This is a genomic window from Paralcaligenes ureilyticus, from assembly GCF_004346225.1.
GTDB classification, from domain to species: Bacteria; Pseudomonadota; Gammaproteobacteria; order Burkholderiales; family Burkholderiaceae_B; genus Paralcaligenes; species Paralcaligenes ureilyticus.
The window spans coordinates 1-204,160 of the sequence record NZ_SMAJ01000007.1 but is presented as its reverse complement, the minus strand read 5'-3'; the positions used below and the strand labels follow the sequence as shown (position 1 = coordinate 204,160).

General features: G+C 57.7%; 203 protein-coding genes, 2 other RNA genes and 5 pseudogenes. 106 read left to right on the top strand and 104 right to left on the bottom strand.

What is annotated here, in order from left to right; translation table 11 throughout:
* Positions 1–256: 256 nt before the first annotated feature.
* From paaK to EDC26_RS11540, 13 genes are all read right to left on the bottom strand, one after another.
* On the bottom strand, positions 257–1,576 hold the full coding sequence (paaK, locus tag EDC26_RS11600; protein WP_132582714.1) for a phenylacetate--CoA ligase PaaK: 1,320 nt from the start codon (positions 1,574–1,576) through the stop codon (positions 257–259).
* Positions 1,569–2,087: a hydroxyphenylacetyl-CoA thioesterase PaaI gene (gene paaI / locus EDC26_RS11595; protein WP_132582712.1), complete on the bottom strand. Its 519-nt coding sequence runs from the start codon at positions 2,085–2,087 to the stop codon at positions 1,569–1,571. The genes paaK and paaI overlap by 8 nt, the downstream gene beginning before the upstream one ends.
* The gene (gene paaG, locus EDC26_RS11590) at positions 2,087–2,869 is read right to left on the bottom strand and encodes a 2-(1,2-epoxy-1,2-dihydrophenyl)acetyl-CoA isomerase PaaG (RefSeq protein WP_132582710.1); all 783 of its coding nucleotides are present in this window, start codon (positions 2,867–2,869) and stop codon (positions 2,087–2,089) included. The genes paaI and paaG overlap by 1 nt, the downstream gene beginning before the upstream one ends.
* A 12-nt stretch (positions 2,870–2,881) precedes the next feature.
* A complete protein-coding gene (gene paaN / locus EDC26_RS11585; RefSeq protein ID WP_132582708.1) occupies positions 2,882–4,546 on the bottom strand; it encodes a phenylacetic acid degradation protein PaaN in 1,665 nt (554 codons plus the stop codon).
* 26 nt (positions 4,547–4,572) lie between these two features.
* A complete protein-coding gene (gene paaE, locus EDC26_RS11580; RefSeq protein ID WP_132582706.1) occupies positions 4,573–5,655 on the bottom strand; it encodes a 1,2-phenylacetyl-CoA epoxidase subunit PaaE in 1,083 nt (360 codons plus the stop codon).
* A gap of 3 nt (positions 5,656–5,658) precedes the next feature.
* Positions 5,659–6,129 carry a 1,2-phenylacetyl-CoA epoxidase subunit PaaD gene (paaD, locus tag EDC26_RS11575; RefSeq protein WP_132582738.1) on the bottom strand — a complete coding sequence of 157 codons (471 nt, stop codon included), beginning with the start codon at positions 6,127–6,129 and terminating at the stop codon, positions 5,659–5,661.
* Positions 6,130–6,170: 41 nt separating this feature from the next.
* Complete coding sequence (gene paaC / locus EDC26_RS11570; protein WP_132582704.1) at positions 6,171–6,935, bottom strand: 1,2-phenylacetyl-CoA epoxidase subunit PaaC; 765 nt, start codon at positions 6,933–6,935, stop codon at positions 6,171–6,173.
* 40 nt (positions 6,936–6,975) lie between these two features.
* A complete protein-coding gene (gene paaB, locus EDC26_RS11565) occupies positions 6,976–7,263 on the bottom strand; it encodes a 1,2-phenylacetyl-CoA epoxidase subunit PaaB (RefSeq protein WP_132582701.1) in 288 nt (95 codons plus the stop codon).
* 9 nt (positions 7,264–7,272) lie between these two features.
* The gene (paaA, locus tag EDC26_RS11560) at positions 7,273–8,256 is read right to left on the bottom strand and encodes a 1,2-phenylacetyl-CoA epoxidase subunit PaaA (protein ID WP_132582698.1); all 984 of its coding nucleotides are present in this window, start codon (positions 8,254–8,256) and stop codon (positions 7,273–7,275) included.
* A 261-nt stretch (positions 8,257–8,517) separates the two neighbouring features.
* Entirely contained in the window at positions 8,518–9,732 is a 1,215-nt protein-coding gene (locus tag EDC26_RS11555; protein WP_132582696.1) for a CaiB/BaiF CoA transferase family protein, read from the bottom strand.
* A gap of 59 nt (positions 9,733–9,791) precedes the next feature.
* Positions 9,792–10,568: an enoyl-CoA hydratase/isomerase family protein gene (locus tag EDC26_RS11550; RefSeq protein ID WP_132582694.1), complete on the bottom strand. Its 777-nt coding sequence runs from the start codon at positions 10,566–10,568 to the stop codon at positions 9,792–9,794.
* A 24-nt stretch (positions 10,569–10,592) separates the two neighbouring features.
* On the bottom strand, positions 10,593–11,369 hold the full coding sequence (locus tag EDC26_RS11545) for an enoyl-CoA hydratase/isomerase family protein (RefSeq protein WP_165931008.1): 777 nt from the start codon (positions 11,367–11,369) through the stop codon (positions 10,593–10,595).
* 76 nt (positions 11,370–11,445) lie between these two features.
* Positions 11,446–12,459 (bottom strand): Bug family tripartite tricarboxylate transporter substrate binding protein, encoded by a 1,014-nt coding sequence (locus EDC26_RS11540; protein WP_132582690.1) that lies wholly within the window; start codon positions 12,457–12,459, stop codon positions 11,446–11,448.
* A 238-nt stretch (positions 12,460–12,697) separates the two neighbouring features.
* Here EDC26_RS11540 and EDC26_RS11535 point away from each other — a divergent pair, with 238 nt between their 5' ends.
* Positions 12,698–13,435 (top strand): FadR/GntR family transcriptional regulator, encoded by a 738-nt coding sequence (locus EDC26_RS11535; RefSeq protein ID WP_132582688.1) that lies wholly within the window; start codon positions 12,698–12,700, stop codon positions 13,433–13,435.
* 20 nt (positions 13,436–13,455) lie between these two features.
* Here EDC26_RS11535 and EDC26_RS11530 read toward each other — a convergent pair whose 3' ends face one another.
* The gene (locus EDC26_RS11530; protein ID WP_207915104.1) at positions 13,456–14,601 is read right to left on the bottom strand and encodes an acyl-CoA dehydrogenase family protein; all 1,146 of its coding nucleotides are present in this window, start codon (positions 14,599–14,601) and stop codon (positions 13,456–13,458) included.
* 209 nt (positions 14,602–14,810) lie between these two features.
* On the opposite strand from EDC26_RS11530, the gene EDC26_RS11525 reads away from it, so the two are divergent.
* From EDC26_RS11525 to EDC26_RS11515, 3 genes are all read left to right on the top strand, one after another.
* Positions 14,811–16,454, top strand: a complete 1,644-nt coding sequence (locus EDC26_RS11525; RefSeq protein ID WP_132582684.1) for an FAD-binding protein — start codon at positions 14,811–14,813, stop codon at positions 16,452–16,454.
* 30 nt (positions 16,455–16,484) lie between these two features.
* Positions 16,485–17,660 (top strand): CaiB/BaiF CoA transferase family protein, encoded by a 1,176-nt coding sequence (locus EDC26_RS11520; protein WP_207915102.1) that lies wholly within the window; start codon positions 16,485–16,487, stop codon positions 17,658–17,660.
* Between the two features lie 112 nt (positions 17,661–17,772).
* Positions 17,773–18,708 (top strand): dihydrodipicolinate synthase family protein, encoded by a 936-nt coding sequence (locus tag EDC26_RS11515; protein ID WP_132582682.1) that lies wholly within the window; start codon positions 17,773–17,775, stop codon positions 18,706–18,708.
* 28 nt (positions 18,709–18,736) lie between these two features.
* Here the strand turns inward: EDC26_RS11515 and EDC26_RS11510 are convergent, their stop codons facing one another.
* From EDC26_RS11510 to EDC26_RS11475, 8 genes are all read right to left on the bottom strand, one after another.
* Complete coding sequence (locus EDC26_RS11510; protein WP_132582680.1) at positions 18,737–19,153, bottom strand: MaoC family dehydratase; 417 nt, start codon at positions 19,151–19,153, stop codon at positions 18,737–18,739.
* A 48-nt stretch (positions 19,154–19,201) separates the two neighbouring features.
* Entirely contained in the window at positions 19,202–20,086 is an 885-nt protein-coding gene (locus tag EDC26_RS11505) for an NAD(P)-dependent oxidoreductase (RefSeq protein WP_132582678.1), read from the bottom strand.
* 51 nt (positions 20,087–20,137) lie between these two features.
* Entirely contained in the window at positions 20,138–21,301 is a 1,164-nt protein-coding gene (locus EDC26_RS11500; RefSeq protein ID WP_207915101.1) for an ABC transporter ATP-binding protein, read from the bottom strand.
* A gap of 28 nt (positions 21,302–21,329) precedes the next feature.
* The gene (locus EDC26_RS11495; RefSeq protein WP_132582676.1) at positions 21,330–23,084 is read right to left on the bottom strand and encodes an ABC transporter permease; all 1,755 of its coding nucleotides are present in this window, start codon (positions 23,082–23,084) and stop codon (positions 21,330–21,332) included.
* Complete coding sequence (locus tag EDC26_RS11490; protein ID WP_165931007.1) at positions 23,060–24,166, bottom strand: ABC transporter substrate-binding protein; 1,107 nt, start codon at positions 24,164–24,166, stop codon at positions 23,060–23,062. Before EDC26_RS11490 ends, EDC26_RS11495 begins: the two co-directional genes overlap by 25 nt.
* A 440-nt stretch (positions 24,167–24,606) precedes the next feature.
* Positions 24,607–24,984, bottom strand: a complete 378-nt coding sequence (locus EDC26_RS11485) for a carboxymuconolactone decarboxylase family protein (protein ID WP_132582672.1) — start codon at positions 24,982–24,984, stop codon at positions 24,607–24,609.
* Between the two features lie 77 nt (positions 24,985–25,061).
* A complete protein-coding gene (locus EDC26_RS11480; RefSeq protein WP_132582670.1) occupies positions 25,062–25,910 on the bottom strand; it encodes an SDR family NAD(P)-dependent oxidoreductase in 849 nt (282 codons plus the stop codon).
* A 35-nt stretch (positions 25,911–25,945) separates the two neighbouring features.
* Complete coding sequence (locus EDC26_RS11475; RefSeq protein WP_165931006.1) at positions 25,946–26,779, bottom strand: Bug family tripartite tricarboxylate transporter substrate binding protein; 834 nt, start codon at positions 26,777–26,779, stop codon at positions 25,946–25,948.
* A gap of 771 nt (positions 26,780–27,550) precedes the next feature.
* Between EDC26_RS11475 and EDC26_RS11470 the strand changes: the two genes are divergently transcribed.
* The gene (locus EDC26_RS11470) at positions 27,551–28,282 is read left to right on the top strand and encodes a TetR/AcrR family transcriptional regulator (RefSeq protein WP_132582666.1); all 732 of its coding nucleotides are present in this window, start codon (positions 27,551–27,553) and stop codon (positions 28,280–28,282) included.
* 135 nt (positions 28,283–28,417) lie between these two features.
* Here EDC26_RS11470 and orn read toward each other — a convergent pair whose 3' ends face one another.
* A complete protein-coding gene (orn, locus tag EDC26_RS11465) occupies positions 28,418–28,963 on the bottom strand; it encodes an oligoribonuclease (RefSeq protein WP_132582665.1) in 546 nt (181 codons plus the stop codon).
* A 49-nt stretch (positions 28,964–29,012) separates the two neighbouring features.
* Between orn and EDC26_RS11460 the strand changes: the two genes are divergently transcribed.
* Together EDC26_RS11460 and rsgA are read left to right on the top strand one after the other, a co-directional pair.
* Entirely contained in the window at positions 29,013–30,257 is a 1,245-nt protein-coding gene (locus EDC26_RS11460) for a M48 family metallopeptidase (RefSeq protein WP_132582663.1), read from the top strand.
* Complete coding sequence (rsgA, locus tag EDC26_RS11455) at positions 30,250–31,155, top strand: ribosome small subunit-dependent GTPase A (protein WP_132582661.1); 906 nt, start codon at positions 30,250–30,252, stop codon at positions 31,153–31,155. Before EDC26_RS11460 ends, rsgA begins: the two co-directional genes overlap by 8 nt.
* Positions 31,156–31,161: 6 nt before the next feature.
* Here the strand turns inward: rsgA and EDC26_RS11450 are convergent, their stop codons facing one another.
* From EDC26_RS11450 to EDC26_RS11400, 12 genes are all read right to left on the bottom strand, one after another.
* A complete protein-coding gene (locus EDC26_RS11450) occupies positions 31,162–31,905 on the bottom strand; it encodes a CoA pyrophosphatase (RefSeq protein WP_132582659.1) in 744 nt (247 codons plus the stop codon).
* A 64-nt stretch (positions 31,906–31,969) separates the two neighbouring features.
* Positions 31,970–32,359, bottom strand: a complete 390-nt coding sequence (rplS, locus tag EDC26_RS11445) for a 50S ribosomal protein L19 (protein WP_132582657.1) — start codon at positions 32,357–32,359, stop codon at positions 31,970–31,972.
* Between the two features lie 335 nt (positions 32,360–32,694).
* Entirely contained in the window at positions 32,695–32,868 is a 174-nt protein-coding gene (locus EDC26_RS20155) for a hypothetical protein (RefSeq protein WP_165931005.1), read from the bottom strand.
* A 386-nt stretch (positions 32,869–33,254) separates the two neighbouring features.
* Positions 33,255–33,896: a peroxiredoxin gene (locus EDC26_RS11440; protein ID WP_132582655.1), complete on the bottom strand. Its 642-nt coding sequence runs from the start codon at positions 33,894–33,896 to the stop codon at positions 33,255–33,257.
* Between the two features lie 172 nt (positions 33,897–34,068).
* Positions 34,069–35,892, bottom strand: a complete 1,824-nt coding sequence (locus tag EDC26_RS11435) for an acyl-CoA dehydrogenase (protein ID WP_132582653.1) — start codon at positions 35,890–35,892, stop codon at positions 34,069–34,071.
* 190 nt (positions 35,893–36,082) lie between these two features.
* Positions 36,083–37,783 carry a ShlB/FhaC/HecB family hemolysin secretion/activation protein gene (locus tag EDC26_RS11430; RefSeq protein WP_165931004.1) on the bottom strand — a complete coding sequence of 567 codons (1,701 nt, stop codon included), beginning with the start codon at positions 37,781–37,783 and terminating at the stop codon, positions 36,083–36,085.
* A 78-nt stretch (positions 37,784–37,861) separates the two neighbouring features.
* The gene (locus EDC26_RS11425) at positions 37,862–40,057 is read right to left on the bottom strand and encodes a beta strand repeat-containing protein (RefSeq protein WP_132582651.1); all 2,196 of its coding nucleotides are present in this window, start codon (positions 40,055–40,057) and stop codon (positions 37,862–37,864) included.
* Positions 40,058–40,066: 9 nt separating this feature from the next.
* The gene (locus tag EDC26_RS11420; protein ID WP_132582649.1) at positions 40,067–40,768 is read right to left on the bottom strand and encodes a two-partner secretion domain-containing protein; all 702 of its coding nucleotides are present in this window, start codon (positions 40,766–40,768) and stop codon (positions 40,067–40,069) included.
* Positions 40,769–41,081: 313 nt separating this feature from the next.
* Positions 41,082–42,311 carry a PA0069 family radical SAM protein gene (locus tag EDC26_RS11415; protein ID WP_132582647.1) on the bottom strand — a complete coding sequence of 410 codons (1,230 nt, stop codon included), beginning with the start codon at positions 42,309–42,311 and terminating at the stop codon, positions 41,082–41,084.
* A 442-nt stretch (positions 42,312–42,753) separates the two neighbouring features.
* Positions 42,754–43,683, bottom strand: coding sequence for an electron transfer flavoprotein subunit alpha/FixB family protein (locus tag EDC26_RS11410; protein ID WP_132582645.1), 930 nt, complete (start codon positions 43,681–43,683; stop codon positions 42,754–42,756).
* A gap of 2 nt (positions 43,684–43,685) precedes the next feature.
* Positions 43,686–44,435 (bottom strand): electron transfer flavoprotein subunit beta/FixA family protein, encoded by a 750-nt coding sequence (locus EDC26_RS11405; protein ID WP_132582643.1) that lies wholly within the window; start codon positions 44,433–44,435, stop codon positions 43,686–43,688.
* A 130-nt stretch (positions 44,436–44,565) separates the two neighbouring features.
* Complete coding sequence (locus EDC26_RS11400; protein WP_132582730.1) at positions 44,566–45,495, bottom strand: histone deacetylase family protein; 930 nt, start codon at positions 45,493–45,495, stop codon at positions 44,566–44,568.
* A 10-nt stretch (positions 45,496–45,505) separates the two neighbouring features.
* Between EDC26_RS11400 and mltB the strand changes: the two genes are divergently transcribed.
* Positions 45,506–46,669, top strand: a complete 1,164-nt coding sequence (gene mltB, locus EDC26_RS11395) for a lytic murein transglycosylase B (protein WP_132582641.1) — start codon at positions 45,506–45,508, stop codon at positions 46,667–46,669.
* A 34-nt stretch (positions 46,670–46,703) separates the two neighbouring features.
* Here the strand turns inward: mltB and cysM are convergent, their stop codons facing one another.
* The 15 genes from cysM to gyrA all read right to left on the bottom strand — a co-directional run bounded on the left by cysM (position 46,704) and on the right by gyrA (position 63,623).
* Positions 46,704–47,609 (bottom strand): cysteine synthase CysM, encoded by a 906-nt coding sequence (gene cysM / locus EDC26_RS11390; RefSeq protein ID WP_132582639.1) that lies wholly within the window; start codon positions 47,607–47,609, stop codon positions 46,704–46,706.
* 206 nt (positions 47,610–47,815) lie between these two features.
* Positions 47,816–48,364: a ComEA family DNA-binding protein gene (locus tag EDC26_RS11385; protein ID WP_132582637.1), complete on the bottom strand. Its 549-nt coding sequence runs from the start codon at positions 48,362–48,364 to the stop codon at positions 47,816–47,818.
* 194 nt (positions 48,365–48,558) lie between these two features.
* Positions 48,559–49,539: an ADP-glyceromanno-heptose 6-epimerase gene (rfaD, locus tag EDC26_RS11380; RefSeq protein WP_132582635.1), complete on the bottom strand. Its 981-nt coding sequence runs from the start codon at positions 49,537–49,539 to the stop codon at positions 48,559–48,561.
* Entirely contained in the window at positions 49,536–50,462 is a 927-nt protein-coding gene (rfaE1, locus tag EDC26_RS11375) for a D-glycero-beta-D-manno-heptose-7-phosphate kinase (RefSeq protein ID WP_132582633.1), read from the bottom strand. Before rfaE1 ends, rfaD begins: the two co-directional genes overlap by 4 nt.
* Positions 50,459–51,682, bottom strand: a complete 1,224-nt coding sequence (gene lapB, locus EDC26_RS11370) for a lipopolysaccharide assembly protein LapB (RefSeq protein WP_132582631.1) — start codon at positions 51,680–51,682, stop codon at positions 50,459–50,461. The genes rfaE1 and lapB overlap by 4 nt, the downstream gene beginning before the upstream one ends.
* A gap of 24 nt (positions 51,683–51,706) precedes the next feature.
* On the bottom strand, positions 51,707–52,030 hold the full coding sequence (locus EDC26_RS11365; protein WP_132582629.1) for a lipopolysaccharide assembly protein LapA domain-containing protein: 324 nt from the start codon (positions 52,028–52,030) through the stop codon (positions 51,707–51,709).
* A gap of 249 nt (positions 52,031–52,279) precedes the next feature.
* Complete coding sequence (locus EDC26_RS11360) at positions 52,280–52,633, bottom strand: integration host factor subunit beta (RefSeq protein ID WP_132582627.1); 354 nt, start codon at positions 52,631–52,633, stop codon at positions 52,280–52,282.
* 5 nt (positions 52,634–52,638) lie between these two features.
* Complete coding sequence (rpsA, locus tag EDC26_RS11355; protein ID WP_132582624.1) at positions 52,639–54,354, bottom strand: 30S ribosomal protein S1; 1,716 nt, start codon at positions 54,352–54,354, stop codon at positions 52,639–52,641.
* Between the two features lie 120 nt (positions 54,355–54,474).
* Entirely contained in the window at positions 54,475–55,146 is a 672-nt protein-coding gene (gene cmk, locus EDC26_RS11350) for a (d)CMP kinase (protein WP_132582622.1), read from the bottom strand.
* A gap of 220 nt (positions 55,147–55,366) precedes the next feature.
* Positions 55,367–56,686, bottom strand: coding sequence for a 3-phosphoshikimate 1-carboxyvinyltransferase (aroA, locus tag EDC26_RS11345; protein WP_132582620.1), 1,320 nt, complete (start codon positions 56,684–56,686; stop codon positions 55,367–55,369).
* Positions 56,683–57,585 (bottom strand): prephenate dehydrogenase, encoded by a 903-nt coding sequence (locus EDC26_RS11340; RefSeq protein WP_132582618.1) that lies wholly within the window; start codon positions 57,583–57,585, stop codon positions 56,683–56,685. Before EDC26_RS11340 ends, aroA begins: the two co-directional genes overlap by 4 nt.
* Positions 57,582–58,721 (bottom strand): histidinol-phosphate transaminase, encoded by a 1,140-nt coding sequence (gene hisC, locus EDC26_RS11335; protein WP_165931003.1) that lies wholly within the window; start codon positions 58,719–58,721, stop codon positions 57,582–57,584. Before hisC ends, EDC26_RS11340 begins: the two co-directional genes overlap by 4 nt.
* A gap of 12 nt (positions 58,722–58,733) precedes the next feature.
* Complete coding sequence (gene pheA, locus EDC26_RS11330; RefSeq protein WP_132582616.1) at positions 58,734–59,819, bottom strand: prephenate dehydratase; 1,086 nt, start codon at positions 59,817–59,819, stop codon at positions 58,734–58,736.
* Entirely contained in the window at positions 59,812–60,939 is a 1,128-nt protein-coding gene (serC, locus tag EDC26_RS11325; protein WP_132582614.1) for a 3-phosphoserine/phosphohydroxythreonine transaminase, read from the bottom strand. Before serC ends, pheA begins: the two co-directional genes overlap by 8 nt.
* Positions 60,939–63,623 (bottom strand): DNA gyrase subunit A, encoded by a 2,685-nt coding sequence (gene gyrA / locus EDC26_RS11320; RefSeq protein WP_243700883.1) that lies wholly within the window; start codon positions 63,621–63,623, stop codon positions 60,939–60,941. The genes serC and gyrA overlap by 1 nt, the downstream gene beginning before the upstream one ends.
* 775 nt (positions 63,624–64,398) lie before the next feature.
* Here gyrA and ompA point away from each other — a divergent pair.
* The 3 genes from ompA to EDC26_RS11305 all read left to right on the top strand — a co-directional run bounded on the left by ompA (position 64,399) and on the right by EDC26_RS11305 (position 66,498).
* Complete coding sequence (gene ompA, locus EDC26_RS11315) at positions 64,399–64,980, top strand: outer membrane protein OmpA (protein ID WP_132582612.1); 582 nt, start codon at positions 64,399–64,401, stop codon at positions 64,978–64,980.
* A gap of 76 nt (positions 64,981–65,056) precedes the next feature.
* On the top strand, positions 65,057–65,791 hold the full coding sequence (gene ubiG / locus EDC26_RS11310; RefSeq protein WP_132582610.1) for a bifunctional 2-polyprenyl-6-hydroxyphenol methylase/3-demethylubiquinol 3-O-methyltransferase UbiG: 735 nt from the start codon (positions 65,057–65,059) through the stop codon (positions 65,789–65,791).
* Between the two features lie 29 nt (positions 65,792–65,820).
* Entirely contained in the window at positions 65,821–66,498 is a 678-nt protein-coding gene (locus EDC26_RS11305; RefSeq protein ID WP_132582608.1) for an HAD family hydrolase, read from the top strand.
* A 595-nt stretch (positions 66,499–67,093) separates the two neighbouring features.
* Here the strand turns inward: EDC26_RS11305 and EDC26_RS11300 are convergent.
* The 4 genes from EDC26_RS11300 to EDC26_RS11285 all read right to left on the bottom strand — a co-directional run bounded on the left by EDC26_RS11300 (position 67,094) and on the right by EDC26_RS11285 (position 71,703).
* Entirely contained in the window at positions 67,094–67,858 is a 765-nt protein-coding gene (locus EDC26_RS11300; RefSeq protein ID WP_132582606.1) for a DeoR/GlpR family DNA-binding transcription regulator, read from the bottom strand.
* Positions 67,859–69,517, bottom strand: coding sequence for an ABC transporter permease subunit (locus EDC26_RS11295; protein ID WP_132582604.1), 1,659 nt, complete (start codon positions 69,515–69,517; stop codon positions 67,859–67,861).
* The gene (locus tag EDC26_RS11290; RefSeq protein ID WP_132582602.1) at positions 69,514–70,521 is read right to left on the bottom strand and encodes an ABC transporter ATP-binding protein; all 1,008 of its coding nucleotides are present in this window, start codon (positions 70,519–70,521) and stop codon (positions 69,514–69,516) included. Before EDC26_RS11290 ends, EDC26_RS11295 begins: the two co-directional genes overlap by 4 nt.
* 168 nt (positions 70,522–70,689) lie before the next feature.
* Positions 70,690–71,703, bottom strand: a complete 1,014-nt coding sequence (locus EDC26_RS11285) for an ABC transporter substrate-binding protein (RefSeq protein WP_132582600.1) — start codon at positions 71,701–71,703, stop codon at positions 70,690–70,692.
* Positions 71,704–71,946: 243 nt separating this feature from the next.
* Here EDC26_RS11285 and hisN point away from each other — a divergent pair, with 243 nt between their 5' ends.
* The 5 genes from hisN to EDC26_RS11260 all read left to right on the top strand — a co-directional run bounded on the left by hisN (position 71,947) and on the right by EDC26_RS11260 (position 78,253).
* On the top strand, positions 71,947–72,741 hold the full coding sequence (gene hisN / locus EDC26_RS11280) for a histidinol-phosphatase (protein WP_132582598.1): 795 nt from the start codon (positions 71,947–71,949) through the stop codon (positions 72,739–72,741).
* Positions 72,742–72,810: 69 nt separating this feature from the next.
* Positions 72,811–74,196 (top strand): glutamine synthetase family protein, encoded by a 1,386-nt coding sequence (locus EDC26_RS11275; protein WP_132582596.1) that lies wholly within the window; start codon positions 72,811–72,813, stop codon positions 74,194–74,196.
* Between the two features lie 28 nt (positions 74,197–74,224).
* Positions 74,225–75,613, top strand: a complete 1,389-nt coding sequence (locus tag EDC26_RS11270; protein WP_132582594.1) for an aldehyde dehydrogenase family protein — start codon at positions 74,225–74,227, stop codon at positions 75,611–75,613.
* 9 nt (positions 75,614–75,622) lie between these two features.
* Entirely contained in the window at positions 75,623–76,786 is a 1,164-nt protein-coding gene (locus EDC26_RS11265; RefSeq protein WP_132582592.1) for an iron-containing alcohol dehydrogenase, read from the top strand.
* Positions 76,787–76,798: 12 nt separating this feature from the next.
* Positions 76,799–78,253 carry a M81 family metallopeptidase gene (locus tag EDC26_RS11260; protein ID WP_132582590.1) on the top strand — a complete coding sequence of 485 codons (1,455 nt, stop codon included), beginning with the start codon at positions 76,799–76,801 and terminating at the stop codon, positions 78,251–78,253.
* Between the two features lie 12 nt (positions 78,254–78,265).
* Here EDC26_RS11260 and EDC26_RS11255 read toward each other — a convergent pair whose 3' ends face one another.
* Positions 78,266–78,655, bottom strand: coding sequence for a cupin domain-containing protein (locus EDC26_RS11255; RefSeq protein WP_132582588.1), 390 nt, complete (start codon positions 78,653–78,655; stop codon positions 78,266–78,268).
* A gap of 458 nt (positions 78,656–79,113) precedes the next feature.
* Between EDC26_RS11255 and ssrA (EDC26_RS11250) the strand changes: the two genes are divergently transcribed.
* Positions 79,114–79,482, top strand: a transfer-messenger RNA (tmRNA) gene (ssrA, locus tag EDC26_RS11250).
* A gap of 784 nt (positions 79,483–80,266) precedes the next feature.
* On the opposite strand, the gene EDC26_RS11245 is transcribed toward ssrA (EDC26_RS11250), so the two are convergent.
* Positions 80,267–81,340, bottom strand: a complete 1,074-nt coding sequence (locus EDC26_RS11245; RefSeq protein ID WP_132582586.1) for a RelA/SpoT domain-containing protein — start codon at positions 81,338–81,340, stop codon at positions 80,267–80,269.
* 97 nt (positions 81,341–81,437) lie between these two features.
* Between EDC26_RS11245 and EDC26_RS11240 the strand changes: the two genes are divergently transcribed.
* Positions 81,438–82,439, top strand: a complete 1,002-nt coding sequence (locus tag EDC26_RS11240; protein WP_132582584.1) for a PDDEXK family nuclease — start codon at positions 81,438–81,440, stop codon at positions 82,437–82,439.
* Positions 82,440–82,953: 514 nt separating this feature from the next.
* Here EDC26_RS11240 and EDC26_RS11235 read toward each other — a convergent pair.
* Positions 82,954–83,199: a helix-turn-helix domain-containing protein gene (locus EDC26_RS11235; protein WP_132582582.1), complete on the bottom strand. Its 246-nt coding sequence runs from the start codon at positions 83,197–83,199 to the stop codon at positions 82,954–82,956.
* 234 nt (positions 83,200–83,433) lie between these two features.
* Here EDC26_RS11235 and EDC26_RS11230 point away from each other — a divergent pair, with 234 nt between their 5' ends.
* Positions 83,434–83,892, top strand: a complete 459-nt coding sequence (locus EDC26_RS11230) for a hypothetical protein (RefSeq protein WP_132582580.1) — start codon at positions 83,434–83,436, stop codon at positions 83,890–83,892.
* 110 nt (positions 83,893–84,002) lie between these two features.
* On the opposite strand, the gene EDC26_RS11225 is transcribed toward EDC26_RS11230, so the two are convergent.
* Complete coding sequence (locus tag EDC26_RS11225; RefSeq protein ID WP_132582578.1) at positions 84,003–84,647, bottom strand: hypothetical protein; 645 nt, start codon at positions 84,645–84,647, stop codon at positions 84,003–84,005.
* A gap of 1,106 nt (positions 84,648–85,753) precedes the next feature.
* Between EDC26_RS11225 and EDC26_RS11220 the strand changes: the two genes are divergently transcribed.
* The 5 genes from EDC26_RS11220 to EDC26_RS11200 all read left to right on the top strand — a co-directional run bounded on the left by EDC26_RS11220 (position 85,754) and on the right by EDC26_RS11200 (position 90,391).
* Positions 85,754–86,143 carry a hypothetical protein gene (locus EDC26_RS11220; RefSeq protein WP_132582577.1) on the top strand — a complete coding sequence of 130 codons (390 nt, stop codon included), beginning with the start codon at positions 85,754–85,756 and terminating at the stop codon, positions 86,141–86,143.
* A gap of 25 nt (positions 86,144–86,168) precedes the next feature.
* Entirely contained in the window at positions 86,169–87,923 is a 1,755-nt protein-coding gene (locus EDC26_RS11215) for an AAA family ATPase (RefSeq protein ID WP_165931001.1), read from the top strand.
* A gap of 59 nt (positions 87,924–87,982) precedes the next feature.
* Positions 87,983–88,846 carry a metallophosphoesterase gene (locus EDC26_RS11210; RefSeq protein ID WP_132582575.1) on the top strand — a complete coding sequence of 288 codons (864 nt, stop codon included), beginning with the start codon at positions 87,983–87,985 and terminating at the stop codon, positions 88,844–88,846.
* A gap of 51 nt (positions 88,847–88,897) precedes the next feature.
* The gene (locus EDC26_RS11205; RefSeq protein WP_132582574.1) at positions 88,898–89,641 is read left to right on the top strand and encodes a metallophosphoesterase family protein; all 744 of its coding nucleotides are present in this window, start codon (positions 88,898–88,900) and stop codon (positions 89,639–89,641) included.
* A 114-nt stretch (positions 89,642–89,755) separates the two neighbouring features.
* On the top strand, positions 89,756–90,391 hold the full coding sequence (locus tag EDC26_RS11200) for an HAD family hydrolase (RefSeq protein WP_165931000.1): 636 nt from the start codon (positions 89,756–89,758) through the stop codon (positions 90,389–90,391).
* 30 nt (positions 90,392–90,421) lie between these two features.
* Here the strand turns inward: EDC26_RS11200 and EDC26_RS20395 are convergent.
* A pseudogene (locus tag EDC26_RS20395) lies at positions 90,422–90,642 on the bottom strand (hypothetical protein); the annotation flags it as partial.
* A gap of 335 nt (positions 90,643–90,977) precedes the next feature.
* Here EDC26_RS20395 and EDC26_RS11190 point away from each other — a divergent pair.
* Positions 90,978–91,304 (top strand): DUF4148 domain-containing protein, encoded by a 327-nt coding sequence (locus EDC26_RS11190; RefSeq protein WP_132582572.1) that lies wholly within the window; start codon positions 90,978–90,980, stop codon positions 91,302–91,304.
* A 160-nt stretch (positions 91,305–91,464) separates the two neighbouring features.
* On the opposite strand, the gene EDC26_RS11185 is transcribed toward EDC26_RS11190, so the two are convergent.
* The 3 genes from EDC26_RS11185 to EDC26_RS11175 form a co-directional block, all read right to left on the bottom strand.
* Complete coding sequence (locus EDC26_RS11185; protein WP_132582571.1) at positions 91,465–92,865, bottom strand: Cu(+)/Ag(+) sensor histidine kinase; 1,401 nt, start codon at positions 92,863–92,865, stop codon at positions 91,465–91,467.
* Between the two features lie 3 nt (positions 92,866–92,868).
* Positions 92,869–93,552 carry a heavy metal response regulator transcription factor gene (locus tag EDC26_RS11180; protein WP_132582570.1) on the bottom strand — a complete coding sequence of 228 codons (684 nt, stop codon included), beginning with the start codon at positions 93,550–93,552 and terminating at the stop codon, positions 92,869–92,871.
* A 434-nt stretch (positions 93,553–93,986) separates the two neighbouring features.
* Positions 93,987–94,187 (bottom strand): heavy-metal-associated domain-containing protein, encoded by a 201-nt coding sequence (locus EDC26_RS11175; protein ID WP_132582568.1) that lies wholly within the window; start codon positions 94,185–94,187, stop codon positions 93,987–93,989.
* A gap of 320 nt (positions 94,188–94,507) precedes the next feature.
* Between EDC26_RS11175 and EDC26_RS11170 the strand changes: the two genes are divergently transcribed.
* The 7 genes from EDC26_RS11170 to EDC26_RS11140 all read left to right on the top strand — a co-directional run bounded on the left by EDC26_RS11170 (position 94,508) and on the right by EDC26_RS11140 (position 100,548).
* Positions 94,508–94,741: a DUF2933 domain-containing protein gene (locus EDC26_RS11170; protein ID WP_132582566.1), complete on the top strand. Its 234-nt coding sequence runs from the start codon at positions 94,508–94,510 to the stop codon at positions 94,739–94,741.
* A gap of 141 nt (positions 94,742–94,882) precedes the next feature.
* Positions 94,883–96,757 (top strand): copper resistance system multicopper oxidase, encoded by a 1,875-nt coding sequence (locus tag EDC26_RS11165; RefSeq protein WP_132582564.1) that lies wholly within the window; start codon positions 94,883–94,885, stop codon positions 96,755–96,757.
* A complete protein-coding gene (locus EDC26_RS11160) occupies positions 96,754–97,881 on the top strand; it encodes a copper resistance protein B (RefSeq protein WP_243700882.1) in 1,128 nt (375 codons plus the stop codon). The genes EDC26_RS11165 and EDC26_RS11160 overlap by 4 nt, the downstream gene beginning before the upstream one ends.
* Positions 97,882–97,944: 63 nt before the next feature.
* A complete protein-coding gene (locus EDC26_RS11155; protein ID WP_132582560.1) occupies positions 97,945–98,451 on the top strand; it encodes a cupredoxin domain-containing protein in 507 nt (168 codons plus the stop codon).
* A gap of 231 nt (positions 98,452–98,682) precedes the next feature.
* Entirely contained in the window at positions 98,683–99,255 is a 573-nt protein-coding gene (locus tag EDC26_RS11150) for a M23 family metallopeptidase (RefSeq protein WP_243700881.1), read from the top strand.
* A gap of 79 nt (positions 99,256–99,334) precedes the next feature.
* On the top strand, positions 99,335–99,820 hold the full coding sequence (locus EDC26_RS11145; RefSeq protein ID WP_132582556.1) for a c-type cytochrome: 486 nt from the start codon (positions 99,335–99,337) through the stop codon (positions 99,818–99,820).
* Between the two features lie 359 nt (positions 99,821–100,179).
* Complete coding sequence (locus tag EDC26_RS11140; RefSeq protein ID WP_243700880.1) at positions 100,180–100,548, top strand: DUF4148 domain-containing protein; 369 nt, start codon at positions 100,180–100,182, stop codon at positions 100,546–100,548.
* Positions 100,549–100,877: 329 nt separating this feature from the next.
* Here the strand turns inward: EDC26_RS11140 and EDC26_RS11135 are convergent, their stop codons facing one another.
* A complete protein-coding gene (locus EDC26_RS11135) occupies positions 100,878–101,324 on the bottom strand; it encodes a Cd(II)/Pb(II)-responsive transcriptional regulator (RefSeq protein ID WP_132582552.1) in 447 nt (148 codons plus the stop codon).
* Between the two features lie 79 nt (positions 101,325–101,403).
* On the opposite strand from EDC26_RS11135, the gene EDC26_RS11130 reads away from it, so the two are divergent.
* Positions 101,404–103,680, top strand: a complete 2,277-nt coding sequence (locus EDC26_RS11130) for a heavy metal translocating P-type ATPase (protein WP_132582550.1) — start codon at positions 101,404–101,406, stop codon at positions 103,678–103,680.
* Here EDC26_RS11130 and arsB read toward each other — a convergent pair.
* The 5 genes from arsB to merR all read right to left on the bottom strand — a co-directional run bounded on the left by arsB (position 103,677) and on the right by merR (position 106,717).
* The gene (arsB, locus tag EDC26_RS11125; RefSeq protein ID WP_132582548.1) at positions 103,677–104,747 is read right to left on the bottom strand and encodes an ACR3 family arsenite efflux transporter; all 1,071 of its coding nucleotides are present in this window, start codon (positions 104,745–104,747) and stop codon (positions 103,677–103,679) included. The two genes, EDC26_RS11130 and arsB, sit on opposite strands and share 4 nt — an antisense overlap.
* 73 nt (positions 104,748–104,820) lie before the next feature.
* On the bottom strand, positions 104,821–105,330 hold the full coding sequence (locus tag EDC26_RS11120; protein WP_132582546.1) for an arsenate reductase ArsC: 510 nt from the start codon (positions 105,328–105,330) through the stop codon (positions 104,821–104,823).
* Between the two features lie 14 nt (positions 105,331–105,344).
* Positions 105,345–105,845 carry an ArsI/CadI family heavy metal resistance metalloenzyme gene (locus tag EDC26_RS11115; protein ID WP_132582544.1) on the bottom strand — a complete coding sequence of 167 codons (501 nt, stop codon included), beginning with the start codon at positions 105,843–105,845 and terminating at the stop codon, positions 105,345–105,347.
* On the bottom strand, positions 105,842–106,180 hold the full coding sequence (locus EDC26_RS11110) for an ArsR/SmtB family transcription factor (RefSeq protein ID WP_132582542.1): 339 nt from the start codon (positions 106,178–106,180) through the stop codon (positions 105,842–105,844). Before EDC26_RS11110 ends, EDC26_RS11115 begins: the two co-directional genes overlap by 4 nt.
* 102 nt (positions 106,181–106,282) lie before the next feature.
* A complete protein-coding gene (gene merR, locus EDC26_RS11105) occupies positions 106,283–106,717 on the bottom strand; it encodes an Hg(II)-responsive transcriptional regulator (RefSeq protein WP_132582540.1) in 435 nt (144 codons plus the stop codon).
* 71 nt (positions 106,718–106,788) lie between these two features.
* On the opposite strand from merR, the gene merT reads away from it, so the two are divergent.
* From merT to EDC26_RS11050, 11 genes and pseudogenes are all read left to right on the top strand, one after another.
* Positions 106,789–107,139, top strand: a complete 351-nt coding sequence (gene merT, locus EDC26_RS11100; RefSeq protein WP_132582538.1) for a mercuric ion transporter MerT — start codon at positions 106,789–106,791, stop codon at positions 107,137–107,139.
* A gap of 13 nt (positions 107,140–107,152) precedes the next feature.
* Complete coding sequence (gene merP / locus EDC26_RS11095) at positions 107,153–107,428, top strand: mercury resistance system periplasmic binding protein MerP (RefSeq protein WP_132582536.1); 276 nt, start codon at positions 107,153–107,155, stop codon at positions 107,426–107,428.
* 125 nt (positions 107,429–107,553) lie between these two features.
* A pseudogene (gene merA, locus EDC26_RS11090) lies at positions 107,554–108,948 on the top strand (mercury(II) reductase); the annotation flags it as partial.
* Between the two features lie 48 nt (positions 108,949–108,996).
* A complete protein-coding gene (locus tag EDC26_RS20630) occupies positions 108,997–109,227 on the top strand; it encodes a DUF3330 domain-containing protein (protein WP_132582532.1) in 231 nt (76 codons plus the stop codon).
* Between the two features lie 118 nt (positions 109,228–109,345).
* Positions 109,346–111,802, top strand: a complete 2,457-nt coding sequence (locus EDC26_RS11080; RefSeq protein WP_132582530.1) for a heavy metal translocating P-type ATPase — start codon at positions 109,346–109,348, stop codon at positions 111,800–111,802.
* An 83-nt stretch (positions 111,803–111,885) separates the two neighbouring features.
* Positions 111,886–112,113, top strand: coding sequence for a heavy-metal-associated domain-containing protein (locus EDC26_RS11075; RefSeq protein WP_132582528.1), 228 nt, complete (start codon positions 111,886–111,888; stop codon positions 112,111–112,113).
* A 92-nt stretch (positions 112,114–112,205) separates the two neighbouring features.
* Positions 112,206–112,757: a heavy metal-responsive transcriptional regulator gene (locus EDC26_RS11070; protein ID WP_243700879.1), complete on the top strand. Its 552-nt coding sequence runs from the start codon at positions 112,206–112,208 to the stop codon at positions 112,755–112,757.
* A 15-nt stretch (positions 112,758–112,772) separates the two neighbouring features.
* Complete coding sequence (locus EDC26_RS11065) at positions 112,773–113,078, top strand: thioredoxin family protein (RefSeq protein ID WP_132582526.1); 306 nt, start codon at positions 112,773–112,775, stop codon at positions 113,076–113,078.
* Entirely contained in the window at positions 113,075–113,770 is a 696-nt protein-coding gene (locus EDC26_RS11060; protein ID WP_132582524.1) for a cytochrome c biogenesis CcdA family protein, read from the top strand. The genes EDC26_RS11065 and EDC26_RS11060 overlap by 4 nt, the downstream gene beginning before the upstream one ends.
* A 38-nt stretch (positions 113,771–113,808) precedes the next feature.
* A complete protein-coding gene (locus EDC26_RS11055) occupies positions 113,809–115,041 on the top strand; it encodes an MFS transporter (RefSeq protein WP_132582522.1) in 1,233 nt (410 codons plus the stop codon).
* A gap of 326 nt (positions 115,042–115,367) precedes the next feature.
* Entirely contained in the window at positions 115,368–115,862 is a 495-nt protein-coding gene (locus tag EDC26_RS11050; protein ID WP_132582520.1) for a TlpA disulfide reductase family protein, read from the top strand.
* Positions 115,863–115,914: 52 nt separating this feature from the next.
* On the opposite strand, the gene EDC26_RS11045 is transcribed toward EDC26_RS11050, so the two are convergent.
* Complete coding sequence (locus EDC26_RS11045; RefSeq protein ID WP_132582518.1) at positions 115,915–116,514, bottom strand: SCO family protein; 600 nt, start codon at positions 116,512–116,514, stop codon at positions 115,915–115,917.
* Positions 116,515–116,798: 284 nt separating this feature from the next.
* Here EDC26_RS11045 and EDC26_RS11040 point away from each other — a divergent pair, with 284 nt between their 5' ends.
* The 8 genes from EDC26_RS11040 to EDC26_RS11005 all read left to right on the top strand — a co-directional run bounded on the left by EDC26_RS11040 (position 116,799) and on the right by EDC26_RS11005 (position 125,272).
* The gene (locus tag EDC26_RS11040; protein WP_132582516.1) at positions 116,799–117,215 is read left to right on the top strand and encodes a hypothetical protein; all 417 of its coding nucleotides are present in this window, start codon (positions 116,799–116,801) and stop codon (positions 117,213–117,215) included.
* A gap of 237 nt (positions 117,216–117,452) precedes the next feature.
* Complete coding sequence (locus EDC26_RS11035) at positions 117,453–117,695, top strand: DUF2933 domain-containing protein (protein ID WP_132582514.1); 243 nt, start codon at positions 117,453–117,455, stop codon at positions 117,693–117,695.
* A gap of 79 nt (positions 117,696–117,774) precedes the next feature.
* Positions 117,775–118,152 (top strand): DUF4148 domain-containing protein, encoded by a 378-nt coding sequence (locus tag EDC26_RS11030; RefSeq protein ID WP_132582512.1) that lies wholly within the window; start codon positions 117,775–117,777, stop codon positions 118,150–118,152.
* Between the two features lie 328 nt (positions 118,153–118,480).
* Positions 118,481–118,765, top strand: coding sequence for a hypothetical protein (locus EDC26_RS11025; RefSeq protein ID WP_132582510.1), 285 nt, complete (start codon positions 118,481–118,483; stop codon positions 118,763–118,765).
* A gap of 75 nt (positions 118,766–118,840) precedes the next feature.
* Positions 118,841–120,136, top strand: a complete 1,296-nt coding sequence (locus EDC26_RS11020; protein WP_132582508.1) for a TolC family protein — start codon at positions 118,841–118,843, stop codon at positions 120,134–120,136.
* A 9-nt stretch (positions 120,137–120,145) separates the two neighbouring features.
* On the top strand, positions 120,146–121,678 hold the full coding sequence (locus EDC26_RS11015) for an efflux RND transporter periplasmic adaptor subunit (protein WP_132582506.1): 1,533 nt from the start codon (positions 120,146–120,148) through the stop codon (positions 121,676–121,678).
* A complete protein-coding gene (locus EDC26_RS11010; protein WP_132582504.1) occupies positions 121,675–124,824 on the top strand; it encodes an efflux RND transporter permease subunit in 3,150 nt (1,049 codons plus the stop codon). The genes EDC26_RS11015 and EDC26_RS11010 overlap by 4 nt, the downstream gene beginning before the upstream one ends.
* 55 nt (positions 124,825–124,879) lie before the next feature.
* Positions 124,880–125,272 (top strand): copper-binding protein, encoded by a 393-nt coding sequence (locus EDC26_RS11005; protein ID WP_132582502.1) that lies wholly within the window; start codon positions 124,880–124,882, stop codon positions 125,270–125,272.
* A 102-nt stretch (positions 125,273–125,374) separates the two neighbouring features.
* Here the strand turns inward: EDC26_RS11005 and EDC26_RS11000 are convergent, their stop codons facing one another.
* From EDC26_RS11000 to EDC26_RS10970, 9 genes are all read right to left on the bottom strand, one after another.
* Positions 125,375–125,716 carry a P-II family nitrogen regulator gene (locus EDC26_RS11000; protein WP_132582500.1) on the bottom strand — a complete coding sequence of 114 codons (342 nt, stop codon included), beginning with the start codon at positions 125,714–125,716 and terminating at the stop codon, positions 125,375–125,377.
* Positions 125,717–125,739: 23 nt separating this feature from the next.
* Positions 125,740–126,027, bottom strand: a complete 288-nt coding sequence (locus tag EDC26_RS10995; RefSeq protein WP_132582498.1) for a glutaredoxin family protein — start codon at positions 126,025–126,027, stop codon at positions 125,740–125,742.
* A 22-nt stretch (positions 126,028–126,049) separates the two neighbouring features.
* Positions 126,050–126,748 carry a peroxiredoxin family protein gene (locus tag EDC26_RS10990; RefSeq protein ID WP_165930999.1) on the bottom strand — a complete coding sequence of 233 codons (699 nt, stop codon included), beginning with the start codon at positions 126,746–126,748 and terminating at the stop codon, positions 126,050–126,052.
* Positions 126,749–126,759: 11 nt separating this feature from the next.
* Positions 126,760–127,668 (bottom strand): cytochrome c biogenesis CcdA family protein, encoded by a 909-nt coding sequence (locus EDC26_RS10985; protein WP_132582494.1) that lies wholly within the window; start codon positions 127,666–127,668, stop codon positions 126,760–126,762.
* An 83-nt stretch (positions 127,669–127,751) separates the two neighbouring features.
* Positions 127,752–127,883, bottom strand: coding sequence for a hypothetical protein (locus tag EDC26_RS20470; RefSeq protein ID WP_279432681.1), 132 nt, complete (start codon positions 127,881–127,883; stop codon positions 127,752–127,754).
* Positions 127,884–127,954: 71 nt separating this feature from the next.
* Positions 127,955–128,206 carry a DUF2933 domain-containing protein gene (locus EDC26_RS10980; protein WP_132582492.1) on the bottom strand — a complete coding sequence of 84 codons (252 nt, stop codon included), beginning with the start codon at positions 128,204–128,206 and terminating at the stop codon, positions 127,955–127,957.
* A gap of 259 nt (positions 128,207–128,465) precedes the next feature.
* On the bottom strand, positions 128,466–128,852 hold the full coding sequence (gene cueR, locus EDC26_RS10975; RefSeq protein WP_132582490.1) for a Cu(I)-responsive transcriptional regulator: 387 nt from the start codon (positions 128,850–128,852) through the stop codon (positions 128,466–128,468).
* Between the two features lie 201 nt (positions 128,853–129,053).
* Complete coding sequence (locus EDC26_RS20150; protein ID WP_165930998.1) at positions 129,054–129,203, bottom strand: hypothetical protein; 150 nt, start codon at positions 129,201–129,203, stop codon at positions 129,054–129,056.
* 62 nt (positions 129,204–129,265) lie between these two features.
* The gene (locus tag EDC26_RS10970; protein WP_132582488.1) at positions 129,266–129,619 is read right to left on the bottom strand and encodes a hypothetical protein; all 354 of its coding nucleotides are present in this window, start codon (positions 129,617–129,619) and stop codon (positions 129,266–129,268) included.
* A 176-nt stretch (positions 129,620–129,795) separates the two neighbouring features.
* Between EDC26_RS10970 and EDC26_RS10965 the strand changes: the two genes are divergently transcribed.
* Entirely contained in the window at positions 129,796–130,032 is a 237-nt protein-coding gene (locus tag EDC26_RS10965; RefSeq protein WP_132582486.1) for a hypothetical protein, read from the top strand.
* A gap of 20 nt (positions 130,033–130,052) precedes the next feature.
* Here EDC26_RS10965 and EDC26_RS10960 read toward each other — a convergent pair whose 3' ends face one another.
* Positions 130,053–132,434 carry a copper-transporting P-type ATPase gene (locus EDC26_RS10960; RefSeq protein ID WP_132582484.1) on the bottom strand — a complete coding sequence of 794 codons (2,382 nt, stop codon included), beginning with the start codon at positions 132,432–132,434 and terminating at the stop codon, positions 130,053–130,055.
* A gap of 280 nt (positions 132,435–132,714) precedes the next feature.
* Between EDC26_RS10960 and EDC26_RS10955 the strand changes: the two genes are divergently transcribed.
* From EDC26_RS10955 to EDC26_RS10945, 4 genes are read left to right on the top strand one after another with little or no spacing between them, the layout of a single operon-like run.
* Entirely contained in the window at positions 132,715–133,662 is a 948-nt protein-coding gene (locus EDC26_RS10955) for a F510_1955 family glycosylhydrolase (protein WP_243700877.1), read from the top strand.
* A gap of 41 nt (positions 133,663–133,703) precedes the next feature.
* Positions 133,704–133,868, top strand: a complete 165-nt coding sequence (locus tag EDC26_RS20145; RefSeq protein ID WP_165930997.1) for a hypothetical protein — start codon at positions 133,704–133,706, stop codon at positions 133,866–133,868.
* Positions 133,869–133,897: 29 nt separating this feature from the next.
* Positions 133,898–135,079 carry a protein-disulfide reductase DsbD family protein gene (locus tag EDC26_RS10950; RefSeq protein WP_132582482.1) on the top strand — a complete coding sequence of 394 codons (1,182 nt, stop codon included), beginning with the start codon at positions 133,898–133,900 and terminating at the stop codon, positions 135,077–135,079.
* A gap of 4 nt (positions 135,080–135,083) precedes the next feature.
* Complete coding sequence (locus tag EDC26_RS10945) at positions 135,084–135,626, top strand: protein-disulfide reductase DsbD domain-containing protein (RefSeq protein WP_132582480.1); 543 nt, start codon at positions 135,084–135,086, stop codon at positions 135,624–135,626.
* 125 nt (positions 135,627–135,751) lie between these two features.
* Here EDC26_RS10945 and EDC26_RS10940 read toward each other — a convergent pair.
* Positions 135,752–136,045, bottom strand: a pseudogene (locus tag EDC26_RS10940) (arsenic resistance protein); the annotation flags it as partial.
* A gap of 99 nt (positions 136,046–136,144) precedes the next feature.
* Here EDC26_RS10940 and EDC26_RS10935 point away from each other — a divergent pair.
* Positions 136,145–136,411: a luciferase domain-containing protein gene (locus EDC26_RS10935; protein ID WP_132582478.1), complete on the top strand. Its 267-nt coding sequence runs from the start codon at positions 136,145–136,147 to the stop codon at positions 136,409–136,411.
* Between the two features lie 80 nt (positions 136,412–136,491).
* Here the strand turns inward: EDC26_RS10935 and gmtX are convergent, their stop codons facing one another.
* From gmtX to gmtY, 3 genes are read right to left on the bottom strand one after another with little or no spacing between them, the layout of a single operon-like run.
* Positions 136,492–137,184 (bottom strand): gamma-mobile-trio protein GmtX, encoded by a 693-nt coding sequence (gene gmtX / locus EDC26_RS10930; protein ID WP_132582476.1) that lies wholly within the window; start codon positions 137,182–137,184, stop codon positions 136,492–136,494.
* Entirely contained in the window at positions 137,185–140,076 is a 2,892-nt protein-coding gene (gmtZ, locus tag EDC26_RS10925) for a gamma-mobile-trio integrase GmtZ (RefSeq protein WP_207915100.1), read from the bottom strand.
* The gene (gene gmtY / locus EDC26_RS10920; protein ID WP_132582474.1) at positions 140,064–141,524 is read right to left on the bottom strand and encodes a gamma-mobile-trio recombinase GmtY; all 1,461 of its coding nucleotides are present in this window, start codon (positions 141,522–141,524) and stop codon (positions 140,064–140,066) included. The genes gmtZ and gmtY overlap by 13 nt, the downstream gene beginning before the upstream one ends.
* Before the next feature lie 271 nt (positions 141,525–141,795).
* Between gmtY and ssrA (EDC26_RS10915) the strand changes: the two genes are divergently transcribed.
* The 8 genes from ssrA (EDC26_RS10915) (at position 141,796) to EDC26_RS10875 (ending at position 148,987) form a co-directional block, all read left to right on the top strand.
* Positions 141,796–142,134, top strand: a transfer-messenger RNA (tmRNA) gene (gene ssrA / locus EDC26_RS10915).
* Between the two features lie 620 nt (positions 142,135–142,754).
* Entirely contained in the window at positions 142,755–143,477 is a 723-nt protein-coding gene (locus tag EDC26_RS10910) for an amino acid ABC transporter ATP-binding protein (RefSeq protein ID WP_243700887.1), read from the top strand.
* Positions 143,478–143,523: 46 nt separating this feature from the next.
* On the top strand, positions 143,524–144,450 hold the full coding sequence (locus EDC26_RS10905) for a glutamate ABC transporter substrate-binding protein (protein ID WP_165930996.1): 927 nt from the start codon (positions 143,524–143,526) through the stop codon (positions 144,448–144,450).
* A gap of 37 nt (positions 144,451–144,487) precedes the next feature.
* Positions 144,488–145,132, top strand: a complete 645-nt coding sequence (locus tag EDC26_RS10900) for an amino acid ABC transporter permease (RefSeq protein ID WP_132582468.1) — start codon at positions 144,488–144,490, stop codon at positions 145,130–145,132.
* A complete protein-coding gene (locus tag EDC26_RS10895) occupies positions 145,129–145,989 on the top strand; it encodes an amino acid ABC transporter permease (RefSeq protein ID WP_132582466.1) in 861 nt (286 codons plus the stop codon). Before EDC26_RS10900 ends, EDC26_RS10895 begins: the two co-directional genes overlap by 4 nt.
* A 625-nt stretch (positions 145,990–146,614) precedes the next feature.
* On the top strand, positions 146,615–148,225 hold the full coding sequence (locus tag EDC26_RS10885) for an argininosuccinate lyase (RefSeq protein WP_132582464.1): 1,611 nt from the start codon (positions 146,615–146,617) through the stop codon (positions 148,223–148,225).
* 184 nt (positions 148,226–148,409) lie between these two features.
* Positions 148,410–148,649, top strand: coding sequence for a type II toxin-antitoxin system ParD family antitoxin (locus EDC26_RS10880; protein WP_132582462.1), 240 nt, complete (start codon positions 148,410–148,412; stop codon positions 148,647–148,649).
* Positions 148,646–148,987: a type II toxin-antitoxin system RelE/ParE family toxin gene (locus tag EDC26_RS10875; protein WP_132582460.1), complete on the top strand. Its 342-nt coding sequence runs from the start codon at positions 148,646–148,648 to the stop codon at positions 148,985–148,987. Before EDC26_RS10880 ends, EDC26_RS10875 begins: the two co-directional genes overlap by 4 nt.
* Before the next feature lie 42 nt (positions 148,988–149,029).
* Here the strand turns inward: EDC26_RS10875 and EDC26_RS10870 are convergent, their stop codons facing one another.
* Together EDC26_RS10870 and EDC26_RS10865 are read right to left on the bottom strand one after the other, a co-directional pair.
* Positions 149,030–149,842, bottom strand: coding sequence for an arylamine N-acetyltransferase family protein (locus EDC26_RS10870; protein WP_132582458.1), 813 nt, complete (start codon positions 149,840–149,842; stop codon positions 149,030–149,032).
* 114 nt (positions 149,843–149,956) lie between these two features.
* Entirely contained in the window at positions 149,957–150,595 is a 639-nt protein-coding gene (locus EDC26_RS10865; protein ID WP_132582456.1) for an FMN-binding negative transcriptional regulator, read from the bottom strand.
* Positions 150,596–150,747: 152 nt separating this feature from the next.
* On the opposite strand from EDC26_RS10865, the pseudogene EDC26_RS10860 reads away from it, so the two are divergent.
* A pseudogene (locus EDC26_RS10860) lies at positions 150,748–151,854 on the top strand (NYN domain-containing protein); the annotation flags it as partial.
* 560 nt (positions 151,855–152,414) lie between these two features.
* Here the strand turns inward: EDC26_RS10860 and EDC26_RS10855 are convergent.
* Positions 152,415–153,314, bottom strand: a complete 900-nt coding sequence (locus EDC26_RS10855; RefSeq protein ID WP_132582452.1) for a LysR family transcriptional regulator — start codon at positions 153,312–153,314, stop codon at positions 152,415–152,417.
* A 121-nt stretch (positions 153,315–153,435) separates the two neighbouring features.
* Here EDC26_RS10855 and EDC26_RS10850 point away from each other — a divergent pair, with 121 nt between their 5' ends.
* The 3 genes from EDC26_RS10850 to EDC26_RS10840 all read left to right on the top strand — a co-directional run bounded on the left by EDC26_RS10850 (position 153,436) and on the right by EDC26_RS10840 (position 155,829).
* On the top strand, positions 153,436–153,840 hold the full coding sequence (locus EDC26_RS10850) for a DoxX family protein (RefSeq protein ID WP_132582450.1): 405 nt from the start codon (positions 153,436–153,438) through the stop codon (positions 153,838–153,840).
* A gap of 46 nt (positions 153,841–153,886) precedes the next feature.
* Complete coding sequence (locus tag EDC26_RS10845; RefSeq protein ID WP_132582448.1) at positions 153,887–154,669, top strand: dioxygenase family protein; 783 nt, start codon at positions 153,887–153,889, stop codon at positions 154,667–154,669.
* A 179-nt stretch (positions 154,670–154,848) separates the two neighbouring features.
* Positions 154,849–155,829, top strand: a complete 981-nt coding sequence (locus EDC26_RS10840) for a DMT family transporter (protein WP_132582446.1) — start codon at positions 154,849–154,851, stop codon at positions 155,827–155,829.
* A gap of 24 nt (positions 155,830–155,853) precedes the next feature.
* Here the strand turns inward: EDC26_RS10840 and copD are convergent, their stop codons facing one another.
* Complete coding sequence (gene copD / locus EDC26_RS10835) at positions 155,854–156,735, bottom strand: copper homeostasis membrane protein CopD (RefSeq protein WP_132582444.1); 882 nt, start codon at positions 156,733–156,735, stop codon at positions 155,854–155,856.
* Positions 156,736–156,738: 3 nt separating this feature from the next.
* Positions 156,739–157,119: a CopC domain-containing protein YobA gene (gene yobA, locus EDC26_RS10830; RefSeq protein WP_132582442.1), complete on the bottom strand. Its 381-nt coding sequence runs from the start codon at positions 157,117–157,119 to the stop codon at positions 156,739–156,741.
* Between the two features lie 108 nt (positions 157,120–157,227).
* Here yobA and EDC26_RS10825 point away from each other — a divergent pair, with 108 nt between their 5' ends.
* The 3 genes from EDC26_RS10825 to EDC26_RS10815 all read left to right on the top strand — a co-directional run bounded on the left by EDC26_RS10825 (position 157,228) and on the right by EDC26_RS10815 (position 161,746).
* Positions 157,228–158,844 (top strand): acyl-CoA synthetase, encoded by a 1,617-nt coding sequence (locus tag EDC26_RS10825; protein ID WP_132582440.1) that lies wholly within the window; start codon positions 157,228–157,230, stop codon positions 158,842–158,844.
* Positions 158,845–158,964: 120 nt separating this feature from the next.
* Positions 158,965–160,452 (top strand): DUF1800 domain-containing protein, encoded by a 1,488-nt coding sequence (locus EDC26_RS10820; protein ID WP_132582438.1) that lies wholly within the window; start codon positions 158,965–158,967, stop codon positions 160,450–160,452.
* 10 nt (positions 160,453–160,462) lie between these two features.
* Complete coding sequence (locus EDC26_RS10815) at positions 160,463–161,746, top strand: DUF1501 domain-containing protein (RefSeq protein WP_132582436.1); 1,284 nt, start codon at positions 160,463–160,465, stop codon at positions 161,744–161,746.
* Positions 161,747–162,285: 539 nt separating this feature from the next.
* Here the strand turns inward: EDC26_RS10815 and EDC26_RS10810 are convergent.
* The 3 genes from EDC26_RS10810 to EDC26_RS10800 all read right to left on the bottom strand — a co-directional run bounded on the left by EDC26_RS10810 (position 162,286) and on the right by EDC26_RS10800 (position 165,206).
* Positions 162,286–163,170, bottom strand: coding sequence for an ABC transporter permease (locus tag EDC26_RS10810; protein ID WP_132582434.1), 885 nt, complete (start codon positions 163,168–163,170; stop codon positions 162,286–162,288).
* A 14-nt stretch (positions 163,171–163,184) separates the two neighbouring features.
* Positions 163,185–163,976: an ABC transporter ATP-binding protein gene (locus EDC26_RS10805; RefSeq protein WP_425012562.1), complete on the bottom strand. Its 792-nt coding sequence runs from the start codon at positions 163,974–163,976 to the stop codon at positions 163,185–163,187.
* Positions 163,977–164,192: 216 nt separating this feature from the next.
* Positions 164,193–165,206: an ABC transporter substrate-binding protein gene (locus EDC26_RS10800; RefSeq protein ID WP_132582430.1), complete on the bottom strand. Its 1,014-nt coding sequence runs from the start codon at positions 165,204–165,206 to the stop codon at positions 164,193–164,195.
* Between the two features lie 272 nt (positions 165,207–165,478).
* Between EDC26_RS10800 and EDC26_RS10795 the strand changes: the two genes are divergently transcribed.
* Positions 165,479–166,153: a response regulator transcription factor gene (locus EDC26_RS10795; protein ID WP_132582428.1), complete on the top strand. Its 675-nt coding sequence runs from the start codon at positions 165,479–165,481 to the stop codon at positions 166,151–166,153.
* Positions 166,150–167,535, top strand: coding sequence for a sensor histidine kinase (locus tag EDC26_RS10790; RefSeq protein WP_132582426.1), 1,386 nt, complete (start codon positions 166,150–166,152; stop codon positions 167,533–167,535). The genes EDC26_RS10795 and EDC26_RS10790 overlap by 4 nt, the downstream gene beginning before the upstream one ends.
* A 3-nt stretch (positions 167,536–167,538) precedes the next feature.
* Here EDC26_RS10790 and EDC26_RS10785 read toward each other — a convergent pair whose 3' ends face one another.
* Positions 167,539–167,754, bottom strand: a complete 216-nt coding sequence (locus EDC26_RS10785) for a DUF2007 domain-containing protein (protein WP_132582424.1) — start codon at positions 167,752–167,754, stop codon at positions 167,539–167,541.
* A gap of 592 nt (positions 167,755–168,346) precedes the next feature.
* Positions 168,347–168,934, bottom strand: a complete 588-nt coding sequence (locus EDC26_RS10780; protein WP_132582422.1) for a TMEM175 family protein — start codon at positions 168,932–168,934, stop codon at positions 168,347–168,349.
* A 115-nt stretch (positions 168,935–169,049) separates the two neighbouring features.
* Between EDC26_RS10780 and EDC26_RS10775 the strand changes: the two genes are divergently transcribed.
* The 8 genes from EDC26_RS10775 (at position 169,050) to EDC26_RS10740 (ending at position 176,000) form a co-directional block, all read left to right on the top strand.
* A complete protein-coding gene (locus tag EDC26_RS10775; protein WP_132582420.1) occupies positions 169,050–169,706 on the top strand; it encodes a class II aldolase/adducin family protein in 657 nt (218 codons plus the stop codon).
* 251 nt (positions 169,707–169,957) lie between these two features.
* Positions 169,958–170,488, top strand: a complete 531-nt coding sequence (locus EDC26_RS10770) for a cupredoxin domain-containing protein (protein ID WP_132582418.1) — start codon at positions 169,958–169,960, stop codon at positions 170,486–170,488.
* A 2-nt stretch (positions 170,489–170,490) separates the two neighbouring features.
* Positions 170,491–171,981, top strand: coding sequence for a cbb3-type cytochrome c oxidase subunit I (locus EDC26_RS10765; protein WP_132582416.1), 1,491 nt, complete (start codon positions 170,491–170,493; stop codon positions 171,979–171,981).
* Positions 171,953–172,573: an SCO family protein gene (locus tag EDC26_RS10760; protein WP_132582414.1), complete on the top strand. Its 621-nt coding sequence runs from the start codon at positions 171,953–171,955 to the stop codon at positions 172,571–172,573. Before EDC26_RS10765 ends, EDC26_RS10760 begins: the two co-directional genes overlap by 29 nt.
* Positions 172,570–173,145, top strand: a complete 576-nt coding sequence (locus tag EDC26_RS10755) for a hypothetical protein (RefSeq protein WP_132582412.1) — start codon at positions 172,570–172,572, stop codon at positions 173,143–173,145. The genes EDC26_RS10760 and EDC26_RS10755 overlap by 4 nt, the downstream gene beginning before the upstream one ends.
* Positions 173,146–173,241: 96 nt before the next feature.
* Positions 173,242–173,769, top strand: a complete 528-nt coding sequence (locus EDC26_RS10750) for a C40 family peptidase (protein ID WP_132582410.1) — start codon at positions 173,242–173,244, stop codon at positions 173,767–173,769.
* Between the two features lie 76 nt (positions 173,770–173,845).
* Positions 173,846–175,033, top strand: coding sequence for an ABC transporter substrate-binding protein (locus tag EDC26_RS10745; protein ID WP_243700886.1), 1,188 nt, complete (start codon positions 173,846–173,848; stop codon positions 175,031–175,033).
* Positions 175,034–175,052: 19 nt separating this feature from the next.
* Complete coding sequence (locus EDC26_RS10740; RefSeq protein WP_132582406.1) at positions 175,053–176,000, top strand: alpha/beta hydrolase; 948 nt, start codon at positions 175,053–175,055, stop codon at positions 175,998–176,000.
* A 198-nt stretch (positions 176,001–176,198) separates the two neighbouring features.
* Here EDC26_RS10740 and EDC26_RS10735 read toward each other — a convergent pair whose 3' ends face one another.
* The gene (locus EDC26_RS10735) at positions 176,199–176,510 is read right to left on the bottom strand and encodes a helix-turn-helix domain-containing transcriptional regulator (RefSeq protein ID WP_132582404.1); all 312 of its coding nucleotides are present in this window, start codon (positions 176,508–176,510) and stop codon (positions 176,199–176,201) included.
* The gene (locus EDC26_RS10730) at positions 176,491–176,832 is read right to left on the bottom strand and encodes a type II toxin-antitoxin system RelE/ParE family toxin (protein ID WP_207915099.1); all 342 of its coding nucleotides are present in this window, start codon (positions 176,830–176,832) and stop codon (positions 176,491–176,493) included. The genes EDC26_RS10735 and EDC26_RS10730 overlap by 20 nt, the downstream gene beginning before the upstream one ends.
* A gap of 534 nt (positions 176,833–177,366) precedes the next feature.
* On the opposite strand from EDC26_RS10730, the gene EDC26_RS10725 reads away from it, so the two are divergent.
* Both EDC26_RS10725 and EDC26_RS10720 read left to right on the top strand, forming a co-directional pair.
* The gene (locus tag EDC26_RS10725) at positions 177,367–177,660 is read left to right on the top strand and encodes a type II toxin-antitoxin system RelE/ParE family toxin (protein ID WP_132582400.1); all 294 of its coding nucleotides are present in this window, start codon (positions 177,367–177,369) and stop codon (positions 177,658–177,660) included.
* 15 nt (positions 177,661–177,675) lie between these two features.
* A complete protein-coding gene (locus EDC26_RS10720) occupies positions 177,676–177,981 on the top strand; it encodes an addiction module antidote protein (protein ID WP_207915098.1) in 306 nt (101 codons plus the stop codon).
* A gap of 282 nt (positions 177,982–178,263) precedes the next feature.
* On the opposite strand, the gene EDC26_RS10715 is transcribed toward EDC26_RS10720, so the two are convergent.
* From EDC26_RS10715 to EDC26_RS10685, 6 genes are all read right to left on the bottom strand, one after another.
* The gene (locus tag EDC26_RS10715; protein ID WP_132582396.1) at positions 178,264–178,689 is read right to left on the bottom strand and encodes a DUF2442 domain-containing protein; all 426 of its coding nucleotides are present in this window, start codon (positions 178,687–178,689) and stop codon (positions 178,264–178,266) included.
* A gap of 503 nt (positions 178,690–179,192) precedes the next feature.
* On the bottom strand, positions 179,193–180,173 hold the full coding sequence (locus EDC26_RS10705; RefSeq protein WP_132582394.1) for a Bug family tripartite tricarboxylate transporter substrate binding protein: 981 nt from the start codon (positions 180,171–180,173) through the stop codon (positions 179,193–179,195).
* Between the two features lie 175 nt (positions 180,174–180,348).
* Positions 180,349–181,149: an SDR family NAD(P)-dependent oxidoreductase gene (locus EDC26_RS10700; protein ID WP_132582392.1), complete on the bottom strand. Its 801-nt coding sequence runs from the start codon at positions 181,147–181,149 to the stop codon at positions 180,349–180,351.
* Between the two features lie 29 nt (positions 181,150–181,178).
* Complete coding sequence (locus tag EDC26_RS10695) at positions 181,179–181,739, bottom strand: carboxymuconolactone decarboxylase family protein (RefSeq protein ID WP_132582390.1); 561 nt, start codon at positions 181,737–181,739, stop codon at positions 181,179–181,181.
* A 6-nt stretch (positions 181,740–181,745) separates the two neighbouring features.
* On the bottom strand, positions 181,746–182,336 hold the full coding sequence (locus EDC26_RS10690) for a DUF4286 family protein (protein ID WP_132582388.1): 591 nt from the start codon (positions 182,334–182,336) through the stop codon (positions 181,746–181,748).
* 40 nt (positions 182,337–182,376) lie between these two features.
* The gene (locus tag EDC26_RS10685; protein ID WP_132582386.1) at positions 182,377–183,258 is read right to left on the bottom strand and encodes an amidohydrolase family protein; all 882 of its coding nucleotides are present in this window, start codon (positions 183,256–183,258) and stop codon (positions 182,377–182,379) included.
* A 104-nt stretch (positions 183,259–183,362) separates the two neighbouring features.
* Here EDC26_RS10685 and EDC26_RS10680 point away from each other — a divergent pair, with 104 nt between their 5' ends.
* From EDC26_RS10680 to fliS, 5 genes are all read left to right on the top strand, one after another.
* Positions 183,363–184,262, top strand: a complete 900-nt coding sequence (locus EDC26_RS10680) for a LysR family transcriptional regulator (protein ID WP_132582384.1) — start codon at positions 183,363–183,365, stop codon at positions 184,260–184,262.
* A 435-nt stretch (positions 184,263–184,697) separates the two neighbouring features.
* Positions 184,698–186,143 carry a flagellin N-terminal helical domain-containing protein gene (locus EDC26_RS10675; protein WP_132582382.1) on the top strand — a complete coding sequence of 482 codons (1,446 nt, stop codon included), beginning with the start codon at positions 184,698–184,700 and terminating at the stop codon, positions 186,141–186,143.
* A gap of 90 nt (positions 186,144–186,233) precedes the next feature.
* Positions 186,234–186,590: a flagellar protein FlaG gene (locus EDC26_RS10670; RefSeq protein ID WP_132582380.1), complete on the top strand. Its 357-nt coding sequence runs from the start codon at positions 186,234–186,236 to the stop codon at positions 186,588–186,590.
* Positions 186,591–186,651: 61 nt separating this feature from the next.
* Positions 186,652–188,634, top strand: coding sequence for a flagellar filament capping protein FliD (fliD, locus tag EDC26_RS10665; RefSeq protein WP_132582378.1), 1,983 nt, complete (start codon positions 186,652–186,654; stop codon positions 188,632–188,634).
* A 77-nt stretch (positions 188,635–188,711) separates the two neighbouring features.
* Positions 188,712–189,125: a flagellar export chaperone FliS gene (gene fliS / locus EDC26_RS10660; RefSeq protein WP_132582376.1), complete on the top strand. Its 414-nt coding sequence runs from the start codon at positions 188,712–188,714 to the stop codon at positions 189,123–189,125.
* A gap of 134 nt (positions 189,126–189,259) precedes the next feature.
* Here the strand turns inward: fliS and EDC26_RS10655 are convergent, their stop codons facing one another.
* The gene (locus EDC26_RS10655; protein WP_132582374.1) at positions 189,260–190,021 is read right to left on the bottom strand and encodes an RNA polymerase sigma factor FliA; all 762 of its coding nucleotides are present in this window, start codon (positions 190,019–190,021) and stop codon (positions 189,260–189,262) included.
* A gap of 208 nt (positions 190,022–190,229) precedes the next feature.
* Between EDC26_RS10655 and EDC26_RS10650 the strand changes: the two genes are divergently transcribed.
* Genes EDC26_RS10650 through EDC26_RS10640 form a run of 3 tightly spaced genes read left to right on the top strand, consistent with a single transcriptional unit; the run spans position 190,230 to position 192,165 of the window.
* Positions 190,230–190,565: a flagellar protein FliT gene (locus EDC26_RS10650; RefSeq protein ID WP_132582372.1), complete on the top strand. Its 336-nt coding sequence runs from the start codon at positions 190,230–190,232 to the stop codon at positions 190,563–190,565.
* Positions 190,562–191,854, top strand: coding sequence for a flagellar hook-length control protein FliK (gene fliK / locus EDC26_RS10645; RefSeq protein WP_132582370.1), 1,293 nt, complete (start codon positions 190,562–190,564; stop codon positions 191,852–191,854). The genes EDC26_RS10650 and fliK overlap by 4 nt, the downstream gene beginning before the upstream one ends.
* Complete coding sequence (locus EDC26_RS10640; protein ID WP_243700876.1) at positions 191,851–192,165, top strand: EscU/YscU/HrcU family type III secretion system export apparatus switch protein; 315 nt, start codon at positions 191,851–191,853, stop codon at positions 192,163–192,165. Before fliK ends, EDC26_RS10640 begins: the two co-directional genes overlap by 4 nt.
* Before the next feature lie 114 nt (positions 192,166–192,279).
* On the opposite strand, the gene fliE is transcribed toward EDC26_RS10640, so the two are convergent.
* Complete coding sequence (gene fliE, locus EDC26_RS10635; protein ID WP_132582368.1) at positions 192,280–192,609, bottom strand: flagellar hook-basal body complex protein FliE; 330 nt, start codon at positions 192,607–192,609, stop codon at positions 192,280–192,282.
* A 351-nt stretch (positions 192,610–192,960) separates the two neighbouring features.
* On the opposite strand from fliE, the gene fliF reads away from it, so the two are divergent.
* From fliF to fliR, 13 genes are all read left to right on the top strand, one after another.
* On the top strand, positions 192,961–194,595 hold the full coding sequence (gene fliF / locus EDC26_RS10630) for a flagellar basal-body MS-ring/collar protein FliF (protein WP_243700885.1): 1,635 nt from the start codon (positions 192,961–192,963) through the stop codon (positions 194,593–194,595).
* Positions 194,582–195,583, top strand: a complete 1,002-nt coding sequence (fliG, locus tag EDC26_RS10625) for a flagellar motor switch protein FliG (RefSeq protein WP_132582364.1) — start codon at positions 194,582–194,584, stop codon at positions 195,581–195,583. Before fliF ends, fliG begins: the two co-directional genes overlap by 14 nt.
* Positions 195,576–196,307, top strand: a complete 732-nt coding sequence (gene fliH, locus EDC26_RS10620; RefSeq protein ID WP_132582362.1) for a flagellar assembly protein FliH — start codon at positions 195,576–195,578, stop codon at positions 196,305–196,307. Before fliG ends, fliH begins: the two co-directional genes overlap by 8 nt.
* A complete protein-coding gene (gene fliI / locus EDC26_RS10615; RefSeq protein WP_132582360.1) occupies positions 196,304–197,761 on the top strand; it encodes a flagellar protein export ATPase FliI in 1,458 nt (485 codons plus the stop codon). The genes fliH and fliI overlap by 4 nt, the downstream gene beginning before the upstream one ends.
* The gene (fliJ, locus tag EDC26_RS10610; protein WP_132582358.1) at positions 197,754–198,203 is read left to right on the top strand and encodes a flagellar export protein FliJ; all 450 of its coding nucleotides are present in this window, start codon (positions 197,754–197,756) and stop codon (positions 198,201–198,203) included. Before fliI ends, fliJ begins: the two co-directional genes overlap by 8 nt.
* An 11-nt stretch (positions 198,204–198,214) precedes the next feature.
* Positions 198,215–199,531 carry a flagellar hook-length control protein FliK gene (locus EDC26_RS10605; protein ID WP_132582356.1) on the top strand — a complete coding sequence of 439 codons (1,317 nt, stop codon included), beginning with the start codon at positions 198,215–198,217 and terminating at the stop codon, positions 199,529–199,531.
* A 10-nt stretch (positions 199,532–199,541) separates the two neighbouring features.
* Positions 199,542–199,991 carry a flagellar basal body-associated protein FliL gene (gene fliL, locus EDC26_RS10600; RefSeq protein WP_132582354.1) on the top strand — a complete coding sequence of 150 codons (450 nt, stop codon included), beginning with the start codon at positions 199,542–199,544 and terminating at the stop codon, positions 199,989–199,991.
* Complete coding sequence (gene fliM, locus EDC26_RS10595; RefSeq protein ID WP_132582352.1) at positions 199,991–200,998, top strand: flagellar motor switch protein FliM; 1,008 nt, start codon at positions 199,991–199,993, stop codon at positions 200,996–200,998. Before fliL ends, fliM begins: the two co-directional genes overlap by 1 nt.
* A complete protein-coding gene (fliN, locus tag EDC26_RS10590) occupies positions 200,995–201,495 on the top strand; it encodes a flagellar motor switch protein FliN (RefSeq protein ID WP_132582350.1) in 501 nt (166 codons plus the stop codon). Before fliM ends, fliN begins: the two co-directional genes overlap by 4 nt.
* A 26-nt stretch (positions 201,496–201,521) precedes the next feature.
* Positions 201,522–201,866: a flagellar biosynthetic protein FliO gene (gene fliO / locus EDC26_RS10585; RefSeq protein ID WP_132582348.1), complete on the top strand. Its 345-nt coding sequence runs from the start codon at positions 201,522–201,524 to the stop codon at positions 201,864–201,866.
* An 89-nt stretch (positions 201,867–201,955) separates the two neighbouring features.
* Positions 201,956–202,690 carry a flagellar type III secretion system pore protein FliP gene (gene fliP / locus EDC26_RS10580; RefSeq protein WP_425012592.1) on the top strand — a complete coding sequence of 245 codons (735 nt, stop codon included), beginning with the start codon at positions 201,956–201,958 and terminating at the stop codon, positions 202,688–202,690.
* Positions 202,691–202,701: 11 nt separating this feature from the next.
* Positions 202,702–202,971: a flagellar biosynthesis protein FliQ gene (gene fliQ / locus EDC26_RS10575; RefSeq protein ID WP_132582346.1), complete on the top strand. Its 270-nt coding sequence runs from the start codon at positions 202,702–202,704 to the stop codon at positions 202,969–202,971.
* A 27-nt stretch (positions 202,972–202,998) separates the two neighbouring features.
* A complete protein-coding gene (gene fliR, locus EDC26_RS10570; protein ID WP_132582344.1) occupies positions 202,999–203,796 on the top strand; it encodes a flagellar biosynthetic protein FliR in 798 nt (265 codons plus the stop codon).
* 124 nt (positions 203,797–203,920) lie between these two features.
* On the opposite strand, the pseudogene EDC26_RS10565 reads toward fliR, so the two are convergent.
* Positions 203,921–204,160: pseudogene (locus tag EDC26_RS10565) on the bottom strand (methyl-accepting chemotaxis protein); the annotation flags it as partial.

Genomic DNA, 204,160 nt, shown 5'->3' with positions numbered 1-204,160 from the left:
TGCGAATAGCCCAGTGGGCTATTCGCCCCACGAGTTCGCACGCCGCCCCGAAGCCGGCCCTGCGCGCGGGAAGTCATGGCGAAGCCATGACCGTGCCCGTCAGAGCCCGATCCACCTTGACTGGCCACGATGCGGTGCTAGAAGAAGGTTCTAGGCAAAATAGGGGTAATGCGAAAGGATAAATGCCACCCACAAGGGGTGGCGCTACATGATTCACAAGCAGGTTTTTATCGAACGGCAGCCACAAGGGCTGCCGCTACACCTTCGCACGCTTATCGATAACCCGGCGCGCCTTGCCCGTCAAAGTACGCTCGATCTGGCCCGCGCCCCGCACCGTTACCCGCGTACTGATGCCCACATAGGTTTTAATCGAAGCCCTCAGCTTCTCTCCCAACGCCTCAAACCCCGCCGCCGTCAGCTGATCATGCTCGGGACGCACCTCCGCCACGATCTCAAGCTCATCCAGATTCCCGCTGCGCGTCAGCACCAGCTGATACTGAGCCGCCAGCTCCGGGACCTTCAGCACCAGCTCCTCAATCTGAGTGGGGAACAGATTGACCCCGCGAACAATCAGCATATCGTCGCTGCGGCCGGTAATCTTGTCGATGCGGCGCATGCTGCGCGAAGTCGGCGGCAACAGGCGTGTCAGATCGTGCGTGCGATAGCGAATGACCGGCATCGCTTCCCGCGTCAGCGACGTGAACACCAGCTCGCCGGCCTCACCGTCAGCCACAGACTCGCCAGTCAGGGGATTGATGATTTCAGGCAGAAAATGATCTTCCCACACCACCGGGCCATCCTTGGACTCAACGCACTCCATGGCCACACCCGGCCCCATCACCTCGGACAAGCCATAGATGTCGACCGCATCAATACCGCTGCGCGCTTCAATATCGCGACGCATCTGCCCCGTCCACGGCTCCGCCCCGAAAATGCCTATGCGCAAGGAACTTTTAAGCGGATCGACGCCCTGACGCTTCATCTCCTCGAGAATATTGCAGAAATACGAAGGCGTAACCATGATGATCTTGGGCTCGAAATCGCAGATCAGCTGCACCTGCTTCTCGGTCTGCCCGCCCGACATCGGAATGACAGAACAGCCCAGGCGTTCCGCCCCATAGTGCGCGCCCAGGCCGCCCGTAAACAGACCATAGCCATAGGCCACCTGCACCATATCGCCCGGACGCCCGCCCGCCGCCCAGATGGAGCGCGCGACCAGATCGGACCAATTATCGATATCGTTCATCGTGTAGCCCACCACCGTCGGCTTGCCGGTCGTGCCGCTCGAAGCATGGATGCGCACGACCTGCTCGCGCGGCACGGCAAACATCCTGAAGGGATAGTTATCGCGCAAATCCTGCTTGCTCGTAAACGGAAAACGCACAATATCCGATAGCTGCTTCAAGTCGCCGGGATGAACGCCCGCGGCGTCGAACGCCTTTTTATAATGCGGCACATGCTCATACGCATGATTCAACGACCACTTCAAACGTTCCAGCTGCACGCTGCGCAGTTCATCCTGACTCGCATGTTCGATCGCATCGCGACCCGCTTTGCTCGATTTCACTTCAGACATTTCCCTCTCCCGCCGATGACTCAAAATGGGTGCCGGCCGTCTCGTCTATGATCGTTCCCTTGATGCGATAGGAACGGCCGCGAAACAACGCAATGCGCTTGCCATCCTGATTCGTCACCAGAATATCGTAGACGCCGGTGCGGCCCGCCAGCGACGCCTCCGAGGCATCGGCTGTCAATACATCGCCCAGCAACCCGGGCGCCAGATAATCGATCGTGCAGCCCGAAGCCACCGTGGCCTGATTGCGCGAGTTGCAGGCAAACGCAAACGTGCTGTCGGCCAAGGCAAAGATAAATCCGCCATGGCAGGTCTGATGGCCGTTCAACATATCCGGGCGCACCGTCATCTGCATGCTCGCGCAGCCCGGCGCCACCCGGGTCAGGCTGATGCCCAGGCCCTGAGTGGCCGGGTCTTTATCGTACATAAACCGGGCAGACAATTCGGCCAGCGCCTGCGGGTCTTGGGGAAGGCGAAGAGACTCGAACACCACCCCCGATTGAGCTGAATTCATTATTTCCCCTTGAATGCCGGCTGGCGTTTGGCCAGGAAGGCCGAGACTCCTTCGGCGTAATCCTCGGTGCGGCCCAGCTCGCGCATCAGATCACGCTCCATATCCAACTGCTCGTCCAGCGTATGACCCAGGCTTTGATTCATGGCGCGTTTGGTAAACGCCAGCCCCTTGGTCGGAGCCGCGGCAAAATGCTCGGCCAATTCGACCAGGCGCGCGTCGAACGCGTCGTCGGCCACGCACTGCCATATCAGGCCCCACTGCGCAGCCTGTTCAGCGCCAAGCTTGTCGCCCAGCAAGGCCAGCCCCATGGCGCGCGCCTGCCCTACCAGGCGCGGCAAGACGTAGGTTCCGCCTGTATCGGGCAACAGGCCGAGCCGGCAAAAGGGTTGAATAAAACTGGCCGACTGTTTGGCAATGACGATGTCGCCCGCCAGCGCCAGATTGGCGCCTGCCCCGGCGGCCACGCCATTGACGCCCACCACGACCGGCATAGGCAGGGCGCGCAGACGTCGCACCAAAGGTGCATAAAACCTTTCTATGGTGTCGCCCAGATCAACGGCTCCGGCCGCCATCTGGCGCTCGGACAAATCCTGGCCGGCGCAAAAACCACGGCCGCGGCCGGTCAGCACCAGCACACGCGCGTCGCTCGCCTCAACCTGCGTGAGCGCCTCGGCCAGGGCGCCATGCATGGACTCGGTAAAGCTATTGAGCTTATCAGGGCGATTAAGGGTAATCCGGGCAATGCCGCGTTCAAGTTCGAATTGAATGCTCTGGTCAGTCATGAAGTGTCCTCGTCAGGCGTGCCAGCGTGTTTGCACGATACGAAACCGGTTTGCCACGTAGGCGGAATCCGACAGCACGGCGTTGGCCGCCGGATTGGCGCCCGTGCCGTGAAAATCGCTGAATGCGGCCGTCTGATTAACAAAAACCGCCCCCGTCAGATTCAAGGACAAGGATACTCCCGACCGTTCGGCCGCCTTCTGAACCTGCTTGGCCACCGCCGCATTCGTGGTGTAGGCCGACAATGTCAGGGCGCCATGCGCAGTGACGGACTCTTGCGCCTTTTGAAGGCTGTCGGCAGTAGAGTCGGTCGCCACGACAAAAACGATGGGGCCGAACCATTCTCGCTCGATGTGCGGATTGCCCGCCTCGGCCGCAAGCAGCAAAGGCGTTTGCACCATGGCCGCTTCAAACTGCGGATGAGCAAGACGGCGGCTGTCGCATAAAACCGGCAGGCCCAGCGCCCTGGCTTCCTCGATGCGGCGCAGCGTCGCATTATTTTGCAGCGCACCCGTAATTTCAACGGCCTTGGCCGGATCAGCCGTCAGCTTTTCCACCGCAGCCGCCAGCCCCTGCGCCACTTCATCGAAGGTCATGCGGCCGCCGGCGGTGTCTATCCCTGCGCGCGGAACATAAACATTTTGCGGTGCCGTGCACATCTGCCCCGAATACAGAGCAAAGGAAAATGCCAGATTGCGAGCCACGCTTTTAAAGTCGTCGACCGAATCGATGATCACCTGATTGACGCCCGCCTTTTCGGTATAGACCTGCGCCTGGCGCGCGTGGGATTCAAGCCAGTTGCCGTTGGCGCTGCTGCCTGTGAAATCGATCAGCTTGACCGCCGGGTCGAGCGCCAAAGCCTGCGCCGTATCGTCGCTCGCCTCATGGGCGGCGAGCAACACGACATTGGGGTCAAAGCCGGCTTCAACCAGCACTTCCCGGGCAATTTTTACCGTAATGGCCAGCGGCAGAATCGCCGCCGGATGCGGCTTGACGATCACGGTATTCCCGGTGGCCAGGCTGGCAAACAGCCCTGGATAGCCATTCCAGGTAGGAAACGTTGAACAGCCTATGATCAGGCTGACGCCGCGCGGCACCACCGTAAACTGCTTTTGCATGCGGATCGGGTCCTGCTTGCCCTGCGGCTTTTCCCAGGACACCAGACCGGGGATGCGCGCCATTTCCTGCCAGGCGTAGGCCACCGCCTCAACGCCGCGATCCTGCGCATGCGGGCCGCCGGCCTGGAAAGCCATCATGAAACCCTGCCCCGTCGTGTGCTGAACCGCATAAGCCATTTCAAAGCTATGCCGATTGAGGCGCGTCAAAATTTCCAGCGCCACGCCGACCCATACCCGCGGCCCGGCCTCGCGCCACGATTCAAGCGCCTGCTGCGACTGGGCTATCAGGGCTTTGGCGGGAACCTGCGGATAACGGATGCCCAGTTCGAAACCAAACGGCGAGACCTCGGCCCCCACGCGGCCGGTGGCGCCCGCCAGCGTTAACGGAAAGTCATGGCCCCTGTAGGCCTCGAACGCGGCGCGCCCGTCTTCGTTGGCCGTTTCGCCGTAAGCGCGAGGGCTGGGCGATTCGGAAAACGGGCTCCAGTAGCCACGGGCAGCGGCGGCGGCTACGGCCTGCTCCAACATGGCCTCGTGGGTGCTGAAAAAATCGGTGGACACGGTGTTCACTCCTGTAAAGGGATAATTTAGGTTTCCTGGTCGAAATCGATCACCAAACGATCGGTCACCGGGAAACTCTGGCAACAAAGCACAAAGCCGCGCGCCACCTCGTAGTCTTCGAGCGCAAAATTGGCATCCATATCGACTTCGCCTTCAATGACCTTGCAGCGGCAGCTGGAACACACCCCGCCCTTGCAGGAATACGGCAATTCTATGCCTTGGGCCAAGGCCGAATCCAGCACGCTGTCCTTATTTTTTTCTATGGTCAGGCTGCGGGTGACGCCATCCTGAATCACGGTAAGCTCGCAGCGTTGCAGGCCGGGCGCATGCCGCGCCTCGTGCCCGGTGCGCAAGGCCCGCGGCCCCTTGGGCGAGCCAAACAGCTCGAACTTGATCTGCGTGCGGTCCAGGCCCTTGTCCAGCAAGGCCTGGATGACCGATTCAATCATGTTCTGCGGGCCGCAGACAAAGGCCACATCGATCGTGCCCGGATCCATCCAGCGGGACAAAAGCTGCCCGACCTTGTCGCCATCGAGCCGCCCATTGAACAAGTCGATATCCTGAACCTCCCGGCTCATGACATACACCAGGGAAAACCGCTCCATATAGCTATTTTTGAGGTCCTCGATTTCTTCACGAAACAGAACCGAAGACGAAGATCGATTGCCGAAGAACAGCGTAAAACGGCTCTCGGGTTCGGTGCGCAGCGCTGTTTTCACCAGCGACAGGATGGGCGTAATGCCGCTGCCTACGGCAAACGCCACATACTCGCGGCGATGCTCCGCCGAAAAGTCGACCGTAAAGTGGCCGTCGGGCGGCATGACATCGAGCACGATGCCCGGCGCCAAATGCGTATTGGCCCAGGTGGAAAACGAACCGTCATCCATGCGCTTGATGGCGACCCGCAACTGGCGGTCGTGAGGCGCGGCGCAAATCGAATACGAACGGCGCAACTCTTCGCCATCGATGTCGGTGCGCAGAGTCAGGTACTGGCCCGGGCGGAACGCAAATTTTTCGTCAAGCTCGGCCGGCACGTCAAAGGTCACCACCACCGCGTCGCGCGTATTCTTCGCCACCGCAGCGACCTTCAAGGGATAAAACTGAGCCATACCCTAATGTGCCTTAAAGTAATCGAAGGGCTCGCCGCAATGACTGCAGCGATACAGGGCCTTGCACGAGGTCGAGCCGAACTGGCTGACAAGGCGCGTGGCCTCGGACCCACAATGCGGACACTCGACGGACGGGCGGTGCACGCCGCGCGCCAGCCCCGAAATATCAATGGCCTTTTCTTTGGGCGGAGCAATGCCATAGCCCTTGAGCGCAGCGCGGCCCGCGGGCGTCAGCCAATCGGTGGTCCACGCGGGCGACAATCGTGTCTGGATGCGAACGCTGGCCATGCCTTTTTGCGCGAGCGTATTCAGAATATCGGCGGAAATTTCCTGCATGGCCGGACAGCCCGAATACGTGGGCGTAATGGTCACCACGCATGTGGCGCCGTCCCAGGACACGTCGCGGACAAGACCCAGGTCCACCACCGACAAGACAGGGATTTCCGGGTCGGGCACCAGGGCCAGCCACTGCATCACCTGCTGCACCGAAACAGAATCGGCAACCAGTTCTGCACTCACCACGATGCTCCCGGGTAGGTTCGCTGCAAATGCTGCATTTGGGCCAGGACAAACCCCAGCGCTTCGGTATGACGCCCCACCGTGCCGCCGCGATAGGCCGGATGGTTGGCCTCATCCGGGTCGGGCGGCGTCAGCGTGGCCTCGGCCAGTATCTGGCGAACATGCGCCAGCCAATCCGGCCACAATGCCGCATGCGAAATCGTTACCTTGCGCCCGGCCAGATCGGACGTGGTCTCATCGTCGGCAAAAAGTTCACCCACATAAGGCCAAAAGGCTTGCACCGACGCCTGCATCCTGGCGTGGCTTTCGGGCGTGCCGTCACCCAGGCGCACCATCAGGTCGGAAGAACGGCGCACGTGGTAGGTGACCTCTTTAAGCGATTTTTCGGCAATCGCGGCCACACGCTCGTCGGACGAAACGCACAAGGCCTGCAATAAAAAATAATGCCACGCATCGAAAAAAAACTGGCGTGCAATGACATCGCCATAATGGCCGTTGGGATGCTCCACCAGCAGGTAATTGCGGTAGTCGGGCGCGTCGCGCAAATAAGCCAATTGGTCTTCATCGCGCCCCCGGCCTTCCACTTCGCCGGCCAGCGTCAGCCACAAACGCGCCTGCCCCAAGAGGTCGAGCGACACATTGGTCAGCGCCAAATCTTCTTCCAGCGCCGGACCATGGCCGCAGCATTCGGACAAGCGTTGCGACAGCACCAGAGTGGTGTCGCCCATCCGCAGCAGATACTGGAACAACGATAGCTTCATGCAGGCTCCGGATTACCCCATTTCCAATTTGGAAACGGAATTACATGTGTTTGATTTCTTCAGGCATAGGGAAGAAGGTCGGATGGCGATAGACCTTGCTGTTGGCCGGATCGAACATGGGCGATTTGTCGGCCGGGCTGCTCGCCACGATATCGGCCGCCTTGACGACCCAGATGCTCAGGCCCTCGTTGCGGCGCGTGTAGACGTCGCGTGCATTATTCATGGCCATTTCGGCATCGGGCGCATGCAGGCTGCCCACATGCTTATGCGCCAGGCCATGCTGGCTGCGTATGAAAACCTCCCAAAGAGGCCACGTGCTCTGGCTCATGCGTATTCCTTATGTACGTGTCTCATGTTTATCGGCATAGGCCGACAGCGCGGCTCGAACCCACGCACCCTCTTCATGCGCGTCCACTCGTGCCTTGAGGCGCTCGCGATTGCAAGGCCCATGCCCCTTGATCACGGCATAAAACTCCGACCAGTCGATTTCACCGAAATCATAATGGCCGCGCTCCTCATTCCATTCAAGGTCGGGGTCGGGCACCTTCAAGCCCAAATACTCGGCCTGCGGAACCGTTTGATCGACCATCTTTTGACGCAGATCGTCGTTCGAAAACAGCTTGATGCGCCACTGCATGGACTGCGCGCTATTGGGCGACTCGGCGTCCGACGGGCCGAACATCATCAGCGCCGGCCACCACCAGCGATTGAAGGCCTCTTGCGCCATGTCTTTTTGGGCCTGAGTGCCATGCCGGCACATTTGAATCAGCAAATCGTAACCCTGACGCTGGTGAAAAGACTCTTCCTTGCAAACACGCACCATGGCGCGCGCATACGGACCGTAGGAGCAGCGGCAAAGCGGAATCTGGTTGATGATGGCCGAACCGTCGACCAGCCACCCTATCATGCCGATATCGGCCCAGGTCAACGTGGGGTAATTGAAAATGCTGGAATACTTGGCGCGGCCAGCATGCAGGTCGTCGACCAATTCGTCGCGCGACACGCCCAGCGTTTCGGCGGCGCTGTACAGATACAAGCCGTGGCCCGCTTCATCCTGAACCTTGGCGAGCAAAATGGCCTTGCGCTTGAGGCTGGGCGCGCGCGTAATCCAGTTGCCTTCGGGCAGCATGCCGACTATTTCCGAATGGGCATGCTGCGAAATCTGGCGCACCAGCGTTTTACGATAGGCCTCGGGCATCCAGTCCTTGGCTTCGATCCGGATGCCTTCGTCAATGCGTTGCTGAAACGCTTTTTCAGGACCGCTCAACTGGTCGACGGAACGGACGTCTTTTACCCCAGTTTCAACCAGTTGCGCATACATGGCGGTCTCCCGTGACGACCCATGATTAGAGTACTACTCTGGATCAAACCACCATTATCTATTACAGAAATATCAATGTCAATATGAATTCTGTATCATGTTTGGCTAGCCATATGCATATGGCGGTAGCCCTTGTGGCTGCCAGAATCCGCGGCAGTCAATACGCTATCTCAAAGCCGTCGATGGCAGCCTTGCATGGAAGTTTGACTGACCTTGACGTGAGTCTTACGCCGGCAGATAAACGTCTTTGCACTCAGCGAGCTATATGACCTTTGCCGCGCGCAACCGTGCAATCTCGGCTTCGCTTAACGCCAACCATTCGCGCAGAATATCGTCGGTATCCTCTCCAAGCAAGGGTGGTGCGCTCCAGCCCTGAGCCACATCGAACGCGGAATACTTGGCCGCGGGCCCCAGTGATGGCACATCGCCATAGGAAGCATGATGCAGCGTCTGCAGCATGCCACGGTGCTTGACCTGGCGATGGCCAAAAACCTGTTCCATGTTATTGACCGGCGCGCAGGGCACCTTGACCGCCTCCAGCTTGGCGATCAGACCGGCCGTCTCATGCCGGGCCACTTCCGCATCCAGAATCTCGTAAAGCGCCTGGCGATTGGTAACCCGATCTGATAATTCGGCAAAACGCGGATCCGTGATCAGGTCTTCGCGGCCCAATACCTTACAAAATTTGATATACAAATTTGAAAACCCAGCCCCAATGATCAACCAGCCATCGGCGGTCTGAAACGCCTTGTAAGGCACTTGCTGCGCGTGCTCGGAGCCCCATTTTTGCGGCTCTACTCCGGTCAGCAGGTATTCCATTGCGGCGTTGACTAAAAAAGCCACCTCGGTTTCGAGCAGACTAGTTTCGACCTTTTGTCCTCGACCGGTGACGGAACGCTGTAATAACGCAGCTAAAATTGCGGCCTGGCAATTCATGCCAGAGAGCACGTCAAAGCCCGAGGTGCCCAGTTTTACCGGCGCGCCGCCGCGCTCGCCCGTAATGCTCATATAGCCGCCCACGGCCTGAATCGTCAGATCGAACGCGCCCAGCGACATGTCCGGGCCGTCGGCGCCAAATCCTGAAATCGAGGCATACACCAAGCGCGGATTCGCGGCCGACAAATCGTCGTAGCCTAGCTTCAGCCGCGGCATCACATCGGGCCTGAAATTTTCCAGAACCACATCTGCCTTAAGGCAAAGGCTGCGCGCAGTCTCCTGGCCTTGATGAGACTGCAAATCCAGCGTTATCGAGCGCTTATTACGGTTGGTGGCGTAAAAAGTGATCCCATTGTTGTGGTGAAAAGGGGGCCCCTGAACGCGTAGCGGATCGCCCTCGCCTGGCCGCTCGACCTTGATCACCTCGGCACCCAGATCGCCCAGCAGTTGCGCGCAGTAGGGTCCGGCAAAAAAACGGCTGAAATCGACCACCCGGATCCCCGATAGCGGTTTGTGGTTGGTTTTCGGTGCTTGTGTCATTGCTGCCTAGTGAAAGTGTCTTGAACTTGAAATACCGCATCGCGATCGGGAATCGACGGTTATTCGCCGCGAAAAACCGGCTTTCGCTTTTCGAAATGCGCGTTGATGCCTTCTTCATAATCCCGGGTTGCCTCGAGCGGGCGCCGTAAGCGCTGGTCGAGCTCAGCGGCTTCTTCAAGCGACAAATCGGCGCCCTGATCAACCGCCTGCTTCACCGCGGCAAGCCCCAGCGGGCTGGTACTTTCTATGTCAGCGGCGTAAGCCAGCGCCGCATCCAGCAGTTCGGCGCGCGGCACGACCTGCTCAACCAGGCCCAGTGACAAAGCCTCGATGGCATCGATGCGCCTGGCTGTGAAAAACAACTCCTTGGCTTTAGAGCGGCCAATAATTCGCGGCAGCATTATTGCCGCGCCGGCGCCCGGATACGCGCCCAGCGTCATTTCGGGCCAACCAAAACGAGCATCGTCCGCAGCGATGCGCAAATCAGAATACAGTGCAAGCACAAAACCGCCGCCCAGACACCAGCCGCCAATGGCGGCTATCACGACCTTTGGCGAAGACCATAATTCCAAACTTGCATCCCAAAGGGTTTGAGCTTGCGCCCATTTTCCGTCGGACGACAAGGTACGACGTTGTTTAAGATCCGTACCGGCGCTAAACGCCTTGTCGCCGGCGCTCGTGAGCACGATTGTCCGAATATCGCGACGCTTGTTGGCTGCCTGAACCGCAGCACGCAGTTCCTGCATGAGCTCGCTTGATAGCGCGTTCATGACTTCGGGGCGGTTCAGCGTCAAAATCAACGCACTGCCCTTCTGCTCGGTTAATAATATTGCCATCTATAGCCTCCTGCGGGCTCGACGCTATTCGCCGTGAAATACCGCCTTGCGTTTCTCAAAATGCGCTCGAATCCCTTCTTCGTAGTCGCGTGTTCCTTCAAGCGGGCGTCGCAAAGCCTGGTCGAGTTTGGCGGCTTCTTCCAATGACAGGTCCGTTCCCTGATTGACGGCCTGCTTCACCGCGGCAAGCCCCAACGGGCTGGTACTTTCTATTTCGACCGCATAAGCCAGTGCGCTGCCGAGCAGTTGAGCGCGCGGAACGACCCGTTCGACCAAGCCAAGCTCCAATGCCCGGGCCGCATCAACACGACGCGCGGTGAAAAACAATTCTTTGGCTTTGGCGCGCCCGACGATCCGGGGCAGCATGACCGCCGCGCCACCACCCGGATAGGCTCCCAATGTCATTTCGGGCCAGCTAAAGCGAGCATCATCGGCGGCGATGCGCAGATCACAATGCAATGCGAGCTCAAAACCGCCGCCCAGGCACCAGCCGCCGATCGCAGCGATGACAGCCTTGGGCGAACTTACCAGTGCCTGGTTAACGTTCCATCCTGCGCGGCTTTGGGCCCATTTTCCATCGGGCGACAGCGTGCGGCGTTGCTTGAGATCCGTGCCCGCACTGAACGCCTTATCGCCGGCACCCGTAATTATGATCGTCCGGATTTTGCGGCTTTCATTCGCGGACTGCACGGCAGCCAGCAATTCTTGCGACAACTCACTTGATAACGCATTCAATACCTCCGGTCGGTTCAAGGTCAGAACCAGCGCACTGCCCTTGCACTCGCTTAATAATATCCCCATTGCTTTCTCCTCTATACCGCCGCGGCCGGCACGATTAACCACGCAACCGGTCGCCAGACCTAAACAACTTTGTGATTTACTGGGCCTTAATCCCAATATCATGAATAACACCCAGCCATTTGGCGGATTCTCGACGCATAAGAGCATCAAACTCAGCCGGCGTCGATGTTTTGGGCTCGACCCCTTGGATTTTGAGCAGCTCGGATATTTTTGGCGATTTTACCGAAGCAGTCAGCGCCAGGTTAAGGCGAGAAATAACGGCAGGCGGCGTGCCCGCCGGCACTGCAAAACCGAATTCTCCGGATGCCACATAGCTGGGGTAGCCCGATTCCGCCACCGTTGGAACATCAGGCAAAACGGCCAGCCGCTTCTCGCTGGTCACTGCAAGCGCCGAAAGCTTGCCGGTCTTGATAAATGGCAGCATGGCAAGAACATTACCGAAATCGACGTCGACGAAGCCGCCCAACAAATCAGTAACTGCCGGGCCATCGCCTTTGTAGGGAACATGCCTCAGGTCAACCTTGGCTATGCTCTTGAACAATTCAGTCGTCAAATGACTGACCCCGCCAATGCCGGACGACGCATAATTGATCGCGCCAGGCTTAGTCCTGGCAAGCGCAACGAAATCTTTAAAGGTCTTCACCTTGAGCGACGGGCCGGATACGATTACATAGGGAGTTTCAGCCGCAGATCCTATCCCGGAAAAACTCTTGATCGGATCATAGGACAGGTGACGGTATAAACCCGCTGAAGACGTGTGCGATACCGCGTTAAGAATGAGCAAGGTGTATCCATCTGCAGGAGCGTTGGCTGCCGCGGCTGCTCCAATCGTGCCGCCCGCGCCAGGACGATTTTCCACAACAATGGACTGCCCCAAGTTGTCCGCCATACCTTTTGCAATAATACGCGCAAGCCCATCAGTCCCCCCACCAGGCGAATAAGGCACGATTATTTTCAGCGCCTTGTTCGGAAAATTCTGAGCCGATGCATTGAACGGCAGTGACAGCACGGTGGCGGTCCCCAGGACCATTGCACCGAACTTAGACAGGATTTTGAATAATTTGTCTCGAACCAACAATTGAGATTTCATGGTGCTCCCCCGGCAGTCATGGACCGATTTGAACGAAATATCGCAGGATGTAAACTTGACAGATCGGATAATCCATCATTTGCTTAAATCTTTATCATTCGGCGATACTGGTAAAGTTGCCATGTTCCCTAACGGTACCCGAACTTTCACGTACCGCAACATGACAACATTTTTACTACAATAATATAAATATTACAACTTTGCAAATAAGTTTTTATCAAACTACAGTCGAGCAAAAATGATCAGAAACGAAGACCCCCTGCGTGAAGATCGCGCATCGCACGGAAAGCTTGCCGACAAGCTGTATGAAGAATTGCTTGGATGGATAGCGCATGGTCCCTTAAACGAGGGGTCGAAGCTGCCATCCGAAGAAAAGTTGGCGATAAAATACGGCGTATCCCGGCCCGTGGTACGTGAGGCCTTATCCAGATTGCGGTCGGATGGGATTATCGTATCGCGGCACGGCTCGGGCTCTTACATTGAACGTCGCCCTAAAAAAGAGTTTTTTGACTTCGCTCCTATTGGAGGAGTCGCTGATCTTATGCGATGTTTTGAATATCGGATTGCCCTGGAAGGTGAAGCTGCCGGCTTGGCGGCATTGCGACGAAGCGACGCCGACCTGAAGCTTATAAAAAGCGCATTGCACGACTTGGACCAAGCCATAGAGCAACGACTTGTCGGTGTCGATGCGGACATCAAGTTTCACAATGCTATTGCCAAGGCGACAAAAAACGACTTGTTCGTGTCGGCGATGGCGACTCTGTCGGAATACACGTTCGCCGGGATGACCGTGGCCCGCAACCTTTCTTTAAGAGCAAGCGTAAACCGCCTCGCGCTGGTACAACAAGAGCACACCGCCATATTCAATGCAATCGAAGCACAAGATGTCGCCGCTGCGCGAGAAACCATGCGACTGCATATTTCCAATGCCCGCATGCGTATTCTTAGCGACAGCGTCGAGCCGCCGTCGGATTGACGGCTACGTTAACGACTCATCTAGCTGAATGCATCGATACCTGTCAACTTGCGGCCAATGATCAGTTGATTGATCTGCGTGGTTCCGTCCGGAATCGTCAGCATCCGGGCATTGCGAAAGTGGCGCTCAATCGACAGATCCTTGGTGATGCCGGCAGCACCAAACACTTGAATGGCCGTCGAGGCAACCCGTTGTGCCGCCTCGGTTGCAAACGATTTGGCGATCGACGCCTCCAACTCGCAGGGCTTGCCTTGAGCCATCATCGCCAGTGCCCGATAGACAAGCAATTGCGAGGCGGCCAAATCAGTGGCCATCTGTGCCAGCATGGCCTGGACAAGTTGATGCCCCGCAATGGGCTTGCCAAACTGGCTGCGCTGCTGCGCGTACTGTATCGCTTCATCGAGCGCAGCTCGCGCTATGCCGAGAGCCAGCGTTGACACGAAGCAGCGCGAGCGGTTGAACCCTTTCATGGTTTCGCGCATGCCCGAGCCCAATTTGCCCAACAGGTTTTCTTCCGGCACGACAACATCATCAAGCAGAACCTGCCCGAGCGGCCAACCATTCAAACCCAGCTTGTTTATCTCGCGGCTCTCGAAACCATGCTCTCGGCGATCGATCAAAAACATCGAGAACTCTTTCTCATCAGTCTTGGCCATGACGATCATCACATCGGCCACCGTCGCGTTGGAACACCATGTTTTCTCGCCGGTGATACGAAAATTCTTTCCATCACGCACGGCGCGGGTGCGCATTTCGCGCACGCTCGACCCCATTCCCGGTTCGCTGATCGCCGAACAACCGATTACCTTGCCCAAGAGCATGCCCGGCAGGTAGCGACGCTTGATTTCATCCGAACCGTTGGCATAGACCTTCAGCGCTGCGCCCTCCGCAACCCACGCCAGGCCGGCAGCATCAGGAGACCGCAACGCAAGCGCTTCGAACAAGAGGCCACTAGTGAGAAAATCCAGGCCGGCGCCGCCGCTATCTTCCGGTAGCCATCCGCAGCCCACGCCGTAAGGCGACATCATCGCCATAAGACGGTGCGCGACCTCCGGCGTAAAGGCTTGATCGTTAAAAGGCTGAACCACTGGCACAAGATCGCGGTCGACGAAGCGAGCCCAGCCGTCCAGCGCTGCACACTGCTCTTGCGTTGGGTCAAAATCCACATCAAACTCCCTGGATCGGCGGCGAATGCACCGCGCCCTCTTGGTATTCGAGCCCCAAAATGCCGCAGCCATGCGGCCATGACATAGTTGTAATTATATAGTTGTAATTGGATAGTCGTAACGGTATAGTTGTAAATTATAGCCCGTAGTTGTATTAAACGACGGGGGCTATCGCGCAAGGGACAAGCAAGCAAAAGGAGCTGCATTCAATGCACACCAGCACCACGCGATCCATTCGCTCGTTGCATATACAGTCTACAGACGTTCTCGTTCTAGGCTGTGGAGTAGCGGGTTATCAAGCCGCCGGCGCCGCGGCGCGCGGTGGCGCTTCGGTTTCCATCGTGGGGCTGGCTAAAGGCGCATCACCCTTTATTCTGGGCTTTAACGCCTGCCTGGAAAACGGCCACCAGGAAGATTCAATTGATCAATTCCATAACGATGTTTTTCAGGGCGGCTACGAAATCGCCGACCTGTCTCTGGTCCAAACTATTACACAGCAGGCGCGCGAGGCGTTTACAGAACTGCAGGCGCTGGGCGTGCCTTTTGAAACGAATTGTGGACAGCCCGCATTAAGGCATCTGTCGGGGTCCAGATATCCACGATCCGTTTATGTGAAGTCCGGCACGGGCAACGCCATCCTGGGCGCCATCTCAAAGGCGGCTATCGGCCTGGGCGTTAAAGAATGCCTGGGCTTGAGGGCCATATCGTTAATCAAGATCGGCGACCGCGTGTGCGGCGCCCTGACGCTGCAGCGGCATACGGGCGAGCTGACCGCGTTCCTAGCGGGCAGCACGGTATTGGCCACAGGCGGGATCGGAGGGCTCTACAGCGACTCCACCTACCCCGCCGACGTCGGTGGAGACTCGTATGCGCTGGCGCTGGATGCGGGTGCGACCCTCGTCGATATGGAGTTCGTGCAATTCGAACCCACTGTCGTGTCCACGCCGGCGGCGGTGAGAGGCATGGAAATGCCCACCGCCATGCTGGGCGACGGCGCCATCATGACCAATTCGCTGGGTGAAAGGTTCATGTGTCGATACAACCCCCCGAACTGCGAGAAACAAATCGAAAAGGCAAAAATGGCCTTGTTTATCCAAAAGGAAATTGATGAGGGGCGCGGCACGGACAATGGCTCGGTCTATTTCGACGCGACCGGCCTGACCCAGGAATGCCTTCACGGCTATGTCACTCATTTCCGAAGATTGGTAAAGGCGGGCGTCGATCCGTCGTCAACACCCATTCAAGTTCACCCCGCCGCACATAGCCTGATGGGCGGCGTAAAAATCAACCATCAGTGTCATAGCGGTGTTCAAGGCTTGTTTGTGTGCGGGGAAGCCGCAGGCGGCGTGCACGGAGCAAGCCGAATAGCGGGAAATGGGGCCTCCGATGCGATTGTATTTGGGCGGGTGGCCGGCAAGTACGCGCAACAAACGCTCATGCCGTTGACGCCCACATACATCAGCCGAGCAAAGGAAATCGCCCAAACCTGCTTCGAGCAGGCTCAGAAATCTCGGCCGGCCAAACCGGCGCCGTCCTATTTGCAGCTCATACCCAAAATCATGGCGGCCAAGGTCGGCATTCGCCGGTCGGGCGCGTCAATCGGGGAAGCCGTCGACTCCCTCCAAGCACTCCTGGCCGAAATCCAGAGCACCTGGGATGGTTCGCCGTTTCATCCTCTGGCCGACGCCCGAGCCGCCGCCCTGGTCGGCTTATCCATCGCCGGCTCGGCCCTCAAACGCGAAGAAAGCCGGGGCGCCCATTTCCGCACCGACTTCCCAACGCGCAACGATGCGCAGTGGAAACGATCGAATCTGGCGCACCTGAACGACCGCAAAGAGCTCGTTATCTCGTAATTTCAATATTCCAATCATGAAAAATTTCCTATGATGGCAAAGCCTTTGGAGGGACTGCGCGTGCTGGACCTGACCCGGTTCCTCGCCGGGCCGTACTGCACGATGCTTCTCGGCGATTTAGGCGCCGAGGTTCTTAAGATCGAACCGCCCGGCACGGGCGACCCGTTGCGAACCCAGGGGCCTCCTTTTTCTGATGGCGAAGGCATCACCTTCCTGGCCGCCAATCGGAACAAGCATTCGCTGGGCGTCGACTTCAATGACGCCCATGCGCTGGCCCGCCTGTGCGAACTGGCGGCGCGAGCCGACGTCTTCATCGAAAACTTTCGGCCCGGCGTCATGGAAAAATTCCATCTCGACTACGAAAGCCTGCGCCAAATCAACCCGCGCCTAATCTACGCATCGATCTCGGGCATGGGAGCGGACGGGCCACAATCCACAGAACGCGCCTTCGATCTGACCATACAAGCCCTGGGCGGATACATGAGCATCACCGGCGAAAAGAACGGGCCTCCGGTAAAACTGGGCACATCCGCATTCGACGTCATAACCGGCATGAACGCCTTCTCGGGCATTCTTGTGGCTTTGTTGGAACGCGGCCGTACGGGACAAGGCCAACGTGTCGAAACCAGTTTATTGGAAGGACAGGTCGCCTTTTTGGCCAACGCGGCCCTGGAATATCTACTGGGATTCGGCGTCCCCGGGAAGTTAGGCTCGAATCACCCTCAACTGGTCCCCTACCGATCCTTTGCGACCCGTGACGGCTGGATAGTCATCGGCGCGGGCATCCAGAATTTATTTGAAAAATTCATGACGGCGCTGGATCGGCAAGACCTAATCGAACACCCTCAATTCCTGTCGTTGGCGGCCAGGCTTGCCAATCGCGACCTGGTCGACGCCACCATCGAGCAGGAAACCCGGCACTATTTAACCCAGGATCTGGCGCAAAAATTGCGCGAAAGCGGTGTGCCCTGCGCACCGATCGCAACGATCGACCAGGTGTTCGACAACCCTCAGGTATTGCATCGGAAAATGATCGTGAACCTGCCCGATTCGGCCCAAGGCCGGAGCCTGACATTAGGGTCGGCCGTTAAATACTCCCGATTCGACATCACCGAAGGCTGGAAGGCCCCGCCTACCCTTAACGAAGGCGGCGAGAGCGTCGCGCAATCCTGGCTAGCGGCTGCACAAAAAGTGCTCAAACATTGACGCGCCCGCCTTGCGTGCATTTTTTCATTACTTGTTTTTTTACAACTTATTGACAAGTATCTAGCTTTTGTCTAGAATAACTTACAAGTAAATCACAGCTGATAAGAACGTAATGAAAACTACTGCCGTTACACACGAAAACATAACCTGCTCAGTTCTGGCCGTCCCGCCCTTGGCGCGCCACGCAGACTTGTCATTAAACAGGGAAGCGAACAAGGCATTAATCCATCATATGGAGTCGGGCGGCGTACGCACACTGTTATATGGCGGGAATGCCAATTTTTACAATATACCCGTGTCTGAATACGCTGAAGTACTGGATTTTCTGGAAGAAACCGTCGGCGCCGATACCTGGGTCATCCCATCGGTCGGACCCGATTACGGCAAGATGATCGACCAGGCCGCGATCCTGCGCCAGCGCAAATTTCCCACGGCGATGATACTGCCCCTGATGTTTCCCAGCACCGACGCAGGGGCCATGGACGGTATACGCCGTTTCTCGGATGCCTTTGCGCAACCCGTCATCATTTACATCAAGAACACTACGTTTTTGCAGCCAGAGTCCGTAGAAGTGCTGGCGCGCGAAGGCCGCATCGCCGCCATCAAGTACGCCATCGTGCGCGACGCCCCTGAACAAGATGAATTCCTGACGCGGTTGCTGCAGCTTGTCGATAAAAGCAAGGTCATTAGCGGTATCGGAGAGCGCCCGGCAATCGTCCACTTGCGCGACTTCGGGCTGTCGGGCTTCACTTCCGGCTCGGTATGCGTCGGGCCGCGCGGGTCAATGGAGTTATTACGGGCGATCCAGAGCGGCAATTTTCTTGAGGCTGAACAATTGCGAGCCGCTTATATGCCGCTGGAAGACTGCCGCGATGCGCTTAATCCAATCCGCGTCCTGCACGATGCCGTCACGGCCGCCGGCATTGCCGATATGGGCCCCATGCTGCCCATGCTGTCGCGCCTTGATTCGAAACACCAAGCACACCTGGGTGTCATCAGCAAAGCATTGCTGGCCCACGACAAGGCGCTGGACCTACGAAACCTTTGAAAGCGAAACGTAGGTTTTCTCCCGTCTACTAACCGACGAAGGCGCGAATATTAAGCGCGGCGCCAACCACTTGACCGTGCTGGTTGGTGCAGCAAACATCGGCGTAGATTCGCCTCTTGTCACGATCAATCTGCTTGATTGTGTATTCGGTCGTAATCGTATCGCCGAAAAAGACAGGGGCCGTGAAACGCACGCGGTCGTACCCCAACGATACCGTTCGGCCCAGATAAAGCCTGGCGGAAGCGGCTGACATGAAGCCCATCAACAACGTTCCGTGAGCAATACGCTGACCATAGCGACCCGCTTTCATGTAGACCTCATCGATATGATTGGGCGAAAAATCCCCCGAAATTCCGGCGTACATATAAACGTCAGCCTCGGAGAGGGTTTTACTGATCCGCGACGACGCCCCCACCTGTACATCATCGATGCCATTCGTATCCATGCTTTTATCCCTACTTTTGAAATTGCGGCAACAATCCACTTAGGAGGCCTACGGCTTGCGGCAACTTACTCCCAGCAACTCTTCAAAAACGCGGACCATGATGCCTTTATCGTAGTCGCCATAGCCCTTGCGCATGGCCGCCTGATAAGTCGCGATTGCCGCATGCATCGCTGGCAGAGGCGCGCAAAGATCGGCGGAGATTTCAGCCGCGCTTACCAAATCTTTATAGCCTTTTTTCAAGGAGTATCCGTCTGAAAAATGATCCCGTAAGATCCTGGGGACGAAAAACTCTGATGCGTGGCTCCTACCCGTTCCGCTGTTGATCACCTGTGCAAACTTTTCGGGGTCCAGCCCCATCTTCACAGCCAGGGGAAGGATTTCCGCCACCCCCGCCATATTGATTGCATAGAGCATTTGGTTAAAGAGCTTGGTAAGTTGGCCAGATCCGCTGGCGCCCATGTAGATAATCTTGTTGCCAACGCACTCCAGATAAGGCCTGACCTCATCAAGAGTCTCTCTTTTGCCTCCGCACATTACGGTAAGAGTGCCGTCGACCGCCCGGGCCTCCATCCCAGAGATAGGGGCGTCAAGAAACCCAATACCACGATCTTGCAAGCGCTTGGCTATTTCCATCGTCAGGGAATAAGAGATGGTGCTGAAGTCCACGACTATTTGTCCCGTCGTCAGATGCTTGGCAAACCCTTTTTCTCCGAACAACGCATCCTGCACGACCTCACTATCCAAAAGGCAGAGAAAAATAATATGACTCTGCGCAACCTGCGCAAGATCTTGCGTGGTGGGCACCCCCTTTTTCTCGAATTCGGCAAAGTGCGTATTGCTGCGGGAGCTGACGATAAGCTCGGCGCCGCTTTTCAACATATTCAACGCCATGGGTTTGCCCATCTGCCCCAGTCCGACAAAGCTGATTTTCATGCTTGAAATTGCCTTCAGTGTTCCACCAGCCGCCACAGCCAGCCCTGGTGGTCAAAGCCTATCGGCGCCCACCAACACAGCGCGCTCTTGCGGAATGTGCAAGACGATATGTTCGCCCTCATTGAACAACTTGCCGGGAAAACCCTGAACCCTCAAGGTCCCGCCCGGCCAATCCAGTATGTAAGTGACGATATCTCCCAACAGCAGCCGGCGTTTGACTGTAGCCGGCCACTGGTTGATCCCGGACGCAGCGCCGCGACTAAGCTCTGGATAAACCGCGCGCACGGCGGCCAGGTAGTTGCCGTCTTCTGCCGGACGCGGCATGGGCTCGCAGGCAGTGCACTGGATATCGGCCTGGCCCACGCGCAGCATCGGGGCGTGACCTGGAGCACCTGGAAGCACCTGGCCAGACAGTATATTTGCAGCCCCGATGAAATCCGCAACAAAGCGTGTACGCGGCAAATCATAAATCTCGAGCGGCGCGCCAATCTGTTCAATTCGACCGCTGCGCATGACAATGATCCGGTCGGATATCGCCATTGCTTCTTCCTGGTCGTGCGTCACGTAGATGGTGCAAAGGCCAAGCTGATGCTGCAGTTCCTTGATTTCCTCGCGCATCCGCACTCGCAGCCTGGCGTCCAGGTTGGAAAGCGGTTCATCGAGCAACATTGCTTTCGGACGAACGGCAAAACTGCGCGCCAGGGCAATCCGCTGCTGCTGACCGCCGCTCAGATCGGTAGCCGGCCGATCGACCAATTCCGCCATCCCAACCATCGCCAGCGCGGTGGCAACCCGCTGCTTGAGCTCCTCGCCACGAACTTTGTGCGCACGCAGGCCATAGGCGACATTCTCGAATACGGTCATGTGCGGCCAAATGGCGTACGACTGGAACACCATGGATAGTTGCCGTTTTTCCGGCGGGACATTAATTTTTTTTGCAGACGAGAACACGACCTTGGAATCGATGACGATCTCGCCTTCGAGCGGCGTCTCCAACCCGGCGATGCAACGCAAAGTCGTGGACTTGCCGCAACCGGAGGGCCCTAGCAGCGAAAGATGCTCGCCCGCCTTGATCGACAAGGAGATTCCATCGACCGCAATCTTGTCGCCATAGCCTGCGACAAGGTTGCGGACCTCGAGAAAAGAGGGTGTGTCTGGTATTGCAGCGGCACCCGCCGAAAGCGAACGGTCCATGTGCAAGTCTGTTGCGCTCATTGTGCAGCCCGCCTGTGCATTGGCCATTTCATGCCTGTACCCCTCCGATTTTCCCACCTTGCCTGGTTAGCCAGCGAACCAGCAGCAATGCAACCAGGATGATCACCGCCTGAACAACAGCCAGCGCACTGACCCGCGGCAGTCCGCCGGAATCCCAGAAGCTGAAGATTGCCGGTCCGAGTACTTGGATGCCCGGCCCGGCCAAGAATAGCGACGCACTCACTTCACGGATGGAAACCATGAAAATGAGCACCCAGGTCGCCAGCAAACCCGAGCGCAATAACGGCAGCGTAACGGTGCGCATCATGCGCCACCAGGCGGCGCCGCTCATTTGCGCTGCTTCTTCCATCGAGCGGTCGATCTGTACGACTACGCCGGCCATACTGCGATAAGCAAGCGGCAGGAAAACAATGACATAGACAAGCAGGACCGAAAGCGCCGTCCCGTACAACGGAAATGGCAGGCTCAGCAACATCCAGAGAAATCCGAAGGCAAAAATCAACCGGGGAAACGCTTGCGGCAGCATTGTCACTTGCTCGAGCGCCCGCACGCCGGGGCCATGGTGGCGGTGGACGGCCCAGGCAATTGCCGCCGCCAGCGCCGTGCCGATCGTGCCCGTCCCCACACCCAGCATAAGGCTATTGACAATAGCCTGTCGTGTAGTGGGAAAATCGATCAGGACGTAATGGTAATTTCTCAATGTCCATTCGCTCACGTCCCAACGTATTTCGCCGCCGCTTTGAACGGACGCGACCAGCAATACGCCGAGCGGCAAAATCAAAGCAATGACAATATACAAACAGGCAATCGCAAACAACAGCGGCGTCCACGCACCCATATCGACCCGACGCGGACGATAGTTCTTTCCCGATACAACAGTGAACGAGCGGCCACTCAAGACACGGCCGTAGAGCCAGACCGCAATGGCAGTGATTGCGATCAGAAGCAAACCAAGCGCGGCCGCCAGCGGGTAATTGGGGGGATAGCCCTGAAACAGTACGTAAATGGCTGTGGTGATGACGTAGAATCGGCTGGCAACACCAAGAATGGCCGGGATCGCAAACGCGCCCAGCATTGAAGTGAATAGGAAAAGTGCCGAACTGAGTATCGCCGGCAACATCAATGGCAGGGTCACCCGCAAGGCCGTGCGCATCCGCCCTCCGCCAAAAATGGCCGAACATTCTTCCAGCGATGGATCCATCCGCTGCATTGCGGCACCGATCATCAAGACGGCGACGGGTGCTTCGAAGATCGCCATGACGAAAATGATGCCACCCAGGCTGGTGATGTCGATGACTGGACTGGCAAACCCAGTCACTGCGACAAACAACTTGTTGATCAAGCCCGAGCTCGGCGACCCCAGCGCGCTCCAGGAGAGCGCTCCGACCAGGGGGCCAAGCGGGTAAGGAATTGCAATCAGAATTTCCAGCAGGCTGCTGCCAGGCACGGTGGTCCGATGAATGATCCAGGCAAGCAAAACGCCGATCGCAGTAGCCAGCAGCGTGCCGCCAACGGCCACAAGCAGCGAATTCCAAACCCAGTCCAGATGGTCCAGAATCTGGACAAAGTTCGACAAACCAAACTCGGTCGGCGGGATTGCCTGAGGGTCGCCCACATTGAACGCGCTGGAAACAATCAAGAGCAATGGATAGCCCTGCACAAGCAGCAGCAACGCCATTAACCCCACCAGGTTCAATTTGATGCGCGGCCGCGAGCGCCTTGCCCGCAGCAGCGGCACCCCATCCTCCGATGGAACGGTCAGAAGCCGGTGATCTTGTTCCACAGCTTCACAAACTTCGCATGGTTGGCCGTAAGCGCGTAATCGTCCATATTGGTGGGTACGATGATCTTGACTTTGGACATATCCGGCTGCCCTGGGTAATTGACGTCAGTCCGCGCCGAAGGCGAACCCTGAATCTCGTTCCAGCTTTGCTGACCCTCTTGCGAGAGCAGGAAATTCACGTACGCCTTGGCGGCGTTTGGCCGCTTGGTGGCCCCGATAATGCCAACCACCTGACTTTGGGCCGGCGCACCCTCCGGAGGGAAAACAACCTCGATAGGCTCCTTCAGGCGTTTTGACTTCACATATTGGAACGAACTGACCTTGCCCCCGATCTTCAGATTGCCGTTATGTATATCGGTGACGATCTGCGTCGACGACGAATAGGCGCGCGGCTTCTGCGCGGCAAGGCGATCCCAGTAATCCTTTGGAAGAATGTCCTTGAGCAGATACCACCAGGTGTACTGGGTTCCGGCGGACGCATTCTGAAAACCAACCTGCCCCTTCCATTTCGAGTCGAGCAGATCAAGCCATGTCTTGGGCGCAGTATCCGGCTGGACATGGCGCGGGTCGTACATGATTGTCCCGATATTGATGTAGTAGGCCGCCCAAAAACCCACCGGATTACTTTTATATTGCGGTGCATAAGCCGCGAGCTCCGGCGACTCATAACGAAGCAGATGGCCCTGCTTGCGCAACTGCTCCATCAATCCCGCATCAGAGGTGTCGTAGACATCGACGTCGGTCGCACCCGTTCGCAATTCTGCCATCAACTTCGGCAGGGCCGCCCCCGGAAGCAAGCGCTGCTGTACCGTTGCAATGCCCGTTTTCTTTGTAAATATCTTTAGAAACTCAACCACATCCGCCTCTTGGTCGGCATGCCAGATTACTACAGGGCCTTCCTTGCGCGCTGCCGCAAGATCGAACCCGGCGTTTGTGGCCGCCATGGCCTGGCGCAGTCCGAACAGGCCCGGAGCGCCAACAGCCGCAGCGCCTACGCCCGCCCGGATAAGTACGTCGCGCCGACTGATGCCACGCCCGGCGGATGCCGCCTGCGCCATACGTTTATCGTTATTTCCAGTCATCCCTGTGCTCCTATTGTCTCGTTGAGTTGCACGCAAGCGGAACATCTTCGCCCCAAATTGGCTCCCATACCGCCTTGACTTAACACACACGATTTCATATTGCTCCTCCCGGTTTTATAAAAATGTGCCATCGACCATGCCGCCGGATATAAGCTTGCAACCCGCTGAACAAACTATAATCAAGCTTTTACAAGGCATAGTGGCGCGCACAAAACGGGCAACAGCCACAAATGCAATGAAACGCCAAACGTTCAATGTGACGACTTTTTTACAAATATAGCCTACAAATTACAGCTTTACAATCACCTTGACTGAAATGACATGGTTTTTTTACCTCGAACGTAAACGGCGCCGAAATGCGTCACATAAGAAGTGTTGGTACAGTTCATAATAAAAATGGCAGCCACAAGGGCTGCCACTACAACAAAATTAAAGCGCCCCTAAGCGTGATCGCGGAAAACCTGCTCGGCTATTCTGTGCGCATCCAGCGATGCAGGGAACCCACAATACACAGCAACCTGTAACAGTACCTCTTGGATCTCTCCTTGCGTACATCCATTGTTTAATGCACCCATTAAGTGAGCACGTAGCTCATGGGGACGGCCCGTCGCCGCCATCATTGCAATAACCAATAGGCTGCGGACGGATCGACTCAAACCTTCTCGTGCCCATACCTCGCCGTACGCCCAAGAAGAAATCATATCGTGCAAGGGCCTCATGAATTCAGAATCACTTGCCAAACGCTGCTCGATATTCGCGGCCCCCATCACTTCTTTTCGGATTTGCAGCCCTCTGTCATAACGCTCGTCTTCGGTCATTACCCCTCCTTTTGGGTTTTATCATTGCAACTCGATGTTGTCACTGCCAGAGGCAAGGGACACTCAATACTACCAAGTCATAACCTGTCGACAAATCCGCTCGTCGGGCTCCCAACTTGACGGCCCGAATGGTCGGCCCCCGGCTCAAAAGACGGCGCACCGCTTGGCCTGAACATTAGGCCTGCCTCGTTCAAGCCACCGTCCACATTCAGGATGTGTCCGTTTATGTAGCTTGATTCTTCGCTTGCTAGAAAGACTGCGGCTGCGGCGACCTCCGGCGCCTCACCGTATCGGCCCATTGGTATGCGTTCCAGGTACGCACGGCGCTGCTCAGGTGTGTGATTGGAGTTGGAAAGCGTAGTTGTAATTGGGCCGGGAGCAATGGCATTGGTTCGAATACCCAAGGGGGCGAGCTCCGTCGCTGCTATACGCGCCAGCTGCAGAACTCCGGCCTTCGATACCCCATACGCGGATCGCGCCATTGCGCCCTTTTGTCCGGAGGTCGAGCCGATGATTATGATATTGCCTGAGCCTTTGCCGCTCATAATTCGCGCTGCTCGCTGGACGCATAAAAAAGTGCCTGTCAAATTGATTCGAAGAATCCGTTCCCAATCGGCTAATTCGATATCCAGCAAGGGCCGATGAAAACCCAAGCCCGCATTGCATACAAGCACGTCTATGGTGCCGAAGTGGCTAGTCGCCGCATCAATCATTGCATTGACGTCTTCCTCGCTTCCAATATCGCAGATAACAGGATGGGCCACTCCACCTCGTGCAACTATACTGGCTGCCGCAGCATGCGCTGCAGCCTCGTCACGATCCGCGATGAGCACGCGCGCGCCCTCAGCCGCAAACGCATCCGCGATCGACTTTCCTATCCCCTTACCTGCGCCCGTGATGAGCGAAACTTTATTTAAAAGACGCATAGCTCCTCCCTAAGTTTCGACCTGATTTCAGGTCACTACATTTTGATGTTTGCATCCTTAATGATTTTCGAGTACTTGGCGAACTCGTCCGAAATAAAGCTCGTGAACTCTTCCGGGCTTGCGCTCGCGGTTTCCCCTCCGAGCTTTAGCATTTGTTCCTCAACTCCTTTATCGGCCAGTACGACTCGCAGATCTTGCCCAATTTTCCGAATGACTTCCTTAGGCGTACCCTCCGGCGCGAATACGCCAAACCAGATAGTCGATTCAAAATCGTAGCCGAGCTCCTTGAGAGTGGGCACGTTCGGAACCGCGGGATTGCGTTCACTCGAAGTGATTGCGAGCGCTCGCAGGTTTCCTGCCTTTATGTGCGGAATCAGCGGAGCGAGTCCCATTACCGCTACCGGGATCTGACCGCCTAACAAGTCGTTCATCGCAGGGCCGGTTCCCTTGTAAGGGACATGGAGAAGATTTATGTCTGCATTACGTTTCAGCCATTCGCCAACCAATTGCTGCATGCTTCCAATACCGCTTGTCGCGAAGGCAACCCCGTCTTTCGCATCGCGGGATTGAGCAGCCAAGTCTTTGAATGACTTCAACGAGGACTGCGTATTCGCGACCACTAGCAAAGGAAACTTTGCAACGGGAGATATAGGGGCCAGATCCTTAAAAGGGTCGTAGGCCATCTTGGGATAAAGGGCGGGATTGATGGCGATCTCGGCAGGAGACCCAATGAGAAGCGTATAACCATCATTGGCCGAGCGAGCCACCGCTCCAGCTCCTATCATTCCGCTTGCCCCTGGACGGTTGTCCACCACAACAGGCTGCTTCCAGTATTCCGAGAGCTTCTGCGCAAGGAGACGTGCCGTCATGTCAAGTCCGCCTCCGGCCGGGAAAGCTACAACGAAGCGGACAGGAGCCGTTGGATATTCGGCCTTTGCCGCTATGCCATAACAAGTTAGAAAGGCAATCGCCAAACTACACGCTACCCGTTTGAACAGCCTTTCGGCCACCCCCCAGCACCAGGGCTTGGCGGACCCACCAAGAACACGCGGCGAAATATAAAATGACCAGACAGCTAAGCGGTAAAGCGAATATCTTGTGAACCTGGTAAGCATGTCGAACCCCCATGTGTCATCGGAAAAGAAATTTTCTTTAAGCAACTGCTAAGGTTGTGCACTCCCGAAAGTGCCCGGCGTGTAACAGACTGTCCGCTTAAGAACTCCAATGCTCAGGAGAAGTCGGAAAGTCATGGCTTAAATAGAATTAGAATTCATATTCTTATTTAATGTCGGGATTCTAGTTTCTATAGCCCCCGCTTTATAGTCGGGGTAACCCGTAGTCGCTACAGGTAGCACCCCCGTGACGCGACCCACGTGCGTCACGGGTCCCGTTTCTGGTGGCATAAGCCGGAATACGGCGCACCAGGCCGGCCAGATCAACGAATTAATGCCGCATAACTGGCAACCCGAGATCCTATAATCAAGAATGCACGCCACTAGCATCACCTATCGGTGGCCATCGCGGCTCGTATGTTGCCGACGGTAGGAAGCACCCATCAGGTTGAATTATCAACCCGCCAACCTGCTTGCTGCGTGCCTAAGCATTCTGAGAGAAACATGTATTGAGATAGGAACCGCATAGTGAATGATTCAAATATGTTCTTGGAAGGATTGTGGGCTGCCGACGGGTCGGGAGCGGGGGCGGTACGCCCAGCGCAGCAAGCGCGCAGCCGTGCAAAGCTGATCCGCCTACTCCAAGCAGGACGGAATGCGCTGCAGGCAGGCAGCCTGGAAGAGATGAAGATCAGCGAAATCGTACGGGAAGCCGGTACATCGGTTGGAGCGTTTTACGGACGCTTCGAGAATAAGGAAGGCTTTTTTCTCGCGATTCAGGAAATGGCAATCGCAGAGATCGATGTAAATATGGTGGATTTATTCGACGGGCTCAATGCGCGGCAAGCATCACTTCCGGAACTACTTTATAAGTTGTCCGCATTTTGGGTCTCGCTTTATCGAGACAACCGTGGCCTGTATCGAGCAGCTTTCAAACACGCTTCCACACTGCCCGATGCGTGGACTCCCTTCAAACGCCTGGGTTACCGAGGCTCCGCACAAATTGCTGAAAATGTGCTTTCGCGGACGGAAGAGCTTGGTATTGAATGCGATGAGCATCGCGTAAAGACAGCAATGCAGTTCGTCAACGGCTTGCTCGTCAACTCCATTATCAATGACCCTGGCCCTGTTCGGTTGGACAGCCCCGAAATGGAAACCCATGTCGCACGATTTCTTTGCACATTCTTAGGCGTGGAGCATATAGAGCCGTCATCGTTCGACCGGAACCGCAACGCAAAATCCAAGCGGAGACCCGCATGAACTCAATAGCTATCGTGAAGCCGCCTGTGCGCCTTTCGGGCGCCTAGGTAGCTGCCAAAAAGTAGCGGCACCCCTTGTGGGTGCCAAAAATCCGTCGATAAACAAGACCGCATCGACAAATACGCCAAACGCCCCCTACAGCTTGATGAAATGCTCGCGATAATGCTTTAGCTCGTCAATGGATTCATAAATATCGGCCAGCGCTTCGTGGCGGCTTTTCTTGACGAAGCTTTTATAAACTTCGGGCTTCCAGCGCAAAGACAGCTCTTTAAGCGTGCTTACGTCCAGATTGCGGTAATGAAAATAGGCTTCCAGCCGCGGCATGTACTTGACCATGAAGCGACGGTCCTGGCTTATCGTATTGCCGCATAATGGCGACTTGCCCGAAGGCACGTGCTGGGCAAGAAAAGCCAGCAACTGGTCTTCGGCCTGCGCCTCGGTCAGCGTAGACGCTTTGACCTTGGCAATCAGGCCGCTTTTTCCATGAGTGGACTGATTCCATTTATCCATGGCATCGAGCAAAGCGTCGTTCTGGTGTATAACCAGTACAGGACCCTGCGCGACCAGCGTCAAATCGGGCTCGGTCACAACGATGGCCACTTCGATAATGCGTTCCTTCTCCGGATCCAGCCCTGTCATTTCCATATCGAGCCAAACCAAACGCTGATCATTAACCGCCATATAATTCATCCTCAAAAAAGTCATTTTCGCACACGGCCACTTATCCCCTATGTTCACCTTGCTGTTTGTCGCCTTTCTGTTGACCGATATTGCGCTGCGCCTGTGGCTGGCAACGCGCCAGATCAGGCACGTCACGGCGCAACGCGCGCAAGTCCCTGCCGAATTTTCCGACCGCATCGGCCTGCCCAGCCACCAGCGTGCCGCCGACTACACGGTGGCAAAAACGAAGTTGGGCATGGTCGAACGCGTTGCAGACGCCGCCATACTGGTCGCCTTGACGCTATTGGGCGGTTTGCAGCTTCTGGACGTCGCGCTAGGCCACGCCATCGACAACGAAATGCTGCGCCAATTGGCGCTGGTGGGCTGCGTGCTGGTGGCGGTCAGCCTGCTCGGCTTGCCGTTTTCCATCTGGCGCAAGTTCAAGCTTGAAGCAAAATTCGGTTTTAACCGCATAACGCCCCGCCTATTCATCGTCGATAGCGTCAAAGGCCTGTTGCTGGGGCTGCTTTTCGGGTTGCCGCTGTGTGCGCTCGTGCTGTGGGTCATGGCCAACACAGGCGCCTGGTGGGGATGGTGGGCGTGGTGCATCTGGGTGGTTTTCAACGTGCTGGTCTTATGGCTGTTTCCGACACTTATTGCCCCCCTGTTCAATAAATTCGTCCCCCTGGACAATCCCGAGCTCGCCGCCCGCATCCAGGCACTCGCCAAGCGCTGCGGCTTTGCCCTGCGCGGCCTGTTCGTGATGGATGGCTCGCGACGCTCGGCGCACGGCAACGCCTACTTTACGGGGTTTGGCAAAAGCCGCCGCATCGTGTTTTTCGACACCTTGTTGTCGCGTCTGAACGTCGACGAAGTAGAGGCCGTTCTGGCTCACGAGCTGGGGCATTTCAAGCACAAGCACATCATCAAGCGCATGTTTGTCACCTTCGCGCTGGCCCTCGGGTTTTTCCTCTTGCTGCACTGGCTGTCGGGGCAGGTCTGGTTTTATACCGGGCTGGGCGTACTGCCGCAGTTGGGGCGGCCCAACGACGCGCTGGCGCTGATCCTGTTTTTCCTGGTCACGCCCACCTTCACGTTCTGGGCCTCGCCACTGGCAAGCTGGCTATCGCGGCGCGACGAATTCCAGGCCGACCGGTATGCCGTCGGGCAATGCACGGCCCAGCCCTTGATTGCGGCACTGATCAAGCTCTACGACGACAATGCCGCCACCCTGACTCCCGATCCGCTGCATTCGGCGTTTTACGATAGCCACCCGCCGGCCGTGCTGCGCATCCAGCACCTGAAACATGGTTAGCGCAGCCCGCTTGCAAGGACGCATCATTGCCGCCCACGGGCGCCATTACACGGTAGAACTGGCCGACGGCAGCGTACGCAAATGTTTTCCGCGAGGCAAAAAGGCCGGCGCCGCCGTTGGAGATTTTGTACAGATCAGCCCCCAAGGCGACCATGAAGGCGCAATCGACCAGATCGAGGAGCGCCGCAACCTGCTGTACCGATCCGACGATATGCGCACGAAGCAGTTCGCGGCCAATGTGGATCAATTGTTGCTGGTAATCGCCATCGAACCGGTCTTCTCCGATGACATCACCGGGCGCGCCCTGGTCGCGGCGCGCAGCGCAGACATCGAGCCGCTCGTTATCCTGAACAAAGTCGACCTGGCAAGCGGCGTACCGCTTGCCCGCCAGCGGCTCGCCAGCCTTGCCAAGCTGGGCGTACGTATCATCGAACTCAGCGCGCTGGATCCCGCACATGTTCGCAGCCAGCTGTTACCCGAAATCGAGGGCCGCACGAATCTACTGCTGGGGCAAAGCGGCATGGGAAAATCCACCCTGTTGAACATCCTGATCCCCGATGCCCGGGCCAACACCCAGGAACATTCCGTGGCGCTGGGCACAGGCAAGCACACTACCACCAGCACCCGCTTATATCGCCTGCCGGGGCAAACGGGTTCGCTGATCGATTCTCCAGGGTTTCAGACCTTTGGCCTGTACCACCTGAGCGCACACGAAATAGAGCAAGGCTTTCCGGAATTCACGGCGGCCATCGCCCACTGCCGGTTTTATAACTGCACGCACCGCCACGAACCGGGCTGCGGCGTACTGGCCGCCCTGAAGCACGGCGACATTACCCCCGAGCGACACGCCCTGTACAAACGCATCCTGGCCGAAAACGAAGCTAAAAGCAGCTACTGAAACGATTCAGGAACGATCCGGCGTATTCTGGGCCGCCGCCAGAAAATGATATAAATTGCGTATCAGCGCAGCGGTCGCCCCCCAGATGAAGTAAGGCCCCCAGGGAATAGAAAAATACAGGCGATGGCCCCCCCCGGGCAATTGCGCCCGATGCATCACATGGCCGGCCGGATCCATCAGTGCCGGCAAAGGCACTTCAAATACCTCGGCGACTTCAGTGCTGTCAGGATGAATCGAAAATCCCGGCAGAACCTGGCCAATGACCGGCAACATGGTAAAACGCGTGGAGGTCAGGTATCCCGGCTGGGTGCCTATCACTTTGAGATATTGAGGCTCGACCCCGATTTCTTCCTGTGTTTCGCGCACGGCAGCCGCAACGGCATCGCGATCAAACGGCTCGATGCGGCCGCCAGGAAAGCTGATTTGTCCCGCGTGATCATGCAGATGCGAGGAGCGCCGGGTAAAAATGACATGCAAACCGTCGGGACGCTGCACCAACGGAATAAGCACAGCCGCCCGGATAATATCTTTGCAGTCGGAAAAATCGGATCGAAATGAATCGGCAAATATGGGCTCGACCTGCCAATCAACAGCGCGGCCAAACGCGGAGCAAATGAAATCAAGCTGGAGGGTAGAGGGCAAGAGCGCCGGCAACACCTGGGAGGCTGGCACCACAGGCTGAGTCTGGGGGTCAAAACCCGGCCGGCGGGCTACGCCTTGTCGTCGAGGACCATAAATACGATGCGGCATGGAATCCATAAAACAAAGGCGCCACTCGGGCGCCTTCGCTGCTTAGTACCGGGAAGCAGGCCGATTATTCAGCAACTGCCTTTTTAGCCGAGTTACGAACCAGCTTTTCCTTGATACGAGCGGCTTTGCCCGAACGGCTACGCAAGTAATAAAGTTTAGCACGGCGCACATCGCCACGACGTTTCACTTCGATACTGGCAATTTGTGTTGAATACAGCTGGAATGTACGCTCGACGGCCTCGCCAGAGGATATCTTGCGCACGATAAAGGCTGAATTCAGGCCACGATTGCGCTTGGCAATAACGACGCCTTCGTATGCCTGCACGCGTTTACGCGCACCCTCGACCACGTTTACATTGACAACAACCGTATCGCCAGGGGCGAATTCAGGTTTGGGCTGACCACCGGTCAGGCGCTGGATTTCTTCTTGTTCAAGAATAGCGAGTAGGTTCATGTGAACTCCTGGTGTCATCATGATTGGTCGGATTTGTATGTGGCGCTTCGCGCGTTTACGCATTTGCCGAAACCGCGTGTATTTGCCAAACGTATTTGCCTAAACGTTTTTGTCAAAAATCAGGCACTACAGTCAAAACACACGGTAAATTTTTCCGCCATCAGAGGATGATGTTTGCAAAACCCAACATTCTACACCTAAACGAGGGTGTTCGGGAACCCCCAGTCTCTATAGACATGGCACCCACAAGGGGTGCCGCTACAAAGGGATGCCGGTACAAAGGGATGCCGGTACAAAGGGGTGCCATTACAAAGGGGCCGCCATGGAGGCCGGCGTTAGAACCCTACGGCAACGCCTAGCCACATCATGCCCGGAATCATGGCCCCCCACACCGCAACCAGGCAGACATCAGCCACCATGGAACCCAGGGACAGCTTGGGGGTCTTGCGGCCTTTGCCGGGAGGAAATGGCCATTTGGCGGGAACGCTTTGAGCGCGATAAGTATTCATGTGTGCCTCGCAGGTGATTGACTACTGTTTTTAAATACAGTTATTGCATAAAATGTACTGTACAAAATAACAGTTTAATTTGCAAGCGTTATCTTTCTGCTGGCGGCAATCATGGTCAGCAAGGAGCGTCTGGGGCCAAAAATGGCGGGTGCTGCGGGCTGGATTTCCATTCTGCAAAAAAATGCCACCCACAAGGGGTGGCGCTACATTCACCGGTACGTTTTCGTAGCGGCAGCCCTTGTGGCTGCCATCCATGCAATAACCTGCATCCCGTTTAACGAAAATGGCACCCACAAGGGGTGCCGCTACAAAACCTGCAGGACCCTTTGTAGTGCCACCCCTTGTGGGTGGCAAAACCGAGGGTCAAGACAGTATCTACAAGCTGATCATTTATTAGGCTGAGGCGTAATCCGCAGGTAAGGGCGCACTACCTTGTAGCCCTTGGGGAATTTGGCCTTCAACACCGCTTCGTCTTTAATGGCGGGCGAAATGATCACGTCGTCGCCATCTTCCCAATTAACCGGCGTGGCCACACTATGGCTATCGGTGAGCTGCAGGGAGTCGATAACCCGCAAAATCTCATTGAAATTGCGACCTGTGCTGGCCGGATAGGTAAGGGTCAGGCGCACTTTTTTGGCCGGATCGATAATGAACACCGAACGCACGGTGGCCGTGGTGCTGGCGTTGGGATGAATCATGTCGTACAGATCCGATACGCGGCGATCGGAGTCGGCCAAAATGGGATAGTTCACCGTCGTGCTTTGGGTGTCGTTGATATCCTTGATCCACTCTTTATGGGACTTGGCATCGTCAACCGATAAAGCCAGCACCTTGACATTGCGTTTGGCAAACTCGCCGGCCAATATGGCGGTGTAGCCCAACTCGGTGGTGCAAACCGGCGTAAAGTCCGCGGGGTGCGAAAACAGTACACCCCAGCTATTACCCAAATAGTCGTGGAAGCGGATCTTTCCGGCGGAAGAATCCTGTTCAAAATCGGGGGCGGTATCGCCCAGGCGCAAGGTCGTCATGGTAGTTCTCTCTTGATGGTCGATGAATCAGAAGATACGGGTGCGGGCCAGGCCCACCCAACATATCGCCAGCGGCCTGCCCGGCGGTCGTTGGCAACCGGGCAGATTGCTAAGGTAAAAAACCATTGTGGCAGCAAAGGCCGCGTGGCGGAAATACCGTTTATGAATATCCTTATGTACCCTCCACGGACCGAGCATACTGCGTGGCGACCTGACCTTCAAGCACACTGGCCGCCAGCGCCTGGGCCCGAGGCAAAACATAGGCCGCGTAAAACACACTGGTGGCGAGCTTGCGCGTATAAAACGCATCGGTCGCGCCCGCGCCGATATGCCGCACACACGCCAGTGCCGCGCGCGCCATCTGCCAACCGGCCAGCGTAATGCCCGATAGCATCAAATACGGCACACTGCCTAAAAAGACGGCCCGCAACGATTCGCGGGCGTTGGCCAGAACATAATCAATCGCCTGTTCATAAGCCCCGACCGCCCCGGCCAAGCGGCGCGCAATCAAACCCAGGCCGGCGCCATGGGCGCCTGCTACGGCCGATGCCGCTTCAAGCTCGGCAATCGTCGCGTGCATTTCGCCCGCCAGGGCGCGAGCCACCGCCCCGCCGTCACGCAGCGTTTTACGCCCCACAAAATCATTGGCCTGGATGGCCGTGGTGCCTTCGTAGATGGGCAGGATACGCGCGTCGCGATAATACTGGGCAGCGCCCGTTTCTTCGATAAAGCCCATGCCGCCATGCACCTGTATACCCAGGGAGGCCACCTCAACCGAGTTTTCGGTGGAAAACCCCTTGACGATGGGCACCAAATACTCGTAGATCGCCTGGTGCTGCTTGCGCACGTTCAAGTCGGTATGGCGCCGGCCCTTGTCGCAAGCGGCGGCGGCCATATACGCCACCGCGCGCGCGCCTTCGGTCAGCGCCCGCATGGTCATCAGCATGCGTTGCACGTCGGGATGCTGGACGATGGCAACCGGCCCCTCAGACCCTTCAAGGGCACGGCCCTGTATCCGTTCGCGCGCGTAGTCCTGCGCGTGTTGCAAGGCCCGCTCGGACACGGCAATGCCCTGCACCCCCACCGCATAGCGCGCGGCATTCATCATGATGAACATGTATTCCAGGCCGCGATTTTCTTCGCCCACCAGATAACCGATGGCACCTTCGCCCGCCTCGCCTTTGCCCGACCCGTACAGGAGCACGGCCGTCGGGCTGCCATGGATGCCCAGCTTGTGCTCAAGAGAGGCACACCACACATCGTTGCGAGCTCCTAGCGACCCGTCCTCATTGACCAGAAACTTGGGTACGATAAAAAGCGAAATGCCCTTGACGCCGGCCGGAGCATCGGGGGTGCGGGCCAGCACCAGGTGCACAATATTTTCCGCCAGATCATGCTCGCCATAGGTGATGAATATTTTTTGACCCGACAAGCGATAACGGCCATCGGCCTCGCGCACGGCACGCGTGGCCACCAGCGCCAGGTCCGAGCCCGCCTGAGGCTCGGTCAGATTCATGGTTCCCGTCCAGCGGCCTTCAAGCATGGGGGGGATGAACTGTGCTTGCTGCGCCTTGGTACCCACCGTCATCAGGGCCTCGATCACGCCGTCGGTCAACAACGGGCACAAGGAAAATGCCAGGTTTGCGGAGTTGATGTTTTCACTTGCCGGCGCGGCCACCAGCTTGGGCAGGCCCTGGCCGCCCCACTCTTGGTCATGCTGCAGGCCTTGCCAGCCGCCGTCGGCAAACTCGCGAAACGCTTTTTTAAAACCGGGAGAAGTCTGCACCTTGCCGTCCGCCCATACGGCGGGCGAGGTATCGGCGCTGTGATTGAGCGGCGCAATCGCCTGCTCGACGAAGCGGGCGTTTTCTTCCAGCACGGCATCGACCAGGTCGCCGGTGATCTCTTCAAAGCCCGGCAGGGCCAGAACCCCCTTGAGATCGGCCAACTCCTCGATCACGAAACGGATATCCTGCGTAGGCGCGCGATAACTCATAAGACCTCCAGATTTTAAAATTTATATCCAGGATCTGATGATACCGAATCGGAGTCGGCCCTGCCGCAGGTTTTTGTAGCGGCACCCCTTGTGGGTGCCATTGGCGCAATTAACGTGCATTCCGTTTAGCAAAAATGGCAGCCACAAGGGCTGCCGCTACAGGATGGATGGTTACGTCTTTACCCTCTACCTAAAACCCCTTGGTCAACTGCAGCCAGACCCGCGCCGAGGGGCGATCGCCCGCGATGGTGGGCGTGGCCCCTACGGGAATAGCCACCTGCACGCGCCCCACCCACCGATCCGGCCCCGTCCAATCCAGCGCCAGCCCCACGTCGCTGATATGCGCCACATTGGCGTCCGTCCCATACGGATGCGCATTGCGGCGCACCGCGCCCGTATCGGCAAAGAGCGTCCCTTGCCACTGACCCGGCAAGGGTAGGCGCAAGTCATGGCGCAGCTCGATCGTCGCCAGATAACCCGAGGAGCCCCCCAGTGCCCCGATCTCGTAGCCGCGCAGGCTATTGGCCCCGCCCAGCAGGAACTGCTCGGACGGGTCCAGGTTATTCGGGCTGTACTGGCCGCTGAGACTCGCATACAGGCGCGTGGCAGTCGTCAAGGTTTGAAGACGGGCGAGCGTCGCGTTCCAGCGCGTGTACGAGCCCGCCGTCTTGACCGTGGCCGCATCCGCGGCTCGCGCCTGCGCATTCGTAAAGCTCAAGTGCCCAGGGGTGGCGCTCACGCTCGCCAAGGTGATGCCCCCGCCCCCGAACCCATCACGGCGCGTGCCCTCCAGGCTGAAGGTCGCGCTATCACTGTAGCGTTGATTGGCCAGTGAGGCCACATCGATACGATCATCCAAGATCTTGTGATTGAACTGGAGGCGCCCGGTGAGATTCACATCGGGACTACGAATAAAAGGCTGCGAGAGCCAGGCGCTGGCCACACTCGCCGTGCCGTGCGCCTCCAGGTCCCCCAGGCCGCCCGCCAAGCGGTAGGTCAAGGCCGAGTACGCCACCCCCAGGCGCGTGCCGGAGCCGGTCACGGGCAACTGGTAGGCGAGCCGTCCATAGTTCAGGCCCTTGCCTGAGGTGAGGACATTGGCGCTCAAGAGATCGCCCCGGTGCAAGGGGCTGTTGATATCCAGGTTCGCCCCCAGGCGCGCACGCCCCGTGTAGCGATTGCCCAGGTCGTCGGCGGTGACGCTGCCCGAGACCAGCGGCCCGGCCTCGGCCTGCACCGCCAGGTCCGCCGTGCCCACCGCCGACCCCGGGCTTAAGGTGGCATGGGGATCGACCCCGGGCAAGTCGCCCAAGAGCAGCAGGCGCGAATCGAGCGTCCCCTGGGTGATGAGGTCTCCGGCGCGCAAAGGCTCAAGGACGGCGGCGATCGGGCCGTCCGAGACGCGGCTGTGGTTAATGACCTTGACCTCACCGTAACGCGCTTCGAGCACCGCGATCTGCACCGTGCCGTGATGGATCGTCTGGGGCGGCAGATAAGCGCGTGCGAGCGGGTAGCCGTGAGCGTGGTAGTAGTCGGTGATCGTTTGGGCCAGGGCGTTCAATTGCGTGAGCGTAAGCGTGCGCCCTTCTCCCTTGGCCACCAGGGCGTGTAGGGTGGCGGTATCAAAGCTCGTGTTGCCGCTCACCGTAACGCGGGCGACCGAAACCGGGGTGGTATCAGTCGGGGCCGGTGCCGCCTGAGGTTGGATCGTCAAGCCCGGTTGGGCGTTCGGAGCGGACTCGGGAGACGTGGGCTGCACTTGTTGCAGGATCGCGCCGCTGCCCGGGTAGACCTGCGCGAGGGTCGCTTGCGGCACGACTGCGAACGCCACGCTGGCTAGCGCCAGACTCAAGGTGAGCGGGGAAAAACGAAAGTGAGTAGACTCAGTCACGAGGCATCCAGGAAAATAAAATTAGTACGGAGGTAGCATGCGCGGCAGTGCCAGGCTGAAGGTGTGCACGGGCTCCGATCACGGCAAGCGCACGCCGGACCCCACAATTTGCACAACGTGCGTCGTTAAAGCACCCAGTTTCGACGACGACTTGGAATCCGGCTGTAGTGACGCGATAAGCCAGGCAGCACCGAGCGGCAGAGGGGCGCGCACCGTCAAGGCGCTGGCATTGCCCGGCGCTTGGGCAAAGATGTAGTTCAAGGCCGTCAGGCCGCTGCCGTTAATGGCATACCAGCCGGCCAGGCTGTTCACATCCGCGAGACTGGTCCAGAAAAGCGTGCCGGCCGTCGCACTGGCGAACGTATCGCCGCCCACAAAGCCGGTCACGCTGCCCGTGAATACAGGATTGGCAACGCCGTAAAGGCGGTTGACCGCGTCCGCCGTAAACAAGAGCGTTGCCGGATTGACCGTCAATGCGCCGCTAACGTATTGAATGTCGTAACCCTGCTGATTCGACCAGTAGCCGCTGGGAACAATCGTGTAGCTGCCCGCATTCGTCGCGCCTTGCGACGTGCCGCCATAGGTCGGCGCACCGAGCAGATTGGCATTGGGCAAGCGGGAATACGTCACGCCGTTGCCGCCGGCATAAGCCACCCCGTCATAGGTTTTGGCGGCATTGCTGGCGGTGATGGTGAGCGGAATGAGCAAGTTCTTGAGTAGCGGATAGGTATGGCCGTCGTAGTTGCGCCAGGTGGTGGTGAAATTCCAGCCGGCGTAACTGCCCTGGGCCATCGCGCTAGCAGTGCTGAGCCCGGTGGCAATGAACGTGCCAGCATTCGTGCCTGCACCTTGGGGCTGACCCGTGGCGGCGGTGTCCCAGTAACTGCTGCCGATGTTCCCAGTGCTGAGGTTATCCCCCACCAACCCGCCAATACTGCTGCCCGCGTCTCCGGTGACGCGCCCCGTCGCATACGTTTGCGTGATTGAATCGTCGTTCGCGCCGGCCAAGCCGCCAGCATAGCCGCTAGCGCCTACGGTAACAGCGCCGGTCGCGTACGATTGGGTGATCGTGGCCTTGTTGTCACCGACCAGCCCACCCGCAGCCGCCCCAGTGCCGGCAACAACGGCTCCGGTCGCATACGCCTGCGTTACCGAACCGGCATTGACGCCGACCAGACCGCCGGTAAAACTGTTGGTATCTCCTGTAACCGTGCCAGTCGCATACGACAGGGTAATCGTGCCGCAATAGCAGTTGCTTCCAACCAGGCCACCAACAGCGTTGCCATCGCCCACGCCACTGACATTGCTGGTGGCATAGGCCCGAGATATCGTCCCGTCATTGCTCCCAGCCAGGCTGCCAACGTTGCTATTGTTAGCCGTGCCGATCACAGAACCACCCAGCAGGCCGATATTCCGGATGGTGCTGGGGGCGCTGGGGGCGTCGTCGCCGGCATAGCCGAAAAGACCAACGTCGGCCGCGGCCGATTTAATGGTCACGCTGGAAATGGTATGACCCAATCCGTCGAAGGTGCCGGTGAATGGGGTCGCGAAATCGCCGATCGGCGTGAAGCCCGCGCCGCCGTTCCAGGTGCTTGTCGCGCTCGCATCAATATTGCTGCCCAACGCGTAGTAACCAGTCAAATTATTGGCGATGCCCTGTAAGCTGGTAGTGCTGGTATCGCCGGCCATCCCCAGGGTGGTGATGATCGTGTAGGGATGGCTATTGATAGTGAGCGTATTGCTGCCGCCGGTGAAATCCACCCGGCCCCCAGGCAGGGCGTTGACGGTGCCGCCCCTGACACCTAGGTCGGCGCCATTGGCGGCGGCGGTGTTTAACACCAAGCCGGCGCTACCGCCGGCGGTCATTACCGCGTTAATGTTGATGTTGTTGGCCGCAGTCAGGGTAAGCGTGTTGGCGCCCCAGCTCACCGCATCGTTCACGTTGATATTGCCGCTACCCGCAGCGCCACCGTTGCTGGACAAGATCGTGACACTGCTGCTGCCCAGGTGGCTGCTCAGCGCGCTGCCCGTGATATCGCCCCCGCTCGCGGCAATGGTGTAGTCGTGCGGGTCGATCAGCCACGTGCCTGTCTTGCCATCGGCCGCCAGGGTGCTGATCCTGGCCGCATCGGCCACGTGAACATGCGCCCCCGAGGTTTCAATGAAGCCACCATCGCCGCCATTCGGTGCCGACGCATCCAGCGTGCCCCCTACTTCGGTCGTGCCTGCCGCCATCCCGGCCAACAGCACAATCTGGCCCTTGCGGTTGGCCACGGTCTGCGCTTAAACCACCCCGGTATTATTGACGACGCTGGCCAGCAGGCTATCCTTGGCCCCCGCACTCATCAACACCTGCCCGCCATCGGCCACGATTAGTTGCTTGTTCTCGGCCAGTGCACTGAGTTCGTTCGCATCGACCTGCATGGAAAGCAAGCGGCCGGCATCGAAGCTCAGACTCACCGCGCTCCCCGCGCCCAACGCCGCCGTGCCGCCCGGCGCACGGATCGTGCCCTGGTTCGATACCTGCTGGCCCAGCAAGGCCACGTAGCCGCCAGGCGCCGCAGTAATCGTCCCGTGATTGACCACAGTACCTGCGCCGCTCCCCGTAAAATGTCGCACGGCGGCGGCCAGATCGCTATCGCTGATAGCCAAAGTCGAGGCCACCAGTCCGCCCACGTTGACCTGAGCGCCCGCGCCAAACACAATCCCGTTGGGATTCACCAAATACACTTGGCCGTTCGCATTCAAACTGCCTAGAATCTGGCTCGCGCTTGTATCGGCAATCCGGTTCACCGCAATGGCGGCGGTATTGGGCTGCACAAAGTTCACCGCCTCGTGCGCGCCCACATTAAAGGTTTGCCAATTCAAGGACAAATTCTGGCTGGACTGGTTGACCGTGGTGTTCCCGGCCGTCTGGCTAATGGCCCCCGAACCGGCCGTCACCTGCCCGCCCGTGGGTGCCGCGTAGGCCACAGGGCTTAGCATCGCGCTGCCAACTAAGGCCAAGGCCGCCACCCGTTCGAGTCCCGTCCAGGCCGACGCTCTATGCAGCAACCCGTCCGCACTACGGCTTAACAATCCATCCCTCGCACGCTCACCGAAAGCGCACCGTAACTCACCAACACAATCAAAAAAATGGGGGTGCACAAATTCGTTCCTCTCGTGTTCCGATCACCGAACTCATGTTCTCAATTCAATGCAAACGAACACTAATTATGATTATTCATGTCGTTGTAGCATGAGCAAGTGTAAGTATTTGTGTATATAAAAGCAAGAATTTTTACGGCCCGCAAGCCGATCAGGGCGAGTCAAACAGCGACAACTGCCCTGTTGTCATACTGACGGATGTTTTTAAACTGGCGGGACGCACAAACCGATGCATATCGAGTTCCAGCCGGTGGCGATTCAAGCCCAGCTTGCGCGCTGTCAGTTCAAAACGCTGGCGCAACAGATCGGCCCAGATGCCGGTGCCGCGCATGCGCGAGCCAAAGCCGGGATCATTGCGGCGTCCGTTGCGAAGATCTTCTATGCGGTGCAGCACGCGCTGCGCCCTGTCCGGAAAATGGGTGGCCAACCACTCTTCAAACACTGCTTTGACTTCCCAGGGCAGGCGCAGCACCGTATAGCTGGCGTAATAGGCGCCGGCCCCTCGGGCTTCCCGAAGAATGGACTCCATGGATTCATCGTTAATGAAAGGGATAATGGGGGCGACCAGCACCCCGGTGGGAACACTGGCCTGCGCCAGGGTGCGTACGGCCTGCAGCCGGCGCCAGGGCGCCGATGCGCGCGGTTCAAGGGTGCGCGCCATGTCTGCATCCAGCGTCGTGACACTGACATACACCGTCACCAGGTTCTGTTCGGCCAAGGCCCGAAGAATATCCAGATCGCGCTCGACCAGGGCATTTTTGGTGACGATGATGAGCGGGTGCCGGGTTTCGAGCATAAGCTCGAGCAAACCGCGGGTCAGCCGCCATTCGCGTTCGATGGGCTGGTACGCATCGGTGGCTGAGCCGATATTAATGGGCGACACACGATACCCCGGGCGCGCCAGCTCGGCCCGTAGCGCCTGCACGGCATTGGCCTTGGCGACCAAACGGGTTTCGAAGTCCAGCCCAGGAGAATAGCCCAGGTAGGCATGCGTGGGGCGGGCATAGCAGTAAACGCAACCGTGTTCGCACCCCCGGTACGGGTTGACGGCCTGGTCGAAGGGGATGTCGGGGGATTCGTTATGGGATAAGAGCTTGCGCGCCTGCTCAACCGTAACGGTCGTCTTCAAGCGAACGGGGGCCATTTCTGTAGAGACGGGATTGTGCTGTTTGCTCTGTGTGCCTTCCAGAGAACCACTGGCCTTAATATCGAGACTATCCGGATTTTTTGCCGGTAAACCGGACGATGGCCAGCCATCGTCCACGCCCTCACGGTCGGTTTGCTGGAAACGATGCCGGACGTTGCCAACGGCTCCGCGGCCATGCACGATGCCAGGGGGAGATTGGGAATCAAGGACAGCAAAGGGGTCGATTAGCGCCATGCTATATACTGTATATAATTACAGTATAATTGACAAGCCATTTCTGGCTTATTGCGCTTTGTACCTATCCAAATAATGGTGAAAATGCCACCCACAAGGGGTGGCGCTACATGACGAACATCATCAACGCTAGCGGCGTGGGCGGCTAAGGTGGGGCGGGCGATTCGGGCGCGCCGCGCGCAGAGCCGGCTTCGGGGATGCAAGGCGTGCGCTGTTTGAGCAGGCGCTTGCGAATAGCCCAGTGGGCTATTCGCCCTGCGAGTTCGCACGCCGCCCCGAAGCTGGTTCTGCGCGCGGGAAGTTCTGGCGAAGCCAGAACCGTGCACGTCAGAGCCCGAACCGCCTTAGCCGCCCACGTCGCGGGGCTGGAAAATTCATTCTATCCACGATTGTTTGGTAGCCGCGATGGCAGCCACAAGGGCTGCCGCTACAGGGTAGCCCCCTACAACGCTTTGACCAGCTCGGGAACAGCCTGGAATAAATCGGCGACCAGACCATAATCGGCCACCCCGAAAATCGGCGCTTCGGCATCTTTGTTGATCGCCACGATGACCTTGGAGTCTTTCATGCCGGCCAAATGCTGGATAGCCCCGGAAATCCCGATCGCCACATACAACTGCGGCGCCACGATCTTGCCGGTTTGCCCCACCTGCCAGTCGTTGGGCGCGTACCCGGCGTCAACGGCCGCGCGCGAGGCGCCCAGCGCTGCTCCCAGCTTGTCGGCCAGGGGGTCGAGAATCTTGAAGTTCTCGGCGCTGCCCATGCCCCGCCCGCCCGAGACCACTATTTTTGCGGCCGTCAGCTCGGGGCGATCGTTTTGCGCCACCTCGCGCCCTACAAAAGACGACAAGCCCGAATCGGCTTCGGCCGCCAACGTTTCGATGACCGCCTGGCCACCCTGCTCGGAAACCGCGTCAAAACCCGTGGTACGTACAGTAATCACCTTGATCGGATCGGACGACTGGACCGTAGCGATGGCGTTGCCGGCGTATATCGGATGCTGGAATGTGTCGGGCGAATCGACCGCGATAATATCGGACACCTGCGCCACATCCAGCCGGGCGGCCACCCGCGGCGCCACGTTCTTGCCCGACGCGGTGGCGGGAAACAGAATATGACTGTAGTTCTGAGCAACAGCCAGCACTTGCGCCGCGACATTCTCGGCCAGCCCTTCGGCCAAGTGAGGCGCATCGGCCAGCAAAACCTTGGCCACCCCGGCGACTTTCGATGCCTGGTCGGCCACAACCTGGGCGCCGCTGCCGGCAACCAGCACATGCACGTCGCCACCCATCTTCGCCGCTGCCGCCACGGTATTTCTCGTGGCCACTTTCAAGTGTGAATTGTCGTGTTCAGCTATTACAAGAATCGTCATGATCAAATCACCTTGGCTTCGTTTTTGAGTTTTTCAACCAGCGCCGCCACGTCGGGAACCGTAACGCCCGCAGAGCGCGCCGGGGGCTCGGATACTTTCAGCGTTTTCAATCGCGGCGTTACATCAACGCCCAGCGCTTCGGGCGTGATCGTATCGAGCGTCTTTTTCTTCGCCTTCATGATGTTGGGCAAGGTGACGTAGCGCGGCTCGTTCAGGCGCAGATCGGTGGTGATAATGGCCGGAAGCTTGAGCGACAGTGTTTCCAGGCCGCCATCGACTTCACGGGTGACCGCAACCGTATCGCCCGCCAGCTCGACTTTGCTGGCGAAAGTGGCTTGCGGCCAGCTCAGCAACGCGGCCAGCATCTGACCCGTTTGATTGGCATCGTCATCAATAGCCTGTTTGCCCAGGATGACCAATTGCGGCTGCTCTTTATCGACCAAAGCACGCAGCAACTTGGCGACCGCCAAAGGCTGGAGCGCCACATCGGTTTGCACCAAAACCGCGCGGTCGGCGCCAATGGCCATGGCCGTGCGCAGGGTTTCCTGGCATTGCGCCACACCGCAGGACACCGCTACGACTTCAGCAACCAGCCCTTTTTCTTTCAGGCGCATTGCTTCTTCGAGAGCAATTTCGTCAAAGGGATTCATGGACATCTTCACATTGGCGATATCCACGCCGCTTTGATCAGACTTGACGCGCACTTTAACGTTGAAATCAACGACACGCTTGACAGGCACCAGCACCTTCATCGAAGCATTCTCCAGAGAAATAAAAAACGGCTCGCACTCATGTTGCCATCACGCATAGGGCATAGCGCCCGTCAGACCAGGCGCAGCGATTCGGGAACCAGAGTGGAAAATTGATGTAGATTCTAGCATTCTACAGCCTGGCCAACGCCTTGATATGCGCCACGGCGCTACGCCCCAACGCAGACAGGTTATAGCCGCCTTCGAGAAAGCTGACGATCCGCCCCTGTGCCGTTTTATCGGCCAGCGCAACAATCTGCTCGGTCATCCAGGCATAGTCGGACTCGACCATGCCCAACTGCGCCATATCGTCTTCGCGATGCGCATCGAACCCGGCCGACACAAAAATGAATTCGGGTTCGAAAGCCTGCAACCTAGGCAACCAGATATCGCTCATCAATTGCCGCAAGGCGGCGCCGGCGGTATAGGCCGGAACCGGGATGTTCACCATGTTGCTCGCCACTTTCCCGGCGCCGCAATGCGGGTAAAAAGGATGCTGGAAAAAACTGCACATCAACACCCGGTCGTCGCCCGCAAACATTTCTTCGGTACCGTTGCCGTGATGCACATCAAAATCGATGATCGCGACCCGCGCCAGCGCATAGTTGTCCAGCGCATGGGCTACGGCCACGGCCAGGTTATTAAAAATGCAAAACCCCATGGCCTCGCCCGGACGCGCATGATGCCCAGGCGGGCGCACTGAACAAAACGCCGTGCTGGCCTCGCCGCGCATAATCGCATCAACCCCCACCAGACCGGCGCCTGCGGCCATCCACGCCGCTTCCAGCGTATGCGGATTCATCAGCGTGTCCGGATCCAGCTCAAAGTAAGTACCGGCGCGAGTGGGCGAATGCGCATCCAGGTACTCAAGATACCGCCGCGTATGCACACGCAGCACATCGGCGCGGCCGGCCCTGACGGCCTGCCTTTCGTCCAGAAAGCCAAGCACGCCGCTTGCCAGCAATTGATCATTGATCGCGTCCAGGCGCTCCGGACACTCGGGGTGCGATGGGCCCATTTCATGCAAGCGGCAAGAGGGGTGGGTAATATAGAGGGTCTGCATAAGGATGATTATGTTCAAACCTGCCCGTATATTGCAAGCGACCTTGCTAATTACCCTGCTCGGAGGCTGCGCCACAACCAAAACGGCCCCCTCGCCGGCCCAGCCCCAGGCACCGATCCAGACGCAAGCTCAACTACGCGGAGACAACGGCGAACAGCCCTCCATCAAGGCAGGCAGATCGATCAACAGCGCTGAAGGGTTCACCGACGCCCGCGGCCAGCTCAAGCCCGACATACAAGCGTATGCCCGCGAAGTCGCACAAACCCGCCAAGTGCCGCTCGCCCGGGTCGAAACGCTGCTTAAAAGCGCCCGCTACAACGCGACCGTAGCCAGATTGATGACGCCCGGGAAAACCCGGCTGCGCCGCAGCTGGGTAACTTACCGCAAACGTTTTGTCGAACCCATACGCATCAAGGCTGGAACGGCCTTCTGGAACGAGAACCGCGCGGCGCTCGATCGGGCGAGCCGCCAATATGGCGTGTCGCCATCGATTATCGTCGCCATTATCGGCGTCGAAACCATCTATGGACGCCAGACCGGCGATTTTGCCGTGCTCGACGCGCTGGCCACCTTGGGATTCCGCTTTCCGGACTCGACACGCCCCGAACGCAGCCAGCTATTTCGCGACCAATTGGCCGATCTGATCCAGTTGGACAATGAGAAAAAACTGAACGCGCTCGATGTGGAAGGTTCGTACGCCGGCGCCATCGGCCTGCCTCAGTTCATGCCGGGCAGCATCCTGCGCTTTGCCGTAGACGGCGACGGCAGCGGGCACATCGATTTGGCTAGCAATGCCACGGACGCGATCCTGTCGGTCGCCAACTACTTGCGCGAGCACGGTTGGGTGCCGGGCCTGCCGGTCTTTGCGCCGGTCGTTCTGCCCGCCGACGCCGGCTCGCTGGTCGCAGGCGGGCTCAAGCCCAGCCTTAGCTGGCCCGAGCTTAGCGCCAAAGGCGCCCGCGTGCGGCCGGACGCGCGCAACACCGCCTGGGAGAAATATCCCGTCGGGGTCGTAGACCTGATCGACGAGCCGCGCAACCTGAACGAATACCGCACCGGAACGCCGAATTTCTTCGCCATCACCCATTACAACCACAGCTACTTCTATGCCGCTTCAGTGGCCGACCTGGCGACGGCCATTGCCGAGCGCGTGGGAAGCGCCGGGCCTAATTGAATAACGGCCAGGGGCCGATCCAGGTGCGCCGGTATCAGTTGAATACGCCAGTAGACAAATAGCGATCGCCACGGTCGCACACAATGAACACGATGGTGGCGTTTTCCACCCGGGCGGCGACTCGCAAGGCCGCCACCAGGGCACCAGCGGACGAAATTCCGCCGAAGATCCCCTCTTCGCTCGCCAGCCGGCGCGCCATGTTTTCGGCGTCCGCCTGATCGATCAGTTCAAAGGCATCGACCTTGGAAGGATCATAGATTTTGGGCTGGTAGGCCTCGGGCCATTTGCGAATGCCGGGGATTTGCGACCCTTCGGCCGGCTGCGCACCGATTATCTGAATCTTTGAATTTTTCGAACGCAGATAAGTGGCCATGCCCATGATCGTGCCGGTCGTCCCCATGGCGCTGACAAAGTGCGTAATGCGGCCGTCGGTCTGCTGCCATAACTCCGGGCCTGTTGTTTCAATGTGGGCCAGAGTATTGTCCGGATTGGCAAACTGATCGAGCACCTTGCCTTTGCCCTCGGCCTGCATCTCCAGAGCCAGGTCACGAGCGTATTCCATGCCCCCCTGCTTGGCGGGGGTAAGGATTAGCTGCGCGCCATAAGCGGTCATGGCCGCACGCCGCTCGAGCGTGAGGTTATCGGGCATGATCAAAACCATTTTGTAGCCGCGCACCGCCGCCGTCATTGCCAGCGCAATGCCGGTATTGCCACTGGTGGCTTCGATAAGCGTATCGCCAGGCTTGATGTCGCCGCGTTCTTCGGCGCGCCGAATCATGGAACGGGCCGCCCTGTCCTTGACCGAGCCTGCCGGATTATTGCCCTCGAGCTTGGCCAGAATGACATTGCCGCGCGGTTCGCCAGCGGCGCCCGGAATACGTTGCAAACGCACCAGCGGCGTGGCGCCTACGGTGTCTTCGATAGTGGGGTATTTTTTCATGCAGAAATCATACACCGAACAAGGCTGCGGCCCTAAAACCATGGCACCCACAAGGGGTGCCCCTACACCCGCTACGGCCACGTATTTGTAGCGGCACCCCTTGTGGGTGCCATCGTGGTTTACGCAGGCGCCTCCTGCAGACGCCCGCATATTGGCAATTACCCTCCTCTGCAAAACCACAATCAACGCCATAACAACCCGGCTCTTTATTTGGCAGGCTTGCCTGCCGGTTTTCGCGCTGGTTTATTTTTGCCCGACAACGCCGACGAACCGGCCTGCGATTTAGCATCGCCCGCCGAAACAAGCGGCACAGCGCCTGCGGTGATCGCCGAGACGCCGCCGGCCGCTCCCACTGTTAACCCGGCGGCCTGCAACGTAGCGGCTTTTTTCGGGCCTATGCCTTTGACCCGTTCGGACAGATCATCGAAAGATTCATACTTGCCGCCGCGCACACGTTCTTCGATGATGATTTGTGCTGTTTTCGGACCTATGCCGCGCACCGATTCAAGCTGCGCCTGCGTGGCCGCATTGGCGTCAACAGCGTAGGCAGTGCCGGATAACGCCAAGCCCGCAGCCAATCCTATCGCGCCCACTACGGGCCGCCAAAACGGCCGCGTCGGCCGCAAACGCGACGCGGGGCGAGAGGAATGGCTGCCGTGGATGAGCGGCAGGCACGTTTTTGCGGCAGTCCTAGTGACTGCCATTTCCTTATCGGTCAGCGGGCGGGCTACGGTGGATTCAGTGAAGGGATTCATGATGAGTCTCCGAAGAATGGAATGAATATGGAAACCCAGGATTTCCATAAGCTCCATGATCGAAGATCGGTCCACGCGAGGATAGGCCCTGCACACCAATCCATCCATGCGTAGTGTTACGTTGGGAGCGATGGGTTTGGTTGGCGTGGCGCTAAGGGTTTTTGGCACCCACAAGGGGTGCCATATCAACGAAATTAAAACAACCGATCCACATAAGCCGACACACCGTCCTGGACGCTGCTAAACGGCCGGTCGTAGCCCGCCGCACGCAACTGGGTCATGTCGGCTTCGGTATGGCTTTGATAACGCCCTTTCAAATCTTCGGGAAAGGCAATGTAGCGTATCAACTTCCGATCGACCAGTTCCTGCAGCGACAGCGCAGGCTGCCCCGCCTTGACGCGCAGGCTGTTGACGACCGTTCGAGCCACATCATTGAAGGGCTGCGCGCGCCCGGTGCCGCAATTGAAAATGCCTGATTGCTCGGGGTGGTCGAGAAAATGCAGGTTCACATCCACCACATCGTCGATATACACGAAATCGCGCATCTGGCCGCCGTCGGCATAGCCGTCCCAACCGCCGAACAGGCGCACGTGCCCTTCCGCCCTGAACTGCTGCATGTTGTGAAACGCGACCGACGCCATACGCCCCTTGTGCTGTTCGTGGGCCCCATAAACATTGAAATAGCGCAAGCCCACCACAGGCGCCTTCAGTTCGGGCCAACGACGGCGCAGCACCTGATCGAACAGATATTTTGAATAACCGTACACATTCAGCGGCGACTCATTGGCGACGTTTTCCGCATAAACCGGGCCCGCCCCATACACGGCGGCCGATGAGGCATACAGGAAGGGAATCTTGTGCGCCTGACAATATTCGAACAGTTCAAGCGTAACGCGATAATTATTATCGAGCATGTACTGGCCATTGCGCTCGGTCGTGTCAGAGCAAGCCCCTTGATGGATGACCGCTTCGACCGCGCCCAACTGCCCAAGCGCCACGCGCCGGCGGAAATCGTCTTTATGCATATAGTCGGCAATATGGGCGCCGACCAGATTAATGAACTTATCGCCCTCAGTCAGATCGTCGACCACCAAAATATCGGAATAGCCGCGACGATTCAGGCCCGCCACCAGATTGCTGCCGATAAAGCCTGCACCGCCGGTCACAATAATCATGTCAGCTCTCCCGCCGTCACCACCGAAGTTCCGAGTTTTCCCACCACAATGCCGCCGGCGCGATTGGCCCACTTGACCGCATCGCCCCAATCCAGGCCGGCTGCGCGCGTCACCGCCAGCGCCGCCAATACCGTGTCGCCAGCGCCCGACACATCGAATACCTCGTGAGCCTGGGCATCGATGTGCTCGCGGCCATTTTGGGTAAACAGGGTCATGCCCTGCTCGGACCGTGTCACCAGCAGGGCTTCCAGCTCAAGCTCTGTACGCAGCGCCTGCGCGCGGCTGGCCAGTTCTTCCTCGGTCTGCCAGTGTCCTATCGCCTCTCGCATTTCGGCGCGATTGGGCGTCATCATGGTCGCGCCGAAATAGCGTTTGTACATATGCCCCTTGGGATCAACCAACACCGGCACCCCGGCGTGGCGCGCAATCCGGATCAAGGCTTCGACCTGGCCTAGCGCGCCTTTGGCGTAATCGGAAAGCACCAACATGTCGTGCTTGGCCACCAGGGCCGACAACTCGGCCTCGATGCGCGCCAGACTGGCCTTGACGGGAGTCTGTTCGAAATCGATGCGCAGCAATTGCTGCTGCCGCCCCAGCACCCGCATTTTCAGCGTGGTATGCAAGGCGGAATCCGTCACCAGCCGTGCAACGACGCCCGCCTCGCTCGAAAGCGCCTGAATCTGCTCGCCCGCCTCGTCGGCGCCCACGATGCCCAGCAGGGTCGCCCGGGCGCCCATCGCCACAATATTACGCGCCACGTTGGCCGCCCCGCCCAGCCGGTCTTCGCGCCGCGCCACCCGCACCACCGGCACCGGCGCCTCGGGCGAAATCCGCTCGACTTCGCCAAACCAGTAACGGTCCAGCATGACGTCGCCCACCACCAACACGTTCACGCGGTGAACCGCTTCCAACGGAAAAATCATGGCTTCAACTCCTCGAGACGACGAGGTTCATAGGTTTCCCAGGAATTACAACCCGGACACTGCCAGTAGAAATGACGCGCTTCAAAGCCGCACACGCGACACGAATAACGATCCAGACGCTGGGTATGCTTATGGATCAGGGAACGCAACAGACCCAGATCCGCGCCGGGCGTCACGCCTGATGCCGCGGCTGGCGTATCGCCACTGGACATCTCGGCTTCGAGCAGTCGATCCAGGCCCAGCAGCGACGGATGAGCCCGCAAGGCCTCGCGGGCAAATTCCCAGGCGGGTGAATAGCCCTGCTGCAGCCGCAGCTCGCGAAACACCACATTGAACATATCCAGCGACGGATAGCGCGCGTAGTGATTTTTGAGTAGCTCCAACCCCTGCACTTGTTGTCCCGCGGCACGGTAAAGTTCCAGAATATCGGCGGCAACCAGCCCCGCATACTCGGGCGCGGCCGTCAGCACTGATTCCAGATACATGCGCTCGCGCCCGGCGTTCTGATTCAGTTTGGCCAAACTGGCCCGCGACATGGCTATCCGGGCTTCGCAAGCCTGCCCGTTCGCCTGCCCGCGCAAAGCCCGCGCGGCATGATCGGCGGCATCGAGCGCTTCGCTGGCGGCCTGCAGGTCGGGCGGCTTGGCACTCATGGCCAATTGCGCACGTTCACACTGATAGTGCACGAGCTGCGGAACCGGCTCGTCGACCAGAGCGCGCAGGCGCTTGACCGCATCGATCGCCCGCGGCCAGTCGTGCTCGGATTCGTAAATGCGAATCAGGGCCCGTACCGCGGGAAGAGCAAAACGGGTGTCCTGCACAGTTTCGAACGCCTGTTCAGCCCGATCGAGCATCCCTGCCTTGAGAAAATCCTGAGCGATTTCGTGTTGCGCATGTTCACGATCCGCTACAGGTAAATCGGCTCGCGACAGCAGGCTTTGATGCACGCGTATGGCTCGTTCCACTTCGCCGCGGCGCCGAAACAGGCTGCCCAGCGCGAAGTGCAGTTCGGTCGTTTCAGGGTCAAGCTTGGCGACTTCGACAAAGGCATCGATTGCCTGATCGGGCTCTTCATTCAACAGGAAATTAAGCCCTTTGAAATAAGAGTCGGGCAAATTGCGCGTCTCCGACAGCATTTGCCTGACGTCCACACGCCCCGCGATCCAGCCCAAGGCAAACAGAATGGGTACGGCAATCAGCCACCACGGTTCAAAATCCACGCTTACGACCTCAGGTACAAGATTTTACAAAGGAGACAGCGGCGCCACCGTTTCCGGGGCGACAGCCTGGGTCTGGACCGCAGGGTGCGCGTACCTGTCTTGCAGACGGCGCAGATCGCGCTGCAGCTTGCGGGTTTCGCGACGCCGGCGCATCAGGGCAGGCACGGCCAGCAACAGCCCGAACAAGGCCCCCAGCACGAAAGTCACCAGCATCACGACAATAAGCGGGATGCCGGTTACCGTGTAATCTGAGTAGAAGTGGATGTCGACCGGCCCCGTGTTTTTAAGGGCAAACAACAACACCAGCACGAACACCAATAGTCGCAACACCCATACCAGGTAACGCATAGCGAGAACTCCAATAGTCCGGTGGAAACGAAAAATAAGTCACCGGTTACTTACTTAATTGTACGGGGAATCGGATCGCAAGCCTTCATATACAGGCCAGAAATCGCTGAGCGCGATAGAAAAAAAATGGCACCCACAAGGGGTGCCGCTACAAAAACGTACTGGTCGCATTAGAAAACGTACCGGTTGCGCTACATAAACGCACCGGTCGCCAATGTAGCGGCACCCCTTGTGGGTGCCATTTCCGCACTACCCTTGCATCAAACTTGCGTCGAACTGCGTCAGGTTAAAGCCAGGCTCGGCAGACTTGGTCTCTTCTTCAAAGGCGGAATCGACCCGCTCGCGCAACTCTTTACCCGCTTTGAAATGAGGCACCTGCTTGCCAGGCACCAGCACTTTCTCGCCAGATTTGGGATTACGCCCTACTCGTGGTGAACGCTCCGATAGCGAAAAGCTGCCAAAGCCGCGGATCTCGATGCGCTGACCGTTGGCCAAAGCCTGGGTCATCGCATCGAGCACCGTCTTGACGGCGTAATCGGTATCGCGCGCCGCCAATTGCGGATAGCGGCTTGCGAGTATCGCGATCAATTCGGACTTAGTCACACCGATTAACCGTCGTCGCGTTGTTGATCCAGCTTGGCCTTCAACAGAGCACCCAGATTGGTGGTGCCCGATGAAGCACTGGCGTCAGACATGCGCTGGATAGTGTCGGCGGTTTCGGCGTTATCGCGCGCCTTGATCGACAATTGAATCGAGCGCGCCTTGCGATCGATATTGACAATCATGGCTTCGACATTTTCACCGGCCTTCAGAGCCGTGGTGGCATCTTCGACGCGGCCAGCCGAGATTTCGGAAGCGCGCAAGTAGCCTTCAACGTCCAGCGACAAGGTCACAACGGCACCCTTGGCTTCGACCGATTTGATGACGCCAGGAACCACGGCGCCTTTATCGTAGGTGGCAACGAAGTTGTTGAAGGGATCACCCTCAAGCTGCTTGATGCCAAGCGAAATCCGCTCTTTATCGGTATCGATGCCCAGAACCACGGCATCGAGCTCGTCGCCCTTCTTGAAGTTGCGTACGGCCTCTTCACCGGTTTCAGTCCAGGACAGATCGGACAAGTGAACCAGCCCATCGATGCCGCCCGGCAGGCCGACAAACACACCGAAATCGGTGATCGACTTGATCGCGCCGCGAACCTTGTCGCCGCGCTTGAAGTTGATGGAGAAGTCTTCCCACGGATTGGCGCGGCACTGCTTCATGCCCAGCGAAATACGGCGGCGGTCTTCGTCGATTTCCAAGACCATGACTTCGACTTCTTCGCCCAGCGTGACAACCTTGCGGGGATCAACGTTTTTGTTGGTCCAATCCATTTCGGAAACGTGCACCAGGCCTTCAATGCCGGCTTCGACTTCAACGAACGAACCGTAGTCGGTCAGGTTGGTGACCTTACCGAACAAACGGGTGCCTTGCGGGTAGCGACGCGCCAGACCGACCCACGGGTCTTCGCCCAACTGCTTGACGCCCAGCGACACGCGGCTTTTTTCCTGGTCGAACTTGAGCACTTTGGCTTCGACTTCCTGGCCCACCTGGAGCACTTCGGAAGGATGACGCACGCGGCGCCACGCCATGTCGGTAATGTGCAGCAGACCATCGATACCGCCCAGGTCGACGAACGCACCGTAATCGGTGATGTTTTTAACGACGCCCTTGACCACGGCGCCTTCACGCAGCGTTTCGAGCAGCTTCTGACGCTCTTCGCCCATGCTGGCTTCAAGTACCGAGCGACGCGACAGCACAACGTTGTTGCGCTTGCGATCGAGCTTGATGACCTTGAACTCCATGGTTTTGCCCTCGTAGGGCGTGGTGTCCTTGACCGGGCGCAGATCGACCAGCGAGCCGGGCAGGAAAGCGCGAATGCCGTTGGTCATGACGGTCAGGCCGCCCTTGACTTTGCCGGTAATCGTGCCGGTCACCATTTCGCCGGACTCGAGCGCTTTTTCAAGCTGCAGCCAGGCCGACAGGCGTTTTGCGCGATCGCGCGACAGGATTGTGTCGCCGTAACCGTTTTCGAGCGAATCAATGGCGACAGAGACGAAATCGCCGGGCTGAACTTCAATTTCGCCCTGATCGTTCAGGAATTCTTCAAGAGGAATCAGTGCCTCGGATTTCAAGCCGGCATTGACCACGACAAAGTTATGGTCGATACGCACGACTTCTGCAGAAATGACTTCACCAGACTTCATATCCTGGTTTTTGATGCTTTCGGCAAATAAATCGGCAAAGTTCTCGCCGCCGCTGGCGGCAGTAGTTGCAATGGAAGACATTAAGTTAAATCCATGGGGCCAGGATGGCCGTTAAATATACACACCAAGGCAAAACCGCAGCCCCAGTGGAGTGGAAAGAAACCCCAAGCCTGGAAACCTTTTGGATTCCGGGCCGAAGACCTATAAACGAGACCAGTAATCAAGTACTGCATCAACCGTTGCATCGATGGTCAAATTCGATGAATCGATCGTTTTAGCGCCAGGCGCCGCAGAAAGCGGTGCGTGGATACGACTGCGATCGCGCTCGTCGCGCGCACGCATATCCTGTAAAAGGCCTGCTAGATTAGCAGAAAATCCCTTTTCCTTCAACTGCTTACAGCGTCTCTCAGCCCGTGCCTGGACACTGGCCACCAAAAAAATCTTCAAAGGGGCGTCCGGAAAGACGACCGTGCCCATATCGCGTCCATCAGCCACCAGCCCGGGCGCCCGGCGAAAGGCCCGCTGGCGCGCAAGCAAAGCCTGTCGCACCGGGCCGTAGGCCGCCACCTGCGAGGCCAGATTGCCGATCGGCTCTTCGCGTATCTGCGCCGCCACATCGCGCCCGGCCAGCCATATCCGCCCACCGTCAAAACACACGTCAAGCCGGCCGGCGATGCTCGCCACGGCCAATTCATCCGCCGGATCAATGCCGCCATCACGCACCGCGAGCGCCGTCAGGCGGTACAAAGCGCCGCTATCGAGCACCGACCAACCCAACGCCTGCCCCACTCGATGCGCAATAGTGCCCTTCCCCGACGCCGTCGGGCCATCTATGGTAATTACCGGAATCATTGAAGAATCAGCGTTATTCATGCCCGCTTCGTGCATGCATTGTTTTTGATAAACATCTTTTTAACACCTTAATACGGCAGAGATCATCGGTTGCAAATGGCCGCCACAAGGGGTGGCAGTACATAATTCAAAAATGGCAGCCACAAGGGCTGCCGCTACATGAACGACAGGCACGTTTTTGTAGCGGCAGCCCTTGTGGCTGCCATCTCACGCAATATCCAACATCTCCCACACTCCCCCTTCAACTCTGCACCAGGCGGCGAAACACGGCAAAATAATCCGGGAAGGTTTTGCCGACGCATTCCGGATCCAGAATCGTCACCGGCACAGGACTGAAAGCCGCCAGCGAAAAGCACATGGCCATGCGGTGATCGTCATAGGTCGCAATACTGGCCGCCCGCCACTGGTCCTTTGCGACCGGATGAACCCGAATCCAGTCCGGACCCGACTCGACCCGAGCCCCCAATTTGGCCAGCTCGATATGCATGGCGTGTATGCGATCGGTTTCCTTCACGCGCCAGCTGCCGATATTGCGCAAGGTGCACGGTCCGTCGGCATACAGCGCCAGCGCTGCCGCCGTCATGGCCGCGTCGGGAATCAGGTTGAAGTCGCTGTCGAAGGCGCGCAGCCGCTCGCCGCGCGCCACCTGCACGCCGCTGACTTCAATGGCTGTCGCATGGCAGGTAACGACCGCCCCCATCTCCTCGAGCGTATCGGCAAACGCCATATCGCCCTGGATGCTCTGCGAACCTACACCCTGGATGCGCACCGGGCCACCGCCAATGGCGCCCAGCGCCATGAAATAAGACGCCGAGGACGCGTCGCCCTCGATCGCCAGCGTTCCTGGCGACCGGTAAAAGGCGCCCGCTGGAATCGTGAATCGCTTCCAGCCTTCACGCTGCACCGCCACGCCAAAACGTGCCATCAGGTTCAAGGTAATGGCGATATACGGCTTCGAGATCAGCTCGCCCTCGACCTCGATCGCCACAGCCTTGTGCGCCACGCCTGCCAGTAAAGGCGCCGCCACCAGCAAGGCCGTCAGAAACTGGCTGGATACCGATCCCTTGACACGAATTGCGCCACCGCCCTTGATTGCCCCCGCGTGGATAGCCAGGGGCGGATACCCCTGCTCGCCTAAATACTGTATGTCGGCACCCAGCGCCGTCAGAGCGTCGACCAGGTCGCCGATGGGACGCTCGTGCATACGCGGCACGCCCGACAACTGATAGTCCCCCCCCATCAGCGCCAACACGGCCGTCAACGGTCGAAACGCCGTTCCCGCGTTACCCAAAAACAGCGCCGCCTGGCGCACGGCAAAAGGAGCCTCTCCACGTATTTCGACCTGAGTCGGGCCGACGCTATCGATAGAAACTCCCAATTGCCGCAAGGCTGCCAGCATTACACGAGTGTCGGCGGAATCCAGCAAGCCTTCGAGCCGGGTCGCCCCTTGGGCCAACGCCGCCAGCAGCAAGACCCGGTTCGAAATGCTTTTGGAGCCCGGCAAAATCAGCTCGCCGCGGGCCGTGCGCGCGCTCGGCAGGCGTAAGGCGGCAGCAGTCATGACAAACCGCTCCGGCCACCCCAGAAGCGGCGCGCGAGCGCAGCGCGCTCCAGAAAATCGTGCAGACCTTGACCATCCTCTTCTTGCAGCGCCTGCTCGGCCTGCAGCAACGCCGCCTTGACCTCCTGCAGCTCGGACAACACGGCCGCCCGGTTGGCCAGGAAAATATCGCGCCACATCTCGGGCGAACCTGCCGCAATCCGCGTAAAGTCGCGAAACCCGGAGCCCGCCAGACCCAGGCGCCTGTCCGAATCGGCCGCCGCCGCAACCTGACCCATGAAAACCGAGGCCAAAAAATGCGGCACATGACTGACCGACGCAAGCACCACATCGTGCGCCTCGGGCGTCATGCACATGACTCGCGCGCCGCACCCCTCCCACAAGTCGGTGAGCCTTTGCCTTGCAGCGTCGGTGTTTTCGGCCAGCGGAGTCAGGACAACGACGCGGCCCTGGTAAAGCACGGCATTGGCGGCTTCGGGGCCGGTTGCCTCGGCTCCCGCGATCGGATGCGCAGGCACGAACTGAGCAATGCGTTCGCCCAGTGCGGCGCGGGCGGCAGCCACCACGCTTGCCTTGGTGCTGCCGGTATCCGTGATCAAGGTTTCGTCGCGCAAATGGGGCTTGAGCTGTGCAAGAATCCGGCCCATGGCGCCCACGGGCGTAGCCAGTACGATCAGGTCGGCCTGTCCGGCCGCCTCTTGCAGGCTGACAGCTTCATCGATCAGGCCCATCTGGCGCGCGCGCTCTAATGTATGCGCGTGGCGCCCAACGCCCAGAACGCGCCCCACCGCGCCGCGGCTACGCAGTGCCGCCGCAAATGAGCCGCCTATGAGCCCGACTCCGATAACCGCCAGCACGCCCACCGCAGGCGAGTCCGGCATCGCACGCGCGCTACTCATCGTCCGGCGAGAACGTCGGCAAGCGCTTCAATGAAACGCGCATTTTCAGCGGGCAAGCCTACCGATACACGCAACCACTCGGGCAAGCCGTCGCCCGTTACGGGGCGCACGATCACGCCGCGCTTGAGCAGTTCGTGATGGATGCGCGCCGCATCGCCCACGCGCAACAGTACAAAATTGCCATAACTGGGAACGTACTGAAGATCCAGCCTGCCAAACGCTTCATAGAGCAATTTCTTGCCGGCGCAATTGACTTCGTAAGCCTGCTGCAAAAAGGCCTTATCCTCAAGCGCCGCCGTGGCGGCTGCTTGCGCCAGGCTATTCACATTGAAGGGCTGGCGCACGCGATTGAGCAAATCGGTAAGCCGCTCCTGCGCCATGGCGAAGCCCACTCGCAAACCGGCCAACCCGTAGGCCTTGGAAAACGTACGCGTCACAATCAGATTGGAAAACTGCCGCACCCAGCGCGAGCTGTCAAAGCGCCATTGCGGATCGAGGTATTCGTTATACGCTTCGTCCAGCACAACGGTGACGCGCTCACCGTATTGACCCTGAACCCGCGTCAAGAACGCCTCGATGGCGGCCGCGGGCAGAAACGTGCCGGTCGGATTATTGGGATTCGCAATAAATACCAGGCGAGTATCGGCGTCGACGGCGGCAAACATGGCGTCCAGGTCGTGGCCATAGTCGCGAGCGGGCACCATAACATGGCGCGCACCGCGCGCCTGCGTGGCCAGCCGGTACACCGTAAACGCATGCTGGGCATAAACACAGGCCGACCCGGGCGCCAAAAACGCCAGCGAGGCCAGCTCCAGCAAATCGTTCGAACCATTGCCCAGGGTAAGCCAGCCCGCCGGCACTTGATAGTGCCTGGCCAACGCCGCCTTCAAGTCAAAACCGTTAGGATCGGGATAGCGCGCAAGCGAGCCGCACGCAGCAAGCATGGCCTGCCGCGCCGACGCAGGCATGCCCAGCGGATTCTCGTTGGAAGCCAGCTTCACGATTTGCGCCGCATCAAGTTTGAATTCGCGGGCCAGTTCTTCAATCGGTTTGCCGGCCTGGTAAGGCGCAATATCGAGAATATAGCCAGGAACCTGAGCGCCCGCGGCGCGGCCGGTAAGATCGTTCGTCGTCATGCAAGCAAATCCTTACTGCGCCGGATAAGAACCCAGCACTTTAAAAAACGCTACCTGTTTCTTGAGCTCGGCCAGCGCCTGCGCAACCGGCGCGTCGTCGTAATGCCCCAGCAGATCTACATAAAAATAGTATTCCCATTGCCCCGTGCGGGCCGGCCGCGACTCCAGCCGAGTCATGGACACGCCATGAGCCGCCAGCGGCGCAAGCATTTCGTATACGGCACCGGCGCGATTGGGCACCGCCAGAATCACGCTGGTCTTGTCGTGTCCGGTGGCTTGCGTGGCCATGGCGCCCACGGCCAGAAAGCGAGTGCGGTTTTGCGGATCGTCCTGAATCCCCGAAGCTACCACTTGCAGATTCCACGCCTCGGCAGCCGCCGTTCCGGCAATAGCCGCCACGGCTGGGTCTTCGGCAGCCACCCGCGCGGCCTCGGCATTGCTGGAGGCCGCATCGCGCGCGAGCTCCGGGTGATTCTGGGTCAACCACGACTGACATTGCGCCAACGCCTGGGGATGCGCCATGACGCGCTTGACGCCGTCAAGGGTGCCCGATTGGGTCATCAGGCAGTGCTGGATCTTGATCGAGCGTTCCCCCAAGACCTTGAGCGGGGAATTCAGCAGCAGATCGAGCGTGCGATTCACCGCTCCTTCGGTGGAGTTTTCAACCGGCACCATCCCGGCATCGGCCTGGCCCGCCTCGACCGCGCGAAACACTTCATCAAAGGAATTACAGCGCAAGCGCTGAACCGCATGGCCGAAGTGCTCCAGCGCCGCCTGTTCGGAAAACGAACCCTGCGGTCCCAAATACGCCACGGTCAAGGTGCTTTCCAGACCGCGGCAGGTAGAGATGATCTGGCTCCAGACGGCATCGATGGCCTGATCGGTGAACGGCCCTTTATTGAGTTCTTGCAGACGGCGTATCACCATGGCTTCACGTTCAGGCTTCAGGATCGGCCCGTCCGCATCGAAGGCCTGTTTAGCCTGGCCCACCTCAAGCGCGGTGCGAGCGCGCTGATTGAGCAGATCAAGTATTTGCGCGTCCAGCGCATCGATGCGCTCGCGTAGCGGACGCAAGCGGGCTAGCAGGGAGTCATCCATGGCGCCGCTCAAACTCTTGCATAAAGGAAATCAGGGCCTGGACGCCTTCCATGGGCAAGGCGTTGTAGATGGAAGCCCGCATGCCTCCAACGCTCTTGTGCCCCTTCAACTGCATGAGCCCGGCGCTTTCGGCCTGCGCCAGAAATTCGCCATTGAGCGATTCGTCGCGCAGAAAGAACGGCGCATTCATGCGTGAGCGCACCTTGGGATGGACCCGCGCCAGATAAAAATCGGAACCATCCAGATAGGCGTACAAGGCTTGGGATTTGGCAATATTGGCCTTTTCCAGCGCGGCAACGCCGCCCTGGCGCTTTATCCACTTGAACACCAGGCCGGCGATATACATCGCATAAGTCGGCGGGGTATTGAACATGGAATTGGCGCCGTCCACATTGGCATAATCGAAAGCCGACGGACAGGCAGGCAAGGCATGGCCGATCAGGTCGCGCCGTGCCAGAACCATGGTAACGCCGGCCGGTCCGGCATTTTTTTGAGCGCCGGCATACACCAGCGCCGCCTTGGAGAAGTCGATGGGGCGCGACAGGAAATGCGACGAGGCGTCCACCACCAGAGGCACGTTGGGCACGCCCAGCGTTGCCATATCGGGCCAGGTGGCAAACTCGACCCCGCCTATGGTTTCATTGCCGCACAAATGCAGATACGCGGCATCGGCACGGATGCGCCACTGTTCGGGCTCCGGAAACCAGGTCCAGGGGTCTTGCGTCACACCGTCAATCACGGCCGCGGCGCCGCTGGACGCCGCCACCGCGGCATCGCCGTAACGCTGTGCTTCTTTATGCGATTTGTTCGACCAGATTCCCGACAACACGTAATCGGCTTTAAGCGCCCCGCCACGGCCCATCAGGTTAAGCGGCAAAATGGCATTTTCAGCCGTGGCGCCGCCTTGCATGAACATCACCGAATAATCGTCGGGCACCGCCAGCAGCTCGCGCAGATCGGCTTGCGCCTCTTGCGCAATTTGCATGAATTGTTTGCCGCGATGGCTCATCTCCATGACCGACATGCCGCAACCATGCCAATCAGTCATTTCCGCCGCAGCTTGCTGCAGCACTTCCAGCGGCAAGGCCGACGGGCCTGCCGAAAAATTCCAGGGGCGCATCAAGCATTGTCCTCCGTGTCGCCGTTGTCATCACTCGCATCGGCCGGGCCTTCATTGACCGGACCGGCTTGGTCCGCCACGGCAGATTCGTGTTCGTCGCCTTCCTCATCATCGGCATCGCTTTCGACCACGCGACGCACACCCGACAAAGTACTGTTTTCATCAACATTGATCAGGGTGACACCTTGCGTGGCGCGACCCATTTCGCGAATCTCCGACACCCGAGTGCGCACCAGCACCCCAGCCGTCGTAATCAGCATGATTTCATCATCGGGACGCACCAGCACCGCGCCCACAACGCGACCATTGCGAGCGCTGGTTTGAATCGCAATCATCCCCTTGGTACCGCGGCCGTGACGCGTGTACTCAATGATGGACGTGCGTTTGCCAAAACCGTTTTCAGTTGCGGTCAGCACGCTCTGGCTTTCGTCTCCGGCCACCAGCATGGCAATGACGGCCTGGCCCTCTTCGAGGCTCATGCCGCGCACGCCGCGAGCCGTGCGCCCCATGGGTCGTACATCGTTTTCGTCGAAGCGCACCGCCTTGCCCGAGTCGGAGAACAGCATCACATCGTGCTGCCCATCGGTCACATCGGCACCAATCAGGAAATCGGCCTCATCGAGCGCGACCGCAATAATCCCCGCCTTGCGTGGATTGGAAAAATCCGACAACGGCGTCTTTTTGACCGTCCCGCGCGAAGTGGCCATGAAAACGAAACGGTTGTCGCTGAATTCCTTGACCGCCAGCACCACCGTGATTTTCTCGCCGTCGATCAGCGGGAACATGTTGACGATCGGCCGGCCGCGCGAACCACGCGTACCTTGCGGCACTTCCCACACCTTGAGCCAATACACCCGGCCGCGATCCGAGAAGCACAAGAGGAAATCGTGCGTGTTCGCAATGAACAGCTGGTCGACCCAATCGTTTTCCTTCATGGCGGTGGCCTGCTTGCCGCGCCCGCCGCGTTTTTGCGCACGGTACTCCGACAAGGGCTGGCTCTTGATATAGCCGCTTTGCGATAGGGTCACCACCATGTCCATGGGGGTAATCAGATCTTCGGTATCGAGCTCGGTCGCATTGTGCTCAATCTGCGAGCGCCGGACGTCTTTCACGTTGGTGGAAAACTCGGCCTTTATCGCCACCAGTTCGTCGCTGATAATGGTGGTAATGCGTTCGGGACGCGCCAGAATATCGAGCAGGTCGGCAATGGTGGCCATCACCTCTTTATATTCGCCGACAATCTTGTCCTGCTCCAGCCCCGTCAGGCGCTGCAGCCGCATATTCAGGATTTCCTGCGCCTGGGTATCGCTCAAACGATACAGCCCGTCTTCCTGCAGGCCAAATCCGTCAGGCAGGTTTTCGGGGCGATAGGCGGCATGGCCGCCGGGAGTATTGCCGTCGTCGGCGCGCAACAACATTTCGCGCACCAGCGACGAGTCCCAACTGCGGGCGACCAAGTCCTGGCGCGCCACCGGCGGCGTGGGCGCCGCCTTGATGATAGCGATAAAGTCGTCGATATTGGCCAAAGCCACCGCCAGGCCTTCGAGCACGTGGCCGCGCTCCCGAGCCTTGCGCAACTGATGCACCGTACGGCGCGTGACAACTTCGCGGCGATGCGACAGGAAATAGGTGACCATCTGCTTAAGATTAAGCAGACGCGGCTGGCCATCGACCAGGGCCACCATGTTCATGCCGAACGTATCCTGCAACTGCGTGTTTTTATACAGATTGTTCAGGATCACTTCGGGGACTTCGCCGCGCTTGAGTTCGATAACGAGGCGCATGCCGTCCTTATCGGATTCGTCGCGTATGTCGGAGATGCCTTCGATTTTCTTTTCGTTGACCAGCTCGGCAATGCGTTCCTGCAACGACTTCTTGTTGACCTGGTAGGGAATCTCGTCAACGATAATGGCGTGGCGGTGACCCTTTTCCATGTCCTCGAAATGCGTTTTGGCACGCATGATGACCCGGCCCCGGCCCGTGCGATAACCTTCGCGCACGCCCGACATCCCATAGATAATGCCGCCGGTAGGAAAGTCCGGCGCCGGAATCAGCTCAATCAGCTCATCCACGGTGCACTCCGGGTTGCGCAGGCAATACAGACAGCCGTCAATCACCTCGGACAAGTTGTGCGGCGGAATATTGGTGGCCATCCCTACCGCAATTCCCGAGCTGCCATTGACCAACAAGTTGGGCAGGCGCGAGGGCAAAAGCAGGGGTTCCTGTTCGCTGCCGTCGTAGTTCGGGCCAAAATCGACCGTTTCCTGATCGATATCGGCCAAAAGCTCATGAGCAATCTTGGACAGACGGATTTCGGTGTAACGCATGGCCGCCGGATTGTCGCCGTCGATCGAGCCGAAGTTACCCTGCCCGTCGACCAGCATGTAACGCAGCGAAAAATCCTGCGCCATGCGCACAATCGTGTCATAAACCGCCGAATCGCCATGCGGATGATATTTACCGATGACGTCACCGACGATACGCGCTGATTTTTTGTAAGCCCGGTTCCAGTCGTTATTCAGCTCGTGCATGGCGAACAACACCCGCCGATGGACGGGTTTGAGGCCATCGCGAACGTCTGGTAAAGCGCGCCCCACGATAACGCTCATGGCGTAATCGAGGTAACTGCGGCGCATTTCCTCTTCCAATGAAATTGGAAGGGTCTCCTTGGCGAAGGAATCCATAGATTGTCTACAACATGAAATCGTGAAGGTAGGCCGATGTCGGGCGAATGGGAAATTCTATCACTTCCACCCATCGTGCCTCCCCGCGGCTTACGTGGGTAGCGTCTGGTGTCCTTGTGATAAATGGCACCCACAAGGGGTGCCGCTACAAATACATACCCGTAAGTCTGTAGTGGCAGCCCTTGTGGCTGCCAAATCAGCGAATCATGTAACGCCACCCTGTAGCGCCACCCCTTGTGGGTGGCAAAATCCTGATAATCAAGACAATACATGCATGCCGTTCAGTCATGTAACAGGAATGCGGCCACTGAGCCGAGCCAGGCAGCGACATGAACGTTTTCAACAACTGACACGTTTTACGGCGACGGGTACTTTTCGCAATGACAACCCTGGCAGACACCGCCGACAAACCCTTGTAGACATCACCGCAAAATGCCACACACGCACGCTGCGACCGGCGCTCGCATCCGTCAACATCCTGCATCGGGGCGCGTTCCCCTTAGCCTCTTAAGAAAGCACTTTAACCCTGGTCTCTTGTTGCCAAAAACCAACAATAATGGGCGAGAACGCGTGGAAATCCGAATATATGGGCCCAATGCGCAAAACACACTTAACTAATCACACAGAAATGCCGTAAGATTCGCCCTAACACGCATGAAACCCAGCACAATTTTTTAAATGCCTTCACAGCGTTGCTATACTGGCTACGTTTTCTTGATATGCGGCGGGGGTTCGCTGCGGTCACTTACCAGCATTAAGCTCAACGAGGAGAAATATGAACAAACCCTCCAAACTCGCACTAGCGCTTGCCCTTGCAGCCGTTTCGGTTTCTGGTGCAGTATCCGCGCAAACAGTCGATAATTGGCGTAATCCGTTCGGCGACGTATGGAAAAACGGCACCAGAGAATTGTGCTGGCGCGACAATTTCTGGACACCAGCCACCGGCATCGCTGGTTGTGATGGTGTTGCAACGGTTGCCCAGGCTCCCGTGGCAGCTCCCACCTCGACCAAAGTTGTCCTGAACGCTGACGCCTTCTTCGACTTCGACAAAGCCACGCTGAAACCGGCTGGCCGTCAAATGCTTGACCAAGTGGCTTCGCAAGCCAGCTCGATCAACCTCGAAACGCTCATCGCCACGGGCTACACCGATTCGATCGGTACCGTTGCATACAACTTGAAACTTTCGCAACGTCGTGCCAACGCTGTCAAGACTTACCTGATCAGCAAAGGCGTTGACGCCAACCACATCTACGCCGAAGGTAAAGGCAAATCGAATCCTGTTGCCAGCAACAAGACTCGTGAAGGCCGCGCTAAAAACCGTCGCGTCGAGATTGAAATCGTCGGTACCCGCAAATAGTCATACCGTTTGCGATAACCGCTACAATAAAGGCCCCGCCCAGCGGGGCCTTTATTCATTCTGGTGCTTACAAATCATGTCCGTTGCACACCCCCCCCCCTCTTCCCAAGCCCCGAATGTCGATCAGGCCGAAATCGACAAATTCAGCGCTTTGGCGGCGCACTGGTGGGATCCCGAAAGCGAATTCAAGCCGCTGCATGCCATCAACCCTTTGCGATTGAACTGGATACAGGAACAGCTGGGTTCGCTGGCCGGTAAAAAAGTGGTCGACGTCGGTTGCGGCGGCGGCATACTGGCCGAAAGCATGGCGGTGGCAGGCGCCGAGGTCACGGGCATCGACCTGGCCGAAAAATCGCTTAAGGTCGCCAAACTGCATGGGCTCGAATCCGGCGTGGCCATTCATTACCAAGCCATTAGCGCGGAACAACTCGCCCATGAACAAGCGGGCCAATTCGATGTCGTTACATGCATGGAAATGCTCGAGCACGTTCCCGATCCGGCCTCCATCATCCGTGCGTGCGCGCAACTCGCCAAACCGGATGGCTGGGTATTCTTCTCTACGCTCAACCGCAATCCCAAATCTTTTTTATTCGCCATCATCGGCGCCGAATACCTGCTGCACCTGCTGCCGCGGGGCACACACAGCTACGAAAATTTTATCAAACCCAGCGAACTCGCCGCCTCGGCGCGCCAGGCCGGACTGGGCGTCGTAGATCTAGCCGGCATGGAATACAACCCCGTGACCGATCACTACAAACTCTCGCGCAACACCTCGGTCAACTATCTGGTCGCCACCCGCCGCCAAGGATAGAAACACCGCAGGTTCTCCAGGAAGCTTCAATGAAGAAACTCGTTTTATTTGATTTTGACGGCACGCTTGCCGATACCGCCCCCGATCTGGCCGTGGCGGCCAACAAACAGCGCACCCGTCAGGGGCTGGACCCCTTACCTTACGAAGTTTTCCGGCCCATGGCCTCGCAGGGCGCCCGCGGCCTGCTCAAGGCCGGCCTGAACATCAACCCCGACCACCCCGATTACGAACGCCATCGCCTGCAGTTCCTGGACGACTACGAACAGGATATGACGTCTCTGACCCAATTGTTTACCGGAATCCAGGGGCTGCTGAACACCCTGAAGCAAAATGGCTATGCCTGGGGCATTGTCACCAACAAAGCGAAATATCTGGCGACTCCGCTGGTAGCCCATCTGGGCCTGGAAAAGGACTGCGCCATTACAGTGGGCGGCGACACGACCAGCCATACCAAACCCCACCCGGCGCCGTTGCTGTATGCCGCCGAACAAACCGGCTACGCGCCCGAACAATGCGTTTATGTAGGCGACGATGAACGCGACATCATTGCCGGCCGCGCAGCCGGCATGCGAACCATTGCAGCCGCCTATGGGTATTGCGGCGACAATCTGGCCGTGTCCTCGTGGAACGCCGACGAAATCGCGCAAACCCCGCAAGATATCTGGCCAGCCATACAGCGATTGAGCACGGTGGGTCAAACCGCGTAGGGGCGGTCGGTTCATTCGTTGAAATGGCAGCCACGAGGGCTGCCACTACAAAAACATGATCGTGAATTCCGTAGCGCCACCCCTCGTGGGTGGCAGATTCTTGGCAGCCACAAGGGCTGCCGCCACATTAGCGACAGTCCGTCCATATCAACGATTTGGCACCTACAAGGGCTGCCGCCACAGCATGGGATGGCGCCCACGAGTAACGCCACTACAAATACGGTTAGCCACCGAGTTAGCCACCGATCGAGCGTCGTGGGCGGTTAAGGCGGGGCGGGCGATTCGGGCACGCCGCGCGCAGGGCCGGCTTCGGGGATCCAAGGCGTGCGCTGTTCGAGTGGGACGATTGCGAATAGCCCGGGGGGCTATTCGCCCCACGAGTTCGCACGCCGCCCCGAAGCCGGCCCTGCGCGCGGGAAGTTCTGGCGCAGCCAGAACCGTGACCGTCAGAGCCCGATCCGCCTTAAGCGGCCACGATGCGGGGCTAGAAGGTTTTAAGCAAGATAGGGCGACACAAAAAAAGAATGTCACGTGCAGCGAATGCCACCCACAAGGGGTGGCGCTACGGGTGGCGCCACGGGTGACGCTACGAGCCTTAAACCAGGGCGACTTCGCGAACCTTGGCGGCCAGCTCCTTGTAGCCTTCCTGATCCACCGCGCGCGCGTTGGTGACCAGCAAATCGATGCGACCAGCCGTACAGTAGCTGATGCGGCTGCGCAGGCCGATTTTGCTATAGTCGGCCAGAATCACCGTTTTCTTGGCGTTTTTCACCATGGCCTGCGCAATGGCGGCCTCTTCCGGATCGTAGCTCGTGGCCCCATAGGTAGCGTCGACAGCCACCGGCGAGAGCACGGCCATATCCACACAATAACGGCCGATCTCGGACACGGTTGCCGCGCCCGACGTGGCCGCTATCCGGCTGCTTAAGTCGCCACCCAGCACAATCACCCGATTGCCCGGCGTGGCCTGCCCGGCGTTAAAACCCAAAGCCACGTCAAACGAATTGGTGACAATGACCAGGTCGGACAACTGCGATAGTTCTTTAGCCAGTAGCGTGGTCGTACTGCCCGCATCGAGAAATAGCGTTAGAGTGCGATCAATCCGCTGGGCCACCGCGCGGGCGATAGCCTGTTTGAATTTGACGCGCGTCGTAATCCGCTTATCGATGGATGGTTCGGAGGAAATACGGATCGCCCCGCCATGCACCCGTTTCAACACGCCCAGCGCCTCGAGTTCGAGCAGGTCGCGGCGCACGGTTTCGCGCGATACGTCCAGCTCTTCAACAATTTGTTCGGTGGTAACCCGATCGAGCCGATCCAACAAAGATTGAATTCTTTGATGCCGCGCTTCAAGCCACATTCAACTGCCCTCCATACTCATTCTGGGCGTCACGCGCGACAGAAATAGTTTCATCATCAACAAGGCCAAGGCCACGACCAGCATGATGATGGTTGAAAATGCCGCGGCCTGGGAAACGAAACCCGCCTCATTCAAATGCATCACCGACACCGCCGCCAGATCCAGCTGCGGGGTCACGAGGAAAATAACGGCCGACAAGGTCACCATTGAACGCATAAAAAGAAAAAAGAAAACCGACAGCACGGTGGGCGCGAGAAACGGCAGTACCGCATCGGTCAGGATGCGACGCATGCTCCCGCCCAGACAACTGATCGCCTCTTCCAGCGCCTGGGGCACGGCGCGCATGCCAGTCATCATGGTCAGAAAGCCCTGCGTATGATAGTGATAGAAATTGCACAGGGCAATCAGCACGGCCGTGCCATACAGCAAGGATAAAGGCGTACTGGGGTCATTGAACGCAAAGATATACGACAGGCCCAGAACCAGGCCGGGCACGCCCACCGGCAAAACGGCCAGCAAATAAACGGCTTTGGCCAAGCGCCCCTGCATATGCTTGGTGCCGAAGGCCAGCGCAAAAAGCATCAGCACGCCGATCGCCGCGGCGATCACCGACACATACAAACTGGTCCAGATCGGTTGATAGCCATTGCTGATATTCACGTTGAAATTATTCAATGTGAGGCTCATGTTGTAGGGCCAGAGTTTGACGAAGCTGGCAAACACCACCACAACAATAATGGCCAGAATGCAAAACATAATGAAGTAGCCAAATCCGGCAAATAGCGCATCGCGCCACGCAACAGGCTCGGCGCTGACAGGAATGCGCCCTTCCGATACCGTGCCATATTGTTTTTGCGACGAGACGCGCTCGATGTACACCGACACGAGCGACGGCAGCAGCAAAATAATGCCGACGACCGAACCCATGCCGAAGTCCATCTGCCCCGACACCTGGCTGAATATTTCGGTGGCCAGGACGCGATAATCGCCGGCGATGACCGCCGCGTTGCCGAAGTCGGTGATGGTAATGGTAAAGACCACAAACGCGGCGCTCAGCAAACCAAATTTGGCGTTAGGCAAGGTAATGTCGAAAAACTTGCGCCAGCCCGTGGCCCCCATGACCGACGCCGCATCATAGTAGCGCGCGTCTGAATTGCGCAGCGCCACCTGGATGATCATCACCGCCTGGGGCAAGGCATAAAAAATATCGGACAGCAGCAAGCCCGAATAACCGTAAACATTGACCTCCCAGCCCGTCCATTGATGCACCAGGCCATTGCGCCCCAATATGAACAGCAGGCCCAGGCCCTGCACCAAAGAAGGTGCCAGCAAAGGCAGCAACAAGACACTGCGCAAGGCGCGTTTGCCGCGCATGCAGGTACGCTCGAGCGCATAGGCAATCCCGAAGCCTGCGACCACGCACGCCACCGTAGTGCTGAGGCTGACCACCAGGCTGTTCCACCCGGCCTTCAATAACCCGGGGGTCGACGAAATCGCCGCGTAATTGCCCAAGCCCACGCCGCCCTCTTTCAGCGTAAAGCTTTGCCAGACAATCATCGACAAAGGGTAAGCCAGAAACAGCACCAACCCCAGCGTTGGAAACGCCACGCACGCGGCCACCAGCCACTGTTCGGCGGTGCGCGGGACAAAGCGCTTCATACACGCACCCAACTGCAATCCGCCGGACTCAGCAATAAACGTACCGAAGAGCCTGTCTGCAGGCCGGCCAGGCGTGAGGCCTCGACCGTAAACCGATGCCCGCGCCACTCCACCTGCACGCGGCTGAGGTTGCCCAGAAACGTCATCGATGCAATGACCGCATCGGACCGCCCATAGGCCTGGATGCCTATGTTTTCGGGACGTATGCAGACCTCGAACGCGGCATCGTCGCCCGCCGGACGATGCGCCATCAAGTCAGGCAAATTGGCCCTGACCCAGGCCGTGGGCAAGAGATTGCTGACCCCCACAAAGTCGGCCACGAATCGGGTCTGGGGGCGTAAATAAAGATCTTGCGGTGTGCCTACCTGCTCGATGCAGCCATTATTCATGCACACGATTTTGTCGGCCAGCATCAGGGCTTCTTCCTGATCGTGCGTCACCATGATGGTAGGGATTTTCAGGCGCCGTTGCACATCGCGTATTTCCACCCGCATCTCATTGCGGACTCGGGCGTCCAGCGCCGATAAGGGCTCGTCGAGCAAAATCAATTTCGGGTCAACGGCCAGCGCCCGCGCCAGGGCCACCCGTTGTTGCTGGCCGCCCGATAGCTGCCAGGGAAACCGCTCGGCCAGATGCGGCATTTTGACCAGCTGCAGCAAGGCCTCTACGCGCGCCTGGATTCGCGCGCCGGACTCGCCCCGGATCTTCAGGCCATACCCGACATTTTCAGCCGCGGTCATGTTGGGAAACAGGGAATACGACTGGAACACGATGCCAAAGCCCCGTTCGCGAGCCGGCACCGCGCTCAGGTCTCGCCCCGCAAACATCAACTTGCCGCTGGCCAGGCTTAGCAAGCCCGCGATAATACGCAACAACGTCGTTTTGCCGCAGCCGCTCGGACCCAGGAGGCACACGAATTCGTGTTCGCCCACCGATAAATTGATATCGTTGAGCGCGACAAAATTGTCGAACTGCTTGCAGACGTTGGAAATTTCTAAACTCATACCGTACCCAGCATTTTTCAGGTTCGCGTGGTTAGTTGTTGATGGCAGCCACAAGGGCTGCCGCTACATCGCAGCGCCGCCGGATTCGCCGTCAGGAAGAGGTGGCACCCACAAGGGGTGCCGCTACATCTGCGTTATGTCTGCGCCTCGTCGCCAGCTAAATACGGCTTAGCCGCCCTGTTTGACCGACTGCCATTTCTTGATGATTTCAGCGCGGTGCAATGCCGATTTAGCGAAATCCATGGGGTACAGAACCTTGGATACGTCACTGGGCAAGCCGGCTTTTATTGAGGCCGCGGATGGCGTGGCGCCCGGAATCGTCACGATTTCCTTGTACTTCTTGTACAAGGCGGCGGCTTCCGGCGACAAGGTCCAATCGAGAAAACGCTTGGAATCGGCCACGTTTTGCGAGCTCTTCATCAAGCCCGAAGCCTCCAGCTCGTAGCCATCGTAATCGCTGGGTATTACCATTTTGACGGGAAAGCCCTGTTCAATGGATTGCATGGCCGGAAAGGCAAACGAGGCGCCTATCGCGTATTCACCTGTACGCGCCATTTTGCACGGCTTGGAGCCCGAATCGGTATATTGCGCCACATTCTTGTTCAGCTCGGAAATAAGTTTCCAGCCGTTCTCGTCGCCCATGCCCTGAATCAGAGCCGCTATTTGCAAGTAGCCCGTGCCCGATGCAGCCGGGTTGGGCATGACTATTTCGCCTTTATAAACCGGGTTGGTCAGATCCTTCCATGACGCCGGCATGGGCAGCTTCTTGGCCTTGAGCCTGTCGGTATTCACGCAAAATGCCGCCATATATCCGGTCGCGGCGAACCACTTGCCATCCTTTCCCTTGTACATGGCCGGCAGCGCCGAAGCCGATTTTGGCTCGTACGCCTGCAATAAAGCCTGAATGCGCGGATCGAGCATATTGGTGACGGCAAACCCCCAGACCACGTCGTTGCGCGGATTCTTCGCCTCGGCCAGCAAGCGCGCGCCCATATCGCCGGTGGACAGGCGCAATACGTGCACCGTGATGTCAGGCATGGTTTTTTTGGCCGCGGCCAGGTACTCGGAAATTTCATCATCTTCGAGCGCGGTGTAGACGGTAATGGCTCCGGCCTGCGCGGTTCTCCATCCGAAGGCGCTAAGCAAGGCTGTTGCTAAAACGAGTTTATGTGAAGCTTTCATGGTATCTCCTGATTCTTTTAGGAATATTCAACAACTCTTACTTCCAAACAGACCTTCTGCACCGTTCATTTTCGGTGAAAACCCCCGGACATTGCGGCGTCCGATTGTGGTTTGTTGCTATTTTGTGGAAATTTGCTTATTTTTGCAAGTATGGGTAGACTAAAAAAAATAAATTCACTGCCTAAAAAATTGAAAATTCATATAACTATTTGTTATTACTAACTATTTTTAAAGAATCATGCAATGAATAATTTTCAGATCGAGCAGGCATCGCTGATCGAAATGGCGGATTTCGCTCAGGAAATCGCCACCGAAGTCCGTAAAATCTCGCTGAAATGGTTTCGTCACCCACTCACTATCGACACCAAGGCCGACGAAAGCCCTGTCACGATTGCCGACCGGCAAGTCGAACAGGCGCTGCGCACGGCGATCAACCGCCGCTATCCGCAACACGGCATCCTCGGCGAAGAATTCGGCCTGAACAATGTCGATGCCGAGTTCGTCTGGTCGATCGATCCCATCGACGGCACGCGCAGCTTTATTTCCGGCCATCCGTTATGGGGCTGCTTGCTGGCGCTGCTGCACCGCGGACAACCCGTTATGGGGCTTATCGACATACCCGCCACATCAGAGCGCTGGCTTCGCATAGACCAACAACCCGCCATCTTCGCCGGCCAGCCCTGCCGCACGCGCCGCACAACGTCGCTGGATTCGGCCATTTTGTATTCCACCACGCCCGATATTTTTACCGGCCCCGAAGTACAGGCCTTTGAGTCACTGAGCCAGTCGGTCTATCTGCGCCGCTTCGGCGGCGATTGCTACAGTTACGGCATGCTGGCCTCAGGCCATATCGACCTGGTCATGGAGGCCGGCCTGCAGCCTTACGATTACCTGGCCGTGGCGCCCATTATCGAAGGCGCCGGCGGTATCATTACCAATTGGCAGGGCGAGCCCCTGGGCCTGCAATCGGGCGGCCAGGTGCTGGCTTCGGCCAACGCCGTGCTGCATCGGCAGGCGCTGGCGCGCATCGCCGCCTAAGCACTCGCCCGTCAACCATCACACGCCAGCTTTCGCAACCAATACCACCGAAGACTTTGGGGATGACAAATGCAAGAACGAGCCGTCAAGACCACCGATGACGCAATACGTTTAGTCCAGGAAAGCGGCCTGTCGCATTTCAAGATCGGGCTGTCCGATATCGACGGCATCATGCGCGGCAAATACATGCGCAAAGAAAAATTTTTATCCGCCCTTAAATCGGGTCTGGCCTTTTGCGACGTTGTCATGGGGTGGGATTCCAACGACATCCTGTACGACAACGTGCAGTTCACAGGCTGGCATACGGCCTACCCAGACGCTCAGGTGCGCATCGATCCCACCACGTGCCGCCGCCTGCCGCTGGAAAAAGGCCCCAACGGCGAAAACATGCTGTTCTTCATTGCCGAACTGGACGGCCGCGCCGCCGAAATCTGCCCGCGCCGGGTCCTGCACCGCACGCTGGATCGCGCCCGCGATATGGGTTTCGATGTGTTTTCGGCGCTGGAATACGAATTTTTCATGTTCAACGAAACGCCCAAATCCGTGCGGGAAAAAAACTACCGCAACCTGGAAACCTGGACGCCGGGAAACTTTGGCTATTCGGTATTGCGCAGCACCGTCAATTCGGACTTTTATACGCAGTTGATCGACATGACCGAAAAAATGGATATGCCGATTGAAAGCCTGCATACCGAAACAGGCCCCGGTGTGCTGGAAGCGGCCATCGCCGTCGACAGCATGGCCAACGCCGCCGACAAAGGTTTTTTGTTCAAGACATTCAGCAAGGCACTGGCCGAACAGCACGGCCTGATGGCCACCTTCATGGCCAAATGGTCGGCCCAGCACGCCGGCCAAAGCGGCCATATCCATCTGTCGATGCGCGATCGCGCAAGCGGCAAGAATGCGTTTTTCGACGCATCGCAAGAACATGGCATCAGCACGAAGCAGCGCCAGTTCATAGCCGGCCTGCAGCGCTATCTGCCTGAATTCATGGCCATGTACGCGCAAACCGTCAATAGCTATTCACGCCTGGTGCCCGGTTACTGGGCGCCGCTCGACGCCACCTGGGGTATCGAAAACCGCACCACCGCGCTGCGCGTCATTCCCGGTTCGGACTCGTCACAGCGCGTCGAAGTGCGCATCGGCTCGGCAGACGCCAATCCCTTTCTGGCGCTCGCCGCCGCGCTGGGGTCTGGACTGGCGGGCATTGAGCAGGAACTCACCCCGGACCCCATGGTCACCGGCAACGCCTATACCCAAACATTTCCCGACCACCTGCGCTTGCCCCTTACTTTATGGGAGGCGGCGCAACGTCTGCGCCGGTCCGACACCGCGCGATCCGTGTTCGGCGATCCGTTCGTCGAGCACTTTGCCGCCACCCGCGAATGGGAAGAGCGCCAGTTCCGCCGCCACGTCACCGACTGGGAACTGGCCCGTTATTTCGAGATCATATAATCGCCGCACCCGACATCACAGGACCCTCATGCCATCCGAATTAATCACCGTGAGCCCGATCAACGGGCAAGAACTGTTGCGCCGCGCCTATACCGGCGAGGCCGAGATTGCCCGCATCGTGCAGCAGGCCCGCACGGCCCAGAAAGCCTGGGCCGCCCGATCTCTGGACGAACGCTGCAAAGCCGTGAGCGCCGCCGTCGCACGCTTTGTCGCAAACAAAAGCGACATCGCGCTGGCGATCACCCGGCAAATGGGCCGGCCGCTGCGCTATACGCCCAACGAAGTGGCCGGCTTCGAAGAACGCGCCCATCACATGATCTCGATCGCGGCCCAGGCCCTGGCGCCCATCGAAATACCGCAAAAAGACACGCTGACGCGTTTCATCGCGCGCGAGCCGGTGGGCGTCGTGTTCACCATCGCCCCCTGGAACTATCCCTTGCTCACGGCCGTCAACAGCATCGTCCCCGCGCTGGTGGCCGGCAACAGCGTCATTCTTAAACACTCCGACCAGACGCCCTTGTGCGCCGAGCTGATGGTTCAGGCCTTTGCCGAGTCGGGCCTGCCCGCAGGCGTTTTTCAGTTTGTTCATGCCACGCACGACACGGTGCGGCGCTTGATCCAGGCGCCCGAGATCAACTATGTGTCATTCACCGGCTCGGTGCCTGGCGGTCACGCGGTCGAGGCCGCCGCCGCCGGCCGCTTCATCGGCCTGGGCCTGGAACTGGGCGGCAACGATCCGGCCTATGTACGCGCCGATGCCGACCTGGCGCAAGCCGTCGATACCCTGGTCGACGGGGCCTACTTCAATTCCGGACAATCGTGTTGCGGCATCCAGCGCATTTACGTGGCACAAAGCGTTTATCAGGAATTCGTCGAGCGTGCCGTGGCCTTGACCAACCAATACGTGCTGGGCGATCCGCTCGATCCCGGCACCACATTGGGTCCTGTCGTGCGCGCGAGCGCGGCAAAAGAAATCCACGGTGTCGTCGACGAGGCGATACGCAAAGGCGCATCCAACCTGATCGATGCCGGGCGATTCGGCATGGCGCAAGCCGGCAACGCCTACGTCGCCCCGGCACTACTCACCAATGTCAATCACGACATGGCCGTCATGAACGACGAATGCTTCGGGCCAGTCGTGGGCATTATGCCGGTCAAGGACGATGCGCAGGCCATCGCGCTGATGAACGACAGCCCTTACGGCCTGACAGCCTGCGTCTTCACCCGCGATATGCAGGCTGCGCTGCGCATCGGCGGCCAGATTGAAACCGGCACATTCTTCATGAACCGCTGCGACTACCTGGATCCGGCGTTGGCCTGGACCGGTGTTAAAAACACCGGCCACGGCGTGTCGCTCTCGGCACTGGGCTACGAGCCCGTCACACAAGCCAAATCCTATCACCTCCGTTCTTTGTAGAACTCCACCATGAACTCATTGCACGTTAACTGGAACTACCCCACCGCCGTTAAAGCCGGCCCAGGCCGCATCAAGGAGCTACCCTCCTTTTGCAAGCAACTGGGCATGACCCGCCCCCTGCTGATTACCGATCCCGGACTGGCGGCGCTGCCCATGGTCGACGCGCTGGTCATTGCATGCAGACAGACCGGGCTGGATTGCTCCTTGTTCGCCCACATCAAAGGCAACCCCACCGGCACTAACGTCAGCGACGGCGTGGCCGCCTTTAACGCCGGCCGCCATGATGGCGTGATCGCCTTTGGCGGCGGCTCGGCGCTCGATGCCGCCAAGGCAGTGGCGCTCCTGGCCGGGCAAACCCGGCCGCTCTGGGACTTTGAAGATGTGGGCGATAACTACCTGCGCGTCAATGAAGCGGGCATGGCACCTGTCGTTGCGGTGCCCACGACCGCCGGCACCGGGTCTGAAGTAGGACGCGCGTCGGTCATCACCGACGAGGCGGCTCACGTCAAACGCATTATCTTCCATCCACGGATGTTGCCCGCCATCGTTATTCTGGACGCGGAACTCAGCGTGGGCCTGCCCGCCCGGCTGACGGCCGCTACCGGCATGGACGCCTTGTCGCACAATCTGGAAGCCCTATGCTCGCCCTTCTACCATCCCATGGCGCACGGCATTGCCCTTGAAGGCATACGCCTGGTTCAGCAGTATCTGCCCACCGCCGTCAAAGACGGCGCCAACATCGAAGCGCGCCACCATATGCTGGTGGCTTCGGCCATGGGCGCCACGGCGTTTCAAAAAGGCCTGGGCGCCATGCACGCGCTGGCGCATCCGCTGGGCGCCGTGTACGACGCGCACCATGGCACGCTGAACGCCATCCTGATGCCCTATGTCCTGGTTGCCAACCGATCGGCCATCGCCACCAAGATCGCCGCGCTGGCGCGCTACATGAACCTGCCCGATGCCAGCTTTGAAGGCTTTCTGGACTGGGTGTTGAAAATGCGCCAGGCCATAGGCATCCCTCACACGCTGGCCGAAATCGGCATCCCCGCGGACCGGGCGGACGATATCGGCCGCATGGCCGTCGCAGACGGCTCTTCGCACACCAACCCGATCAGCTACAGCCCGCAACAGTATTCGGAGATTCTGAACAAAGCCATCTCGGGCATACTTTAAAGGACTGCGGCCATGGCCCGAATCGGCATCGCCGGATTTTTGCACGAGACCAATACGTTCGCTCAAGGTCTCACGCCCCTGGCCCGCTTTGTCGAGGCCGACGCCTGGCCGGGCCTGATTGAAGACGCCGAAATCCCGGCCGCCACTCGCGGCATGAATCTGGCCATCAGCGGATTCATCCAGGCCATGGAAAAAACCGGGCACACACTGGTTCCCCTCTTATGGTGCTCGGCCAACCCCTCGGGGCCGGTCGAACAAAGCGCCTACGACACCGTGGTTGCAAGCCTGGAACGCAAGCTGGATCAGAACCAACCGCTGGATGCCTTGTTTCTGGATTTACACGGCGCCATGGTCACGCAAAACCTGGAGGATGGCGAAGGCGAACTATTACACCGCCTGCGCGCCCGGCTGGGCGCGGATATCCCGATCGTGGCCGCACTGGATTTCCACGCCAATATCTCGGACGCCATGCTGAAAAACGCCGATGCCCTGGTCGCCTACCGCAGCTACCCGCATGTGGACATGGCCGATACCGGGCAACGCGCCTGTGCACTGTTGCTGCGCCGGCTGGCCGGCCACCCTTTATTTGCCGCGATGCGCCGCGCGCCCTTCCTGATTCCCATGCCCTGGCAAAGCACACTGGCCGAGCCGGCACGCCGACTGATGGCAAACGCACAGGCCTTGCAAAACGACACCGTGCTGGAGGCGCAATTCATTCCCGGTTTTCCGCTGGCCGACATCCGCGACAGCGGCCCCAGCGTCCTGGTCTACGCCGGCAACCAGGAGGCCGCCGATCAGGCGGCCGACCGCCTGCACCAAGAGGTCATGCAGGCCAAACCCGCATTTCACGGCAGGCTGTACTCCATCAGCGATGCCCTCACCTTGCCTGCCCCCGGACAACGCCTGATTTTGGCCGATACGCAAGACAATCCGGGCGGCGGCGGCTCGGGCGACACCACCGATCTGCTGCACGCATTGCTGCGCAACAACGTTCACCAGGCTTGCGCCGGAATCGTCTGCGACCCGGCGTTTGCAGCAGCGGCCCATGCCGCAGGGACAGATCAAACGCTAACCCATGCGCTGGGCGGCCACAGCGGTGTGGGAGCGCCCAGCCTTGTGACGTCGTTTACCGTGGTCGCGCTGGGCGATGGGAAGTTTACCGGCACCGGGCCTTTTTACCTGGGCTGCCGCATGGATCTGGGCCCCATGGCCCGGGTGCGCACGCAAGGCCTGGATATTGTCGTATCGAGCCGCAAGCAACAAGCCGCCGATCAGGCCATGTTTCGCCATGTAGGCGCCGAGCCCGCCGACTACAAAATACTGGTGCTGAAAAGCACGGTGCATTTCCGGGCCGACTTTGCCAGCCTGGCCGACGACATCCGGGTGGTGGCCGCGCCCGGCGCCAATACCGCCGATCTGCACACCCTGCACTACCGGCGCCTGCGGCCGGGTGTGGAAATTTTGTAGCGTGGGGTCTGATCAGGCACTTGCCGCGGGGACCATTTCGGTTTCGAATTGCGCAGGCATCACAATTTCCAGCATTTCAAGGTCGTCGCTATGGGCAATTTCCCGATGGTGAATTCCCGGCGGCTGGTACACCGACGAGCCCCGTTCCAGCCGTACCGGGCCATACCCTTCGTATTCGAACTCGACCCAGCCTTGCAGCACAAAGACAAACTGAAATTCCACCTTATGGCAATGCAGCGTGCTGACGTGCTCGGTTCCCGGCACCGCACGAATCACATGTGCCACCACCTGCCCTTGCGTGGCCGCATTGATGCCCAGATCGCGATACTCGAAGAAAGACCGCATGCCGCGTTCAAAGCCCCCCTCGCGCGCATGAGAAACCACCAACCCGGAAGCGTTCATATTTGACCCTTGAAAATCGATAAACGTCCGCTGCGGCAATGGCGGAACCTGCTCGAGCCGCGACAGGCCAAGGCGATAGGCACGAGCCGTCCAGGCGGGCACTTCATTATAAAGCGAGGTGGCCTTGAATTTCCGTCAAACAGCCCATATCTAGGCTACAATAGCCGTACTGGGGTCGACTTGGCTTCGACGTGGGTCGCGAAACAGTGTAGGGCATGCCGAGCACCAGTCAGCTCGTAAATCCACTGGAACAAATACAAACGCTAACGGTCTACCCCCCAAATTATCCATATTTGCAGTAAAATAAGCATAGTGTGTTGAAATTAAATGATTTTATAGAGTTATGTAAGTATGGCTCTATCCATAAGTATCCATAGTTCATTCTTTTAGTGAGTGGGCAACGAACCAATAATGCAACAAAACTAACTTATTGAAGTTGTATTACCAACCACAAAACCGGGGCCGATCTGGATTCGACGTGGATTGCGAAACAGCGTAGAGCATGCCGAGCACCAGTAAGCTCGTAAATCCACTGGAACACTACAAACGCAAACGACTCGCGTTTCGCTTTAGCCGCTTAGTTGCGGTAAGCCGCTGCACCGGTTTGTCTTTGGACCGGGTGGGGTAAAACCTACAGCAGCGTCACTTACAAAGAATCGGGGCTAATCAGGTCGCTGGGTTAGCACTTAAACAAAACGCGAATCGCCAGGAAAGGGCCCGTCAGTTGGCATGAGTCCACGGTTAAAACTTAAAATGATCTGACTACGCATGTAGAACTACCTGTAGAGGATTTGCGGACGCGGGTTCAATTCCCGCCGGCTCCACCAATCTTTGATCTCGAAGTGTATTCGAGGTTGTGTGCCGTTAAGCATAAAACTGCCACTCGGAGGCGTTATGCTTTATTTCCCGATCGGCAACATCATGCTTTTTCGGGATCCGGGGCTAGTATCAAGAGTTTTGCCCAAGCATCGTAGAGAAGCCAGTCAGTCTTGACTGGCTTTTTTAATTTCCGAATCAGCTCCCAGCAATCATGCTCTTGGCTGTAGTGCTTTACGCGGCTCTACCCACGGACGGGCGCCCTCATCAGACCGGCGGCATTGGGTCGAGGCTGCGTAGAAACGTACGCTCGCCAAGGACGTCTGCAATATCGATCGCTCAGATTGACGTAGGATCAATTTTCTTGGCTTCGCCAAGGGGTCAAGGACCCTAGAAATCGTCAGTGAATCGCGTTTTCACACACCCTCGGTCGCATTCGGACTCTTGCGTATGACTACAATCGGCCTATTGTGTTGAAAAACTCCCAATGAACGGTTTTTAAACCATCCAACGGGGTACTGACCCCTTGCTCGACAGGCGATCGTGGCATACATGCGATTCTGGAGGGTCGTTTTTTTCACGATCCGAATTCGATGGTCAAGAATCGAGTTTTTCAACATAATAGGCCAGAAGCTGCCCTTCAAGTCTTTATGGTGAATGACCGCTCCAGACTCGAATCGGCTCGATACCTCGCGAACGAAGCGCCGCAACATCTCACCGAATGTACATTTTCCTCAGTCAGAATGCGCCAGGGGACATACTCTTCCATTGGAAGCTAAGCCTCAGTGCTACTCGTTACTTTTTATCCATATCTTTCAGTGCCCGGGCTAATGCCGCCGCACTAGAGGTATTGCTCAATAGTTCTTTTACGTCCTTGGCGCTCGAACTGTAAGCGAGCGAGTCTTTAACAATCTTTCTGACAGCAGAGTCTAGGTCTACCGAGCCAAATAGTCCAAGTTTGCGGCCCATCGCCCTAGAGCCAAGTGCAGTCATCGAGTCGTGCGATGGCATTCGCCGTAAGCTATCAATCTCGCTTTTTAAGTTGGAGATGATGTGTTGAGACTCGGCGTCTTGTTTCTTTAATTCTGTCAACTCATGGATTTGATTTTCCATAGCACGTAACGAGGCTTCTTTATTTTCCACCTCTGCCTGAGCTTCTTTCAACGTAGAAACCAGATCCTGAACAAAGCCGCCCATTTCATCGGCGCTGCCAGCCATGCGGTTGAATATCGTAAGGAAGTAGGATACAAGTGGATTGTCAGAAAAGTTTGGATAGCGAATTTGATGGTCTATTTCGCTCCAACCTTCTTCGAAAATTGTGCGAACCTGCAATTCAAACTTAATGGGTTCTTGCACCGGCTGACTTGAAAGAACGTAATGAATTGAGCGATATCCTGCTGGGTGCTTCTTTACACTAAAGCTTTTAGATTGAACCGGCGGTTGATCTCCCTCCCTTATATAAATGATGGGCTTCTCCAGCGGTTTCCATAGCTCACGGAGAGCAGCATCAATGCGATAGCAATCCACCTTGAACAAATGGATGGCGCGAAGGCCGATCAAATCGGTAATCTTCTCCGTGTAATTCTCTCGGGTGATTGTTAGATATTTTGATGATCCCTCGAATCGCTTTCGTACGATTTTCTCGAGCACATGTTCAGTATCCTTGATTCGCCACCGAACCGAATGAACTTGTGGCAACTGTTGTATAGGCTTTACTAGGAACTCAGCAGCATTGCCCAGTGCTATCTTGCGAGCTTCATAGTGATCTGCAATTTCGACTAATTGCTCCCAGGTAAAACCACTTCGCTCCCATACTTCGCTCGAAATTGCGTTTCTTTCTAAGAAGGTGGGTAGATCACGAGTAAACATAGCGATGCTCTGGTTGTAAAAACTTGTTAATCTTACCCGTTACCAGTACCTCAAGGCTTGCGAGATGTCCAACCCATTTACAGGAAATTGGTCCAGCATGAAATGGAAAAGCAGAAATCTTCGCGGGTTGGCCGAACTCATATGTGGCAACGTAGGCCCTGACGGCGTCAGCGACTTTCGGTATCGGTCCAGCATGTACCTGACCGAGTTCTTTCAAGACTGTAATCTGGACTACACCCATGACGGCTCATCGCGATCCCCGTGGGTCGCCAGCCGTCTAGAGGAAGTCCTTGCGCAACCCCATCGGGGGCCAACAGTACCACCAGACGCCTTCATTCGAATAATTCGCGCCGTTCTGGACAAAAGCGATGCGCAGAAAGGCGATCCAGACAGGAGTAAGGCCCTCGCCGCTTTAAATACGGTCTTGACTCGCGAAGGATGGGAAGCCTTCTACGACGAACATAGCATCGGGCAGCTTCGCCATACGGCCACGAATACCATCGCTGAGATGGCAAACCCGCATCGACCATTGACGCCAGTTGAGCTTCAACGAAGAGAGCAATTGACAGCTTACCTGGACAGATGCACCGAAGACGAGCTTATCGAGGAAGTATTACTGCCGCTTTTTCGGCAGCTTGGATTCCATCGCATAACTGCGGCCGGGCACAAAGACAAAGCGCTGGAGTACGGCAAAGACATGTGGATGAAGTACACGTTACCGACACTCCATGTCCTCTACTTCGGCATACAGGCCAAGAAGGGCAAGCTGGACTCCGCAGGCGTCGGCAAGGCAGGATCCGCCAATGTAGCCGAAATTCACAACCAGGTGACGATGATGCTCGGCCACGAAATATTCGATCCTGAGCTGAACCGGCGTGTGCTGGTGGACCACGCGTTCATCGTCGCAGGCGGCGAGATCACCAAACAGGCCCGCAATTGGATCGGCAACAAGTTAGATGCGTCAAAGCGTTCACAGGTCATGTTCATGGATAGGGATGACATCCTAAACCTGTTCATTGTTACCAACCTGCCGTTGCCAAAGAATGCGCTGCCTCAAGATAAGGTGCTCGATCCGTTCCCAGACGACATACCGTTCTAGGCCATCAGGTGCAAACCCCAGGGTTCTTCAAAGAGGAGGCACAAAGCACAAAAACTAAAATACCTTGTCTGCTTTGGACGTCCTACGGTCTGACTGCGCTGGTCGCCAGACTAAGAGTAGAAGCGCACGCATCGAAGCCAAAACACCCTGTAAAATAGGGGCAGTTTTATCACTGAACGATTGGCAGCCTTATGGTTTAAAAGAAGACAATCGGCAAAGATATCCTTTATCCATAAAGTGCATGGGGTTTACGCTCCCCAGGGAACAGAGGAGCTAGCGGTAGCTTTATGCTTTAATTTCCGGCGGGATTATGCTTAACGACACAGGTTGTCGTACCCAAACCCATAACGTGGCCAAATTGCTGGGTTATGGTTTTTTTGAATGGCCACATCATGCTTTATGACGGACGGCATGCTAGGGCGGAAATTTTTGCATAAAAAGAACATTGAAAGTAAGCGTGTGAGGAACACAGATTGACTGAGCACCTGGTGTTTTGATACTCAAGTGAGCGAAACTACTCTTTTTGCTCGGGCGGCTCCAATAAAGCGACCGGCGGTAAGTTCAGGGCTTGAGCCAGACGCAGGATGTTCAGAAGTGAAATGTTGCGCTGCCCTCGCTCCACCCCGCTGACATAGCTGCGAGCGATTCCACTGATCAGCGCGAGTTGTTCCTGGGACACGCCTTGCGCTTTACGAAGCTGCGCAAGCCTGCGACCGAAAAAAATAAGTGGAGATGGGGGTGGTATGTGTCTGTCATTCATATCTCCGGCATGCTATGAATATATGCAAGATGAGTCCACGCTATATAAGTACACTCTCTATAAGTGACATTTGTCATTTACCTTTGTATACTTTCCTCAAAATGGATTTGGTTCTGTGAAGCTTGCATGGTGCTGGGTCGGCATGGATGCGCTAACGCCCTTGAAGCATGCGAGCTGGGGAATACCGCGTGTACCGAGTCCCAACGCGATCACTGGTTACCAACGGGAGTTCCGATGTTCTATACCTATGACAACGCTGAGACCCCCATGGGTGCCTGGTTCGAAAAGGGATCAAGAAGTTGGCGTTTTATCGAGTGGAGCTTGAATATCCCATGGTTTTGGGTAACGATCGTTTTATCCGATGGAGAGGCAAGCTGGACTGATACGTTAATGTTTTATCTGCCCCAAGACATAGCAGACCTGATTGAGCAACGCGCGAACAACCTCAAAGCAATAGACGTACAACTGGTCAGTCCACCGCGCATGAACGGGACCACGAAATGGTCGATGGAGCCGTTAGCGGAAATCGTGTCTGGAATTGCGCTCGAAACAAGCCGCCCAGTCCACGTCTATAAATGTGTCAACGGAAAATCCTACATGGATGAGGATGAAGTTGATGCGGTGCTCGAATTAAAGAATCAACGCATTATTTTCTCGGCGTCCATGGCAGTGGGCGGGCACGACGAACGTTAAATTTCGGCTCTCCCAAGCCGGCCCTTGGTCGAAAGATGAGGCCTACCTGTCTCGTCAATTTATGAGAAAGGTATCATATAAGCAACGGATTATTGCCGAGATTGTAGATGCTATTTGGCAAAATGGGCCGCTGCTTGAAGAATCGATTTCCCAAGCAAATCGTACAGGTGCTCAAAGGAGCTCAGTGCTATTGTTAGCCATAGCGCTACTGGAGGTGTCGCTCGGGACTCATCACTGAATCGAACCAAAAGCGCGTTCTCATGTTTGCCGAAGGTACCCATAAGGCCGCTCCAGTTCGGATGTGCGAATTCGCTAATGCTTTCGTATACGTGCATGAGCCCCGGAACAGGCAGAAAGCTCTCTGTCGCCCGGATCGCGTCAAGCACATGAACGGGAGAAGGGTCTTTTTCGTCACCGTTTCTAGACCCGACGATGATTCTTTGAACCTGTGTGTATAGGACCGCAACGTCAGACGTTTTTTCGAATTTTTCTAAAGCCCGAAGGATGAATCCCAAGACTGCAATAGTTTCGAGCATCGATCTCACAAGGATTGAGGCGCTCAGGTAACGTCTAGAGTCAAGCAAAGCAAGTACGTCATCCCCGAGGGCCACGACGCGGTGGATCGATAATTCCCGGGCAACCAACATATAAAACACGGTCTTGTGATCGATGCCTTGTTGGACCGCATCGACCGTTGCAGGTAGAGCCTGCTTCAGCCGCATGGCGATCTCCCTTGCTTCTTTCAGTGCTTCCATTGTCAGTTCCGTTTCGTTCGCTCCCGATATCAGATCTTTTGCGCTTGTGCTCATGCAAGAGAGCTTGTGGAAAAACGCATTGCGTGCATGTGTACTCGGTCACCCAATGATGAACCTTGACTGGCAGATGCTACCTAGTCGCAGTGAGTGATCTAGGGCCTAACTTCGGGTGCATTGTACAAATGTCCGTACCTGGCCGTTTATTGTCTCTGGGGGAAAAGCCGGATCAATAGGCCATCGAATATAGATCTGATCCAAGGCTTGGTATTTCGCACGATGATATCAAATTTTCTAAAGCGGCAAGGCTACATTGATTGGGCTTTAAGCTCGACGCCCATCGGAAACTACGAATTCCCTCATCCATAAAACATGCCCAAACTACAGGCATGACAGAAAGTACCGCCAATCAACTCCTTCGTTTTGCCATGTGTCTCGCCTATCGAAGCGTTAATGCTCCGAGCGACGAGCTCGTCATGAGCTTGTACGGGTGGTTGATTCACACTCATTTAGCTTCAAACAAAACGGTGCATTAATGAGTTCGCCATTCAAAAATACAAAACCAATAAGGACCTTCCAACTTGAAGTGGTAGGTTTATGGCGGCGTCGGCGGCTAAAGTGGTAGGTTCGTGGCGGTGTACGCTGTTTTAGTTATTTTTACGCAACGTTCACACGAATTTTGAGCCATTTCCTGTACATTCCGATTGTCGCCTCGCATTCGGTTCGATAGACTAAAACCATCCCATAAAGAAATTTTCTAAACACGCTTTCCCTCTCTTGTTGAGACCTATCATGATTTGCTGGCGTAACCTCATTGTTGACATAGACACCTACACCGAGACGGTGATAGGGGTCATGGCGCGCGGGGACGTGAACCCAGAGTAGTTTTCTGTCGAGCACGTAAAAGCCCCGCCATCGAGCGGGGCTTTTACGTTTGAAGCGCCCGCGTCATCCAGAAAATCGTTAAGGAGCTTCTCATGGCCCACATTCACCGATGGCGCAGCGTTTGTCGCTCACTCGGCCCCACGCCTAATCGCTAGCCCGGATCAGTCGGGGCGGCTATTAAAGTTGCCCCCCTTTTTACCTTACTTTTTTGATCGGAGAACATCATGTCCGAGGCTCGTGCTCGTCTGGACGCTTTGCCCACTATCTATCCACGCCTCTTTCCCAAAGGCCCTCTGACCTGGGGCTTTGAGATTGGCGACGGCTGGAGCTCTCTTATCGCCGCGCTCTGCGCGCGCCTGGACACGGTCCTGCAAGAAGCGCCTGGCGCCTCAATGGAAGTTCGACAAGTCAAAGAGAAATTTGGCGGCTTGCGCTTTTATTACGAGCTTCATGGCGCAGACGACGAAACGGCCGCAGCGCTGCGAGAAGCGGTCGACTTGGCCGTGGCCACCTGCGCCCACGTCTGCGAACGCTGTGGACGCCACAGCGCCGTAGAGGACAAAGGCGGCTGGTTAAGCACCCTATGCTCTGCGTGCCGTACCGACCCACCATAACGAATAACGGATGGAAAGCACCATCATGAACCACGATGAATTTACGGCCCATTTGGCCCAATTTCTAGATGCCGAAACCTGCGCGCGTATCCTAGGCGAGGATGCGCCGGCTGCGAACCTGCCCGATGCACCATTGAAGAATTTCTATGGCGATGATTTTTTGACACTCCTTTATCGCAGCAAGGAGCCCTGCGCGCATCCCTTGATCCCGATCAAACGGTTCCTCGCAGTGGTGGCCGATCTCCACGAGGCGCGCCACGTTCGCGCAGCCGCCGCCGTGGCACTAGGACGGTTCGTGCAGGACCGTTTCCCCAACGGCCACGGCGTGGCCGGTAGCAGCCAACCGCGCGAATGGTTTCACCTGGCGCGCCAGCTCAATAGCGTCGTGGGCGCCCTGGCACTGGCTAATGTGCTCTTGGCGCGGCGAGATCAAAAGATCGAGTTCAATCTCGAAGAGGACCCCTTGCCCCGTTTAGTGGAACCCGATAGGCCGGCTTCGCGCCTGTTCTCCGGGGTCGGCCAGGAGGTCGCGCACGCGTGGTACCTAGGCGCACGCGTAACGCTACGCCACGTGCAACGCGGTTTTACCGACTGGGGGCCCGAAGCGTTTGGGTGCGCCTTGGCCTGTGTGGTCAATTACCTGACGTTTTTGCCCACCCCACGTATGTCCGAGTCCGTTTCACCCATCGCGCAACGCCGTGAGGCGCTCGCCTGGATGAAACCGCTCTGGAACCGCCTGATCCAGGCCGCGTCCCTGCACGCGAGGGATCCCGAGGCTTATCGCATGGCGTTGATCGAGCAACAGCTCGCGGTCTATGTGCGCCTGGACGATCTGGAGCAGAATCGGGTTCCGCCCAGCACAAAGCCCGTGCCAGCGCGTTCGGTGCAGCCAGGCCAGGACCAGGTGGTGATCGTGCGCGGCGTCATCCCCAACTCCAGCGAGCGGGCCGAGTCCGAGTACCTCAAACAGTACGAGGTCTTGCGCAAGCCCATGGCGTTCACCACGTTTCCCGCTCTGGCGAAGCTCTACGACCTGCGAGCGACGCTCACAGACGAATTCCCGTGGGCGGAGGAGGCGATCGCGGTGGTCATGAGCGATCTGATCGCCCGCCGGCGTTACGGCGTGGTACGTCTAGGCATGGCTCCGGTCCTGCTCGTAGGCCCTCCGGGGACGGGTAAGACGCGGTTCGCGCAGCGCTTGAGCGATTTACTCGGAACACCCAACACTGTCATCAACCTGGCGGGCGCGACCGACACCAAGGTCCTGAAAGGCGTCACCCGCGGGTGGGCGAGCAATCGTGCTTCGCGCATGGTCGAGTTTATCCAGCAAACAAAGATCGCCAACCCGCTCTTTATTCTGGATGAGGTGGATAAAGCGCATGCGGCGTACGGCAACGGAGGTGACCCCCAGGAGGCTCTGCTGGATTTGCTCGAACCCGGCAACGCCCGGAGGTATCAGGATATTTACCTGATGACCGAGTGCGATCTGTCGCATTGCCTGTATATCGCCACCAGCAATTCGCTAAGCGCCCTGGTCAAGCCCTTACTGTCTCGGCTGCGACCCGTGTTCTTTCCAGCGCCTGGACCGGAGCACGCCGAGGTGATCGTGAAGGGTCTCCTGGGCGACCTAGAACGGTCCTGGGCTTTGCCGGCCGGTGTCCTGACCGTCACGCCACGCCAATTGGCGTTGCTGCGCGGCCTGGCTCCACGCGAGATGCGCCGCGCCTTGCTCGATCTCTTTGGGCGCGATGCCGATGAGCTGCTGTACACGTTGCATTAACCCGCACCGGCCTGTCTACTCAGGGCAGGCCGGCGTATTCCGAGAAAGAAAGGACCATCATGACAGCTTTACATCAACGCCTGCCGGCCAATACGGTCGGGCGCGACTTTATCGTTGGAGATATGCACGGGTGCCTGGACCTGTTTCAGGCGCAGTTGGATCGTATTGGCTTTGATCCGACTAAGGATCGCATCTTCTCCGTGGGGGATCTGGCCGATCGTGGGCCAGACTCCATGGGGTGCCTGCGGCTGCTGCGTGAACCGTGGTTTCATGCGGTGCGGGGGAACCACGAGGACATGCTGCTCGACTATGTCTATTCGGTGGCCCCGCCCTATGGCTACAACGAGGCGCCGGCGCTGTTCTTTCACAATGGCGGACGTTGGGTGCTTGACCTGAGCGAGTCTGAACAGGCGGAGTTACGGGGTGATCTGCTGGCTCGGGTGGCTAAGCTTCCCTACGTCAAGACTGTGGGCGAGGGACGAACGCAGTTCCATGTGGCGCATGCGGAGCTGATGACGGGTCGGGTAGATGAATCCAATACCTGGTACAACCGGATCGAGGGTGAGGAAAGACTGCCACCGAAACGGGTGTTGACGGACGCCATGATCAATAACGCGGTGCTCGCGAAAATGATCGAACCGCTCACCTGGGGCCGACGGCTGGTGGGGGAGGTCAAGTCGGCGCAATCGACAGAAAAGGATACCTCCGCAGGCACGCTGCTGGTGAGCCACCGGCCTAGGCATGCCGGGCTGTCCTTGACCTACGTGGGCCACACGCCGCTGAAAAAGATGGTGCTACATGCCTCGCACCTGTTCATTGACCGTGGAGCTTATGCGCGCAAGCCCACCACCTGCTTATTGGTGCTCTGCCACGAGGAGGTCCAACAGTGGCTTGAACCATGGGAGCATGATGATGAGCCTTGACGATCTGAACTTAAACGGTAACTTGGGTAAAACGACGAAAAGAGCGACGCCATGATCTATTTCCTGGGTGATGTACACGGGCGCATTGACCATGTGCTGCCCGCGATCAGGCCGCGAGACGATGCGACGGCGACCGTGGTCTTTCTGGGTGACATCGAGGCGCAGCACCCCTTTGAAGAAGAGATTCGTCCGCTCACCGAGGCGGGCATCGGCGTGTGGTTCATCCATGGTAATCATGATACGGATCGTCAGCGCAGTTGGGACCATCTACAGGGTTCCTGGCACCGCTGCCTGGACGGACGCGTGGTTCAGATCGAAGGGGTGCAGGTGGCCGGGCTGGGCGGCATCTTCCGAGGTGAGGTCTGGTATCCGGACGGCGTGTCCGCGACCCATCAAAAACCGGCGGTGCGACGCTACGGGGACTATCTTGCCAGGTTGAAAGCCTCAACACCGCCCCGGCTTCGCGACTCCGCCAAAGTCACAGGGAAAGCGTTGAAGCATTTGTCCACGATTTTTCCGGAGGTGGTCGATCGGCTCGCTGACCAAGAGGCGGATATTCTTGTGACCCATGAAGCGCCGTCCTGTCATCCGCACGGGTTTCCGGCCATGGATTTGCTGGCACAGGTGATGGGGGTGAAGGCGGTGTTTCATGGCCATCACCATGATAGCCGGGACTATGGGGCCTGGGAGGCAAAGATGGGGTTCCGTACTTACGGTGTCGGTTTGCGTGGGATAACCGATATGAAAGGGGAGCGGGTCGTGGCGGGGGAATTGGATGGCGCGCGACGTTATTGAAAACCTTGTCGCATGAGTTAAAAGGAATCCGTCCGAGTCGAAACGGTGAATTTAAAGGCGACTGAGGCTGTCGACTCAATGCTAAGCGCCTCGTCCAATAAGGTGTCCTCCTGTATGAGTCCTCTCGCCGCCTCCCTGGGAGGCGTCAAAGCCATCGTCTTCGATGTTTACGGCACGCTGGTCGAGATTCAAGACCGGCGCCGCCCCTATGCCCAGCTCCTGCAGTGGCTCGCCCGCGCGGGTCGCGCGCCTCGCCACGATGATGCGGCCCAAGTGATGTGCTATTTGACGGAACTGGCAGGGACGGCGCAACGGTTTGGCATGACGTTGCCCACACCCGTACTCGCTTCGCTCAAACAAGACCTTTTCGCGGAGCTGGCCAGCGTGACGCTGTACCCGGACGCGCGCCGCGCGCTCATCGCACTGCATGAGACGGGTATCCAGATCGCCGTGTGCTCGAACCTGGCGGCGCCCTACGCTATCCCTGTGTTAGAACTCCTGCCGTTTGGGCTCGATGCCTATGTGTGGAGCTTTAACGTGGGTACCATCAAACCGGATCCCGCCATGTACCGTGCCGTCTGCCAGTCATTGCGCTGCGCGCCTGCGGATATTCTGTTCGTGGGCGATACGGTCGAAGACGATTATGTCGGGCCGCGCGCCATCGGCATGCGTGCGCGACACCTGGTGCGTGGCGGGCCCGCCAGGGTGAAAGACACCATTCGGTCGCTCGATGAGCTCATCGCTGCGTAACCAATTCGACTTGCTGTAGTACTCGCGTGAATGCAGCACGCCCAGCTTACGATTGAATAGATAGGCAAGGCCAGAATTAAAAAGCACCTGAATAAAATCGGGGCCGCCAGCAACGCAATAATCATCGATTGCACAATAATGGCGTTGCCTTGAAACGCAACCATCATGATGGCATCGTTGAGTGCGACTTGCCACAGCGTGAAATACGGGTCGCCTTTACAGGGCGGGCTCCATACATAACATACCTGAGTTCTTCACGACAAGAAAAGCTCTATGACAAGAGACAATGGGAACATGCAAGCCGACGCCCTGAGCATAAATGGGCTGTGCCTTTTGGCTCTAACGGTACAAGCAGCGTGAACTCTTACTAGTGCGGATCTTAATAGGACTTTCTCTGGTGCATGAAAAAAATTGCAAGAGCACTGGACGCCATCATAAAGCTTACGAAAATGTAATGCGTATGTTCGATGTTTGTCACCATGGGCACCGTAGAATATTTACGTCCTTTCAGCCAAATGGCCCAATGTGAATTGAGCTAGCTCGGTGAGCAAGGAAGCGACGTCATCCGGTTTTTGGAGTAAGAATTATGCGTAGCTCAAAAATTCTTTTAGTAACGGCCTTCCTACTCTCCGCGGCCGCCACGGCTGCGGGTGCTCAACAGGTACGCCAGTCCGTGCACGCTGGCCAGGAAATCGAGCCAAGCGTTACTACCGCCTACGGAGAACCTAAAACAAGCGCGGAGGTTCATGCTGACCTGGCGCTCTGGAAGCGCGCGGGGCTGGATAAGTTCTGGCGGCACCGCGGCGGCCCGGACACGTTCCGTCCCGAATACAAAGCTGCGTATGCAGAATATGTCCGCTTGCGTTGGGGATCCGAATATCAACAAGAAGTGCAGCGGCAGTCTGCGAAATAGGTAGAGTCGATATAACCTTTCCCTACGAGGGGGTGGGTGACCGCCACCGCGCACGGCTGATTGACGTCAGCGTGCGCGGTATTTTTTTGTGCACTCGGTAGAGTGCACATCCTCACTTGAGGATACCGGGCAACTAACAGTTGGTCTTTTATTTAGTACGTTATTTAGGAAGCACGATCTCGAACATCATGTTTCCGCTCTCATTTTTTGCGGTAATCGTGCCGCCATGTGCGTCAATGATCGATTTCACAATCGCCAGGCCCAAGCCCGCCCCTTCTCCTTTGCGTTGGCGCGAGGGGTCGGCGCGGTAAAATCGATCAAACAACCTTGGTAGATGGTCAGGATTGATCACCAATCCTGGATTTTCGACACGAATAATGACTCTGTCGTGGGCACTTTCTTCAAGGGAAATCGTTATCGCTTGCCCCGAAGGGGTGTAGCGAATCGCGTTAGATAATAGGTTGCTGAGCGCGCGGCGGATCATCAACCTATCGCCCTGAATGCATATGGCTGGACCTTTGCGTATCAATGAAACGGCTCTTTCTTCGGCCCATGCTTCGAAGTAATCAAAGAGCGCCTGCACCTCCGTGACCAGGTCCACGCTGACCAGTTCCGGTTTGAGCTGATTGTTATCGGCCTGAGCCAAAAACAGCATATCGCCGACCATTTTGGCCATACGCTCGTATTCTTCCAGATTCGAATACAGGATTTCTCGATACTGTTCAAGATTGCGCGACTGCGAGAGCACTACTTCGGTCTGCGTCTTCAGGTTCGTTATGGGCGTACGCAGCTCATGAGCGATATCGGCCGAGAAATTGGACAGCCGTCGAAATACATTTTCAATGCGATCAAGCATGTCGTTAAATGACACGGCCAGCTCAGTCAATTCCACAGGAACGGTCCGGGGGTCAAGTCGTATATGCAATTGGTCCGATTTGATTCGACGTATTTCTCGGCTGATGCGGCGTAGGGGCGCATGGCCTTGATATACCGCAAGCCATGTCGCCAGAATGGCAAGGAGGCAAGCGGCGAAGGTAATAAGCTTCAGGGTACTGTGAAAGCTCTCAAGATAGTGCAAATGGAAATTGATGCCGGTGGCTATCGCTAAGTTCAAGGGCTTGTTGTCCGAGGAGCCATTTTGTCTTATCTGCACAATAGCCCCTCTATAGGTCTGCCCCTTATCCTGCCAGATTCTCACTGAGTCGATATCGACCTTATTCACAGGCGACGCCAAGCGCGCAAAACTATCGAGGTCCGAGCCGGGCGTTGCGTAAAGCACATTCCCTTCAGCGTCGGAGATCCGAAACTGCGCCGCATGATGGCCCGATACCGCACTGGCCAATCGGAGTTTCAACGCGGCTAGGTCTATGCCATTGGGCCGCCCGGAAAGCGACTGCTCCACGGACTGCACAACGGCATTCAGCTCATCGACATCTTGCTGAGCAAAGTGAGTATTGATAGATCGTTCAACGACCCATCCAAATGAAAGCAGTACAACGGTTATGACCACTCCGATGGAGACCGTCAGGCGCAGGGCCAGAGATGCGGGGCGGCGCGCCACGGGTCAGCTCACGCTGCTGACATCGAGCATATAACCCATGCCACGCACCGTATGAATAAGCTTGGGCTCAAAGGTGTCGTCGATTTTGGCGCGCAGGCGCCGAATCGCGACATCAATAACGTTGGTATCGCTGTCGAAATTCATATCCCATACTTGTGAAGCAATGAGCGAACGCGGCAACACCTCGCCTTGGCGACGCACCAAAAGCTCCAAGAGCGCAAATTCTTTGTTTGTCAGGTTAATCCGCACCTCTTTTCGTATTGCCCGTCGACGCGGGATATCCAGAACAAGGTCAGCCACTTGCAATTGATCAATTAAGACTGAAGTGGCTCCCCGACGCAGGAGCGTACGCACCCGTGCGAGCAGTTCCGAGAAGGCAAAGGGTTTGATCAAGTAATCATCGGCGCCGAGCTCCAGACCCTTAACGCGATCTTCCACGCTATCGCGTGCCGTCAGAAACAAGACTGGAGTGGACGATTTTGCTTCGCGCAACGCTTGCACAATACGCCAACCGTCAACGTCCGGTAGCATGACATCCAGGATGATCAAATCATAGGATTCTGTCAGCGCGAGGTGATGCCCATCCAGACCTGTGCGGGCCAGATCGACCACAAAGCCCGATTCCATCAGGCCTTGTCGCACATATTCGCCGGTTTTTATCTCATCTTCGACGACGAGCAGTTTCATGGATCGCTCCTGCGAATTTCTTCTGTTTTTGTGGGAGAGGACACCTGCCGATCAAGCACGATCAGCACACACCGTGGAACTCTACCTGCATCACACTGACACAAGCATGACGTATTGATTACAAAATTGTAATGCACCCATGGCGGACAAATTGTCCTTGAGCGCTACGAGATAGAGCGCGCCCAGTTTTAAATGGAAAGTGTGGCGGATGGCATCGGGGTTGGGGTGATGGAAAGCTGATTTGTTGTGCCTAATAATCGGCCCACCCCAACCGAATGAGCCACTTTGGAGGTACTCCTGCCTCATGAACAATCTCTATCCTGTTCTGATGCTGTTACGCCCGCCACGGCTTGTGACCACTGCGCGGTATCGTGCCTCGAAGAGCAAGATGTAAAAAAATAGGATGTAGCCCGTTTAACGGTTTCTGCTAGCCCTTAAGATTTGAGCACAGGGGTATACCCAACTTCTCGGATAGCACGTTCGATAACATCTGAGCTGGATACCCCATCGATCCGAACCCAATGAGTGGAAAGATCAATGTCAACGCAGGCTGTGGGTGCGGTTTCTTTAACGACGCGCGTAATGGTGTCCACACAATGGCCACAGGTCATGTCTTTCACTTCGAACTCAATCATTGCATCTCCCTAGGCAACACCGCACAACAATACTGTAAACCTTCCTGCTATGACAATGTCAAGCCGGCCCGATGTCGCATTTACCGGCTTTTTCTGCAATACGATCGAATTCTTACGCGGGGTAAGGTTGGCGGCCACTATTTCTAGTTTCGCTTCGTAACGAGAAGTTGCTTGGCCGCCGTTAAAGCGTGGCACCTACATGACAAAGATGTATGAGGGCGTAATCGGGTTGACAGAAAAGGCTCGCTACAGTGTATTAGCCACCGCTCATTCCTAGTTGCCCGGGGGATCTGAAGGCGGCTTACCTACCCGAGGAAACGATGATGAAGACGAGCCTTGGCCTTGGTGTTGTCATCGCCGTGGCGTACGCGACCTTGCCCGTTGCGCGTGAATGGATTGCCGTCAGCGCTCCGTTCTTGTTCTTTCTGATGTGCCCGTTGATGATGGCTTTCATGATGAAAGCCATGCCGTCGTGCGAGAAAGAGCTCAGTGTCGAAAAGGATAAAACCTATAAAACACCCTCCAAGCCATTGTATGGTCCAAGCAGACACTAGCTCCACATTACAAAATTGTAATTCCGGCATCATCGAACCGACATGAGCACGTCGTTAAAGTGCTGGTCATTGACCTGATTAATGTTGCGGCCACTGTACGTGGTCGTTTTTTAGACTCTTCTGATTCTAGGATACGCTCACGTGAACCGTCCGCTTCCGCCTTCTCTAGCTCTGCCTCTATTGCCCCGTCGCCGATTCGTTCAAGGACTCGCGGCCGGTGGGGTTCTGCTGGGCTTGTCGCCCTTTGCCCGCACGGCTTGGGCTCAGTCGAGCAATTCCCGAACGGGTACGCCGGCGGTGCTCTCGGGGACTGAATTCAATCTTGAAATTGGGGAGTCGCCGGTGAATTTTACCGGTAACCCACGAATGGCCACCACCATCAACGGATCGCTTCCGGGGCCCACCTTACGCTGGCGTGAAGGCGATACGGTCACCATACGCGTCACAAACCGGCTAAAAGAAGCAACCTCGATCCACTGGCACGGCATCATTTTGCCCTTTCAGATGGACGGTGTACCGGGTATCAGTTTTCCTGGCATTGCCCCGGGGAAAACGTTCACCTACCGCTTCAAGGTCGAGCAAAACGGCACGTATTGGTACCACTCGCATTCAGGCATGCAAGAAGCGACGGGCATGATAGGCGCGATTGTGATTGAGCCCGCCCAAAGCGACCCGGTTCGCGCTGATCGTGAGTATGTGGTTCAGCTCTCGGACTGGACCGATGAAGACCCCATGCGCGTGCTGGCCAAGCTGAAAATGCAGGGGGATTACTACAACTACAACCAGCCGACCGTGGTGGATTTCTTCCAGGATGCATCCCGCAATGGCGTCAAAGCGGCGATCGATAAGCGCAAGATGTGGAACGAGATGCGCATGAGCCCGACCGATCTGAACGATTTATCGTCCAATGTGCTCACGTACTTAATGAATGGCACGACGCCCGCCGGCAACTGGACCGGGCTCTTTCGCGCAGGCGAGCGCGTGCGCCTGCGTTTCATTAACGGGGCGGCGAACACCTTTTACGACATACGTATTCCCGGTCTGAAATTGACAGTTGTCCAAGCCGACGGACAGAACATCGAGCCTGTGACTGTGGATGAATTTCGCTTCGGGCCAGGAGAGACGTATGACGTTATCGTCGAGCCCAAAGACGACGCCTACACCCTCTTCGCGCAGTCCATGGATCGCACCGGGTATGCCCGCGGCACCTTGGCAATGCGAGCGGGGGTTGTAGCGGCGGTACCCCATGTGGATAAGCCCGAGTGGCTTTCCATGGCTGACATGATGGGCGCCATGGGTGGCGGCATGGCGGGGATGGCAGGCATGGATCACGGCGGTTCGGATCAGCCTGCCATGGCGGGAATGAATCATGGGGCAATGGCCGGCATGAGCGCAGGCAGTATGGCGGGCATGAACCACGGATCGATGGCAGGCATGAATCACGCCAACATGGCGGGTATGGACCATAGCGCCATGAGTAAGGACAAAGCAAGCACTAAGGTGCGCCATGCGAAGACCGAGTACGGTCCGAGCACCGATATGCACGTCGATATGCCGCGCACCAATCTGGATGACCCCGGCATTGGGCTGCGCAACAACGGCCGGCACGTGCTCACTTTGGCCGATTTGCACACTCTTGGCGGGCCGATGGATCCGCGCGGAGCCGAGCGCGAAATTGAGCTGCATCTTACCGGCAATATGGAGCGCTATACCTGGTCGTTCGATGGGGTGGAGTTTGGTCAATCCACCCCCGTGCATTTTCGCTATGGCGAGCGGGTGAGGGTCATTTTGCACAACGACACCATGATGACGCACCCCATGCATCTGCATGGCATGTGGAGCGAACTGGAAACGCCCGACGGCGCCTTCCAGGCACGCCGCCACACGATCCCCGTGCAACCCGCGCAACGCATCAGCTTTCTCGTGACCGCCGACGCATTGGGCCGTTGGGCCTGGCATTGCCACCTTATGCTCCATATGGACATGGGCATGTTCCGTGAAGTGGTGGTGGCATGAACGCAACCCACGACAAGAAGAGAATCCTGGCCATGAATAGACGTTTAAAGAAGAAATTCCTTGTGGTCGCTATCGCTACGGCGGGTTTCACGCCAATTTTTTCCTACGCCCAAGCGTATAACGCACATAGCGGCCATGTGGCCACACCAGCCAGTCCGACCACGGATGGAGCCAGCATGCCCGGCATGGATCACAGCAAAATGAATATGCCGGGCATGGACCATGGTGCCATGAACACAAAAAGCCCGAGTGAGACATCCAGCGCCATGCCAGGCATGAATCACGGGGAAAGCCAGGCAAAACCCTCGGCCAAAAAGCCCGACATGGGGGCCATGAGCCAAGGTAGCGGTGAAATGGACCATGGCGCCATGCAGATGCAAGGCGGATCGGCGCCGCCCGATGCGCGCGACCCCAACGCTTATTCCGACGGCTACACCCTGGATGCGGGTAAGTATTCGCTGGGCTCCGCACAGCGCCTACGCATGTCAGACGAGCACAATTTCGCGTCCGTGCTGGTGGATCGACTGGAGTACGTCAGAGGAGCACGGGGTAATGAATGGATGGCCTATGAGGGGCAAGCCTGGTTTGGCGGCACCTACAATCGGGCGGTATTGAAGGCCGAAGGCGAAGTGGCGAGGGGCAAGTTGCTGGATTCCCGAACAGAGTTGTTATGGGGGCATGCCATCTCGACGTTTTGGGATAGCCAGTTGGGTGTGCGCTTTGACCACGGGATTGGGCCGAATCGAGGATGGCTGGCTTTCGGCGTTCAGGGCCTGGCCCCCTACTGGTTCAATGTCGATGCCACGGCGTATGTCGGCAACAATGGTCGAACCGCCCTGCGCCTGAGCACAGAATATGACTTACTGCTCACGCAACGACTGATTCTGCAACCCAGGGTGGAAGTCAATTTTTACGGCAAGCGCGATGAGGCGCGGGAAATCGGCAGTGGCCTATCGGATGCCACGGCCGGTCTACGCTTGAAGTATGAGGTCACGCGCCAGTTTGTGCCGTATATCGGCGTGGAATGGGCCGGCAAGTTTGGCCAAACGGCGAATTTTGCTCGCGCTTCAGGCGAACGCCCCACCGAAACCCGGTTCGTTGCGGGCGTGAGCTTTCGGTTTTAAAGGTTTTACCCGAAAGGGTCGCACTCGACCCTCCTGATCTATTCACTCGAATAAGGGATTCTTATGAAGAAAGCATTGTCCATACTGTTATTGAGCACCTTGCCCGCTCTGGCTTTGGCCGCCGGTGGCCACACCGGAGGTCATGATATGAAATCCATGCCCGGCCATGACATGTCCAGTATGAAAAAAGCCGATGTGGCCATCGGACAACCTGGCAATGCGGCCAAGGTCACTCGTACCATTGAACTCGTCTTGGACGATACCATGCGTTTCACCCCAGGCCAAATCAATGTCAAGCCGGGCGAGACGGTCCGGTTTCTGGTTAAAAATGCCGGCAAGATTCCTCATGAAATGATGATCGGCACGACGGCCGAACTGAAGGAACATGCGGAGATGATGCGCAAGATGCCTGGGATGAAGCATGCCGAATCCAATATGATTACGCTTAATCCCGGCCAAAAAGGCGGTATGGTTTGGCAGTTCCCCCAAACAGGAACGGTGGACTTTGCCTGCCTGGTCCCGGGACATATGGAAGCCGGCATGGTCGGTCAGGTAAAAATAATAGGGTGACGCCACATAGCGGCGCTGTCCAAGGAACTGTTAATCCATTTCGCGAGGGTTGCCCAGCCGCCGCAAGAGTGAATCCATCGCGGGATGGCAGCGCCGCTTATCAAGATTTACGGCTAGGGCTGTTGCCACGGTCGATGCACGCCCTCCTGAACCCACCAGAGGCCATCTCGGCGACGAAAGGTAAGGTGTGCTCCAACACCATCCGAATATTTCTTACATGATATGTACACGATGTTAAAAACACCCCTTCTTATCATCGCTTGCCTTGTGGCAAATACCGCCGTGGCCTCGGAGGTGAGCCTGGTCTCTATCATTGAGGGTCCCGTCCGCGTGCTCGGCAACTACCCTCATAAAGTGCCCTCTCGGCGGGAGAGCTTGCAGAAGATGTTTCTTAAAACACCGCTTAGCGAACGTGTAAAAATCAACTCGGCTTTCGGTTACCGATTGCATCCGGTATCGGGCCAGTGGACAGGCCATCAAGGCATTGATTACGCGGCACCCAAGGGGACACCCATCAGAGCGACCGCACCCGGGAAGATCGCTTTTATTGGCGTTCAAAACGGGTACGGGAAAGTTATTTTCGTAGACCATGGCAATGCCTATTCCACTGTCTATGCACATCAAAGCCGATTCAAGAAGGGTCTGAAGCAAGGCGCCGACGTAGAAAAAGGCCAAATCATTGGGTATGTCGGTTCCACCGGGACGTCAACAGGCCCTCATTTGCACTATGAGCTGCGAATCAATGATCAGCCGGTGGATCCCATGCCGGCAAAACGACTATTGGCCTCCTACGTCCAAGAGTGAGCCCATATAGGTACTGTCCGGACAAGGGTAGCCTACTCCTTGCCTTTATCATGCGATTCAATACACAAGGATGGCTTCAATGGCAATGGCTCTGAAAAAGAAAGTAGCGGTCGTCGGCCTGGTCAGCCTTTTGGTACTTGGTGTCGGCACGCTTATATACGGATCCTTCATGAATTCAGGGGCGGCTTATGTTGATCCCTCCGACCAAAGGCTTGTAACCCATGGCAAGAAAATCTACGCCAACAACTGTGCCGCCTGCCATGGCGCGAAGCTGGAGGGCCAGCCGGACTGGCGGATACGTCAGCCTAATGGACGCTTGCCCGCGCCACCGCACGATGAGACGGGACACACCTGGCATCATCCGGACGCTGTTTTGATTGACATCATTAAAAATGGTCTCGTGCCCGGTGTGACGGCCCCACCTGGATACGTCAGCGATATGCCGGCCTATGGCAAGTCGTTGACCGACCAGGACATCCAGGCCGTGCTGGCTTATATCAAGAGTTCCTGGCCCAAACAGGCGCTGGACGCCCAGAAGGAAATCACGCAGCAACCACCGCAGTAATGGCTTGGCCCGCAGGGCCCTTTATCTCGTCTTGGGCAACCGTAGCGTATTCGTCACGACCGAGGCGGAGCTTAAGCTCATCGCGAGCGCGGCAAGCATGGGCGAGAGCAGCAACCCGGTAAACGGAAACAACGCACCGGCTAGTCAGCGCAGACGCCGTCGTATCGGCGCTGGCAGTAAGATTACACGACTGTAATTAATATGAGGATTGGCTCATCAGCGTGACGAAAATGTAATCGGGGTGTCCTCTAACTGTTGGGAGCGATTCGTTAAAGTATCTCCATCGACAACCTTTTGCGATGCGCAAGGTCGGCAACACATCGCCGGTTTGTTGTTTTTATTTAATAGATGGAGTTCGTATGAAAACTATAGTGAGTGCATTGATGATTTCTCTTTCGCTAATCGCTGGCGCGGCACAAGCCGCCCATGTGGATGCGCCATCAACTAAAACCCGAGCGCAGGTTATCGCTGAATTGCAAGAGGCGAGCGCTCAGGGCCTTTTAAGCCGTGGTGAGTTGGATTATCCGCCGGCTCTGAAGACCTCCAACTCCAAGACTCGCCAAGACGTGCGGGCCGAGCTGGCCGACGCTCGCATGGCAGGCACATTAAGCCGCGGCGAGGGGGATTACCCATCCGAGACTCCTTCCTCTAGCCCCAAGACTCGCGCAGAGGTGCAGGCCGAACTTGTCGCCTATAACGCCGAAGGCCATGGGCCGACTCCAAACTAAACATCGAATAAAACAAAAGGGCCGACCTACCGAGATTAACCCCCTCGCCTAATGGAAATGATAACGTCATCGGGCGTTATCATTATTTAGATATCTGTCGCAGACAGTGACACAGCTTCTCTTTGTTTTCAGGATGTACAACCTAGCCATTGCTATTTCTGGCCCCTCTTGTACCGACCTTGCCCCAGTGCCCACTGATTGCTGATTTTAGTGTTGCCCTGAACACTATTATTTTCGCGTTTGGCGCTAGTAAGCTACGACTGACCAAGTCAGCACGGAGGTAGTACTCCCATGTGGTGCAATCCTTGTGCCACCTCATTTTCCAAGCCTCAATCAATGACCGCCTTTCCTTCGTGTGAATGACACGAGCATTCATGGCCATCGGCGGCCTGCGTTAAATTGCGCATAATTCCGCATTCACTCGTTTTCCGATTGGCGTGACACGTATCCCGTAGCGCGCGCAACTGCTGCTCCAGCACGCGTAGCGCCGCAATCTGCTCGTGAGTGCGGTCAATATGTCTGTCGATTAAGTGATTGATTTCATCGCAGGCCAGCTCAGGGTTGGCTTGAAAACTGCGTAGCGTACGCACCTCGGGCAAGCCCATGCCCAGCGAGCGGCAATGGAGAATAAAGTTGAGCTCGACCAAGTTGGCCTCGGCATAGCGACGATAGCCGTTCGAATCGCGTTCGGGCGCGTCGAGCAACCCTTCACGCTCATAAAAGCGCACGGTTTCTATATTGCAGCCACTGCGTTGCGCCAATTCCCCAATTTTCATAATGCGTCCCTAAACTGCGCTTGACCCTGTAGTAGGTACAGACTATTAAATGATGACATACTTTTGACGGTACGGCGTAATGAATCAAAGCGACAAACAAAACACGGCATTTCACCCACACTCTGAACATCGCGATGCCTGTTGCGCCAGGGATATGAAAACCGGTCATCCGACGGCTGCCAATCAGGCCATTGCGCCACCCGAAGGCGCGCGTTGTGTGCGTTATCGCATCGATAAAATGGACTGTCCGACTGAGGAACGTTTAATTCGCAACAGGCTGGAACCCATGGCGGGCGTTGTCGGGCTTGATTTCAATCTACTTGATCGGGAACTGACCGTCCACCACCAGCTTGACGATATACAAGCCATCACCACGGCGCTGGACAGTTTGGATATGGCCCCTAGCCTGCTTGGCGCAAGCACTCCATCCTCCCCTATTTCCCCTGCCCTGGCGACTCACCAGAAATGGCTGCTGGCTATCGCCGGAGCCGCTGCGATAAGCGCTGAAGTTGTCGCCTGGACCACCGGACAGGAGACGTCCTGGCCGGTAGCGGCCTTGGCCGCCATATCCATTATGAGTGCTGGCCTGCCGACGCTAAAAAAGGGCTGGATCGCGATCAAGAATCTGACCCTTAATATTTACTTTCTGATGTCGCTGGCGGTGATCGGCGCCGTCATCATCGGAAAATGGCCGGAAGCCGCAATGGTCGTGTTCCTCTTCGCTGTGGCCGAAGCGGTCGAAGCCCTATCGCTGGAACGGGCGCGCCATGCCATCAAATCCCTAACAGCCCTGGCCCCGGAAACGGCTGAAGTAAAGACCGATACGGGTTGGTTGGAACAACCGGTGGCTCGTATAGAAGTAGGCACCCGCATTCGCGTTCGTACCGGCTCTCGAGTGCCGCTGGACGCTCGTGTAGATTCCGGCCATGCGGCCCTCAATCAAGCGCCTATAACGGGAGAAAGCCTGCCGGTGGACAAGCAAGCGGGTGACCTGCTTTATGCCGGAAGCATCGTCACCGATGGCGTTGTCGAAGCGACTGTTTCGGCGTTGGCCAGCCACAGCACCTTGGCGCGCATCGCTACCGCCATTCAGCAGGCTCAGTCACAGCGCGCTCCCACCCAGCGTTTCGTCGATCAATTTGCCCGCTTCTACACTCCCGCCGTGGTGGTGTTTGCGGTAGCTGTGGCCATCTTTGGCCCGCTGCTTTTCAATGGGACATGGAGCGCCTGGTTCTACGAAGCGCTTGTGCTGCTCGTTATTGCCTGCCCCTGTGCCCTGGTCGTGTCGACGCCTGTCACGGTGGTCAGCGGCTTGGCAGCGGCGGCCAAGCACGGAATCCTGATCAAGGGCGGCGTCTTTCTGGAAAGCGGCCGTCTGCTGAAAGCCATGGCGCTCGATAAGACGGGCACCCTGACGCAAGGCAAACCCGTACTCACCGACGCTAATCCGTTTGGCGACATGCCGATTGAACAAGCCCTATTGATCGCCGCCAGCCTGGACGATCACAGCACGCACCCCGTTGCACAAGCCTTGGTCGCAGGATGGCGGGAAAAACAGCCGGATGCCCAGCTCCTACCCGTTGAAAAATTCGATGTGCTCAATGGCCGTGGCGTTACAGGCAGCGTCCACGGCCAAACATGGCACCTTGGCAATCATCGCCTGGTTGAAGAGGTGGGGGTTTGTTCTCCCGAGCTGGAAGCCCGTTTGGCAGCCCTGGAAAATGCCGGAAAAACAGCCATCGTCTTATTCCACCACGCCGGGCCCGTGGCCGTATTTGCCGTGGCCGACACCGTTCGCTCCGAGAGTGTTCAAGCCGTGGCCGCTCTTAAAGCCCTACGCGTTCATGCAACCATGCTGACCGGAGACAACCCAACGACCGCGCGGGCCATTGCCGATCAGTTGGGAATCGAGGATGCCCACGGCAATTTGATGCCACACGACAAGCAAACCGCCATCGCCCGGCTAAAAAGCGACTACGGGATGGTCGGCATGGTGGGCGATGGGGTGAACGATGCTCCGGCCTTGGCGCGTTCCGATATCGGCTTTGCGATGGGCGCCGCCGGTACAGCCACGGCATTGGAAACCGCTGACGTGGCCATTATGGACGACGATCCGCGCAAAATTGCGGACTTCATCAGCCTGAGCCGGCAGACCGGGACGGTACTCAAGCAAAATATTTCGTTGGCGATTGGGATCAAGGCTATCTTCCTCGTGCTTGCATTAAGCGCCAATGCGACCTTATGGATGGCCGTATTCGCGGATATGGGTGCGAGCTTATTGGTGGTGTTTAACGGGTTGCGTTTGCTCAATTACTTCTCGAAGAGGGTGCCCCAATCCATGTCGACCTCTGTTTAAGCCTTTGCTTCATACCATTGCTGCGAACGGTTCACAATACTGACCACTAGCAACATGACGGGTACTTCAATCAGAACACCCACAACCGTGGCCAAGGCCGCCCCGGACTGAAAGCCGAACAGACTAATGGCGGTCGCGACAGCCAATTCAAAAAAATTGGACGCGCCAATCAGGCTCGATGGGCCCGCGACGCAGTGCGGCACGCCCAACTTGCGATTAAACAGGTAGGCCACGCCAGAATTAAAAAACACCTGGATCAGAATTGGCACCGCCAGGAGCGCAATAACCAGTGGCTGCGCAATAATGGCCTCCCCCTGGAAAGCAAAGAGCAAGACCAGGGTTAGCAGCAATGCCGCCATAGAATAGGGGCCGAGGTTTGAGACGGTTCGCTCGAAGGTGGCTTGACCCTTAGCCAAGAGCGCCTTGCGTATCCATTGGGCCAGGACAACGGGTACGATAATGTACAAGCCAACGGAGGTAATCAACGTATCCCAAGGCACGGATATGGAAGCCAATCCCAGCAACAACGCCACCAGCGGCGCAAACGCGACGGTCATGATGGCATCGTTGAGGGCGACTTGCGACAGCGTGAAATACGGATCGCCTTTGCAGAGCTGGCTCCATACGAAAACCATGGCGGTACAGGGTGCTGCCGCCAGCAATATCAAGCCGGCAATATAACTATCAATTTGATCAGCCGGGAGCCAGCCCGCAAACAAATGCCGAATGAACAGCCACGCTAAAAATGCCATAGAAAAGGGTTTGACCAGCCAGTTGATGCCAAGGGTGACGCCAATGCCACGCCATTGGCTCTTGACCCGCGCCAGTGCGCTGAAGTCAATTTTGATAAGCATCGGGATAATCATCACCCAAATCAAAAGGCCAACGGGAATATTGACCCGGGAAATCTCAAAGCGGGCGATGCCCTGGAAGGCCGCAGGGAAAGCCTGGCCTAATAGGATGCCGGCCACAATGCAAAGGGCCACCCAAACGGTTAGATAGCGTTCAAAGAAACCCATAGTCGGGGCAACTGGGTCGGCCAGGGTCGCGATAGAAGATGAAGTCATTACCTATTCCATGTAAAGATGCAGCGGCCAGGCTGTCGCCGATCGAAGCCTAGCCTCGCGTAGCCGTGGCTAGCTATATCACGACTATAGTGGGGTCACCAATTTTTCTGATTTCCTGTCCGATAGCGGCTTTATCCAGCAGGTGAAAGGGCAAGCTGACAAACGCATGTAGTCGTGTTGCGATTTGCCTGAATACCTTGTCAAACGCGGCACGTTTTTCTTCGTCAGTACCTTCCACGGCTGCGGGGTCTTGAAAAGACCAATGGGCCGAGGTGGGGTGACCGGGCCAGATGGGACACGCTTCGCCCGCCGCGTTATCGCAGACGGTAATAATAAAGTCCATGTGCGGCGCATCGGACCAGGCAAATTCGTCCCAGCTTTTGCTGCGCAGGCTATCCACGGGATAGCCGGTCTTTTGCACCTTTTTAATGGCAAAGGGATTAACCGTTCCGCCTGGTTGGCTGCCGGCGCTATAGCCTTTGAACCTGCCATTGCTCAATGTGGTGACCTGGGCCTCTGCCATGATGCTACGCGCTGAGTTCCCCGTGCACAGAAACAGGACGTTGTACGTTTTTTCAGCCATTGCAAGCCCTTGGTTTAGCAGCAGCTTGTGGTTGAAGCGGATGAGCTGGAAGGCGTGCAACAGGTAGCGGCAGCCGCCTTAGCCGGCGACTTGGCGACCGGAATACAACACGCGACGCTATCGGTTTTGTCTTTTCGCGGTTCGCCAAAGACCGGAATGGTGCCGAGCGTTTGGAAGGTCTCCCAAGCGATGCCCGAAGGGTCCGTCACCCAGTATTTATCGGATTTCGCGTAGCAACAAGCCACCCCTTCGTCCTTTTCAACGCCAGGCTGCAAGGATTCCAGGCGCGACTGCATCTCTCCCAATTCGCTGGCCGACTCGACCTGAACACCCAAGTGGTTTACCCCCAGCGCTGCCCCTCGTTGAGAAATGGCAAAGTTGACGCGGGGATCGTCGAGCATCCATTTAACATAGTCGTCTTTGACCACCAACGGCTCGACGGCAAACATGCCTGAATAGAACTTGATGCTTTCGACGAGACTGTCAACGGAAACATGCACGTGCAAGCGCTTCATGATGAAACTCCTTCGTTAGAACACTGAGGAAGACAAACCGGCGTGCAAGGATTTCCGCCGCAGCAGTTTTCGGTCAGAAAACCCAATACGCCATTCATCGTTTCAAAATTTACGGAATAGATAAGCGAACGCCCTTCCCTCACTTGCCGTATCAGCTTGGCGTAGGTCAATTCCTTTAAGTGAAAGGACAACGAAGACGGAGCCAGCTCCAAAGCCTCGGCAATTTTGGTTGCCGCCAAGCCTTGCGGCCCGGCTTGCACGAGTAGCCGGAACACCGCCAGGCGGGATTCTTGCGCGAGGGCCGACAAGGCAGTGATGACGTTCATAGTTTCCATAGTTCGATAATATTGGAATATTGAAATAAATACAAGAAGAAATTCTCCAAATGTCACAGGCCGCCCTTCAGAAACGGAAAATAAGACACGCTCAATCCTCGGCTACCCTGCTCCGGAGCTGGAAATGGCTTTCTCCCCTTGGAGCGACGCAATCAGAGGACAGGACACATTGCCTTTGCGCGCATGGCAGGCATGCACAAGCTCGGACAGAACGGTTTCCATACGCGACAGGTCAACCATTTTTTCGCGTACGTCCTGGAGCTTGTGTTCGGCCAGGAGGCTGGCTTCGTCGCAGTGGGCGCCATCGTCCAATTTAAGTAGTTCGGCGATTTCATCCAGGCTAAAGCCTAGTCGCTGAGCGGATTTCACAAACCGCACCCGCGTCACGTCCACCGTACCATACCGGCGGATACTGCCGTAAGGCTTGTCCGGCTCCGGCAACAAGCCCTTGCGTTGGTAGAACCGGATGGTCTCCACATTGACCCCGGCGGCTTTGGCAAAGGTACCGATGGTCAGTTTTTCAAAGCTGGTTTGCATACCGCTTGACTCCGTACATAACTACGGAAGTAAGGTTACGCCATCCACTCTAGGATCAAAAGGACAAATACATGTCGGAATCCAATAATGGGCGTGGCGCCCTCTTCACCGGCGGGCTGGCGGCCCTCCTTGCCTCCACGTGCTGCCTGGGGCCCCTGGTTCTGGTCGCCCTGGGGTTCAGCGGGGCCTGGATCGGAAATTTAACCGTGTTGGAACCCTACCGCCCAATCTTCATCGGCGTGGCATTGATGGCGATGTTTTTCGCCTGGCGACGCATTTTTCGGCCGGCACAGGCGTGCAAGCCGGGCGAGACCTGCGCAATCCCGCAGGTCCGATCCGCTTACAAGCTCATCTTCTGGATCGTTACCGCATTGATCCTGGTTGCAGTCGGTTTCCCCTATGTGCTGCCATTTTTCTACTAATCGGGAGTTTGCCATGAACAAATTGTTTGTCTCGCTTGCCCTTGCCGTCGTCGCTGCTCCCGTGTGGGCCGCTACCCAGACCATCACGCTATCGGTGCCGGGCATGACCTGTGCCGCTTGCCCTCTCACGGTCAAGGCCGCACTCTCCAAAGTCGAAGGCGTAAGCAAGACCACCGTGGTTTTTGACAAGCGTGAAGCCACGGTGACCTTTGACAATGCCAAGACGAGTGCCCAGGCGTTGATGCGGGCAACCGGCAACGCTGGCTATCCATCCACACTCAAGAACTAATCATGCAAAATCCCAAAACACTAATACGGACCGCCACCACGGCACTGAGTTATCGGGCCGTTTGCGACGGGATTGCTACCCAACGGGACTCGCTTGAGGCGGCTGCAAATGAGCGAAATGGGCGCCGCTTGCATATCGCTGTCATTGGTAGTGGCGGTGCCGCCATGGCGGCGGTGTTGAAGGCCGTCGAGCAAGGCGCAAAGGTCACGCTAATCGAGGGCGGTGCCCTCGGCGGCACGTGCGTCAATGTGGGCTGTGTACCGTCCAAGATTATGATCCGCGCCGCCCATATCGCCCATCTGCGCCGGGAAAGCCCATTCGACGACGGCATTGCAATGACCGCACCCGAGATTAACCGCAGCAAATTGCTGGCCCAGCAGCAGGCCCGCGTCGATGAATTGCGCCATTCCAAATACGAAAGCATTCTGGACGGCAATTCGGCCATTAGTGTGTTGCATGGCGAAGCCATCTTCAAGGACGACCAGAGCCTCGTCGTTCGCCTGAATGACGGCGGCGAGTGCGTCGTGGCATTCGATCGTTGCCTGGTGGCCACGGGCGCCAGGCCGGCTGTTCCACCCATCGCCGGATTGGAAGATACACCGTACTGGACCTCTACCGAAGCCCTGGTCAGCGACACCCTTCCCGAACGCTTGGCCGTGATCGGCTCATCGGTAGTGGCCGTGGAGCTGGCGCAAGCCTTTGCCCGGCTGGGCAGCCAGGTCACGATCCTGGCGCGTAGCACGCTACTCACCCGAGAGGACCCGGCCATCGGCCGGGCCATCGCAACAGTTTTCCGCGCCGAAGGAATCGAAGTGCTGGAACACACGCAAGCCAGCCACGTCGCCCATGCGGAGCGTGAATTCGTGCTCACCACGGAACACAGTGAAGTTCGTGCCGACAAGCTCTTGGTTGCCACCGGCCGTACGCCCAACACACGCGGCCTGAACCTCGAAGCGGCGGGTGTCCACATCAACAGACAAGGGGAGATCGTCATCGACCAGGGAATGCGCACGAGCAGCCCGAGCATCTATGCCGCCGGCGACTGCACCGACCAGCCGCAATTCGTCTATGTGGCTGCGGCCGCCGGCACCCGCGCGGCGATCAACATGACAGGTGGGAACGCGGCCCTTGATCTCACTGCGATGCCAGCGGTCGTATTCACTGACCCGCAGATTGCTACCGTAGGCGTCAGCGAGGCGCAAGCGCATCGCGACGGGATCGAGACCGACAGCCGCCTGCTCACGCTGGATAACGTCCCGCGTGCGCTTGCCAATTTCGACACGCGCGGCTTCATCAAGCTGGTCGTCGAGGCGCGTTCAGGTCGTCTGATCGGCGTACAGGCGGTGGCCCCGGAAGCGGGCGAATTGATCCAGACGGCCGTTCTCGCCATCCGCGCGCGGATGGCCGTGCAGGAGCTGGCCGATCAATTGTTCCCGTACCTGACGATGGTCGAGGGACTAAAGCTCGCCGCACAGACCTTCTTTAAGGACGTCAAGCAACTTTCCTGCTGTGCTGGCTAAAAAAAGGACGTGGTTCGGTAAGTACTTATACGGTTTCCAGTCTGGCACATGAGGCAGGCGCGAGTGTACACATCGGGCGCGACTACATGCAGCGCTAGCTGCAGCAACCGTATTTGCCGTGTTTGCTGCAAGGAAATTCCGCCTGATGCCGCCTTCACACCGGAAGGCGCCAAATGCGGCGAACACGTTGTAATAAGCCGCAGGATTACACCACTTTATTCCGAAACTGTTACACAATTTTCTCTTGACTTTGGAGTGCTCTCCAAGGTTTACGATTGAAACATCGCCGCATCAACATCCATCGCCCGCGGGCCAATTGGGCTAAAAGAAGTGGTGGGTGAGCCGCGCACAGATTTCGTGGGTCATCGAAGACACCCAACAGGCAATGAGGTACGTCATGAATCTCGCAACGACCGTCGAATCTGCTCCGCGCTTCTGGAGCGAAGAACCGTCCAGTCTACCGGGCCGGCGACGTATCCGCGCACGCATCGGAGGGCTGCACTGCTCGCTGTGCACCGGCACGATCGAAAAAGCGCTGGGTAAGCAACCCGGCGTCGACAAGGTCGCGGTCAGCTTGACCCATGAACAGGCGCTGATCGAGTTCGACCCGAGCGTGGCACGTGCCGAGGACTTGCTCCAGACGCTGAAGGACATCGGCTACACGGTCTCCGATCCGCGTAAGTTGCGTCCGTACGATGAAGAGGAGCGTGCGCTGGTGCGCGAGCGCGGGCGCTTCCTCATCGCCCTGGCGGCCAGCATTGCCTCAATGGGCCTCGTCGGCTATCCGGTCGATAGCGTGTGGTTCCCGCTGTGCGTGTTTTCTCTCGTGAGCTTGGTGGCCTTTGCCTTCGTCGTGTTGCGCGGCTATGGACTGAAACGGGCGATGGTCGGCACGACTCTGCTCGCCGTGTTCGCCGCTGGTATCTATTATTTCAAACTGCGGGGCACGTTCGGCGGGGCGGTCCCGTGGGCCACCGGCGTGCTCGCGCTAATGCTCGTCTTCGGGGTGGGCCAGCACATTGTGCGCATGGCCGCCATGGCGCTGCGCCGCGGCATCCTCAATCAACACGTGCTAGTTGAGTTCGGCGCATTCGCGGGGCTGATCGGAGGGGCGATCGGTTTGGTATTGCACCCCGCCGGTTATCCGACGGAAGCATTTTTTGCGGTGACCGTGATGGTGCTGAGCTATCACATCTTTTCCGAATGGCTGTCGCTGATCGTCAAGACACGCAGTTCGCAGGCAGTCAAGAAGCTTTTGGACCTTGAGCCCGACGTGGCCTATCTCGTCAAGGACGGCCAGGAACGAGAGGTGCCGCTCGAACAGGTGCGCGTGGGCGACTTCGTGCGCATCCGCCCGGGCGGACGGGTGCCGGTCGACGGTCAGGTCGAGTCGGGCGAATCGGACGTGGATGAATCGCTAGTGACTGGCGAGCCGCTACCCGTTGAGAAGCGCGCCGGAGACCGGGTGGTCAGTGGCGCCCTGAACGGTCACGGCACGCTGCTGGTGCACGTTACCGTGGTGGGTGAAGAAAGCTTTCTCAGGCAAGTGGTGCGCAGCGTCGAAGACGCCCGCGCCCTCAAACCCGGCCTGCTGCATCTCGTGGACCGCGTACTGCGCGTGTACACACCGATCGTGCTATTTACCGCCGCTGGCGCGGCCCTCTTCTGGCTCCTTGGCCCACTTCTCGTCGGGTCTTCCCCTGATTTGCAGCGAGCGGTGTTCGCCGGCCTGAGCGTGTTGGTCATGGGCTATCCCTGCGCCGTGGGCATCTCGGCACCGCTGTCCATCGTACGCGGAGCAGGCGAAGCGGCCGAGCGCGGCGTGCTGATGCGCACCGGCGAGGCCTTTCAAGCCTTGCGGCGCGTAAACCGCGTGGTGTTCGACAAGACAGGGACGCTGACCGAGGGCCGCCCCGCCTTGCGGACGATCGTCGCCATGGCTTGTCCGGAACAGGAACTGCTTGCGCTTGCGGCCGCCATCGAGGCATTTTCCGAACACCCCCTGGCTCGGGCGGTGGTGGAAGAGACGTTTAAGCGCGGGATTGCTCTGTCCGAGGTAGAGGGGTTTGAGGCCGTCCCGGGTCACGGCGTCCGGGCTCGCCTGGGTGAGGCGAAGCTGGTGGTCGGCAGCCCGGCGTTTCTCGTGGCCGAAGCCGTGGATCTCTCGGTTCAGGACGAACGCATCACCGAACTCGAAGGGCAGGGGCTAACGGTCATCGGCGTGGCGCGCGACGGTGTTCTGCTCGGCCTGCTGGCACTTGGCGACGCGCTGCGGCCCGACGCCGCGGATACCGTGCGCCGCCTGCACGCGCTCGGCATCCGCACGAGCCTGATCACCGGCGATAACGAGCAGGCCGCCCTCCACTTCGCCCGCGCCGCTGGCATCGAAGAGGTGCATGCGCGTGTGCTGCCGGCCGGAAAAGCCACGATGATCCGGCAACTGCAAGAGGGTGCGCGCGTGGCGATGGTCGGTGACGGGATCAACGATGCACCGGCTCTAATGCAAGCCGACGTCGGCATTGCCTTCGGTAGCGGTGCGGACATCGCGATCGAATCGGCCGACGTGGTCATCCTGAACCAGCGGCTCGGCGCAGTCCTTGAGACCTATGCGGTCAGCCGCAACAGCTACCGGAAGATTGTGCAGAACGTCTCGCTGGCCTTCCTGTTCAATGGTATCGGGATTCCGGCGGCCGCAACGGGCTTGATTTATCCAATATGGGGAATGGTGGCCATGGCCGCAAGCGTAACAGCCATTTTCATCAACTCGCTATGGGGTCGCGGCGATTATTTCTTCGAGGCGATCCGCGCGGTCGGGCACGCGCCTCAGAGGCCATCTAAAGCGACCGCATCGTGAGAGAAAGACGAGCCTCCTGCGCCTGCTTTCGACCAAGGCCCCCACGCGATCAGCATCCACATCATTAATGAAAGGTCTTAATCATGTTCAAGTCCGTCACATTCGAAGTCATCGGCGACCAGCACCTCAACTGTGAGAAATGCGAACAGCGCGTCGCGCGGCTGCTCACACCGCTGCAGGGCGTGCGGCAGGTCCGCGCACGAGCGCTTGACCAGCGTATCGAGGTGCTGTTTGATACGACAGCGGTACAACCGGTCGCGCTCGCGGAATGCCTGGGCGAAGCCGGTTACCAGACCAAGGTCGTCAGTTGAATCTCGGTCCGCGCAATTGAGACGGGCCGGGTCGCGCCGCGAACCGGCCGACCGGCTGGCCCCCTAAACCAGATCCTCATTGGAGGAAACTCGTGCAATCACCCCGCAAGTCAAGCCAGAGACGCCACGCTGATGTCGGCAGCGCACCTCAAAACGAAATTCGTGCACCAAGGCGCCGGCTCCCCACCCCGCCCGATGAGACGGCACGGGACAGTACCTCGTTGACGATCGGAAAGCTCGCGAAGCTGACAGAGATCAGCACCGACACGCTCCGGTTTTACGAGGACCAAAGCTTGTTGATTCCCGCCGGGAAAACCGAAGCGGGTTATCGGCTTTACGGCCAGGACGCGGTGCGCCGGCTGGATTTCATCAGGCACGCCCAGCACTGTGGCATGACGTTATCGGAAATACGCCAGTTACTTGAGCTTAGGGCCGATGACAACTCGTGCTGCAGCGACGTACGCAGCCTGGCAATCCGAAAGAAGTTGCAGCTCGAACACAAAATCAAGACGATGCAAGCGATGTCGCAGGCGTTGAGCGAGCTGATTGATATCTGTACGGCCGAGAACCAGCCGTTGGATGACTGTCCCATTCTGGCAGCGCTGGAGTCCAGCATCGCAAAGCAAAATCATGACCCTCACTAAATTCGGACGGCTGCCATGAGTATCAAGGTCGAATTCTTTTCCACGCCAGGATGCAGCCACTGCGACCGTACCCGGGATAGCTTGAAAGCCGTCGCTCAAACGTTCGGCGAGAAAATGGTGGTCTGGCGTGACATCAACCTGCTGGTCGAACTGAATTACGCCGTGGAGCTCGGCGTGTTGACTCCACCCTCGATGGCGATTGATGGTGAACTTGTATTCCCAAGGCTGCCGGGCGCCGCAAAGCTGCGCAAGGAGTTGGTGCGGCGACTTGAACGTGAACCGAACTATGAAGATGGAATACGCCCAGGAGGAACCAAATGAATATTGACGCATTGCGCGCCACGCTGGAGCAGGCAAGCCTGGCCTCCCTTGGCATCGGATTTCTGCTGGGATTTGTGTTCACCTTCAACCCGGTGGCGCTGGCCTCCATTCCGGTGTCGCTCGCGTACGTGACAAAATCGCGCGGGACGAGAACCGCCATCTTGTATGGCGGCCTCTTCATTCTGGGCATGGTGATCACCCAGACGCTATTGGGACTGATTGCCGGCTTCGGCGGACATTGGGTAGCACAGTTGGTCAGCCGAGAATGGGGGCTTGTGCTGGGGCCTGTACTGATTCTGTTGGGCCTAATGTGGCCGGGCTGGATCAGGCTGCCGTTGCCCTCGATTTCACTTCGCGGGAAACGTGCTGGAAGTGGTTGGGGGGCCGTCGCTCTGGGCTCATCCTTCGCCGTCGCAGTCTGCCCGTTTTGCACGCCCGCTCTCGTGGTGCTGCTCGGCATCGCCGCCGGGATCGGGTCGCCCCTGTTCGGTGGAACCCTTTTGTTCGCGTTCGCGATGGGACGAGCAGTCCCCATCATCCTGGGTGCCGCGGCGGTGGGCTGGTTGGAGAGTCTTTCCATCCTTCAGCGTTGCCAGAAAGCCTTCGAAATTGCCGGTGCCATCACGCTGATTCTTACCGGCCTATACATGCTGAACGCCTATTTCATCGTTATTCCAGCGCTGGCCATTTAGACCCCAGATCCATTACCTGATTAAACGGAAGAATCAACATGAGGCATGATGCCACCGCGCGCACCCCTGATCATCACGAAAGGGAGCGCTTGCTCCGAATGCTTGCAGGCGCCACCTTTATCATTTTTTTCCAAGCCTATATGGTTGCGCCGATCATACCGGCACTCTCGAACGCTTTCGGGATCTCGGTGCAAACAGTCGGTCTAGTTGTACCAGCCTACCTGATTCCATATGGGATCGCGACATTGATCTTTGGCCTTTTGGCGGATCGATTGGGCGTCCAGCGCGTCATGTTCGCATCCCTGACGGCGTTCGCAGCGCTCACGGCTTTAACGGCGACAGCCACGTCCATCGAACAGATCGCGCTGTGGCGGGTTTTGACAGGCCTGGGCGCCAGCGGTGTAGTGCCGCTTGCACTCGTGCTCGTCGGTAAACTGTTTCCCTACGAACAGCGTGGCCGCCCGCTTGGCTGGCTGTTTGGGGCGATGGCTGGGGGGATGGCCTTCGGCTCGCCGTTGGGCGCTATTCTGGAACCTTTCATCGGCTGGCAGGGACTTTTCCTGCTGGTCGCAGCCGCGGGCGGAATCGTCCTGCTCCTGTTTCTGCCCTATCGCCGCATCATTGCTACTTCGATGCAACCGGTGGGGGGCACGCTCGGCGACCTCTTTCGGGGCTACCTGAGCCTGCTTGGCACCCCAAGGGGACGGCGCACCTACGGCTATGTTTTTGTCAACTCGATGTTCCACTCCGGCGTCTTCACCTGGCTCGGCGTGTATCTCGAACGACGCTACGGTCTCAGGCCGGTCGGCATCGGCTTAGCGTTGCTCGGATACGGCGTGCCCGGATTTCTCTTCGGACCGTTGATCGGCCGCGCGGCGGATAAATGGGGGCGTGCCAGGTTGCTGCCCATCGGGCTGGGACTCAGCACTCTCGGTGCGGCGGCCCTGCTCTTGAACTTCCCGCTGATCCTTGCTCCGGCGGTGGCAATGCTGCTGTCCTTGGGCTACGACATGACTCAGCCACTCTTCGCTGGTATTGTCACGTCACTCGGAGGTAAGCGACTAGGACAAGCCATGGGTTTGAACGTATTCGCCCTGTTTGTTGGCTTTGGTTTGGGCAGTCTGATCTTTGGGGAGGTGCTGCGCTTCGGCTTTGGGGCCGCATTGGGGATGTTTGCGGCGGTTGAATTGACGGTTGCCTTGTGTTCTCTCTGGTTGTTTCGTTCCGAGGTTCGTTCCGGAGGAAAAGGCCTGTCAACCGGCGCCCGGTAAAGATCGGCCAGGAAACCCATCACGTATCGAGGATCACACGCAAAGCCCAGAAAATTTGGATCCCTCTTTAAAGCAATGAGCAAAAATATATTCACCAACAAGGCTTCCATGCCAATCGAGTGGTGCTTTTTGGCGAAGCACGTAGCAATGTCGAAAGAAAAGGGAATTTCTGGCTACACAATGTTCTGCAACGACTCCTACGTTTGCAACCCGGGATAGCTTTGCTTTTTCTGCAATATTTTCGCAGCAACGCTTGACCTTCCGTCCACTGGAAGGTTTAGAGTTTAACTCCTGCGTTATTTACGGATCAGCGCTGTGGTTATCAAATGAAAAAATTCGTAATCACTCTGGTCGCGCTCATAGCCTTGGCTGGCGTTGGCGTGTGGCAATTCGCGGGTGCAGACAAGATGGCCCCCGACATCACATTCGTTACGCTTACCGGGCAAAAAATTACCCCTGCCGATCTGCGCGGCAAAGTCGTGCTAGTCGACTTTTGGGCTACCAGTTGCTTGACGTGCATCAAGCAGATGCCGAGTATGATCAAAATCTATAATAAACTCGCGCCCAAGGGCTATGAGGCTATCTTTGTAGCCATGCAATACGACCCACCCAACTATGTCCTGAACTATACCCAAACCCGCAAACTGCCGTTCCCGGTCGTCATCGACGCACAAGGCCAGATTGCCAAGGCCTATGGCAATATCAGCCTGACCCCAACCGCCTTCCTCATCGACAAGCAGGGGCATATCATCAAACGCTATCTGGGCAACCACAATGAGGTCACATTCATGAACACGATCAAAAAAGCACTGGCCGACTGAATGCAACTTAGTCGTGAGGCCCCGATTCCCCAGGTTTTTCAGAGGTCGGTGCTTAAAGCAACTGCCGGATGTCGCTGGCGATGACTTTGGCCTGTGCGTCGCCGTGGAGCAATACCCGGGCCTCGCCTGTCTGATCTAGGATATAAAAAAATGCGGAGTGATCCATGGTGTAGCTGTCTGGCGTACCGCCCGATGCCTTGGCGTAATACACCTTGAAAGACTGTGCTGTTTTATGCAACTGGTCTGGCGAGCCCGTCAGCCCCACAAAACTTGGATTAAACGCTTTAGCGTACGAAGCCATAATGGCACCTGTGTCGCGCTGGGGATCGACCGTAATCATAATGACCTGTACTTTCTGCGCATCGCCTTTCAACAACTTCATGGTTTGCGCAAGCTCGGCCATCGAGGTCGGGCACACATCCGGGCAATGGGTATAGCCGAAATACACCACCAACACCTTACCTTTGTAATCGGCCAGCGTGCGCAGCGTGCCGGTACTGTCGACCATCGCCATATCGTGGCCCAGGTGGGTGCCGCTGATGTCGCTACCCTGGAATTTGACAGCGCGCTTGCAACCTACCAGTCCAAGCGACAAGAGGCCGGCTGTAGCCAGCGAGATAAAGGTGCGGCGTTGGGATGAATAACGAGACATGGCTAAGAGAGTGTAGCTGCTTGAAGAAAATTTCGCGAGAGGTGTGAAAACTGATGTTTGAAAGCTAAGGTATTTTCTGGGCCAATGGTTTGGATGATGGATGGCGAATTTGAGGCCTTCACGGATGGTGGAGTCGAAGTACATTTTTTTGGGAAGAACACTGGCAACACAAAGTTCTATGACGATCCCTACATTTGCGACTTCCGAATAGTTTTGCTTTTTCTGCAACATTTTTCGCAGCAGCGCTTGACATCCCCCCCGCGGGAAGGTTCAGAATTCGATCCATGCTTATGAAAAATACTTGGCGTAACGTCCTTATCGGCATGGCCTACATCGCGTTGTTGATGTTCGGCGTGCTGGCGCAATCGGCACAGGCGTGCCCGCTACCGAAGTACGTCCAGACCGCACAGATGGCAGCAGGCCACATGCCTTGTCAACAAGGCATGGATGCGCATTCCGCTGTGGGATGCAATTTCCCGGCCAATGATCAAACCAGCACGCGCGCCTGTTTTACCCAAGCGTGGATGCCCAGTTCTCAAACTCCTTTCCCTTCGAGTCCGGAACCGATTGTCGTAGCAGCCGGATCGGGGGCTATGCCAGTCCTTCATACAGAACCAACGGCAGGCCCCGTCGCTGCGACCATCCCCTGTTCCCGACGCAACACCTCTCTCTCCATCCTGTACTGCAGCTTCCAAATTTAATCCCCCCTTGCAAGCTCGCCACACGTACCGCCTGATGGCATAGACACGATAGGCCGATGCCTACCTGAGCCGTCAACATCGTCCCGGTACGGACAGACCATTCTATTGATAGTTACCGAGCACCTAATTGGCCTTGGCCTTATTAGACGCTGCTCGCGCGTCACCACTGAACAAAGCCCGAGGCCTAGCGCTTCAGGAGCTTGGTCCATACCGTGACAGGATCGAAGGAGTTAGAAGATGAAATGCGATATCGAAACCATGATTAAGGTAGGCCTCGGACTGGGCGTGCTGCTTGCCCTGGCCTATTTCACGCTGCCTGCGGCGCACGCTTTTATTTTGGCGAGCGGGCCGTTCTTACTGATATTGCTATGCCCCTTATCGATGATTTTCATGATGAAAAGCATGAACTCATGCCATAAGGAAAACGATAAAAACACAGGGGAAGACAAGGCGCACGCTTCTATAGCAAACGGGCGCTAGCCGGATGATTGTTTTTTTCAAGGGTAGCGCTGAATAATCACGCCCACCCGTCATTTCTTAATATACCGATGGAACTTTTATGAAAACCCTAGTAAGTGCATTGATGATTTCTCTTTCGCTAGTAGCGGGTGCGGCACAAGCCGCCAACTCGGGTGCCGCGGCGCCATCAACTAAAACTCGGGCTCAGGTGATCACCGAATTACATGAAGCCAAAGCGATGGGCCTTCTCAGTACCGGGCAGGAGGATTATCCGGTCGCCTATCCTGAGCATAGTTTCAAGACACGGGCACAGGTGCAGGCCGAACTGGACGCGGCGCGCGCCGCCGGCACGTTAAGTAACGGCGAAGAAGATTATCCACCCGCTACAGCCACTCATAGCTCCGAGACCCGAGCACAGGTGCAGGCCGAGCTCGTTGCGGCCAGAACGTCAGGTGAGATTCCCGACCCCGCCTACTAAAGGCATCTTAAATAGGGAGATTGATAGGTGACGGTCTCCGGGCGTGCAATCCAATGGATCGCACGCCCGACCCCCTTACATTCAACATGGCAAAAGAAATAGCCCGTTCAAAAAATAATGGAAGAAGCCGCAGTCGTGCAACTTCGTGCGGGCGGTCTTGTGATCTTTCGAGGCTATAATGCACACAACTTGCTTCCGGCCAACCATGTATTCCCTGCGCCCCAGTGCCCACCGATCGTTGATTTTAGTGTTACTCATCACACTCTTATTTTCGCGTCTGGCATTAGCAAGCTATGTGTGTCCGCTGCCTCAATGGCAGGCGCCGATTATGGCGTCACAGATGAAAGGTGAAGCGTGCACCCAATCGGGTGATCATTCGAAGATGATCGATGCCGCGCAGCCGAATCTTTGCGCACAACATTTTTCGGATCAACGGCAAGTCACCAACGCGGTAGCGCAATCGCTCGCGTCCGAACCCGTTCTTTTCTTTGCCTACGCCCTTTCCCCCCCTCTCCCATCGCCCATGTGGCAACTGGCCACTCCCGACTCTTCCCCAGACTCGGGCGGCAGCGATGACACGCTCTTTCTCTTGACGCTTAGACTGCGCATTTGACCTGACTCCGATTCCCGTTGCCAAGGTTGCGGCCACCGCCGCGCCTTGTTTTCGTTCGATTATTCGGAGTGAATCATGCTTCAATCACTACGCGCGCTCGCATCGCAGCGCGCCCTGACGCGCACCCGTGTTCTATGCGTGTTATTAACGCTCGCCAGCGCAAGCGCTTATGGCCAGGATGTTGGCCTGACGCTGGAGACGGCACTTTACCAGGCCACGAATCGCTCGGCCGCCCTACAAGCGAGTCAATCGTCGGTGCTGGCCAGTTCCAATGCCGCCGTTAGAGCAGATCAATTACCCGACCCTGTCCTTAAAGCCGGCATCGACAACCTGCCCGTCAATGGGGCACAGCGCTACTCACTCACCCAGGATTTCATGACCACGCGCTACGTTGGCATCGAACAGGAATGGGTGTCTTCGGACAAACGCGAGCGTCGATCCGATCTTGCAAACCGTGTAATCGACAAGGAGCGGGCGGGCTATTTGGTGCAGGTGGCGAACACGCGTCGGCAGACGGCGATCGCCTGGCTCGATGCGGCGTATGCGCAACGCGCGCTTAAGCTCTCGAAGGCCTTGGTAAACCACATGACCCATGAGCTTGCCGCGACCCGTGCGTCCTACCGTGGCGCGAGAGCCAGCGCGGGTGAGGTGACGCAAGCGCAAATCATGCGATCTCAAGCCGAGGACCAGATGCTTAAGGCGCAGCAGACCTTGCACTCTGCGCTGATTGTGCTCGGTCGATGGGTCGCCTCGCCGGTGACCGACGTCGCCGGCGATATACCGACACTTGAATCCCATGTTCCATCCCTTTCACTCGAAGAGCTCTACCAAGTTCAACCTGAGCTTATCGCCGCCAGGCGCGATATTTCCGTGGCGGATGCGGACACGGCCGTGGCCAGCAGCAACCGAACGCCGAACTGGACGTGGGGAGTGACCTATCAGCAGCGGGGTAGCCAATACTCAAACATGGTGTCCATAGGGGTGAGCATTCCCCTGCCCATTTCCCGGGCCAATCGACAGGACCGGGATGTGGCTGAAAAAGCGGCTCTGGGCAACAAGGCGCGTTTTATGTACCGGGACACCATACGTCAAATTCAGGCGAATATTCAAAACTTATCCACCTCGCTGGCCAATGGACGGGAACGGATTGCTCAATTCAAGCGCACCCTCTTGCCGGCCACTGACCGACAAGTCCGGCTGGCTACCGCCGCCTACAAAGCCGGCACGGGCTCACTGGCCAATGTGTTTAACGCAAGGCGCACTCAGCTCGATGCCCAACTCCAGATCGTAGATCTTGAACGCGACGTGGCGCAGATTTGGGCCCGGCTTGAATACCAAGTCATCCCAAAAAATAGTCAGTTCGGCCAATAAGGAAAAGACATGCGACAAACTAACCCGACGCGCGCACTGGTCGCGCTCTTTGTGGCGGCAGTATTGATCGGCGCTGGCTACGCGGTGGGGTCTCGACATACCCGTAGCGCCCTACTGCAAGAGTCCGCAATGGCTGCTACTGTTGATGGCAAGGAACCCTCCAAAGCCGACCGAAAGATTCTGTACTGGCACGATCCGATGACTCCGAGCCAACATTTCGACAAGCCCGGAAAATCGCCCTTCATGGATATGCCGCTGCAGCCCGTCTATGCAGACGAAGACGGGGCCAGCGGCATTAAAGTCGATCCATCGCTCCAGCAGAATTTGGGCATCCGTTACGCGACGGCAAAGCGACAAGAAACGAAAGAAGGGTTCGATGCCGTGGGTACGACCCAGTTTGACGAGTCGCAGGCCGATGTGATTCAGTCCCGGGTAACGGGTTACATCGACCGCTTGTACGCGAACGCGCCGATGCAGCGGGTTGCCAAAGGCGCTCCGATTGCCTCCTTGTTTGTTCCCGACTGGCTTGCGCCGCAAGAGGAGTATCTCGCCCTCAAGCATGGCCACGCCGGCCAAGACTTGCTGTCGGCATCCCGCTCGCGCATGCGGGCCATGTCGATCCCCGAGGACATCATCAAAGCGCTCGATCGAACGAACAAGGCGCAAAGCCATCTTATTCTGCGCGCGCCGGAAACGGGCGTGCTCACCGAGCTCAATGTGCGCAACGGCGCCATGGTGACGCCGGGCCAGACGCTGGCCAAGGTGGCGGGTTTGAGCAAGCTGTGGCTCGTGGTCGAAGTCCCCGAATCGATGGCTTTGCAGGTTCGCCCCGGCATGGGCGTCAATGCGGTATTTGCGGGCGACTCGACCCAGCACTTTACCGGACATATCCGCGAAATCCTGCCGGGAATCAGCGCGACCAGCCGCACGCTCCAGGCCCGCCTCGAAATCGACAATCCCGGCTTCAGAATGACACCGGGAATGCTGATGCGAGCCCATATCAGCGCGGAGAAAGCCGTTTCACGCCTGCTCGTCCCCTCCGAGGCAGTGATCACGACAGGCAAACGATCTGTGGTGATCGTCAAGAACAGCGATGGCCGGCTACAGCCCGTTCAGGTCACGATCGGCGACGATGTCGGTAACGGCACCGAAATATTGGGCGGATTGACAGAAGGACAGCAGGTCGTGGCCTCCGGTCAGTTCTTGATCGACTCGGAAGCCAGCCTGAAATCCGTCTTCCCCAAGCTGGAAGGCAATGCGCCTGGTGGTGTAAGCACTCCAGCCGCCTCGCCTCCGGCAGCTTCGGCCCCAAGCTACCAGACAATCGGTATAGTGAAGCAAATCACACCGAGTGACATGACCTTCTCGCATCAGCCCGTCCCCGCTCTGCACTGGCCCGCGATGACCATGACGTTCGGCAAGCCCTCCCCGGCTTCGTTCCCCGATGTGAAAGTTGGCCAGACGGTTCACTTTGTTTTTAAATCGTCGGGCAATGGATACCAACTGACCACCGTCGAACCCATTGCGGGAGGCGCACAATGATTGCGCGCCTCATTCACTGGTCTATCTATAACCGGTTCCTGGTGCTGTTGGCGACCGTCTTCATGGCCGCTTGGGGCGTCATCTCTCTCCTCCACACTCCCGTCGACGCGTTGCCGGATCTATCCGACACTCAAGTCATCATCAAGGCGTCCTATCCGGGCAGGGCCCCGCAAGTGGTCGAAGACCAGGTCACGTATCCCCTGACCACCACCTTGCTTGGCGTGCCCGGAGCCAAAACCATCCGGGCGTATTCCTCATTTGGAGACGCGTTTGTTTACGTCTTATTCGATGACAATACCGACCAGTATTGGGCTCGCTCCAGGGTGCTCGAGTATCTCAATCAAGTACAAAGCCGGCTTCCTCAGGGAGCCACCGTCTCTCTTGGGCCAGACGCCACCGGAGTGGGCTGGATCTACGAATATGCGCTCGTGGACCGCACGGGCAAGCACGATCTGGGACAGCTCAGGGCGCTTAACGACTGGTTCCTGAAGTTCGAACTCAAAGCGGTGCCGGACGTCTCGGAGGTCGCTTCCATTGGCGGCATGGTGCGTCAGTACCAGGTGGTGGTGGATCCGGACAAGCTGCGCGCCTATGGAATCACCCTGGCGACCGTCCGTGAGGCGCTAGGCAAGGCGAATCAGGAGTCCGGCGGCTCTGTGGTCGAATTGGCCGAGTCAGAGTATATGGTGCGCTCTTCGGGGTACCTGCATTCCCTGGACGACTTCAGGAACGTCGTACTTCGTACGGACAAGACGGGAACACCCGTCTTGCTGGGCGATGTGGCCCGCATACAGATTGGGCCGGAGATGCGCCGGGGCGTGGCCGAGCTTAACGGCGAAGGCGAAGTCGCCGGCGGCGTGATTGTGATGCGCTCCGGAAAAAATGCGCTAACCACCATCAACGCGGTGAAAGCCAAGCTCGCCGACTTGAAGAAGTCCCTGCCCCCCGGCGTCGAGGTGGTCACGACTTACGATCGCTCGCAGTTGATCAAACGGGCAGTGAACAATCTCACGGACAAGCTGATCGAAGAATTCATTATTGTCGGGCTTATCTGCGCCCTATTTCTATTTCATCTGCGAAGCGCCCTGGTGGCCATTTTCTCGTTGCCGCTGGGAATATTGGCCGCGTTCATTGTGATGCGCTATCAAGGCATTAACGCCAACATCATGTCGCTGAGCGGGATTGCCATCGCGATTGGCGCGATGATAGACGCGGTCATCGTAATGATAGAAAACGCCCATAAACATCTGGAAGCGTACGAGCACGAGCACCCCGACGTGCCGATTACGGCGGCCCAAAGGTGGGAGCTCATGGCCAAGTCAACGGCCGAGGTAGGGCCGGCCCTTTTCTTTTCGCTACTCATTATCGCGCTGTCGTTCATCCCTGTATTTTCGCTCGAAGGGCAAGAAGGCAAGCTGTTCGCACCGCTCGCATTCACGAAAACATACTCGATTGCGGCCGCGGCGGGAATTTCGGTCACGCTCGTGCCCGTGCTCATGGGCTATTTCATTCGCGGCCATATTCCCAGCGAAATGTCCAACCCCATCAGCCGCGTACTGATCTGGCTATATCGGCCCTTACTCGAGGTCACGCTTCGGCGCCCCTGGGTGGTCATTGGGCTGGCGCTGGTCGCATTGGTGGTGACCTTGGTTCCCGTATCGCGTCTGGGTAGTGAATTCATGCCAGCGATGGATGAAGGCGACCTGTTGTATATGCCCACGGCGCTGCCCGGGATCTCAGTACAAAAGGCCACCGAACTCTTGCAGCAGACAGACCGTCTAATCAAGACTGTCCCGGAAGTGGCAACCGTATTCGGCAAGTCCGGCCGCGCGGACACAGCGACTGACCCGGCACCGCTCGAAATGTTCGAGACCACCATTCAATTCAAACCTCGCGACCAATGGCGCCCAGGCATGACGCCCAAAAAGCTGATTGCCGACCTGGACCGAACCGTTAAAGTGCCGGGTCTGACGAACGTTTGGGTGCCGCCCATTCGGAATCGCCTGGACATGTTATCGACCGGCATTAAAACACCGGTCGGCATCAAGATTTCTGGAGGCAACTTAGGGCAAATTGACAAAATCGCGACACAAGTCGAGGCGGCGGTCAAAAACGTACCCGGCGTCACCTCGGCATTGGCTGAACGCTTAAACGGCGGCCACTACATTGACGTCGATATCAACCGCCTTTCAGCGGCTCGCTACGGACTGGCTATTACGGATATCCAATCGGTCGTGTCCTCCGCGGTGGGCGGCGAGAACGTGGGCGAGGTAATCGACGGCCGTGAACGCTTCCCCATCAACGTCCGATACCCGCGCGAAATACGAGACTCGCTGGAAAAGTTGCGCCAGATTCCCATTGTCACCGACCAAGGAGCCCAAATCCTGCTTGGCGACGTTGCGGACCTGAAGATTTCCGATGGGCCTCCCATGATACGCAGCGAAAATGCCCGACTGACCGGGTATGTTTACGTTGATATCCACAACACCGACCTCTCTACGGCAGTCAAAGCCATGCAGCAAGCCGTCGCCGAGAAAGTGGTATTGCCGGCCGGTTACTCGATTGCCTGGTCCGGCCAGTTCGAGTATTTGCAACGAGCCGAAGCGACGCTGCGAACGGTCATTCCCATGACGCTCGGCCTCATCTTTGTCCTTCTGTTTCTAACCTTCAACTCGGCGGCCGATGCGCTGCTATTGATGCTCACCGTGCCGTTCGCCTTGGTCGGCGGCTTCTGGCTGATATGGATTCTTGGCCAAGCCATCTCGGTGGCCACCGCAGTGGGGTTTATAGCGCTTGTGGGTGTTTCAGCCGAGTTCGGCGTCGTGATGCTGCTTTATCTGAAAAACGCACTAGACAGTCGGCTGCAAGCCGGTAAACCGTTGACCGAGCCGCTCCTTCTGGACGCCATCCGCGAAGGAGCCGTGCTTCGCGTTCGTCCCAAAGCCATGACCGTGGCCGTTGTCCTAGGAGGGCTCTTTCCCATCATGTTGGGTCAAGGCACCGGATCCGAAGTCATGCAACGGATCGCGGCGCCCATGATAGGCGGCATGGTGACAGCGCCCATCCTCTCGATGTTCGTGATTCCAGCCGCCTGGTATTTGTTGCAGCGACGGCGTATCGAACACCCTCGATCCATTCGTCAATGACACGACGCATCCCCGGCACGCAAATGCCGACACTTTTACACTTTGGAGAAGCTTTATGAATAAATTAATGACGCTTTCAATCGCAGCGGGCCTGGCATTCGGACTAGGGACGGCGGCCTATGCGGCTGGCGGCATGAAAATGGATATGAGTGGGAATGCCGGCGGCAACATGAACATGGACAAGGACATGAATAGGGGTTCAACAAAACCGGCCGGACCCACGGACGCCGCCCTGGCCGATGGGGTGGTCCAAAAGGTAGATCGACAAGCCGGGATGGTAACGATTCAGCATGGCGAGCTCAAAAACGTCGGCATGCCGCCGATGACCATGGCCTACAAAGCCAAAGACGCCGCGATGGTCGATCGGGCCAAAGAGGGAGAAAAAATCAGGTTTCGGCTGGAAGACCTCAATGGCACCTATACCATCACGAGGCTGGAAAAGAAGTAATACGTGCAGAGGGAGCGTCACCCAGCGCCGCATAGGGATGACGCTTTTCCTCGCCAAAAACCGTATCGCTATAGAGCCTAGTGGGGTGCATCAAAGCTCAAGCTAGACCTTGATTCGCTCAATGTCCGTTTGTTTCTGAGTTTTCCCAGCCCGGATGTGGAAGAAGTCCCCTACCGGCATGACCGCCACGACGCCCGTTCCTGGCACGTCGGAATGGGCAACCTCTCTGATCACGTCGGTAATGGCCTCAATGTCGGCCTCTTCGGCAAAGATCTCCAGTTTGATGTGCTCCGTCATCCAGTCACTGGCGAACAGGTTCGCGTAGTTGCCATACCCCTTTACTGTCGTTGCGGTGAGTCCGGGCACATGAATGCTCGCCAGCCGCTTTTCGAGCGGCTCCAGGACATCGGCTTGAACAATCGCGATAACATATCTAAAGCTCATGTTTTTCTCCCAAAAGGGTCTATTCACAGGGCCGTATTTTTGACTTCTTCACCTCCCAATCGATGCTCAAATTCTTTCCTGATTTTCTTCTCCGAGGGCCTGCCATAACACACCGCTTCGCCATCCATCAGGATCCCCGGCGCAAAGAGAATCCCGCTCTTCAACGCAAGTTCCTGCCCCTCCCGAGTATCAAGAGAAAGCGTCGACATCTCAATAGGGTACTCCGCCGACAGAGCTTTGAGCAGGATTTGAGCCGAATGACAAAAGGCACAATTCTCCTGAGTAAGGACGACGACTTTCACAGTTCGCATTTGAGTGCCTCGTTTGGGTGCCTCAGTGGGTTTTGTGCAACCCTTGCCGAAGATCAGCCAGCAGATTCGCTACCGGTACGTACATCGTGTAGTTGGGCTGACCACCATAGTCGGCTCGCCATTTGATACGCCCGTCTGGCCCGACGACAATAAAAGTGTGCCCGTCCCGGCTGCGCCCCATCATGCCGTAATCATTTGCATGATAGGCCGTGGAAACGGTGAGTTGAGGGTCTGAAAGCACAGGTGTGGATAGTCTCGCGTCGCTTGCCCGCTCCTTCAACAGATTGACAGGGTCAGTTGTAATGGTGATGATCGTAGCCATCCCCAGGGCGCGGAACTCTTGGAAGCTTCGCGCTATATCTTTATTCTGATCCCAGCAGGCCTGACAGGTAATGCCCTCCTGAAAATACAACAGCACGGTCTTCCCCCGCCAACTGGCCAGATCGAAGTCGCTCCCCGCCGTGCTCATGAGATGGATGGCGGGTGCCATCTGGCCCGGGCCAGGGTTGCCCACCTGATAGGGATACTTGCCCGCCAATTTACCAGCGGCTACCGGACCTGCGCGATCCGCTGGCACGCCAGGGTTGTTTGCTTGAGTCAGCCACAGAGTCGCCATCACTATCAGCACGACAAATCCGAGACTGGCCGCTAGACGGGTCTTGGGAAGCTTCCAGATATTGGCGCGCTGATTTTTCAGAGGCTTGGCTTGCTTAGGTTTCATTCTATCCTCCGTCAGTCTTGCCCAGTTTCTTGAGAAGATGCGCTTTTCTCGCGGCGTGGATCCGATCGCCATTGCGATCGCGCCCGCAGAGCAAGCGCAACAATCAGGACGATTAGCACTCCCGCCGCCAGCGCGTTCGGAACACCCAATAGCGCATGGGTAATCACTTGCCCGTAATGTTGCAGACGCACCGAAATCAGCAAGGCCCAGTAACTGGAAGCCGGCATCGAGTGATAGGCAAGCCCAATCCACAGCGTGGCGATGCCCATCACAGCCAGCAGCAGGCCGCTAGCCAGCATCGACAGTGATAGCGACCGTTTTAGGGGGCCGATGCGCCATGTCACCGATCTTGGCCGAAATAGCCCACTGGATTGCCAATCGTATCGATCCCAAAGAAGCGAAATGACAAAGAGCGGTGCGACCATGCCGAACACGTAAGCCCCCCCTAACCCAACGGCCAGGGAGGAGGACGGCGCCACAGCGGAGAGAGCGATGACTCCCGCCAGAACGGGGGCACAACATGAACTGGCAACGCCCGAGAACATGCCCAGTGAGTAAACGCTAAGCACACCGGCGTGCGTCGTCGCGCGCTGTCCCGGCATGGGTAAGTGAAGCTTCCCCCCGAGCAAGGTGAACACGGCCATGCCCAGCATGAATAGGCCGCCCACTACATAGACGGCGGTATGCTGCGTCATGAGGACCTGGCGTAGCGCCACAACGCCCATGATCAGCGGCAAGATGACGGTTGCCGTACCGGCCGCAAAAATGAAGCTCATCGCCACCAGTTTGCTCCGGTTCTGGAAGGAACTGGCAAAGTACGCCGGAAGCATGACCGAAATACAGCATGGCGCGAAAAGCGCGATCATGCCGGCAACGAACGCGGCGACGACCGATCCTCCGAAGAAAATACTGGTCTCCATCAAACGCCTCCTCAGGCGAGCCGTACTGCTCTCGATCTGTCACACAGCCATCAAGCGACGCGCCCTGGCCTGATCGTCGCCGATTAACAAAATCTCATCCCACCCATCAAGCTGTAATGCATGGCGCTCATGCCCACCACGGCCAGAACCGCAATGACTCCGATGACCGCGAAGATAATCAAGAGAACATTCCACACCGATATCGTGTCCGCCATAATTGCTCCTTAATCGGTAAAGACGACGTGCGACCGGCGTAGGTCGCGTACTATGCAGTGGGTGGCAAGACTTATCTTTTGATCGACAACGGCTGCTCGGGTTCGCCCTTTTGTGGCGCGCTCTTGTCCGAGGTGTCCCGATGATCTTGATGCGAATTCATACCCTTCATCATGAATAGCATCGACAACGGACAGAGCAGGAATAGCAGGAAAGGCGCCACACTGAGCACGAAGGTCTGGAATTGCGGTAATGCCACGTACGCGATGGCTAACACGGCGAAAAGGCCGGCGCCAATGGTAAGCATTGATTTTGTGCATTTCATAGTGTTACTCCAATATCAAATCCCCTAATTTCCCTGGCGGCAAACCGAAGCCCCATTCACGACGGAAGATTGCGAGGTGACCACTACTCATTGTTTTAATCTAGAGGTTCCAATAATAGGAATGTCAAGGTATTTTTTTGAATGATAAACCCTCTAAATCTTGAGGCGGGCGCCCCTCAAAACCGACGAACCACAGGCAAGACGATCTGTGGGATATCCCCCTGAATCACCGAACAGGGTGGCAAAGCTCGGGTTCGTCTTACCCGGCCAGCCCGTCGAGAATCGGGCAACTCGGCCTGTCATCCCCGGTGCAATGCTCGGCCAGGTACACCAACGTATCACGCATGGCGCGCAGTTCCTTCAAACGGCGATCTAATTCCCTGATATGCTGCAACGCCAGCGCTTTGACATCGGCGCTGGCCCGGTCGTGGTCTTGCCATAAGGCGAGCAAAAGCCGAATGGTCTCAATCGGAAACCCCACGTCGCGCGCCTGCCGTATGAAACGCAGGATATAGATATCCTTATCAGCATAAATCCGATAACCGCTGTCGGTACGGCCACGGGACGGTATCAGATCGATACTTTCGTAATAGCGGATCTTTTTAGCCGAGGCGCCCGAGGCGTTAGCTGCTTGTCCAATGTTCATACCATCTCTCCTCTAAGAGACGCTAACAAAATGAAACGAAGTGGTTTTATCGCCAAACACCAACCACCCAAGCAGCTTGGGCATCCGCAAACATCGACCCGTCTAGACGCGATTTAGCTGCCGGTGGCCCCGCGTGACGCACGCTTCGTTCTCTCTCCATGCACGAACGATTCCAGGATAGCTATTCCCATGGTGAGAATGTCAACTTATTTTTTTTGGGATGTTGCCAAGAATTGAAAGGTATTCTGCTCCACCGCTGCCGGCGGCGCTCATTATCTGCCACCAGCCGCCATCTACCGGATCGTCAAGCAAATTTTTAGAAGACCCTCGCCAATGCTGTTTGGCGGACATCAGGATGGCCTGCTGTCCGCCAATGATCGCTATTCAGAATCGAATAGCACGAACCCGTGTGGTTATTTAGTCTTAGTCGCGGGCGGTGTTTCAATTTTATCGGCGTACTTAATCATGATGTCGCCCATAGCACGCATCATTTCGCCGTGCATTTGCATCGCGGCTTTTCTACTGAGGCCGGCCCCGGCGCCCATCATTCCGCCTCCCATCATATTTTCCATCATCCCGCCTCCCATCATGCTGCCCATCATCCCTCCTCCCATCATAGATGAGCCCTGGGTGCCATGCTCCGCACTGGGTGATTCATGCTGCATCATCGAGGCGTCGTTGCCAGTCGATGTAGCGGCCAGGCTTAGGCCGCTCACGCCAAGCAAGAGCGCGGAAAGTGACGTAACGAGTAGTCGTTTCGTATTCATGAGTAACTCCTTAATTCAGTCAATCGGTATGCTTCGAAGCTCGTCAAAAAAGCACTTATAGACTCCGAGGCGGAGGAGGCTGCAATTCGGGAATAAATTGCTTCACGACAAGGTGATTGACCGATGGATAGACCGATGCAAACGGAGCCATTGCGACCATAGTCTGCAAACTGAGAATGGCTGGCATGCTACAGGATAGGCCGTTGCAGGCGTGGCATGCTGTCGTTGTTATCGTGGCGTTGTATGTACTGACGGTCATACTTGGCATCGACGAAGCGTGGTCATTCGACTGCATGACGGTCGATGACATTCCTGGACAAACAGCTGCCTGTGCGGGAAAGCCAAGTAAGGGCAAACACGCAATCAAAACACTGGCAATAAATTTGGCCCAGGATTTCATGGATTTAGTATAAGCCCTCTAAACATAGGCCACTTATTTCATCGTCCGCAGCCGCAAGGCGTTGGAAATAACCGACACCGAACTCAGACTCATGGCCAACGCTGCAATAAGCGGCGATAACAACCAGCCGGTCCATGGGTACAAAACACCGGCAGCGATGGGGATTCCACACGCGTTGTAGATAAAGGCAAAGCCCAGGTTTTGCTTCATGTTCTTGATCGTCAGATCAGACAAAAGCCGGGCTTGTTGAATACCACGCAGATCGCCTTTGACCAGGGTGACGGAGGCGCTATTCATGGCCACGTCGGTGCCGGTCCCCATCGCCACGCCGATATCGGCTTTTGCCAAGGCGGGCGCGTCATTGATGCCATCGCCCGCCATGGCAACGATCTTGCCTTCATGCTGGTATTTTTCCACCAAGGCGTACTTATCGGCCGGAGTCACCTCCCCGTGCACAATTTCAATGCCCAGCTTTTTACCAACGGCCAGCGCGGTCGTCACCGCATCGCCGGTCGCCATAATGGTCTGGATACCCAGATGACGCAGCGTTTCAAGAGCTTGTGCCGTCGAACCCTTGATGGGATCGGTAACGGATAAAATCCCTGCCAAAGTGTGATCGACGGCCAAATACATCACGCTTGCGCCTTCGGCGCGCAGGGATTCGGCCTGTGGCTTCAGTGCAGAAACCTCCACTTTCTCGCGACTCATCAGCAAGGTGTTGCCCAGCAAGAGCTGTTTTCCTGTCACCTGCCCCTGGGCGCCCATGCCGGTGACCGAATCGAAGTTTTCAACCGGATGCAGCGCCAGCCCTTCACCCTTGGCTTTTTGAACAATGGCTTGCGCCAAGGGATGTTCGCTACCCTGATCCAGGCTGGCTGCGAGCAACAGCACCTCTTGCTCGGTAAAACCGGGGGCCACCATAATTTGGTCAAAGCGCGGACGGCCTTCGGTCAGGGTGCCGGTTTTATCGACAATCAAGGTATTGATCTTATGAAAGTTCTCAATAGCGGCGGCATCTTTGAATAAAATGCCCTGCGTGGCCGCCCTGCCTGTGGCGACCATAATCGTCATGGGGGTCGCCAAACCCAGGGCACAGGGGCACGCAATGATCAAGACCGCCACCGCATTGATCAGGCCATAAACCCAGCCTTGCGTGCCCCCAAAAAATCCCCAGGCAAAGAACGTCGCTACAGCGGCCGCTACAACGGCCATCACAAAGTAGCCGGCAACCGAGTCGGCCATACGCTGCATGGGGGCTCTGGACCGTTGGGCTTGCGCGACCATCGCCACGATTTGCGACAACACCGTATCGGCGCCGATTTTGTCGGCACGCATCACCAGGGCGCCGGTGGTATTTTGCGTCGCGCCTATCAACTTGTCTTGTGCACGTTTGGTGACGGGTACGGGTTCGCCCGTCAGCATCGATTCGTCGATGGCGCTACTGCCTTCCAGTACCAGGCCATCCACAGGCACTTTTTCACCCGGGCGCACACGCAATTTGTCGCCCACGTGGACATGCGCCAGGGGAATGTCCTCTTCAGAACCATCAGGGTTGATGCGTCGGGCTGTTTTGGGAGCCAGGCCCATCAAGGATTTAATCGCCTGGGATGTTTGTGAACGTGCTTTGAGCTCCAGCATTTGTCCAAACAAGGTCAAGGAAATAATGGCGGCGGCGGCCTCGAAATAGACCGACACCCGCCCCATGTCGAAAAATGCGGCCGGAAATACCTGCGGAGCCACGGTCGCGACTACGCTGTAGGCATAAGCCGCGCCTGTCCCCAGGCTGATCAACGTCCACATATTGGGGCTCATGTTTCGAATGGATTGCGCGCCCCGAACAAAGAACGGCCACCCAGCCCACAACACAACAGGAGTCGTCAGAATCAATTCGATCCAGCTTTGGGTCTCACCTTCGAACCCGTGGACAAAGTGCATCGACATGGCCAGGCCCACGACAATAATCGTTAGCGGCAAGGACCACCAAAAACGCCGCCTGAAATCTTTGAGTTCCGGATTTTCGTCTTCCTCAAGAGTCGGGAGTTCGGCTTCCAGCGACATCCCGCAAATAGGGCAATGGCCGGGATGATCTTGGCGGATTTGCGGATGCATGGGGCAGGTGTACATGGCGCCGGCTATCGCCCCCGCGCTTGGCTGCGCACCGTGATCATGGTGGTGATGCTCGGGCTGGCTATGCGCGCCAGGCGCATGATGATGTCCCGCGTCGGCGTCACGAGCCGATCCGCTCGCCAGATCGTCCTTGGGGACGAGAAACATATGGCATATAGGGCAACTCCCCGGGCCGTGCTCCGCGATTTCAGGATGCATGGGGCAGGTGTAAATTGACTCCCTGTCGCTGGCCTGACCGCTGCCTTCTGAGACCTCTCCGACCTGCTTAGTCTGATGATTGTGTTCCATACGTCTTCCCTTGCTCCGTCAGTTTCTTGAGGCGTGCTTTATTTGAGCTTGTTGGTACTTTAAACCTTGACAAAATAGGAAGGTCAATGGCTTTGACACACTTTTTACGGTAAATCTACGGCTTGCCTTGCTGTAATGAATCTACAAGGGTCGGGTGATCTTGTCTACAACCACGAACACGGTTTAGGTCTTCATAATTTCGCTTGACCTTCCCATTGCAGGAAGGCTTAAAGTGTCTCTGCGAATGCGCGTGTATGCGCCAATCTACAGGCACCCTGAAATGACTAAAAAGAGTATGAAAGCCCGAACGGGTCAGTGGCTGACCATCATGGCACACGCTGTGGCCGTCATGACGTTCACGTACGGTTCCCTGCAGCCGGCCAACGCGGCTAACCAACCCCTGGCCAAGGTCCAGTTGATGCATGTTCACGGCCTCTCGTATAGTGCGGACGGCACCAAGATATTCATCCCAAGCCACAGGGGATTGGCCATTTACGGCCAGGGGCATTGGTCCACGGCAGATGGGGCCCCTCACGACTTCATGGGCTTTTCGGCGACACGCGACGCACTCTATAGCAGCGGCCATCCGGCGCCGGGAACAAACCTAGTCAATCCGTTTGGCTTGATCAAAAGCTCAGATGGGGGACACACCTGGAAAAAACTCGGCTTCGAAGGGCAGTCCGATTTTCATATTATGGCCGCGAGCTACGGCACGAACACGGTCTATGTGCTCAATGAAAGCCCGAATGACCGGATGACGAAGTCGGGCATTTATGTCACCCAAACAGATGGAGCGCAATGGACCACGGCAGAGGGCAAGGGCCTGACGGGTTCGATCAACACCCTGGCCGCTCACCCCACTAATCCCAAGGTGCTGGCCGCCGGTACGGACAAAGGTTTGTATATTTCCGAGGATGGCGCTAATCATTTTCAGTTATCACAGAGCGGTGAGCAAGTCCTGGCGATAGGGTTTGATCTGGATGGCTCTCATCTCTGGTACAGCCACTATGCCGGTAAGCCCGCCTTGACACGTATAAACTGGCAAAACAGCAAAGAAACACAGAACATTCCATTGCCTCCCATGACGAACGACGCGGTTGCTTATATTGCTCAAAACCCGATTACGCAAAGCCAAATAGCCATAGCCACCTTCGAGCGTAGCGTCTATCTTTCTGAAGACCTGGGGCAAACCTGGAAGCAAATTGCCAAGAATGGGCAAACATTATGAAGACCTGGTCGTTGCCATAGCCGCTAATCAAAGGAATGATCATGCTAGTGAATAAATGGTCGATATTCGATATCCTCCTGATTATTTTTGCCGTCATAGGCCTCATTGCCGTACTGGCCTTCGCCGGGATGTGGATAATGCACGGCAGCATGATGCACGGCATCGGTAGCTGCTACGCCGGCATGAAGGGTATGTTCGGGCGTTAAAGGTATCAGGCACACACGATGGAGATACGTTGAACACCTCATTCCTGCTGGCCGTTGTGACGGCCCTTGGGGCGGGCATACTGCTGAACCTGACGCCCTGTGTGTTGCCCGCAGTTCCGATCAAAGTTCGTACGATCTTGCATGCTGCAGGCGGGAGTGTGCGCTCACGCTGGATCGCAGCCGTGTTGTTTACGGCGGGCTCCGTGCTGTTTTTCGCCGCCCTCGGGCTGGCTACGGCTCTGCTGGGTTGGCGATGGGGCGTACTATTTCAATCGCGGGTATTCACGATCTTTCTAGTCGTTATGCTGACTTTGCTGGCTGCTGCGAATTTTCTTGGCAAAGGCTTACCCGTTCCCAGTTTTGCGGTGTCGATGCGAGGGTCTCATTTCGTCGAGCCGTTCTTATCGGGATTATTAGGCGCCCTGCTCTCCACACCCTGCACCGGGCCCTTGCTGGGCGGCCTTCTGGCTTTTGCCGTGACGCTACCGCCCGCAAGCATCGTGATCATTTTCATTGCGATAGGCGTTGGACTCGCCTTACCTTACCTAATCTTGATTGCCCGGCCTGGGTTACTTGCGCGTTTCCCACGATCGGGAGCATGGACCGAAATCGTGCGCAAGAGTTTCGGCTGGATCCTGTTGGGAGCCGCTTTGTTTTTCTCGCAAAGCCTCGTGCCCTCTCCTTGGACGCTGCCGCTATGGCTGGTATTTGCTCTGGCATTGCTCGGCTGGTGCGTGATCGAATTCAGGCGCACCCATCAGATCGCCACTCGGATCGCGATTTCACTGGTCGGCAGCGTGGTCGCCGTGGCGGCCGTTCTGGGTGCGGGATTCATGCCGGCATCGGCCAATCGGCTCGAATGGCACACGCTTGCGCCGGCCGATGCCGGGCGGCTGACGGCTTTGGGCCGCCCTGTGCTGCTCGAATTCACGGCCGATTGGTGCATCAATTGCAAAGTGTTGGAAAAAACGGTCTATGACAGCGCCAGCGTCGTGCATGCCGTAAACGCCAACCATATGGCCACCTTGCGCGTCGACCTGACCTATTCTCAACCGGTGCTGGAACGCCTGCTGGTCAGCTACGGCGGGGTTGGCCTGCCCTTTGCCGTGGTGCTTGATGCGAACGGAGGCGTTGTGCAGCGATTTTCCGGATTATTTACCAGCCAATCGCTGATTAATGCCTTGAACAAGCTCTCACAAAAAACATGGTGATGCCTTGAAATTAAGCAAAAAGTATATCGTTGGAATCGTTATTATTGGCGCTGTGTTAGCAGGTGCCGCCATCGTGGCATGGCGCTACGCTGAACGTGGTGTTCTACCGAGCAATGCGATTGCTCCCCTGGGAAATAGCCAAGGCAGCATCCTGGCCGACTCGTCTCGCTCCGTCAGCGTGTCGGCGCGCATGAATAACAAAGAGGTGGAGGTCGTCCTGCATATTAAAAAAGGCTGGCATGTCAATGCCAACCCGGCCACGCTGGATGATCTGATTCCGACCACCATTACCGTATTGAATCAAAAGCGTCCACTAGAAGCGGTTGCTCATTACCCAGCGGGACATGACAGCGGCATCGCCATCGACGGCAAAACGATATTGGTTTATGAAGACATGACGCGCATTCCCGTAAGCCTGACTCAAACCGAAGTGCCCACTCGAGTGATGGTGAAAGTTCAAGCCTGTAACGATCAGGGGATCTGCTTGCCGCCTGCCGAGGTGGCAACGGATATCGTTGCTTCAGCCTCTTCATCCACATCGAACTGAGAAAGACCTGTTGGGCCTAGAACAATGTTAGCGCAATTATTGGCGTAATTCTGTCGGCCATACAGAACAAACGTTTGGTCGGCAGGCGCTGAATATGAAAACAAGAGCACGGGTTACAAAATGAAGACAGCCAATTCAAAAAAGTTGGAGGCGCCAATCAGGCTCGATGGCCCCGCCACGCAATGGGGTACGCCCAGCTTGTGATTAAGCAGATAGGCCAGGCCGGAATTAAAAAACACCTGGATCAGAATCGGGGCCGCCAGCAACGCAATAATCAGCGGCTGCACGATAATGGCCTTGCCTTGAAACGCAAAGAGTAAAACAAGGGTTAGCAGCAAGGCCGCAATGGAATAGGGGCCGAGGTTTGAGACGGTTCGCTCGAAGGCGGCTTGACCCTTGGCCAAGAGCGCCTTCGCCAGTTGGATGGTGTGGTGCTAGGCGACAGTGGTCGTGCACCCTTTGGTACGGTTGGAATCTATCTCCGAGATGACCGCGCCCGGGGGCCTGCCAATGCCTTCATGCTATCGACCGAATTCGCACATGCCCATCCGGTGCCCGACCATAGCCTGCACTTGACCCTGCCCGAGCCCTTATGTAGCGAAGCCATTGCCGCCGGCTGGACGGAGCCGCATCCGCTGGCGGGTTACCCAACGGTGTCGGCCCTCATTGTCCTTCTGTATGCCCCTCGGGATGCTGAAGAACTCACGGTTGCCTGCGATCTCGTCACTGCATCGTGGGCCTATGCCAGTGGTCACAAGGCGGTGCAGCAAAAGCAAGAATGGTGAGCCGCTTCCCAGTTTTTCTTCCCAGAGTCCAGGCCGCGTTCCAGGTCAGAGATATTCTGACCGTCCTATGTTTATTTTGCTTAGGCGGCGAGAAGTTTCTTTACGGCTGAAACAAAGCCCGGCTTGAAAATAGTCCTGGAACGATCGGTGCCGTCAATTGGCATTACGACACGCCCAAGCTTTTGTTCAACCCAACCCTCTTGATGCCACAGATCTGGAGATATTGCATGAGCAAGCGCTTCCGTCTCCAGTTGGTTTAGCTCCGCCGGCTTAAGCACCTGGACCGTGATACCGGTTTCTTTTTCGGCCCTTGACTCCAAGACAGAAGCCGAAGAACGTCGGTCTATTATTACGGTGGATTGGGCTTTGAGAATATTAAGCTCGGCGCGTAAGGAATTACGTTCTTTCACCAATTTCTCCACGATAATGCGAATGGCTGGATCAGGAATATTTTGCGATAAACGTAAGTCGTCGGAAGTCCGCTTAATCTCTCGCAAATCAGGCTCTATCGGCCCAACATAGGCCTGCCAAGCCTCAATGAGCTTACGATAATCCGATGATTGGGCATTCCAGAGCGACTTTGCCTTAAGGCCTCCCTGCAACTCAATTGCTTGCCCTATGCTCTTTAGTGAAAAATCCTTGTTACCGATTTTGTTGCTATCGAAGCAGATTTGGTGAATGAGCGCCAGATTGCGTTTCTTTGTGGGATGGACACTGACTGTCAATATCGCTTCGAGTACCTCATCGGGGTGCACATTCGTTTTTTGATACATTCAACCCTCCAGCCTGGGAATAAACTTTACGCTCGAGCCTACAGACATCTCCTGTGTCTGGACGGTTCTGAGCAGAGCACTAACATCCACTCCAAGATGTTCCGTTAGAGACTTGCCGGCATCGATCAGTGATATGACTTGATAGCGACCCAGCGCTGGATTCTCGCGGTTCATTTGAATTGCCAACTGGCGTAGAAAAGCATTTCCGATCAGCTTTTGCTCTTCTTCGGAAAGCAGTAGGAATGTTGGTGGCAACTGTTCGCGTCTAAGCGCAGCATCGAGAAGTTGGCTGCGCCTCAAGACGGCTTTCCCGGGCTCTAGATCCGGATAAATTTCGGCTCCCTCGCAGATGCCTGATAACTGCAACAGCTCGGAATCGGTCTCTTCGACCGCAACCTGGATATCCATTATGGTTCCCGCAGCGACAAGAGCAGTACCCTCGAGGTCGGTCAGAGCAACTCGGCAACGCTCTATGAGTTTGGTAATTGCAGATACAGTCATAATGAGCTCATCAAAGCGCTGAATAGCCTGCTCTCGAACCCGCCCTGCCTCAAGGTATTCCCGTTGGCGCGTAAATATTTGTCCGCTCGATAAGGCCTCGGCACGCAGCTCCTCAAACACCTGATACTTTTCTTCGGCCGAGATGACCACCGCGCGAGCTTCGTTGCAGTGATACATCGCATTGTTCCAGCGAGCTGCTAATTGCGGGAGGAAGCTAGGTCGAGTGACAAACCATCGGCAACGCGGACAATTACGAGCCCCGCCAGGCACGGGGTTATAGCGAGGTACCGACTCACTGCCAATATTTGGTCCCCCATTGTGACAACCCGCACTATCTACCTCAGAGATGTTTCCGCCGGCTAGGCAAAGACCGTCTATCATCACCATCCACCCGGCCGGCACTCGCTGCTCTGGGATGATGGATACGGCGGCGCTCAATGACGCTGGACTATTGGTGATGGCCTCCTTCACCAATAGTGTGTATTCGGTATTGGCCATCCAGTCCAAAATGGATTCATCTGCTGATTCGTTCAAGCGCTCCAATCCGGTTTGGATTGCCTGCTGGGTCTGCTTCGCCCCAGGCTTTGTATAGTAAAGCGTCATTACTAACCGACTGTGACCGGCGATTTTTTGAAGGATCACAAGAGGTACTTCCCCGTCAAGAGCTAAGGCCGTAATGAGTGAAACCCGAAGGCCATGTAAGGCGAACAAGGTTGTCATGTTCGACCTAGTTGCCCTCTTGCGCTCTGGAATTAACCGAATTATTCCTCCGCCAGGCAGTCTTTCTCCCCGTGACCACAAGCGCTGTTCAAGCTCATATAGACACCAATACCATGGGGCATTGAGTGCTGTTTGCGTGAGCGGTAAATTGGGCGACTCCTTGTTTTCCGGCGTTCGGAATAAGAAGGCCGTATCGGGATAACTTGCCAGCTGTACTTCAGACTTCACGGGCAAATGGCGCCCATCGAGCTCGGTCCAGCGGGTTAAGCGCTGAAGAGGATTGTACTTTTCCTGCCATGCGCGCAGCTTTTCAAGCCAATAATAAGGGTCCTGGTGTAATTTCCCCCCGGTAACCCATGGAACGTTGTATCCCTTTTGGTTTCCATCCTTGCCAATGTCGGCTGTTTTGTTCGTGTTTATATGCAGAAGAACTGTGGAGTTCACATCAGACAACTCGCTCGGTTTTAGGAAGACGCCATTAGTGCATGGCCGAGCTTCAGTACCTTTGGCCAGTAACCCGGTGTTTACGCTCCAACTCCCTTTTTCCCAGCGCCAAGTATCTGCTTCGCCGGAATCTAGCATCCGGACCTGAAATGTCCGCAGCGGCAACTGTAATTTAACCAGCAATGCTACCCAGCGTACCGGGCTCCACATTTCTAGAACGGTCTTGAACTCTTTACGGCGGTCAGGACGCGCTTCGATAACCTTGATCCGTTCACGCCAAACGCAATCCGGATCTGAATGATCGATGATGTGTTGATCTACCTCGAACCAAATAGGCGCTATCTTTTCCCCCTCGTCTTCAGACTCCTTTAGCCGCTTCTTTTTGGTTGGTGTTCCTAACGCATTCTGCGCCCACTTCCAGTCCCCAAAATTGGGACCTTGAGCGATCAATTGCCGAAGCTCTTCAATGTACCCATAGGGCAAAGTCGTCCGGACACTTTCAGGGTGCCGAGCAATCCCGCTGCGGCTCAGATGTTGAAGTGGATTTCTGAACGCAGAGGAAGTATTTAGGCGGCCGAAATCGTCTTCTTCACAAAACTCCGGAGTACTTAGTACCCACTCAACAAAAAAATAGGCTGTATTGTTAACTAAGACTGAGGCATGGGTCCTTTTGGCCCCCCACATTGACTGGTAAAAATCGGGGTAGTGGTTGCTAGCCAAAAGAAATTCCGCAGGAATGGCGGACAACTGATGTTTCTGCACAAATCCCAGGAGCGCATTGATCCCTTGAATAGCATGTTGAACGCCGGCCTCTATCCCGTTGGCCCATTGACTTGCTAACTGCCGCCATTGTTCGTACTGTGGGCACTCATCCCGGATCCAGGAGAAATTTTTATCGCTCAGCTTGGTTACGCCTACTGTTCGCTGTGCTTGTCGACGGCGATGGAGCTCCTTCTTCGATGTAGGCTTAGGGGGAACCGGCTCAGGGTTTGATATCAGCATGCTGATGTTGGCCAGCGACCACACTTTACCGGTTTTGGTCTTTTGCCCACGCTGATTTAGGATATTGGCAATTTCCAGAAAGGTAAATCCGGCTTCTCGGTATGCAACGCATTCATTTGCGAGTTGCTTACGAATATCGTCAAAGCGTATGTTATTGACCGGCGTGGCGTCCGTGATATCCGCTAGTGCCTTTTGAGCCACGAGCTCTGCCTCTATCGATTCCATGCCTGACCTTGCATAACGCCAACGGATTCAGAATCAATAACAGCGAACTTAGTCCTAGAGCTGTCACCCATCGCGTTTAGGCGGCTAATGGCCGCCGCCAAATATTCGCGACACTCTTCTTGGTCGGCTTGGGTGTATACCTCTTGGCTTGCTAAATCGGTATGGTGCATAAATCGACGAATCATTTCTTTGGGAATTCCAGCACGACGCAATCTCTGGGCATAGGCATGTCGGTGCCCATGGATGCTGGTGCCCAATCGCTTGGATGATACTAGACCAATACGCTCCAGAGCAGCAGTGTGACTGACCTCAAACTTTCCCATCTTATAGATTCCGCCTTTGGGTGCTCGGCCGACATTCATAAAGGCATAGGGGTGCGCGCGACTCGCCGGGTCAATCTGCCTGACTTGTTCAATGTATTTATGCCAGATATCCCAGAACAAGTGGGCGAACTCAGGAATAAACCAATAGGCCTGCTTATAGTAGCCACCAAACTGAGTCTCATGCATACCACCTTTCCAACCGGCCCCCTCGGTGCCTAGCGCCCAGTCACGAGGTGTCAGCCCATACATTTCCGCCAAATACTCGGCTCGATTGCCTTTGCGCCGTACCCCAGTAGCATCATTCCACCTGGAATCATTGGGCGCCGCACCCCAGGCAGGATGATGAATGAGGATCAATGCACTTCCAGGGCACTTCGGATCTTCAGTCACATCCCATAGATAAAGATGAAATGGTTCAGACACTCGAAAGCCTGCACCATTCATCAGAAGCGTTATGAGCATATCCCTATAGTTGTACTTGCCTGCAACCTTGAATCCTTTGAATAAGAGATCCATCACACGGTCTTCGGGGAACGCCGGCGGATTCTCTTTCTCCACTGCTGGAGTTCTATGCCACTTCGTTGACAACGGCATGCCCGGCTTACGGCTAGTCTCTTGAAAGCTGGACCAGGTGTGCCCTAAAAACGCCTGGTTGCGTCGGTATTCATAAGCGGCTTGGGCTACTAAATAGTCATAGCTGCTGTTTCGCCAGAGTGCGGTCGGATTGGGTCTTGTGGGATGTTTGCTGCACCACCAAGAAAAGAAATCAGTGAGATTGCAGATGATGCGATTCGATGCCTTGGGCCCGCGGGGCCTCCACCATAAGCCACTTGGATCTGAACCGGCTGTGTGATCGATCGAGCCTGTCAAAAGTCGTTGACGAAAATTCTGGAAAGTATCTTGGCCATCAACGCCATCTGAATGGGCGTCCAAATACTCCAGGAATAATCTTACGGCTTGAACTACCTTGATCATCCATTGAGGGCTACGAATATCCCAATGAGCCACAAAATAATCGACCAGGGATCCTAATGAGCCATTCGGGGTAAGTAGCACAGGTATCTCGTAGAAGACACCCGTTTCATCCGTGTAAACCCGGGCTTTCACGACGGTAGACTCAAACACCAGCACCCCCCGGTATTTGCTTAACAACTGTTGAATGAAACGGATCCCTGACGCGCTCCGCTTGCCTGCTGTCGTGCCTCGCCTTCGGCGAGTCAACGCCACCCTCTATGATGCCTCCGGCGGTCCTGCGGAGCCGGTTAGATAGAAGGGATGTGGGCTTGATTAGTGTGCACTCCACAGACTCACCATGACGTTGTATGGAGTATGGAAGTATGAAGGGATAAACTCAATAGTCAAGAAGTCTTCAATCTGCCTATACATAAGACACTGATCGAATTTCACAGCCCTTGGTTCAGTTTTAGCATCCAACTATGGATATAAAATAAGGGGGAATAACCAACGACGAGCGTTTCGCTTTAGCCGCCTAGTGCGGTAAGCCGCTGCACTGATTTGTCTTTGGGTCAGGTAGGGTAAAACCTACAGCAGCGTCATTTACAAAGAATCGGGCTTGGCTGGGTCACTCAGCCACGACTTAAAATAATGTGAATCGCCAAGGAAGGGCCTGTCGGTTGGCATGATCCAAGGTTAAAACTAAAGTGAACCGAATAAGCATGTAGAACTGCCTGCAGAGGGCTTGCGGACGGGGGTTCAATTCCCCCCGACTCCACCACTTAATACCACGCTGCACTATGCAGCGCTAGACTGGGACCAAAGCGATTTGGTCCCTTTTTAGTGTCTGGTGGTGTGGCAGTTCGCACGGGATTCGCACCGATGTTCCCGCGGTACGTGCGCATCGAAAACCCGAGCACCAATATTGCTGTGGTTCCGGGCTGTAATTTGCCGTTTTGTCATCGCGGACCGCAGTTTGGCAGCCACAAGGGCTGCCACTACATGAACGTGCACGTGAATATGTAGCGACAGGCCTCGTGCCTGTCATCTGCGCAGGTCATCTACCAGGGCTACGGCTCAACTTGCACTCGTTGGCGCGGCCCGAATCGTTGTCGCGACTCGAATGGCCGAAGCCAATGGCTCAGCCAGGAATCCACAGTTCATATAGAGCAAAGAGGCCCCGGGAATTCGGACGAGGGTATAATTCCCGGCACCTGATCGACACATGGTGCATCTGATCAATCAAGGAGGTCGACCCATGCACAACAAGGCCAACAAAAAGCCGCTCGAGCCGCATGGGAGATGCACAGGGACGCCCGAACGTCTATGAGCTCGCTGCATTTCACGCCACCTGACACGGGGCTTACGAAAGACGCCGGCGACACGTCCGACAAGGAAGCCATAGTCGAATTCCGGGGAGTATGGAAACGCTTTGGCGAACTGGATGTACTAAAAGATATCAATCTGTCCGTCAGACGAGGCGAAGTGGTCGTGATTATCGGCCCCTCCGGAGCGGGCAAATCCACCCTGTGCCGAACCATCAACAGGCTTGAGACCATTGACAAGGGTTCAATACTCGTCGACGGTAAACCTCAGCCGATCGAGGGAAAAGAGTTATACGAGTTCCGCGCCGGGATTGGAATGGTCTTTCAATCCTTCAATTTGTTTTCACACAAATCAATTCTGGAAAACGTGACGCTGGCGCCACGCAAGATTCGCGGGCGGGACAAGGCCTCGGCGCAGGCCGACGCGTACCGTCTACTGGACATGGTCGGAATCCGCTCGAAGGCGAACTCAATGCCGGCGCAACTCTCGGGAGGGCAACGCCAGCGCGCGGCCATCGCTCGCGCCCTCGCGATGGATCCCAAGGTCATCCTTTTCGACGAACCGACATCGGCGCTAGACCCGGAATCGACTCAGGAGGTTCTGGCAACCATGCAGCAATTGGCCAGGCAGGGAACCACCATGATCGTCGTCACGCACGAAATGTCATTTGCCAAGTCGTGCGCCGATCGGGTGGTCTTCATGGCGGATGGAGCGATTGTCGAGACGGCAAACCCGGAAACCTTCTTCAGTGCACCAGAGAGCGAGCGTGCTCGCAGCTTTCTCGCCTCCGTGCGTTGAAAGGGTCTGGTTTCTCCGTTGGCCGGGGTGCAGTTGCCCTGGCTGTTTGATCACAAAACAGGTAACAGGAGTGTGGGATATGAAGTTTATGAAACGATCGCAAATCTTCGCCTCGTTGGCTATTGGCGCCGCGTTTGCTCTGGGCATCGGCGAATACGCCGTCGGTGCGGAGCACGCTCCAGCAGCCGTCAAAGCCTATCCGGCCGGCACGACGATGGCCAAAATACAGCAACGCGGCAAGCTAATTGTGGGAGTCAAAGTCGATTTCCCGCTGTTTGGGCTGAAAAACCCGGTGACTGGCAAACTGGAAGGGATGGACATCCAGCTCGCCCAGGGAATTGCCAAGGATTTGACGGGCAACGCCAACAATATCCAATTCGTCGAAGTCAATAGTGGCAACCGCGAGGTATTTCTGCAGCAAAACAAGGTGGATATCGTGATCGCTACCTACCCGCCAAATCCCAAACGCGAGAAAGCCGTCGATTTTGCCGGGCCGTACCTCATGAGCCCGATCGGCACCATGGTGAACAAAGGCGACGATTCCATAAAGAAGGTGTCGGACCTCAACGGCAAGAATATCTGTGTGACCAAGGGCTCGGGCTCGGAAACCTACGTTCCGCTGAATGCGCCCAAAGCGAAACTGACGGTATTTGGCACGATGACGCAATGCATGGAGGGGCTTCTGCAGAAGCGGGTCGACGGGGTTACGACGACGCAGAGTATTTTATTGGGACAAATGAGCCAGCACCCCGGCAAGTTTCAGCTTGTACCGACAGAGCTGCTGAACACGGCGGGGAAAAAGGCCTCGGATAACGACTCAATCGGTTTACCGAAGGGCGACAAGGCGCTACACGATTATCTCGATTCGTACCTGAAGAAAATCTTCGCCAACGGTGAATGGAAGAAGATGTACGACAGCACACTCGGCACGGTAATGCCGGGCGACGCAACGCCGCCGCCTATCTTGTATTAGGGGAAAGCATGGCCAGCGGGACATTTTAAGGGTACCTATGTCGTTTTTGCTCCCTTATCTTGGCGAGTTCGCATGGGGCATCGTGTATACGATAGGGCTTGTGGCGCTGGGCTGGATCGGCGCCATGATTCTGGGCACGGTGCTCGCGATAATGCGCGTAAGCCCCATTCGTGCGGCACGGATAGCGGCCGCTGGCTACATTCTGGTTTTTCGCAACATTCCGATCCCGGTTCAAATGGTGTTGTTCGTGTTCGGGTTTCCGCTGCTCGGCATTGTGTTTTCATTGTTCTCTTCGGCCGTAATCGTCCTTATCGCGTATCACGCGTCGTTCGTTTGCGAGACGCTCAGATCGGGTCTGAATACGGTGGCCGTAGGCGAGCTGGAGGCGAGCCGGTCATTGGGGTTTGCCCCGTTCGGCACGATGCGTTATCTTGTCCTCCCGCAGGCTTTTGCGGCTGTAGTCCAACCGATGGGCAATGTGTTGATTTTGCTGGTGAAGAACACCTCGGTGGCCGCAATAATTGGAGTTGCCGAGTTGACTTTTACCGCAGACAAAATTGCGATCGAAGAGGTGCAGGCATTTATTGTGCTCGGCGGAGCCGCTCTCGCTTATGTCGTCATTTGCCTTGTACTCAAACGGCTCGTGTCCCTGCTTGAACGCAAGGTCGCCTTCAGCAAATGAGCACAACAAACCTATTCGAAGAGCCCGGGCCTCGTGGCCGGCGCCGCAATCGTGCGATCGAGGCCATTTCGTGGGTCATCATGGCCGGTGTGGCGTACGTTGTCATCCGGACACTAAACAAGAACGGCGCATTCGACGCGGCTGCATGGCAACCGTTTGCTCAATGGGGCGTATGGCAACAACTCGGGCTAGGGCTGCTCAACAACCTGAGGGCCGCCGTCGTCGGCATGTTGTTGTCCATGTTCTTTGGCTGCTTCCTGGGCTGGGGACTTCTATCGACGCGAAAAATGGTCCGGCACCCTTGCCGTGTGTTCACCGATGTTTTCAACGGCATCCCGATACTGCTGTTGCTGTTCTTCACGTCGCTGGTGCTTCCATCGTGGGGATTGCCTCTTTCCGATTTCTGGTTTTTGGTCATCGCGTTATCGCTCTATAGCACCGCGGTAGTCGGAGATCTGGTTCGGGCGGGTGTCCTGGCTTTGCCGCGCGGCGAGTCAGAGGCCGCTGCGGCGCTCGGATTCTCCGGGCTCCAGAGTATGTGGCTGATTCTTCTGCCGCAAGCGCTGCGCTTGATGAGCCCCGCGCTTGTGAGTCAGATGGTGATCGTGTTCAAAGGAACCACATTGGCGTTCGTGCTTGGCGGTTACTTCGATCTGCTCCGCTCGGCAACGGTGCTCGGTGCGTACTTCAGCCGTTCATTGCTGCAAGCCCAAGGCATCGCCGCAATCGCGTTCATGCTGATAAACATTGCGCTATCGCAAATAGCATCGGCAATCGATCGAAAGGAAAAGCAACGCTATGGGGTTCAACCCGTTGCGCTCGACGAATTGGATGCTAACGGGCGCACCGCACATTAATGGCAAGGGCCCGGGGGTGGCCAATTGCCGCCGTGGGCCGGCCTCCAAAACACGGTCACCTACCGGAGCTGCGGTGGAGCTTCTCGGATGCGGCCTGATTCAGGCGTGCCGCTTCCTGTTCAGCATAGGCCCGTTCCCCTGGCTCATACGGCCCGTCATACATGCAGCTGCTACGGCTCACCTTGCACTCGTTGTCACGACCCAAATCGTTGTTGCGACCCGAATGGCTGGAGCCGATTAAAGAGCACCCAGAAACAAGTGCGGCAAGAAACAGTGCTACGCCGTATCGGCTCAACGTTTGAATGGACATCGTCTCCAGGCCCACGGAAATGTTATAGCCGTTTTTATAACAGGTTCTTGTGAATTTTCTTCCAGCCAGGCTACGGATATCGGCACAAAATGTGTCAAGAACCATAGCCAATCGTAAACGACAGGTTATGGCTCTTTTACATGGTGTGACAAGATAAGGTAATTATCGATCGCGCTTGGCGAGACCAAGAGCCTTGTGTTTACCGGAGTGTGCTGTGGTGGAGACAGCTCCTTCATAATCCAACCGCTACCGAAAGGCGGCGGGATTAGCCAGGCGACATAAATATGGTAAATATCACGTTTGGGAGACAAGTCCATGAATAACAAAATAGCCATCATGATTTTGCTGAGCTGTCCTGCTCTGGCGTTCGCCGCGGATACCGGGCAGTTGCCTTGCCACACTACGGCCCAATGTAATCAGCAGGCAGCAAAGGCTGGAGCGTCGACAGGCTCACTGACCACCAGGGATGGCAACGCCACCAGCAAAACAGACCAGGCCGAAGACCAATTTTTCTGGCTGAATAAAATCAACAAAGCATCAACGGTCATGCTGACGGAAGAAAAAATCATCTCGCCCGAAATGGGTCGCAAAATTGCCAAAGGGGTCGAACATGTCATAGACCAGGCCAAACAACCCGATGGCAGACGCCCCAAAGATGTGCTGCAGATCGAAAGCATCATCACCGAAGCGATCGGACCCGATGCTTCGCTGGTTCATACCGGCCGCAGCCGGCAAGACATGTACGCCACGTTCCGGATGGCGAAGCTGCGCACCGAATTGCTGGACTACTCCGACGCCTTGAATACCCTGCGCGAGCGCATGCTGGCAACCGCAGCCAAAAATGTCAACACTATCGTACCGGCCTACACCAATGGCGTGCAGGCCATGCCCATTACTTACGCGCATTATCTTTTGGCATACGAAGCCTCTTTCGACCGTGATGCGCAGCGCATCCATGAACTGTATAAAAGGCTGAATCGCAGCGCCATGGGAACGGCCGTGCTGGCCAATTCAAGCTGGCCGCTGAATCGAAAAAGATTGGCCGAGCTGCTCGGCTTTGACGGTCCCATAGAAAATTCGCTCGATTCCAGCCAGATCGCCCCTTCCGATATCTCGCTGGAAGCCACCGGCATCGTTTCATCCACGGCCATACGCCTGGGAGCGATTCTGGGCGACATCCATACCCAATATCACCAGACCCGCCCCTGGCTGCTGTTGAACGAAAGCTCGACCTACACCAGCAGCGCCATGCCGCAAAAACGCAATCCGGGCGTTATCATGCGTGCTCGAGAAGCGGCCTCTGATGTAGTCGGCCTGGCGCAAACCGTTATTTTCAGAGTCCACAATGTCACCACCGGCATGACCGACTATAAAGATCCGTGGGCGGAAATCGGCTTCTTTCCCCAGGCCATCAAAATGATCAAGGGGATGAATACCGTCATGGACGCCCTGACGATCAATCCCAAACGTTCGCTGGAAGAACTGGAAGACGATTGGACTACTTCGATGGAACTGGCCGAGACATTGCAAAGAGAGCACCACATCCCTTTTCGGGTCGGTCACAGCTTCGCTTCATCCATAGTGACCTACGCCCGCGCCAATGGACTCAAGCCCAAAGATTTCCCCTACGCCAAAGCGGTAGAGCTGTATGCTCAGGCCATTACAAAATTCAAGTTGCCCGACCCGGCCAAACTGCCGATTTCCGAAACGGAATTCCGGCAAGTGCTTTCACCGGAATTCATGGTCATGACCCGGGTAGGTCTGGGCGGCCCGCAACCGGCTGAAGTGGAACGCATGCTGGCCGAGGCTCGAGCCACCTTGTCGGCCGACCGCGTCTGGATGCGGAAAACACGCCAAAATCTGAAAGATGCCGACGTAAAACTCGATAAGGCGTTTAACCTGCTCTTGGATGCTCAATCGAAATAAAGCGTTCAATGGCGGCACGCATCCGGGGATGTGGTATTGAACAGGCGACGTTAATTACAGTCGAAGCTTTTTTCAAGGCAGTGGCCTGCCACGCTGTCGTCTTAGGTCACCGTATCTCCGAGTTGGGAGATATTTGTGAAAATGAATCTTGCCAAATTTTGCCAAACAATCTACTATTGATTTCATGAGTACGATGAATATCTCCCTTCCTGACTCGCTCAAATCCTTCGTCGACGAGCAAGTCACTCAACGCGGCTACGGCACGAGCAGCGAGTATGTGCGTGAGCTGATTCGCAAAGATGCTAATCAACAACATCTGCGCGGCCTGCTGCTGGAAGGTGCAGCCTCCGCTCCGGCCGCTCCAGCCGACGCTACTTATTTCAACACCCTGCGCGAGCGCGTTCAGAGACACACGCGAAAGTGAAAACCAAGCCCATTATTCCGCGTGGGCTGGCCAACCGGGACGTGAACGAAGTCATTGGATACTATCTGAGCGAGAACGCTGAGCGGGCTGTGTTGGGCTTCATCAATGCCTTGGAACAGGCCTACGCCCATATCGGACTCCATCCTACTACCGGCTCACCTCATTACGCCCATGAACTGAACCTTCCCGGCCTACGTTCCTGGCCGTTGACACGCTACCCATATCTGATTTTCTACATCGAGCGCGATGATCACATTGACGTCTGGCGCATTTTGCACGGCCAACGTGACATCCCGGCGAGTTTGAGCGGGGACACTAACTCGGACGACGCCCATTGACGTTCTCTCATTCAGAAAGCGCCGAACCCTGGCTGCAGGCTATCAAGGCAACCCGTCGAGCCGCGCAGCCAGTTGTGGAATATTCGTTAGGGCTATGCCGAAATCCTCGTCAAGCACCCGCACGATTTCCGCGCTTGTTTCCAGCCGGCGCCGTATCTCGCCGCCATCGAGCGTGTAGACGGCATAATCACGATTCCGCAAGGCCAGACGCGCGGTGGGCGTGGGTCGCGCGGCAATCAGGTTTTGCGTGAAATGCGAGCGGGGGCTAGTGGAAAGATAATAGTTGCAAATTTCATAATCCACGGCATATTGAGGCGACAGGTCGAATCGATAAAGAGAACGCCATTCGTGGGCGATCCGGCTCTGCATGCGCCATTGGTCGCCGTCGCGCAGCAGCCGGAAATCGCCATGCGGCGTCGCTTGCGGCGTACCCGCCCGCAAGCTCAGCACGCCCGTCAGGGTCTGGCCGCCAAATCCAACGTCCACGATATGGCGGTCGCCGCCCAGATCCACGGCCAGAAGCATATGAGTGCGCGCCGTATGGGCATCGTCGGGTTGAGTCCAAAGAACGCGCGCCGCCAAATCGACGACATCAAAGCCGATGCAACGCAAGGCCTGCCCGAACAACAGGTTCTGTTCAAAACAGTAGCCGCCGCGCCCATCGCGAACCAGCTTGCGCTCGACGTCGGCCAAATCCAGGCTGACTGGCAGCCCCAGAAATGGGCTGAGATTCTCGAAAGCGATGCTCTGCGCGTGATGCAACGCCAGCCCACGCAGACACGGCAACGTGGCCGCCGTCGCCCCGGTATAGCCGATGCGTGTCAGATAAGAATCCAGGTTCAAAGCGTGGGTCATAACAGAGAGTCTTCTTTAGACATAATTCCAGTTATGGCAGCCGCAGGGGCTGCCGCTACATGATTCACGGATACGCTTCTGTAGCGGCACCCCTTGTGGGTGCCATCACCCCACTCACGCGTCTTTGGCCCGCTGGGCCACCAGATCGGCCATGACGCGGCTGGGCTCGCCTTGGGCGCGCAGCCCCTCGACCACCCCCAGGCGATCCACTTGCGGGCGGTTCTGGCTGACTTTCCATTTGCCTTCCATACGGCCAACCGCAATCTCCAGGCCGATAATCGCCTTCATTTGGGTCGCAATAAAATCCGCCGGCGCATCTTCGATTTTCCAGGGCGGGACGCGCGCGTGCTCTTGGGAGTATGTCAAATCATGCAGATGACTACTCAGCCACGCCGGATCTTCTTGCATACAGGGCGTGCCCCACGCATGGACGGTGACGAAATTCCAGGTCGGGACAACCTTTCCGGTCTCCTTTTTTGTCTGATACCACGAGGGCGTGATATAGCCGTTCGCCCCCTGGAACACCACCATGCATTCATCGGCCTGGGCCAGTTCCTTCCATTGAGGGTTGCCGCGCGACAGATGGGCGCGCAGGGTGCCGTGCTCGCCCTCATCGGGATAAAACAGGAACGGAATCAGATTGGCCATCAAGCCGCCAGGGCCGGCCGTGACGAGCGTGGCCAAAGGATGAGTACGAATCAAATCATGCAAAAGGCCAATCTGGTCTTCTCGAAAAACAGGCGGCAAATACATTACGACTCCCAAAAAAGGAAAAATGTCAGGGGCAATTACTGCTTATGATACGGAGTAAATCTTATCCATGCATTAGAAAGACCATTACAATCAACCGCATGTAGGACCCATGCATCCTCGCGTCGAGGCCCTGGGCCAAACTGGAGATCTGCATGGCTTCAACCCCGGAAAACGTCAGCATGGCGCTCTTTTGCGATTTTGAAAACGTCGCGCTCGGCGTACGCGAAACCCAGCACGAAAAATTCGACATCACGCCGGTACTCGAGCGCCTGCTTTTGAAGGGCAACATTGTCGTGAAGAAAGCGTATTGCGACTGGGAGCGTTATAAGGGCTTCAAGGCCACGATGCACGAAGCCAACTTCGAGCTGATCGAAATTCCCCATGTTCGCCAGTCCGGCAAAAACTCGGCCGACATCCGCCTGGTCGTCGATGCGCTCGACCTTTGCTATACCAAAGCTCACGTCAATACCTTCGTCATTATCAGCGGCGATTCCGACTTTTCGCCATTGGTCTCGAAACTGCGCGAGAACGCCAAGCAAGTGATCGGCGTGGGCGTCAAGCATTCCACCTCCGATCTTCTGGTGGCCAACTGCGACGAATTCATTTTTTACGACGACCTGGTGCGCGAGATTCAACACGCGGCAGCCAAACACGACACACGGCAGACCCATCCGGCGGCCAAGCGGTCGCCCGAAGAAGAAAGCCGCCGCAAAGACGAACTGGAAGCCCGCAAGACCAAGGCCGTTGAAATGGCGGTAGAGACTTTTGATGCGCTGCTCTCCGAAAAAGGCGACAGCGGCAAGATTTGGGCATCCGTGCTGAAAGAAGCGATCAAGCGCCGCAAGCCCGACTTTAGCGAGTCCTACTACGGTTTTCGCGCCTTCGGCAATTTGCTCGAAGAAGCACAGGCGCGCGGCCTGCTTGAGTTCGGCCGCGACGAAAAATCGGGGGCTTACGTTTACCGCAGCAACGAGAAAGCGGTTGGCGCCAAGGCGGCGATCGAAGCGCCCGTAGCCACGCAGACGCTGCCCGAGGCCGTGGCCACCTCGCCCGCCGACGATAAGGCCGTCGGTCACGCCGACGACAAGCCTGCGGCACGCCGCAAGGGGCGAGGCGGCCGCAAGCCTGCCGCGAAAAAAACCGAAGCCGCCATGCCGCAGGCATCGAATCAAATAGCGACAGGCCCTGTGCCTGTCAAAACCCCGGCCCAGCCCACAGCAGAAGCAACAGCCGCCAAAAAAACACGCAAGCCGGCCGCCCGGACAACAGGGAAATAATGATTTTGGCACCCACAAGGGGTGCCGCTACAAGCAAGGCATGACGTGTTCAAGCTACCGCTATTATTATTTGTTTCATCCCTTTTTCTGTCATCGGCCCATGCCGGCGATTTATCGTGGACGGATACGCATGCCAGTCCCGCGATCGGCACTTTGAATACACAGGTATCGGTTGCCTATTCACATGTCAAATTCGGCACGGCCATACCGCCTGGCTCGACTATCACGCTGGCCAGCGCAAACCAATCCTACCCGGGAAACGCAATAGTACAGACGTTGCTATGCTGGAATGGAACTGAAAAGTGCATACCGATGTCTGGCGGGCACGTCAACACCCATGCGTTTGACGGACTTGCCCCCGGCAAAACGATGTACCTGGTGTATCGGGTCTTAAGCTGGGGCTCCTCTTTTCCACCATTGGTGATTTCGGGGAACGTCAATATCTGGTTTACGGCACGATAATTGCGCGGATATCGAAATGGCACCCACAAGGGGTGCCGCTACAAAAACGTACCCACAGCAGGCCGCAGCGACTCACCTGATCACACGGGCCAGGGCGGCTCGCGAAAATGTTCCACCAGAAAATCGATCAATGCCCGCACCCGCGGCAGCAAATGGCGCCGCGTCGGATAGACGACATAGATTCCCATTTCAATGGATCGATACTGCGGCATCAACTCCACCAGTTTGCCGGCACGCAAATCATCGCCCACCAAAAACGTGGGCTGGAGAATGATGCCATGATCGGCCAAGGCCATGGCGCGGCAAGTGTCGCCATTATTGGTGCGCATGAAGGGGCGGGTTCGTACACTGACACCGCCATCGGGTCCGTCAAATTGCCACTCATCGCGGGTCGACCAATAGCTATACGCGATCGTCGCATGCTGCGCCAGGTCATGCGGATGCAGAGGTTCCCCGCGCTGGCGCAGATATTCGGGCGAGGCCGCCAACACCATACGCGTACGGGCCAAACGCTTGCTGACCAGCGTCGAATCCGGCAACCGCGCAATGCGTACCGCCAGGTCATAGCCTTCGTCGACCAGGTCGACGACACGGTCGGCCAAGGTTACGTCGAACAATACGTTGGGATGCGCAGCTTTGAATACGCCCCACAAGGCGGACAGATGCAGAATGCCAAAGGTGAGCGGCGCGTTGATCCGAAGCAGCCCACCCACCTCGCCGCTGCGCGTGCTCAGCTCCGCTTCGGCGCCTTTGACCCCGGCCAGCAGCTCTCTGGATCGCTCATAAAACAGCTGGCCCTCCTCGGTCAAGGACAGACGCCGGGTCGTGCGATGCAATAACCTCACGCCCAGACGCGACTCCAGCTCTGCCACATAACGCGACACGGCCGCCTTGGACATGGGCAAGGCATCCGCCGCGCCGACAAAGCTTCCGGCGTCCACCACCGCCGTATAGACACGCATCTCTTCGAATCGATCCATTATCCCTATATCCAGAACAATATATTGATAAAAAGCTAGTTTATCCCAATTCAGTAAACCTATAAAGTAGCGGCTAGACATCAAGCCCACCTTAAACCACACACTTTATTTGGAGTACATCATGACAATTTCTCGCATTGACTCAGCCGCGGCTGTTGCTCGATTGACCCTTGGCGCCATTTTGCTGGCCCACGGCCTGACCAAACTTCTGGTATTTACCTTGCCAGGTACCGCCGCGTTTTTCGCATCGGTTGGTTTCCCCGGCTGGACCGCTTACATCGTCACTCCGCTCGAAATCCTGGGCGGCCTGGCCATCCTGCTGGGGTACCGTGCCCGAATCGCCGCCATTATCACCTTGCCGATATTGCTGGGCGCCCTCAGCGTCCATGCGGGCAATGGCTGGTCGTTCACCAACGCCCATGGCGGCTGGGAGTTTCCGGCCGCGCTCGTGTTGCTGGGAGTTATCGTCGCGCTGCTGGGCGAAGGCCGTTATGCGCTGCGCCCAACCTCGGTAAACAACAGCTGAACACGCCAAGCGCCCGCAGCGGCGCTTATGCAAAAGGAGTCTGATCATGTCGCGCCAACCCGTTTTATTCATCTCCCACGGTGCGCCCACCTTTGCCCTTGAGCCCGGTCGCGCCGGAGCCCTGTTGCATGCCCTGGGCGAGCGTTTGCCCAAACCCAAAGCCGTCCTCATCGTCTCGCCGCACTGGATCACCCACGACATCGCGGTGACCGCAAATCCACAACCGGCGACCATCCACGACTTTGGCGGCTTCCCGGCAGAGCTGTACACGCTTCAGTATCCGGTTTCCGGCCAACCTGGGCTGGCGGGCCGAATCGCATCATTGCTGCGCGAGGCGGGCTACACCACAACACTCGAGGAGCGACGCGGACTGGACCATGGCGCCTGGGTACCTTTGCGCCATCTGTATCCCGAAGGCGAAGTGCCTGTCGTTCAGGTGTCGATGCCGGAATGGCTCGATACAGAATCGGCGTGGAAGCTGGGGGAGGCCCTGGCGCCGCTGGCCGACGAGGGTGTATTGATTATCGGCTCCGGCAGCCTGACGCATAATCTGTACGAATTTCGGCAACAGCACGGCGAAGAGGCCGATTATGTGCACGAATTCGTCCTTTGGGCACGCCAGGCCGTTCAATCGCACGATCGCGATGCCTTGGTGGACTATCTGCAAAAGGCTCCGCAGGCGCGGCGCGCCCATCCCTCGCCCGACCATTATTTGCCGTTGCTGGTTGCGGCTGGCGCCGGCGGGATGAAGGCGAGAGTTGAAGTGCTGGACGGCGGCGTCGCTCATGGCGTGTTGTCGATGGAATCTTATTTGTTTGAATCGAAGTAGGCGGGATGCTGCAGCTAGAGGCGTGGGTGGCACCCACAAGGGGTGCCGCTACAAAAACGTACCCGCAACGAATGTAGTGGCAGCCCTTGTGGCTGCCATCCGTTCTATGCAGCACCTTCGGCCATTGCGCCACCGGAATTCCGTCTACAATCATTTCAAAGCCTGATTCACGACGAACTATGACCTATTCCAGCCGTCCTGCTCCGACGATCCCACTGGGATCCGCCACCGCCGGGGCGACTTCCGTATCGCGACCCTTGCTTAAACCTGGAGCAGCCAGCCCCATCGCCGGCATTATTGTGCTGGTGCTGTCGACCTGGGCGCTATCGGCCCTGGACTCCAGCGGCAAATGGGTGATGGGCGTGGGCGTGCCGCTGCTGTTTCTGTGCTGGGTGCGCTACGTGGTCCACCTGGCCCTGGTGCTGGCGTTGGTGCTGCCCTCGCGCGGCCTGCGAGCCCTGCGCAGCCTGCGCATGCGCAACCAGATACTGCGCGGCGCGATTATGCTGCTGGCCACTCTGTCGTTTTTTACGACCCTGCGCTACCTGCCGCAGGCCGAAGCAACTTCCATCAATTTCTTGGCCCCCCTGATCGTCCTGGCGCTGGCCCCCTGGGTGCTACGCGAACCGCCACGCCTGTCGCGCTGGATTGCGGCAGGTATTGGCTTTACCGGTGTGCTGATCATTATTCGCCCCGGCAGCGGGCTGGACCCCGTGGGGACGATGTTCGGACTTATCGCCGCCTTCGTCAGCGCCGCCCAAGCCATAGCAACCCGACGCGTGGCCATCGACGATCCATTCACCACGTTGATATGGAGCGGTGCGGTGGGCAGCGTGTGCCTGACCCTGGCCCTCCCCGTGATACTGCCCCCCGCCCTGCCCGCGCTGGCATCGCTGACCATGGTGCAGTGGGCAGTGCTGCTATCCACGGGATTTTGGGGCTGTATCGGACACTTGCTGCAGATTCAGGCCTACCGAAGCGCCTCTGCGTCCATGCTGGCGCCGTTTATCTATTTCCAGATTATCAGCGCCAGCACGCTGGGCTTGCTAATCTGGGGCCAGTTTCCCGATGCTCTGACGTGGCTGGGTATTGCCATTATCTGCGCCAGCGGTATCACCATTGGGGTCGTGGAATGGCGTGCAGGGCACAAACGTGGATAGAATTGGCTTTTAAAGAATGGCCAACTATATCGGCGCGAGCGTTGCAAACGCACTCACCAGGGCCAGTACGCCTATACCCAACAGTATCTCCAGCGCCACCGCGCGGCCAAATACCCTGTTGGCGCGCTCCGAGTTGCGATTCATCGCGGGCACCAGCACATAGCGATTCATCAACGCCAGCAGCAGCATTAAACCCACCAGCATCATTTTCAAAAGCAACAGGCGCTGATAGGCCGACTCCCAATGAAACGGCCATTTGCCCAGTACCAAGTCGATATTGATCATGCCGCTCACGATGACGCCCGCGACGGCAATATGGCCCAAGGTCGAAAACTTGACGTGCGTACGAATGACCTCTGATCGGCGGTCCGTTTTCAGGTAGCTCAGTGTCAGCCATAGCGGAATCAGGCAGCCCAGCCAATAGGCGCCCGCATACAAATGCACGGCTTGGTTGAACCGGGCGAGGACTCCAAGGGCTCCCTCGTGCACGGCCGCATGTCCGACAAAAGCCATGCAGAGCAAAATCAGGATGGAGAGCAGCAACAACGCCGTATGCCTGTATCGAAGCGGCCCAAATAGCGCGACGCATACAGCCAGGCCCGACAAAACCAACTGCCACCGCCAAACCTGCCCAAAGGCGGTGCCCAGCACCGCCAGCCATGTGGCGGGATCCCACGCGTCGGACCAGCCATTACCCATTTGCCCGGCCTGCAGCAACAACAAGGCCAACGCCCCCAAGCCTGCGATGAGACTACTGGATAAAAGCCACGTGCGCGTTCTTGCTCTGCATTCGCCACGAAACGAAGCAGGAGTCAGGCACTCTGTATAAACAGACAGTCCAAACAGCAGGTATATCGCGCCGAAATGAACCAGGCGCACCAACACATAGGCGGCGTGAACGCTCATGTCTTACTTGACGTTAAATGTGTATTCGCCCTTTGTCTTGTGGCCATCGACCGAAACCGCATGCCAGCTTACCTGATACGAACCCGCAGGCATCAGACCGCCAACAGGAATAATCAAACGTGTATCGTCTTTCGAATCGACTGTGGGTGCGCCCAGTTGCACCGGCGCATGCTTGGCGCCCGCAAGAACGATCCCGCTGAATTTGGGTTCGACGCCTTCGGAGAATTTGAGCTCTATGGCTTTGGGCACGGCATTAATCGTCGAGCCGGCCGCAGGAATCTGAGCCTCAAGATGGGCATGCGCCAGGGCCGGTTGCGCCACCAGGGCCGATGCAGCCAGCAAAACAGCACTACCTAATTTCGAGATGGGACGAACAAACGACATAGCGCAGACTCCAATTCATAAAATTCAAACCCCTTACTATAACCCCGGCCTCTGCCAAGCCAACGACAAAGGGTGCTAGCATAAGAAACAAGAATAAAGGACGACGAAATGCTTAACGCTCAACACAACTACGACGCTACCGTTCAGGCTTTTAAATGGACTATCCCCGAGTATTACAATATTGGCGTCGACGCCTGCGACAAGTGGGCCGACGGCTCCGGACGAGTGGCGCTGATCAGCGAAAAATCCCCCACGGAGCAAACGCGCTACACCTTCGATGAGCTAAAGGCGCTCTCGAACCAGTTCGCTCGCGTGCTCGTCAAACAGGGCATCCAACGAGGCGATCGCGTCGGCATTTTTCTGCCGCAAGCGCTGGAAACCGCCGTCGCACATCTGGCCATCTACAAAATCGGCGCTATCGCAGTGCCCCTGTTTACCTTGTTCGGAACCGAGGCGCTGCAGTTTCGCATTAGCAACTCCGGCGCGCGGGCGCTGATCACTCACAAGGAAGGTCGCCAGAAACTGGCCGAGGTACGAAGCACCCTGCCCGATCTGAAGACCCTGTTCGACATAGAAGCCGCCCAATCAACCGGGGACTGCCTGTCATTCTGGCGCGAGCTGGAACACGAGCCGACCGACTTCACTCCGGTCAACACGCGGGCCGAGGATCCGGCCGTCATCATCTATACCTCGGGCACGACCGGCAAACCCAAAGGCGCGCTGCACGCCCATCGCGTGCTGTTGGGCCATCTGCCCGGTGTGGAAATATCGCATAATTTTTTCCCCAAAAAGGCGGCACTGATGTGGACGCCGGCCGACTGGGCCTGGATCGGCGGCTTATTCGATGTGCTGCTGCCCTCCTGGCATCACGGTGTTCCCGTGCTGGCCTGCCGCTTTGCCAAATTCGACGCGGCGGCCGCCTACGACCTGATGTCTCGCCACGGGGTCACTCATACGTTCCTGCCGCCCACCGCCCTGAAAATGCTCAGGTCGGCCGAAAACCCGAGTACGCGCTGGCCCTTGAAATTGGTGTCTGTCGCCAGCGGCGGCGAATCACTGGGCCTGGAGCTCATCGAATGGGGGCGGAAGAATCTGGGCCTGACCATCAACGAGTTCTATGGACAGACCGAATGCAATATGATCGTATCGGCCTGTTCGGCGCTGTTCGACCCGCTGATAGGCACGATGGGCCGCGCGGTGCCGGGGCACACTGTCGATATGGTCGATGATGCCGGCCAGCCGGTGCCCAATGGCGTTGAAGGCCATATCGGCGTGCTGTCGCCCGACCCGGTGATGTTCCTGAATTATTGGCAAAATCCACAGGCCACCACGGAAAAATTTGCAGGCAGATATCTAATCACCGGCGACCGAGGCATCCGCGACGACCAGGGCTTCATACAGTTTGTGGGCCGCAACGACGACGTGATCACCAGCGCCGGCTATCGCATCGGCCCCGGACCTATCGAAGACTGCCTGCTGGGACACCCTGCGGTAAAAATGGCGGCTGTGGTCGGCGTGCCGGACAAAGAGCGCACGGAAGTGGTTAAAGCTTTCATCATCCTGAACGAAGGCTATAACGCCAGCGACTCACTGATCCTGGAACTGCAAAACCACGTCAGGCGCCGCGCGGCGGCCCACGAGTATCCTCGCCAAATCAGCTTTGTCGACTCACTGCCCATGACCGCCACGGGCAAAGTCATTCGCAAGGAGCTGCGCCGGGCATGACACCCAGGGGACGCGTGCGAAACGCGTTGAAATAACTACGAGCAAAACCGAAAGCGTTTGAAACAGACAGGCTAGCCGAATCGGTGCAACATCGCTTTATTCCGTCATCTGAAGCGATCGATGAATACCTGCCGAGCAAAAGTCGTGGCAAGCGTCCTGTGCCTGTTTGCGGCCTGCGGCGTGGCGCGCGCGCGGGCAACGATCAGCGCCGCCGACCTGCAATTGATGCAACGCATCACCTTTGGCCCCACGACGCAAACGCTGCAAAGCTTCGCCCAGGAAGGCCGCAGCAAATGGGTGGAGGGGCAACTGCATTATGTCGGCGACCGCTGCCTGCCCGCCGACGTTCAAGCGCGCATCGACCACTTGGACATCGAGCACCAGAACCCCATACAAATATGGCAAGAGCGGCAAGCTGCATTGAAAGCGGCGCGTGCCGACGGCTCGATGGAAGCAGCGAAAGCCGCGCGCCGGCAGTACGACCGGCAAAGCCTGTCGCAGGCCTTCGAACGGCGTACCTTGCGGGCACTTTACTGCAGCAATCAGCTACAGGAAAAGCTGGTCTGGTTCTGGTACAACCATTTCAACGTATACGGCCACAAGGGCATCACCGCCATCTTCATCCCCGACTATGAAGAACAGGCCATACGCCCGCATGTCCTGGGCAAGTTCCAGGACTTGCTGATGGCAACGCTCATGCATCCGGCCATGCTGCAGTATCTGGACAACGCCCGCAATGCAAAGGGCAAGCCCAACGAAAACTACGCCCGCGAAATCATGGAGCTGCACACCATGGGCGCAGACAGCGGCTATACGCAAGGCGACGTACAGGAACTGGCTCGCATCCTGAGCGGCGCGGGGGTTCATGTGAATGACAAGCCGATTCGCGCCGCTGCGCGCTTTGCACCCTATTTTGTAGAAAAAGGCGCTTTTCTCTTCAACCCCGCGCGGCACGATTCAGGCGACAAGGTCTTTTTAGGCAGGCCCTTCAAAGGCTCGCCCGGGTTCGGCGAGATTGAACGCGCCGTTGCCATCCTGGCGCATCAACCCGCCACGGCCCACGCTATTTCCAAAGAGCTGGCTACGTATTTTCTGGCCGACGACCCGCCCAAGGCGGTTGTGGACCAAATGGCACAAACCTATATGAGAACGGATGGCGAAATTGCCGCGGTCCTGCGCACCCTGTTCGACGCAAAGCTCTTCAACGCAAACGTCCGGCCCAAATTCAAAGACCCCGCGCAATACATTTATTCCTCGATTCGCCTGCTGTACGGCGACCGCCCCGTACAAAATATCCCGCTCGTGCGGCGCTGGATTCTGAGCTTATCCGAAGATCCCTATAACTATCTGACGCCCGAAGGCTACGGCATGAAGCGCAGCGACTGGGCCAGCGCCGATCAAATGACCAAGCGTCTGAACATCGCCACTCAACTCGCTGCCGCAAACCGGCTTTTCGGTACCTCAGGCGAAGCTCTGGATCATGCCAACCTGCTCGCGTTGAAAGCCAGCTACACCGCGCCCAGCCTGACGCCCATGCTTGCTCAGACTCACGGGGAAACACAAAAGGCGGCCCTGATCATCTCGTCTCCTCGCTTCATGGAATATTAAAAGGTTAGCCATGCGCTCACGCACCGACAAATCAATCGATCCCGAATCCGCGAACCCGCACTCATCCAGACGCCGCCAATTTTTGCAGACGGCCGGGGCACTGACCCTGGCATCCTCATCGGCCAAAGTATCGGCATTGCCGGCCGCCCGAGGCACCAAACTCTTAACCGTGATGATGCGCGGCGGCTACGACGCCGCCAATTTCCTGGTGCCGATCACATCCGAAGATTATTACGCCGCGCGCCCCACCATCGCCATCGCCCGCCCAAACTCGGGCGCGGCGGATGCCGCCATCGCCATCGATGAGCACTGGGGCTTGAACCCCGGCGTGCAAGCGCACTTCTTGCCGCTTTACCAGGCCAAGCAAGCGCTACTGATCCCCTACTCCGGAAACCTGAGCGCCCCGCGCAGCCATTTCGAAGCGCAAGACCTGATGGAACAAGGCCTGGCGCCCAACACTCTGCACGCCACGCATCAAAGCGGCTGGATGGGACGGCTCATTGAACGCCTGAGCACCGGCGGAACCGGCGACGCCGGCATTTCATTCACCCGAAATCTGGCGCTATCAATGAAAGGCCCGATGCTTGTGCCCAACATCGCCCTGGCAAACGGCAAGGCCACTCGCAGCAATCCGGCGCATGACGCGGCGATGCGTGTCCTGTACCGCGGCAGCCCCCTGGAACAACTGGTCGAAGAAGGCATTGCAACCCAGAATACCGTTGCCGACACGCTCAACCAGCCCGACAAACTACAGCAGGAAATGACCGCCGCCAGCCGCGGCGCGCCCGACCCGGCCGCGTTCGAGAAACAGATGTCGGCCATTGCCCGCCTCATGCGCACCCACCAGGCGTACTCGATAGGATTCGTCGACGTAGGCGGTTGGGACACGCACGTCGCCCAAGGCAACGGCCGCGGCCAGCTGACCCGCAAACTGGGAGACCTATCCGCAGGATTGGCCGCCTACGCACGCGAAATGGGTCCCGCCTGGAACCACACGATCGTGCTCGTGATCAGCGAGTTCGGCCGCACCTTCAAAGAAAACGGCAACCGGGGCACCGACCATGGTCACGGGACAGTCATGTGGGTTCTGGGCGGCGGCTTGCGCGGCGGACGCCTGGCGGGCCGCCAGGAACCCTTGACCAATCGCATGCTGAATGAACAGCGCGACCTGCCCGTCTACAACGACTACCGCGGCGTTGCCGCGGAAGCGATCGAAGCGTTATATGGCCTGAGCGCAAAGGATATGAACTACATCTTGCCCGGGGCGCCGAAGCTCGGGTTGAAGCTGGTATAGAAACACTCGTTGCCCATGTAGCGGCAGCCCTTGTGGCCGCCAAAATCGTTGGTAGCCGAGGCGATATTTATAGATCGCCGATGGCAGCCACAAGGGCTGCCGCTACATTAGACGGTCACGTCAATCAAATCCACCAACGACCCCACCAACATCCACCGATCAAGCATCGTGGGCGGTTAAGGTGGGGCGGGCGATTCGGGCGCGCCGCGCGCAGGGCCGGCTTCGGGGATGCAAGGCGTGCGCTGTTTGAGCAGGACGCTTGCGAATAGCCCAGTGGGCTATTCGCCCTGCGAGTTCGCACGCCGCCCCGAAGCCGGTCCTGCGCGCGGGAAGTCATGGCGCAGCCATGACCGTGCCCGTCAGAGCCCGATCCACCTTAACCGCCCACGATGCGGGGCTAGAAGGTTTTATAACAAGATAGGATGATGCGAAAAAAGAATGCCATCTTCAGCGAATGCCACCCATCAAACGCCACTCACCAGAAATGCCACCTTTAGCGAATGCCACCCACAAGGGGTGGCGCTACGGGTGACGCTACATCAACTTTCAAACTGCGCGGGGCGCCACTTCAGAAGACGGCCTTCGATATAGGTAAGGATATAGTCGGCAATCAGAGCCACAATAGCCAGCACAATCATGGCCGCAAACACGCCGCTGGCGTTAAACGCCCCTTGCGCCGTAGCGATCAGCAAACCAATGCCCTCGCGCGCCCCCAGGAACTCGCCCACCACCGCCCCCACCAGCGCAAACCCGAAGCTCACGTGCAGGCTCGCCAGAATCCAGCTCAACGCCGACGGCACCACCACCTGCATGGTCACCTGGCGCGGCGACGCGCCCAGAATCTGCGCGTTGGCGATCATATAGCGATCGGCCTCGCGTACACCCTGAAAAGCATTGCCGAACACCACAAAGAACACCATCACCACCGCCAGCGCCACCTTCGACGCCATACCCAGACCCAGCGCAATCACAAACACCGAACCGAGCACCACCCGCGGAATCGAATTGGCAATCTTGATATAGATACTGAAAATATCAGCCAGGAATTTATTGCGGCCCAACAATATCCCGCAAATAATGCCTCCCACGCCGCCAATAAAGAAGCCGATCAGGGTTTCTTCCAGCGTCACCGCCACCTGCCGCCACAACGGCCCTTGCGAAGTGCCCTCCAGGCTCCAATCGTAAATCTGCTTGGCGATCAACGACGGCTTGGAATAAAAGAACGGGTCGATCCAGTGCAGGCTGGCGAACAGCTCCCAACCACCCAAAGCGCCTACCAAAAGCGCCAGGCGCCAGAAAATGATCAAGCGCGAGCGCCAAAGCAGGCGGCGCCTGGCCTCCGCCTCGGCTTCCTGCAACGTATCTTTAACGGCGCGAGCGCGATCGCTGGCCGTCGTCGTGTAAGTTTCAACATGACTGGTCATGACAAGGCACTCCTTTAACCGATATGTACTTCAGCACGCAAATCGTCCCAGATTTCGCGTGCATATTGAACGAACTTCTGTTCGTAGCGAATCTCCGACATCACGCGCGGACGCGGCAGATCAATGTCGTAGACATGTTTGATGGTGGCGGGCCGCGCGGTCAATACAATCACCTTGTCGGCCAGCGCAATGGCTTCTTCCAGATCATGCGTCACAAACACCACCGAACCGCCGCTGGCCGCCCATAGCTGAAGCAGCTCGTCTTGCATCACAGTGCGGGTTTGCATATCGAGCGCGCTGAACGGCTCGTCCATCAGCAGAATCTCGGGGCTATTGATAAAAGTCTGAGCAAGGGAAACGCGTTTGCGCATGCCGCCCGACAACTGATGCGGATAATGCTGGCCAAATTTTTCCAGGCCCACTCGGCGTAGCCATTCCTGCGCCAGCTCCTTAGCCTGGGCTGACCGTTGACCACGAAACATCGGGCCTGCGGCGACGTTGTCGATCACCGTGCGCCACGGGAAGATGGCATCGTTTTGAAATACAAAACCGATTCGTGGGTCGATGCCATCGACGGGCTGGCCCATGACGTTTACACGGCCCGTGGTGGGCTTGAGCAAGCCTGTTATCAAGCTTAGCGTGGTCGACTTGCCGCAGCCCGTCGGCCCGACGATGGCGCAAAATTCGCCGCGCTCGACGCTCATGCTGAAGTCCTGCAGCGCAATGGTCGCCTTGCCGTCGGGAGAAATAAAGCGGCAAGTGATATTTTGCATATCAATAGCCGGGGTGGTGGATAAATCTTGCATGATGAGCTCTATGGTTCAGGCTGGGCCTGCGGGGGTGGGTCTTGGCAAGGGGGGTGATGGCACCCACAAGGGGTGCCGCTATATGATTAGGTGCCGCTACATGAATCGGTGCTGCTGCGATCATGGCACCCACAAGGGGTGCCACTACATTCAAACCAGGTCTGCTTGTATGCCGCTGCAACGCCGCGCCCGCGCGGTGTTGCAGCGAACCCGGGACTATTTGTTGGCGGCGTCCACGAAAGCCGTAGTGTAGGTTTTGGACAAATCGATATGCGCGGCCTTCACCTGGGGCTTGAAGGTCGACAACACCTTGAGTACGGTCGGGGGGCCGTCTTCAGGCATGCGGCCATCGGCTGTAAACATGGGCATCGAGGCCTTTAGCGCCGAGACGTACAAATCCTTGTTGCCGGCGTAATAGTCCTTGGGCATCTGGGCCGCGATTTCCTCGGCCGTGTGTGTGTGGATGTACTTCATGGTCTTCACAAAAGCGCTGGCCAGCTTCTGCGTCTCGGCCTTGTGACTGTTGATCCACGCATTGGGCATATACAGGCTGGCGGCCGGATACAGGCCGCCCAGCGCCTTTTTGGTGGCATCCGCAGTGCGCATGTCAACCAGCACCTTGCCCTGACCGCTCGCCACCAATTGGGTAACGGTAGGATCGGTCGTCATGCCGGCATCGATGCGGTTTTGCTGGATCGATGCAATAAACGTATTACCCGCGCCTACCGGCAAAATGGTGTAATCGCCATGCTTCAAACCACTGACGGCGGCCATGTATTGAGTCAGGAAATCGGTCGACGAACCCAGCCCTGTCACGCCCAGGGTCTTGCCCTTGAAGTCGGCCGGGCTTTTGATTTTGCCCTCTTGGTTGGCGGCAATCACTTCCACTTCGCCCGGTACCTGCGAGAACTGCACCACCGACTCCACTTCCTTGCCCTTGGCCTGCAAATCGATCGAATGGTCGTAAAAGCCTACGACGCCCTGTACAGCGCCGGCCAGCATTTCATTTTCGGCATTGACGCCCGCCGGCTCCGACAACAGTACGACATCGAGCCCTTCGGCCTTGAAATAGCCCAGATTTTCGGTGAGTTTGGCAGGCAGGTAAATGATCTTGTTGATGCCACCGACCATAATGGTGATTTTGTCGCTGGCCGACGCGGTGCTGATCGAGCACGCCGCCAGGGCGGTCGCGACCGCAGTATATTTAAGAATACGAGCAATACCGGACATGAAGGTCTCCTGATTGAGTAGCGATTTTTTATGAACCCGACACGATGTGTGCCACTGACTCAATGCTAAAGACCCCAACTTTCATCCAGCTTTCGCCTCGTAGCCAAAAACATAAGGGGAAACCCCTGTTTTACGCATAAACTTCGACATTCGCCCCATTTACCGTTAATTTCTTAAGAAAAATATCAGCCTCCGGCCCAATGCCTCAATACTTTCGCTACGCCTAATTTACAAAATATCGATTTGCCAAACTTCCCTTTTGCGTTCGCGCCATGAGACTGCTGCTCGTCGAAGACAATCAGGAACTAGCCTTGTGGCTATCCACCGTATTGCAAAAAGACGCTTTTCACGTCGATTGCGTGCATGACGCCGAAATGGCCAATGCCCTGCTGGGCGATGAGCGCTACGACGCCGTACTGCTCGATCTAAAGCTGCCCGGCGCCAGCGGACAAAGCGTTCTGCGCCGCCTGCGCCGCCAGCAGAACCAGACGCCGGTCATGGTGCTGACAGCCAGCGATTCGCTGGACCTGAAAGTGGAATGCCTGGAAACCGGCGCCGACGATTACCTGGTCAAGCCGTTCGAGATCCGCGAACTGGTGGCTCGCATCAAGGCGTTGATTCGCCGCCATAGCGGCAGCGCCACCGCCCAAATCAGCTGCGCCAACCTGAACTACGACACCAATACGCGGCAATTCCAGATCGACGAAGGCACCCTGGCGCTTCCGCCACGCGAGCACAGCCTGCTTGAAGCCCTGCTGATGAACCAGGGCAAGACCATGAGCAAAGCCAGCCTGATGCAAAGCGTGTTCGGCCTGAATTCCGATACCGGCGAAGACGCGCTTGAAATCTACATCCATCGCGTGCGACGCAAGCTCGAAGCTTCGCAAGCCACTATCGTCACCTTGCGCGGACTGGGCTACTTGTTAACCCCGCGCCGCAGCGCATGAACAGCCTGCGTGTCCGGCTGGCTCTATGGGTGCTTTTGCCTTTGGCGATAGCCTTGTCGTTCAGCATCTGGTTTTCGTACCAGGACGCGCAACAAAACGCCCAGACGCAGCAAGACCACCGGCTCTGGACATCAGCGCAGATCATTGCCGGACAGATTCAATGGGTGGACAAGCGTCTGGTGTCGTCGGTTCCCCCCGTGGCGCTGGAGGTCTTTGCATCCAAAAGCCATGACCAAGTGTTTTTCTCTGTCGTCGCCCACGACGGCCAGTTGCTGGCCGGATGGCCGAACCTGCCCATCGTGTTTACGCCCACGGCCAGCCAGACCGATGCCTATCAGGACATCGTCGTTGGCGGCCAGTTGCTGCGCGCCTACAGCATGGCGCGGGATTTTTTCGACTCGGGCAAGTCCACGCAAGTAGTCGTCACGGTCGCCAAAACCCAGAACCAGCTCGAGAGTGAAGCCCGGGCGCTCTGGTGGCCCAATCTGCTGCGCGAATCGGCCATGCTGCTACTGGTATTGGTGTTGATGCTGCTGGGCCTGCGCCATGAGCTCAAACCCCTGGCGGCTCTTCGAGGCGCCATCCTGAACCGCGGGCATACCGATCTGCGCCCCATCCGCCTGCACGATCTTCCGCAGGAATTACGCCCGGTGGTGGAAACGATCAATCAATACGCCAGCCGCATCCAGCGGCAGATCGATTCGCGCAAACGCTTTATTGAAGATGCGGCCCACCAGTTGCGCACCCCCATGGCCTTGCTCAGCACCCAATTGCATTACGCGCAAAGCCTGGCCGACACCGACGAGCTGCGCAGGATTCTTTCGGCGCTTAGCCACAACCGGCAACAGATCACGCAACTGGTAAACCAGTTGCTAAGCCTGTCTCAGGCCGAAAGCCTGCGCGCCGGCCATGCGGCGCGCACGCCTCTGGCCTTGCATACCTTGGCCCACGAGGTGCTGATCGAACTGGCCCCGCTGGCCGCCCAACGTGAAATCGACCTGGGGCTCGGCGCAAACAGTGTCGAAGCCAGCCTCGTGGCGCACCGCCCCGCCCTTTACGCCTTGCTGTTCAACCTGGTGGACAATGCCATACGCTATACGCCGCCCGGCGGCAGCGCGACCGTATCGATTCTGCAAACACCCGCGCACGGCGTCATGCTGGAGGTGGAAGATACCGGCCCAGGCATCCCGCCGGAATTGCGAACCCGGGTGTTCGAGCGCTTCAATCGCGGCAATGCCGTCGATTCGGAGGGTACAGGGCTCGGCCTGGCCATAGTCCAGGAAGCCGCGGCAGCCTGCGGGGGTACCGTCAGCCTGCATACCGGACGCAATCGCAAGGGCCTGCGTGTGGTGGTGAGGTTCAAAACAATGCCGCAGGCTTGACACCTAAGCGGACAAGAACGATTTGATCAACTCACGCGCCAGTTCGGCCTGATCTTCATCGACCATCAGGGTCTGCTCGTTAAGGCTGTTGGAAACCGGTCCCGGGTACATCGAGCTGAACGCCCCGCCCCGCATGAAAAAAACAACGCCATAGGCCTGCATCAGCGATGTGATCACCAAGGCCTCGGATTCCGACTTCGGGGTATATATGGGCACCATGTCTTGAGCATACTCCGTAAATCGCGACTAGGGCATTTTTGGTCGAACGGTATGCGGCATGGGATGTTTGGGTGTTTGGTGGCTGGACGTATTGGTATTTGAAGACGCCGTCTATGGGGGCCGGGGCGAGGCCGGCACGGCGTGCCAAGAATTCACTGGCCGGCGGCCTGCCTTTGTCACGTTGCTCGCAGTCTGTCTCTATCACGTTGCCCGTAGACCTCACTCGACCAAGCGCCTGCCGTCCCTACACATTCTCCGATGCATTTCACCAGCGCAGCCGCAGGGCGAGGGGTGGGTACCGTCCGGTCATTCGGCCAGCGCCGGGTGCTGACGAAGGGAAGGCGGGGGCTGTCGTCGGGCGCTGTCTGAACGGAGCCTCGCGTGCGAGGCGCAGAGAGAGTTCGCCCGACGCCCGCCTGGACGAGGCAGACCCGGGCAGTCGGGGCGCGTAGCGCCTCGACCGCTGGGCGGACCGGACGGGACCCACCCCTCGCCCTGCGGCGTGTTAACAGAATGATCCCACCCAAGACGGCTCAAAAAAAGAGCAACACAAAACGCGTTCAGTTCCGTAAACGCTTCAACCGAAAACGCCCTAATCCTTGCTCCGAGTCATGACTTCCCGTTCCACGCGCCGATCGGGGATGAGCCACATGCATGCCGTGGCAATATAAAAAGCGCCCGCCAGCCACGAAGACACAAATGAGCTGCCGATCCCGAGCAGATACAGCAGGGGCGATATCTTCCCCTTGACGTCGGCGCTCACCGCATGCGCCAGGCGCGATTGAGCCCCCTGGAACCGGATGATCAGGTTTTGCAAAATGACATAGGCAATGGCGCAACACAGCAGGTTCAAGCCGTACAGAAACATAGCCGCCGGCGCAAAATGGTTTTCGCCCATCCAGCCCGTCGTAAAAGGCAGCAGCGACAGCCAGAAAAGCAAATGCAGGTTAGCCCAAAGTATGCCGCCGCTTACCTTGTCGACCAGATGCAACATGTGATGATGGTTGTTCCAGTAGATGCCCAGATAGACGAAGCTGAGGATATAACTGAGAAACACCGGCGCAACAGGCACGAGCGCCGCAAATGTCGCCCCATGGGGCACCTTCATCTCAAGCACCATGATCGTCAATATGATCGCCAGCACACCATCGCTGAACGCCTCCAGACGGTTCTTGCCCATGACTGTCCTTTTGCATCGAGGGGGCTTCATTTTAAAGCTGGATTCCTGATTACAATAGGGAAACGTTGCCGTCTTTACTCCCCGCCTTCATCCCATAACGCTGGCAGCCGCATCCATGACCGAAACCGAACTCCGCGCAGAGATAGTGCGTATTGGGCGCAGCCTCTTTGAACGAGGCTACGTCCACGCCACGGCCGGCAACATCAGTTGTCGGCTGGATGACGGCTTCTTAATTACGCCCACCGACGCCTGCCTGGGCTTTCTGGAGGCCGATCGCATCGCGCGGGTGGATGCCAGCGGCGCGTGGACCGGTGGCGACAAGCCCAGCAAGACGCTGGCCTTGCACCGGCATATCTATGCGGCCGACGACAGCGCGAGCTGCGTCATACACACCCATTCGACGCACCTGGTCGCGCTGTCGCTGCGACGCGGCCACGCCCACGGCGACCTGCTGCCGCCCATTACGCCCTATTTTGCGATGAAGGTCGGCCACGTGCCGCTGATTGCCTACCACCGCCCCGGCGATCCGGCTGTGGGCACGCTGGTCGAGCAGGAAATCCGCCGGGCGTCTTCGGCCGGCATCCCTATCCGCGCCGTCATGCTCGATCGGCTGGGTCCGAACGTGTGGGCCGGCACGCCCGCTTCGGCCATGGCCATTCTGGAAGAACTGGAAGAAACCGCCAAGGTGTGGCTGCTGAGCGGACAAAACGCAGCGGCGTTGACGGAGATGCAAATCGAAGAACTGCGAACGACGTTCGGGGCTAGTTGGTGAGTTTTTGTGGCACCCACAAGGGGTGCCGCTACATAACGTTCCGGTTGGTATTTGTAGTGGCGGCCCTTGCGGCTGCCAAAACCATAACAGTCAAGTGGGTATTCACCAAACCCGCCGCTACAACGCTACAATGCAACCTGCCGCAAAATCAAATTTAATCACGTTCACGGCTAATAGGTTCGAAAGTAGGTTTTCCCATAGATGTGTCGCTGGTCCCGGTTCTTAACGCAGGTTAAGTGAAGGAAAGTGTCATGATCGCGCAAACCCAAATCTGGCTTTTAACGCTGACGGGAATCGGGCTGGTCTCGTTGGTATTCATCTGGATCACCAGTCAGGCAAGCAAACCCGACGATACTGCGCAAGTGCAGAAGGCCTCGTATACCATCCGACGATGGTGGTTCCTTGCCTTGGTTCTGCTGGGCGTCGGCGTGGCCTACGCCACCCTCAAGCCATTCCCTATCGCCAATCAAAACGCGACATCGAGCGCAGCGCAAATCGTCGATGTCGTGGGGCGGCAGTGGTCGTGGACGCTCAGCCAAAACAAAATCAAGGCCGGTATCCCGGTGCAATTCAATGTGACCAGCACGGACGTCAACCACGGCTTCGCCATTTACGGCCCGAACGACCTGATCGTCACACAGACCCAGGCCATGCCCGGTTTCACCAACCGCCTGCACTACACCTTTACCCAGCCCGGCAAATACCGGGTGATGTGCCTTGAGTATTGCGGCGTGGCGCATCACGGGATGGTGACCGAATTCGAAGTCGTCAAGGGAGGCTAGCCATGAACGCATCGCAACCCGCCGGCGCACTACACCCGGCCAACGAAACTCTGACGCGCAACGAGCGCATTGTCTTTAACCTGTACACCATCTCGGCGCTGATGGTGTTCGTGCTGATGATGCTGCTTGGGCTGACCATGCGCATGGCCCAGAGCACCTGGATCGGCGTCCTGCCCAATGTTTTCTATCAGGTAATGACGGCACACGGGGCCGGCATGGTCGGCACCATAGGCCTTGCAACCAGCGCCGTCATGTGGTTTTTCCTGCGCAAGTATGTCAAGCTCAGCCTGTCGATATTCCTCGCCAACTACGTGCTTTTCATGCTCGGCGCCGTGGCGCTATTGGCGGCCGTCTTTATCGGCGGATACGCGGGCGCGTGGACGTTCCTGTATCCGCTTCCGGAACACCCGATGGGGCTCTGGAGCGGCAACGCGGCAGCGTTGTTCATGCTGGGCTACCTGCTGATCGGCGTGGGCTTCCTGCTGTTTTATCTGGATGCCATGAGGGCCATCATCCGCGTGTACTCCAACCTTGGACGCGCGCTGGGCCTGCAATGGCTGTTCAGCGGAGACATCGACAAGTCGCATCCCAAAACGGTCGTGGCCAGCACCATGGTCGCCATTACCAACTCCATCGGCATCCTTGCCGGCGCCATCGTGCTGGTCATGTGCATCATCAATATTTATTTCCCGTCGGTGACGCTCAATGCGCTGCTGGTCAAGAACCTGACCTATCTGTTCGGCCACATGTTCATCAATGCCAGCATCTACATGGGCGTGATCGCGGTCTACGAACTGCTGCCCCGCTACAGCGGGCGGCCCTACCCGATATCAAGGCCATTCCTGTGGTCCTGGGCGTCAAGCCTGGTGATGGTGCTGATTGTCTATCCGCACCACCTCATGATGGATTACGTCATGCCGCACTGGATGCTGGTGATGGGCCAGATCATTTCCTATTGCGCGGGCTTGCCGGTATTTACCGTGACGGTATTCGGCGCGCTGGCCAATATCTACCGCTCGGGAATGCGCTGGAATATGCCCTCCAGGCTTCTGGTCCTGTCGATGTTCGGCTGGGCCGCAGGCATCGTTCCGGCCATTATCGACGGCACCATCAGCGTCAATAAATTGATGCACAACACCCAATGGGTGCCCGGCCATTTCCACTTCTACCTGCTGCTGGGCGTGCTGCCCATGGTGCTTGCGCTGATGTTCCATGTTATCGGCCAGAACGCGCCTTCCCGCTCCAGCGACAAGCTGAGCTTCCCGCTGTATATTCTGGGCGGCCTGATATTCGTCTTGTCGTTCCTTGCAGCCGGCCACATCAGCACGCCGCGACGCTTTGCCGTGCATCTGCCAGAGTGGCTGACGTATGACCAGTCCGGGTCGATAGGCGCCATTTTGCTGATCGTGGCGATGCTGGTGTTCACCCTGCACATTATCGTCGGGCTATTGAGGTCACCTGGCCATGGCGATTCTGCGCACGCTACTGGTTAGCTTAGGCCTGCTGCTGGCCGGTGCAGCCGCTCTCAGCGCGGCCACCGACCGGTTCCAGGCATTTACCACCGAAACCGCGCGGCGGCTTGCCGTGCGCCGGCACCCTGTCCAGATTCCCCCCGTCGCATTGCAAATCCAATCAGGCTCACATATCAGCCTGGCGGATTTGCATGGCAAATGGCTGCTGGTGGATTTCATCTATACCCGCTGCCCCACCTACTGCGTCGCGCTCGGGGGCGAATTCGCGCAGCTCCAGGACACCCTCGCCCAGCCGTTGGCGCAGGGCAAGGTGCAACTGCTCAGCATCAGTTTCGATCCCCTTCATGACACTCCGGCGCAGCTAACGGCCTATATGCAGCGTTCGCGAGACCGGGGGCTGGGGTGGATCGCCGCCCGCCCCGTCGACCCCCACGGGCTTGTGCAACTGAAGGAAGCTTTCGGCATCACGGTCATCCCCGACCCGGCCAGCGGCGGCTACACGCATAATGCCGCCATCCACTTGGTCGACCCCGCCGGCAGGCTGGTACAGATTTTCGACGAAGACGCCCCGGGTCTCGCGGGGCAAACCGTGCTGCGGCGCCTGGGGCAATGATGACTCTTTCGTTTCGCCACCCCGTCCGCATCGCGGCGTTGGTTTATCTCGCGTTGATGGTGCCGCCGCTGCGGCAGCTTCTCGAATCGAGCATGACCACGCAAATGCTGCTGCAGATCCCATTGCTTATCGGCGTGGGGTTTTTATTGCCGCGAGCGCTGCCCGCTCGCCTTCAGGACATCATCTCGGGATGCAACCACCAGGGTATCGCCGGGCTGCTGCTCGCAAGCGTGGTCAGCGCCTTCTGGATGCTGCCGCTGGAACTCGATGCATCGGTGGCGGACCCTCTCGTCGCCGCCGCAAAGTATTTGTCGGTGCCGCTCCTGATCGGCTTGCCGCTGGCGCTCAGTTGGCCGCGCATGGGTTTCATCGTCAAGGGGGTGTTCATGCTTGAATTGACGGCCACTTTCTTTCGCCTGGGCTGGCTCTATCTGATCTGGCCCGGGCGCTTGTGCAATACCTATCTACTCGACGATCAGCAACGGTTGGGCCAATACATGCTATGGATCGGCGGCGCCTTGGTGCTGGGCATTTCGGTCAAGCTTCTCTGGGGCCGCTTCGATTCCAAATAGCCGATATGTCGCCATAAGCGCACATTCCAAACACTCAAAACGAATTTCACGGCCCCGGCTATTGTCCGCAGAGGTGAACGCAACCATAATGCAGGCATGGAGACACCTGAACACGGGCATCGGACTCGATCTTACTCTCTGCTGCTAATGGCCTTGCTTTTGGTCTTTCTGGCTGGCTGCGCCACCCAGTCCGGCCTGAGATCCTCTTCCCGAAACAGTTACGCCAATCGGCACATCATCATTGACGGCACCAAGCGAAGCGACGTGGCGCTGACGGCCATGGGCTTGCTTGGAACCCGATATCGCTACGGCGGCTCCAGCCCCAATACGGGCTTCGATTGCAGCGGCTTCATCCAGTATGTCTTTGAAAACGCGGCCGACGCGCAGCTCCCGCACAACACCGCCGAAATCGCGCAAATCAGCCGGCCCGTGTCGCGAAGCAAGCTGAGTGTGGGCGATTTCGTATTTTTCAATACGCTCAATAGCTCGTACTCGCACATGGGCATCTACATCGGCGACGGCCAGTTCATCAACGCGCCCTCCAGCGGCGGCCACGTGCGCATCGACGCGCTAAGCAGCCCTTACTTCGCCAAACGCTATGAAGGCGCGCGGACCTTGTTTTAGCGGTAAAGTAGCCCATCAACCCGAGGAGATTTTCGTGAAGCTCAGCCTGATTACCGCGACACTGTCGGCCAGCGCCCTGTTAGCGTTTCCGCTCACATCCAGCGCTCAAACTCCCTCCACGGCTCCGATAAAAATCGGCGTGCTTACCGATCTATCCGGAGTCGTGGCCGATGCCACAGGCAAAGGCTCGGTCGAAGCGGCGCGTATTGCGGCCGAAGAAGCGGGAGGCTCGGTGCTTGGCCGCCCTATCGAAGTCATCTCGGCCGACCATCAGCATCGCCCCGATATCGGCAGCTCGATTGCCCGCAAATGGTTCGATGTCGAGGGTGTGGACGTCATCGTCGATTTGCCCAACTCATCGGTAGCGCTGGCCGTGCAAAACATAGCTCGCGAGAAAAAGAAAATAGTGATGTTTTCCAGCGCGGGCACAACAGCCCTTACTCAGGAGCAATGCTCGCCTTACGGTATCCAATGGACCTACACCACCTATGCCCTGGCCCACGGCACCGCCAGTGCAGTGGTCAAGACCGGCGGGAAAAACTGGTTCATTCTGGGCAGCGACTATGCCTTTGGCAAACAGCTGGCCAAAGACACCAGCGACGTGGTGACCGCCAATGGCGGACATGTGCTGGGAACCGTTTACCACCCCTTGAACACCTCGGATTTCTCGTCTTTTTTACTGCAGGCGCAGTCTTCGAAGGCACAAATCATTGCGCTGGCCAATGCGGGCGGAGATACGATCAACGCCATCAAACAGGCTTCCGAATTCGGCATAGGCAAGGGCGGGCAAAAGCTGGCCTCCATGCTTTTGATGATTACCGACGTGCACAGCCTGGGGCTCAAGGTCGCGCAGGGAACCTACCTGACAACGCCCTCCTACTGGGATTCCAACGAGGGTACGCGAGCCTTCACCAAGAAATTCGAAGCGCGCGTCGGCCACCCGCCCACCTTCCTGCAGGCGGGGGTGTACGGATCGGTCAGGCATTATCTGAAGGCGGTCAAGGCGGCCGGCACCGATCAGTCGGATGCCGTCATGGCCAAAATGCGCCAACTGCCCATCGATGACCCGTTCAGCCAGCACGCACAAATCCGGCCCGATGGCCTGGTCGTGCGCGACATGCTGCTCGCGCAAGTGAAGACACCCGAGCAATCCAAGAAACCCTGGGACTACTACACCATTGTCGCGACCACCCCGGGCGAAGATCTGGTTTGGCCTTTGTCTGAAAGCAAGTGCCCTTTGGTGAAGAACGACAAGAAATCATAGAAATACTTGCTTGCCATCCATGAACGTGAAAAGAAACGGTGTAGCTGAATTCGGAAGCTTTTACGCCGGGGGCCGGCAGATACACATCGAAGGCGAGCCGGTCCGATCGATCGCCTTTACCCAAACCGCATCCTACGATTACAACCCCAACGGCCTGTTCCACATCGAGCAGGCCTATGTGCAATACTTTATTCCGTCCGAACAGCGCGTTGGCATCCCGCTGGTTTTGCTGCACGGAGGCGGCATGACCGGGGCCATGTGGGAGCACACCCCCGATGGGCGCACGGGCTGGGTACAAGCCTTTGTCGAGCAGGGCTTCGCCGTTTATGTCGTCGACAATGTGGAACGCGGCCGCGCGGGCTGGGCGCCTTTTGCGGGCATCTGGCCGGATACGCCCATTGTCCGTAGCGCCCAGGAAGCCTGGAGCCTGTTCCGCTTCGGCCGCGCAAACGATTTCCAAGCTCGCCAGCCCTTCAAGGAACAACGCTTTCCGGTCGAGCATCTGGACGCATTCATCTGCGAGGCCGTGCCACGCTGGCTATCGAATAACGACACCGCCGTCACAACCTTGTGCGCAGCGCTGGACCGCATCGGCCCCTGCCTCTTGCTGGCTCACAGCCATGGCGGCGAAGTCGCGTTTCGGGCCGCCGCCCAACGACCAGGCCTGGTGCAAGGCATGGTGGCCGTCGAACCTTCCGGCTTTGGTTCTTCCCTGGAGGCGTCCACGCTAAATGGCAAATCATGCTTATTTGTGTACGGCGATTACCTGGATGCAACACCCACCTGGCAAAGCTTGAGAAAAAAAGGGGCCGAGTTCAAAAACACCTTGGATCAAATGGGCGCCGCAACGGAATGGTGGGAGCTGGCCGAAATGGGTATTCGGGGCAATTCGCACATGCTGATGATGGACAACAATAGCGATGAGATAGCCCTGCGAATCGGCGACTGGCTGCGGGCGCGTTATTGATTGGGTGGGGTTTTTGGCAGCCATAAGGAGTGGCGGGACAAAACGTACCAGCCATTCATGCCACCCACAAGGGGTGGCGCTACAAACGTACCCGTCATTGATGTAGCGGCACCCCTTGTGGGTGCCATGCTCCGCCGAAAGAAATGACTGGCTTCGTTTTCATCACATGCTTTTTGCGATTCTGGCACAAAGCCGCGCTCAGCCAGCGCGTGCCGATCCAGCCAGGGGCTGCACCGCCAGCCGCAGTCCCATCGCCTTGAGGATGGCCGACAGACTACTGAGCGCTGGATTTCCCTTCGGCGAGAGCGTGCGATAAAGCTGCGTCGGATTCAGATGCGCCTGTTCGGCCACGACCTGAACCCCACCGAAAGCCTGCGCCATCTGGCGTAGCACGATCAGCAACTCGGCTTGGTCACCGTCTTCCAGAATGCTGTTGACAACCTCCAGCGCGAACACAGGGTCACTGCGATACAGCTCAGCCATCGCATCGTCATGGGGTTTGCTTTTCATCGTCCGTTCTCCGTTGCCAGTCCTGCCAATACTCCACCGCCCGCGCAATATCCGAATCCTGAGTACGCTTGTCGCCACCGCGCAGCAACACCACACGGTTCCCCGACACGGCGTAGTACACCCGATAGCCCGGCCCCACGTCGATGCGCAACTCCCATACGCCATCGCGACAAAACTTGTGATCACCGAAATTGCCCAGTTCGACGCGTGTCACTCCCCGAACCACAGCGACTGTCGCCTGAATATCGCGAAGCCGCTTAAGCCAAGCAATGTACAGATCCTTGTGTCCATTGGGGCTCAGATAATGCTCAATTCGATACATGGCTATTTTCGTCTATAAACGAATATTAGTCAAAGCTGAAGAGCCATATGGCACCTCCTCGCTGGTCGGTGTTAACGCATATTTATAAAGGCCTTGGCCAGCAACAAACAGAGTATGTGTCAAGGCCACTAGCTCTTAAAACATTCCGACAGCCATTTATCCATTCGTTGAAGTACGAAGGCACGGGCCTGAATACAACCTGCGGTATCAAGCGTGTAAAGAAATATAGATAAGGCAGGCCCTGCGCCCGATGCCACCCACAAGGGGTGGCGCTACGTGAATCACGGGTGGGTATTTGTTTGTAGATGTTGTCTCGGTTGTCAACGATTGGCAGCCACAAGGGCTGCCACTACAAAACGTACCCGTCACTGATGTAGCTGCACCCCTTGTGGGTGCCATCCCCGCTAAAACCAGCTCTACATCGACAAGGCCATGAACCACTGAATGCATCGTCGCGTGCCAGGTCGAAACCAGCCGTTCACGTCCACCTAGTAGCGACTTGACATTATGTAATCGATCGATTACATTTTATTTATGTTCACGATCAAACCGCTACCCGAATTCACAGCCTGGCTAGACGGTGTTACCGACGGAACGGTACGCGGCGTGGTTGTGGCTAGGCTCAAACGATTGGAACGCGGCCTTATAGGCGATGTTGAATCAGTGGGTGAGAACGTTTCTGAGTTGCGCATACACATCGGCGCAGGCTGGCGCGTCTACTACACGCTGCGCGGGACACAGGTGATTGTGTTGCTTGTGGGTGGCTCTAAGCGCACGCAGAAACGCGACATTAAACGCGCCAAGACGTTGGCGGCACTGCTGGATTAAATAGAAGGAATGAACATGAGCAAACGCATTAAGGTGGACGACCTACCCGAGTTCGACGCAACGCCTTATTTGGAGAGCGAAGCGGCCGTCGCTGCCTACTTGACCGACATTCTGGAAGCGAACGATGGCGCTTTACTGGCGGCCGCGCTTGGCGACATTGCCCGTGCTCGCGGGATGACTGAAATAGCCAAGTCGGCAGGAATCACCCGCGAAGCCTTGTACAAAGCATTGCGCCCGGACAGCGCCCCGCGTTTCGACACGGTCAGCCGGGTCTGCGAAGCTCTCGGCGTGCGCCTGGTGGCCCAAGCTATACACGCCTAAAAAAACACTTCGGGTTGGGAAACGGCGAATTCGGAATGACGGAGTTTTTGGCAGCCACAAGGGCTGCCACTACATTAGCAGCGGGTGTGTTTCATGGCAGCGGGACGCATTGTCGTAGCGACGGGACGTTTTTGTAGCGGCACCCCTTGTGGGTGCCATTCCCCACTAAAACCAACCCTATATCCGCAAGGCCATGACACACCGAAAACCACCAGCATCACGCGTCATAAGCAGCAATACCGCCCAAATTCAACTCGATTTGAATTCTTCGCGCAGCACAATTCAGACCACCACCAAACCCTTGGGCTTTCTAGGCCGCCCGCCGAGCTTCCCGTTCTGACGGGCGGCCGCCGCTTTGGCTTGCGTCGAAACGCTACCGCCGATCTTGCCGATCTCCGCCGCCATCCAGCGCCTCGAGCCAAGGAACCCCTCCAACAAAGCCGGGATGTAAAGGTCAGCGTCCAGGCGCGGGAAGTGAATGCCAAGGCCAGACGGCGTGACCTCGGCATCTGCAAGGTCGGACGGGCGTGCGTTTTCCAAGCCCTGCGCGCGCTTGGGTGAGAACGCCAATTCCAATCCAGAAGCGAGCACGATGACTATGCGAGCAACGCGGTGGTCGTAGCGCACGGAAACGGCAGTTGGATAGGCCACTTTATTCGCCTCGGCGCGGCGGTTGGCCGTATCGAAAGTTTCATCAGTAATATTCATGCACACGTCTCCAATCCCTACACAGATTCGTTAAGGGCGATGGTCGTTCGGGTAAATGATTACCCGTAGCCCAAAAATCGTCAGTACCGTTGGCATTATACTAAAATCCTAAACAGCTTGGGTTATACGGTAACGCGGATCCTTATTGCCCTGGCCGGCAACAAACAGAGTATGTGTCAAGGCTATTAGCTCTTAAAACACCCCCAACAGGCATTTATCCATTCGTTGAAATACGAAGATGCTGGTATGAATGCAACCTGCGGCGTCAAGCGTGTAAAGCAATACGGGTACGCCTGGGCCTAGTGCCACCCACAAGGGGTGGCACTACATGATTCACGAGGGCGTTTTGTAGCGGCACCCCTTGTGGGTGCCATTGCTGTTTGCTGCGGTAGATATCGTCTTGATTGCCGAGGTTTTTGGCAGCCACAAGGGCTGCCGCTACATTAGTGACGAGTACGTTTCATGGCAACGGAGCATTTTGTAGCGACGGTAAAATATTTACGCTATTCATTCACTGTGATGTTCTCGGCCTTGATCAGGGCGCCCCATTTTTTGCTGTCGTCTTGTATCGTCTTGGCAAACTCGTCGGGGCTATCGACTGCTGCTTCTACTCCGGAGGTGGCCACGTATTTTTTGACGTCGGCCGACGCCATGGCAATTCGCATAGCTTTGTTGAGTGCATCGATGGTGTTCTTAGGGGTTCCGGCGGGGGCAAAAATGCCGTACCAGTTGCTGGCGTACACATTATTGAAGCCCAACTCGTCAAAGGTTGGAACGCCGGGGAGTTTGGCGGATCGCTTGGAAGCGGCTATGCCGATGGCGGTGAGTTTGTGCTGTTGAATGAAAGGCAGCAGGCCGGAAATGTCGCCGAAGAACCCGCCTACCTGTGCGGCTACGGTATCACGTATGGCTGGGGCCGCGCCCTTGTAGGGGACATGCAAGATATTGGCCTTGGTGGCGATGCGCAATAGCGAGATGGCCATGTGCGGCATGCTGCCGATTCCCGATGAAGACAAGGTTACGCCTTCCTTTTTGCTTTTGGCGAGGTCGAGGAAGTCCTTGACCGATTTCACGTGACCGGTGGCGGGAACCACCAGTACCTCGGGGGTGGACACCAACATGGCAATAGGCGCGAAATCTTTTTCGGGGTTGTAGGTCAGGTGTTGATAAAGCATCGGGTTGATCGAAATGGCACCGGCGGAACTGAGGAATAGCGTGTGCCCGTCAGGCGCGGCGCGCTTCACGTAATTGGCGGCAATGGCTCCGTTGCCGCCAGGTTTATTTTCAACGATAACCGAGGAACCCAGCGGGCCCTCCAGTTGTTTGGCGACTACGCGAGCCAGGGTATCGGCGGGTCCGCCGGGCGGAAAAGCCACGACGACCGTGGTGGGCGGCGCCGCGTAGGCGCTTAGCGCCATCATGGCCAATGCCGCGCTCAGGCCCAGTTTGGATAAGAATGAAGTTTTTCCGGCTTTAGTGAACATTTTGTCTCCTTTGCGCCCCTTGAATATTCTGGGGGTTGTGTGAATTAAAACTGTGCGATGTTTGATGCTTATTGTTGCGTGGGGGAAATGTGTGGGGATTTCTCTTTGGCATGGATGGCAGCCACAAGGGCTGCCGCTACATCGGCGAAACAGATCGCCACCCTGACGCCACCCATCAGCCGCAGCGCGCACTCATGCCGCCGTCGACCAGCAATTCCGTTCCCGTCACGAACCGGGCTTCTTCCGACGCGAGAAACAGGGCCGCGTTGGCGGTATCCCGGCCGTCGCCCATGAACGGCAGGGGAATCCTGGACTGGCGCTGCGCGAGCAGTTGCTCCAGGTCGCCTCCGGCGCGCTGGCCGGCCAGCCTGGCCTCTACCATGGGCGTATGCATCTGGCCGGGAATCACCGTATTGCAGCGTATGTTCTTTGCGGCGTATTCGATGGCGACGACGCGCGAAAACTGGATCACGCCCGCTTTGGCGCTCGCGTACCCCACCTGGGCGGAGCCGGTCCAGCGTATGCCCGAGGTCGACGCAATATTGACGATAGCCCCGCCGCCACGCTGCTCCATCAGCGGCAACACGTGCTTGCAGGCGAGAAACACGCTTTTCAGGTTGTAGTCGATCTGACTGTCCCAATCTTCTTCGGACAACTGCACGGGGCCACCCTTGCGCGAGCCGCCTACGTTGTTGACCAGGATGTCGACCTGCCCATAGGCCTGAATGCAGGCCTGGACCGCGGCCGCGACCGAATCATTGGAGGTGACGTCTGCAATATGGGTGGTCATGGCGCCACCGATCTCCCGAACCTTGGCCACGGTTTCAAGCAGCGCCTGGGCACTCAGATCGACAGCAAACACCTGCGCGCCTTCCTGGGCAAAGCGAAAGGCGATCGCCCGGCCATTGCCCCAGCCCGGACCCACACTGCCCGCGCCGGTCACGATAGCGACCTTGTTGTGCAAACGTCCCGTCACGAAAAGCTCCCGTGCATTAAAGAGGAATTTCAGCCGGCCGCGCCAAACGCGGTCGGCCCTGTAGCATCGGGCGGCTCGACCTCGAACACATTCAAGGTCATGGAAATCAGCGTGTAATACCCCGCCAACCCCACCAGATCCACCACCTGGTCCCGGCCCAGCACCTCAATCGCCTGCTGATACTGCGGCTCGGGGACATGGCGGGTTTCGACCAGGGTTTTGACGAATGCATGGACGACCTGTTCGTCCTGATGCTGGAATTCGATAGGGCCGCCCGTGCGTATGCCCTCGGCAATATCGCTCGATACACCGGCCTTGAGGGCGATAGGCTGATGTGCCCACCATTCGAATTCCGAACGCCACAAGGCCGCCATGGTCAAGATGGCCAGCTCGGACAAGCGCGGCGGCAGGCTCGAATCGTAGCGGCAATACTGGCCCAGCGCCTGTGCGGGCTCGGCCAGCCCGGGACGATGCAGCCACAGGGCCAGGGGGCCGCGCACACGCCCGCGAGGGCCCGACTGAATTGCCTGATAAACGCGCTGCTGGTGTTCGTTCATCCGTTCGGGCTCGGGAGGCAAAAGTCTGGGCATGGCGATTTACTCCTCGCCCGGCGAACCGCCGTCTTTTTTGAACATGGTTCTTTTGGTATTGAAAAAATTAGGCCGCACCCGGCTGCTCCAGTCGGAGCCGCGCACGGCAAGCCAGGGGTCGGAGCCGAAAGTCTCCAGGGTTTCCAGATCGTAGGCGGCGTAGTACTTGGGGGACCCGAGGCTATCGATATAACGCCACGTCTGTATGGTTCCGGGCACAGCCGCGAGACCCGGCATATGTTCCGTTCCATACCACGCATTGAAATCGTCTTCGGCCTCGGGGCGCACATCCGTTTCCACCACATAGTGCCAGGCGGCTTTGTTGCCGAAGGACCGCCCAGGCAGATCCAGCGTGCATTGCACGGCAATGACTTGCGCACCAGGGCACAGCAAGCGGCAGGCTGTCTGCAGCTTCTTGCCCTGCCCCTCAATGCCGGCCGCATCGAGCTGCAGATACACATAGGTTTCGACATGCGCGACAGCATGCTGCACATCGGCCGATGACAATACCTCGGCGGGTAGCGTGGCAGCAAGCGAGCGGCGAAGCCCATCCGTCGTCAAACGCAAACCTGGAAACTTGATCAAACCGTTTTTCATGACGCCACACACCTCTGTTCCATATACACGTTCAGTACGATCATTCCCGCACCGCCCCGTCAAACCCGTACAAGGCCTGAGGATTGGCGACCAGTATCTGCTCCAGCACGGCCTGGTCCGGGCACAGCTCCAGCAGGGTGTTGGCCGAATCGCCGTCATCGGGCATGTCGCCCTGCACCCGGGGATGCGGCCAGTCCGTACCCCACAGCAGACGATCGGGCATATGCTCGATCAGCGCACGCACAAACGGCTTGCCATCGGCAAAGGGCCGTTTGCCAGTGCTGGACACCCGATCGATGCCGGAAATTTTCACCCACGCGCGGGGATGGTTCTTCAAATCCAGCAAGGCCTGGAAATGGGGATTGCGCAGGCCCTTGTCCGCAGACACCCTGCCCATATGATCGATCACAAAAGGCACGTCCAGACTCGTGAACCAGGGCAATACCGAGATCACCGAGGCTTCGTCGCCGTGTACGCAAATATGCCAGCCGTGAACAGCAATCAGCCGAGCGATACGTTCGACGTCTTCACGCGTCGAACCGGCCAGGTGCGACATGAAATGAAAGCGCGCGCCACGAATGCCGCCCGCGTGCAGCCTGGCTATTTCAGCCGCATCCACGTCAGGGGCCAGCAGGGCCACGCCGCGGCACTGGCCGTTGCTATGTGCGATGGCATCGAGCACCGCCGTCATATCGGTGCCATGGCAGGCGGCCTGCACCAGCACCGTGCGGGTGATTCCCAACTTGGCGTGCATAGCCTGCAGCTTTTCAAAAGGCGCATCCGGCGGGGTGTAAGGCCTGTCTTCAGCAAAAGGAAAAACGGCGGCCGGGCCAAATATATGGCAATGCGTGTCGCAGGCATTAGCAGGCAAGCGGCGGGCAACCGGGGTAATTCGTTCCAACGGAGGGGCGTAATCGAACATGGCCTTCTCATTAAGAAATGCACTCCATGATGCGTCAGGCGGGGTCTAGCCCGCAATGGCCGATGCTTGACTTCTGATATGCAAAAAACGTATATCATGCTGTTATGGACTTGAAACAAATCCGCTATTTCATCGTGGTGTGCGAACTGCGCAGCGTTTCCCGCGCGGCTGAAATCCTGGATGTCTCGCAGCCCTCGATCAGCCGCCAGATACAGCTGCTGGAAGCCGAACTGCGCCAGCATCTGCTGCGCCGCACCGGACGCGGCATGGAGCCCACCGAAGCGGGCCTGCGCTTCTTGAGTCACGCCCGAGCGCTGGATAAACTGGCCAACCATGCCCGGCAGGATCTGCAAAGCTTTCAGTCGCCCACCCAGGGCAAGGTCAGGCTGGGCCTGCCGCCGCGCATCGCCCGGCGCCTGACGCCGCTGATCGTCCAGGAATTCAGGGCGCAGATGCCGAACTCTTCCATCCGTATTGTCGAAGGCTTGAGCGCCGACATGCGGGGCTGGCTGATCAAAAGCAAAATCGACCTGGCGCTGCTGTACGACCCGACGCCCGCCGCCATGCTGAGCTACGAAACCATATACAGAGAAGACATGGTGCTGGCCTATGCCAAAACCTGCCGGCCCCGGCCGCCTAAAAATATCAAGGCCGGGCAGTTGGAGCGGTACCCCCTGGTCTTGCCCAGCAGGCCCAACTCCATCCGCACCCTGGTGGACCGCATCTGCCATGATGCCGAGATCAGCCTGAACATTGTGGCCGAGGTGGACGTGGTTCAAACCGCCGTGGAAACCATTTCGTACGATCAGGTTTATACGATTATTCCGCGCTCGGCCATCCACGACACGCCGCACCGCAAGGAACTGACGTTTTCGTGCATTAAAGAGCCCGTCATCAAAAACAGCCTGGTCCTGGCCATGCTTGTCCATGGCGCGAACCCGGAGCTGACGCAAACAACGGCCCATATCGTGCGCCATATCGATATGGCGAAATACATGGCTTGATTCGCGAGCGGGCCGTGCCTTGATAATCATGTAAACCGCTAAAGTTTTCCGCTGCGCGGCCGTTAACGATAAAATAGCGCTTCTCAAGCATTATCCAGGTAGTAACGGGGCCAGGTTCTCCCCTTTGACCCCGTGCAGTACCCGTGCCGGCGCACCTCACACGCCGGCACGGCCCTAAGCCAGCCCCGGGCTGGCTTTCTTCTTGAGGTTTTTGGCAGCCACAAGGGCTGCCACTGCATTAGACGGGGCCGTTTTTGTAGCGGCACCCCTTGTGGGTGCCATATTTCGTCGCGACGGTGCGTTGTGGCAACAGCGACTGCCAATCATGGATTCATCCCGTCGCATTAAAGATTCGACCCCATTCTCCGTTAACCGGTTGACGCGCGAGGATCGCAAGGTTTCTTCCGTCGAATATCATCCTTCAGGAGAATTAGCATGTCTATGTTCATCAACACCAATATGTTGTCGCTCAACGCGCAGCGGAACCTCAATACCTCCCAAACCGCTTTGTCGACAGCCCTCGAACGTCTTTCCTCGGGCTTACGAATCAACTCGGCCAAAGACGACGCCGCCGGCATGTCGATTGCCGCCAGAATGACCTCCCAAATCACCGGGATGGACCAGGGCGCCCGAAACGCCAACGATGCCGTGTCGCTCACGCAAACGGCCGAAGGCGCCTTGAACAATGTGGCCAACAACCTGCAGCGCATGCGCGAACTGGCGGTCCAGGCCGCCAATGCTACCAACAGTAGCAGCGATCGCACCGCGCTTCAAAACGAATTCGCCCAGCTCTCCGCCGAGAACGACCGCGTGGCCACCACCACCAAATTCAATGGCGTAGCGGTGATAGATGGCTCGTTTAAAAACCAGAACTTCCAGGTCGGTGCCAACGCCGGCGACACCATTACCATTGACTCCATTGGCAATGCACAATCGTCATCCATCGGGCAAACCTACGCGGTTACTGCCGGCGCCAACACCACGGGAGCTATCGTTGCTGGCGACTTGACGATTAATGGCACGACCATTCAGGCCTCAATAGCAACAAGCGTACCTGGGCAAAGCGCCGACAGCGCCTTTGCCATTGCCGCGGCTATCAATGCAAGCAGTGTTTCCGGCGTAACAGCTAGCGCCAAGGCAGCTACGGTGACGGGCGGCGCTGCACCGACGGCTAACACCACCATGGCTGCAGGCGAGCTCTCCATCAATGGCATCAGCGTCGGTGCCGTGGCGGGTGGGGGGACTGCGGCGATACAAGGCTCCAATGTTGCCGCGGCGATTAACCTGATATCGAATCAGTCTGGCGTTGTGGCTACAGCTGATGCCACTACTGGCGTGCTCACTCTGACGGCAGCCGACGGGCGCGATATTGTCCTTGCCGGTACTGCTACCCCTGCCAATAACTTGACAAGCACCGGCCTAACTACCGGTGGAGCTGCCACAACCGGCACAGTCGTACTAAATACGGGAAGTTCTTCGGCACCTGTCTTAATTGGTGGAACTAGCGCCGCCACTGCACTTAAGGCGGGCTTTACAACAGGCTCCCTAGCGACCGCCATAGCAACCAAAAGCGTCAGCACGCTGGATATCTCGTCAGCCGCCGGCGCCGTAACGGCCATGCAGTCCCTGGACGCCGCCCTGGCTTCCGTCAATGCCAGCAAATCCAGCCTGGGCGCCTACCAGAACCGCTTTACGTCGGCGATTACCAATATCCAGAACGCGTCGCAAAACCTGACGGAAGCACGCAGCCGCATTCAGGATACCGACTTTGCTGCGGAAACCGCCAACCTGACGCGCGGCCAGATTCTGCAACAAGCCGGTACGGCCATGCTGGCGCAGGCCAACCAGTTGCCTAACGGCGTGATGGCTCTGCTGCGTTAATTTTTACAAGCAGGTTAAATCCCCGGTTCGCCGGGGATTTATACCCGCGCAAGAACACTCTTACTCTCCTTTTCCATTCAGGCGGGCATCATGGCACTTTCCACCATTGCAACCGTACCCATCAGTCCACCGGCGGACAGGGCGCAACTCAGCCCCGCTTTCCCGGACGTGAAAAAGGCCGAACCCAAGCCGGTCGAAGCAAAACCTGCGCCCGCAACCACCAGCGTAGAGCAAGTCAAGCAGGCGGTCAGCAAGATCAATACCATGGTTCAAGGGTTTGATCGAGAAGTCTTGTTCAGCGTAGACCACGACTCCGGAAAAATCGTCGTCAAGGTCATGGATACGGCAAGAAACGTAGTTATTCGGCAGATACCCAGTGCCGAAGCTCTGGCAATATCTCATTCACTGGATAAGCTGCAAGGCCTGATCATCAATCAGAAAGCCTGATGCTGTCCCGCTTTGGCTGTTGGACACGGATACGCACTGACCGGATTTAAAGGATACTTTCATGGGAATCTCATCGCCTGGAATAGGCTCGGGCCTGGACGTCAACGGCATCATCACCAAGCTGATGGCGGTAGAGAGCCAACCCCTTACCGCCCTACAAAACCAGACCAGCAGCTATCAAGCCAAGCTTTCGGCCTACGGCAGCCTGAGCAGCGCGCTGTCGACCTTTCAGGGCACGCTGACCGGGCTGGCCGACCTATCGAAATTCCAGTCCTATACCGCGACCCCCAGCGACACGACCGTGCTGACCGCCAGCGCGGCGTCGAACGCCACGGTGGGCAATTATGCGTTGAATATTACCGCGCTGGCCCAGGCGCAATCGTTAACGGCAGCCGGGCAAACCAGCACCAGCGCCGCCATTGGAAGCGGCACATCGACCACGCTGACCTTTGCTTTTGGAACGACCAGCGGCGCCACCTTTACGCAAGATGCCACCCAGGCGGACGGCACAGTGACCATCGACAGCAGCAATAACTCGCTGCTGGGCATACGCGACGCCATCAATGCCGCCAACATCGGCGTCACGGCCACCATCGTGAACGACGGCAGCGCTACGCCCTACCGCCTGCAGCTGACCTCGGCCACGGGCGCGAATAAAAGCATGACCATTACCGCCGCAGGGGGCGGGGACGCTACGGTTTCAGGTCTGCTGTCTTACAATCCGGCTTCGGTCCAGACCATGACACAGTCCGCCGCGGCGCAAGACGCCGCCCTGACGGTCAATGGGCTGGCCGTCCTGAGCCCGTCGAACACCGTTACCACGGCCATTCCGGGCGTCACACTCAATCTGGCCAAAATCGGCTCAACCAGCCTGACTATCGGCAACGACACCGCATCCATCCAGAAATCCGTCCAAAGCTTTGTCGACGCCTACAACTCGATCAACAGCACCATCGGCAAGCTGACCTCCTACGACCCCACCACCAAGCAGGCGGGCCTTTTGCTGGGCGATTTCGCCACCCAGTCGATCCAGACCAAGCTGGCCAATATATTGACCACGCCCCTGACCGGGCTGGGCAACACCAGCATTACCACCTTGTCGCAGTTGGGAGTCTCCTTTCAGAAAGACGGCTCGCTATCGCTCGATACAGGCAAGCTTAGTACGGCCATTGCAAACAACCTGTCCGACATTGCCGGCATGTTCGCTTCGATAGGCCGCAGCACCGATAGCCTGGTGCAATACACCAGCTCAACGACCGCAACCCAGCCTGGCAACTATGCAATTAATGTCACGCAACTGGCGGCCCAGGGCAATCAGGCGGGCAATATCAACCTCAATGCCGGCATTACCATCGGCGCCGCCAACAACGCGCTGAACCTGACGCTGGACGGGACGAGCTCTTCGGTCACCCTGACATCCGGAACCTACACGGCCGCACAGCTGGCCGCGCTGGTGCAGTCTGCCATCAACGGCAATACCGCCTTTTCCGGCGCCGGTTCGAAAGTGTCGGTTGCCATTGATTCCACCAGCGGGTTCATGACTATCACATCGAACCGTTACGGTTCGGCCTCGAATGTAGCGGTTACCAATAGCAGTGCGGGGGCCGCGCTGATCGGCGCCACGACATCCACGGCGGGCCAGGACGTGGCCGGTACGATCAATGGCGTGGCCGCCGGCGGGTCGGGCCAGTACCTGACGGGCGCCATAGGCTCGACCACCGAAGGGCTCAAGCTGCTGATCAGCGGCGGCGCGGTGGGTTCGCGCGGAACGATCAATTTTTCCAGCGGCTATGCCAATAATTTGAACAACTACATTACCGCCGCCCTGAACGGCGGCACGATCTCCGCCCAGACCGCCGGCATTACCCAGAGCTTGGCCGACCTCGCCAAGCAGACCACGGATATGAACGCCAGGCTGGCCACCATCCAGGCCGGCTATCAAGCGCAATTTACCGCGCTGGATGTACTGATGGGGCAGCTGCAGACCACCAGCACCTACCTGACGCAGCAATTGGCCGCCATCAGCGCCAATACGCCCAAGTAAAGGGCCGGCCGGGTATCGAGCAGTGCTTTATCTGAACCAACACGCTAAATCAAACAGACACTAAGGGAAGAACAACCATGTTTGGATCACGACAAGGCGTACACGCTTATGCGAATGTCGGCATTGAAACCGGCGCCGCGACGGCCAGCCCGCATAAACTGATTATCATGCTGTTCGACGGCGCCATGCTGGCGATTGCGACAGGCCTGCAGCACATGAACGCCGGCAACATTCCCGCCAAGGGCAAGTCCATTTCCCACGCCATCACCATCATCGACGGGGGCCTGCGTGCCTGCCTGGATAAGGAAAATGGCGGCAGCATTGCCGAAAACCTGGATGCGCTATACGAATACATGAGCCGCCGGCTGCTGGTGGCCAACCTTAACAACCAGCCGGAAATATTGGAAGAGGTGCATCACCTGCTGCACGACTTGAAACAGGCCTGGGAGGAAATGGATACGGCGACGGTGGCCGCGGAATCGCTGGCCTAGGGCATTTTTGGTCGAACGGTACGGCATGGGATGTTTGGGTATTTGAAGACGCCGTCTATGGAGGCCGGAGCGGGGCCGGTAGGCCTCACTCGACCCGACACCCGGTGCATTTCATCAACGCAGCCGCCAGAGAGCTACAACAGAGTCTGATACTCCACATCTTGCGGCTTTTCGTTCCACGAGCCCGGCGTCAGTTGCGCCCGAATCCGCGCCACTGCCTGCGAACGCAATTGGGACACCCGCCCTTCGGTAATTCCCATGACGGCGCTGATTTCCTTTTGATTGAGATCCTGCTCAAACTGCAGGGAAAGCAGCAGTTGCTCACGCTCGGGCAAGGTTTCAATGGCGGCGATCAGGGCTTTGCGCAAGCCTTGGGACAATAGCTGATTCAACGGGTTGGCCCACCCGCCTTGTTGCCGCGATTCCACCTGGCCGGCATCACGCGTGTCGCCGGATTCGAGATGATGACCGGTCAAGTCCTCGTAATGAACAATCTGCACCCCCCTGGCCTCTTCAAGCAGCGACTGGTATTCGGGCACCGACAGTTCAAGCTGCTCCGCAATTTCGGCCTCGGTGGGCGGCCTCATCAGGCGATGCCCTAACTGGTGAATAGCCTGCTCGACGGTTTTAGCCTTGCTTCGCACGCTGCGCGGCAGCCAATCCTGGCTGCGCAACTCATCGAGCATGGCGCCGCGTATACGTGTTACCGCATAGGTCTCGAACTGCGCGTCGGGGGTCTGCTGGTAGCGGCGTATGGCATCCAGCAGGCCCATCATGCCCGCCTGCATCAGATCGTCGAGCTCGACGCTGGCGGGCAGCTTGGCAACCAGCTGCAAAGCCAGGCGGCGAACCATGGGGGCGAACTGCCCGACCAATTGGTCTTCAGAGGTAGGCATGCGCGAATAAATGACCCAAAATACAGATAGGGCATTGTCGCTCGTCTTGATGCCTGCGCAGTGGGTGGATCAGCCTAAAGTTCCCTTGACTATTCGTTAATTTAAAGAGAAACCCTAAAGCTTAAAATTCTGCAACCGTTAAACACTTCAAGTCTGAACATACTTCATTCATACATCATAGCAACACAGCCTCTTGCGCACCCCATCCATGAGCACTTCCTCGCCTGTTCTAAGCCAGTACCAAGTCATCGCCAGCATCTCGGGCCGGATGCTCGCGGCGGCGCGCTCGAACCATTGGGATTCGGTGCTCACTCTCGCCGACCAATACCGCAATGCGATCGAATCGCTACGCAAGATGAACCCGTTAAACGGCGAGGATCGCCTGGCGCGGCAGGATTTGCTGGCGCAGATTCTTGACGATGACGCCAAGCTGCGCGACATGGCCTCGCCGGAGTTAAAACGCCTGGGGGCGCTGCTTGGTCAAATCAAGCGCCAGCAGTCCGTCCTGCGCACCTACAGCGCCCAGCCCGCTCATAGTCCATGAGCGTCGGCGGCCCGTCCGCCCTGGGCACTCTCCTGGTGCAACGGCTGGACGCCGCTCTTGGCATAACGCTGTCGCAACAGGCCAATCTTGTCTCCGGCGCCCGCCCCGATGCGGTCAGTCAGGCGGACGACCCTTCGTGGCTAAGCGCCGCCCAAAATGAAACGCTGCGCCATCCGCAGGAAACCGTCGACCAGGTCACGGCTCGAACCGGACAGCAAGATTCCGTCGTCAAATCCCGGCTCGACGCGGGTCAGCTTGACGCCGCCTTATTGGACAGCGCAGCCGCAACCGCCAGCACCCCTTCTGCCCCAACCACCCTGGGCTTTGCGGCCAAAACCATACTTGCCCTGCTAAGCCTCTACCCGGATCAGGCTCCGGCCGTTATGGGCAAGGCTCCACTGGTCGACCCATCGGCGCCCGGGCCGGCAGCGGGTCCCGCCTCGCCCGGTGCGCCCGGTGGGTCTGACGCGCACGGTGCGCCTGCATCGCCGATCTCGCCAGCCTTGCTCGCCTCCTCTGCGTCGCCCGTTTCGCCTGCCCTGTTCGCTTCCTCTGCATCGCCCGGCGCGCTGTCGCCCGCCGGCGGCAATGCGCCGGCAACGGGCCACGCCGCCGCGCCGGACACCAACCCCACCGTGCAAAACGTCCCAGGAATGGCCGGTAATGAAATCTCCGCTCGCACCTTCGTGCAGGCCCTGTCGCAGGCCCTGCAAGGCAGCGGCCTGTTTTACGAATCCCATTTGAATGAATTGTCATTCGGCCAACGCAGCGCCGCCAGCCTGATGACCGAACCCCAGGCCCCGCTGGCGCACGCGAGTGCGGCGGCCGATCATGGGCCGGCCCAGCCGGCGACCGCAAGCCAATTGGCTGCCCAGGCCGGTCAACTGGCCAGCCTGCACCCGGATACGCATCTGCTGGTCCGGCAGCAGCTTGAAGTATTGGCCAACCAGACCCTGATGTGGAGCGGTCAGGCATGGCCCAATGCGCCTATGCGGTGGGAAATCGAGCGCCGCGAATCGCCGCCCGGCACGCCCGACGCCTCCGGCGATCACTGGGCCACGCGCCTGAATCTCTCGCTGCCGCAGTTGGGCTCGATAGAGGCACGCCTGAGCCTGAGCGGACAGCAATTGGTCATGCGCCTGGTGGCGCCCCGAGCGTCCGATCGGTTAAGCGCACAAAGTGCGGAGCTGCGCAAGCGCCTGTTGGACTCCGGGCTGACGCTGAGCCACTTGTCCGTCGTGGCGGCCGAGCCATCGGACTCGCCCGCCACCCCCGAGGTCGCGTCATGACGAACCCGCCCACGACGAACAAACCCATGGCGTCCAGACGCGGCCGGCCCAGCGCCGTGGCCATTGCCTACGACAAAAGCGATTCGGCGCCCCGCGTGGTGGCCAAAGGCTATGGAACTCTGGCCGAAACCATTATCCGCACCGCCAAGGAGCATGGTTTATATGTCCATGAGTCGTCCGAGCTGGTGGGCTTATTGATGCAGGTCGATCTGGACCGGCATATTCCGCCGCAACTTTATCTGGCCATTGCCGAATTGCTGGCGTGGTTGTATAGGCTGGAGGCAGGCAAGGACCGGCCCGAGCTGGTTTGATGCGGATTGATGGGAGTCATGCGGCGATGGCAGCCACAAGGGCCGCCGCTACAAATGCGAGAGCCGATGGAAAACGTGGGAGGCGATAAAAAAAACGCGGGAGCCGGTGGAACTTTACACCGGCATGCTGGCGATTTCCTGATAGGCAGCCACCAGGCGGTTACGCACTTGCACCGTGGCCTGAAACGCAATATTGGCCTTTTGCATATCGATCATGACGTTATTGAGAGATACGCCCGGGGTTCCAAGTTCAAAGGCCTGGGCTTGCGTGTTGGCTGAATTTTGCAAAGAGGAAACGCGCTGCAAAGAGCGCTGCAGTTCGGCCGCAAACCCTCCACTTGAAGGCGACGAGGCATCAACGCCCACCGGCGCAGCTGTCGCGCCGGCCACCGCGCGCATTTGCTGCAGCACGGATTCTATACTGGATAAACTATTGATAGCCATAGGATTGCCAACCGGGAAAGAAAACCTGAGCGGGCGCTCCTGCAAGAGACGCGACACCCACAATGGTGCAACTATAACCAGCCTGCGGGCGGGGCAAGAGGCGCAACAACGGCTAAGAAACGGGCTTCTTCACGGGTTAAAACGCCTGCGCAAAAAATGAAGTTCTGACGGGCGCTAAATTCATAAGTCTTAAATAAGCCCCAAAAACCGTGTTTTTCGACACTTGCGTTATTGGCGTTCGAGACAATAATGCATAGTCCCAAAATCACCAACGTGTTGCATGCGTATCCTGCTTTCGATCTGCCCGGCTTTACTATCGCGCTTGCGTCTGTGCACCGGCGAAGGGCGCCAATGACTCTCCAGACCGGGCTGCAGGCTCGTTTCCCGACCCTCGCAAAATTGGGCGCCTGGCCAAAACCGGTTCAAATCGGTTTGGCGGCGGCCGTGGTCGCTGTGATCGTCGCCCTGCTGCTGTGGGGACAGAGCCCGGACTATCGAGTCCTGTTTTCCAACCTCGACGACCAGGATGGCGGCGCTATCGTTACGGCCCTGGGCACCATGAATGTGCCCTATTCGTTCTCGGACAATGGGTCGGCCATACTGGTTCCGGCCAACAAGGTTTACCAGACTCGCCTGCAACTGGCCAGCCAGGGCCTGCCGCGCGGGGGCAAGGTGGGCTTCGAACTGCTCGATCACACGCGTTTCGGAGCCAGCGAGTTCACCGAGCAAATTACCTACCAGCGCGCGCTCGAGGGCGAGCTCGTCAGTTCCATCGAAGCCATTCATTCCGTTAAGGAGGCCCGGGTTCATCTGGCCATCCCGCGCGAATCGCTCTTTGTGCGCGAACGCCAATCGCCCACGGCATCGGTACTGCTTACCTTGTATCCGGGCCGCTCGCTCAACGAGGGCCAGGTGGCCGCCATCACATGGCTGGTTTCGGCCAGCGTTGCAAACCTGACGGCCGACAAAGTGTCGGTAGTCGATCAAAACGGCCATCTGCTGACGTCGCCTTCGGGCCAGGCGGGCGCCGACGAAACACGCCGCGCGTTCACCAACGACACTGAACAGCGCACCGTGCAACGGATCCTCACCCTGCTCACGCCACTGGTCGGGGCCCATAATGTGCGGGCCCAAGCCAGCGCCGATATTGATTTTTCACAACGCGAACAAACATCGGAAATCTATCGGCCCAACCAGAAGCCCGGGCAGGCCGCGGTGCGCAGCGAGCAAACCAATTCGTCCTCGCGCCACGATCTTCAGCCCCCCGAGGGTGTCCCGGGGGCCTTGACCAATCAGCCTCCCGCCAACGCGACAGCGCCTATTACCGTCGCCCCCGCGCCTGCAACTGCCGCCCCCAATACCGCGCCTGCCGCCAGCGCAGCGCAAACCAAAGTACCGAGCGACAGCCGCCACGACGCCACGATCAACTACGAGGTCGACCGCACGATCAATCACGTCAAAGACCCCGTAGGCCGGGTGCAGCGCCTGGCGGTGGCCGTGGTGGTCAACTATCAACGCAATGCGGCAGGCAAGCTCGTGCCGCTCGATCCCGCCGAACTTGCCAAATTGAATGGGCTGGTCAAGGAAGCCATGGGCTACTCCGAGGCGCGCGGCGATACGCTCAGCGTGGTCAACAGCCCCTTTACAACCGAAACGGTGGAAAAACAGCCTGTCTGGGAAAATCCACGCTACCTGTCGGCAGCCATGCAGATCGGCCAGTATCTGCTGATTGCACTCGTCATTCTGGTGCTATGGCGCAGCCTGCTCAAACCCCTGTTGGCCGCTATCACGACGATTAAGCCTGTCGTAGCGACCACCTCCCCCGTCAACACGGCGGCCGCCAACGAGGCCGCGGCCGCGCAGCGCGCATCGGAAATCGGCCGCTACGAAGAAAATCTGAATACGGCCCGGCACATGGCCGAGAAGGACCCCCGTGCCGTGGCCATGGTATTGCGCTCGTGGATGGTAAAAAATGGCGGCAACTGAAACCGAACTGGAGCGCTGCGCCATTTTGATGATGTCGCTGGGGGAAGACTCGGCGGCCGAAGTCTTTAAATTCCTGTCGGCGCGCGAAGTGCAGAGCATAGGCGGCGCGATGGCCAATCTGAAACAGATTACGCGCCACGATGTCGATACCGTGCTGGAGGAGTTTCGCCAGGAAGCCGATCAATTCATGGCCGTCACCCTGGGCTCGAGCGATTACATACGCTCGGTGCTGACCAAGGCTTTGGGAACCGACCGCGCCGCCGGCCTGATCGAGGACATATTCCAGGGGGGGGAGAATGCCAGCGGCATCGATGCCCTGAACTGGCTCGACCCCGTCAGCGTGGCCGAGCTGATCCACGACGAGCATCCGCAAATCATCGCCACCATTCTGGTTCACCTGGAACGCGATCGCGCGTCGGGCGTACTGGCGTTATTGAATGAACGCCTGCGCAACGATGTGATGCTGCGCATCGCCACGTTTGGCGGCGTTCAGCCAGCGGCCTTACACGAACTGACCGAAGTGCTCAACAACATGCTCTCGGGCCAGGGAGCCAAGCGCAGCAAGATGGGCGGCGTGCGCACCGCGGCCGAAATACTCAATTTCATGAGCACGGTCGACGAAGATGCGGCGGTGGCCAGCCTGCGTGAGCTGGACGCCGATCTGGCACAACGCATCGTCGACGAAATGTTCGTCTTCGACAATCTGATCGACATCGAAGATCCGAATCTGCAGCTGATACTGAAGGAAATCGACACCAGCTCGCTGCCCATCGCCTTGAAGGGCGCCAGCGAGGAATTGCGCGACAAATTTTTCCGCAATATGTCCAACCGCGCGGCTCAACTACTGCGCGACGACCTGGAAGCCCAAGGGCCGGTACGCATGTCCAAAGTCGAACAAGAGCAAAAAAACATACTCATGATAGCCCGCAAGCTTGCAGAATCCGGACAGATCGATCTGAACAGCAAGGGGAAGGACGAATATGTCTGATAAGTGGCCGCCCAACACCGCCTGGCCTTCGACCGATTCGTGGGAACGCTGGAAAATGGCGTCTTTCGAATTGCCGCCGCGCGACACCACGCGGGCGGCGCACTCCTCCACGCAACTGGTCAAGGAACACGAACAGGCCCGTCTTGCCGTGCAGGCGAAAGCCCAAGCCGAAGGCTACGCCCAGGGCCAGGCCCAGGGGCTGGCCGACGGCACGCGCGCCGGTCTGAAAGCGGGACACGAGGAAGGCTACGAAGCCGGATTTGCGGAAGGCCACGCCGCCGGGCGTGCCGCCGGCCTGAATGAAACCGAACAACTGCACTCCCTGCTGACCTCTTGCGCGCAAGCTTTGGAAAGCATAGAAGCCGAAATCGGCCAGAGCCTGATCGCGCTCGCCACACAGATTGCCCAGCGGGTCGTGCACAGCACCCTGGCCATAGCGCCGGAAAAGATCCTGGACACGGTGCGGGATATTTTCCGCATCGATCAGGACCACCAGACGCTATCGCACCTGCGCGTCAACCCGGCCGACCTGGAGCTGATTAAAACCTATCTGACCGACGACCCCAGCCTGGAAAAATGGCAACTCATCTCCGACCCAGGCATTGAACGCGGCGGCTGCATCGCTGAAACGGCGCTGGGCGACATCGATGCCACCTTGCAAACCCGTTGGCAGAGGGTAACCGCCGCACTCGGTCGAGACCATCCCTGGATAGCCGCAACATGAACCGGCCTCCCAAACATTACGTTCCCATCGCCGAACGCTGGCAGGCTCAATTGGCGGTTGGCGCCAAACGAGTGGCGGCCACCGACCCCTGGCAGGTCACCGGGCGCGTCAGACGCGCCACCGGGCTGGTGCTGGAAACCACCGGCTTGCGGCTTGCGGTAGGCGCGGCCTGCAAGATCGAAATTTCGCCCGGGCGCGATCATTGGGCCGACGCCGAAGTGGTCGGGTTCGACGGCCACACGCTCTACCTTATGCCGCAAAGCGATATTTCAGGCCTGTCGCCCGGCGCGCGCGTCGTATCGGCGGAATCTGTCTTGCAAGGCCCTATTCCCCTGCCGGCACAAGCCGCGAGCGACAACAGTCTGGCGCCCGAGCGCAGTCGGCATCTGCCCGTGGGCGAGGCCTTGCTGGGTCGCGTTCTCGATGGCGCCGGGCGCCCGCTCGACAACCTTGGCTCGCTGGGCGACGTGACGCTGGCTCCGCTTAGCGCCCCGAGCATCAACCCTTTGGCGCGCGCACCCATCGATACCGTGCTCGACGTGGGCGTACGCGCCATCAATGGCCTGCTGACCGTGGGCCGCGGCCAGCGCATGGGGTTGTTCGCCGGCTCGGGGGTAGGCAAAAGCGTGCTCCTGGGCATGATGGCGCGCTACACCCAGGCCGATGTCATTGTCGTGGGCCTGATCGGCGAACGCGGCCGCGAAGTCAAGGAATTCATCGAGCACAATCTCGGACCCGACGGCCTGCGGCGCTCGGTCGTGGTGGCGGCTCCAGCCGACGTTTCGCCCTTGTTGAGGCTGCAGGGCGCCGTCTATGCCACCAAACTGGCCGAATACTTTCGCGACCAGGGCAAGCATGTGTTGCTGATCATGGATTCGCTGACCCGCTACGCCATGGCGCAGCGTGAAATTGCGTTGGCCATCGGCGAGCCTCCCGCGACCAAGGGCTATCCCCCTTCGGTATTTGCCAAGTTGCCCGCCCTGGTGGAGCGCGCGGGCAATGGGGCGCCGGTGGGCAATAAGCCCGCCGGATCGATTACCGGGTTCTATACGGTGTTGGCCGAAGGGGACGACCAGCAAGACCCCATCGCCGATTCGGCGCGGGCCATTCTGGACGGGCACGTGGTGCTGTCGCGGCGCCTGGCCGAATCGGGGCACTACCCCGCCATCGACATCGAAACGTCGATTTCACGTGTGATGACAGCCATAATCCCTAAAGAACAGTTTGCCCAGGTGCATCAATTCAAGCAGATGCTGTCGCGCTATCAGCGCAATCACGACCTCATCGCGGTGGGCGCCTACACGCCAGGCAACGACCCGCAAATCGATGAGGCCATCGAAAAATACCCCAGGCTCGAAGCCTTCCTGCAACAAGGCATAGAAAGCCGCATCGATTATCCTTTGGCCGCGGCCGAATTGGCCGCTGCTCTGGGCTATGGAGACGGCAATGACTAAGCCTTCGTCGCTCAATACGCTCATCGATCTGGCTCAGAACAGCGCCGACGGCGCAGCCCGGCAGTTGCAAGAGTTGAACAGCACGCGCCGGGATGCCGAACAGCAGTTGGCTACGCTGCAGGTCTATCGCCGGGACTACACCGAACGCCTGCAGAAAACCATGAGCCACGGGCTTTCAGCATCGAATTACCATAATTTCAGGCAGTTTATCGTCACTTTGGACGAAGCCATTTCGCTGCAAAATAAGGCCTTGGTGCAAATCAAGACGAAGCTCGAGTCCGGACGCGAGTATTGGTATGAAAAAAAGCGCAGGCTGAATTCCTACATGACACTGTTGTCGCGACAGGCCCGGCAGCAGGCTGAAAGCGACAACCGCAGCGAGCAAAGGACCAACGACGAGATTTCGGCCAACCTGCTGCGCCGCACCGACAAAACCTATTGAACGGCCCTACCATGATTACTGCGACGATTCCTGCGATATCCAGCACGGCCAACAAGGCGGCAGGCCCAGCCACGCAGAATGTCGGCAATGCCGGTAATGCCAATAGTGCCGGTAATACCAATAGCCCCAGCAATACCAATAACGCCAATGCCAGTTTCTCGGAGGTGCTCCACAACCAGCAGACGCCACAGCAGGCCGAGCTGGCAGAACGCGTTCGTGGCCCGGCCGATAAAACCGACAAAGCCACCTCGAAAGCCAAAGACGATACGCTTAAACCCAGCGACGACGCCCTGGCCTTGCTGGCAAGCGGCCTGGTTCAACCCCAGCTTACGCTGAACCTCGCGGCGCACGCTCCCGCCCCCCTCCCCGCGGGCGCCGCGGCTCGGGCCGTAGCCGCCGACCGCCCAGGCGCGGCCCGCAGCGCCGACATCGACGCCACATCTCTGGCCACCGACGGCAGTAAACCCGCATCGGACTCCCCATCGCCGCAGGCCATTACCCAAGCCATACAAGAACAGTTGGGCGCCGCGCAGACGCCGGCCAAGCCCTCTGATGGCAAGCCGGGCAGCCTTGACGACCGCGCCGGCAATCCGGGGGCCAATCGTCCCAAGGACCAGATCGCCAGTTCGCAACAGACAGACGCATCCGCCGGCGCCGCGGGCCTGCCCGTTCCGGTGGGCGGGGCCGCCCAGCTCGTGAACAACCCATCCCCGAATGCACTGCCCAGCATCAAGTCGATCAGCCATGCGTCTCACGATACGGCGCTGTCGGCCACGCCCAGCGCGCCCGATAGCGGGCTGTCGGGCATGTCAGGCGCGCTTGGCGCCAGTCCAGCCCCACCCGCCGCGTCATCTTTAGCCACTTTGCAAGTCAACACTCCCCTGCAGCACCCGCAATGGGCCGACGACTTCAGCCAGCAATTCGTAACCCTGACTTCGCACCAGAGCCAGAGCCAGAGCCAGAGCCAGAGCCAAACCGCCGAGCTGCGCCTCAATCCGCCCGACCTGGGCCCCTTGCACATTTCCATCAATCTTAGCGACAACACCGCCCACGCGGTATTCGTATCGCCTCACGCGGCCGTGCGCAGCGCGGTCGAAAACGCGTTGCCGCAGCTACAGCAGGCTTTGGCGCAAAGCGGTATTGCACTGGGGCAGGCCAATGTCAGCGACCAGCGGCAGCCTGCGGAAAAATTCCAGGAAGCCGGCGCTCAAAAGCGTCGCGTCTCAACAGGCGCCATAGCCGGCGTCGGCTCGACAAACACGGGGATTATTGCACGGGCCAGCGCCCGCGCGAGCACACCCAACGCCTTGATTGACACGTTTATTTAACACGCAACACATGATTAAAACTATCGTCGGAATTATTCTGATTGCCGCGGCCAGCATCGGTGCAACGGCCCTCTACTTCCTACAAGCCAGCGTGCCGGCGGTAAATGCCGAAACCACACTGCCCGCCAAGCCCGTGCCTTTGCCCGGCCCTATATTCGTGCCGCTGGAGCCGTTTACGGTGACGCTGCGCGACAATGACAGTAGCCGGATTCTGTATGTGGCGATTACTTTGCGCGTCGCCGACGAAGACTCGCGCAAACTGCTGGGCGTCTACATGCCCGAAGTTCGCAACCGCGTGCTGCTCGAGCTATCCACGCAAAGCCCCACTGCGGTTCAAACGCCCGAAGGCCGCACCCAGCTCACGAAGAGCCTGGCCAAGGTACTGGAGGTTCCGTATTTGCCCCAGCCCAAAGGCCCGCGCATTTCGAATGTTCTATTCACGGCCTTCGTAGTGCAATAATGCCTTATCAGAACTTCCTCTCGCAAGACGAAGTCGACGCGCTGCTCGAAGGCGTAACGGGCGAAAGCAATAAACCCTCCTCCCAGCCCGACGATCCGAACGGCGTACGCCTTTACGATCTGAGTTCTCCGGATCGCGTCGTGCGCCACCGGATGCAGACTCTGGAGCTGATCAACGAGCGTTTTGCACGGCGCCTGCGTTCCGTCCTGCTCAGCTTCATGCGGCGCAGCGCCGACATTACCGTAGGCGCCATCCGGGTGCAGAAGTACTCGGATTTCGAGCGCAACCTGCCCATACCCAGCAATTTGAACATGGTCACCATGAAGCCCTTGCGCGGCGTGGCCTTGTTCACTTTCGATCCCAACCTGATTTTTCTGATCGTCGACAGTCTGTTCGGCGGACACGGCCGCTACGGCATGCGCGTCGAGGGGCGCGATTTCACCACCACCGAGCAGCGCATTATCCGGCGCCTGCTGAATCTGACGCTGGAGAGCTACGGGCATGCGTGGGAGTCGGTCTATCCGATCGAATTCGAGTATGTGCGTTCGGAGATGCACACCAAGTTCGCCAGCATCGCCGGCAGCAATGAAATCGTCGTGGTGTCGTCGTTCAACATCGAGTTTGGCGCGACCGGCGGCACTCTGAACATTTGCGTGCCCTATTCGATGATCGAACCGATACGCGACGTGCTGATCCGGCCTTTGCAGGACGCATCCACCGACTCGATCGATCAGCGCTGGGTGCATCAATTATCGCGCCAGGTGCGCAGCGCCGATGTCGAGCTGGTCGCCGACTTCGTCCATATTCCTTCCGATATTTCCAAGCTGTTGAAGCTGCAAGTGGGCGACGTGCTGCCCCTGACTATCCCCACCGTCGTCACCGCGCACGTCGGCGGCGTTCCAGTAATGGAGTGTTCATACGGAACCTTCAACGGCCAGTACGCCTTACGCCTGAAAAAACTGCTGGCCACCAGCGCAACCGATTTATCCACAAGCGATTCATCATGACTGAGCCAAAACAAGAGCCTACCCACGATCCGGATGCCCCGGCCGATGCCGATGCCGAATGGGCGGCGGCCATGGCCGAGCAGGCCTCTAAAACCGCGCCCGGCAACCAGGCCGCCGGGCTCGGCCAGGACACCGACGACTGGGCCAGCGCCCTGGCCGAACAGGCCGCCGCTACACCTGCCGCCCAGCAGGTATTCCAGCCCTTGGCCGATAGCGCCGCCCAGAGCGACAGCGATATCGACATGATCATGGACATCCCGGTCCAGCTCACGGTCGAACTGGGCCGCACACGGCTCACCATCAAAAACATTCTGCAGCTGGGCCAGGGGTCGGTGATCGAGCTCGACGGACTGGCGGGCGAACCCATGGATATTTTCGTCAATGGCTACCTGATCGCCCAAGGCGAAGTGGTGGTGGTCGAGGACAAATACGGCATCCGCCTGACCGATATCATCACGCCTTCGGACCGCATACACCGGTTGAACAGCCGGCGCTGAAGTTATCAAAAGATCGATAAGACCCCATGACCGAAGCCGCCGCCCTGCGCCTGATACTGAGCCTGTTTTTTGTACTGGCCCTGATACTGGCCGCCGCCTGGCTGACCCGCCGCGCCGGCTGGCTGCGCGCCGGACCGAAGCGCATCCTGAAACTGGTCGATACCCAAAGCCTCGGGCCGCGCACCTACGTTGCGCTGGTGGATATTGACAATACCCGGCTGGTTCTGGGCGTCACGACCAGCCAGATTTCCCTTTTGCACACGCTGCCCAGGCCCGAGCCCGACCCCCGCACCTCATCCGTCGAACCCGAGCCTGCCTCTGCCTCTGCCTTTGCCCGCACGCTAAGGCAAATCATGACCCGGCGCCGCTAGTCCAGGCCCTCCACCCGCGCAAGGCTGTCTTGAACGCTTCCATTACTCCTCACCGCAGCACTCCAAGGCTGCCGACACCCGCGAGCCTGATCCTGTTCAGCCTGCTGTTGCTGGCCCTGATCTACCCGGCCTCGGGGCTGGCCCAGGCCACCCTGCCCGGAGTGACCGTCGCCAACGGTCCCGGCGGCAACCAGACGTATACGCTCAGCATCCAGACCCTGATGCTGCTGACCATGATGTCGTTTTTACCGGCCATGCTGCTCATGATGACCGGATTTACACGCATCATCATCGTGCTGGGACTGTTGCGCAACGCCTTGGGAACGGGTACCGCGCCGCCCAACTCGGTACTGATCGGCCTGGCCATGTTCCTGACATTCTTTGCCATGTCGCCCGTTTTCGATCAGATCTACAGCCAGGCCTACCAACCCTTGAGCGCCGGCACCATTACCTTTGAAACGGCTTTGGAGCGGGGCGCGCAGCCATTAAAAACATTCATGCTGCACCAGACGCGCGAGGCCGACTTGTCGCTGTTTGCCAATATGGCCCAGATCGGCCAGCTTGACGGGCCCGAGCAGGTGCCGCTGCGCGTGCTGGTGCCAGCCTTCGTCACCAGCGAACTGAAAACGGCCTTCCAGATCGGCTTCACGGTGTTCATACCGTTTCTGATTATCGATCTGGTGGTCGCCAGCGTGCTGATGGCCCTGGGCATGATGATGGTGCCGCCCGTCACCATCTCGCTCCCCTTCAAGCTCATGTTATTCGTGCTGGCCGATGGATGGCATTTGCTTCTGGGGTCGCTGGCTCGAAGTTTCTATCAATAAAAGGACACGCCATGAATTCCCAAACCATCATGACCATGACCTATCAGGCCCTCAGAGTCGCCCTGATCATGGCGGGTCCGCTATTGCTGGTCATGCTGGTGGTGGGCCTGCTGATCAGCATTTTCCAGGCGGCCACCCAGATCAACGAAATGACCCTGTCGTTCATCCCGAAGTTGCTGGCTGTGGGCGTGGCGCTCGTTGTGTTGGGCCCGTGGCTGATCAGCACCATGGTCGACTATATACAGCAGCTTTTTTCGCAGATTCCGGGGCTGGTATCCTGAGGCGGCCCGCCCGCGGCGCGCTGGCTTATGGTCACCTTTGATCTGAACCAGTTCTACAGCTGGATCACGGCCTTCATCTGGCCCTTTCTGCGGCTGCTGGCCCTGATGGGAACGGCGCCGCTTTTGAGCGAATCGGCAATTCCGGCACGGGTAAAAGTGGGTTTCGCCGCGTTGACGGCCGTTGCCATCGCGCCTACGCTGGGCCCCATGCCGCCCATCGCGCCGGCCTCGTTTGCGGGGCTGTGGATAGCCGCGCAGCAGGTACTGATAGGAATAGCGCTGGGACTGACCATGCGCATCGTATTTGCCGCAGTGCAAACCGCGGGGGACTTTATCGGCTTGCAAATGGGCTTGTCCTTCGCCTCATTCTTCGATCCGAGCATGGGCCCCAATACCACAGTGCTCTCGCGCCTTATGACGATGATAGCCATGCTGTTTTTTTTGGCGCTAAACGGCCATCTGCTGATGCTGGCCGGCCTGGTGCGCACCTTCGAGGTGCTGCCTATAGGCATGGGCTCCATGAACCCGAACGGCTGGGGCGTACTGCTCGACTGGAGCCGGCAAGTCCTTGTTTCAGGCCTGCTCCTGGCTCTGCCGGTCATCATCGCCTTGCTTATCATCAACCTGGCCATGGGGATTTTGAACAGGACAGCGCAACAGCTCTCGGTATTTGCGGTGGGCTTTCCCATCAGTTTATTGGTAGGGCTGATGCTGCTGGCTGTCGTGCTGCCTCAAACCGGCCCATTCCTGACGCACCTGTTTCAATCCGGGTACGACGCCATGGGCCGCCTGGCGCAAGCCATGGCGGGATTGCCGGGCAGGTAGCTGCAATGGTGGCACCCACAAGGGGTGCCACTACAAATACGTATCCGAGAATCTACTTAAGGCGACGGCGGCCCAGGCGAGCCCGCACGCCTGGGCCGCCGTCGCCGTTCTTGCAAGATCTAATCTATATAGTACCGATGGCACCCACAAGGGGTGCCGCTACAAAAACACGCGGCGCGCCCGCCTCGATCACCTCGGCCGTACTCAGCTTGAACACCGACACCGCCTCGCTCAACCTCCCCGCCTGCTCCTGCAACGACCCCGCCGCAGCCGCCGCCTCCTCCACCAGCGCCGCATTCTGCTGCACCACCCCATCCATCTGCGCCACCGCCTCATTCACCTGTCCAATCCCCTCGGACTGCTC

Excerpts from the sequence above, each read along its gene's own strand:
- paaK (WP_132582714.1), bottom strand. The coding sequence starts at position 1,576 with ATGTCTGAAGTGAAATCGAGCAAAGCGGGTCGCGATGCGATCGAACAT.
- paaI (WP_132582712.1), bottom strand. The coding sequence starts at position 2,087 with ATGAATTCAGCTCAATCGGGGGTGGTGTTCGAGTCTCTTCGCCTTCCC.
- paaG (WP_132582710.1), bottom strand. The coding sequence starts at position 2,869 with ATGACTGACCAGAGCATTCAATTCGAACTTGAACGCGGCATTGCCCGG.
- paaE (WP_132582706.1), bottom strand. The coding sequence starts at position 5,655 with ATGGCTCAGTTTTATCCCTTGAAGGTCGCTGCGGTGGCGAAGAATACG.
- paaD (WP_132582738.1), bottom strand. The coding sequence starts at position 6,129 with ATGCAGTGGCTGGCCCTGGTGCCCGACCCGGAAATCCCTGTCTTGTCG.
- paaC (WP_132582704.1), bottom strand. The coding sequence starts at position 6,935 with ATGAAGCTATCGTTGTTCCAGTATCTGCTGCGGATGGGCGACACCACT.
- paaB (WP_132582701.1), bottom strand. The coding sequence starts at position 7,263 with ATGAGCCAGAGCACGTGGCCTCTTTGGGAGGTTTTCATACGCAGCCAG.
- paaA (WP_132582698.1), bottom strand. The coding sequence starts at position 8,256 with ATGTATGCGCAACTGGTTGAAACTGGGGTAAAAGACGTCCGTTCCGTC.
- EDC26_RS11555 (WP_132582696.1), bottom strand. The coding sequence starts at position 9,732 with ATGACACAAGCACCGAAAACCAACCACAAACCGCTATCGGGGATCCGG.
- EDC26_RS11550 (WP_132582694.1), bottom strand. The coding sequence starts at position 10,568 with ATGGCAATATTATTAACCGAGCAGAAGGGCAGTGCGTTGATTTTGACG.
- EDC26_RS11545 (WP_165931008.1), bottom strand. The coding sequence starts at position 11,369 with ATGGGGATATTATTAAGCGAGTGCAAGGGCAGTGCGCTGGTTCTGACC.
- EDC26_RS11540 (WP_132582690.1), bottom strand. The coding sequence starts at position 12,459 with ATGAAATCTCAATTGTTGGTTCGAGACAAATTATTCAAAATCCTGTCT.
- EDC26_RS11535 (WP_132582688.1), top strand. The coding sequence starts at position 12,698 with ATGATCAGAAACGAAGACCCCCTGCGTGAAGATCGCGCATCGCACGGA.
- EDC26_RS11525 (WP_132582684.1), top strand. The coding sequence starts at position 14,811 with ATGCACACCAGCACCACGCGATCCATTCGCTCGTTGCATATACAGTCT.
- EDC26_RS11520 (WP_207915102.1), top strand. The coding sequence starts at position 16,485 with ATGATGGCAAAGCCTTTGGAGGGACTGCGCGTGCTGGACCTGACCCGG.
- EDC26_RS11515 (WP_132582682.1), top strand. The coding sequence starts at position 17,773 with ATGAAAACTACTGCCGTTACACACGAAAACATAACCTGCTCAGTTCTG.
- EDC26_RS11510 (WP_132582680.1), bottom strand. The coding sequence starts at position 19,153 with ATGGATACGAATGGCATCGATGATGTACAGGTGGGGGCGTCGTCGCGG.
- EDC26_RS11505 (WP_132582678.1), bottom strand. The coding sequence starts at position 20,086 with ATGAAAATCAGCTTTGTCGGACTGGGGCAGATGGGCAAACCCATGGCG.
- EDC26_RS11500 (WP_207915101.1), bottom strand. The coding sequence starts at position 21,301 with ATGAGCGCAACAGACTTGCACATGGACCGTTCGCTTTCGGCGGGTGCC.
- EDC26_RS11490 (WP_165931007.1), bottom strand. The coding sequence starts at position 24,166 with ATGACTGGAAATAACGATAAACGTATGGCGCAGGCGGCATCCGCCGGG.
- EDC26_RS11485 (WP_132582672.1), bottom strand. The coding sequence starts at position 24,984 with ATGACCGAAGACGAGCGTTATGACAGAGGGCTGCAAATCCGAAAAGAA.
- EDC26_RS11480 (WP_132582670.1), bottom strand. The coding sequence starts at position 25,910 with ATGCGTCTTTTAAATAAAGTTTCGCTCATCACGGGCGCAGGTAAGGGG.
- EDC26_RS11475 (WP_165931006.1), bottom strand. The coding sequence starts at position 26,779 with ATGACGGCACGTCTCCTTGCGCAGAAGCTCTCGGAATACTGGAAGCAG.
- orn (WP_132582665.1), bottom strand. The coding sequence starts at position 28,963 with ATGGCGGTTAATGATCAGCGTTTGGTTTGGCTCGATATGGAAATGACA.
- EDC26_RS11460 (WP_132582663.1), top strand. The coding sequence starts at position 29,013 with ATGTTCACCTTGCTGTTTGTCGCCTTTCTGTTGACCGATATTGCGCTG.
- rsgA (WP_132582661.1), top strand. The coding sequence starts at position 30,250 with ATGGTTAGCGCAGCCCGCTTGCAAGGACGCATCATTGCCGCCCACGGG.
- EDC26_RS11450 (WP_132582659.1), bottom strand. The coding sequence starts at position 31,905 with ATGCCGCATCGTATTTATGGTCCTCGACGACAAGGCGTAGCCCGCCGG.
- rplS (WP_132582657.1), bottom strand. The coding sequence starts at position 32,359 with ATGAACCTACTCGCTATTCTTGAACAAGAAGAAATCCAGCGCCTGACC.
- EDC26_RS20155 (WP_165931005.1), bottom strand. The coding sequence starts at position 32,868 with ATGAATACTTATCGCGCTCAAAGCGTTCCCGCCAAATGGCCATTTCCT.
- EDC26_RS11440 (WP_132582655.1), bottom strand. The coding sequence starts at position 33,896 with ATGACGACCTTGCGCCTGGGCGATACCGCCCCCGATTTTGAACAGGAT.
- EDC26_RS11435 (WP_132582653.1), bottom strand. The coding sequence starts at position 35,892 with ATGAGTTATCGCGCGCCTACGCAGGATATCCGTTTCGTGATCGAGGAG.
- EDC26_RS11420 (WP_132582649.1), bottom strand. The coding sequence starts at position 40,768 with ATGCTAAGCCCTGTGGCCTACGCGGCACCCACGGGCGGGCAGGTGACG.
- EDC26_RS11415 (WP_132582647.1), bottom strand. The coding sequence starts at position 42,311 with ATGGCGCTAATCGACCCCTTTGCTGTCCTTGATTCCCAATCTCCCCCT.
- EDC26_RS11410 (WP_132582645.1), bottom strand. The coding sequence starts at position 43,683 with ATGACGATTCTTGTAATAGCTGAACACGACAATTCACACTTGAAAGTG.
- EDC26_RS11405 (WP_132582643.1), bottom strand. The coding sequence starts at position 44,435 with ATGAAGGTGCTGGTGCCTGTCAAGCGTGTCGTTGATTTCAACGTTAAA.
- EDC26_RS11400 (WP_132582730.1), bottom strand. The coding sequence starts at position 45,495 with ATGCAGACCCTCTATATTACCCACCCCTCTTGCCGCTTGCATGAAATG.
- mltB (WP_132582641.1), top strand. The coding sequence starts at position 45,506 with ATGTTCAAACCTGCCCGTATATTGCAAGCGACCTTGCTAATTACCCTG.
- cysM (WP_132582639.1), bottom strand. The coding sequence starts at position 47,609 with ATGAAAAAATACCCCACTATCGAAGACACCGTAGGCGCCACGCCGCTG.
- EDC26_RS11385 (WP_132582637.1), bottom strand. The coding sequence starts at position 48,364 with ATGAATCCCTTCACTGAATCCACCGTAGCCCGCCCGCTGACCGATAAG.
- rfaD (WP_132582635.1), bottom strand. The coding sequence starts at position 49,539 with ATGATTATTGTGACCGGCGGTGCAGGCTTTATCGGCAGCAATCTGGTG.
- rfaE1 (WP_132582633.1), bottom strand. The coding sequence starts at position 50,462 with ATGATTTTTCCGTTGGAAGCGGTTCACCGCGTGAACGTGTTGGTGGTG.
- EDC26_RS11365 (WP_132582629.1), bottom strand. The coding sequence starts at position 52,030 with ATGCGTTACCTGGTATGGGTGTTGCGACTATTGGTGTTCGTGCTGGTG.
- rpsA (WP_132582624.1), bottom strand. The coding sequence starts at position 54,354 with ATGTCTTCCATTGCAACTACTGCCGCCAGCGGCGGCGAGAACTTTGCC.
- cmk (WP_132582622.1), bottom strand. The coding sequence starts at position 55,146 with ATGAATAACGCTGATTCTTCAATGATTCCGGTAATTACCATAGATGGC.
- aroA (WP_132582620.1), bottom strand. The coding sequence starts at position 56,686 with ATGACTGCTGCCGCCTTACGCCTGCCGAGCGCGCGCACGGCCCGCGGC.
- EDC26_RS11340 (WP_132582618.1), bottom strand. The coding sequence starts at position 57,585 with ATGAGTAGCGCGCGTGCGATGCCGGACTCGCCTGCGGTGGGCGTGCTG.
- hisC (WP_165931003.1), bottom strand. The coding sequence starts at position 58,721 with ATGACGACGAACGATCTTACCGGCCGCGCCGCGGGCGCTCAGGTTCCT.
- pheA (WP_132582616.1), bottom strand. The coding sequence starts at position 59,819 with ATGGATGACTCCCTGCTAGCCCGCTTGCGTCCGCTACGCGAGCGCATC.
- serC (WP_132582614.1), bottom strand. The coding sequence starts at position 60,939 with ATGCGCCCCTGGAATTTTTCGGCAGGCCCGTCGGCCTTGCCGCTGGAA.
- gyrA (WP_243700883.1), bottom strand. The coding sequence starts at position 63,623 with ATGGATTCCTTCGCCAAGGAGACCCTTCCAATTTCATTGGAAGAGGAA.
- ompA (WP_132582612.1), top strand. The coding sequence starts at position 64,399 with ATGAACAAACCCTCCAAACTCGCACTAGCGCTTGCCCTTGCAGCCGTT.
- ubiG (WP_132582610.1), top strand. The coding sequence starts at position 65,057 with ATGTCCGTTGCACACCCCCCCCCCTCTTCCCAAGCCCCGAATGTCGAT.
- EDC26_RS11305 (WP_132582608.1), top strand. The coding sequence starts at position 65,821 with ATGAAGAAACTCGTTTTATTTGATTTTGACGGCACGCTTGCCGATACC.
- EDC26_RS11300 (WP_132582606.1), bottom strand. The coding sequence starts at position 67,858 with ATGTGGCTTGAAGCGCGGCATCAAAGAATTCAATCTTTGTTGGATCGG.
- EDC26_RS11295 (WP_132582604.1), bottom strand. The coding sequence starts at position 69,517 with ATGAAGCGCTTTGTCCCGCGCACCGCCGAACAGTGGCTGGTGGCCGCG.
- EDC26_RS11290 (WP_132582602.1), bottom strand. The coding sequence starts at position 70,521 with ATGAGTTTAGAAATTTCCAACGTCTGCAAGCAGTTCGACAATTTTGTC.
- EDC26_RS11285 (WP_132582600.1), bottom strand. The coding sequence starts at position 71,703 with ATGAAAGCTTCACATAAACTCGTTTTAGCAACAGCCTTGCTTAGCGCC.
- hisN (WP_132582598.1), top strand. The coding sequence starts at position 71,947 with ATGAATAATTTTCAGATCGAGCAGGCATCGCTGATCGAAATGGCGGAT.
- EDC26_RS11275 (WP_132582596.1), top strand. The coding sequence starts at position 72,811 with ATGCAAGAACGAGCCGTCAAGACCACCGATGACGCAATACGTTTAGTC.
- EDC26_RS11270 (WP_132582594.1), top strand. The coding sequence starts at position 74,225 with ATGCCATCCGAATTAATCACCGTGAGCCCGATCAACGGGCAAGAACTG.
- EDC26_RS11265 (WP_132582592.1), top strand. The coding sequence starts at position 75,623 with ATGAACTCATTGCACGTTAACTGGAACTACCCCACCGCCGTTAAAGCC.
- EDC26_RS11260 (WP_132582590.1), top strand. The coding sequence starts at position 76,799 with ATGGCCCGAATCGGCATCGCCGGATTTTTGCACGAGACCAATACGTTC.
- EDC26_RS11255 (WP_132582588.1), bottom strand. The coding sequence starts at position 78,655 with ATGAACGCTTCCGGGTTGGTGGTTTCTCATGCGCGCGAGGGGGGCTTT.
- EDC26_RS11245 (WP_132582586.1), bottom strand. The coding sequence starts at position 81,340 with ATGTTTACTCGTGATCTACCCACCTTCTTAGAAAGAAACGCAATTTCG.
- EDC26_RS11240 (WP_132582584.1), top strand. The coding sequence starts at position 81,438 with ATGAAATGGAAAAGCAGAAATCTTCGCGGGTTGGCCGAACTCATATGT.
- EDC26_RS11235 (WP_132582582.1), bottom strand. The coding sequence starts at position 83,199 with ATGAATGACAGACACATACCACCCCCATCTCCACTTATTTTTTTCGGT.
- EDC26_RS11230 (WP_132582580.1), top strand. The coding sequence starts at position 83,434 with ATGTTCTATACCTATGACAACGCTGAGACCCCCATGGGTGCCTGGTTC.
- EDC26_RS11225 (WP_132582578.1), bottom strand. The coding sequence starts at position 84,647 with ATGGAAGCACTGAAAGAAGCAAGGGAGATCGCCATGCGGCTGAAGCAG.
- EDC26_RS11220 (WP_132582577.1), top strand. The coding sequence starts at position 85,754 with ATGTCCGAGGCTCGTGCTCGTCTGGACGCTTTGCCCACTATCTATCCA.
- EDC26_RS11215 (WP_165931001.1), top strand. The coding sequence starts at position 86,169 with ATGAACCACGATGAATTTACGGCCCATTTGGCCCAATTTCTAGATGCC.
- EDC26_RS11210 (WP_132582575.1), top strand. The coding sequence starts at position 87,983 with ATGACAGCTTTACATCAACGCCTGCCGGCCAATACGGTCGGGCGCGAC.
- EDC26_RS11205 (WP_132582574.1), top strand. The coding sequence starts at position 88,898 with ATGATCTATTTCCTGGGTGATGTACACGGGCGCATTGACCATGTGCTG.
- EDC26_RS11200 (WP_165931000.1), top strand. The coding sequence starts at position 89,756 with ATGAGTCCTCTCGCCGCCTCCCTGGGAGGCGTCAAAGCCATCGTCTTC.
- EDC26_RS11190 (WP_132582572.1), top strand. The coding sequence starts at position 90,978 with ATGCGTAGCTCAAAAATTCTTTTAGTAACGGCCTTCCTACTCTCCGCG.
- EDC26_RS11180 (WP_132582570.1), bottom strand. The coding sequence starts at position 93,552 with ATGAAACTGCTCGTCGTCGAAGATGAGATAAAAACCGGCGAATATGTG.
- EDC26_RS11175 (WP_132582568.1), bottom strand. The coding sequence starts at position 94,187 with ATGATTGAGTTCGAAGTGAAAGACATGACCTGTGGCCATTGTGTGGAC.
- EDC26_RS11170 (WP_132582566.1), top strand. The coding sequence starts at position 94,508 with ATGATGAAGACGAGCCTTGGCCTTGGTGTTGTCATCGCCGTGGCGTAC.
- EDC26_RS11160 (WP_243700882.1), top strand. The coding sequence starts at position 96,754 with ATGAACGCAACCCACGACAAGAAGAGAATCCTGGCCATGAATAGACGT.
- EDC26_RS11155 (WP_132582560.1), top strand. The coding sequence starts at position 97,945 with ATGAAGAAAGCATTGTCCATACTGTTATTGAGCACCTTGCCCGCTCTG.
- EDC26_RS11150 (WP_243700881.1), top strand. The coding sequence starts at position 98,683 with ATGTTAAAAACACCCCTTCTTATCATCGCTTGCCTTGTGGCAAATACC.
- EDC26_RS11145 (WP_132582556.1), top strand. The coding sequence starts at position 99,335 with ATGGCAATGGCTCTGAAAAAGAAAGTAGCGGTCGTCGGCCTGGTCAGC.
- EDC26_RS11140 (WP_243700880.1), top strand. The coding sequence starts at position 100,180 with ATGAAAACTATAGTGAGTGCATTGATGATTTCTCTTTCGCTAATCGCT.
- EDC26_RS11135 (WP_132582552.1), bottom strand. The coding sequence starts at position 101,324 with ATGAAAATTGGGGAATTGGCGCAACGCAGTGGCTGCAATATAGAAACC.
- EDC26_RS11130 (WP_132582550.1), top strand. The coding sequence starts at position 101,404 with ATGAATCAAAGCGACAAACAAAACACGGCATTTCACCCACACTCTGAA.
- arsB (WP_132582548.1), bottom strand. The coding sequence starts at position 104,747 with ATGACTTCATCTTCTATCGCGACCCTGGCCGACCCAGTTGCCCCGACT.
- EDC26_RS11120 (WP_132582546.1), bottom strand. The coding sequence starts at position 105,330 with ATGGCTGAAAAAACGTACAACGTCCTGTTTCTGTGCACGGGGAACTCA.
- EDC26_RS11115 (WP_132582544.1), bottom strand. The coding sequence starts at position 105,845 with ATGAAGCGCTTGCACGTGCATGTTTCCGTTGACAGTCTCGTCGAAAGC.
- EDC26_RS11110 (WP_132582542.1), bottom strand. The coding sequence starts at position 106,180 with ATGGAAACTATGAACGTCATCACTGCCTTGTCGGCCCTCGCGCAAGAA.
- merR (WP_132582540.1), bottom strand. The coding sequence starts at position 106,717 with ATGCAAACCAGCTTTGAAAAACTGACCATCGGTACCTTTGCCAAAGCC.
- merT (WP_132582538.1), top strand. The coding sequence starts at position 106,789 with ATGTCGGAATCCAATAATGGGCGTGGCGCCCTCTTCACCGGCGGGCTG.
- merP (WP_132582536.1), top strand. The coding sequence starts at position 107,153 with ATGAACAAATTGTTTGTCTCGCTTGCCCTTGCCGTCGTCGCTGCTCCC.
- EDC26_RS20630 (WP_132582532.1), top strand. The coding sequence starts at position 108,997 with ATGAGGCAGGCGCGAGTGTACACATCGGGCGCGACTACATGCAGCGCT.
- EDC26_RS11080 (WP_132582530.1), top strand. The coding sequence starts at position 109,346 with ATGAATCTCGCAACGACCGTCGAATCTGCTCCGCGCTTCTGGAGCGAA.
- EDC26_RS11075 (WP_132582528.1), top strand. The coding sequence starts at position 111,886 with ATGTTCAAGTCCGTCACATTCGAAGTCATCGGCGACCAGCACCTCAAC.
- EDC26_RS11065 (WP_132582526.1), top strand. The coding sequence starts at position 112,773 with ATGAGTATCAAGGTCGAATTCTTTTCCACGCCAGGATGCAGCCACTGC.
- EDC26_RS11060 (WP_132582524.1), top strand. The coding sequence starts at position 113,075 with ATGAATATTGACGCATTGCGCGCCACGCTGGAGCAGGCAAGCCTGGCC.
- EDC26_RS11055 (WP_132582522.1), top strand. The coding sequence starts at position 113,809 with ATGAGGCATGATGCCACCGCGCGCACCCCTGATCATCACGAAAGGGAG.
- EDC26_RS11050 (WP_132582520.1), top strand. The coding sequence starts at position 115,368 with ATGAAAAAATTCGTAATCACTCTGGTCGCGCTCATAGCCTTGGCTGGC.
- EDC26_RS11045 (WP_132582518.1), bottom strand. The coding sequence starts at position 116,514 with ATGTCTCGTTATTCATCCCAACGCCGCACCTTTATCTCGCTGGCTACA.
- EDC26_RS11040 (WP_132582516.1), top strand. The coding sequence starts at position 116,799 with ATGCTTATGAAAAATACTTGGCGTAACGTCCTTATCGGCATGGCCTAC.
- EDC26_RS11035 (WP_132582514.1), top strand. The coding sequence starts at position 117,453 with ATGAAATGCGATATCGAAACCATGATTAAGGTAGGCCTCGGACTGGGC.
- EDC26_RS11030 (WP_132582512.1), top strand. The coding sequence starts at position 117,775 with ATGAAAACCCTAGTAAGTGCATTGATGATTTCTCTTTCGCTAGTAGCG.
- EDC26_RS11025 (WP_132582510.1), top strand. The coding sequence starts at position 118,481 with ATGGCGTCACAGATGAAAGGTGAAGCGTGCACCCAATCGGGTGATCAT.
- EDC26_RS11020 (WP_132582508.1), top strand. The coding sequence starts at position 118,841 with ATGCTTCAATCACTACGCGCGCTCGCATCGCAGCGCGCCCTGACGCGC.
- EDC26_RS11015 (WP_132582506.1), top strand. The coding sequence starts at position 120,146 with ATGCGACAAACTAACCCGACGCGCGCACTGGTCGCGCTCTTTGTGGCG.
- EDC26_RS11010 (WP_132582504.1), top strand. The coding sequence starts at position 121,675 with ATGATTGCGCGCCTCATTCACTGGTCTATCTATAACCGGTTCCTGGTG.
- EDC26_RS11005 (WP_132582502.1), top strand. The coding sequence starts at position 124,880 with ATGAATAAATTAATGACGCTTTCAATCGCAGCGGGCCTGGCATTCGGA.
- EDC26_RS11000 (WP_132582500.1), bottom strand. The coding sequence starts at position 125,716 with ATGAGCTTTAGATATGTTATCGCGATTGTTCAAGCCGATGTCCTGGAG.
- EDC26_RS10995 (WP_132582498.1), bottom strand. The coding sequence starts at position 126,027 with ATGCGAACTGTGAAAGTCGTCGTCCTTACTCAGGAGAATTGTGCCTTT.
- EDC26_RS10990 (WP_165930999.1), bottom strand. The coding sequence starts at position 126,748 with ATGAAACCTAAGCAAGCCAAGCCTCTGAAAAATCAGCGCGCCAATATC.
- EDC26_RS10985 (WP_132582494.1), bottom strand. The coding sequence starts at position 127,668 with ATGGAGACCAGTATTTTCTTCGGAGGATCGGTCGTCGCCGCGTTCGTT.
- EDC26_RS20470 (WP_279432681.1), bottom strand. The coding sequence starts at position 127,883 with ATGGCGGACACGATATCGGTGTGGAATGTTCTCTTGATTATCTTCGCG.
- EDC26_RS10980 (WP_132582492.1), bottom strand. The coding sequence starts at position 128,206 with ATGAAATGCACAAAATCAATGCTTACCATTGGCGCCGGCCTTTTCGCC.
- cueR (WP_132582490.1), bottom strand. The coding sequence starts at position 128,852 with ATGAACATTGGACAAGCAGCTAACGCCTCGGGCGCCTCGGCTAAAAAG.
- EDC26_RS20150 (WP_165930998.1), bottom strand. The coding sequence starts at position 129,203 with ATGTCCGCCAAACAGCATTGGCGAGGGTCTTCTAAAAATTTGCTTGAC.
- EDC26_RS10970 (WP_132582488.1), bottom strand. The coding sequence starts at position 129,619 with ATGAATACGAAACGACTACTCGTTACGTCACTTTCCGCGCTCTTGCTT.
- EDC26_RS10965 (WP_132582486.1), top strand. The coding sequence starts at position 129,796 with ATGGCTGGCATGCTACAGGATAGGCCGTTGCAGGCGTGGCATGCTGTC.
- EDC26_RS10960 (WP_132582484.1), bottom strand. The coding sequence starts at position 132,434 with ATGGAACACAATCATCAGACTAAGCAGGTCGGAGAGGTCTCAGAAGGC.
- EDC26_RS10955 (WP_243700877.1), top strand. The coding sequence starts at position 132,715 with ATGACTAAAAAGAGTATGAAAGCCCGAACGGGTCAGTGGCTGACCATC.
- EDC26_RS20145 (WP_165930997.1), top strand. The coding sequence starts at position 133,704 with ATGCTAGTGAATAAATGGTCGATATTCGATATCCTCCTGATTATTTTT.
- EDC26_RS10935 (WP_132582478.1), top strand. The coding sequence starts at position 136,145 with ATGCTATCGACCGAATTCGCACATGCCCATCCGGTGCCCGACCATAGC.
- gmtX (WP_132582476.1), bottom strand. The coding sequence starts at position 137,184 with ATGTATCAAAAAACGAATGTGCACCCCGATGAGGTACTCGAAGCGATA.
- gmtZ (WP_207915100.1), bottom strand. The coding sequence starts at position 140,076 with ATGGAATCGATAGAGGCAGAGCTCGTGGCTCAAAAGGCACTAGCGGAT.
- EDC26_RS10900 (WP_132582468.1), top strand. The coding sequence starts at position 144,488 with ATGTCGTTTTTGCTCCCTTATCTTGGCGAGTTCGCATGGGGCATCGTG.
- EDC26_RS10895 (WP_132582466.1), top strand. The coding sequence starts at position 145,129 with ATGAGCACAACAAACCTATTCGAAGAGCCCGGGCCTCGTGGCCGGCGC.
- EDC26_RS10885 (WP_132582464.1), top strand. The coding sequence starts at position 146,615 with ATGAATAACAAAATAGCCATCATGATTTTGCTGAGCTGTCCTGCTCTG.
- EDC26_RS10880 (WP_132582462.1), top strand. The coding sequence starts at position 148,410 with ATGAGTACGATGAATATCTCCCTTCCTGACTCGCTCAAATCCTTCGTC.
- EDC26_RS10870 (WP_132582458.1), bottom strand. The coding sequence starts at position 149,842 with ATGACCCACGCTTTGAACCTGGATTCTTATCTGACACGCATCGGCTAT.
- EDC26_RS10865 (WP_132582456.1), bottom strand. The coding sequence starts at position 150,595 with ATGTATTTGCCGCCTGTTTTTCGAGAAGACCAGATTGGCCTTTTGCAT.
- EDC26_RS10855 (WP_132582452.1), bottom strand. The coding sequence starts at position 153,314 with ATGGATCGATTCGAAGAGATGCGTGTCTATACGGCGGTGGTGGACGCC.
- EDC26_RS10850 (WP_132582450.1), top strand. The coding sequence starts at position 153,436 with ATGACAATTTCTCGCATTGACTCAGCCGCGGCTGTTGCTCGATTGACC.
- EDC26_RS10845 (WP_132582448.1), top strand. The coding sequence starts at position 153,887 with ATGTCGCGCCAACCCGTTTTATTCATCTCCCACGGTGCGCCCACCTTT.
- EDC26_RS10840 (WP_132582446.1), top strand. The coding sequence starts at position 154,849 with ATGACCTATTCCAGCCGTCCTGCTCCGACGATCCCACTGGGATCCGCC.
- copD (WP_132582444.1), bottom strand. The coding sequence starts at position 156,735 with ATGAGCGTTCACGCCGCCTATGTGTTGGTGCGCCTGGTTCATTTCGGC.
- yobA (WP_132582442.1), bottom strand. The coding sequence starts at position 157,119 with ATGTCGTTTGTTCGTCCCATCTCGAAATTAGGTAGTGCTGTTTTGCTG.
- EDC26_RS10825 (WP_132582440.1), top strand. The coding sequence starts at position 157,228 with ATGCTTAACGCTCAACACAACTACGACGCTACCGTTCAGGCTTTTAAA.
- EDC26_RS10820 (WP_132582438.1), top strand. The coding sequence starts at position 158,965 with ATGAATACCTGCCGAGCAAAAGTCGTGGCAAGCGTCCTGTGCCTGTTT.
- EDC26_RS10815 (WP_132582436.1), top strand. The coding sequence starts at position 160,463 with ATGCGCTCACGCACCGACAAATCAATCGATCCCGAATCCGCGAACCCG.
- EDC26_RS10810 (WP_132582434.1), bottom strand. The coding sequence starts at position 163,170 with ATGACCAGTCATGTTGAAACTTACACGACGACGGCCAGCGATCGCGCT.
- EDC26_RS10805 (WP_425012562.1), bottom strand. The coding sequence starts at position 163,976 with ATGCAAGATTTATCCACCACCCCGGCTATTGATATGCAAAATATCACT.
- EDC26_RS10800 (WP_132582430.1), bottom strand. The coding sequence starts at position 165,206 with ATGTCCGGTATTGCTCGTATTCTTAAATATACTGCGGTCGCGACCGCC.
- EDC26_RS10795 (WP_132582428.1), top strand. The coding sequence starts at position 165,479 with ATGAGACTGCTGCTCGTCGAAGACAATCAGGAACTAGCCTTGTGGCTA.
- EDC26_RS10790 (WP_132582426.1), top strand. The coding sequence starts at position 166,150 with ATGAACAGCCTGCGTGTCCGGCTGGCTCTATGGGTGCTTTTGCCTTTG.
- EDC26_RS10785 (WP_132582424.1), bottom strand. The coding sequence starts at position 167,754 with ATGGTGCCCATATATACCCCGAAGTCGGAATCCGAGGCCTTGGTGATC.
- EDC26_RS10780 (WP_132582422.1), bottom strand. The coding sequence starts at position 168,934 with ATGGGCAAGAACCGTCTGGAGGCGTTCAGCGATGGTGTGCTGGCGATC.
- EDC26_RS10775 (WP_132582420.1), top strand. The coding sequence starts at position 169,050 with ATGACCGAAACCGAACTCCGCGCAGAGATAGTGCGTATTGGGCGCAGC.
- EDC26_RS10770 (WP_132582418.1), top strand. The coding sequence starts at position 169,958 with ATGATCGCGCAAACCCAAATCTGGCTTTTAACGCTGACGGGAATCGGG.
- EDC26_RS10765 (WP_132582416.1), top strand. The coding sequence starts at position 170,491 with ATGAACGCATCGCAACCCGCCGGCGCACTACACCCGGCCAACGAAACT.
- EDC26_RS10760 (WP_132582414.1), top strand. The coding sequence starts at position 171,953 with ATGGCGATTCTGCGCACGCTACTGGTTAGCTTAGGCCTGCTGCTGGCC.
- EDC26_RS10755 (WP_132582412.1), top strand. The coding sequence starts at position 172,570 with ATGATGACTCTTTCGTTTCGCCACCCCGTCCGCATCGCGGCGTTGGTT.
- EDC26_RS10750 (WP_132582410.1), top strand. The coding sequence starts at position 173,242 with ATGGAGACACCTGAACACGGGCATCGGACTCGATCTTACTCTCTGCTG.
- EDC26_RS10740 (WP_132582406.1), top strand. The coding sequence starts at position 175,053 with ATGAACGTGAAAAGAAACGGTGTAGCTGAATTCGGAAGCTTTTACGCC.
- EDC26_RS10735 (WP_132582404.1), bottom strand. The coding sequence starts at position 176,510 with ATGAAAAGCAAACCCCATGACGATGCGATGGCTGAGCTGTATCGCAGT.
- EDC26_RS10730 (WP_207915099.1), bottom strand. The coding sequence starts at position 176,832 with ATGTATCGAATTGAGCATTATCTGAGCCCCAATGGACACAAGGATCTG.
- EDC26_RS10725 (WP_132582400.1), top strand. The coding sequence starts at position 177,367 with ATGTTCACGATCAAACCGCTACCCGAATTCACAGCCTGGCTAGACGGT.
- EDC26_RS10720 (WP_207915098.1), top strand. The coding sequence starts at position 177,676 with ATGAGCAAACGCATTAAGGTGGACGACCTACCCGAGTTCGACGCAACG.
- EDC26_RS10715 (WP_132582396.1), bottom strand. The coding sequence starts at position 178,689 with ATGAATATTACTGATGAAACTTTCGATACGGCCAACCGCCGCGCCGAG.
- EDC26_RS10705 (WP_132582394.1), bottom strand. The coding sequence starts at position 180,173 with ATGTTCACTAAAGCCGGAAAAACTTCATTCTTATCCAAACTGGGCCTG.
- EDC26_RS10695 (WP_132582390.1), bottom strand. The coding sequence starts at position 181,739 with ATGCCCAGACTTTTGCCTCCCGAGCCCGAACGGATGAACGAACACCAG.
- EDC26_RS10690 (WP_132582388.1), bottom strand. The coding sequence starts at position 182,336 with ATGAAAAACGGTTTGATCAAGTTTCCAGGTTTGCGTTTGACGACGGAT.
- EDC26_RS10685 (WP_132582386.1), bottom strand. The coding sequence starts at position 183,258 with ATGTTCGATTACGCCCCTCCGTTGGAACGAATTACCCCGGTTGCCCGC.
- EDC26_RS10680 (WP_132582384.1), top strand. The coding sequence starts at position 183,363 with ATGGACTTGAAACAAATCCGCTATTTCATCGTGGTGTGCGAACTGCGC.
- EDC26_RS10675 (WP_132582382.1), top strand. The coding sequence starts at position 184,698 with ATGTCTATGTTCATCAACACCAATATGTTGTCGCTCAACGCGCAGCGG.
- EDC26_RS10670 (WP_132582380.1), top strand. The coding sequence starts at position 186,234 with ATGGCACTTTCCACCATTGCAACCGTACCCATCAGTCCACCGGCGGAC.
- fliD (WP_132582378.1), top strand. The coding sequence starts at position 186,652 with ATGGGAATCTCATCGCCTGGAATAGGCTCGGGCCTGGACGTCAACGGC.
- fliS (WP_132582376.1), top strand. The coding sequence starts at position 188,712 with ATGTTTGGATCACGACAAGGCGTACACGCTTATGCGAATGTCGGCATT.
- EDC26_RS10655 (WP_132582374.1), bottom strand. The coding sequence starts at position 190,021 with ATGCCTACCTCTGAAGACCAATTGGTCGGGCAGTTCGCCCCCATGGTT.
- EDC26_RS10650 (WP_132582372.1), top strand. The coding sequence starts at position 190,230 with ATGAGCACTTCCTCGCCTGTTCTAAGCCAGTACCAAGTCATCGCCAGC.
- fliK (WP_132582370.1), top strand. The coding sequence starts at position 190,562 with ATGAGCGTCGGCGGCCCGTCCGCCCTGGGCACTCTCCTGGTGCAACGG.
- EDC26_RS10640 (WP_243700876.1), top strand. The coding sequence starts at position 191,851 with ATGACGAACCCGCCCACGACGAACAAACCCATGGCGTCCAGACGCGGC.
- fliE (WP_132582368.1), bottom strand. The coding sequence starts at position 192,609 with ATGGCTATCAATAGTTTATCCAGTATAGAATCCGTGCTGCAGCAAATG.
- fliF (WP_243700885.1), top strand. The coding sequence starts at position 192,961 with ATGACTCTCCAGACCGGGCTGCAGGCTCGTTTCCCGACCCTCGCAAAA.
- fliG (WP_132582364.1), top strand. The coding sequence starts at position 194,582 with ATGGCGGCAACTGAAACCGAACTGGAGCGCTGCGCCATTTTGATGATG.
- fliH (WP_132582362.1), top strand. The coding sequence starts at position 195,576 with ATGTCTGATAAGTGGCCGCCCAACACCGCCTGGCCTTCGACCGATTCG.
- fliI (WP_132582360.1), top strand. The coding sequence starts at position 196,304 with ATGAACCGGCCTCCCAAACATTACGTTCCCATCGCCGAACGCTGGCAG.
- fliJ (WP_132582358.1), top strand. The coding sequence starts at position 197,754 with ATGACTAAGCCTTCGTCGCTCAATACGCTCATCGATCTGGCTCAGAAC.
- EDC26_RS10605 (WP_132582356.1), top strand. The coding sequence starts at position 198,215 with ATGATTACTGCGACGATTCCTGCGATATCCAGCACGGCCAACAAGGCG.
- fliL (WP_132582354.1), top strand. The coding sequence starts at position 199,542 with ATGATTAAAACTATCGTCGGAATTATTCTGATTGCCGCGGCCAGCATC.
- fliM (WP_132582352.1), top strand. The coding sequence starts at position 199,991 with ATGCCTTATCAGAACTTCCTCTCGCAAGACGAAGTCGACGCGCTGCTC.
- fliN (WP_132582350.1), top strand. The coding sequence starts at position 200,995 with ATGACTGAGCCAAAACAAGAGCCTACCCACGATCCGGATGCCCCGGCC.
- fliO (WP_132582348.1), top strand. The coding sequence starts at position 201,522 with ATGACCGAAGCCGCCGCCCTGCGCCTGATACTGAGCCTGTTTTTTGTA.
- fliQ (WP_132582346.1), top strand. The coding sequence starts at position 202,702 with ATGAATTCCCAAACCATCATGACCATGACCTATCAGGCCCTCAGAGTC.
- fliR (WP_132582344.1), top strand. The coding sequence starts at position 202,999 with ATGGTCACCTTTGATCTGAACCAGTTCTACAGCTGGATCACGGCCTTC.